Here is a 230,686-nt window from a genome sequence, read left to right on the forward strand (position 1 = left end):
AAACCAGCTAGTAACTTTTTCATATCTTTTTTAGGAACTGGAAATTTATCTCCATACATTTCAAATGCTATATCTTTGAGATGCAAAGGAACATTTAATCCTTTCATTATAATTTTTATATCTTCATTCATACCAAACTCCAATAAATTCACTCTTATTGCGTTCAGCTTATAAAATTTTTTTAGAAAAAACTGAATTTGCTTTTTTTCTTACAAAATAAAAAAAGGAACAAAATCTTTTCATCTTCAATTCAAATTTGAAAAAAATAATTAAATTAAATAATTATTTTTTTAATTAATTTAATTAAAAAATGAATTAAATTCGGTAAATTTAATTAATAATCTATTTTTTGAAATTCTTTTCAATTTTTTTCTCCCAATTAATGAGACTTATTTTTTTACTGAAGTAATCTAAATTTAATGATTAAAAAATTCCATCTTATACCTATATTCCTCCCCCTGAAGTGTCTAAATTAGATTGCGCCTAAAGTAGTGGGCTTACAACTTCCGTGAACTATTTTCTGACACCATCTCGGTTAGTCTTTGAAAAAATATTTTCTTAACTAATTGCATACTTTTTACAAACAATTTACATACAAAATGCAAACAATAATTCTCTCAAAACCCAGAACCAATGCAGGATACAGAAGATTTCAGGTACGTATTAAGAAGCCATGTTAGGGTATGATGTTTTCCAGACCTGGGGTGCCAGGCACAGTAGGAAAGTAGGAAAGTAGGAAAGTAGGAAAGTAGGAAAGTAAAGGGTAATAGTAATGACATATTTTTATTAAATGACCTTTTTAAAAATCCTATTTAAAAAAAATTAATTAATTTGTAAACTCGAAAAAAGAGAAAAATCAAATAAATTTTTTTGGGTACGAATAAATGAAAAATAAAATTGAAAAAGAACTCCTAAGACCCGCTGAAGTTTGTAGTTTACTTGGCATTGCTCTAAGTCACCTAAATAAGCTTTCTGAGTGTGATCCCAATTTTCCACGAAAAATGATTATTAGCCCTCGCTTCACAGCATATCGAAAATCATCAATTTTCAAATGGCTAGAACAAAAAGAACGGGGAGAGTATTGATGAAAAAAAGAATAAATTTAACTGAGCAACAAAATATTGTACTGGTATGCATACAATCAACTATTAGTAATGATGGAAAATTTTTAATTCTAAGATTTATGGATAATCATAAAATGTCTCCATACATTTCTTTTTTCAACTTACTAACACAGAAAAGTGGAAACTCAACTTCAGCACCCGATAGCTACATACGAAGATTATACAGATTAACTCTAGGTGTCGATGTGGGCAAGGGTACCAAAAGCTATGCTCGTAATTTCTCTGGGGATTTAATTGGAAAAAAGTTCATAGGCAATGACTTGATGGCTTATAAAGCTCACGAAGATACAATAAAAGTAAAAAAATTAACTCCGCTCAATCCAATTTTCGAAGGAACTAGTTGGACTGCCCTAGGGCACTTAATTGGTGTAAAAAGAGGTCCATACCATAGAAACTCGACCTCAAGACCTTTGAGCACTTCCATTAATAATGAAAGCGTATTATCTAATGTTTCAAATGAAGAATTTTGTTATTTTGATCCTAGCCCTGAATATGTTTTTTAAAGTTGAAGCAGATTCAATTCTCGATTTTAGTTCCATGCTGTTTTTTACCTAAACCTTGACCAGGCTAGTTTTAAACTAACCATATCGTTTGATTAAATTGAGTCTGTAGTAATTTTTTCAAAAATCATATCAAGCACGATTTCACCAAACAAACTACGAACTTTATCCTGCGAAAGAACCTGAGTTGCCATTGAACTATGGCGTTCCATAGATTCGGCAACAGCCATCATTAACGCTTGAGGAAAATCGGTTAGTCCAACTTGGTCACGAGAGTTGTTTTTGAGTTGTGTTGTCACAGTTTTATTTTCCATTACTTTGTCGGTAATGGTTCGAGCAAAGTTAACCATATCATCATCCGTTAAATCACCTGAAAACACCTCGTTGAGCTGATTTACAATATTTTCTATGGTGTCAGTCTTCTTCTCAGATGCAGTTGCTGTTCCTGATTGAGTTGGATCGAGTTTTGAAGACTCTAAACCGATGTCATGTTTTTTCTTATTTTTAATACTGTAATGCGTCAATTCAACATCGGTTAAATCTATTTTGTTTTCAATGTTTACTGTTACCAACTGCGGAGCTAGACCACGACAATAGGCAGACAGCTTTTCTAGTTCGGTATCTTCATAAGGATTGATTTGAGAAAGGAACTCATACATACGAACAAACTGTGTCAGACGCTTCTTAAAGCGATCCAATGAATCTTTGTATTCCTTAGCATCTCTAAGTTCTAATTCAGCGTTATGAATGGCAGCTTCATTATTAGCCGCTTTTGCTGTTTCTAGTCGGTCTCTAACCGACTTCACTTCAAGCAATGCCGTTTTATAGCGAGTTTTGAATCTATCAGCGCCAGGCTTCACGGCTGCTGACATCGCTTCTTGTTTGCCTTTAGGGTCGAAATAAGCTTCCGCAAAATCATCTACTTCTTTTTGAGTGAAAATGTTTTCCGCTTCTAACTGCATCTGGATTTCAAAAACGATATTGGGGTCTGTAACATCTGACAGCATCGTAGTTTCATAAAAAGGGCTGAAAGCTTCCTTGATTTCTTCTGGCGAGTTTCTGAAATCTATAATAAACACATCTTCCTTACCAGGATAAGTTCGGTTCAACCTAGCCAGAGTTTGTACCGCATCAACGCCTGAGAGCTTCTTATCAACATACATGGCACAAAGCTTGGGTTGATCAAACCCTGTCTGGAACTTGTTGGCTACCAGCATGACTTGGTATTCATCGGTATCAAAGGCCTTACGCATCTCACGTCCACGTAAGTTCGGATTCATGCTATGTTCCGTGTATTCCTTTTCAACGCCTTCGCCATCGTCTGCTAGTGAGCCTGAAAAAGCGACCATTGCTTGAATGCCTGAATAGCCAGAATCTTTAATGTATTTATCAAATGCCAATTTATAACGAACAGCCTCTTTTCGAGAGCTTGTTACCACCATTGCCTTAGCTTTACCATCAAGCAGATGCATCACGTTTTCATTGAAGTGTTCTATGATGACGTAAACTTTTTGGGCAATATTATGAGGATGTAGCCTGACCCATTTAGCGATCTGAGATTTCGCTTTGCGAGCATCCACTTCAGAGTCATCATGCGACGACAGCTTATACAGTACATCGTAAGTTGTGTAGTGCTTTAAGACATCGAGAATATAGCCCTCTTCAATGGCTTGCTTCATGGTGTAGTTATGAAAAGGCACTGGAATGTTCGTTGAAGAAGCTGGTTCGCTAGGGTTTGGTAATGTACCGAATAACTGGAGTGTTTTGTCTTTAGGTGTTGCAGTAAAGGCAAAGAAGCTGATGTTATGCGTATCCTGTTCTTCAACTGACATAGCCAACACTTCATCAGCACTTAATTCCACACCTTCTTCAATTTGTTCGGTACTCAGCACTTGTTTGAGTTTTTTCGCGGTAGAACCGGATTGCGAGGAGTGTGCTTCATCCGCAATAATCACAAAGCTTTTGTCTTTTAATGAAGTCGTCTTTTGGATTTCTTCTAAGACGAATGGGAAGGTTTGTATCGTAACGACAATAATTGAAGCTCCATCCCTGAGTGCTTCCGCCAGTTTAGTTGATTTACTACCACCGGACTCAGCACGAGTTATTGCATGAACCACACCGCGAGTTCTTTCAAACTGAGCAATGGTATCCTGTAACTGAGAATCGAGGACATTACGATCTGTCACGACTATCACTGTATCGAATATACGTTTGTTGTCTGCGTTGTGTAGAGCGGACAACTGATGAGCAGACCAAGCTATCGAATTCGATTTCCCTGAACCCGCTGAGTGCTGAACAAGGTAACGCTTGCCAGCACCATTATCATAAACATCGTTCAATAACTTTCGTACCACATCCACTTGATGGTAACGAGGGAAAATCATGGTTTCTGACTTGTATTTTCGTCCTCGTGCGTCTTCTTTTTCTTGGACTTCCAGATGAATGAACTTGCCTAAGATTTTCAGGAAGGTATCTTTAGATAAGATGTCTTTCCAAAGATAATCTGTCGCATAGCCGTCAGGATTTAGAGGATTGCCTGCACCACCGTTATTGCCTTTGTTAAAAGGGAGAAAGTAAGTGCTTTTTCCTGCCAGTTTCGTTGTCATATAGACTTCATCGGTACTGACTGCAAAGTGAACCAGTGAGCGTTTTTTAAAGGCTAGCAGAGGCTCTTCTTGTTTGGTGAGCGTATCAACGGATAATCGGTCTTCTTTGTATTGATTAATTGCATCCCAGACGTTTTGGGTAAAGTCCGTTTTTAACTCTAAGGTCGTAACAGGAATCCCGTTGACGAATAAAACAAGGTCAATTGAGTTTTGATTGTTTTCAGAGTAATAAACCTGACGAATGACTCTTAAGATGTTTTTGTCGTATTGAGTTTGAAGCTCATCTGAATGCAAATCCGGCTCAAATTGACATAAACGCAATCGGACATTCACATCTTTGATTTCATTTCGAAGGCAGTGCAAAGAGCCGTGGTTATCAAGCTGTCCAGCAACGAATTTGACTAAAGCTTGATCGGTGTCTTTTGCATGACGTTTTTGAAACTTCTCATATTGCTCTGGTTGAGTGTTTTTTACAAAAGCAATGACATCATCAGGGTAAAGAGCTAAGGCTTTGTCATAGCCCTTAGAATCGCCTTCAATCCACTGAGTGGAGCAGAGGCTATCGACTATTTCGGTTTCAAAGACTTTTTCTTTATGCTTCATTTTTGAAATCTCTAAATTTTGTTTATCTTCTGGTTAGTCGTTTAAATGCCACAATGGTCATCCATGAAAAAATTGACAGAAACACGCCAAAGAATAAAGATATAAACTCATAGTTTTTCTTTAATAAAGGGCCTATTATTAAACTGCCTGCCCAATGGTTAAGGCTGTCAATGAAGTACCTAACGAATGATGTATCTCCATTAATCGACAATAAAGGGAGTTCATCAACATATTTTGAATAAGCTATAGCAGCGACAATACTAATTACAAGAATAGCAGCAACAGGCCTAAAAATACTTTGCCCAAAGTTTGAGAAAAATTTGTTGAACCAGAAAATACCTTTTTCCACATAATGACCTTTTTTGATTGATAAGTCTCTACGATAACATTCCATTTCGAACGCAAAAAATTTATTGGCTTCAAGAAAATTACCGACATCATCAAAAGAATGTTTAATAATTCTAAAGGTTTCTCTAGGGGACTCTTCATCTACTTCAGCTTTGAGAAAATTAGGTGGCACTTCAAAATTCGCTTTTTCGATATCTAAACCAGATAGAAATTTTGAGTCTCTGAACGAAGATAAGCTTTTGAAAGTTACATATTGGAAAATAGTCTTTGTACTACTTTTTAAGCATGTGACATTTTCATATGCAAAGAAGTCGCCATATATACTTCTTTTTGCGACAAACAACGTCTTGAAAATTGCACCATGGAAATCACATACCTTTTCGAAATTACAGTTGCTTTGCATAAAAATATTACACTCAACCCCTTTCATCTCAAACTTTCCTTTAAATATAGAATCTTTAAGAATAATAGCTTTAAATATTTGCTTAAATTTATCCCCTGAATTTAACTTCAGGCTCCTCTCTAAAGAACAGTTTTCAATAATTAAAGCTGGTATAAATTCATTGTGTTTTGTAAATAATGCGATATTACAAAATACGTTCAAGTTCTGTAGTTTTAGATATGACGAAAACGCACACTCATCAAAGATTGAAGTAAGCGAAGGCTCACCATCAGATGGGGTTAAACGAACTGATGTATTTTTAACTAAAATTGATTTATGGAAAGTGCAATCATAAAAATATTCGTTATAAGTGCGAGTCTGTTCTTGGCTTTCTTCTGAGGTTAATACTTTTGCATAAACTCCAACCTCTACTTTAGTAAGGAACTCACAAGAATGGTAAAGAATTTTTGTGTTAGAACTAAAACCTTTAAATACTTTTTTTAAGTCATTGGATGTTGTTTGATCAGTGAACTTACAATCAACAAAAGTTATCTGTTTTAAGTAGCGTATAAAGTTTCTATTTTGGTTATTTCCGAATAGCGTAAACCCTTGTATTTCAAGAGTAACTTTGGATAGTTCTTCTACTAATTTCTTATAAGTTGCATATTCTGCCGGATGCTCTTTTTGCTTTTTTCTTAAAAAAACTTTAGGTGAATTTGATGTCAAACTAACAATTAAGTCTGCATGTAAAATATCTTGAAACCAACTTTCATGCAAAAAAGAAAAAGCCTGTTCAACGATAGACCTCAATGGTTCATCACACTTAAAACCGTTTACTATTTCATCGAAAGTCATAGTCACTCACATTAATCTTTCCAGTAACAGCAGCAGAGATTAAAGCGGTTTTGCGTTCTTTGAGCAGTTCTATTGCTTGCTGGGATTTATCAATTAGAGTGTCGATTTTTTGGGTTTGGTTTTTAAGATATCCTACAATTTGACTCTGCTCATCAATATTCGGTAGAGGAAATTTCATTGGTTCAATGTGTTTATTATTTATTTGAGGTACCGTTGAAACATCCGCGATATCACTTAAACCTCTAAGTTTTAACAAATAGGCAACGTACTCTGGCAAAACTTTGTTGCTTAACTCCCACCCCATCAAGTTTGGGTCAATGAAAGATTTGTCATTAACAATATTCACTTTGTTAGTAAAAATTGCGGCCCCTCTTTTGGGAAAAACAACATAATTAGATTTTGCTCTACTTGTTACAACTAAAGAACTATCGACAAAGAACTGTTTTTCCGATATTTCAAATGAGTCAAGTGACAAGCTTGATACTTTGATAAAAGGAATATCCCCAAAATTATTTATCAATTCTTCATTAATTGACTCCGAACCGAACAATTTTCCTAAATAACCACACTTCACAACCTCCCAATGCTCAGGCACCTCTCCCAACCATTCAATCCCCGAATCTTTCATTGGCACATCAAGATTCAAACCTTTAGTGACCGCATGACCAATTACCGCTTTGCGTTTTTCTTTAAGCAGCTCAATCAGCTTTTGTTGCTTTTCAATCAGGGTGTCGATTTTGTGGGTTTCACGGTCGAGGAAGTTGGCGATGGATTTTTGTTCTGCCTGACTGGGAACAGGTATCAAAATATTCTTCATTTCTGAATAGTTCGTGCTCCACAAGTCAGCTACAATCCCTTTACCGAACCTATAAAATTCTTCTTGAAATGGCTGGCTTTTTAGCAAGTGAAGAGCATACTGAGGAACAAAACTTCTAGGCTGGAGGACAATACTTATTAAAGAAACAGAGCCTTCCAGTGCTGACAAACCAGAAGAACCTTTTCTATCAGAACGGCTATTTATAACAAAATCACCAATACACACCTTTTTACGGTTATCGCCAGCATCAGTCTTTGCCGCATTATCAAGCTGCGGAACAATTCCATTTTTTGTAACCGATAATGGAGGGAACTCAGTATCGTTTACCTTTTCTCTTCGTTCTACAAAATACTGACCCAATCGGCTTAGCTGCCAACTTTGTGGAATTCTGCCCAGCCAATCTAGCCCTGTTTCAAAATACTCTGAATATAGCTTATGTTTACCCCGTGTGATTAATTCTGACATCAGGCATGCACCTCTTGCAGAAGCTTTAGAATATCCGCCGTGACCGCATCTAAATCGGCATCAATGTCTTCAAGTGGGCGTGGTGGTGTGTATTCATAGAAATGGCGGTTAAAGGGAATTTCATAACCGACAATACCAATTTCACCATCTAAAGCATCGGTTTTGCCTTCGTCTATCCAAGCATCGGGAACATTAGGCAAAACTTCACGCTTGAAGTATTCATGAATATCTTCTTTAAGTGGGACGTTTTCGTAGTCGCGTAAGTCTGTGTTCGCTTCTGGTTTGCCTTTTTTGTCCAAACAGATTTCTGCTTCATCATCATGTTCAGAGATATGTTTTTGAATCAGCTTGAATTGAGCAGCCGTTAGTTTAACCTTAAACCCTTTCAGAAACGCCTCACGACTCAAAAATTTGTTTTGCGACAGATTACTCAAGTTTTTCAAAATATCCGCTTGTAGGCCACCTGAGAGCTTTTGAAAGGCATTGTCCTCGTTAAGATTGGCAATACGTTCTTCATCATGCGGATAAAAAGCTAACTGAAGTGGCCTTTCAACCGTAATTCGTCTAAACCCAAAATCTTCTGTATCGAATATCTTTGAAATCTTCGATTCTTCAAACCCGCCATAGATGCGAATAATGTCGTTTTGTTGTTCTTCGGAGATTTCTTTACGTTTAGAGCCTAAGGACTTTCTCATGGGAACGAAAAGGTTGGTGGCGTTAATGAGTTGAACTTTTACTTGCCTCTCTTCCTCTTTTTTGTTCGACAAAATCCAGATGTAAGTCGCTATCCCCGTGTTGAAGAACATATCGGTTGGTAAAGCAACGATGGCTTCTAACAAGTCATTTTCAAGAATATAACGTCGGATTTCAGATTCACCCGACCCTGCACCACCAGTGAAAAGAGGAGAACCATTCAGAATAATACCTATACGGCCACCGCCATTTTGTACCGCTTCCATTTTTGATACCAAGTGCATCAAAAATAACATAGAGCCATCAGATACTCTTGGAAGGCCAGGGCCAAAACGTCCTTCAAAGCCTTTTTCGGTATGTTCGGCTTTTATTACCTTTTCGACCTTTTTCCAGTCCACACCAAAAGGAGGGTTGCTTAAGCTGTAACTGAATTTCTTGTCATAAAGCTGGTCATCTGACAAGGTGTTGCCATGCTTGATGTTTGTAATGTCCTGCCCCTTGATAAGCATGTCTGCTTTACAAATTGCATAGGACTCGCCATTCAATTCCTGACCAAATAGAACGAGCTTGGCTTTGTCATTAATTTCGTGAACATATTCACTACCTGATGATAAGAATCCACCTGTCCCAGCAGTCGGGTCATATAGACTTCTAACCACGCCTTCTTTGGTGAGAATTTCATCATCAGAGGCAAAAAGCAGTGCCGTGGTGAGCCTTACCGTATCACGAGGGGTAAAGTGCTCTCCAGCAGTTTCATTTGAAGCTTCAGCAAATCGTCTAATCAAATCCTCAAACACCAAACCCATTTCATGGTTTGAAACTTTATTTGGCGATAAATCAAAAAAGGCAAACTTCTGCACAACCTCGAACAACAGGTTGTTGTCATTCAAGAATTGAATTTGCTCAGTGAACTTGTACTTTTCAAATACTTCTCTCGAGTTTGCGCTAAAGCCTTGGATATAGTTTTCGAGGTTCTGAAGAAGGTTGTTCGGATCGGCGAGAAGTGTTTTTAGATTGAATTTTGAGGTGTTATAAAACTGATGGCCGGATTTTTGTGTGAGGAAAACATCAAGAGGAACACCAAGGTCTTTCTTGGTTTGATATTCTGATAAAACCGCATCTTTTGTTAGTTCTAAAACAGACTCTAATCTTCTTAACAAAGTAAAAGGTAAAATAACTTTACCGTAATCAGATTGTCTATATTCGCCACGAAGTAGGTCGGCTACCGACCAAACCATTGATGACAAGCTTGAGAAGTTTTCCACTTAGGCTCCATACTAAAATTTCGAATTTTAGTTATTCTAGTCAAAAAAGCCTGTATGGTGAATGTAAAACATGAAAACTTGAAATATCGTCTGGAATTACACGACTATTTCAAGATTAACCAAAATTGAATTGGCTCATAATTTTTTGGCCTGAATTTTAACTATGAGCCTATCGTAAGAGAATAGCGCAATGTTACTTCATCAGGTGCTTATAAAATTCCTGAATATAATCTTTGCCATAAAAGTAGATCTCATCAACGAATATTTTTTCATTTAATAAAATTGGAGAATTTTGTTTTACAAAGGAAACACTTGAGAGAGATATATACAAAACTAATGCCACCACACTAAACGAAATAAGTTCGATGGCGCTTTGCTTAATAGAAAATTTATTTAGTTCATTCAACGCTTTTTCATATTCATATCGGGTTACAGCATTATTTTTCCTATACTCCGAGTAAGTTTCCATAATTGCGCTAAATGTTGAATGCACGCTATCATAATTCGAAGCAGGGAACTTAAACTGCAAAAAAGGTTTTTGGGGGTTGCTAAAACGAATTGTCAGAATACCGAACCGTTTTACATTTACATGAGGAATCCCTGAGGGGCCAGTATATTCGGCTGTTTTACTCTTAGTTTCACCTTGCCATTTCGTAATGTCTTTGAGATAAAAACAACCGAATTCATTCATGTGATTACGATAAACGCCTAAATCTTTTGAAAAATCAAAAAATAGATAATAATCACCTACTTTCATAGCTTGATTATGAACAAAACCAGTAATCAATGCGAATTTTTTAAACTTAGATTTATTTTTAATAAATTCTGGAAGAAATAACAGTACCCCAACAAGAAACAACGAAACACTTATTAAAAAGAACATAACAAGTGTCCCTGAGCCTTTTAATCCATCTTCTCCATTTAACAGAAAAGCAACAATCGTAATTAATAAAAAAAGAGCAGTTGGGATTAACGCTAAACCAGCTAATCCAAAAAATATATACCCTATAAGCTTAAGGAGCTTAAAAAACATTATTATTTCCTTTTAATGTGTCTGATAGAGCTTCAAGTCACAAGTACAGCCTATGCGATTGAGCGCGTTCAGAATTCTGTGTCATTCCTTTGCGGTAATCTTCAATTTAATTAAGCGCTGATAATTTACCATATCACGACAAAACCACAAGCATTTTAATACACACTTTTACGCAATAGATTCCATTGCCAGATATGCATCAATACATCGTTATTTGCCTTATGGTGAGACAATCCGTTTGATTTGAATTTTTGTCTGGCCAATAGATAGGATTTTAGAATTTGTGAGTCACTAAAATCTAATGCTTCATATAACTCTGAAATCAATTGAAACGCCGGCATCGGATAGTTATGCCTCGTTATTTCAGCACAATCATCCAATAGCATGAACAGCCAGTTCAAATCCATATTCGAATCGGCATAAACGGTTTGCCCTTTTAGGTCTTCACTAAATTTTTCTGCAACTGAAATGGCATCTATCCCATGTTGTTTCAAATAGTCTAGATACAAGCCATGCATACTCTCAGCGTTGTAGTCCCACAAGTAAGTGTCTTTTTGCCAGACCTCCAATGGTTTGATTTCAAATGTCTTTACATTATCCTCGCTTGAACCATAAGCGACTTGCACAGGAAATCCCTGCATTGAAGACGCCTCGAAATCAAGGAAGATGGGACTATTCATTTTCAGCTATCCTTACCAGTAGTTCGTCGATACTCATAAGCGTCAATTGACCGCTTCTATCAAAGGTATCGATAAAGCCGCTGTATTTTCCAAACACTGGCTTTGGAAAACAGGAGTGACCATGAATCGTATAATCTATATCCACTAAAGGTCTTTCCTTTCCATTAGCAGTATCAGCAGCATGGCGTCGGTGTCTTAGCGCTCTTTCTCGAATGTCTCTATCCTCTAGAGCGCCAACAAACACTTTCCAGCTATCTATGTCCGGTGGCATACCGGCATGGACAATACCCAGCTTTTTACCTTTAACATTCAACTCGATGGCAAAAGGCAGGTGCTTGAGTTTTTCTGCAACCGCTTGCCTTTGAGCATCACTTAGGTCAAAAAACCATGAACTTTCAAACAATGTTATCTGTAGATAAGTTTCTTCTGCACCATATTCTTTATAGCCGCCGGACAACATGACTCTTTCTTCCGCATAGATATCTAAAATAAATTGTTCATGATTTCCTCTAACTGAAAAGAACCAAGGTTCATCAATGAGGGTTAGAGTTTTTAGACTCTCATCCCCCCTATCGACCAAATCCCCTACTGCAAAAAGCCGGTCTCGATCAAAATCAAACCCAGCGTGACTTAACGCATCCATCAGAGGTTGATAGCGCCCATGGATATCACCTACCAAGAAATCTCGCCCTTTTTGGTTATCAGTGAATTTCCTGACAAACATTACTGAACTCCTTCACAGACTCTTTTGGCAATCTCTTCAACACTCATAATCGTTAATTCACCAGTTATATGCCCAGTGTCTATCCATAGCTGATTACCACACTGGACAGGCTCATGAACCCCCATGTGGCCATGAACTGTCGCCAGCACTCCATCGACATTCCGTTCAATAAAGTCTCTCGGACTAACATGTCTATTACTAAAAGGGTCATAGGCGTTCATAATTTGAGTACGGTTCCAGGTCGCCTCTTCTCGTAACTCACGACTCAACTTGAGCTTAGATAAAAACGATGTCCAATTGTCACAACTTCCTGGTACCTCTGCATGCACGAGACCAATGTCACCCCAAGGGGTTTGCAGCGTAATCGCATAAGGCAAAGCAGAGAGCAGCTGATAAATGCGCTCTCTTGCCGAGGCATCTCTTAGTTTATAAAACCATTTTCCACCATTCATCATATGAATCTGTTTAATCTCATAGCGAGACCTTTGCAAGTTCTGATAAATCGATACAACACTACTGGGCGATTCAAAATACTCAACGACAAACTGGTCATGATTGCCTCGAATCGCATAAAACCAATCGTTTTGATACAGCATATCCAATACCCGAACGTTATCTTTGCCTCGGTCAATCAAATCCCCTAAAGAAAAGAGTCTGTCGGCCTCTGGATTAAAAGCTACACGATCTAACGCTCGTTGTAGCTTTTTCAAATGACCGTGAATATCGCCGACAATAAAATCCCTTCCCTTTTCATTCGAGGGAATGGTTAGATGTATCGGTTTGTCGAACTCACTCATTTGTTTTCCTTGCTGCTTGTTTTTTATGCCTTGGCATTGACGCTTTGCAACTTGCACATTGTTTTGTCACCATCATGCGTTATCTCAAACATCTGCGGCAATCTCGACAAATATCCTGCATTGCCCATCAATGCACTATTGAGTGCCAGATAGCTTTTATCTACTACTCTATCACCATACCCCTCGTGGATATGTCCAAAAAGATGGGCGCCGATTTGCAACTCATCAATGCGTTGTCGCAGAAACGGACAACCTAAATTCGGCTGATGACTCTTTGATAACTGATTGTTATCCAATAGACCGTAGGCCGGTCCATGGGTAATCAATACATCGGTTTTTTCTGGGATTTGGTCCCAAAAAGTTTTCTGCTCTTCTGGATATAGCTGAAAAGACCAATCCATAAATTCCGGAGTAAAGGGCGACCCCCAGAAATAAATTCCATCGATCTCAACGCCCTTGTTCATTAAGAGGGTGATACCTAGGTCTTCAATGTCTTTTAATGCGGCTTTGTCCTCTAGGTTATAAATGGTCTCGAAAAACTTGTCATGGTTACCAGGCACCAGGATTTTGTGGTCATAATCCAACTTAGAAAACCAGTCTAAAAACGCATAGCATTCATTAACGCCACCGACACGCGATACATCACCAGAATGCACAATCACATCCGCCGAATAGCTTGAAATAGAAGCATCCAGAAAACGATGTGCGCCATGGGTATCCGATATATGAACAACTCTCATCCCTATATTCTCCTAATAAAACCCAATGCGTCGTGGCTCATCTTCTTGATAGCGTTGCTGCCACTGTAAATCGTCAGGCATCAAATTGTTTCGATTCGCTTGTATAGCTTTGGCATAAGCACTTTCAAACACCTGAATCATTTGTCTAGGACTCATCGATTCCAGAATATTCAAGACTTCAGCTGACAGCTCATCAAACTGAATACTAAGCGCATATTCTTCTTGTAAATTATGGTGCACACTTTTGGCTACCATTCTTACCTGGTCTGTTGTGAGATTTGGAATCTTAAAGACTCGAAACCGTGACACAATGGCCGGGTGAATTTTGTTCACATCATTTGCAGCAGCCACAAAATTGATACAACTCGCATTAAAAGCCACAGCTTGACCATAGCACTGGTCTATAAACTTAGAGGCGGCATTAGGTTCCAACAAATCATACATTGCAATCATTGGGTCTCCACCGTTGCCATTAGACTGAATGACTTTATCCAGCTCATCCAAAAAGTAAATAAAGTTGCCTACTTCTTGGGTTAATAATTGGCTTGCAATAGAGCCGGGTTTTGCGCCATTCCAACTGGAATCCATACCCGCCAACCCAAAATTCGAGGATAAGGCACCGGCATTCTCCTGAACAAATGGCACATTCAAAATACCGCTTAGCTTATTTAAAAACGCGGTTTTACCAACCCCGGGCTCTCCTACGAGTAATAAGGGCTTAAAATGCACAATCTTTTTTCCAGCCAACATCAATGTCATTTGACTTTCTAAAAAATCAATGACCTCAGAAAAATTTGGAAAGCTTTTTTTCATACCCTCTAAGTTTTTTAAAATCGTTTTATTGACTGGCTGCAAAAGCTTCCAGTCACACATTGACTCTAGACCTGAAAATAAATCTCTCTGAACTTTGTTAACTGACTCGATATGCTCTTTTTTTATAAACACTTGCAGAGCATTTTTCTTTCTCGCCAAAACCCTAGATTCTTCTTTTGCTACCGCTTCTTTTTCTTTTTCCTGCGCTTTCTCAGCCTTAAATGCCTTCATCCTTTGTTTTGCGCGTTGTTGCGATTCATCATCCATATTACATTCCTCTCATTTGAATACCATGGCCTAAGCCATAAGCATTCATAAACTATATTCTATATATAATTTTATAAAAGTGAAAGATTTTTGATTATTTTTTATATATAATCTACTAAACAACATTTATGACCATTTGTATGTAACACACATGACAACAATCAATATTTCTGAAATTGCAGAGTTTATTTCTGGCATTGCTTTTGGGAAGGTCAAGCAACTCAATGTCCCATTATCAGTGGCACATACAGAAACGGTTACAAAACTGATTCGCCCGCAGGATTTACCCAAATCAGGACTATTGAATGCGGAACATCTGCACACAATCCCGACAGTCGAATTAAATGGCGAGCAGCATAATCAAATTCAATCTCATCACTTGATTCGATCCAACGACATACTGGTCGTTTCTAAGGGGTCAAGTTTTCGCTCAGCCATTGTTAAAGAGCTTGAAACAGATGTGCGGTTTGTCATTAATAATAATTTGATTGTGATTCGCCCGAATGAAGTGCCCGCAGACTTTCTATCTTTAATGCTAAACACGCGCTGGTTTTACGAAAACTACATCGCTCCCCATCAAAAGGACCAACTTTCAGTCAGCATCAAACAACTTAAAGAAACCCAACTAGTAGAGCCCAACTTGGAACAGAAACTGCATTTTGAGGAAGTGCTAGAAACCTATCACAATGAACTGGATGCATTGGACAAACTCCAATTAGCCGCTAAAGCACATGTGGATAGCTATCTTCTTGAAGCTATCTTTGAGAACAATGGATAGGCGTCATGAAAAGAACCACTCGAATTCTCAACTTCTCTGCATCCCCTGCTGCCAAAACAGACCTAGTACCGGTTCTATATTCGCTTTTGTCAGCGGTGAATTTTCTAAAAAAAGAGGATGCACTTACCTTAACGGTCTTGCTATGTTGGTGTCGATTCAACCAACCAGGTGAGTTTTTAAAAATACAGCATGCTTTACAGACTAAAGATGTCGACTCAGCTTCTTGTTTACTCGACAACTTATACCAGCAACAAAAGCTGAGTCTGCCTTTCAGTAAAGCGCACTTTTTGGACATTTTTAGAATGGGTAAACCTGAAACCAATCTTAGTAGGTTTTCCGAACTGTTTCATGGACTGTCTAATGAACAATACGATGCCCATCAACTTTCACATTCGCTATACCAACTCATTCGTCAGAACACACAGACATTTGAAACCCAGGTTTTAAGTAGCAATTCGCTTGAGTTTATAGAAGCGTTGCTAACGCAGCTTAACTTACCTGAACATGTAAAAATAATGGATGGTGCTGCATCTTTTGGTCTACTACTACAGCACTTTATCAGCGAAGACGATGAGGTTATCCTGACAGAGCAATCGGAAGACCGTTTGCTGCTCTCGAAACTTATACTTAGCCTTCGGGGTATCAGCTCGGTTACCTTCAATAATCATAATCCCTTATGCCAAGAAACAGCAGTCATTTCAGAAAACGCAGATATTTATTTGAGCTTTCCTAAACAACCTTATGCATTATCGGTTAACGAGCGCAATGCCGACCACTTTTATCTTCCTGAAGACCATCATGGCTTGGTCAATCGCAATTCAGCTGATGCTTTGTGGATACAATATGGCTTGTTTCATTTAAACCAAAACGGCAAACTATTGTTGGTAGTCCGAGATGGCTTTCTATCTCGTTTGGGCTATGACTTAATCGTCAGAAAACAACTGATTCAAAAAAACCTAGTGGATTGTGTGGTTCATTTGAATGCGCATCCAAGTTTTAAAGGCCAACACCTGAGTCTGTTGGTGTTAGACAAATCAAGAACCTTGGATTCTCTTCCTGTTAGAGTTTTCGATCTCAGAAGTTTATCTGCATATGAACGACACGAACTTGATATTGATATGATTATAAATTCAACACAAGAAGCCTATGAAGCCCATGTCGATGCCAGACTCATACCAAACATCAGAATGACGTTATCTTTTAAAGCTATCCAAAATCATCATTACAGTTTAGACTCAGCTGACTATCGCCAGGATTTATCAAAGGATAATCATCAATGGTCGTCTTCTAAGATAACCTATCAGCACTACCAAGAGACCTACAAAGACTTTTGCAAGCAGCATGAAAAGCTTATAAAACTAACTTCTCTCAAAAAGCATTGATGAATTGAGTGACTTAGTGCTTCATTCCTGGAGCAGCCTTGGTATTAAAATCAAACCCAACAGCAGCTGGTCGATGGGCATTAAACTGATTGACCCTAGCAACGTCTGCCGAGTCAGCCACTACTGAGAAACCAACTCGACCATTGAGTTTTCGACCATAAGACTGAGTTGCAGTTTGATTTGAGCGGTGTCCCATTAATGCAGCCAATTCATTTAAACCGATACCACTTTTTTTAGCATTCGCTGAGAATTGATGTCTGCCGCTATAAAGTGTGATGCGATTTTTCTTGGCTATTTTTTGAAGCTGGGGGTTGGTTCGATAGAGTTGCCCTAAAAACTGTCGAGCTTTTTGCAAATACTTATCCGCCTCATATCTTATATAAGTTGCCATGGCTTCCTCGTATTGCTTTTGAGTCAATTGATTTTTTGATACAGGATTTCCTGAAGCTTGAAATTTTTGCGTAGCTTCTTTTTTCAACTGATTGAAAATTTTCTTCAGCTTATAGGGATGAGTAAATACATCAATACTTTTTCCAAAACTGGTAAGAGCCTCATCACTCAATCGAATAGTACGAGTATCGCCATGACATCTATCATTAGTGTTTTTTGCATTTAAAACCCTAATACCAACCGTTTTTCCTGCACTGTCTTTTTGCCACTTAAAATCCAACCATTCAATTGGCCTCAGCCCCCAAATCATTGACGCACTTATCATATGAATAATGAACTCGGAATACTGCGATTTTGAGTTGGTCAAAACATCAAATAATATCGCCAGACTTTTGAAATTAATGTGCTTGGCTTTGAGACTCGAAGTGCGTTTTCCAAAAGTTTCCTGCACCCGCTTTTTAGAGTGGCTGGATTTTAAGAAATCTGGATAGACTGTTGCGATATCGATATCAAATTTAACCATCGCATAATACCTTACAGCACTTCTATATTGGCGCCTGGTTGACGGAGACAAGTGGTCTGCTTTGGTATGCAACCACTCCAAGAATGTTGCCCAATTGCGATAAGTCGACAAATTGTGATTGGTTTCAGTTTCATAACTGTTGATTAATGACTCGGTTCTTTTTTGATAAGCGATTATCGTTAAATTACTTTTGCTCATCTTAACTTCCGTACGTTACATCTATAATATTTAGAGCATACAGTAAGAACGAAAAACTTGAAAAGAGCAAAAACCTGGGATTTCGATAAAAGTTAGAAGTATTTATTCAATAGGATTTTTTACACCAAATTACATTGTTTTGATTTATTTTTTTACACCAAACTTTATGGTCTTCTATTTTTTTACACCAAATTACCATATCCAATTCTATTCCATCAGCCGCTTTAACACTTAACGGCCAGTAACTCACTCCACCTAGTCGTAAACCGCTTCGACATCAAATCCCGTTTCATCTGCCAATCTGTTTTTGATTTGATGCCAGATGAACCAAGGAAAACGCAGTCTCTTCCCTCTTTTTGGTTAACGCTATCAAGGGCTTTCATCAAGGCATCGAATTTATCACTTGGTGCGTAATGAGGATTAGGGGCGAATACATCCAACTGACATGGACCTTTAAAAGCAATTTCAGATAAAGTGATACCGGCTTTTTGGTAATTCACGCCGGGTCTATAGATGTGTTTTAAGAGTCGTCTTGCATGCTTGGCCAACAGTATGGTGTTATCGGTTGGATAGACCAATCCAACTGATTGGCCATTGGCATAATAGGGTTCTTTTTTGTCATGAGGATTAGAGCGGATATAGACAGATAACACTGAACACACTGAGTTTTGTTTTCTAAGCTTTTCTCCGGCTCTGGCGGTATAGGTCACCACCGCTTGTTCGAGTTCTTTATAACTGGTGACTTTCTTGCCAAAGGAACGAGAAGAGACAATCTGTTTTTTCGGCACTGGATTTTCTTCCAGTTGATAACAGGCTTGGCCATTCAGCTCTCTCACCGTCTTTTCCATCACCACACCGTACTTCTTGCGGATCGCAGTGATACTTGCCTGTTTGAGGTCAAGTGCAGTATTGAAACCATCGGCTTTAAGACGTTTGGTGTATTGTCTCCCTATCCCCCAGATATTGGAGATATCCACCTTAGAGTATAGATGATTGAGCGTGGAGTCAGATAAAGCAGTTAAATCCAGTACGCCCTCATAACCTTCTACTTTCTTGGCGAGATGATTGGCTAGCTTGGCTTGGGTTTTAGATGCCCCAATACCAACCGCTACCGGAATACCGATGTATTGATAGACGGTGGCTTTAATATCTTGAGCCAGTTCTGTGAGGTCGGTCAGTTGGTTGATTCCAGTCAGGTCAATAAAGGACTCATCTATGGAGTAGATTTCTTGTCTAGGCGCAAACTGCCCAATAATGGTGTGCATCCGATTAGACATATCGGCATAGAGTTCATAGTTGGAACTGAATACCGCTGTCTGATATTTTGCTAAAACGTCTTTAACCTTGAAATAAGGCTGGAACATCATGCTGGTTCGGGTAGCGGCCTGGTAGCCTCCTTTTCCCATACTCCCTTGGTTATGATTGAGGATTTCAGCATTGAGCTGCTTGGCAAGTTGATTGGCAGCAACAATACAACCATCGTTATTGGAAAGCACCACAACCGGACGCGTCCATAGCTCAGGCCGAAAGGCTGCTTCACAGGAAGCATAGAAGCTATTACCATCTACCAATGCAAAAACAGCCATATCAAACTCACACAAAATAAAGGAAAATCTGCACAATAGACTGTGCAAAATTAGATAAGATTGTCTTTATTTTATGATAAATGTAACAATATTCAAATGGAATGATGACACTCTTCCACAATTCATGTGGATAAGGTTTTGGATAACGTAAAAACAACTGACTTAAGTCATTGAATACAAACCTGGCTTGCATGGCTGCTTAATTTTTAGCCATAACATTATAAAATTAACGCAATATATGATTAGGAAAACACTTTGAGAATACTATTTGCCCTACTACTTGGTCTAACTACTATAACCGTTCAAGCTGGTGCGCCTTCTTCGTTCTCTAAGGCGAAAGAAATGCTCTATACCCAAGTGTATCCTAGCCATGGCTACACCATCTATACCGGCTGCCCTTGGCATATCACAAAGGGAAACAAGAAAGTGGTGGATTTAGAAGCCTGTGGATTGGCAAATGCTTTTCCCAAAAAGCAGATGAAACGTGCACAACGAGTTGAAGCTGAGCATGTCATACCAGCAAGTTGGTTCTTAAAGAAAAATGGCCAATGGCGCCAATGTGCAATTGACGCAAAACAACATCATAAGAACGCTCGTAAGTATTGTCAAAAACATGACCCTGAATATCGACGAGCGCATAACGATTTAGTGAATCTGTTCCCGTCTGTCGGTCAAATCAACGCTGACCGTTCTAATAAGCCTTATGCTGAAGCATTATCCGGAAATAAGGAGAAGACCTTTAGAGGTCAAGGTGAAAACGGAAGAACGATTGTGATTACTTCTCGTGTTGCCATCCCGCCAAAAGAAATTCGCGGGGATGTGGCTAGAATCGCTTTTTATTATGAACGTACTTATGGCTTGAAACTAAGCAAGCGACAAAATGAATTGTTTGAGCAGTGGTCGAAAATCGATCCTGTATCGCAAGAAGAACTCGCCAGAAATGATAAAATTAAACGAGTACAAGGCTGGTCAAATCCACTTCAAAAATAAAAGGAATACTGCGTGTTAAAAACAAACTATGTTTTTTTACTTTATTCAATTTTGCTCTATTCAATGCCTTCTCAAGCCTATGAGGTAAAAAGTGGTAACAGGGTTCATTATCAAGGAGCTTATCTATGTAATAATACACAGAAAGCTGAAATTACCAATACTCATTTATATTTTGCAAATGTTCCATTTAAATTTCACATAAGTGGTTATGTTAATAACAACCCAAACAACTATGTTTATGATGCATTTTCATATGGAAACGAACATGCCACTTTTTTTCCAGTACCTAATAATGGTTTTAATTTAATAATTCATACAACTGAACAACTAATTAATAGAGAAAAACCTAAGTATATTGGATATTGCGAAAAAATTAATTAATGCCTAAGCTCTATGTAGTCACTTGTAAAGATTATTTCAGGAGAAGAAATCGTGATTGCCAATATTTTTAAAATTGTTTTTCAAAATTTCCAGAAATTTATAGTGACATGGATCGTAGTTCTACTAGTTAATCAAATCTTTATCTTTCACGCTTGCTTTGCACCTTACTGCATTATCGCAGCATTACCACATACATCAGTGATTGCCGCATTGATTACTTTCTTTATGAATCAAGAGAGTAAGAACAGTAACTCTAACATTAACCGATATCACGAATCTTCTGAGTACTTAGAAAATAGAAATACTTATAATTCAGCAGAGCGTTCAGAAGAGCTTAAGAAGTTATCTTCAAATAAATTTTCTGCTCAAGATGGACAGGATATGCCCACCTGTCCAATTTGCGGAGCCTCAATGAAAAGAAGAACTGCTAGATATGGCCCTCACGCTGGCCAAGATTTTTGGGGATGCTCTAAGTATCCTAATTGCAAGGGGATTAGAAATATTGATTCCTAGTTTTTATAGTAAAAAGGACAAAATAATGAAGAATATAACGGTTTTCTTAACTTTACTGTTGGCGGCAAGCAATGCTTATTCATATGAGGCATCTTGCAACACCGATGATGGAAAAACTTTTCAAATTACAGTTCAAAACAAGGTTCTTACAGTCAACAACAAATATAACCATTACTACCAAGGTAAAACATTTACTGGCTTTTACAAATACTCGAATGATAAATACACTTACTATACAGGAACATTTTCCAATGGAGGTTTCCCGATTGAAGTAAAAAATAAATGGGGCTTGGATGCAAAAGGAGAGTGCAGATTTAAATAGGTTAAATTATCAACTAATAATTAAAGCTATAAATCAAAAAAGTAACAAAGATGTGGCCAAATTTACTTTAACACTACAATTGAAGTATAAAATAGCTAAGAAATGACTAGTAAATTAGTGGCGATTTACATATCAAAACATAGGTTATCAATGAAACATTCTGATCCCGACAATTTTTTGCAACCCAAGGTTACAAGGGCTTCACTAGCATTAAAATATTGGGGGACTTTTAATTTATTAGCACTAGCAATTTCATATTTCTTACCCATAACAACCTCTCACCATCTATTTTTTTTTAGGTCAACCGAAAGTTGGGGTTCATTAACTATTAGCGCATTAAGAAACACCGAATTCATTAACTTATTTTTTATATTTATTTTTTTCTTATTTCCAATGTACCAAGTATTTCTGACATTATTTACTAGCAGAAAAACTTCTAATCATGTCCTTTCACAACTTTTTTTAAATTCTCAAAAAATCTTTCTTTTTCTAAACATATTTATACTTTCGGTATTTCTATCAATCTTTTTTCTGAAAAATGTACAGGCACAAGTTGGATTTTATAGCTACATATTTGTTTTAATTTCAAACTCAATTCTGATATTTGTTTTAAAGAATCATCTGACCTCTGACGATACTATTAATCAGTATCGTAAAGAAATTTTTTCAAAAAAAAATAACGTAGTAAAAAAACTTTTAAAAAGGTACACCACAATAACTTTAATCTTAGCTGTAATCGCACTTGCATTTTATATCTGGTCTAAAAGCAAAAATGTCAGCCAATCAGCAGAAATAGGCTCAAATCAAATTCAAGCGGAAAGACAATTAGCTCCAGCATCTTTATATGACTCTAAACTTCGCTCAGCTATAAAGAACTCAGATGATTTATCTAAATATGAATTAGAGTTTCTTCAAGCTACGAACAACCTAATTGAATCAGGAAAATGTTCATTGGATGACTTTGAATATAATGGAGGTTGGTCAAGAGTCGCTAAAAGAAACTTACTTTATTTTACTTTTTGTGGTGGCCACACAATCAAAAACAGAATTTATTTAAATGTCAGTGATGGAGACCTAATGTATGAAAACCTTCCATACTGATAGAATTGAATACAAATGACACGCCCGAAGGGAGTCGAACCCCTAACCGCTCGGTTCGTAGCCGTTAAAACAATCATTAAAAATCAATAACTTACTTTATACTTTCCCACAACATACCCCCTGTTTAGCCCCGCTTATATGCGATTTGCAGAAGTTCTTGTGGGAAAAAACGCACCTTTATTTTTCACCTAAACCCAATAACCTCAACCCTTTTCCTAAACACCTGTCAAATTAGAAAGTGCTTTGCACCTTCTCCAAGGTTTCTATTTCGTTTAACGTTAACGGAAAGTGAAAAAACTGCTTTTTTTGGATCATATAATTTTCTTAACAACTGATTAAAAAATTGAAAAGGATAAATATATGCAAAAATTAAAAAATACAGCGCTAGACATACAGTTCAAATTTGGTTGGAAAAATATTTTTTTCTGTTTAAATATCAAAAAATACTTTGAAACAAAAAATGTAGGTAATTGAAAGAGATGAAAACTCCTTATGCAAAGTTAAATCTCGAAAATGTTCTTTCGTTCTCTGAATTCATTCCTGCATGTAATGCTGAAAAGGGAAAAGACTATTACTGCCCTGATTGCAATTCAGTTGTTAGAAGAAGGATAAGTTCTAAAGGCCTAGCCCATTTCTATCATTTAGGCGTGGAATGTTCAGGTGGTGGACTTGAAACAACTTTGCACTTACTCGCTAAAAGCTTATTAGAGAAGTACAAAAAAATTTGGATACCAAATTGCATCACAGGATATAAGTTCTTTCTTCCAAGTAAAGATTCATGTGGTAAATTTCATCGCCCTGTACTTAGTCCAAAAGACATTTCAACAATAAATAAGAACCAACCTCAACCTTACTTTTATGAGGTTTGCTACTTACCATCAAATTTCAACCCACCTAAGCCTCAACCGGGTGTTCACATCATTTACAAAAACTTTTCATATGGACTAATGGATATTGAAGCCATCGAAATTGAAAAATCATTAGACATCATTCGACCCGATATTTACGCAACTATTAATGGGAAAAAACACCTTATAGAAATTGCAAATACACATTTTGTAGATAGTGAAAAACTGGCAAAAATTAGATACTTGGATATTCCGAGCATTGAAATTAATATTAGTACAATGGCTATTGCCTGCCCTGAAGAACTTCTGACCCTGTTAATTAAACCAAATAGATCTACATCATGGCTCCACTACTCAAATCAACTTCTCACAGATTTTGCAGCCGAAAGTGAAACTTATATTGAACAATATATAGCTCAAACAGAACGAAATTTTACACCACAAGAAAAAATTAAACACCAGCAATTTCAATCTCATGCGAATCAAATTCAGTTAATCACACCTAAAGCCTGGGAAAAAGGAATGCCTAAACTAATTGGATCAGAAGTAGAAGTAGTACATGCGAAAATTGCTCGATCAAACCGAATTAATAGATTTGGAAAAGATGATTATCTCGTTCAAACTATTGCGAGTGCACATGATTGGTTACTCTTATCAAAAAGCGACGAGCTATACAAAAAAGAACCGGCCCTGTTAAAAAAGTATTTTAACGTTAAACAACAACCCTAACTCAGGGATAAACAACATGAAAAATCCAAAGTGGATGAATGAAGTAACTGAAGCATTTCGAGCTCATAATGGAGTAGCTTCTCTGAAGGACATTTATCAATACATAACCACACATTCAAAAAGCGACTATGCCGATCCCAAAACTTGGGAAGCGCAAATTCGAAGAGTCATATACACGCATTCTAGTGATTGCGAAATTTTTAACGGCAAAGATGACTTGTTTATCTCAGAAGATGGGAAAGGAAATGGAGTTTGGAGAATGCGTTCATCTTACAATGTAGAAAGTGTGAGTGAATTAAAAGACCTACCAATTGGTGCTTTATTAAACGCAACGCAAATTAGCCAGATTACAGGGATAAACCAAGTAAAAGGGATACATCCTGTAAATTCTGATAGTGTAAATGCTGTCATACTATGCACAACTGGAAGCAATAATGACTACCCAAATGAGTGGATTCAAAAATATAATACTTTGAAATATTATTTGGAAGGAAAGAAAACTGACACTGGGGAAAAGAAATATAACCCTAGTATAAAGTCCAACTTAGTCGTAAATAATGCAACAGAATCAAGTCCCTTATTAGTATTTTCAAGATCTAAGAAAAACGAAAAATTCACTTTTTTTGGTAAGTTTGTCCCAGAAAAACATATTGTCCATGAAGCTGATGGAGGAATGTTTTTTATTCTTCAACGGATTCACCACCCTATGCAATTGGGAAGTATTTTAACCTCAGAAGATGATGAACAATTTCCTGAGGGTAAAATTAAAGAACGCATGCATAAAACGCGAGAAAGAAACTCTAGATTAATTGCTGAAGCAAAAAAACAATTCAAAGCAAAACACGGCAAATTATTCTGCGAGATATGTGGCTTCAACTTTGAAGAAAAATATGGTCATGAGATTGGAAAAGATTTTATTGAAGCACACCACACAAAACCTATTTCTGAGCTAAAAGAGAACGATACCACAAATATTTCTGATTTAGCTATGGTTTGCTCAAACTGTCATAGAATGATACACAGAGCAAGGCCCTGGAAATCACCTCAGGACTTAAAATCGATTCTGGAGTGATTTTTTGGGGAGTAAATAGACTACTCGGTTTGTAACCGAGTGAACAATCTTTAATTTTCAATAGGTTAGAGATGGATTCCCACAAAAGTTCCCACAATAGAGTACCTTTTGCTAATTTTTGTGGGAATTTCCCACAAAATCTTGACTGATTTTAGACGTCAAAAAACGACTTGAGAACAAGCTTAATACATTGATTTTAAAGGGAAAATAAATGGTGCGCCCGAAGGGAGTCGAACCCCTAACCGCTCGGTTCGTAGCCGAGTACTTGTTACAAATATTTTTAGCGAGTTTTTGAAACTGCAGTTATTAATTGAATCTTCTATCTGACCTCTACAAATTAATATCAATTCGACAATACTTCTCTTAGACAGCTACGTTTTTTTGTTTGTCTTTAGTATTAGGCGGCATATTCCTCGCCATAATTTCAAGAGCAGTTTTGGCTTGTGAGGGCGCAAGGTGACCATAGTGTTGTTCAATCATCTCCGTAGACTTGTGCCCAACCAGTTTGGCTACAGAAAACAGTGGAATTCCATTTTGAACCAGCTTAGAAATAAAATGGTGTCTCAGAGAGTAAAAATTCAAACTTTCATCTAAACCACCCAGTTTTTTTATGTTTTCCCAACCCGTCAAGTGAGCTTTTTTATCCATTCTAGCGCCAGCTCTAGGACTTGGAAAAACCAAACCAGTTGAAAGATTTCCTTGTTGCTCATTCCACTTTTTCATTATTTCAATAATTTCATTTGGAAGGGGTAAATCGATCTGTATCGGTGATTGATTTGCCTTTGTATGATGTATTGTTTTTTCTGGATATTTAACAAGTCTTCCAAAGTCCAAATTGAGCTCATCCCAAGTGAGACCAAGTAAATCTCCAGAACGCATGCCAGTGAAATAAGCAAGATAAGTAAATGGGACTATCCAGTGACAATAGGTAAGTTTTTCAAACGATGGTAAGTCAGGCTTTCCATGCTTTATGGAACTTTTTCTTCGGTTTCTAACAACTTCATTATAGGAATCAATTCCTTTAAAAAGTGAACTGACCTCTTCATCAGTCAATATTCTTCTTTTCTTTTTATTATCTGCTTCAAACGATAATGCATCAGCCTTAGATTGCTTTAAAAGGAGTGATTTTTTAGGTAACGGATTTTTAGAAATAAACTCAGCTTCTTCTGCAAGATTAAGCACAGCTTTTAATGCTTGATAAGCTTTTAGTACAGTTGCATATTTAACTTCTTTTTCACGTTTAATTTGCCAAGATTGAATATCCTGCTTGGTGATATCTTCCATGTTCATTTCGAACAAGTGCCCGAAATTTCTTCTCAAGATTGACAACACCTCTTTTGAAGTTTCATTTCGACTAATATGATTGGCATAATAGCCATTCACAAAGGAGCCTAGGTTCTTTTGTTCTTCCAGTTGTTTATTACGAACAGCATACTTTTTTGTTAAGCGTTTTTGTTCTAAAGGGTCAACGCCACCAGCGATGATATCTATAGCCTTTTGAGCTGCTAAGGCAGGTTTAATTTCACTGAACTTTCCAATGGTAACATCTCTTCTTTTACCAAAATCATCTTGATATCTCAGTCTGAAAGACACCCCATTTTTCATTCTTTTTGCATAAAAACCTGTGATTTTTGTGCAATAAATCTTGTCATGGACAGAAGAACTTCTTAAAAAGTCACCAATTTTCGACTCAGTTAAGCTTGTAACCGTTGGTTTAGCCATGTTTCACCCTCCAAAAAAAGTCGCCAAAAAGTCACCATATGTTGACTTAAAACCAGGTAAAACACAATAAAACTTTTAAAAAGGAATGTGACAAAAAACAACGTATCTTGTTGATATTATGGGTATATATACACTACACCTATAATTTTAGCAAATTCCAATATAGATGAAGAACGGAATGGGGTGGCGGGGGTCGTAGGTTCAAATCCTACTGTCCCGACCAATTATTTCCAATAAAATCAACGGCATACAATTACGCCTAAATTTTTAATTTACTCTCCAAAACAGCCATTCCCTGCATAAAACCAACACACCCATACAGAAAAAACCTTTACAATTCAACCAGTTAACTCAGACTCAACCTCTACAACAAAATCCTGAGCCAAGTTTTACGTGAATACCCCCGTCTTAGCATGGCGGGAGTCTAGAGCAACGCCAAGAAATTAAATAGCTAAATATCAACAACTTACAAAACACACATACAGTTTCATTTGTTCTTAGTTGCTCCTGTTTGTTCTTAGTTGTTCCTAAAAATTGCTACCTTACTGAGACCTCCAAAGTAAAATATCGTACGAAAGTGCATGAAAGCATTTAATCGCCACTAATTTACTAGACACTTCTTAGCCATTTTATAATGGTTAAAAACGGTATTTTTTACGGTTTCAATAGGAACAAAACCTATAAATGTCTTTTAAAAACAATGTGTTACAAAAGGTGAATGGCGCGCCCGAAGAGCTATATTTATTGAATAATAAAAAAGTCTGTGCCTTGATTCACCAAGCTTTATGGATAAAGGACATTCAAGGTTTACATACATGGAAACAAACTTATGTGAATTGTTCGACAAATTGATAACAGTTTAGCACTGCAATACCTAAAACACTCATTACTAATGAATAGCACAAAGTGTCTGGTAAATTAGTGGCGATTCACTGGTTAAATTGTTCTAAAGATGTGGTCACTTTTACGTGACGTGACCACTACAGTTTGCTTCATTAATTTTTTGAATCACTTGGCTTATAGAGTCGTTCGGGTGCGGGAAAACCACAGCTGGTTCCATCTTTAACTCGAACAGCATCATCCCATGGCAGATTGTAGATTCCTTTGGTTATATCTGTCATGTAAGTATAGGGGCAATCGGTTGCTCCGCCTTTTACGGCCACATATCCTCTATGGCCAAATTGGTAAATATTATTTTCAACTCCCCATGTAATTCTAGCTTCGTCAACTAAATCTGGTCGAACTTCTGCTGTAATAATTTCATCAGGTATGCTGTTTCCTTCAACGATTGAGGAACCATCAAAGTTAACAATCATGCCCTCGCCCATGGAGTTAAAAGTGTCATCTGAACCCGCAAGACAAACACTGGCGGTGACCATTAGATTGCAGAATGCATTGGCTTGATTGGTGATTTTCCAGCTGTGTTTGATAGGTGCGGTATAACCTGCCGTGCGAAGCATGACATTTGCGCCTTTGTAGGCGCATTCTCTAGCCATTTCAGGAAACATGCCATCGTGACAGATAATTAGAGCCAGTTTTGAACCATTGGGTCCGTCACAAACAGGAATACCTAGATCACCAGGCTCCCAGGGTTCAACCGGAACCCATGGGTGAAGTTTGCGATAAAAGAGTTTTACTTCACCGCTGTCATCAATGATTAAGCCTGTGTTGTAGGGGTTGCCGTTAGGGTTGTATTCCATAATTGAAAAACAGCCCCATATTTTATTTTCACGACAAGCGCTTTGAAAGGCTTGTACTTCTGGACCATCGCGATGACACATAATTTCATCGCTGATATCCATTGAAAGTCCATGTAAGCAATATTCTGGAAACACAACCAAATCCATTCTAGGCATTCGATTTCTTGCTTTACTGACCAATTCACAGACTTTTTGCGTTTCGTTTGCAAGGTCATTAGGTGTTTTAACGTTGGGGAGTTGTTTTTGAACGAGTCCAATTACAATTCCTTTGTCCGATTTATTAAGGCCGCCAAGTCCACTCATGGGTTGATCTCCTTGTAAATTTTTGAATTGTGCTTAGAAAGGGTGATTGAAAAATCACCCTTGAGAAGTCAGATTAACTCGCTAAAAGCTCTTTTAGCGCATCATCTATAAATGTAACATCTACACTGTTCAGCCCAGGGCCACCAGCGAAATGTCCCCAAACAGATGGGATTGGACGGAACTCAGCATTTGGCATTTTGCTAACTTCATACTCGTTATCTTCCGGAGGGAAGTATAAGTCAGTCGCACCAGGCATTACAATCGCCTTAGCCGTGATTGACCCCAAGGCTTTTTCAAAATCGCCTTCGTATATTGGGTTAGCACTGATGTCTCCATATTGCCATGTCCATAACATAGCCAATAGGTTGTTGGCATCACGATCCAAAAAGAATCCTTCCCAGAAGGCAACTAAGAAGTCTTCTAGCGATGAGTAGCCAAGCACTTTATATAACTCTTGACGATAGAATGGTTGAGAGAATCCCCAGCCTGCATAAACACGAGCCATTGCTCTAAGCCCTTTCGTTGGTGGTTTTTCATACCACCCATGTTCAAAAGCAGAATCAGCAGTTAGAGCAGACTTCACCCCTTCAAGAAAGACGAAGTTGTGTGGAGATGTTTTCGCAGAGCCACAGAAAGGCGCAATGCGTTCAACCATATCTGGGTATTGCGCACCCCATTGATAGGTTTGTTGAGCGCCCATTGACCAACCAGTAACAAGTGCAATTTTTCCAATTCCAAATAACTCCGTAACCAACTTGTGCTGAGCGGTTACGTTATCAAATAGAGTTGTACCAGGGAAACGCGCCTTGTCGTAAGGTACTGGCATATTGCTCGGTGATGAAGACAGACCGTTGCCCAACATGTTGGGAATGATAATAAAGTATTTGTCTGGGTCTAAGGCCATGCCAGAGCCAATTAGCCACTCATTATCATAGTGTTGTCCAGAATACCAAGTCGGATAAACGATGACATTGTCTTTAGCATCGTTTAACGTTCCAAACGTTTTGTATGCCAGCTTGGCATCTCTTAGAGTTGCCCCGCCTTGAATTACAAAGTCACCTAAGTTAAAAAATTTATAGTCTTGCATAATGATAAGTCTCCAAATTATTGCGTTAAATTCGTTTATTACTTTTTCGTTGAAAGGCTTGAATCACTGCTTCGCGCCATAATTGCCAAGTAAGCCAATCCACCAATCACCGCTGAAGAAACAGCCGTAGATAATCCTGGGAAAGATTTTTCAACAATAAACGCCGCAACTGAACCAATTGCCCAAGCAATAAATGCTTTCGGACGCCAGTCAGAATCAATTTCAGAATTTTTTCGTAACAAATATTGGTCAACCAAAATGATGGCACCAATAGGAGGAACGATAATGCCCAGTAAACTTAACCATTGGATGAAGAACGCCCAAACGTTGGTAGCAGCAACAACGATACCGATAGCACCAAGAACGATAGCTAACAAACGCATATGGCTTCCTAGAATTCTCGACCAGCCTGTTGCCGCGTTATAAAGACAATGTGAGCAAACAGAACCTAGGTTTAAAAGTAGAAAAATAAAGGCAACAACGGCTAACCAACCGACGTTTTGTGCAACCATATAGCCAAACATATTATCTGAACCAAATGGGTTTGCATCAGGAACTGCCAATGCCGCTGTCATCACTCCACCCACGAGCATTGCAATCATGTTTGCAAATGGAAATGCGCTAAAAGTTGCGACAAGAGAGCTTTTTGAGTCTTTAGCCCAGCGATTGAAGTCTCCCGTTACGGTTCCTGCATCAACAAACAGTGCGATAACCATGGTAAGGCCAATGCCAAACGCCATAGGAACATCAGGGTGATTACCAGGATAAGCTACGATTTTCGCCCATGTCGTCGTGCTAGCAGCATCAAAAGCGACCCATAATCCAAGAATGACGAAAAGCGGTGCCGAAATCATTCCTATCCAATGAAGGCCACGAACCCCTAAAAAGGTAATTGAGATATACAAAACACCTGCAATGATGGTCATCATCACATAGTTAATTTCATAAGCGCTGTGTATCAATGCCCCTGTAATCCCTGTCTGTACAGCAAACCAACCCAAAAGCAATGTTGACAAGAGCCCCGAAGCCAGTACATAACCTTTTTTACCAAAAACAATACTGGCTAAAAGTGCAAAGTTATACCCTTTTTTAGTTCCGATAAGCCCTAAGCCACCTACATACAAAAACATGAGTAGATTACCAATAATCATCGCCCATAGTGCATCAACAAATCCCATACCCATTACAAGTAATGAGCCTGTCATAGCACCAGTGATAATCATCGGAAATCCAACCCAAACCATACTGACCGAGAACATGCTTCGTCTTGCTTTCGCAGGTACGGCACAATGTTCATATTCTTCTCCGAGGACGTGGTCGACCTCTCCTTCTATATGCTCAATAGCAGTTTCATGTTTTGAACCTGGCATACCTTTATCTCCTTAAAGAAATCACATTTATTACTTTGGTTTTTAAAACCACATAAAGAAAAAGAACCGCCATTGGTTATACAAAACACCTTTCAATGCGTTACTACTTTGTAACTAAATGAGTTTTTTATGTGTACTTACTGACTAGTTAACAATTCAAACGATAAGAACGCTATCGGTATCACTATTCACTAAAATTTTTATCGATACTTACTACAAATTACACACAACACCACTTGGTGAAGTTTGTGATTTAACTGACTACTTCGAGTCATCAAAACTGAAAAAACTCTGTTTATCGAGAACTAAAATAATTAAACTCCTCCTACTCAAAAAACAAACACATATGCATTTAGAGTCCAACGGACTGCAAAAACATTTTTATACTGACCAAAAAAAGCATTACCGCAAAAACTTTTTTTAATGCCGTTGCATTTAATTTTTGTGCAAGTCGAACCCCAACCGGAGCAAACAAAACGGTTAATGGAACAATGGTTAAAAAACTAGGGAAATTAACAAAGCCATATGTTCCGACTGGGCTACCCACTGGAGTGGTTCCGAGAAATAACATAATTAACGACCCCGGTAAGGCAATAATTAATCCAAATGCTGACGCTGTACCAACGGCTCTATGCATCACGAAATTGAACTTCGATAAAGTGGGAACCCCTAAAGTTCCTCCACCAATGCCAATCATCACTGGCAAAAAACCAAGCAAACTGGCAATGATTTTTTGTGTTTTTGGACTCGGTAACTTTACCTGACCGCTTTGCTTTTTATTCAGTAGCATTTTTACTGAAACCCCGCCAGCGATTAACGCGAACAGCATCACAAATAATGCGCTATTAATTTTAGAGGTTAATGCTGCCCCCAAAATGACCCCTAAACAAATCCACAGCCACCATTGCCGAATCAAGTTCCAATCCACATTTCCTCTAAGGTTGTGTGCGCGTATCGAGCTAATCGATGTTGGCACAATAGTAGCCAACGATGTTCCTGTTGCGAGGCTCATCGCCTCAACACTTCCCATACCTAGAGACTGAAACACAAAATAGAGTACTGGGACAATAACGATACCGCCTCCAACACCTAATAAACCGGCCAATATCCCAGAGGCTGCTCCAGTTATTACCAGTGCTAAAAATAATTCCGAATATTCAACCATTTCAAATATTCACGCTATATGATTGGCCGTCACTTCTAGGATCTGAAGCGGCTTCAATGTCTCCGGAAACATCCAACACCAGCATGCCCGCATGCCCCATCATTTCGGAATAATCTGCAACGCTCTCAACATCATGGCCTTTTGCCTGAAAAGCATCGTCCAATCTTTCATACAGTGATTTCTCAAGTTTGAGGTTATTTTGAGAATTTCCCCACGTTCGCCCAAGTAACCATCTTGGTTCGGCCACTGCTGCCTTAGGAGATAATCCATCATAAACATAACGGCTCAAAATAGCTGCTTGGGTTTGAGGCTGACCTTCTCCCCCCATCGTGCCATATACCATTCTGCGGCCATCGTTAAACTGACACATCGCAGGATTCAAGGTATGAAAGGGTTTCAATTTAGGTGACAACGCATTTAGGTTCGACGCATCCAAACTGAAGCCGACACCTCGATTGTTCCACACCAATCCATATTCAGGAACGGTAACACCGCTTCCAAACTCCCAATAAAGACTCTGGATATAACTGACCATCACACCATGTTGGTCAATAGCTCCCATCCAAACTGTGTCGCCAGGTTGTGCAACATAAGGCCAAGGTAAGGCATTCTCTGCGTTCACTTTTTGGCTCAACTCGCTTAAAAAATCATCAGTCAGATAGTTAGGCAAGCTGTCCGGCAATCTCTGTGGATCGGTTATCAACTGGTCACGCAGCATAAAAGCTTGTTTGGTGCACTCAATCAGGTGATGAATTTTTTGCTCTTCATTCCAATCAGTTTGGTAAAGCCGATCATAGAGTCCGATAATAATTAATGAGGCCAAACCCTGAGTCGGTGCCCCGAGGTTATAGAGTGTGCCAAAAGAAGTCTCACAAGTAAGCACTTCCATTGTGTCGGCTCGGTAATCGTGCAAATCCTTTAAACAAACAGGGCTACCTGCTGTTTTGAGTGCCATAGCAATGTTGTCTGCAACTTCACCTTGATAAAAATCTAACAATCCATTTTTCGCGAGTTTTTTCAATAAGCGAGCCTGCCCAGGCTGCTTAAAAATTTGCCCTTTTTTCAAAGGCTGTCGATCATTCAGAAACGCTTCTTCATAACCAATCACACAAAGTAATTCTGACAATTTGCTATCAGAAGCTTGGGCTAGCGTTTCTGTAACCTCGATACCTTGTTCGGCAAACCGAACAGCCTCTTCAAATAGCTGTTCAAGGTTTGCCTGCGTACCTATGTTTTCGGTTGCCCAAGCCAATGCATGATGCCAACCTGAAACCGCACCAGCAACAGTCAATGCCGCTCTTCCACCTCGGCTAGGAAGTTGATTTTCATCTTTATAGAAATCGAGTGTTGCTGCTTGAGCAGAACAACCCGAAGCATCTATCGCATAAGGCGCTTCTCCCGGCTTCTGAATCAACCAAAAGCCATCTCCACCCATGCCAGTCATATGGGGATAAAGTACAGAAATACTTGCAGCGGCAGCGACCATCGCTTCAACTGCCGATCCACCTTGCTGTAGAATCTTTAAACCTGTTTGACTGGCTAAATCATGCGGTGCTGTAAATGCGACTTGAACCACTATTATTCCTTATTGATTAGTTTGCAAAAGCACCTAAACAACTTCTTTTCTTTAGCCGAGCGTTAATAAGCCAAAGTTAACTTCATACTTAAAACCTATCTAAAATAGGATTTCCCTAGCACTACTTTTTCTTGTAACCGCAGACAAATTAATTTTTTCGAACCATCAAATCGATTTCAACCAATGCCTGACAAGCCAACCCCGTTACGCCCACACAAGTTCTTGCTGGCAGCTTCCCTTCCGGAAAATAGCTTTTATAAACCTGATTCATCAAAGCATAATCTCTCTCAAATTCTGTGATGTATACTCGTGAATTGACCACTCTATCAAGCCCAAGTCCTAGCCCATTTAAAACAATGACAAGGTTATCCATAACCCTACGTGTTTGCGCCTCAATACCTTCTGGTAAAGGCGCCTCGGGGTCATCTGGAAATGTTGGCATTTGCCCCGTGATCATAACCCAACCATCTACTTCTACCGCATGACTAAACGGAGCCACGGGCGTAGGTGCTTCCTTAACCATATGAAATATCAATTCACTCATTTCTTTCTCCAAATACTTTGTAAACTTAAATTAATTTAAAGCGACTAAGAGTCGTTCTTACGCAGACTGGTCAATCGCATCAATTTGTCCAGGTTAGAATTGACGCCTGATGTCTCCCGTATTCGATGCAATATCGTATTTTTTAATTCCAAAAACTCCGGATGGTTTTTCACATCCTGACTTCGCTCGCTTCCGCCAGGTAAACTGATATCGTAGATGCTGTCTATTCTTCCTGGGTTAGGAGCCATAACAACCACCCTATCTGCTAGATAAATTGCTTCCTCCACATCATGAGTTACAAAAACAATCGTACTTTTTTCTATTTCAAACAGATGCAAAATAAGGTCATGCATGACCTCTCTTGTCTGCGCATCCAGGGCACCGAAAGGCTCGTCCATTAACAGCACGTCCGGTTTTGACATCAAAGCTCGTGCGATAGCAACCCTTTGTCTCATCCCCCCTGAAAGTTGATTTGGGTGGCTATCTTGAACTTTTTCCAGTCCCATAAGGTCCAGCAAAGCGTATGACCTATCGACCATAGACCCAATATCCCCCAGTCCATTCCCTTGACCGTTGATCTTAAGGTTTCTACTGAACTGAATGTTTTCTTTGACCGTCAGCCATGGATAAAGGCTATAGTCCTGAAAGACCATGGCCCTATCCTTGCCTGGTTTATTGACAATTTCCTCATCAACTAAAACCTGCCCTTTTGTTAATTTTTCAAGACCGCCTATGATCCGAAGAAGCGTCGACTTCCCACAACCGGAAGCACCAACCAGTGCAACAAATTCATTTTCTTTAACCGTCAAATCTATGCTTTCCAGAACTTCTACCGCACCTTTTTTAGTGATGAACGTCTTATTTAGCCCACTGATTATTATCTTATCGTTCATATTAAAACCTTTAGTGGTAAAGCCATGGGAAAGCACGGCGATGAATAAAACGAAACAACTGATCCATAGCTAAACCGATGACACCAATCAGCAATATCCCAACAAAAATTTTGTCCGTTTGTAAAAAACGTTGAGCTTTTAGAATTGCATAACCTAGCCCAGAGTTAGCCGCCACCATTTCAGCCACGACCAAATATGTCCAAGCCCATCCGAGCGTCACTCTCAAGGTATCTAAAATAGCAGGCATTGCGGACTTTAATATCACTAAATTCAGTATCTCACCCTGGCTCGCCCCCATGGTTTGTCCGGCCTCTATCTGAGCCATTGGAACGCGCCTGATATCTTCCGAAATCATCAAAATCATCTGGAAAAACGTCCCTATCCAAATAATTGTTATTTTCCCTCCCTCATCAATTCCGACCCATAGCAGAACTAAAGGTACAAATGCCACTGCCGGCATATACCTTGCAAACTCAATGATCGGTTCAAAAAAAGCCTGAACTGGGCGATAGGAACCTATAAACAAACCTAAAGGAATAGCGATTGCAGCAGAAATGAGAAAACCGGAAGTCACTCTAAACATACTAATCAACGTATCATTGATTAAGTCACCTTCACTAAACCAAGATGCCATCCTTGCAATAACATCACCGGGGCTAGGCAAAAAAATCTTATTGAAAACGCCCAGTTCTGACAGTACTTCCCAAGTACCAAAAAAAAGAATAAAGCTAACAAAAACGATACTTAAATAGAGACTTTGATCTAAATCTCCCCGTATCCGCCAAACAGCATTTCTTACACAATTATTTGTCTCTTCTTTAGCATTTTGCTGTAACTTTTTTCTAAATGGCCACATATCTATTTACCTAACATTAAATAGCTCTTACAACATCGACAAATAACTAAACCCAAGTCTTTCAATTTAATGTCTAATCGCACAACATCAAATCTTCAAATCGATTTTGCCTTTAAACTCACAAACAAAAGTTCTACGATTAAAAGCCGCCCAAACATAGGGCAGCTCTTACCTACATAAGCGTCTTGCCACCATCCGCCATAATAGATGCCCCTTGAATAAAGGAGGCATCATCCGTTGATAAAAATAACGCGACCTTTGCTATTTCATCTGGCGTTCCCAATCGACCTAACGGAATCGTTGACACTGCCTCACTCCGAGAAGCCTTTGGGTCAGAAAAATGCTCAAACTCTGCATTTAACATTGGTGTTTCAACAGGACCAGGGCAAAGAATATTCACCCTAATCCCATCCAATGCCACCTCCAATGCAAGAGAGCGTGAAAAAGAAACCACAGCCCCCTTTGAAGCGCAATAGGCCGAAAAATCCGGTTGTGCGACAAATGCCAACTCAGATGCCACATTGATCACCACACCCTTCTTTTGCTCCTTCATAATAGGAACAACTAGCTTACACAGTCGATAGGAAGCTAAAAAATTAACGCCCAAGGTATCTAGCAACAGCTTTTCATCGGTCTCTTCAATCGAGGCAACCTTTGAAATACCTGCCACATTACACAAGATATCTACATGACTTTCCTTGGATTGAACCATCTCAACCCACTCTTCAATTGAATTCCCATCCAGTAAATTCACTTCATGGAAAACGAAAGAGCCTGCTGAGCCTTTAAGCTCAGTCTCCATAGCCCTTCCTTCTTCAACGCCGATATCTGCGCCATAAACCTTGGCTCCATTCCAAGCGAATAATTTAGCTATTGCTTGACCTATTCCACTACTCGTCCCTGTGACTAGTGCTGTTAGGCCGACAAGTTTTAAATCATTCGCCTGCATTATTTACCGCCCTTTACGAAGGATGAATCAATCACACTTGAGGAGGTCACCGACTCAGATATTAGTTTTTGCTCTAGCATGAACTTATTCATATCTGAAACTGTTTTGTAATAAGGCCCTTGTTTAGAAGGCGTGCCTAATGCAGCGACATTATCTTCTCTGCTATACATTCTGACACCTTCCCACATTTCTTTGAATTCCTTCACCGAAACATCAGAAGCCTTCGCCATAATTTTATAAGCATCATCAGGGTTAGTTTTAATGTAATCCAAAGCATCAAACCACGCATTCAATACACGCTTGACATCTTCACTTCTGTTTTTAGCAGTTTCATCACTGACAGCCAATACATCCACAATTGCGTTCGGAGTATCTTTACTTGTCGCTAAAAACTTACCGCCAGACTTGATGGCCTGAGAGCCGTAGGGTTCCCACGTTACAGCCGCGTCAACAGTTTTTGCTAAAAATGCGCTTCCCGCATCGGCAGCACCCATATTTAAAAGCTGCACATCCTTTGGAGACACCCCATTTTTTTCAAGCACTGTATTCAAGAAAAAGTTACTAACCCCACCGACCTCTAAAGCGATTTTTTTCCCTTTCAGGTCTTTAACACTATCAATGTTTCTTGTGACCAGCATGTCCGCGCCATAAGACTCATCATTCAAAAGAACAATCTTTGTCCCAACGCCTTTAGCTGCAATCGACACTATGTCGTTCGTTGCTAATGAACAGGCATCCAAGTGACCTGAAGCAAGTGCCGTCATTGAGTTCGCCTGCACTCCAAAAAAGACCAGCTTTGCATTCGCATGATTTTTCTCAAGCAGCCCTTTCTCCTTTACAATCCACCACGGCATCCAACCAACCCAAATATTTACACCAACCTTTAATGGGTCTTTAGAAGAAGCATATGACGGACTCTGCTGAGCAAACAGCACGGCTACCAACATCATAAATACTGCTTTTTTTCTACCATTACGCATATATGAAAAAATTTTATTCAGCGGATTAGAAAACACTCTTTTGAGTGTTGCATTTCTAGATATTGTTTTCACTGTCGAAACCTCTATGTAATAAAGTTATTTGTAAACCACCTCATCACCAACGATAGCAAGTAGAGTGCCAAAGAACAACACCACTATAAACGATTGTTTTTTATACAATTATTAAAAATACAACCTTAAAGTTCACGGGATAGAAAGATTAATGCACCAAATTAAATTTTCACTAAAAACGCACCAAATAAACAAAAACATTCATTATTTGTTTACAATGTATACAATAAAATTTTATTATCAGCAGATTCATCATTTACAGCTATAGCATTAGCTAATTTTATGTGCATTTGTATATTTTTTATATTGCACCAAAAAGTGCAAAAAGAGGCCTATATGAATAAAGACAATCAGATCATCGAATTATTGGTTACGGACGGGAGATTATCTTTTGCTGACATCGCAAGAGAAATAGGTGTTTCAAGAGCATTTGCTCGACAAAAAGTCCAAAAACTTCTTGATGATGGAATCATTGAGCAATTTACCGCTGTAATAAATCCTTTTAAATATGGTAAATCGTTATCTGCCTTTCTTGATGTGAAAGTTGCCCCACTAGCAATTGAAGAAATTGCCAACCAACTAGCATCATGCCCAGAAGTTATTAGCCTGTACATAATGAGTGATATGAAAAGTTTGCATATTCACACCCTTACCGATGATCAAGAAGGACTAACAGAATTTGCTCACAAATGGCTATTTTCTAGAGAAGGCATTTTAGAAGTTGATTGCAAAACTTTACTAAAACGTGTCAAAAATCGACGAGGAGGGCCAAGGCTCTAAACTTAACAAAACTGATAACTGTAAATTCCACAAATTTACTAGACACTTCTTAGTCATTTCATAATAGTCAAATAAGAGGTGTTAAACGATAAGTAAACGCCACCTAGAAAATTAAAAATTTAGTAAAAAAGATATAACAAAACAAGCTTATCCGATTTCTGAAAAAAATCACAAAGAAACCTATAACAAATTGTTTTTAAAGGGAATTAAAAATAATGGCCTAGTAAAAAAACCTCACGAACAGTCTATGGGGTGGCGGGGGTCGTAGGTTCAAATCCTACTATCCCGACCAATTGTATCAAGGCTTTCGAGCAATCATCCCTTATAAAGTTTTCTTTTCAAATCCCAATAGTCACCATTTCTTTTCTACTTTAAATGTTCTTAACATTTTCAATGTATGCTTCATAAGATAAATTCGAACGTATCGTGTTTTGAATCTGGAAAACTCATATACATCAAAAGTTTACCCATACTACAATGTAAATAACAAGGGTGATTCTATTCTGGAATATGGATTGGACAAGGAGAAAAATAATGCTAGTAACTTTTCGAACTGAAGCGCATGCCGGGATAACAATGTTTGGTGACGTTGCAAAATTCATGTTAAAAAAAATGGGACACAGTGCAACAATACCCGGAGCAATCCTCGCTGAGGATGTAGCTGCTGCCCTTAATAGCTTAACCAGCGCACTTGAAGCTAATACAGACACAAACAGTGAGAGCAATAAAAATGCCTGGGATGACCCGGGGGTTAGCAGACAAAGTCGAGCACTGCCTTTAATTGAATTACTAAAAGCAGCATCTGAACAAAACTGTAATGTCATGTGGGATGAAGCTGGAGTCACAGAACCTGGCATTACAATTTAACAATAACTGATTAGCTATTTGATGATGAAAACGCCGCTTATAGAAAAAGAGGGAATTCTTAACTAGAGCACCGTATAAATTTGGTGTCTTAGAGAAAGCTTCCCGGCACCCTGAGAAATTAATACTTTCTTAGCCGCAATTACAGATACAGATTAACCTGAAAAATGTGCATCCAATCCTTCACAAATCAAATGATTTAGAAACGTATGGGCTTCTTGAATACGAGCCGTTTGTTTGGAATGGATAGGGAAACAGTAGTCAGCTGTTTTAAGTAATGGAGAATCCTTACTGCCAATCAAAGCGATGGTTAAACAGCCTTTTTCTTGCGCGACTTCCATGCCTTTTAAGATGTTTGCACTCGTACCTGAAGTACTGATGCCAATCACCACATCACCAGGACGGGCAAGCGCGTCAATTTGACGGGAAAAAATGGTTTCGAATTCAAAGTCATTCGAATGCGCAGTCAACAGCGAACTATCGGTAGTTAACGCAATGGAAGCTAGGGGTTGACGGTTAATCACATAACGCACCATTAGCTCGGCTGCCATGTGTTGCGCTTCAGCAGCACTACCACCATTACCCATCCAAAGCACTTTAGCGCCCGATTCAAGTGCCTCGATAATTTTTTGCACCACTTCTTCAAGGGTGTCGGCTGCATTTAATACCGATTCAATCGCTTTAACATGCTCTTGATGCGCGGCTTCGATATTCATGTTATTCCTCTTTATCATTAAATGAAGGCTTTTAGTCTTCATCTTGTATTTTTTCTACGAGTTTGGTGGTTGAATAGCCTTCCCAAAAAGAGAGTACAGCCACTTCACCACCATTTTCCCAAACGCATTTTGAACCGGCAATATCTTCAGGCTTATAGTCTCCACCTTTAACCAAAACATCTGGCTTTAGGAAACATATAAGGTTTTCTGGCGTATCTTCTTCAAAAGGCACAACCCAATCAACACAGCTCAGTGCTGACAACAACTCCATACGACTTTCTAGTGGAACGATGGGGCGTGTCTCTCCTTTAAGACGCTTAACAGAGTCATCTGAGTTGACTGCTACGATTAGACGATTACCTTGCTTGGCCGCTTCGTTCAAGTAACGGACATGGCCGCTATGCAATAAATCAAAACAACCGTTCGTCATCACGACGCGTTCGCCTTTATCCTGAGCAATCTCAACCAAGGATTTAACTTCTTCTTTGCTCATCGACGCATAACCTTGGTGACGCATGGATGCATTCAACTGTTCATCTAGCTCGGCTTTGGTTACTGTCGAAGTACCGACTTTTCTGACCACGATACTGGCGGCTTCATTAGCTAACTGCATGGCTTTTTTCAACCCTAGACCACTGGCAAAAGCGGTGGCTAAAGTGGCCATAACAGTATCTCCAGCCCCAGTCACATCAAATACTTCTTGTGCCTGAGACTTAAGCAAATAAGGCTTATCGCCTTTTTCGACCAATGCCATGCCATTTTCACTACGTGTCACCAGCAGAGCATCCAAAGACAAGGTTTTAATCAAGTCTTCAGCTTTGGTAATTAAGTCTGCTGTATCTGAACACTCTCCGACAATTTGCTCAAACTCTTGTTGATTCGGTTTGATTAAAGTTGCACCTTGATAGCGAGAAAAATCGAGCCCTTTAGGATCAATTAAAACAGGAATATTTGCTTGTTTGGCGTGCGTAATTATTTTTTCAACAAATTGCAAAGTACCTTTCGCATAGTCGGAAATCACCAACACATCAAAATTTGATACTTCTGTTGCAACTTTATCAGCAACCATTTGAGCTGTTTGCTCTGGAATAGCATTTTCAAAATCCATGCGAATAAGCTGTTGATGATGACTTAGCACCCTTAGCTTACAAATCGTACCACTATCAGTGCTAACCCATACTGGGCGTACACCCGCATTGGCCACCACTTCTGTCAATTGCTCACCAAACGGATCATTCCCAATGGTTCCGATTAGGGAAACCTCGGCGCCTAGCGCAGCTATATTCATCGCCACGTTGGCCGCACCACCGGCACGTACCTCATCAGTATTCACTTTTACAACAGGAACCGGAGCTTCCGGCGAAATGCGGCGTGCAGAACCAGACCAATATTGGTCTAACATCACATCGCCGACAACAAGAATTTTAGCATTGGAAAAATCGTGCATAAGAACCTAGAACAATGGATTTAATGGAATTCGATTTTCATTCATTCCGTGATTGGATTAGAATACGGTAATTTTAAAATTTAACGACTCGCTATTCTATCACAGGCTTTTCAGGATAGCTTCAAACTCGTGGACTTCCCCTACATGTTTTATTATTTAAGAACTAACTTTAATTCTCTACTATTTTTAAGCCTTCTATCAATCATTACACCCAAAGCTGCCTATGCAGAAGACAGTAACAATAACTTGATGAACTTAGCTATATGGAGTGCTGTCGCTTCATTCGGGTTTGCTTGTTACAACGGCCAAGCACCTTGCTCATTGAACCCTGAATTAAACACGGATAAATCAACACTATCGTTTGACACGGGTTCAGATCACTCTATCAAGCAAAACCGTATCGCGCTGGGTGCTGATTGGCAAAATCCTTTATTTGAAAATGACTCCTTCAGCATTAATGGCCGCTGGGAAATTAACGCAAACGAATGGCACTCTACACTGAAAAACCCTAAAAACAAAAGCGGTTGGATTATCGGTTTAACACCTGTTTTTCACTACAATTGGAAGCTAGGCTCTTTCACCCCTTATTTTGAAGCAGGTGCGGGACCACAGTTTATTTCCAACATCACCATTGAAAACAACTATAAATCGACGCAATTCCAGTTCGGTGACATCTTAGGGCTAGGTATTTCAACCAAACATTTTGAAATAGGGTATCGTTATTTGCATATTTCAAATGCTAATATAGAACTCCCTAACCCGGGAACCAACTTTCACAACTTACATATTGGCTATAAATTCTAGTCAAGCAGGAGTTTTTGACCACCACTATGGATACTATTGAAATCGCCAAACGCGTCTTCCATATTGAGGCAGACGCCATCAGACATCTAGAAACCTTATTGGACAAACAGTTTAACGATTCGGTTCAAGCGATCCTGGCCGCTAAAGGACGTGTGGTGATTTGCGGCATGGGAAAATCCGGTTTGATTGGTAAAAAAATCATGGCGACTCTAGCCAGCACTGGCACGCCTTGCTTCTTCATGCACCCTGGTGAAGCTTTTCATGGCGACTTAGGTATGGTCACGCCCGATGATGTGTTTATCGCACTGTCCAACTCGGGCGAAACAGAAGAAGTCATCAAGCTGCTGCCGTTCCTGAAAGACAACGGCAATGTCATCGTCTCGATCACTGGCAAACCGGAATCGACCCTAGCCCAAAACTCTCATTACCATTTGAACATTGCTGTGCCACAAGAAGCCTGCCCATTGCAATTAGCACCAACTTCTTCCACAACAGCGACTCTGGTAATGGGAGATGCTTTAGCGGTTGCCTTAATGGAAGCCAGAGGCTTTCAGCCACATGATTTTGCACGATTCCATCCAGGCGGCAGCTTAGGCAGAAAACTTCTGACGCGTGTGCGCCATGAAATGAAATCCGAAAACCTACCTTTTGTTGCAGGAACAGATGACATTAAAACCGTCATTCATTCCATATCAGAAGGTCGTCTAGGTCTCTGTATTATCGATAACGGTAAAGGCATTATCACTGATGGCGATTTAAGACGCCATATGGAGGCCGACCTAGTTGGTTTAATGGAAAAAACCGCAGCAGACATTATGAATGCGACACCTAAAACAATTAATGCTGAAGCAAGACTTTCTGAAGCTGAAGAGCTGATGAATCAAAAGAAAATCACGTCTTTATTGGTTGAGGATGCCAACCAGATTGTCGGCGTCATACAAATCTACGACTTGAATCCACATTAATTCAACAGGCTGTTTATGAACGCGCTGCTTTATCGACTTTTACTTTGGTTAGCTTTCCCCCTAATCGTCTATCAAGCTGCCAAACGCTGTCGTAAAGCAGACCGTACACGTGACGACCAAACCCCAAAAATTCCACACTGTCTTGCCGCACGGTTTGGCTTAAATCCAACAAAATTCAAGCAAGATGGTATTTGGATTCACGCGGTTTCCGTTGGTGAAACACGCTCCATTTTTCCATTGCTCAAAGCCCTTAAACAATCTTATCCAGATTTACCCATCACACTCACCAGCGGTTCCACCCAAGGCGCCATCCAAGCACTAAAATTTGCACCTGTTGAAATACAGCACCAAATGATTCCCTACGACTACCCTTTCGCAGTGAAACGGTTTTTAAATCAAATCAAACCCAAACTGGTCATTATGGTGGAGACCGAAATCTGGCCAAATTTATACCAGGCCTGTGCAGACAAAAACATCCCTCTCATACTTGCCAATGCACGCCTCAAGGATAAGTCGTTTGAAGCCTATTCAAAATTTGGTGGCACACTGGTTAAAAACGCATTGAACCAAACCCACCTCATCGCTGCGCAATTCAAGCAAGACAAGGCTAACTTTGCCGCGCTAGGTGCAAAAGAAGATAAAATCAAAATATTGGGCAACCTCAAGTTTGATATTGAAGTTGCTCGAGACCTTGAGGAAAAAGCTAAATACTGGCGTTGGGAGAACCAAGCAGAACAACGTTTTATTTGGGTTGCGGCAAGCACACACAAGCACGAAGAAGAGTTGATGTTGCAAGCGCATCAAGCACTGCTAAAACATCAACCAAATGCGTTATTGATACTGGTACCACGTCATACAGATCGTTTTACTGAAGTTGCCGAGTTATTGGAACCAAGCTCCGCATCCATTCGCTCAAAAAACGAAAATGTAACCAACGCCAAGCAGGTTTATCTAGCCGATACGATTGGTGAGTTGATGTTGTGGTTTCAAATAGCAGATGTCGCTTTTATTGGCGGCAGCCTGGTAGATTTTGGCGGCCACAACATACTAGAACCAGCGGCACTCAACAAGCCTGTATTATCCGGGCAATACCACCAAAACCTGCAAGCGCTATACGATTCTTTTAAAGAGGATGCTGCGGTGATTATTTCTAAAGATGCTGACGAACTCGCACAACAATTGATTGAATTGGCAAACCACCCTGAAAAAAGACAAGCCGCAGCAGAAAAAGCATTTAAATGTTTTAGAAAGCAATCCGGTGCACTAAAGCACTTAATGGCAGAAATCCATACATTACTGAAGTAAATGCTTTAACCCCAGCCTGGTAGTTTTTTGCAAAACAACATCTGAAAATCTGCCAGGCTGGGTATCTTGAATAACTTGTGAAAACGTTATGGGAAAGCCAACTCACAGGTTGGCTTTTGTAATCTTTTAGATCACTTTAGAGAAACGGTTCTGCACTTCCGGCTTCATATAGGCATCGAAGACCATACAGATATTGCGAATCAATAATCGTCCCGCTGGGGTGACAAAAATATCCGAATCTGTCACAGTCACCAAACCATCTTCCATCATCGGTTTTAATGCTTGCAGCTCTTTGGCAAAATATTCATCAAAATGAATACCCCACCGTTGATTCAGCTTATCGAAGTTCAAATGAAAATGACTGATCAAACGGGTAATCACATCACGGCGCAGTTCGTCATCTTCCGTTAAGTGCACCCCTCTAAAGGTCGCCAAATGCCCAGCATCAATCGCTTGATAATATTCATCAAGCCCTTTGTAATTCTGCGCATAGGTATTATCGATTAGGGAAATGGACGTTGCGCCCATACCGATCAAGTCACACTCTGCGTGCGTCGAGTAACCCTGGAAGTTACGGTATAGCGTTTCATTGCGTTGTGCGACGGCCAATTCATCATCCGGTTTGGCGAAGTGATCCATGCCGATATAAACATAACCGGCTTCCAGCAAACGATTGGTTGTGGCATGCAAAATCGCCAGCTTTTCATCTGGCGAAGGCATATCCGCTTCATTCATTTTCTTTTGTGTCGGGAACAAACTCGGCATATGCGCATAGTTAAAGATTGAAAAACGATCTGGTTCAGCTTCCAACACTCGATCTAAAGTTTTGATAAAACCAGACTCCGTTTGGAATGGCAGACCATAAATCAAATCGACATTCACCGACATAAAGCCAAATTCTCGTGCACCTTCCAAAACTTCGAACGTTTGCTTCTGGGTTTGAATGCGATTAACGGCTTTTTGCACTTTTTCATCAAAATCCTGCACGCCAAGACTCATGCGATTAAAGCCCAGATTTCGTAACAGCTTTACCGACTCTTTATTGGCTTCACGCGGGTCGATTTCAATCGAGTATTCACCAGAGTCGTCATCATGCAGATTAAAGAAACGACGGGTGGTTTCCATTAACTCAGACATTTCATCCATATTGATAAAAGTCGGTGTTCCACCACCCCAGTGCAGTTGATCCACTTTTCGGCTAGGATCAAAAAGCTTGGATTGCATTTCGATTTCTTTATATAGGCGTTCTAGATAAGGTGTAGTTTTGGAACGATCACGCGTCCAGACTTTGTTGCAAGCACAGAAAAAACAGACCGTGTCACAAAAAGGAATATGGAAATACAAAGACAAATTTCGACCAGAAGCATTGCTACGCTCTGCAGCCGCTTCATAATCTGCAATACCAAAATCGTTTTCAAACTGAAGCGCTGTTGGGTAGGAAGTGTACCTTGGCCCAGTTTGGTTATAACGTTTAATCAGCTCTTCATTAAATTGAATACTTTGTTCCACATCAATCCCTTTTTCGTTCTTATTTTTGAACTGCAACAGCGCCTGTTATCCAGTTTTTATTCATGCAATGCCGAATATTATCGCTATCCCAAAAAGCGGCATAATGCATAATGCATTTAACATGATTTATATCAATTAATAAGACTTAAATTCTTCATCATCATGCGTTTGCTTGATGACATCCAACACGGTGTATTTAACTGTTTCTTTCGGAGAGTTCTCTGCAAGTTTCAGCTGATGCATCAGTGCTTGCATGACTGTTTCTGATGGTAGAGCCAAACCTGCCCAGTAGCTTAGTGCACCGCAAATAATGTTCAAATCTACAGATTTCTCGTTTTCTAAAAAGACTTTATTGTGCTCAATAGATTGAAAAACTCGATTAGCAAAGATATGCGCCCCTTCGGTTTCTTTTCCAAGTGATAAAATAATAAAGAGACCTTTATCTTCAATAAAGAACAGCATATCTTCGGTTCTAGCAATCAACTCAATCGCTTTTGCTATGTGGCTCACGACTCTCTCGGAGCTTGCATATTCGCCAAGACCTACAATAATCATATCCAGCCAAAAATCGTGTCTTTTAGCAAAAGCACTTGAACGTTCCAGTTCAATTTCAAGCACATCGACATTTAAAAATTTTCTAAAGCCGTCATCATTGGTACTATCGTCTAATTCTCTTCCAAAAATATCCAATCGCATACCCATGATGTCATTCCTTATTGTCGTGAAAAGATCCAAGCTTGGTGAATCTTCGCGTTGCGCTTAAAGTCCTGCGGCATTGTTGATTGGGTAATATTTTCAATATGCCAGGCATCTTCAAAAGCTGACATATCTAATTTAAACTTTCTTAAATTATTTGAAAAAATCAGCTTGCCATTTTCACTTAGTAATTTCAATGTTTTTTCTAGCAAATCAACATGATCGCGTTGAATATCTAATGTGCCTTCCATTCGCTTAGACGTTGAAAAGGAAGGTGGATCTATAAAAATCAAATCATAGGTTTTACTAGGCTTTTCGGCCTCTTTATCCAACCACTCTAAAACATTTTCTTGAAGTAATTGGTGGTCTCTTTCATCAATATTATTAACCATAAAGTTATGTTTTGCCCAGTAAAGATAGGTCTTTGACATATCCAAACTCAAGCTCGACTTACAGCCAAACACTGCTGCCTCGGCAGTTGCTGTGGCGGTGTAACAAAACAAATTCAGCAAGCTTTTACCATGACTTAACTCAGCCACTTTTTGACGCACTAAACGGTGATCTAAGAATAAGCCGGTATCAAGATAATCTGTAAAGTTCACTCTCAGTTTGGTCTGATTTTCTTCAATGGTGAAAAAGTGTTTTTGCTCTTCCAAGCGTTCGTACTGCGCTTTACCTTTTTGACGTTCACGCACTTTAAAATGAATAGAACTTGGCAAAACCCCAAACACTTCAGGTAAAACCGACATGGCTTCATACAAACGTCGTTTCGCTTTGGTAGGGTTAACGGTTTTCGGTGGTGCATATTCTGCAACAACAATATGACGAGCAGACTCAAACGTCTCATACACATCTATCGCTAAAGAGTATTCTGGAATATCGGCATCATAAACACGATAGGCGCGCACATTTTCTTTCTTGACCCAGGACTTAAGTCCTTTCATATTTTTTCGAATGCGGTTCGCCACCATTTGCGCATTTTCGGAGACAGATAAGTCAGGAAATTGTTGTTTGACCTGAGCTGCCAAATCGACACCAATATTCAATGCAGGTTCACGGAACCAGATTTCTTCAACATCAAAACGGAACAAGCGACATTCCATCGCACCGTTAAAAAAATCATGAGAACGTTTTGCTTTCATCCCTAAAAACATGCCAAGCTCAGTGTGGCAGGTCAATACAGATGCCTTCCACCCAACAAACTCAGACTTAATGTATTCACCTAGTGATTGGTAGATTTGTTTAACAGTATCCTCATCTCCTAAACGCTCGCCATATGGCGGATTGGATACGACTAGACCAGGTGCCCAATCACCCCACCGGCGCCCCTGCTCAGCAGACATTTGTTTGATTTCAATCGCATCATCATAGCCTGCATTAATAACCGCATCTCGTGCAATATCCAATGACTTATGTGAAATATCTGAGCCATAAATATTAGGCAAGGACTGCAGCCCTTTGGATTCTCTCTCTTCAGCTTCGGCAACCAGCTTCTGCCAGAGTTCAGCGTCATGACCCTTCCAACGATTTAACAACATGTTATTGGCTTTGAACAAACCTGGTGCACAGTCGGAAGCTATCATCGCTGCTTCAATTAAAAAAGTTCCTGAACCACACATAGGGTCATAAAGGCATCCACCCTCACGCGCTATCTCTTGCCATTGACTACGCATCAAAATAGCTGCCGCGACATTTTCCTTTAAAGGAGCCGTCACTTGCTGACCTTCACGATAGCCACGCTGATGTAACGAATAACCTATCAAATCAATACTCAAGGTCAATTCATTACGATTTAAATGGGCGTGAACGCGTAAATCCGGGTTTTCCGTATCAACGAACGGACGTCTATTTTCTAAGTCTTGAAAAAAATCGACAATACCGTCTTTTACTTTCAAGGCACCATAATGACTGTGCGTAATGCCTACGCCTTGGCCGGAAAAAGAAACGGCAAAACTGCCTGTAGAAGGGAGATGATTGCGCCAATCAAGTTGTGCAACCTGCTCGGTAAGATCTTCTTGATTTGCTAACTCGCACTCTAAGACAATCAAATACACTCGGTTAGCTAAGCGAGACCATAAACATGCTCGGTAGCCAACTTCCAAGCTACCTTCAAACGTAGCACCTGTTGGCTGCATTTTGATATTCTCGGCACCAAAAGATAACAATTCTTCTCTTAAAAGTTCAGACAGGCCTTTAGGGGCGGTAGCAAAAAAACGACACATGAAAATATTCTCGGGAAATAAGCGTTATTTTACTGCATTCATAGCAACCTCTTAGTAAAATAAACGCTAGACAATAAATAGACACATTATAACGAACACTCTGGACGCGTAATTTTGGGCACACGACAAACACGATTAAAACCTCTTTTTCTGGTTTTAACCCTTAGCTTTTTTGCATTGCTACTCAATAATTCTTTGGCTTATGCAGGCGCTTATACTCCACCAGCAGACCAAAATGAAACCAACTTTCAAAAGTGGGTTACCACCTTTAAAAAACAAGCGCTAAAACAAGGTATTTCTCAAAAAACACTGGATATTGCTTTCAAAAACGTACACCTAAATCTTCGTGTTCTAGAATTAGATCGTCGTCAGCCAGAGTTCGCCCAAACATTCTGGCAGTATTTCAACCGAGCAGTGACTGATTGGCGTATCGTCAAAGGGAAATTACTACTTAAGAAATATCATGCAGAATTGGCTGAAGTCACCAAAAAATACGGTGTGCCAGAACGCTTCCTTGTCTCTTTCTGGGGCATGGAAACCAACTTTGGCAGCTATACCGGCAGCACACCAATCATCGAGTCTCTCGCAACACTTTCTTACGATAACCGTCGTTCCGATTTTTTCAGCAAGGAACTCATTAGTGCCTTGAAAATACTCGACCAGGGCAATGTGACAGTTGATGAAATGAAAGGCTCTTGGGCGGGCGCAATGGGTCAATGCCAATTTATGCCAAGCAACTATCTAAAATACGCAGTAGATGGCGACAAATCTGGTCATAAAGATCTCTGGAACAGTTTGCCAGATGTTTTCAACTCTATGGGAAATTTCCTTCAAGCACTAGGTTGGCAACGTGGAGAAAATTGGGGACGTGAAGTAAAACTACCAAAAGGGTTTGATTTAACACTCGCGGATGGAAAAACCAAACACCCACTTGCCTATTGGCAAAAACTAGGCCTTAAGCTAGCTGATGGACGACCAATCCCTCATGAAGCAATGGATGCTGCTTTAGTCTTACCTTACGACTATAGAGGCCCTGCTTTTTTGGTATATGACAACTACTTCGTTATTAAAAGATGGAACCGTTCCGATAGCTATGCACTTGCTGTTGCTCACCTAGCTGATAGGTTGGTTGGTCGCCCTGAATTATCTAAATCAGCCCCCAAAGATGACCGTTCACTTTCCCATCAACAGATTATTGAATTACAAAACCGTCTGCAACGTGAACATTATGACATCGGGATTTTAGACGGTATTATTGGTGGCAAAACACGTCAAGCTGTTCGCGACTACCAAATCAAAATGCACCTACCACCAGATGGTTACCCTTCTTACCGAATGTTGCAAATTCTAAGAAAAAACCAAGGCGATTAAACACTAGACCTAGATTCCATTTTACAAATTGATCTCTTACTCTCTTAATGCAAAAAAGATAAAATGTTATTAGGGGAGAAGGAAAGTGAATCGCATGGATAGCAAAAACATAAAGACAATTAGAACAAACTTGCCAAGTGCTTATCAGTTCTGGAAGTTAATGAGTAAGCTCACTAAATTAAACAATTTAGAGCTTAAGCAAAAGCGTGCGTCCTCTCAGCAAATCAAACAAGCTTAATTCAACCGACAAGCAACAAATCCAATCAAAATCTGCCAGGCTGGGGTAGTTTATAAAATTAACCCAGCCTGGCAGATTTTAAAAATAAAACACTTAAAGATTTAATGCAGACAAAGCGTAGGAAAAACGCTTAGGAATTAGACTTTGATTCCTCTGAATCTCGGTCTGTTTTTTTCAGGAAAAACTCTGAAATCAACAAAGCTACTGCGCCAATAGAAATGGCGACATCAGCAACATTGAATGTAGCGTAATGCCAAATCCCGATATAAAAGTCGATAAAATCTGTCACTCGACCGGCCACAATACGATCAATAACATTACCCAAAGCGCCACTCAGCACTAAATTAATCCCTACTAACTCAAGTGACCATTTACTAGGCAAACGCTTCAACCAAAGCAATAAAACAACACTAACTGCTACCGCCAAAGCTGAAAACAACCAACGTTGCCAACCCCCCATATCTGCCAGAAAACTGAATGCTGCACCTTCGTTATAAACAAGCGTGAAGTTTAAGTGCGGCAACACCGCAACAGGTACACCAAACTCTAAAGCGCTGTTCACCCAGTATTTGGTAAGCTGATCCAGCACGATTACCACCAAAGCCAACCACAAAGTAATCAACCCTGTTGAACGCCACCCTGCTTTCAGATTATTGTTTTGATCAGACATCATCTAACTATGCAAAATGGCGTGTTTCGCCTTCTCCATAAACATTGTCAACACAACGCTGACACAACTCTTCGTCTTCAGCATGCGTACCCACATCATCACGATGATGCCAACAACGTCCGCACTTAGGTTTTTCCGTTGCATTTGCATCAATCCACAATCCTGCCATTTCAGTCTCAACCGTCGAGCCTGACTTCTCACTTGAAGGTAGCACCTTCGCATAAGATGTAATCAAAACAAATCTCAGCTCGTCTTCCAAACATTGAATTTGTTTAAGCAATGCATCATCAGCATAAAGCGTGACTTCTGCTGTCAAAGAGCCTTTAACAGTCCCTTCATTACGCAGCACTTCCAATTGCTTAGACACAGCAGAACGCACAGACATAATTGCATCCCAATAAGCGGAGTTCATTGACTGACTTTCATCCAAAGCTGTTAGACCTTGATACCATTCTTCAACAAAAATGGTTTCACTGCGTTCGCCAGGTAAAGTTTTCCAAATTTCTTCTGCTGTAAAACTCAATATCGGCGCAATCCAGCGCGTTAATGCTTCAACGATATGATACAAAGCGGTTTGTGCTGAACGTCTTGGTAAACCATCTGGCTTACAGGTATATTGACGATCTTTAATCACATCTAAATAAAACGCACCCAAATCCATTGAACAGAAATGAGTCACCGCTTGATAAATAGCATGGAAGTTATAAGCTTCATAAGCCTCAATAATTTCTTGTTGTAAGCTGTGTGCTTTACCAACAACCCATTGATCCAAAGGCAACATATCGTTATAGGCGATTTGATCCGTTTTAGGGTTAAAACCATTGATATTGGCTAACAAGAAACGTGAGGTGTTACGGATACGACGATAAGCATCAGCCGTACGGTTAATGATTTCATCGGAAACCGTCATTTCATAGCGGTAGTCCGCAGCAGAAATCCACAAACGCAAAATATCCGCACCATATTTATTGGCAATATCCTGAGGTGCAACCACGTTCCCCTTAGATTTCGACATTTTTTTACCGTCTTTATCAACGGTAAAACCATGCGTCAGCACTTGTTTATAAGGGGCTTTGCCGTGAATCGCCAAAGATGTCAACATTGAAGATTGGAACCAACCGCGGTGCTGATCCGACCCTTCCAAATACAAATCTGCTGGCGCTGACAATTCGTCACGCTGATCCAATACCGCGTAATGAGAAATACCGGAATCAAACCAAACGTCCAAAATATCGGTCACTTGCTCGTAATCACCTGCATCAGCACCCAGCAAGGTTTCAGGTTCTAGATCATACCAAGCATCAATGGACTTCTCTTCAACCATCTGCGCGACTTTTTCCATCAACGTCAGGGTATCAGGATGCATTTCACCCGTCACTTTATGCACGAATATTGTAATCGGCACGCCCCAGAAACGTTGTCTGGAAATACACCAATCAGGACGACCTTCAACCATCCCTTCGATACGGCTTTGACCCCATTCAGGCACCCACTGCACCTGCTTAATTTCTTTCAAGGCATCGTCGCGCAAGCCCGCTTGCGTCATACTGATAAACCACTGTGGTGTTGCTCTAAAAATCAGCGGTGTTTTAGTACGCCAGCAATGCGGATAGCTGTGGACAATCGCTTCGTGATGCACCAAGGCTTTGTGCTCTTGTAGCACTTCAATGACATGATCATCAACTTTCAGTACATTTTCACCTTCAAACAAAGGGGTTCCTGCAACAAAGTTACCATTACCATCAACTGGGCAATCCACTTCCAAATCATATTTCAAGCCGACAGCATAGTCTTCTTGACCATGGCCAGGCGCGGTATGTACACAACCTGTACCCGCATCAGTGGTGACGTGATCTCCCAAAATAATCGGTACAACTCGATCATAGAAAGGATGCTGCAGGCGAATCAAGTCGAATTGGTCACCTCTGCCATAAGCGATAACACGATAGGTTTCAAAGCCCCATTTATCCATGACATCTTTCAATAGTGCTTCTGCAACAAACAGCTTTTCAGGACCATGCTCGCCATTTACTTGAACGATGGCATATTCCAATTCTGGGTTAATCGAAACAGCTTGGTTAGCAGGCAAAGTCCAAGGAGTCGTTGTCCAAATAACCACAGACAATGGTCCTTCACCTAAATGATCTTCAACATGATGACAACGCTTAAAGAAAGCTTCTTCGTCGATCACCTTAAAACGAACATCAATGGCATGAGAGCGTTTATCTTCATACTCAACCTCAGCTTCTGCCAATGCAGAATGGCCGCCAACACTCCAATAAACAGGCTTCGTCCCCTTGACCAAATGACCATTTTCAATCATTTTTGCCAAAGCTCGAATCTCATCCGCTTCATATTTAAAATCTTTTGTCAGATAAGGGTTTTGCCAATCCGCCATCACACCAAGGCGTTTAAAATCCTGCATCTGCCCATCAACCTGCTTCTGAGCATAATCACGGCAAGCCTGTCTGAACTCAGTTGCACCGATCTTCTTGCCAACCTTGCCTTTTTTCTTTTCTACATTCAATTCAATAGGCAAACCATGACAATCCCAGCCAGGTACATAAGGGGCATCAAAACCGTTCAACCCTTTAGACTTGATAATCATATCCTTGAGCACTTTATTGACCGCATGACCAATATGAATATTACCGTTCGCGTATGGAGGTCCATCATGCAAAATGAATTTTGGACGCCCTTCCATCGCATTACGCACAGTTTTATAAAGTGCTTCGCTTTCCCATTTTTCTACCTGAGCAGGCTCACGATTCGGCAAATTACCGCGCATCGGAAAATCTGTTTCGGGAAGGTTTAAAGTCGGTTTATAGTCTTTGGCCATAGTTTGCTTCTAGTCGTTTAAATCAAGTTTAAAAAAATTTTGTTTAATTGTATTTCTAGTCGATGTGCAATATATTTTTGGCTTGTTGCACATCTTGTTCTATCTGAGCCTTGAGCGTATCCAGTGAGTCAAACTTCATCTCTGAGCGAATAAACTGATGTAGTTTCACGCCGACATGGCTGCCGTAAACATCTTTCGTCCAGTTGAATAAGTGCACTTCAATAGAAGGTCGTAATCCATCAACTGTCGGACGAACACCAATATTAGCGATGCCTGGCCAGTCATTTTCCGCGAGGCCGGAAACATAAACAGTATAAACCCCTTCAACAGGCATTTGTAATCGCTTTGGGTTCAGGTTCAGGGTACGAAAGCCAAGCTGACGACCCAAGCGTTGTCCATGTATGACTCGACCCTTAAAGTAAAAAGGCTTGTTCAACAATGCCTGCACCAAATCTAAATCATGCGCACTCAAGGCTTGGCGAATCCGTGTACTACTGACTCTATCGCCTTGAAACAAAAGCGTCGGCATGTCATCAACAACAAAGCCATGCTCTTTCCCTTTTTCAACCAGGGTTTGAAAAGAGCCTTCACGGTTTTTGGCAAAACGAAAATCATCACCAACAACCAGTTGTTTCACATTTAGCTTGGCGACCAACAAGTCTTCAACAAATGTATTTGCACACATCTGTGCAAAACGCTCATCAAAACGGCAAACCAACACATAATCCACATCGGTTTGTCCAAATGCATCAAGTTTTTCTCGAAGATTCATCAATCTAACGGGGGCACGTTCTGGAGCGAAAAACTCAATCGGCAGAGGTTCAAACAACATCACCACACTGGGTAAGCCTGCCGTCTTAGCGTCAGTTGCAACCTGACCCAAAATCCTCTGATGTCCAAGATGAACACCATCAAAATTTCCGATTGTCAGCACACACCCTTTCTCAAACGCATCACACATTCGATTTAAATTATGCAAACCGCGAATTAATTGCATAGCTACGGTGTTTTTACCTTTGTTTTTCCTGTTGATAACTCTCAAGCCTAAGCGTGAAATTATAGCCGATTATCTTTACTTATAGGCTGCTAAAATTTAAGGAATTTCATGTTTAATACCAAAGAATTAAGCAGCGCCTCTTTTCCATTGAGAAGGACGAACACCCAACATCATTAAAGCCGCAAAATAGATAATCACCGCGCCACCGACAAGCATGAACAACCAACCAATCCTATGCCATGCATCAAAAGCCAGCCAAACTGAATCCGCTGGCATCATTTCTTGTAAAAACAGAATCAAAAGACCATTTGCCAATAAAATTTGCCCCCAAAGCTTGGGCCAACCAGCTTCATGAACCAGCACACCAGACTTCTTCAAATTCCAATACAATAGTCCTGCATTAACAAAAGCGGCGATAGAGGTTGCTGCAGCCAATCCTACGTGCGCAAAAGGACCAATTAAAATTAAGTTTAAAACGGTGTTCACTACCAAAGCAATCACTGCGATTTTGACTGGTATTTTCATTTCCTTCCTAGCATAAAACGCAGGTGCTAGAATCTTCACCAAAATAAAGCCAAGTAATCCAAAACCATAGGCAATTAAACTTTTCCCTGCCATCAACACATCATGATCACTGAATGCACCGTAATTAAATAAACTAACCAACAAAGGCTTGGCTAAAATCACCAATCCCAGTGTCGCAGGTATACCCAGAATAAATACGAGTCTTAAAGCGCTATCCAAATCTTGCCTAAATCCTTCCCAATCTTTATTCGCGGCTTTTTTTGACAATCCTGGCAAAACAACCGTTGCCAAAGCTACACCAAACACACCCAATGGAAATTCCATTAAACGATCTGAGTAATACAACCAAGAGACCGATCCCGTGACCAAAAAAGATGCCAATACGGTATCAATTAATAGATTAATTTGAGCGACAGAAACACCAAACAAAGCTGGTAGAATCAAGCGTTTTACTTCATGCACACCTGGGTCATCATAGCGCCGAGGCTTCGGCAGCAATCCCAGTTTCATCAAAAAAGGCACATGAAACAATAATTGCACAACCCCCGCAACCAACACCCCCCAGGCCAAAGCCATGATTGGAACCGACAGCAAAGGTGAAATCCATACGGCAAAGGTAATCAGCACCAGATTCAAAAATACAGGGGTGAATGCAGGCACTGCAAACTGGTTATAGGTATTCAAAATTGCCGAGGACAAAGCTACGAAAGAAATCAATAACAAATAGGGAAAGGTAATCGATAACATATCTGATGCAAGCTTGAACTTTTCGGGGTAATCGATAAACCCAGGCGCAAACACCATCATCCACAAACTTGAACCAAACACGCCGAATGCAGTTACAACCAGCAAAATGCTCCCAAGTCTAAAACTGATTGCATTAACCAGGTGCCGAACTGCTTCTATGCCTTTTTTCTCTTTTGCTTCAGCCAAGACAGGAACAAAAGCTTGTGAAAAAGCGCCTTCCGCAAACAAACGACGGAAAAAATTAGGTATTTTAAAGGCGACAAAAAAAGCATCCGCACCAGTTGACGCACCAAAATAACGTGCTATCACCATATCACGGACAAAACCGAGTACACGAGAGATCATGGTCATACTTCCGACTGTAGCCGTAGCTTTAATCAATCTTTTCACTTCGATCCTTTTTAGCGAAAACCCCATACATTGGGAAGGGATACACTTATTGCCATATACAACACTTTACAGAATCATATCAATAGTTGCGTAACTTACAACCTTAAACCCTCTAAATAGATATCAAATGACTTGAAAGGTATTTTTCAGACATAAAAAAACCGGGATATACCCGGTTTCTTTTCAACTTGCCAATTAAAGCAAATTACGCCATTGCTTTAACACGAGCGTTCAAACGGCTCTTGCTACGTGACGCTTTGTTTTTCTCAATAATGCCCTTACGAGCCATACCATCTAGACTTGATTGAGCAACACGGAAAGCAGCAGTAGCTGCTTCTTTGTCACCAGCTTCAATAGCATGAAGAACTTTTTTTACAGTTGTACGCATTGCAGCACGCATACCTGCATTATGCTGGCGATGCGCTTCGGCTTGACGTGCTCTTTTTCTAGCTTGTACTGAGTTTGCCATTTTAGTTTTGTCTCCAAAAATTCTGTTATTTCAATTATTTAAAGCCGATACGCATCGACTAGTACTCATTCCGAAAGGGCTAAATCTTTCCGAAAGCACTATAAATGTTTGAAAGGATTGCGAAATTATCCACATCTGACCCCAAACTGTCAAACTTATTTTCAATCAAAGCACTATTTATAATGCAAATAGCGGTCATGCAAGCAAATCTCAAAAAAACATCAGACTTTGTCTGCTTAGATCACTATATTCTTCTACAGAAATACGCTATAAGCTTGTCATATAACGCACCGAAATCGATCAATCAATACCAAAAACAAACATAAATAACGCTAATAGAATAAGTCACCATCAATAAATCATCACAATATCTTAATAAAACTATAAATAATAATTATGGTTCTTATTTTGCTTGCTTAATGTAAACGTAAGCTGTATTTAAGCACGTGCAATTATAAACTATTAACGGGTAGGTACCGACCTATGAGCGAACAACCTGTCGATATACTATGGGTTTTATTTAGTGCCGTTTTGGTCGCAATCATGCAACCTGGTTTTACAGCGCTTGAAGCAGGTGCCACCCGAGCAAAAAATTCCATTTCAACCGCCATCAAGAACTTCAGCGACTTCTTAATTGCTTTTACAGTGTTCACCATAACCGGCGCTAGCATTATGCTTGGTACCAGCCATGACGGCTGGTTTGGCTGGAGCCCGATTTTCTTTTATGAAAACAGCCTACCAAACACAACTCTAATGTTATTCCATGCCATGTTTGCTTCAACCGCCGTCACCATTATCTCAGGCGCCATTGCAGAAAGAACCAAATATGCTTCTTACCTTTTTATCGCGCTAATAGTCTCTTTATTTATCTACCCTCTCCAAGCGCATTGGGCATGGAACTCTGACGGTTGGCTAGCACAATTTGGTTTTATAGATTTTGCGGGCTCCACCGTTGTGCATTCAGTCGGAGGCTGGGCTGCTCTAGCAGCAATCTTAATTATTGGTCCTCGTATCGGCCGTTTTGAAAATGGCGTACATAACTTTGATCAATCCAATTTGGCTTTCAGCGCATTGGGGGTGTTTCTTATCTGGCTAGGCTGGATAGGTTTTAACGGAGGCAGCGTCTTAGCACTTAACAAAGAAACAGGATCTGTGATTACAAACACGCTAATCGCTGGATCAACAGGAGGACTTGCAGGACTTCTTATCAGCCGAATTTTAACGAAATACTATCAAGTAAACGATATCATGAATGGTGTCTTGGCAGGCCTTGTATCCATTACCGCATCCGCTCATTTAGCAACCATTTCATCATCAATGGCGATTGGTTTTGCAGGAACAATCGCCTATATGATCGGCAAATATGTACTGGTTAAGTTTCGAATAGACGATGCTATTGAAGCGGTTCCCGTACATTTATTTGCAGGTATAACAGGAACACTTGCCGTTGCGTTTCTTGTGCCACCTGAACATTTTCTTGAACAATTAAAAGATCAAGTCACAGGAATTGTCACTATTGGCATACTATCCTTCGGCATTACCTACATTTCGCTAAAAACCTTTAACCACTTCTATAAATTACGCGTATCCGAAACCGATGAAATACTGGGATTAAATATCAGCGAACACCAAGCATCAACCTCTATGTATGACTTAGCTACTGCTATGAACATTCAAGCTAAAGGGCAAGATTTTTCTAAAAAAATCCTTGTAGAACCTCAATCGGATGCATATCTAATTGCCACTTACTACAACCATGTTACGCAAGCATTCAATCAATTAAGCGCTGATAAAGAAGCTTTGCTAGAAGAAACATACAAGATGGCACATTACGACCTACTAACAGGTCTTGCCAAAAGAAATGTCTTATCCGATAGCCTCAGCAAAGCTGTTCAAAAACTTGAACGCCAACCACAAACTCATGCTGTGCTTTTCATTGATCTGGACGGCTTCAAAAACATTAATGACCAATTTGGACATGATGCAGGAGATATTGTTATTAAAGCTTCTGCCGACCGTATTCTTAAAACAATTAGAAAAACCGATTTGGCTGCCCGATTTGGTGGCGATGAATTCGTTGTACTACTAGAAAACATCCAAAATGATAGCTTTGCTGCGCAAGTCACTGAAAAAGTGATTGAAAACTTAAAACAACCCATCGAGTTAACCAATGGAGAAATTGGCTACATAAGCGCTTCAGTAGGCTTAAAAATTTTTGATGATAAGTTGAAAACAAGTGTTGATAGCATATTAAAAGATGCCGACAACGCCATGTATGAGGCTAAGAGACGAGGTAAAGGACAATGGGTGGTCGCGTAAGAAAAAAGCTTACCCTACGAAAAGAAAGCGTATTTGCTCTACTCTCGGTGGTATGGATGGTTTTGCAATACAGACCAAGCTCGGTAAATTTGCTCAGCCACCACAACCCTGACCAAAGGATGAGGCAGCGTCAATTTCGACAGGCTCCACTTCCATCTTGCGGCAGCAACCAAGTCAGCATGCAAACCATCAGGACCACCTACAATCAACGCAACATCCTGACCTGAACACAACCAATCATCAAGTTTCTGTGACAACTTCAAAGTTGTTGGCTGCTCGCCATGCTCATCCAAAACCACCAATTGAGCATTTTTGGGTACTGCAGCAAGAATTCGCTTAGCTTCTTCTTCCTTATAACCATCGACATTACCCGTTTTACCACGTACAGCCATAGGTAATTCCACCAGTTTCAAAGAACAGGATTTTGGAAGACGTTTAACGTATTCTTGATAACCTTCTTGAACCCACTTGGGCATTTTTTGCCCAACGACAATAAAATGAATAATCATACTAATCGTTACTTAACGACAAACTTGTTCGGAGACACTTTATTAAGCTTTAACAGAAGCTGGTGCTTCTTGAGCTGAAGGCGCTTGCCAAAGTTTTTCCAACTGGTAATGAGCACGTGCTGATTCAGTCATAACATGCACCACCGCGTTACCAATATCCACCAATACCCAATCAGGCTCTGGCCCTGCTTCAACACCCATCGGCGGCTCACCAGCATCTTTAAACGCCTGTGCAACAGCTTGACCAGTAGAACGTACATGCGCTGTAGAGGTTCCCGTAGCCACTACCATAAGGTCGGTAAAAGTACATAATTCAGTTACATCCAGAACCTGTATATCTCTGGCTTTACTGTCTTCTAAAGTTTTAACGATTAGATTTTCAACGGCTTTAATTTCCATCTTTTCGTATGGTTCCTCTTAATTTTGAGTTTATCGATAAAGTTTGTGTTCTTTAATATAGCGCGCAACACTTTCAGGCATCAGATAATCCACAGGATCACCGTGCGTCAAATAAGAGCGAAGTGCGGTGGCACTTAGATCTAATTGAGTGATAGGCAAATCCACAATCTGCCCAGCTTCCTGTGTTAAATTCGGCACCCATCTATGATGAAATATTCTGCCTATTTCACCTTCTGAAGGTACAGGTTCACCAGGTCGATGCGTAACCACAAGATTAGCCAGTTTCAAAATTCTCTGCCAATCTCGCCAAGTATCAAACTTAGCAAAGGCATCTGTTCCCATCATCAGCACTAGCATGGCATCTGACTCTTGTTGTTTCAGTTTTTCAAGAGTCTGAACCATATAAGACGGTCCCCCCATTTCAATTTCGATTCTATCTAATTTGAATTTAGGTTGATTTTTTATCGCCAATTCAATCATTTCGCACCGTTGTTCGGCGGAAACTTGAGGCGTATCTCGATGAACGGGTTGATAGGCAGGAACAAAACGCATCTCATCCAAGTGAAGCGCATTGAGAACTTCTAAAGCCGGGCGTAAATGACCGAAATGAATCGGATCAAAAGTACCACCGTTAATGCCAATTAAACGTTTAAGCTGCAAATAACTGTCTCTCAATAACTTTATTGTTATTATAACAATTATGACTCAGATGCATAACGCTATTCCCGATATTCCAGATGCCTTAGAAACAACGCTTTGGCAGCTACTTTCAGATGGCAAGCGCTATAAAGAATACGATCTACTCAAAACCTTGGTTGAATTTGGCTTCGAACAGTTCACTCCCTCTCTAGAACCCTTAGAGCTATTTCGCTCACACTTTCTACTCTTCCACCTGCTTTATCGACTGCAAGATAAGTGGCAACAGGAACAAAAAGGGATTTTGGCGATTCATAGCTTGGAAATCCGCTTACTCTCAACAAAGCAAACAAGTACAACAGATATAGCCAGCCTGGCAGATTTTGGCGAAACGCCAGCTGAAGTCAAAGCCTACTACCTAGACTATTCAACCTTTCTCGAAACCCAAGAACAGGAAGTTATCGAATTGTTAGACAGCTTTTGGAATAGCTTTGGTGAACGACCTGCTCAACACACAATAAACATCAGCAAAGAAGAATCCATAACCATTCTACAAATTAATGGTCATTTGAGTGCTGAACAAATCAATCGACAATTCCGTAAACTTTCGCAGGTTCATCATCCAGACAAAGGCGGTGATGCTGACACTTTTAGAAAACTATGTGAAGCACGTGATCGTTTAAAAATGGAAGTTTAGACATGACCCCAGCCTGGTAGATTTTAATCAAAATCTACCAGGCTGGGTAAAAGCAGAATTAAGCGCTATTGACGGATATGCCCATCACCTAGCACGATATATTTTTGAGATGTCAGCCCTTCCAGACCGACAGGTCCTCGCGCATGGAATTTATCGGTACTGATACCGATTTCCGCCCCCAGACCATACTCGAATCCATCAGCAAAACGCGTTGAAGCATTTATCATCACTGAACTGGAATCTACCTGCGCCAAGAAGCGACGAGAAGTAGTGATACTTTCGGTAATAATCGATTCCGTATGGCCCGAACTGTACTGAGCGATATGTTCCATAGCACCATTAACATCCGCAACCACCTTGATGGACAAGATTGGCGCTAGATACTCAGTTGCCCAATCTTCATCGGTCGCCGCTTTCATATCAACAATCGCACGGGTTTTTTCGCAACCGCGCAACTCTACCCCTTTTTCTTGATAGGCTCTGGCTAGAACAGGCAAAATTTCCTGTGCGCGGCTTTCTGCAATCAATAATGTTTCCATCGCATTACACACGCCATAACGATGCGTTTTGGCATTCAAAGCAACTTTCACCGCCTTGTCGGCATCCGCATCATCGTCGATATAGACATGACAAATACCATCCAAATGCTTAATCACAGGTACGCGTGCGCCTTGGCTGATACGCTCGATCAAGCTTTTACCACCGCGAGGAATAATGACATCGATATACTCAGGCATGGCGATCATCTCACCCACTGCTTCACGATCCGTGGTTTCCACCACTTGTACAGCGGCCTCAGGTAAACCCGCTGTTTTCAGCGCCTGTTGAATACAAGCGGCCAATGCATGATTAGAAAAGTAAGCTTCAGAACCACCTCGTAAAACCGTAGCGTTACCAGATTTCAAACACAAAGCGGCTGCATCAATAGTGACATTGGGGCGTGACTCATAAATAATTCCTACCACACCTAAAGGCACGCGCATTTTGCCAACCTGAATCCCAGAAGGCAGATAATTCATATCTTCAATTTCACCGATTGGATCTTTCAAACCCGCAATCTGACGCAACCCTTCAGCCATCGTCGCAATGGTTTTATCCGTCATCGCCAAACGATCTAACATTGCTTCATCCAGCCCTTTCGCTTTGCCTGCCTCCAAATCTTTTTGATTCTCAGCTTTCAAAGTGTCTGCTTGCGCAACCAATGCTTCTGCAATGCTCAATAATGCATGATTTTTCTGCTCAGTTGTCGCGACAACCAATTCACGAGATGCCTTGCGTGCTTTTTGCCCAAGACTTTGCATCATTTGTTGAATATCATTGCTCATTTAATTTCTCTTCTTCTACACACTTTACTGTGAAATTTTAAATACCAATTCAGACAAGCCAACCCACTCATCACCTTGATTCAGCCCTTTGATTTGAAAATCAATTTGCATTGCCAAACCAAGCAACGATTGCCAATAATTCAAGTCATGGCGTCTTAAGGCTGCATTAAATTCATTTTGTTTTGATGACCAAATTCTCAACTGCTTAAACACTTGTGCCAAGTTGGTCGTTTGCTGCTTTTGGCTGATCGCAATCAGCTGCCGTAACTCTTTGGACAACAGCCACAAAACGATCGGTGCTTCCAAACCTTCTTGCCTTAAACGATGCAAAATTTGCAACGCATATTGTGTTTTGCCCAACAACATTGCCGTGCTCAAGGCAAATAACTGATAGTGCGCTTGATCTGCAACGGATTGCGCAATTTGCTCTACCGTTAACAAACTGCCTTGTGGAAATAACAATCCTAGCTTTTCCAGCTCTTGATCCGCTGCCAGCAAATTCCCTTCCACGCGTTGCGCCAACTCAGCCGCAGCTTCATTATCCAACTGTAATCCAATTTCACCAGCACGCTTCTGACACCATTGAATCAGTGCATTCCCTTCTATGGGCTTGGACTGTACAACTAAGCCCTGAGCTTCTATCGCCTGATACCATTTTGATTTGGTTTGGCGGCTATCCAACTTCTCGCAGGTAATCACAACAACCGTTTCTAGTTCAGCACCAGACACCATCAACGACTGCTGCTGATTCAACCAGTCACGAATGAACTCACCACCGTCTTTTCCCGGCGTGCCTTTAGGCATATCCAGTTCGATAACACGCTTATCTGCAAACAAACTCATTGCCTGAGTATCCATTTGCAAATCCTGCCAATTAAATTGCGTCTCTACATCATAACGATCACGCTGCATAAAACCTTGAGCTTTCAAGCCTTCACGCAAAGCGTCTAATGCCAAGCGAACATACAGCGGTTCTTCACCATAAATCAGCACCAACGGTACCATCTGAAAACCAGATTGTTGTACCTGCCTAATAAACGCTGGTGCCGTAATCATATTTCGTTACTTCACCTTTGGTTGCAAAGGCTGTAATTTTGCATAAGCCCGATTTAATCGATCAATGACTTGCAGCGCAACTTCCGTTACCATCTGTCGTTTAATCGATTGTAACTCTCGATTAGACGCCTGTGCTTGAGCAGCATTTACACTACGGTCACGAAAAGCAACCGCCTGAGCAGTTATCACTTCTTTTTCCGTCGCAACAACTTGTGCATTAAATGGCTGAACCATTTTCAGCAATTCACCTGACACGTTACCATAAGCATCGCGTGCAGTTATAGAGGTTTTCAACTGAGTGGCCTGTAGATTCAAAACCAATTCTGCATTGGCTAAGTTACCAACGACCTTTACCCCCATAGACTGAAACTGCTGAGTCAACACCTGTGCCAAATCATTTCTGACACCAGAGTTTTGTACTATTTTTATTGAGTGATAGGTTGCTGTTGCGGCTTCACCCATGCCTTTCAGGTGAAATCCACAAGCTGACAAAAACAAAGTCACCGTAAAAAGCAGACCAAGCCCTAGTGATCGAACACCCCCAGCCTGGTAGATTTTGAATGCGACTTTGTTCATCTTTTAACCTTTTACAACAATATTGACTAAACGCCCAGGCACCACAATCTCTTTAACGATTTCCTTGCCGTCAATGAATTTTGCGGCCTGTTCGTTTTGTTTTGCCGCCACGATAATCGAATCCTTATCGGCATCTGCCGCCACTTCAATCTTACCGCGAAGCTTACCATTGACCTGAACCATGATCTCAATTTCGTCTTTGACCAATGCGCTTTCATCAACGGATGGCCAAGACTCATTCAATACCATCTCATTATGTCCTAGCATTTCCCAAAGCTGTTGCGAGATATGTGGTGTCATAGGTGACAACATCAATACCAACACTTCTAACGCTTCTTGCATCACCGCTTTGTCTTCATCACTCTCTACTTTAAAGCGAGACAAGTCGTTCATCAGCTCCATGGTTGCGGCAATCGCAGTGTTGAAATGCATTCTGCGACCTATGTCGTCAGACACTTTCTGCAAAGTTTCGTGCAACTTCAAACGCAACGCCTTTTGTACTTTATTCAAACCATCTTGCGAACCACAAGCAGCAACACTGCCAGCTTCAACATGCGCAACTACTTGGCGCCAAACGCGGTTTAGGAATCGATAAGAACCCTCAACCGCAGAGTCCGACCACTCAAGTGTTTGTTCTGGTGGTGAAGCAAACATAATGTAAAGTCTTAGCGTATCCGCACCGTACTGATCAATCAGAGTCTGCGGGTCAATACCGTTATTCTTCGACTTTGACATCTTGATAACGCCGCCGTAATTCACTTCTTCACCTGTTGCTTTTAGCTTGCCGGAAACAATCCCGCCTTTTTCATCAGCAACCGGCTCAACATCCAATGGCGAATACCAAGTTTGCTTACCTGACGCATCTTGCTGATACCAACTGCCAGCTAACACCATGCCTTGCGTCAACAAATTCTTAAATGGCTCGTCAGAAGACAGCAAGCCTTCATCACGCATCAACTTATGGAAGAAACGCGCATACAATAAATGCAAAATCGCGTGCTCTATCCCGCCAATGTACTGATCAACCGGCAGCCAGTGATCCGCAGCAGTCTTGTCCAACATCGCATTATCTGAATGTCTTGAGGCATAGCGTGCGTGATACCAAGACGATTCAAAGAAAGTATCAAAAGTATCGGTTTCACGCTTAGCTGGGCCACCACACTGTGGACATGAACAATTTTTAAAGCTGTCTAACTTCGCCAATGGTGAACCTGCGCCATCCGGTACGACATCTTCTGGCAAACGAACAGGCAAGTCTTTCTCTGGCACAGGTAACGCACCGCACGCAGGACAATAAATAACAGGAATTGGACAGCCCCAATAACGTTGACGAGAAATCCCCCAGTCACGCAAGCGGTAGTTGGTTTGTTTTTCACCCAACTCAAGTTCACTCAAGACTTTCGCCATTTCATTCAAGGCTTGTTTTGAGTTCAGACCGTCAAACTGCGCAGAATTAAACAACACGCCTTTTTCGGTATAGGCGGCTTCAGATACATCAACATCATCCGCATCTTTTGGACGAATAACCGCTTTAATCGGTAACTCATATTTTTTCGCAAACTCGTAATCACGCTGATCATGCGCAGGCACAGACATCACCGCACCCGTTCCATAACCCATCAATACAAAGTTCGCTGCCCACACAGGCACGGTTTCACCGGTAATCGGATGCTTCACGCGAATACCGGTATCGACCCCTTTTTTCTCCATGGTTTCGATATCCGCTTCCGCAGTAGAAACGTGAGAACATTCTTCAATAAAGCGTTCCAAAGGTTCATTGTTAACCGCCGCCTTACGTGACCAAGGATGATCTGCAGCAACCGCAACATAAGTCACCCCCATCAACGTATCTGGACGTGTGGTATAAACCTTCAAATTCTCAGTACCATCTTCTAGACCAGAGTCCATTGGGAATTGGATTTCCAAACCAGTAGACTTACCGATCCAGTTTTTCTGCATGGTTTTAACTTGCTCAGGCCAACCTTCTAACTGATCTAAATCTTTCAGTAGCTCATCGGCATAATCCGTAATTCTTAAGAACCATTGTGCGATTTCTTTGCGCTCAACTGGCGCACCGGAACGCCAGCCTTTGCCATCAATAACTTGCTCATTTGCCAAAACTGTTTGATCGATCGGATCCCAATTCACCACCGACATTTTGCGGTAAACCAAGCCTTTTGACATCAAACGGGTAAACAACCATTGTTCCCAACGATAATACTCAGGATGACAAGTCGCCACTTCACGTGTCCAGTCATAACCCAAACCCAATGCCTTTAACTGGTTGCGCATATAGTCGATGTTTTCGTATGTCCACTTTGCAGGTGCGACATTGTTCTGCATCGCTGCGTTTTCCGCAGGCAAACCGAACGCATCCCACCCCATTGGTTGTAGTACGTTCTTGCCTTGCATGCGCTGATAACGAGCAATCACATCCCCAATGGTATAGTTGCGCACATGCCCCATGTGCAATTTCCCACTTGGATAAGGGAACATCGACAAACAATAAAACTTCTCTTTACTGTCGTCTTCTTTAGCAACAAATACCTGCTGGTCGTCCCAACGTTTTTGAATCTCCGGTTCAATGTTTTGAGGTTGATAATCGTTATAAGTTTCTTCGGTCATTGACTTGGTTCTTTTATGATAAGATGCGTTAAAAATAAGACCAAAATTATAACAGATGGAGACAAAAATGGCCGACAATAAAATGCTTCAAGCCTATAGATACCTTCTTGAAAAATCAAAAGAAGAACTTATCAAGGCAGACTTCAAGACTTGGGAGTTACTTGGCAAAGCCGTCGAAAATATTGAAGAACAAGAATCTGTTCTTGAAGAGCTGACAGATGAAGAGGTTGAACAAGTTCGTAAAGATTTGAAAGCCGACTTAGAACAACTGTCTGAGCACCTTTCTGAATATCAACAAGGCGTTGAAAGCTTTATCGAAATGGAGTTACCGATTTTAGAAAACTATCTAGAAGAAAAGGCTCTTAGCCTGTCAGACCCAACGGACTTAATGCTACTTAGACTCCGCATGAATGCGGCTATGCACCCGGACGAAGCTTAATTCCACCAACCCCAGCCTGGTAGATTTTTAATCGACAATAATAAAATCTACCAGGCTGGGGGCTTATGCCTATGCCTACCCTTCTTCTTTAGGCATTCCTTTTTTATAAAAACGTATTGCCAACACAACCAACAAACCAAGTGCCATCAAAATCTGTATTGGCAACAGCTTCCATTTCGCAAAGAAAGTTTCCCCTTCATAAGGTTGTACATCGCCTTTAAGCACACCGGCTTTATAAGGCGGTATTTGCGCTTTAATCTGACCGTCCGTTCCAACGATAATGGTGTACCCTGTATTGGTGCTACGAGCAATTTCACGCCCTAACTCCAACGCACGCATTTGTACATCCTGTACCTGCTGAGCCGGTTCAAACGAGTGAGCAAACCAAGCGTCATTACTGACCGTAATCAAATAACGGGTATTGGCGACCGTCTTCGCCATTTCATCACCAAAAGCGATTTCATAGCAAACCGTTACACCCGCCATTTGCCCGCCAAGCTTCATCGGCTTATTAACCACATCGCCTTCACTAAACTCAGAGAATGGAATATTGAACAGTAAGCTCAATGCTTTAAAAAAGTTAGAAAACGGAAAGTATTCACTAAAAGGCACCAAGTGTTTTTTGTAGTAACGCTCTTTTGGATTACCTGCATTAACCAATGCATTGTAATATTTCGAATGATCTTTATTGCGAGCAATCACACCCAATAAAATGTCTTTTTGCAACAACTTGGCATCTTCAATAAATGAATTAAGCGCACCCACTTCAACCAGATCGTAATAGGCAGGAATAGCTGTCTCTGGCCAAACAATCACATCAGCATCCATACTGTCTTTGGTCTGCTTTACATACACTTTTAGCGAAGGTATAAACTCTGATTCAAGCCATTTCTTATCTTGCGAAATATTACCTTGTAACAAAGCAACCTTAACAGGCTTGTCCACGGGTTTTACCCACTGCACCTGCTTTAAACCTGCACCGACTAACCACACAAAAGCAAAAGCCGCACTGACTTGCAACCACATGCGGGATTTAAGCATCAGTAAAAACAGGCCTGCAGAGATAGCAATTGCAAAGCTTACGCCCAACACACCAAACACAGGCGCGTAGCCATCCAACCAAGTTCCTATGTGTGTATTACCTGCTAATAAAAACGGGAACCCCGTAAACCAAGAGCCGCGAACCCATTCCATTAATACCCAGACCGTCGGCATCATAATCGCCAAATCTACCCACGCGTACTTGGGGTTAGACTGCTTTAGCTTAGAAACCAACAAACCGGCAATCATTAAATACAAAGACAAGAAAACGACAAAAACCATCGTTGCCAATACAGAAGTGATCAGAGACATACCAGAATAAAAATACATGCTGGAGAAAAGCCAACTGGTGCCAACACCAAACAACCCAAGGCCAAACCAAAGCCCTATACGCATCGCATCAAAAGTGGTTTCCGACTTTTGCCATAACAAGAAAAGCCCCACAAGCGTTGCTAAGATAGCTGGCGAAACATTAAAAGGCGCAAATGCCAGCACACTTGCTACACCTAATACTAAAGCGTAAAGAGCTGATCGATCCGGATAAAAAATAGAAAAAGGTTTTGCGAGGGTTTTAAAAAATTTCATCAATTTTTCTTTATAAAATTAGCGTAAAAACGTCAGTCAACTAACCGCTTGACTCTCATAAACAAAAGGAGCAATTGACTGCTCCTTTATACTTTTATTACTTAAACAAACTCAAAACTTACAACCAACCAAACTTAATCAGAAGCTAAAGATTCACCAGAATCGCCACCCGTTTCCAGTGGTTGTGTGACGATAAAGTTATCAACACGTCTGCCATCAGATTTTGATACTTTAAACATCAACCCTGAAAATTCAAACATCTCATCTTCCAACGGAATGCGTCCAAGCTCTTTTGAAATCAATCCACCAATGGTTTCCAACTGCTCATCGGTAAGTTCCGTCTTGAAGAAATCATTAAAATCTTCAAGTGAGGTAATTGCTTCAACTAAAAAACCGCCGGAAACATGTTTTTGAATATTATCTTCACTCTCGTCATGCTCATCTTCAATGTCACCAACGATTTCTTCCAAAACGTCTTCGATAGTCACAAGTCCAGCTAACTCACCATACTCATCAACGACCAATGCCATATGGTTTCGGCTTTTTTTGAACTCTTTCAAAAGCACATTCAAGCGTTTACTTTCGGACACCATGACAGGCGCACGATAAAGCTCTCTCAGTTGAGATAAATTCGTCAAGTCATGCTTAGTTACAGCTTGCAAGACATCTTTTGCCAACAACATGCCCACAACTTCATCTGTGTCGGCAGAGAAAACAGGATATCGAGAATGCGCAGATTCTAAAATCTTTTCCAGAATCACATCTACCGGATCCGCTTCATCAACATAACTGAGCTGAACCTTAGGCACCATGACATCCCGCACACGGGTATCGAACACATTTAACACCCCTTTTATCATCACCAAGGCATCATGTTCAATTAAATCCTGAGCCTGAGCATCTTCTAAAAGAGTTTCTAAATCTTCCCGACTCTCCGGTTCCGTTGTGAAAATCTTTGCCAGTTTTTCAAGCCACGAAGAGCCGCTACTACTGTCACTACTCATGTACGTTATGTACTCCTTTCAACTACAAAATATAATCTTAGTCTACGAAGATGCCATTTTCAGGCAACTCAATACTTACTCTTTAATAGGTTCATAAGGGGAATCAAAACCTAATCCCGTTAAGATTTCTATTTCTAAAGCTTCCATCTCTTCTGCTTCCGCATCATCCATATGGTCATAACCTTGTAAATGCAAGCAGCCGTGCACAATCATATGTGCCCAATGCGCTAAAATCGGCTTATGCTGCTCAGCAGCTTCGCGCGCAACAACTGGCGCGCAAATAACCAAATCACCTAAATATGGTAGCTCTTCGTGTACTAGTTCAAGCAGCCCTGGAGGGTTTTCAAATGGAAACGATAAAACATTGGTCGGATAATCCTTACCACGATAATTTCGGTTAAGCGTTTGGCTTTCAGCCTCTTCGACAATACGAATCACCATTTCAACTTCGCCAGATGCCCAATCCTGCATCAAGGAAGCAGAGACCCATTTTTCACATTGCTCAATTGTTGGCAACTCAACAGATTCGCTTGACAGAAGTTCCATTTGATAATCAATATGAATCATTTCTCATTCACTCCTGATTGTCTTCGATCAAACACATCATAGGCCTGAACAATTTTTTGTACAAGGTTGTGGCGTACAACATCTTTCGACATGTAAAAAGTGAAACCAATTTCAGGCACGCCTTCCAACACTTCTATCACATGTCGTAAACCCGACTTCTGATTTTTTGGTAGATCACACTGAGTAATGTCTCCGGTAATAACAGCCTTAGAGCCAAAACCAATTCGCGTCAGAAACATTTTCATTTGTTCAGTACTGGTATTTTGCGCTTCATCCAAAATAATAAAGGCTTCATTCAAAGTACGACCACGCATAAATGCCAGCGGTGCGATTTCAATAATATGGCGTTCTATCATGCGTTCAACCTGCTCAAAGCCGAGCATTTCAAACAAAGCATCAAATAATGGGCGTAAATAAGGATCCACTTTTTGACTTAAATCACCGGGTAAAAACCCGAGTTTTTCTCCCGCTTCTACCGCTGGGCGCGTCAGAATAATACGACGCACTTCTTCTTTCTCTAAAGCTTCAACGGCAGCAGCCACTGCCAAATAGGTTTTTCCTGTTCCCGCAGGCCCAATACCAAAATTAACATCATAATCTTGAATGGATCGAATATAGTTTGCTTGATTCGGGTTGCGCGTTTTAATTACTTTTTTACGTGTTTTGATTAAAACTTGGGAGTCATCCATCACTTTAACATCATCATATCCGACAGACTGTAATGCGATATGGACTTTTTCAGGTTCAAGCGGTTCTTTTAACGCTTGAGCATAGAGGTCTCGCAAAAAGCTTTCTGTTTTGACCAAGCGATCTGGCAACCCCGTCACACTGAACTTAAAACCTAGATGATTAATTTCTACGCCCAAGCGTAACTCAATCTGAGCTAAGTGCTCGCTTTGCCAACCACACAGGTTTACCAAAGCGTCATTTTGTTCGGGAGAAAGCTGAAATTGAATGGTATGGAGGGTTGTCAATGAATTCGACTGCCTTGGTAGTAAGATAGTAATAGATGACTAAATCTTAATGAATTGCTCAACGAATTACAATGACGATTTCATGACCGGCATCTTAGCGTCAAAATCAGACCGCATAGTACTGGCGCTGAGTAAACTTTTCCGCTTCTGGCGTTGCGACAAGCTTACCTTTTAAAGAGTTGACATAGGCTTCAATAATCTCAACATCCACAAACTGGCCAATCAACTCAGGTGAACCTTCAAAATTTACAACACGGTTATTTTCAGTACGACCAGAAACCTCTGTCGTAGCATTACGAGACAAGCTCTCAACCAATACTCGCTGTACACTGCCAACCATAGAGGCACTAATGGCTGCTGTTTGTTCATTCAACATGTCTTGTAAAGCTTGCAAGCGGCGCTTTTTGGTATGCATCTCAACATCATCCGGCAAGCTTGACGCTGGCGTACCTGGTCTTGGGCTATAGATAAAGCTAAATGATCGGTCATAATTCATTTCTTTAACCAAAGCCAATGTTTCTTTAAAGTCATCACAAGTTTCACCAGGGAAGCCAATAATAAAATCACCAGACAAGCTTAAGTTAGGGCGTAGCTTGAGAATTTTGCGAATCGTTGATTTATACTCAATCGCCATATGGTTACGCTTCATTATTGCCAATACGCGATCCGAGCCTGATTGAATCGGTAAATGCAAATGAGAGACAAGTTCTGGCACTTCTGCATAACAATCAATCAAACTCTGCGTCATCTCATTTGGATGAGATGTGGTGTAACGAATACGATCAATCCCCTCCACGGCTCTTACCGCATGAATTAATACCGCTAAATCGGCAATCTCGCCATCCGGCATCTCACCACGGTAAGCGTTGACGTTTTGGCCAAGCAAATTAACTTCTCTCACACCCTGCTCAGCAAGGGTTTCAATTTCTGCCATTACATCAGCAAATGGTCGGCTAAATTCTTCACCACGCGTATAAGGCACCACACAGAACGTACAATATTTAGAACAGCCTTCCATTACAGAGACAAAGGCCGATACACCGTTCGATTCTGGCGCGGCCAGATTATCGAACTTCTCAATTTCAGGGAAGGAAATATCAATCACAGCACGTTTTTTAAACTTCCTATCCTTTGCGGCTTCTTCACGCAAAGACAAGGCTTCATCAATCATCGCCGGTAAACGGTGCAATGTTTGTGGTCCAAAAATCACATCAACCAAAGGAGAGCGTTTACGAATTTCATCGCCTTCCTGTGAAGCCACACAACCACCTACTGCAATAATGCGATTCGGCTTTTCGGCTTTCCATTTTTTCCAACGCCCCAATTCATCAAACACTTTTTCCTGTGCTTTTTCGCGCACAGAACAAGTATTCAAAATCAACATATCCGAGGCTTCAGGCGTCTCTACCATTTCCAAACCATAGGTTTTTGCCAGCAGCTTGGCCATACGATCAGAATCATACTCATTCATCTGACAACCGTAAGTTTTGATGAATAGGCCGCCGCTAAACGGAGACGCGTGTGTAGTGTTTGACATAATGCTACCTTGAAAAAATGGGGGCTAAACGTTAAGCAACGTTAACAGAAGTTATTGAAAACTATCTGTTTTTAGGGCGCGTATTCTAGCAAAATCTGCCAGGCTGGGTCAATATTTAACCTAGTTTACAAGTCGGGAATTTACTTTTTTATCCATAACCAACAAAAAAGCCCGGACAAAGCCGGGCTTCCACGTAAAAATTTAAACAATTACATCTTAACGCAAACCGTATTAGCTGCCGTCGTTGAGTAAGATGTTCCTTGCGTTGTGATGGTTGTTGCATCAGCAACTTGAACGGAACCCGTTGTAGCAATCCCGTCATCCATTTTCGTATCGATTTGCGTCGCTTCTGCACCGCTCAACCCAGTCAAACAAATCGTTACAGCCGTTGCCCCTAAAGCGGCACCGTTACTTAAGATTTCAACATTTCCGCCGAATTTATTTTTGGCATACTCAGCCCCTGCCGTCGTTGGAGTAAAACTACCTGAAATAAGGTTTTGATCCTGTAGGTTTTTAAAAACATATTTCGATTCATCCGCTGAAATCGCACCATCTCCTAACCCCGTGCCCGAATCTTTAACTGTTGCATTCGGGTCATCGCCCGGCAAATACTCTGTCTTATCTTGATAAGTGTAAACAGCCGCTGTCAATTGTTGTATCTGGCTAATCGAGGCCTTCATTCTGGCATTGGCAATCAATTCCTGCCCCTTAAGCACCCCACCTAACAACAAACCGATAATGACTAAAACTATCGCCATTTCGACCAATGTAAACCCTTTTTGTGACGATTTTTTTTGTTGTGTCAGCATAACAACCTCCCCTGATAATTTTAAAACCTAAAAACTTAAGCCTATTTACGTAAATCATAGCGCATTTCAGCTTATTAGAGCGAGTTTTTCGTGCAAACTTGATGCAAATAAACTTTAAAGTCTATCCATAAACAAGCATTAACCCTCCTACTGCAAAGCCATAGGATCGTTATCTAAAAACGCTTTTTTAATCGTGTAGCCAGAAAGTGTTTCGATCGTATCATCAAAATAACTCCCTGCCTGCTCACTGGGATTCGCCGCCCAATATAAATTATCCGTATCGCAATTCTCTCGCTCTTGCGGGCTTAACACATTGCAGTTGGTGGTGCGCCCATCTTTATTAAAGGCGACCAACACCACCGACTGCTGATCAGCCACCATAGAAGAAGACGCTGTACAGCTCGATGCACTAGGACTACAAACGGCGTAATCCCCCGAACTGGCCGTTGCTTGCGTAGGCAAAGTTTTTAAGTCAAACTGAGGCAGCGCTGTTTTAGGAGTGGTCGGCGTATTACAAAAGTAATTAGCAGCCCTGCCTGCCGGTGGCGAAGCACTTTGCGCACAAATACCCCCTGTCGCTGCTTCACTGTTGACTGCATAACGAATCAAATTTCCCCAACCATCAGAAACATTCATTTTATTCAGCCCCAAATCTATATAAGGTAAAGTACCCGCTGCGGCCGCACACATTGCTCCTGTTCGGTTTTCTTTACCATTTCGATTTGTATCTGGGCACGGGAGATAATGATTTACCAAAGCAAAGGTTAACAACGCCTGCTTAATTTGCTGCAGGCTTTGCTTAGAGCTACTGTATTTGGCACTATCGCGTTGAACTTTCATCATCTGAAAACCACCCACAACCAATAAACCGATAATCACCAACACAACACTCAACTCAACCAAGTTAAATCCGGCTTGTTTCGATTTTTGCAAATGCATCACTTAATGGCCCCAATATCTATCAATGCTTGCTTTGCCTGCAAGACAGTCATACTATCCAAAAAATCCTGGTTGTCACCTTGCGTCTCACTAAACAATTCATCTCCATCACAATTTTCTCTTTGGTTTGTGGATGCTGCATCTTGACACTTATTCCATGTTATAGCACCATCTGCCCCAAAAGTCACCGTCACATAAACCAGAGCATTATCCACTTCATTACCAGACAAATCTTTTAACCATAAATTCTTATGAGAATTAGTGACGTCACCTGCCTTATCAACACCAACGGGCGGCGTCCCTAACTGCATATAGGGCGGTGTACTTATAGCAGACAAATCTATTTGATTTCCGGTTTGGCAGACCGAATTATTTCCACCATTTCCACCATTTCCACCATTTCCACCATTTCCACCATTTCCATTTCCATTTCCATTTCCATTTCCATTTCCATTTCCAGTACTCCCTGTCCCACCTGGCAAAACAGGACAAACACTTTCACAACCATTGCAATAATAAATATGAACACTCGGGCAATAGCCAAGGTCGTTTGAAACCGTCATTCCTCCTTGCTGGCCAAAAACACTCGCGGTCTGACACATATCGTTCACATACTTTTTATTTTCGGCTCTCGCATTCACTTGATAGTAATACGCATTACCCCAAACATCTTTTTCAGGAGTCGATAGCTCAAGATACGGCAAAGTGCCAGAACGCTTCCGACAAACGGAAACACCACTAGATATTTTTCGATTCTCTCTGCCATCCCCATCAGTATCAGGGCAGGGCAAATGATGATTCACCTTCAGATACGTGACCATAGCCTGATGAATTACGGGCATTATTGCCGCTTGCTGCTTCCGTTTATCAACAGCTCTTAATTCACCTTGCGAAACCATCGTGCCAATAAAAAAAACACCCAACAGTAAAAGCGCTAAAGCCACCTCAATCAAGGAAAACCCTTTCGAGTAGCTGAGCCCGTGCTTTCTCGCCCGAAAAACCTTCAGAATCATAGCCATTTCATCCATTTTACGGACATACCACCTGCCCATCGATGATCTGTTCCCGCCACTGACTTCCCGAAGGGTTACCAATGGCATCGTAATCGTTAAACCAGTGTTGGCTTGTAGGGGATAAATCACACAAAAACGATTTTTGAGCCTTAATACGTGCTTCCATAGCTTTCTTCCACTCATCAAACGTAATACCTACGACCACATCATTGACCGTCGGATACATCTGCTGGCCCGTATAAAAAAAACGGGTTCCTGCGGCATTACCGTCATCTACTTTAACGCCAGAAGTATCAAAACGCATATCCAGAAAATCCCCGATACGGGCTTTTGCATCGGTAACATTAGTCCTATCTTGCACAGTGCCATCGGGAAAAACTTGTGGGGCACCCGGCACAATAATCAGCACCACATATTGCCCTGCACCATTTATCTGTAACCAAGGCGGGGTATTATTCGGCAAACCTATTGGGGTTCCTGAATCAGGCGCTTCCGCTGGGGTAAGTGTTGAATTCAAAGGAGCGTACCTATGTGTTGAGGTATTGTTATAACTGCCGGACGAGTTCACAAAACGATCTGCCACCACATAATAGAACTGGCGTGGAGAAGCGTCTTTTAAAAAAAAGTTTCGCGTCTTGAAAGAAACCGGTAAAAAACCGTAATCGAATCCCGTACTATCATCACCAACAACACGAGGATTTCCGCACTGGGTTTCACCACCTGTCAAACTGCCATCGCCATCAATATCAGGACAAGGAAAATAACCAGGTGAAGGGATATCTGCAACAGGAATATTGGTTACTGTATTGGAAACCAATTCGCTTTGAAAGATTTCCGGCTGAAAAACTGCATAGGTTAAAAGCTGTTGCTTGATACTATTCAGTTCCGAAAGTGTTTGAATTGACTCTGTCTGTCTATGAAAAAAACTGTAATTTTTTGCATAGTTACCAAAATATGCTGCAGCGCCCAGAAGCATCAACACCAGCATAATCATCAGGATAAATCCGTTTTGCCGTCCTGCTTGATTTCGTGACAATCTGCAATGAAAGTTTTGGATATAAGGTTTCCGTTTATAACGCGGACAAAATTTTGTTGTTAAAATCATAAAACAACTGTTTTCTCCAAAGCAGTAAGTATTATGAATTATAAGTGAGTTTGCGCAAAAAACCACTTAAATAAAACAAAACTCCATGCATAGTGCAAATCTAGATATAAGAAATAAGCTTGCTCACACTTTTCATACTACAAAAAACAAAAAACCCGCCGAAGCGGGTTTTTTTCATTCTAACTAAACTGCCCTAAGACAGCATTAAATTAGAACTTAACTACTAAACCAACATTAACTGCTGAAGTATCAGTTTTGTCAACACCTTTTAGGTTAGTAACTGACATGTAGTCTGCATAAGTCTTAACAGTTTTAGATAGAGAGTAATCAACACCTACACCCATACCAGTACCATCTTTCAAAGTTTTAACTTTGCGGTCTGCCATTGCATACTTCAAACGTGGTGTAATTTTACCCATTTTGTATGCAACGTTCACGCTCATATCAGTACCTTCTTTGTAAGTGTTTTTAACAGCATCACCAGAGAAGTTTGCATAAGTAGCGTTAGCAGTTAAACCAGCAACCGAATACTGAGCAACTAAACGCATATCAGTACCGCCTTTTTGAGCAGCGTTAGCATTTTTAGACAAAGAGTCCATTGCTCCAGATAGGTATAGACCTTTTTTCTTAGAACCATAAGTTACTGCTGCTGAAATGATGTCAGTAATAGATGAATCTTTCGTAGTATCACCAGAGTTTTCTTTTGGTACGAAAGCAGCGATAACCTTAACACCACCTAGGTTTGGTGAAACGTATGCCAAAACATTGTCCGCACGCTTTTCACCAGAGTCACCAAAAACACCCATTTGAGACCAGTTGTTATCGAACTCTTTATCGTTGAATGCATCATAACCCTGTGCCATTTTGTATGGAGTGTCATGACGACCCATGATAACAGTACCGAAAGAACCTGCTAGACCAGCAAACTGGTTACGATTACTAACAGAAGTAGAGCTATCAGACATACTCACACCGTACTCAATATGGTAAACAGCTTTTAGACCGTTACCTAGATCTTCAGAACCTTTAAAACCTAGACGTGAAGCGTACGACTTGATCGCCATACCTGATAGACCGTGATCTTTTACACCTGCATTCTTAACTTCTTTGCTCACTTGGAAAGCTTGGTTAATTTTACCAAAAACAGTAGGAGCGTCAGCCATAGCAACTGGCGCAGCGATAGCAGAAGCAACTGCTAGAGCGATAATGTTCTTTTTCATTTGAAAACCCTTTAATAGTTAGTTAAATGCCCACGTTGCCGTGAACTTGAAAGCAACTATATTTAGTTTTATAGGGGCATGCAACTTTTTTTAAGAAAAAAACAACAATTTTTAAAAGTGTAGTTTTTTTACAACACTTCATTAGTCTGTATTTCATAAAACCTTAATATATAAGACTTTCACTTCACTACTTACTTCACTGCTCATAATAAAACTGCCTAGGCAATTTAACTTTTTCTTCTTTTTAACCCATTTCATAATTAATTTTTTACCACTAAAGAAAACAATATTAGCTCCTACTGAAATGGTTTTTTTTCAAGCATTTTTTGCATTAATTTTTTTCATTTTTACCGCAAAAAAATTTAATAGAAAAAGCTCATCCTATGTGTTGCATTAATTTCCACTTTCCACTATATTTTGAGTCTAACGGTGCAACAAAAACTATATATAGTAGAAAGACGCAGTTCTACCCACAAAATAATAATGCACTTTGCACATATTTCTTAGCAAGAAAATTTACTCTTTTTGTTAACCTTCTGAATTTATTAAAGATTGTAGCCATGTCGAACGAAAACTTACTTGTCACCAAGCGCGATGGGTCAAAAGAACCTATTGATTTAGAAAAAATTCACCGAGTCATTACTTGGGCTGCAGAAGGCCTAGAGAATGTTTCTGTCTCTGAAGTTGAACTGAAATCACATATCCAGTTTTATGACGGCATTAATAGTGCAGACATTCATGAAACCATTATCAAGTCTGCCGCCGACTTGATTTCTGAATCTTCTCCAGACTATCAACACCTTGCTGCAAGACTCGCGATTTTCCACTTAAGGAAAAAAGCGTTTGAGCGCTTCACGCCCCCTACACTATTTGAGCATGTCAATAAGATGGTACGCCGTGGCATGTACGATACTCAGCTTCTCGAAGATTACACCAAGGCTGAGTTTGATGAACTTGATAACTACATCAAACATGAACGTGACATGAACTTTAGCTATGCAGCTGTTAAACAGCTAGAAGGAAAGTATTTAGTTCAGAATCGCGTAACAGGGCAAATCTTTGAGAGTCCGCAGTTCATCTACATGCTTATTCCTATGAGCTTGTTTGCACATTACAGTAACGATGCAGAAGAAGGTAAGACTAGGCTTGATTATATTAAGCGCTTCTATGATGCCGCTTCTAATTTCAAATTATCGCTACCGACTCCTATTATGTCAGGGGTTCGTACACCAACTCGCCAATTCAGCTCTTGCGTATTGATTGAGTGTGGTGATTCACTTGATTCAATTAATGCAACCTCCTCATCCATCGTTAAATATGTATCTCAACGCGCAGGGATTGGGGTGAATGTAGGGCGTATCCGCGCGATTGGCTCAGAGATTCGCGGTGGTGAAGCTTACCACACAGGTATGATTCCATTTATCAAACACTTCCAAACAGCGGTTAAGTCTTGTTCGCAAGGTGGCGTACGTGGTGGTGCAGCCACACTATTCTTCCCTGTTTGGCATTTAGAAATCGAATCACTTGTGGTCTTGAAAAACAACCGTGGGGTTGAAGAAAACCGTGCTCGCCATTTAGATTATGGCGTACAAATGAACAAGCTGATGTATCAACGCATGATTGAAGGTGGGGAGATTACATTATTTAGCCCTTCGGATGTGCCGGGACTTTATGATGCTTTCTTTAACGATCAAGATGAATTTGAACGTTTATACAAAATTTACGAAGCGGATGACAAAATTCGCAAGAAAACGGTCAAAGCACTGGATCTTCTGACAATGGTTGCTCAAGAGCGTGCCCAGACTGGACGAATTTACGTTCAAAACGTGGATCATTCCAACACGCACAGCTCATTTGATCCTAAAAAAGCACCGATTCATCAATCGAACCTTTGCTTGGAAATCACCTTACCAACAAACCCTCTTAATTCTGTAGAGGATCCAAATGGTGAAATAGCTTTATGTACCCTATCAGCTTTTAACCTTGGTGCCATTGATGAGCTAGATGAACTTGGCGAATTATCCGATTTGATTGTCCGCGCTTTAGACAGCCTACTGGATTATCAAGACTACCCGGTTACTTCCGCTAAAAAAGCAAGCTTAGGCAGACGCACGCTAGGTGTTGGTGTCACTAACTTGGCTTATTACCTTGCAAAAAATCATGTCAAATACTCCAATGGCTCGGCTAATGATTTGGTTCATAAAACATTTGAAGCCATTCAATACCACTTGTTAAGAGCCTCTTTAAACTTAGCTAAAGAAGTGGGGAAATGCAGCATGTTTGGCGACACCAAATATGCACAAGGTATTTTGCCAATTGACACCTACAAAAAAGAGTTGGACGAAGCTTGTAATGAAAAACTTCATTGCGATTGGGAAACACTTCGTGAAGAAATCAAAACACATGGTCTGCGCAATTCAACACTAACAGCACTCATGCCTTGTGAAACTTCATCACAGATCACCAATTCTACGAATGGTATTGAACCACCTCGTGGTTATGTTTCTGTTAAAGCTTCCAAAGATGGTATTTTGAAACAGGTTGTTCCAGGCTTTAAAGAATATAAAGACAACTACGAACTACTATGGCAAATTCCTGATAACAAAGGCTATTTGCAATTGGTTGGTATTATGCAAAAGTTTGTGGATCAAGCAATTTCTGCTAACACAAACTATGACCCAGTAAGATTCGACGAAGATAGAGTTCCAATTAAACTGGTTCTTCAAGATATTTTATATGCTTACAAAATGGGACTTAAAACGCTCTACTATCATAATACTCGTGACGGCGCGAAAGACGTCGAGGAAGATGATGGCTGCGCAAGCGGCGCATGTAAGCTGTAAACCATAACCCGTTTACAGACAATAAAAAAGGGCGATTATCTCGCCCTTTTTTATTGCCTTTATTTTTTGAAACCAACACTACCCAGCCTGGCAGATTTTGTAGTTTTTAAAGCAATATTTGACCACCAACCATGCAAGAGACGATGCCCGCAGTTAAGAAGGATCCTCGCAATATCTTCTCTGATGCAACTAATCTCTGATTTAACACGGATATGGCAAATCCAAAAATTAAAAACACCAAGGCCACACCGAGCGTAAAGCTTAAGACCATCCAACCGCTCACCGCCTGATGCGATAATGCCGACAAGGTAATCAACATACCTCTAGCGCCTCCCATCCCCATCAACAAGCCCATTGTCGCGGAAGCCGACAACCATGATCTAATGGTAGTTTTTGACGAATGGTCATGATTTTTTTTACCAATCCATATATGCATATGCGTCTTAGCGCCATGCTGGTGAGGAGACACGTGAATCTTGTCTGCAAACACCAAATACAACAAATACAATCCCATCAAAATAATGACACTTGAGGCAACCACATCGCCATACGCCAGCCACTCATGTGGAATTGGTGTATTCGACAACAGCAATGCAAACAAGTACAGACTAACGCCATGACCTATGGCAAACCCAAGCGTGATTAACATCACTCGTTTTCGCTGGCGCCCTATAGAAAAATCCGTAATCGCCGTTAAGTGATCTGGGCCGAAGGCATGGAGAATGCCATACCAAAAAACAATCAGTAATCCGATTTCCATCCTACAACATCCCTTTATCGATCACGAAATTAACAATATCATCCAAACCTTCCTGTGTTTTTAAGTTCGAAAACACAAAAGGTCGATCACCCCGTTGAATTTTGGTATCCCGATCCATAATCGATAAATCGGCACCGACATAAGGAGCCAAATCAATTTTATTGATAATCAATAAATCCGATTGCGTAATTCCTGGCCCACCTTTCCTTGGCAACTTATCGCCTGCTGCCACATCAATAACATACAAGGTCAAATCCGACAATTCAGGACTAAATGTCGCACTAATGTTATCTCCGCCTGATTCGATAATAATCAAATCTAGGTCATCAAATTTCTTTTGCAGCTCTTCAATAGCCGTCAAGTTCATTGAAGCATCTTCTCTAATGGCAGTATGCGGGCATCCACCCGTTTCCACACCTACAATTCGGTCTTCAGTCAACGCTTCTTGTCGAATCAAAATTTCTTGGTCTTCTTTGGTGTAAATATCATTGGTCACAACCGCTATACTGTAGTCATCTCGCATGCGCTTACATAACATCTCTACCAAAGCTGTTTTCCCTGAGCCCACTGGCCCACCAATACCAAGTCTTAGTGCCTGTTTCATATATCCTTCTCTCTATTTATGATCTAAATAATCTTGTATATTGTGTTTCATGCTGCGCGCTCAAAATCGCCAACATAGGCAAACTATTACCAATATCCTCTTCTTCGGATTGCTTTGCCTGTTCTATCGCCTGATGAATACTTTCGTCCATTTTCAACATTAACATTTGACCTTGAGTTTGACCTAAAGGCACAAGCTTGACCATTGCGGCTATCTGATTTTCCAGCCAAGACCAGCAAAAAGCTTCAAGCACTTCTTGCAACGAAACCTTCCAACTCACAGCAAACTTTGCAAAAACCAAAGGATAGGTTTCCTTGTTTTCCATCTCTTCAGGAAAATCGACACTCAATGGCTTTGTCAAACGAATCAACGCTTTTGCTAGATGTTGATCCTCCATCCTTAATTCATGCGTTTCGCGAATGGCCAGACTGACTTCACCCAGAGAACTAACTTTTTCCAGATCCCCTTCTGACCAAGCGATATACAAATGCTTTAACAATGCCAAATCATTCAATGAAATACTCTGTGTTAATACATCATGCAACCATCTTTGCGCTGACTCCATGTCCACAATCAACTTACTATGAACAGCAGCTTCTATCCCCTGGGAATAAGCATAAGCACCAACAGGTAATGTTGGGCTAGACAATTGAAGCAACCTAAGAAGTGACGACATTCATCCGACCCTAATGATGATGGTGACCATGCGCATGGTCATGGTCGTGTTTATGTTCATGATGATGACCTCCGCCATATGCGCCACCTTCAGGTTGTACAGGCTGCTCTTCAACAGTTACCGTACCGCCAAGCAATCGAACCATATCATCCAGGACATGATCATGACGATAACGCAACCAATTGGACTCAACCTGCAAAGGAACATGACGATTGCCCAAGTGATATGCAATTCGCAACAATAAATGCGTATCTTCTGCAGTCACCGTCGAAACGGTTTCAGCAGCCGCTACAACCTGAACCAAATCTCCTTCTGCAGAGGCCAAAACATCTCCATGCTTTAACACCGTACCTCTTGGCAAAAACAACCCCACTTCCTCTCCGCTTGACAACTTGGCTTTCAAACGGCTTTTTTCCCTTTCCGCATAAGTCAAAATCAAACGCTCTAGCGCAGAATCATCTTTGACCTCTTGAACGCTAACAAACTCTCTCATAACTATCCTTTAAGATTCAGCACAGACTTTAAAACTGGATTAAAACAAAAAGTATCTCTGCGCCAATGGCAATTCATCCACTGGCTCGCAAACCAACAATTCGCCATCCGCTCTTACTTCATAAGTTTCTGGATCAACTGAAATATCCGGCTGAAGATCATTCAACACCATATCCGCTTTACTGATATCGCGCGTCTTCTTAACAGCCGCTAAACGCTTATTCAAACCTAGTTGCTCTTTGATACCCAACTCATATGCCGCCTGAGAGACAAAAGTCAACGAGGTTCCATACACCGCTTTCCCCATAGTCGCGAACATATTGCGATAATGCACCGGTTGAGGTGTTGGAATGGATGCATTGGCATCTCCCATTGGCGCTGCGGCAATCATGCCACCTTTAATAATCATGCTAGGCTTTGCACCAAAGAAAGCGGGGCGCCAAAGCACTAGATCGGCAAACTTTCCAACCTCCACCGAGCCAACCATGTCTGAAACACCATGAGTAATGGCAGGATTAATGGTGTATTTCGCCACATAACGCTTGGCACGGAAGTTGTCGTTATCTCCCGACTCTTCAGGTAGTGCACCTCGCTGCACCTTCATCTTGTGGGCAGTTTGCCAAGTGCGCGTAATCACCTCACCTACCCGCCCCATTGCTTGAGAATCAGACGAGATCATCGAAAACGCACCTAAATCATGAAGAATATCTTCCGCAGCAATGGTTTCACGGCGAATACGTGACTCAGCAAATGCCACATCTTCAACAATATTCGGATCAAGGTGATGACAAACCATCAACATGTCCAAATGCTCATCAATAGTATTAACTGTAAACGGACGAGTAGGATTCGTTGAGGAAGGCAATACATTAGAGAAACCACACGCTCTGATAATGTCTGGCGCATGACCACCACCAGCGCCCTCGGTGTGGTAAGTATGTATTGTTCTACCCTTAAAGGCCGCGAGGGTATTTTCTACAAAGCCTGATTCATTAAGCGTATCGGTATGAATGGCAACCTGAACATCATATTCATCCGCAACGGACAAACAGCAATCAATTGCGCCCGGCGTTGTACCCCAGTCTTCGTGCAACTTTAAACCAATCGCTCCAGCCTTAACCTGCTCTTCCAAGGGTTCAGGCATAGAAGCATTCCCTTTTCCCAGAAAGCCAAGGTTCATTGGAAACTCTTCTGCCGCTTCCAACATACGATGCATATACCAAACACCAGATGTACAGGTTGTTGCGTTGGTTCCGGCTGCCGGACCAGTTCCACCACCAATCATAGTGGTAACACCGGACATCAAGGCTTCTTCGATTTGTTGGGGACAGATAAAATGAATATGTGAATCAATACCGCCTGCGGTAATAATCATGCCTTCACCCGCTATCACTTCCGTACCCGCACCAATTTCAAAATCTACATTTGGTTGAATATCCGAGTTACCAGCTTTACCAATAGCACTGATAAAGCCATCTTTGATACCTATATCTGCTTTAACAATTCCCCAAGTATCTAAAATCAATGCATTGGTAATGACAGTATCAACAACTTCGGCGGCACACTTTTGCCCCTGCCCCATGCCGTCTCGAATAACTTTACCGCCACCAAACTTAACCTCTTCACCGTAAGTGGTTCTATCCTCTTCCACCTCTATAATCAGTTCGGTATCACCCAATCTCACCTTATCACCTACGGTTGGGCCATACATTTCAGCATAGGCAGTTCGATCAATTTTGTAGCTCATGTCAGTCCAATGCCCCCATTACTTTCTGATTAAATCCAAATACACGCTTTGCCCCTGCAATCGCGACAAGCTGCACTTTACGTTTTTGTCCAGGTTCAAAACGTACAGCAGTACCAGCAGGAATATCCAATCGATACCCTTTGGTCGCTTCTCTATCAAAACTTAACTCGGAATTTGTTTCGTAAAAATGATAATGAGAACCTATCTGTACAGGGCGGTCGCCACTGTTTGCGACCTCAACTTCAAGCGTATCTCGTCCAGCATTCAGCTCTATCTCACCCGCTGAAATAATCAATTCACCTGGCACTAGCTTTTTTGTCATGTCAATTCTCCTTATTTCAAACGATAGGCTGATGCACAGTTACCAGCTTCGTTCCATCTGGAAACGTTGCTTCAACTTGAACTTCATGTATCAACTCAGGCACGCCATCCATTACATCACTCCTTGAAAGCACTGTGGTTCCATAATCCATCAACTCTGCAACGGTTTTTCCATCTCTTGCGCCTTCCAAAATTGCGCAACTGATATAGGCAACAGCTTCTGGATAATTAAGCTTCACCCCTCTCTGCAAGCGACGTTCAGCCACCAAGCCAGCAGTAAATAACAACAACTTATCTTTTTCTCTAGGGAGTAACTCCATGAATATTTCCTCTGATACTATTTTTCTTATGTATTCCAAATTCTTGGTTTAAGTGCTTGACGCCCTAGTATAAGCGGCCTAGCTAAAACCCAAGCTTTATATAAATCATCTTTAATATCATCTAACTGGGAAGATAAAGCTCGCAGAACAATGAGCCCGTCAGAAACTTTGGTGACACCGACAGACGTCAACCAGCTCTGGCTTTGCAATAAATCTAACAGGGAGTCCTGACTTTGTAAATCTGATGTGTAAAACAAAGCGGTTGCAAACAATGAATAACGACAAAATCCAGTTTGACTTGCTAGCAGCGGACTGTTAGGCACAAGAGTTAGTCGATCTATAAAAATCTTCTTTCCATTTAGAATAAACTCTAATCTTTGTTTCAACTGCCCTTTTGCATAGACCTCACCACTTTCTGGTCGCCCAAGACCAACAATATCCCATGCGATTAACTTGCATGACTCGTGCAACTGAAAACGTATGACATTGTCGGCATTAGAACTTTCAAAGAACAAGGTCTCTTGAGGCAGCCATTCCAACTCGGCTTCCTCTTCCAAAATAGCAAACTGCGATTGCGTTGCTAGACGGTTATTGCTTCTATAAAACTTTGTGGCGGCCGGCGTACTAACCATGCCTTTGGCTTTTTTAGACAAGCCAACTTCTATTTGCAGTTCATCACCACCGACAATGCCACCTGGTGGGTGAAGTATCAATACCTGTGGCAAGTCAACTTCTTGATAGTAAGGGCGCTGAATAACTAATGGCCCAAAATGCTTTTTATCTTTTACGACTGTTCGACCTAAGTCCGCAACAAACTTAAAAGATAAAAAGCCTTTCCATCCTGTTTTGAATTGACGCTCTTCCATACAAAACTCTATTCTTCATTGAATAAAAAAGGGACCGAAGCCCCTTTTACTAACTATAACTAACTATTACTTCTGGGTTAACAATTACATGAAAGAATAGCTAACTTGTAATTGTGGGTTTTCACCCTCTGCACCTGTTCCTGAACCATTCGCAGAAACAGTTTTTGCGATAGCTTTAGCACCATCACCTTGTGCTTTACTTAGTGTGAATGTCAATTTATCCGTGGCTGCATAACTAACATTGAACTCAGTATACTCTGCAGCCGATTTGTCATTTTTGTTAATACCAGCATGCAACCCAAACTTACCGATCGAATAGTCTGCTGTGATATATTTATTGTTATCACTATCCTTTCCTCTTGCATCTAAATAAACAGTCAAGGAAAGATCTTTATATGCCATACCTAGAACATAATCACCTAACATAGAACCATTTGTTCCAGTTTTAACGTACTTAAACATATCTTTGTTAGCGTACGGATAAAGGTATGCGTTATAACCTAAAGTGAAACCAAAATCACCTATCTTAGGAGTATAACCTGCATATAAATCCCACTCTGAACTTCCATCAAATTTACCTTCTGAAGATGTCCAAGTACCTGCATAGAACATATCGTTAGACCAGTCAATGCTACCTGAAACAGTTGGTGCTGGATTACTAATGTTGATACCACGCCATAAATACATGTTGCTCACGCCCGCACTATAAGAAACATCAGCTTGTGAAGTTGCTGGTGTTAATGCTGCGACTGTTGAACCTGCAACTGCCATTGCCATAACTAATGATTTTAATTGTGCTATTTTTTTCATTTCGCTTCCTTATTTATTGATAAGTTAATCATAAACTCACCTCAACTAAAGAAATGAAGGTGCCAACTAATACTTTAATCTTAATTTTCAATATGTTACTAAGTTTTCACTTCAAAACCCCACCTCTACCCCATTAACTAAAATTCCAATTTGGAACTAGTTTTATTCATATTGGTGCAACACTTTCTTCACATTTCTTTCACGAAACCTTAAACAACGAACAGTTTAAAAATATGACAGATATAAAAAAACCCGCACAAGGCGGGTTCTTTTTGAAAACGAAAATACTGTGATTAACGTTTTGAGAACTGTGGACGACGACGAGCTTTGCGAAGACCAACTTTCTTACGCTCAACTTTACGCGCATCACGAGTTAGTAATCCACGCTCACGCAATGCAGAACGGTTACCTTCTTCATAGTTAACCAATGCACGTGAGATACCATGACGAACCGCACCAGCCTGACCAGTTGTCCCACCACCAGTAACAGTGATATAAACATCGAACTTATCCGTGCTTTCTGTTGCTGAGAAAGGTTGATTAATAACCATTAAGTCTGTATCACGAGCAAAGTACTCATTGATATCACGACCGTTTACAGTCATTTTCCCTGATCCCGCACGCAAGAATACGCGAGCGACTGAGCTTTTACGACGACCTGTTCCGTAATATTGTTCTGTTGCCATATTCTTTCCTTTTAAATATCCAGTACTTTAGGTTGCTGTGCAGTATGTGGATGCTCGGCACCCGCATAAATTTTAAGCTTCTTCATCATTGCACGACCTAGAGGACCGCGAGGCAACATACCTTTAACCGCGAACTCAATCGGACGAACTGGTTTTTCAGTTACCAATTTTTCGAAGTTGGTTGACTTAAGGTTACCAACATAACCAGTTGTATGGTGATACATTTTATCTTTACGCTTATTACCTGTTACGGCTACTTTTTCAGCATTAATAACAACAATGTAATCGCCACAATCTACATGAGGTGTATATTCTGGCTTATGCTTTCCACGTAAACGCGCAGCAATTTCAGATGCCATACGACCTAAAGTTTTGCCTTCAGCATCTACAATGTACCAGTCACTTTTTACTTCTGCTGGCTTTGCAACAAATGTTTTCATAACTTTGTCCTAAAAATCTATGTGTAATCCAAATCTCATCACTAAAAAATATTAATGACACTCTTACTGTTTAACGGGCAATAAGGGTAAGGATTAAAGAAGTGGAATTTTATGGATTCTAGCGCCAATGTCAAGCTGTAATTTAGTTGATTTTATTAAAGTTTTCACTTTTTCATGTTTTATAGGCGCAGTAAAGCAGACTCACGTTGTAGAAATTCGGTTAATCCACTCTCTATTCGGCGAAATTCTTTGACTAACTTTTTCCCCTTATCGGTCAATCTAGTCCCCCCACCAGCCTTACCGCCCTGTTCTTTAACAACCAATGGCTCGTCAAAAAACTGATTCATTTCTTCAATGAGTCGCCATGCCTTCTTATAAGACATCTGCATATCTTTTGCTGCCGCATTGATCGAACCTAGCTGCTGTATTTTTTCTAGTAAAGTAATTCGTCCAATACCAACATAGGCGTCAGACTGACCTGTCAACCAAAAACGCGCTGAAATTTTCTCTGAATAACGCTCACCAGGCATAAAACCCTCTTTTAAAATGTCTTTTATTTTTTCTCAAAATATATAGTTACTATTATAAAGCTTTTATTGATCAATAAGCGCTTTCGTCAAAACCATACATCTGACAAACTTAATATAGATATATAAAATAAGTAACACCTTATTCGCTTGAAAACTTAGCGCAACCGTTTAACATGAACCTAAATTTTAAACGCGAGATAAAAAAGCTTTAAAAATTTACATATAAAAGTTAAGGTATTTTCAACGTTCGAAAAGCATGCTTTTGAACTCTTTCAGAGCACAAGAGTAATAGATTTAAACTATTTAAATAAATATCAGGCCATGGATGATTAGAAGACGCACCCCTTTTTACAATGACCGCTTTATCAAGCATGGCAAATACGTTATTTCCTTTTTCGCTATTTCCCTAATAACTGTTGCTGCTTTTCTTTACCACAAAACTGAACAAATAAAGCATAGAGATTCGATTTTAAAAAATGCAATCTCACTCATTAGTGAAGACATAGATTTTTCAAGGTCGATGATTTTCTTTTCAGAAAGCCAGCAACTCGACAGCCAGGCATTAGTTAAAAACACACATAAAATTCAAAAATTACTCCGCATCATTCAAAACGACAGTGAAGATACACCAAAACTTAATGCGTCTTTAAAACAACTAAAGCAAACTGTCACTAATCTTAATCATTTAATTAATGAATTTAATCCATTATTCATTCAATATGCACAGGGTAACAATCAATTTCACAAAGAAGTAGACCAGTGCAGAAACCACCTAAACTCGCCAAAACAAAATATTGCGTTATCTAATTTAATCTCCGCACACAATCTATCAAACCTGCCTATCAAGTCAGAAGCACTTAAACACTTTTCTACAACAATTACTCAGTTTGAAGCAAATGTTTCCAATGATGCATGTCGTTCTTTAGCGATACAAAGCAAACAACTTATAACCTTACAACAAAAACTCTCCAAAATTTATCACCAAATTTTGGTTCTACCTCTTAAAAAAGACACTCTTAATCTTCACACACTTTATCAACAAGCAACCAATAACGACATACAAAACAATTTTTGGTATAACCTTGCACTGGTAATTATTAGCTTACTATTTTTAACCTTCATTACCCTGTCTCTTTATAGGCTTTTTCACGCCAACCTAAATCTAGTCAATACTCTTGAAGACTTAGAACAACAAAAAGACATTTACCACGCCTTAAGCGAAGCCAACCACGCCGTCACCACACTGACAGACAAAAAAGAAATCTATCAAGCAATCACTGACATAATTATTCGTTATATTCGCATCCCATCTTGTTGGATAGCCGAAAAAGAACCACACTCTGACTGGGTAGTACCTACCGCCATATCAGGCATTGGTAAAGAAATTCTCAGCAAAGTACAAGTCTCGATCGACGCCAACAAACCAGAAGGACAAGGCGGCGTAGGTCTTGCCTATCGCTCAAAAAAAGCCATTATTCAAAACGAATACGCCTTAACCGAATCTTCACGACCTTGGTTCAAAGAAGCCGTGAAATGGGGTGTTCGTTCCTTGGCATCCTTCCCTATTATGAGAGAAGGCGAAGTAGAAGCTGTTATTGTTTTTTATGCACTAACACCAAATTTCTTTAACAAAAAAATTGTAAAAATTATTCAAGAACTCATTGATGATGTCGGATTAGGACTAGAACGACTACAGTTTAGGGAAATAGAAAAAGCTCACCAAGCTTCTCAAACGATTTCAGCTATCGCTTTTGAATCACAGGAATCGATTATCATCACAGATGAACGTCGAAAAATCTTAAAAACCAACCAAGCCTTTACCGAAATGACAGGCTATACCGAAAATGAAGTTCTTGGTTTAAAACCCGACATCCTGCGTTCCCCTAAACACCCAACACAATTCTATGTCGATTCTTGGAAAATGGTTGAACAAACCGGGCGTTGGAAAGGCGAGGCATGGAGCCAACGCAAAGATGGAACGGACTATCAAGTTTATCAGACCATCACTGCCGTATTTGATGACAAACAAACCATTACAAATTACATCCTGCACCGAATAGACATTACCCAAAGCAAACAAGCCGAATCTGAAATTTCGTATCTGAAAAACCATGATGATTTGACAGGCTTGGCCAATCGTTTCTTCCTCAAGCAAAAAATTGAACAATTACTACTTCAAGAACAACGAGGAAGTGTTGTCTTTAATTTCATACTTGTCATCGTAAACATCAAACGCTTTAAAATGTTAAACGAAACATTGGGACATTTGGCTGGCGATGAAATATTAGTGGAAACAGCAAACCGACTAAAAAACATACAACTCAAAGACTCTATTAATACGTCTATTAGCCGTATTGGCAGTGATGAATTTACCGTATTATGCCAACTAAACAACAATAAAAATGCAGACCTAAACTTACAAGCCAGCCAGGTTATGAACGCAATTAACCAGCGTTTTGACCTACCTTATCAACTGGAAAATGAGCAAGTAAATATTCAAACCTCATTGGGCGTAACTTTATTTGACACACAAAGCCAAAACACACCTGAAGAGCTTATTCAACAAGCACTTACCGCGCTTAACAGAGCAAGAAAAAGTGACAAAAACAACTTTGAATTCTACCAAACAGAAATGCAAGAACGGGCAATCCAAGAGCGAAATCTGGAAATCGCTCTATCCAAAGCGCTGGATAATGAAGAATTTGTTCTTTATTACCAACCTCAGGTTTGCTTAAAAACAGGAAAAGTTATCGGGGCAGAAGTTTTGGTTCGCTGGCAAAAACCTGATGGCACGTTAATCCCTCCACTGGAATTCATTCCAACTTTAGAAAGCACCAGTTTAATCATTCCTCTGGGCTACTGGTTGATTCAACAGGCTTTATCAGACGTCCAACCCTACCAATCAAAATTTAAAGAGCCGCTACTCATTGCAATTAACTTATCTGCAATACAGTTTAAAGACCCCAGCCTGGCAGATTTTATCGAAAACACGATTACAAAAAACAACTGTAACCCAGAATGTTTGGAGCTTGAAGTAACTGAAAGCATCCTAATGGAAAACCCTGAAGCCGTAACAGAAATTTTAGAAAAACTTTCAAAACACGGTACTAAAATAGCAATTGATGACTTTGGAACAGGCTATTCTTCATTGGCCTACATCAAACACTTCCCTGTCAACAAACTGAAAATTGACAAATCTTTTATTGATGATATAGAAAAACCGAAAGATTACGCTATTGTTCGCTCAATTATCGAAATGGCGAATGCAATGGATATTCGCTCTATTGCAGAAGGCGTTGAAACTGTTGCCCAAAAAGAAATGCTAGAACAATTAAACTGCCAAGAAGTGCAAGGCTATTTTTATAGCCAACCTTTACCGTTTGATGAATTCATTCAATATGCACTTAATAGCAACCTGAACAATTAACGACAAACATGATCAAACCCAACGTTGCTGTCAATTTAATCTCAGGCGCACTGGGGTCAGGAAAAACCACTTTAGTACGTCAACTGATTGAACAAAAGCCACCAGAAGAGCATTGGGCGCTTTTAATAAACGAATTCGGTGCTATTGGCATAGATGGCGCCATACTCACCCCATCGGCCCTCAACAATACCAATGTATCAACTCATGAGATTCCTGGTGGCTGTATATGCTGTACGGCGCAAGGGGACCTAAAACAAAGTTTATTAGACATTGCTAACAACATTTGTCCCCATCGACTCATTATAGAACCCACTGGTTTGGGAGAGCCCGATACAATCGTCGATGTACTTAAGTCGCCAGAGTGCTCACCTTTTTTTGATATCCAAACTTTGTTTTCTGTATTCGATGCCAGCCAAACTCAAACAGCCGAACTTCAAGAAAAAGCTATTTTTCAAAGCCTGCTCAATATGGCGGATGTGATTTTGCTAAACAAAATTGACCTTGCAAGCAGTGAACAACTTCAGACATTGGAAAACTATTGCCAAAGCCTTTTTCCGCCAAAAAGAAATATCCTCAAAACACAAAATGCCAATACAGATGTTTCTGAAATATTTGGCGAACATTTTACAAACGAACAGTTTCGTTTCTCATTACACAAAACACAAACATCTCATGCGTCTCCTTTACTAGTAGATAACATTCCCCCATCTATTTATAACCTACCTTATGAATCAAAAGACATAGACGGTTTAATTGAGCGAGCCTACCAAAAAACTTCACATGCTCAATCTATCGGATGGGTATTTAATTCCAACGTAGTTTTTGATTGGAAAAAACTTTTTGAACTTTTTGAGCATTTCAGTCAAACACCTGAAATCTTACGAGCCAAAGGTATATTTCGTGTCGGCAACCCACGCATGCTTTTTCAATATGTGCCACAACAGGCAAGCAGAGAAATCATTGCCTATCGTAAAGACAGTCGCCTTGAGCTTTTACTTGAAGAAAATGCTGAGTTTGATTTCATTGCTTTTGAACAAGCACTTGAATCCGCTATCAAATCCCGATAATCAGAACACTATCAAAATCTGCCAGGCTGGGTCACACCGTCTTTTTTACCAGACACATTTTATGCATAAAAAAAGCCCATTACATTTCTGCAATGAGCTCTTTTAAATAAAAACTGCGCTTACGAAATATTATCTCGCTAGCGCTTATAGCATTTATTTCTCAGGTCTTGGCAAACCACCTTCAGTGTACTTAACACCGCCATGCCACTGCCAAATGTAATAAAGCAACGGAATAACCAGAAGGGTTAACACGGTAGAAGACAGTGTTCCAAAGATAAGTGATACTGCCAATCCACCAAATACAGGATCGGTAATCATAATCATCGAACCGAACATGATTGCCAATGCCGTCAACAGAATTGGTCTGAAACGTACTTTACCCGCCTCGATAACAGCATCACGCAAAGTTCTACCTTCTTTACGATATTCAAGAATAAAGTCGATTAACAGCAAGGAGTTCCTAACAACGATCCCTGCAAGTGCAATCACCCCAATCATAGACGTAGCCGTAAAGGCTTGACCGGTAATCCAATGTCCTGGGAAAACCCCAATCATTGTCAAAGGTATCGCCCCCATCACAATAACCGGCATCATAAATGAACGATAATAACCCACCAAAATTAAGTAGATAAATATCAAGGCAACAATAAATGCACTCCCCATATCACGGAATACATCCAACGTTAAACGCATTTCCCCACCCCATAATAGCGTGTAATTCATCACATCTTTGGGTTGCGCGTTTAAGAAGCCAAGGTTCGCTGTATGGAAAGTAACGCCGGATCCAGGTAGTTTCACGCCATCCAACATTTTATCCAGCGTTAGAACCGCATAAACAGGACTAGAACGCAGCAGCTCACCACCAGCCATCACCATTTGATGCTGATCCCTACCTAGAATTGGCTTCGCTTTTTCAACTTTTTTGAGGGTTGCAAAGGCTGAGATTGGTACCGACTCACCCGAACGAGAAGTCACTCTCAACGACAACAGTTGCTGAGGGACCGTTCTTTCCGAGCGCGGTAAGCGCACAATAATATTCACCGGTTCACGCACATTATTTAAGTGCATATACCCCAGTTCAAATCCATTGATATAGTCACGCAACATTTTTGAAACTTTAGCTGGCGCAACGCCCAGCAAGTTCGCTTGCGTACGATCAATATTGATTTCATAACTTTCGGTTGTCGCCGTTACGCTATCATCAATATTCATCATGCCGTAAACCTGATGCATTTTGGCATCTATCTCTTTTGCAGCTTGACGCAACTTGTCATAATCTGGCCCATAAAGCTCAGCCAATATCTGTGTTGTCACAGGAGGACCCGGAGGTGTTTCATAGAGTTTAATATTCGCTGTCGGAAAACTTGCACGAACCGTTTTCAACGCCTTGTTCAAGGACTGAACAATTTGGTGTGATGAAGCATCACGATCATGTTTACTGACCAAATTGACACGAATCTGTGCAAAATTAGATCCTTCCTTAATCAAATCACCACGCACAAGAGCCGCAAAGTCAATTGGTGCATGCTCACCCAAATAAACAGTGTAGTCGGTCACAAAAGGCGTATGCCGCAATACATCCCCAACACGACGCACAACAATATCCGTTGCTTCAAGTGCCGTACCTTCCGGCATATCCACTTGTACCAAGAAGGTACTGGTATTGTCATAAGGCAACATTTTCACTTCGACCCCACCCGCATGTAGCGGATGGTTCATGCCATCAGAGCGAATAAACTGAAGCGCTGGCTGTAACATCGCAGCAATCAGGGAAACCAACACCGCAGCCAAAAAGATATTACGCTTGGTACGATTTTCAATCAAAGGCACAATGGTCTTAGCATACAACTTCTGCATCCAGTCTTCTTCTTGCACATGGTGCGTCTCAAGACTTTCACGAGCTTTCATCTCGGCAATTGCACGCTTACCTAAAAAACGATAAGAAGCATAAGGAACCAAAATATAAGCAATCACCAAAGATGCAATCATTGCCACAGGCACATTGAATGGAATGGGCGCCATAAAGGGCCCCATCATCCCAGTTACAAACAACATAGGGATAAAGGCCAAAATGACCGCAAAAGTTGCCACATTGGTTGGGTTACCGATTTCATTTGTTGCTCGAATCAATACCTGATCAAAGTTTTTGGGATCAAATCCATCATGAATATGCCTGTGTATATTCTCTATCACCACGATGGCAGCATCCACCAACAAACCTAAAGAGAGAATCAGTGCAAACAACGTAATTCGGTTAATCGTTTGCCCCGAAACATACCCTACAAACAGCACCACAAATAAAATAAGCGGAACGGTAAGGGTAACAATTCCAGCCTCGCGCCAACCCAAGAAGAGAATGAGAATAACAACCACCGATCCGACAGCAATGGCTAAATGTTCCATTAACAAATTAACCGCAGCGTTCGCTTTTTTACCGTCATCACGAGTAATATCAATATGCACATTCGATGGCAGCACGCTTTTCTTTAATTCAGCCAATTTTGCCTGCACTGCATCTGCAACTGTTACTGCATTAGTTCCCGGCTTTTTAGCAATCGTAATAGTCACCGCTGGCTTTTCAACATTTGAATATTTTGCTGATGCCATTCCATAACCGATACGTGTATCCGTATCTGTTTCCATTGGTCCATCGGTAATTTTGGCAATATCTTTTAGATAAATAGGGTGCCCCTTAGAAATACCAATGATGATATCCCCTACTTCTTTCGCATTACCAAGATACCCATTCACTCTTACAGGGTAGGTTTTGTTATTGTTGACCAAGCTACCAACAGGTAAAGAAACGTTATTCCCTTTCAACATTTTATTAATTTGTTCAAGAGACAGTCCTGTTAACGCGATTTTTTGCGCATCCAACAGAACATTAATAGCGCGTTTTTTTCCACCAACAACATTGGTAAAAGAAACACCTGGAATATTACGCAGATTCTCTATCAACTTTAAAGAGACATCACGCAAGTCATAACCAGATAGATCATTTGACGTGATTGCTAATGTCATGATTGGCACATCATCAACATTGATTGGTTTAATGATTGGCTGCTGGGTGTCCGGTGGCATCTTATCCATGTTTTGCATGATCTGGTTATAGAGTTTCACCAAGCTTTCAACTTGATTTTCTCCAACCTTAAACTGCACCGTCACAACACCAAAATCTTCACTGGCATAACCGAAGGTATGATCCACACCCGGTAAAGCACTCAAAATAGTTTCTAAAGGCTTAACCACCATGTTTTGCACTTCTTCAGGCGTTGCACCACCTTTCGGCACAATAATGTTCGCTGCTGGCACCACAATTTGCGGATTATATTCACGAGGCGTCACTAAATAAGCGAGCACACCAGCCAACATAATCGCTACCATAATCATCATGGTTATTTTTGAGTGAATAAACATTTTGGCGAGTTTTCCCGCCATATTTAAAGGCGCTTCTTTTTTGACTTGCGCCTCTGAATTGGATTGATCAATCATCTGTTGTTCTGACATAACTTGGCTCTCTGTTATTTATCAGCGGCTTTAATCGCATCTGAAGTTTTGTTTTCGACAATTAAATGATCGCCGTTTAACAGGCTTGTATTATTTTTAACAACAATAACATCACCAAGATTCAAACCAGACTTCACTTCAACACGGTCGCCAATGCTTTCACCTAGGCGCACCATTCTAAAGTTGGCTTGCTTGTCTTCATCAACGAATACACCCTCTATCCCAGAACGTACAACAACCGCTGACTTTGGAACCATAATCGTTTGTCTTTCACCACGTTTAAAGCCTACATGCGCAAAGGTTCCACTATTAACATCCACAGAAGATGCCAAGCTTAATTTCACCGTATGTGAACGTGTTTTAGGGTCAGCAGCACTTACCAATGTATAAATAGTGCCTTTCATCGGTTTAGACTGACCATCAATCAACACTTCAGCGGTATCACCAAGACGTAAGACAGTATAAAGATCTTGAGAAACCTGTGTTTGCACACTCAACGAGTCTCTATTTTCCAAGGCCAAAACTGGGTGTCCAGGTGCAGCCAAATCACCAGCTACAGCCATTTTTTGCACAACTACACCATTAAAAGGTGCTTTTACATTTGAATATTGAAGTTGAGACTTAGCTTGATCAAGATTGGTCTTAGCTGCCACTAAGTTTTCTTGCGCAACTTTATATTGCAGACTGATTTTATCGAACTGCTGTTTAGAGACTGAATCTTCTTCATACAATTTTTTAAAACGATCATAATCCAATTTTGCATCAAGCAAAGCCGCATCAGCTTGCTGATAACCAGATCTCGCTTTTAAAACACCACTTTTCACATCAGCTGAATCAATCGAAAACAGTTCATCACCACGCTTAACTGTTTGCCCAACTTTTACATCTAAGTTTTTAATATAGCCCATCAAACGCGAAGAGATCATTGCCTTCTGATCTGGCACAATTGCGCCAGGAACAACCACTTTTAAAGGAATAGCTCCCAACGAAACGGTTTCAACGCCAACATCCACATTTTGAATGGACAGCGCTTTTTCAGGCTTATCTGACTGACAAGCAACCATAGAGGCCGACATCAATCCCAATACAATTAGTTTTGTTAATCCTTTCATTTCGTTTACCTCTAAATCGAAACTTGTAATAATTCAGTTAAATACTTTAAAAAAACGATTGTTTTTAGTCTGCCATTGAAATCTTCTGGTCCTGCATTTCCATCGTACCTGTAGCCAAACGAAGCTGTGCTTTTTGGGTATTGATTTCAAATGTAGAACGAACCAAATCAGCACGTGACTGATCTAATTGAGCTTGGCTAGCCAGAACTTCTGTCATGGTTGCGACACCATTTTTGTAACGCTTCATGATTAAGCGTTGCGCTTCTTCTGCCTGACCTACCGCTAACTTATTCGATTCACGTTGCTTTTCGGCAACATGCAATGAACGCCATGCCTTTAAAACCATCAATTTAGTTTGGTTTTCTTTAGATTGAAGCGCTGCTTGCTTTTCATTTGCAGCTGCATTGGCTTGATCAATTTTGCTGGAAGTTAAACCAAAGTCAGTTAATTTCCAAGATACAACTCCTGCAACTGTATAAGAATGACTTCCAAGCCCAAGGTTTTTATCATGGGTATCGCCACGCGCCATAATATTAAAGCTTGGATAGTTATCCGCTTTACTGGCATCAATGGCCGCTAAGGAAGACCTCACAACTTGACGCGACGCCTCAACTTGAGGGTTAGCATCATTTGCCATAGCCAGCAATTTCTGTAAGTTATCCGAAGGTACAGTTAAATCGACACGAGGCCCTACAGTTAAAGGCGTGTTGTCATCAATATTCATCAACACTCTTAAGTTATCTTTGGCTATCTGTTCTTGAGTCTGCGCCTTTTCAAGCGCTGTCATTGCTTGAGACAAATGAACATTCGCACTTAACAACTCACTTTTAACAACAATACCCTGTTCAACCATGTTTTTGGTTGTTTCAACATAAGACTTCGATGCTTTTACAGCTTGCTCTGCAACTTGAACAAAGGCTTTTGCTGTATGCACTCCTTCATAGGCTTGATACACATGAAAAGTCAGCACTTGCTTCACAGCTTCATCACCGTGCTGCGCCGCTTGAATCATTGCTTTAGCCTGCTCTTGAAAGCTAGATACTCGACCACCATTCCAAACCGGAACCATGACTTCTAATCGAGTATTAAAATCAGAGTGAGAACCTGGGTTGTTTAAATCATTGGGGGCATATCCCCAGTTCCCCGCATTGAATGCCGCAGCTGTTTGGTTATTAAACCCAAAGTCTCCGAGAGTTGCCTCACGCTGACTTAACTTCATGCCAAATACATTCAACGCATCATCAGAATTCATTGCCGTTGCAGACAAAGTGATTTTTGGGTAGCGTTGCGCATCAGACTGTTTTAAAGCAGATTCAGCTTGCTGCAAACGGTAGCGACTTGCACCTACTTCTGGGTTCTGCGTTAAGGTTAAATCAACGCATTGACGAAAAGAATATTCTTGAGCATGCACTGGCGCACTTATCAACATTGAACTGGTTAAAATTGCAGATAGTGACAGCACAATCTTACGTGGTTTTAGGTACATAGAGATTCCTTTGTACTTTATCTCAATCATTTAGAATGAATTTAACGCTAGACTATTGAATCAAACCTTATAAATCAATCTTATTAAGATATTAGTAAATACTTATATTTGTGCAGATTATATATAAGAAAACTCTAATATTCTAGTAGCAACACCTGTTTTAACCAAACTAATTGCCTATGGAAAAAATGACTCGCTTGACGTCGGCAGTAGATACTAGGTAAAGATGACTGCTTCATAGCCCAGTCTAAAACCTCATGGGAAGAAACTACTTCGTCCTCTCCTCCCTGTATAAGCACCCAAGGAACATCAACACCCACGTCAGAAAAGTCATACAACCCAATTGCTGGTGCAACCGTACAAATTGCATCAGCCTGTAATGCTGAGCACTGCTTTAAGGAGATATAACCACCAAAGGAAAATCCTGCTAGCACCAAATGAACAACAGAATGCGATTGCTTTAACCAATCAACGACACATTTAAGATCATTTTGTTCGCCTTCACCATTATCATAATCACCCTCTGATAACCCAACACCTCTAAAGTTATAAGAAACTGTTCCATAACCCAAAGACTGAAAAGTACGCTCCATTGTCGTCACAACTTTATTATCCATGGTGCCACCAAACTTGGGGTGAGGGTGACTCAAAACAACCCAATGATCCTCATAAGGGTTCTCTGCTTGATCATTACCGGTTCTTTTTCTTCCTGGCAACGTCAAACGTATCTCTAATTTACCAACTTCACCTTCTATTGATTTTGACATCTATTTTTTCCATAACCTCTGACAGAACTAAGATGATTTTTTAAACCCAATTCACCCAAGCACTTTTTTCACAAACTATATAATAAACACTCTAATTAAAACAAAATGTAAATCTGAAATGAAAAAAATAGTGATCGATGATGCTGTTCCTTATGCTCAAGAGATGTTTTCTCACCTTGGTGAAATAACACTTATTCCCGGACGTGACATTAATGCAGAGACAGTAAAAGATGCTGATGCATTAATTGTTCGTTCGCGCACCCAAGTAAATGAATCTCTACTTAATGGCTCTACAGTTTCATTCGTTGGTAGTACCGTTGTTGGTTTAGACCACATAGACCAACACTACCTTGCTGATCAACATATTCACTTCTATTCGGCACAAGGTTGTAACGCCAACTCTGTTTCAGAATATGTTATTAGCTGCCTACTCTATCTCGCAGAAGAAAAAGGATTTCAACTTAAAGATAAATCGATTGGTATTATTGGCGTTGGCAATGTTGGAAAACTATTAGAACAAAAAGCTCGCGGGCTTGGCATGACGGTTTTGTTAAACGACCCTCCAAGGCAAGAACGAGAAGGTCTGCCACACTTCGTCAACCTTCAAACCGCACTTTCAGCAGACATCGTTAGCTTCCATACCCCTTTAACAACAGAAGGGGCTCACCCTAGCTATCAACTGCTTAACTCAACAAACTTTCACTTGGTCACCCCCTCAACCATTTTGATTAATGCTGCCAGAGGAGGAATTATTGATGAAACCATTTGGACTCAAACCCCAACACTATCAAACATAATTGATTGCTGGGAAAATGAACCCAATATAAATGAGTCTTTATATCAAGCAGCTGATATCGCCACCCCACATATAGCGGGACATGCATTGGAAGCCAAAATTAAAGGGAGCAGCATGGTTTATGAAGTTTTGTGCCAACACTGGAACGAAACACCTCAAAACCATTGGCAAGAAAAAGTTCCACACCCTAAAACACCACTCATTACCGATCTCGAAAAACCATTTCAAACCACGCTATTTAACATAGTGCGACAATGCTATGACCCACTTACTGATGACTACGCTATCCGTTCCACCCGAATTAATGAGGTATATAAAAAATTTGAATACTATAGACGACACTATCCTACCCATCATGAATGGACGCAGTTCGATGTAAAAAGTGGTCGTTTAGCCGCTGAAAACTCATGTATAAAAGCGCTTGGTTTCAACGTCTTAGACATATAAGCAAATAACTATTTAGTAATTCGCAAATATTAGAAATTGGTTATTAATCATAAAATATAGTTATTCCTGAACAAAAAATTTAATTTTTCTTTTATGAATGACAGGAGTAACCTTGCTTCTGAAAAATTGATACATATCAATTCGACAACTCAATGGAGATACCTTAATGAAATTAGTAAACCTTTTCAAAGTTGCCCTAGTCGCAGCAGCGATTTCTACCCTTTCAGGTTGCGGAACCATTAACGCAATCAACAATCTTGCACCAGGTGCAGGTACAACATTCATGCAAATCTGGGATAAGTGGGTTAAGCATGATGGCGACATCGCAGCAGCAACTATGTGGGAAGTTAAAGTTGATGACGGCGTTGAACTACAAGATGTAATCGATGCAATCAACAACGTAGGGATTAACAACAACATTAAAAACGTTGGTGAACTACCATTATCAAAAGAATTGAACGCTCGCGGCATCAAATCAGATACTGTTTACGTTATGTCTTTCTGTAACCCAGAAACTGCACGTAAAATGCTAGACTTCTCTCCAGCTATGGGTGGTTTCCTACCTTGTCGTGTTACTATCGTTGGTGAAAAAGATGGCCTACATCTTTACTCAATGAACATGGACATGGCAATCAAAATGGGTAAAAAGATGCCTCCAGAATTACGTAAAGCAACTATGAAAGTGCGTAACACTATCTGGGAAATGCTACAAAAAGGTAAATCAGGCGCTTTCTAAGCATAAATACCTGACAACCCTCAAGACATATTAGTCTTAATCAAAAACCCCGTTTATCGGGGTTTTTTTTCACTTCTTTTACAGCACAACACCAATACAACACCTCGAATTTCTCATCTAAAAAAACAAAACCATCAGAACCAACTCCCACTGAAAAACAAGTCCCCCTCCCAATAAAAGGCGCACCTAAACATATAAAACAAATCTCTAATATTCGAAAATTAGCATATTAATAACTCATAATAAAAAAAACATAGAAAGCCATAAAATTATTTTAACCCCCTCCACAAAATGGAAAAATAACAGTATTTCCTTATATTAATAAAGGCTTATTTTTATATAAATCAACACCTTATACACAAACTCTAACGATTTTACGCACTTTCCAACAATAAACATCATTCGGAATTAATCCCACTAATACAGCATAAAATTTTTTTGATTATCAAGATGTAAAAGTCTTAGGCATAGTAGCTCCCTGATAAGCATGTGGCTTGGTTCATGGATGACCCAAACTCTTTAGGAAAAGAAGCCACACCAAATTCAACTATAAGAGAGAGTAATGAAAAAATGAAGATGACTCGAATTGCATTAGCGATCGCAGCAACAGCTGTAGTTTCAACGCCTGCTTTGGCAACTAATGGTGACTCACTAATCGGTCTAGGTGCACATTCTCGTGCAATGGGTGGTACTGGTGCAGCTATGTTTATGGGGTCTGAAAACGCCCTAACCAACCCAGGTCTTTTAGGTAAGTCAAAAGGTACTGAATTCGCTATTGGTGGCACACTATTTAAGCCTGCCGTTAAAGACAAATCAACTACTGCTGGCGCAACAAGCCCAACAAGTGCAAACGATACCAACATTATCCCTGAAGTTTCTCTATCTACTCGTTTAGATAAAAATCTGACTTTTGGTCTAGGTATTTTTGGTTCAGCAGGTATGGGGGTTGACTACCAAGACGATAATAAACTTTTCAATGCATACAGCAACCTTCAACTAATGAAATTTGCGCCAACTTTAGCCTATAACACAAGTAAGTTTGGTATTGGTTTTGCTCCAGTACTACAATACGGCGCACTTGATATCAACTATAAAAACACTTCAGGTACAGTTGGTAACGGCATGTCATCTGACCTAGGCATGGGCTTTAACCTAGGTGGTTACTTTGATCTTGCTAAAAACCTAACTCTTGGTCTTTCATATCAGTCAGCTATTGACATGAAATACAAAAACCAAATCACTACTGCCTCAAAAGGGTTCGCCCTAACAGGGTTCACTGACCATTTGGAACAACCTGCCGAACTTAAAGCGGGTGTGGCTTATGGCATGGGTAACTACACGATTACAGCTGATGCTAAACAAATCGCTTGGGGTTCAGCAAAAGGTTACAAAGACTTTAACTGGAAAGACCAAAACGTATTTGCTCTAGGTATGAAGTATGCAGGTCAAGGTTATTGGCTAGGTGCAGGTGCTAACTATGGCGATGACCCAATCAAAAAGCTTAACGATTCTTCCTACTCAAATCAAGCTGTTAACATGTTTAACAATGTGTTCTTCCCAGGTATCGTAACAACTCACGTTACTTTCGGTGGTGGTTACAAGCTAACCAAAAATATGGCTCTAGACGGTTCTGTGGTTTACGCGCCAGAAGTTAACAAAACAATTAATACTGGGTTTATTTCTAAAACGACTGCAACTGGTACCACGCAGAAAACCACTCACTCTCAAATTGGGTACACGGTTTCTCTACGCATGAACTTCTAATCTAGATTAGAAAATTGCATGAATAAAAAAACCGCTCTTATGAGCGGTTTTTTTGTATCTAAATCATCCTCATAGCAAGACCCCAGCCTGGTAGATTTTCAATAAATCACCTCTTGTAAACAATTTGTCATTTATTATTTTTTGAAATTAGTGCATACTGCGGAAAAGTTCGTTTTTAAGTCAGATTCTTCTGTATGGAGTTCTAAAGTGGCAAGAGTTTTAATAGCAGGTTGCGGTGATTTAGGCTGTCGTTTGGCAGATATCCTAACGGCCGATGGGCATGAAATTTTTGGTATTCGTCGCAACGTAGACGATCTACCAGAAAATATATCGCCAATAGCATCTGATTTATTTGCACAACCACCTGAAGTACCAGATAACATTGATTATGCATTCTATATTGTTGCTGCCAGCAGCCACAAAGATATAGCCTACTACCAAGCCTATGTACTTGGTTTAAAAAATCTGATTCAGTCTTTAAGCGGCCAAAAACTAAAGCGTCTTTTCTTTGTTTCCAGCACTTCTGTATTTGGGCAAAACGATGGCGAAAAAGTAACTGAAGAAAGCCCTACCGAAGGCAAGCACTTTACCAGCCAGCGCTTGTTAGAAGGTGAAGAGTTGGCTTTTAATGCACCTTTTCCTGCCACAGTTATTCGATTTGGTGGTATTTATGGCCCTGGGCGCACGCATTTAATTGACTTGATCTTAAAGGGTAAAGCACATTGTATGGAAGGCGTCTACAGCAATCGCATTCATTCAGAAGACTGCGTGGGCATCATGGCGCACTTAATGAAATATGACAAAACCAATAGCTTATATATTGGCGTGGATAATGAACCCACTCTAACTTGTGAAGTTTACGAATGGCTAGCTGATCAACTTTCGGTGCCGCAAGATATTGAACACCTTGAACCCACCGAGAGCAGTCGGGCGCAAAGAAGTAATAAGCGTCTTTCAAACGCTAAAATTCGTGCGACAGGTTATGAGTTTAAATACCCTTCTTTCGAAGAAGGGTATGGCGAAATGCTAGAAAACTATTAAGCGCCTTGCGTGGCAAATATTTGCCACGCTTTCAAAATAATTTACTTATCGTTTTTTTTCGGTGACTCTTCGGAATCCAGAACTTCACCCTCAATCACATCTGACTGTGATGAATGATAAGTCACATGCACTTGCTTAACATGACCATTTTCCGACTCAGTCCATTCTGTTTCATAGACATTACCATCACGCCCATGTTGACGAGCATAGTTAGATTGACGCTGCAAAATAAACTTGCGCGCCAAAAACTGTCTAATGGGTGGGATTAAAAACAACAGGCCAAAGGTGTCTGTAATAAATCCGGGTATCAATAGAAACAAACCACCCAAGAAAATAAACATTCCTTCCATCATTTCCGTTTCAGGTGCTCGCCCCATGGCCAAACTTTGTTGCGCTCTTTGTAAGGTAGCAACACCTTGGTTTTTCATCAAACCAGCACCAACAATAGCAGTAAATATGGTTAATAATATTGTTGGCAAAGCACCAATGACACTACCCACTTCTATCAGAACATAAAGCTCTACAAGCGGCACCAACAAAAACATCAGGAAGAAAACTTTAAACATAAGGGTCTCTTTTCTAGGATCTTAATTTTTTACAACCCCAATACCATAGCAACAATCTTGGGTTTGCATCAAATTTAAGATAGAATTCAGCTAAGTTCTATACAATTAAGTTTGAAATACTATTGAGTGCACGCCATTTATATTTTCAGGCATACCTCTTAGTTTAAGATAATAACGAAATAGATATTTTCAAGGCATAACTATGACAAACTCCACTTTTCGCAATTTATTAAGACTCTTTCTTTTTACCTTTAGTCTTTTTGCACTCACATCCAACGCATATGCGGATGATGAACTATTAGATGTCAATCAAGCCTTCAAACTGGCAATACCAGAGGTAAAAGATGGACAAATCCATTTACATTGGACTATTGCGAAAGATTACCACCTATACAAACAACGAGTCTCTATTGCTTCCAGCGACTTGAAACTCGGCACTCCAAAATTCAGCCAAGCCATCACCAAAGATGACCCTGTGTTTGGTAAGACCGAAGTCTATTTGAATAAGTTGGATATTCAACAGCCTTTTGAAACGACAAAACTATCAGAAGCAACCATCACGGTGAAATACCAAGGGTGTGCAGATAAGTTAGGCGTTTGTTATCCACCGCAAACACGACAGCTATCCGTTACCATTCCCGCTGCAACTTCAGGAAACAGCCTTTCCAGCTTGAATGATGTTCTTGCGGACAGCAATGATGATGGCGAGCTTTTACCAGCTGATAAAGCTTTTGCTTTTACAAGCCACCAAGACAATAAGGGTAACTTAATCCTTAACTTTAAAGTGACTCAGGGCTACCACCTGTATAAAGACAAAATCAAAGCTTCTGTCTTAAGTGGCCCTGCACAACTTGGCGCTCTACAACTTCCTAAAGCAGAGCCAAGCAACGACCCTGTATTTGGCGATACTCTAGTTTACAAAACCGACTTTGAAGCCATATTGCCAGTTTCTAACTTAACTGCTGATTCAAAAATTCAAATTGGCTACCAAGGATGTTCAGACTTAGCGGGCGTATGCTATCCACCTGAAAAGAAACAAGTTTCACTTTCAGAGAACACTGCAAGTGCAACAAACTCTCCAGCAGCAAGCAACACGGCTGCACCTGTGTCTGAAACAGATCAAATCACTCAAACACTACAACATAGTTCTGTGTGGATTATCATCGGTACTTTTTTCCTGTTTGGTTTACTGTTATCTTTAACGCCATGCGTATTCCCGATGATTCCTATTTTGTCCAGCATCATCGTTGGTCAAGGTGACAGCTTAACAACACGCAAAGCATTTGTTATGTCTTTGGTTTACGTGCTTGCCATGTCTATCACCTATACCGTTGCAGGGGTGTTGGCAGGGTTATTTGGTGAAAACCTACAAGTCATGTTCCAAAACCCATGGATTATCGGTAGTTTCGCATTTATCTTCGTACTACTGTCATTCTCTATGTTTGGCTTCTATGAGCTACAACTGCCAAGTGCATTGCAATCAAAAATCACCAACCTATCCAATAAACAACAAGGCGGTACTTTAACCGGTGTTGGCATTATGGGCTTCTTGTCCGCACTAATTGTTGGGCCATGTGTTGCGCCACCGTTAGCAGGTGCTTTGATTTATATCGGCCAAACAGGTGATGCCCTTTTAGGTGGAACCGCACTGTTTGCAATGAGTATTGGTATGGGCGTTCCTCTACTGCTACTAGGAACTTCCGCAGGAAAACTACTACCAAGAGCCGGTGTATGGATGGAAAACGTCAAAGCGGTATTTGGTGTATTGATGCTTGGCGTTGCCATCTGGATGGCAGCACGCATCTTACCTGACGCAGTTACTATGGCGCTTTGGGCTGCTCTACTGATTGGTTCTGCAATTTACCTAGGCGCACTTGAATCGATTGGTGAGAAATCCGGTTGGTCTAAGCTAACGAAATCGATAGGATTTATCCTACTGACTTATGGTGTAATTATGATTATCGGCTTAGCTGGTGGTAGCAAAGACGTTATGCAACCTTTAAAAGTTTATCAAGGCGGTGCTTCAGGTTCAGCCACAAGTGCAGAGCAACACCTTGCTTTTAAGCGAATCACAACACTTGATGAACTGAAAGCAGAAGTCGCTAAGGGCAAGCCAGTCATGCTAGATTTTTATGCCGACTGGTGTGTGAGCTGTAAGGAAATGGAGAAATTCACCTTCTCAGACGCAGGCATTATGCAGCAACTAAAAGGTGTTACGCTTCTTCAAGCTGATGTCACTGCCAACAACAATAATGACAAAGCACTAATGAAAGCTTTTGGTATTATTGGACCACCTGCGATTCTATTCTTTAAAGATGGGCAGGAAGTTCGTCAAAACCGAGTAATTGGTTTCCAAAAACCAGAACAGTTCTCACAAAACGTTCAGGCTTCATTTAAATAAACTTTCTTTAAGTACCCCCCAGCCTGGTAGATTTTAAAAATCTGCCAGGCTGGGTACCTTCATACTCCCCACAAAACCTTCAAATCCTACTCAAAACCACCAAAACACCACTTTCAAAACATTTCGCGTATTTTCAATAGACTTTTGACCAGTTTCCGTATCGTTTTTATTGATATTTAGGTATAATTTCAAAAATTTACAAACAACTAGAACAAGCTTTCACAACAAAGCAATAGACTTTATCAATTGAATGCTGCGTTCTTCTTCAATCCTAGGGTGTACTCATGGCAAATATTTTGGTACTGAACGGTCCCAACCTTAACATGCTTGGCAAACGTGAACCTGAGCATTATGGACGTCAGACGCTATCAGATATTGTTGAAGAACTCGAAACACTGGCAGATGATTATGAAGTGCGTTTATACCACTTCCAAAGCAATGCAGAACACGAACTCGTAGAGCGCGTACAAGAAGCACAGGATGATCAAATCGACTTCATCCTCATCAACCCTGCAGCTTTTACCCATACAAGTGTGGCACTTCGCGATGCATTGGCGACTGTAAAAATCCCATTCATCGAAATTCACCTGTCAAACATTTACAAACGTGAAGACTTTCGTCATCACTCATTCTTTTCCGACCTTGCTGAAGGCGTTATTGCTGGCTTAGGCCCTATTGGCTACCAGCTCGCTTTAGCATCTGCTGTCGAAAAACTGAAGTAGTATGAAAAAACAAAATTATATTCAACTAATTATTAAATTTTAAATAGAGGGACTCCGAAGATGGACATTCGATCAATTCGCAAGCTTATCGAAATCGTAGAACAATCCGATATTGCTGAAATCGAAATCAAAGAAGGCGAACACAATATTCGCATTACTCGAAGCCAAGAACCTGTTTATATGCAAGCCCCAATGATGCAACACATGCCTCAACAGGCAGCACCTGCTGCTGCGCCAGCGCCAGCTGCAACACCAACTGCTTCTGCTGAACCCGCTGCTCCTGCAGAAGCATCAGGACACAAGGTTGCTTCTCCAATGGTTGGTACTTTCTATGCATCTCCATCACCAGATGCTGGGCCATTCGTTAAAGTCGGTGACAAGGTATCTGAAGGCGACACGCTTTGCATTATCGAAGCGATGAAAATCATGAACCCAATTGAAGCGGATAAATCTGGTACGATCAAACAAATTCTAGTTCAAAACGCTGAACCTGTAGAGTTTGGTCAAACTCTATTCGTTGTTGAATAATCAAATTCTGCGGAGAGTTTATGATTGAAAAAATTCTGATTGCGAACCGCGGTGAAATCGCGCTTCGCGTCTTACGTGCCTGTAAAGAAATGGGCATTAAAACCGTTGCGGTACACTCTACCGCAGACGCTAATTTAAAGCATGTTCTACTTGCTGACGAATCTGTCTGCATTGGTCCAGCACCATCCTCAGAAAGCTACCTGAATGTACCAGCCATTATTGCAGCGGCGGAAATCACCGATGCTGAAGCCATTCACCCAGGTTATGGTTTCTTATCTGAAAACGCAGACTTTGCAGAACGCGTAGAAGAAAGTGGTTTTGTGTTTATCGGCCCAAAAGCTGAAACTATCCGTATTATGGGTGACAAGGTTTCTGCCATTAAAGCAATGGTCGCTGCCGGTGTTCCAACCGTTCCAGGTTCTGGTGGCCCTTTAGGCGACAATGACGATGAAAACAAACGCATGGCTAAAAAAATCGGTTATCCGATTATCATTAAAGCATCTGGTGGTGGCGGTGGACGCGGCATGCGTGTCGTCCATACCGAAGCCAGCTTGATTAAGTCAATCCAGTTGACCAAATCAGAAGCAGGCAGTTTCTTCGGCAACCCTGAAGTCTACATGGAAAAATTCCTTGAGAATCCTCGCCATATAGAAATCCAAGTTCTTGCAGATGGTCAAGGCAATGCAATCCACCTTGGTGAACGTGACTGTTCAATGCAGCGTCGCCACCAAAAAGTGGTTGAAGAAGCCCCGGCACCTGGCGTTACTGCCGAACAACGTAACCGAATTGGTACGGCGTGTGTCAATGCGTGTATTGAAATTGGTTATCGTGGTGCCGGAACATTTGAGTTCTTATATGAAAACGGTGAGTTCTACTTCATAGAAATGAACACGCGTCTTCAAGTAGAACACCCTGTCACAGAGCAAGTTACCGGTGTTGACTTGGTTAGAGAACAGATCAAAATCGCTATGGGTGAACCTTTATCTTTAAAACAAGAAGATATTGAGATTCGTGGTCATGCGATTGAATGTCGTATCAATGCAGAAAACCCTGCTAAAAACTTCATTCCATCTCCTGGTAAAATCGAAAGATTACACTTAGCAGGTGGTTTAGGTGTTCGTTGGGATTCTCACCTTTATACAGGCTACCCTGTTCCACCAAACTACGACTCTATGATCGGTAAACTGATTTGTTACGGAAATGACCGCCAAACAGCGATACGTAGAATGGATGTAGCACTTCAAGAATTGATTATCAAAGGCATTGAAACCAATATTCATATGCAACGCGAAATCATGAACGACGCTGGCTTCTGCGAAGGTGGACAAAATATCCACTATCTAGAACATAGATTAGAACACCTCGTTTAATCTAAAAGCACTGTTTTAGCAACCACGGAGAAAACGTTTATGACGTTTGATACCGTGGTTTTTTTGTTTTAAGGAATACACTAACTGAAAACATAACGAGAAAGCCAAAACCACGGCAAAAATTTTGTGGAGGTGTGTAATTTACTCATAGTAAATAAGCATCCTGAACATATGTTTAGCAAATGGTTTGGGTTTCGCAATAGTTTTCAACTGGAAGCATCAATGGCCTGGATACAAATAAACCTCACTGTAGAAGAAAAACTGGCAGAGCCCTTATCGGACGCTTTTATGGAAGCCAATGCTGCTTCTGTTACCTTTATGGATGCAGAAGATCGCCCAATTTACGAACCTGATCTGGGTACAACACCTATTTGGCAACAAACGACGGTGATGGCACTATTTGATGCCGAAGTTGAGGTTCAACCTATTTTGAACTTAGTCACTTCAATTCTGCCAGAGCTAAAAAATGCTAACTTCAAAGTTGAAGTACTTGAAGACAAAGATTGGATTCGTGCCTGGATGGATCAATTTCAACCTATTAAGTTTGGCCAAAACCTTTGGATTGTGCCTAGTTGGAGTGAAGCACCAGATGCCAATGCGGTGAACCTAATGCTCGACCCAGGTATGGCATTTGGTACAGGCACTCACCCGACTACCTCCATGTGTTTAACTTGGCTGGATGCGCATCCACCAAAAGACAAAACGGTCATAGACTACGGCTGTGGCTCTGGCATTTTAGCTCTAGCAGCGTCAAAACTTGGCGCAAAAGAAGTCAAAGGGACGGATATTGATCCGCAAGCTATTACAGCAAGCCAGCAAAATGCTGAACGAAATAATGCCACCATTGAGTTCGAGCTTGTAAAGGATTTTGATGCAGAGCCTGCTGATATTTTATTGGCAAATATCCTGGCTGGTCCCTTAAAAGAATTAGCTCCCGAATTTTTTCGTCTTACAAAACCTAAAGGTTCATTAATTTTATCTGGGATTCTAACAACGCAGGCTAAAGAATTAATTGCTCATTATCAAACGCTCGGTTTTCATTTACTGGAACACAACCAGCTAGATGAGTGGACCCAGTTGACCTTTGAAAAACAATAATGCTTTAACTTGTTAAAAACCCATGCATCCCTACTTCGCATCATTATCAGACTCCAACTCATCAGACCGAGCTAAGCCGACTGTTGCACTTGCTCCTATGGCTGGCGTAACTGACCGTGTGTTTCGTGATATTTGCCGTACTCTCGGGGCCGACTATGCGGTATCGGAAATGGTAGCCTCAAAGAAAGAACTCTGGCAATCTGCAAAATCTTCCAGCCGCCACGCAGATGAAAATGAAGAGGCTCCTCGTATCGTCCAACTACTGGGAACTAACCCTACGGAACTGGCGGAAGCAGCAAAATGGCAACAAGACCGTGGCGCACAAGTCATAGACCTGAATATGGGATGCCCAGCAAAAAAAGTTTGTGATGTCGCGGCAGGTTCTGCCCTCTTGGCTTATCCAGAACGGGTACAACAAATTTTCGAGGCCGTGCAAAATGCCGTTGACCTACCTGTTACCGTCAAAATTCGCACAGGAACGACACCAGAAAATAAAAATGCATTACAAATAGCAAAGCTTGCCGAAGATTGCGGGTTATCCGCTATTACCATTCACGGTCGTACACGTGCTGATAAATTCAATGGAAAGGCTGAATACGACACCATTCGAGACGTTAAATCCTCGGTCTCAATTCCGGTGATTGCGAATGGTGACATTTGCACCCCCGAAGATGCAGATTTTGTATTAAAATATACGCTTTGTGATGGCATCATGATAGGACGCGCTGCTCAAGGTAACCCATGGTTATTTAAGCAAATTTCGCACTATCTCGACACACAACAGCTTTTGAAAAACCCAACTCTCTTAGAGGTAAAGAACGTCATGCTTGAACATCTGCATGGACTTTACAAACTCTATGGAGAACAGCAAGGGCATAGAATAGCTCGAAAACATATAGGCTGGTACAGCCAACACTTAACCAACGGCACTAAACTTAGAAAACAATTTAACCAATTAGGTAACACTCAAGCACAGCTTGATTTAGTAAAAGAGTTTTTTAATTAACATGACTTCACCTAGCGAAAAAAAATACAGTTCTTTAAGCGATCACGTCACCCTTACGTTAGACGCTTACTTTAAAACGCTGCAAGAAGAAGTGCCTTCGGATGTGTACCAACTCGTCATCAGTCAGGTTGAAAAACCGATGATTGAATTCATTTTGAATCGAACGGACTATAACCAGAGCAAAACCGCAGACATCCTCGGTATCAATCGCAACACACTGCGAAAAAAGATTCAAACTTACCAGATTTCAAAACCCTAATTTAAATTCAAATTTTTATGTTACTTAACTTCGGAGAAAACCTATGAAACCTGTTCGCCGCGCGCTTATTAGTGTGTCCGACAAAACCGGCATCCTGGAATTTGCCCAATCGCTTAGTTCAATGGGCGTTGCCATTCTTTCTACAGGAGGAACCTACAAGGTTCTGTCGGAAGCAGGTTTGCCTGTTACAGAAGTCTCTGAATATACTGGTTTCCCAGAAATGATGGATGGTCGTGTAAAAACCCTTCATCCTAAAATTCACGGTGGCCTTTTAGGACGTCGCGGCAAAGATGATGCCATTATGAACGAACACGGTATCGACCCAATTGATATGGTCGTGGTCAACCTTTATCCATTTGAAGCAACCGTTGCGAAACCTGACTGCTCTTTGGAAGATGCTGTTGAAAACATCGACATCGGCGGCCCAACAATGTTGCGCTCTGCAGCTAAAAACCACAAAGACGTTTCTGTAGTAACCGACCCTGCTGACTATGCTCGTATTTTAGAAGAAATGTCTGCTAACTCTGGACAACTCAGTCATGCAACCCGCTTTGACTTAGCAATCAAAACATTTGAACAAACGGCACGTTACGATGGCGCTATCGCCAACTACTTCGGCACCATGTTTAATGAAGAAGCCGAAGACAAGTTCCCGCGTACCTACTCAACGCAATTCGTCAAAAAACAGAGTATGCGCTATGGCGAAAACCCTCATCAAGCAGCCGCTTTCTATACCGAGCGTAACCCAAACGAAGCTTCGATTTCTACTGCAACGCAAATTCAAGGTAAGGCTTTGTCTTTCAACAATATCGCCGACACCGATGCTGCATTGGAATTAGTCAAAACTTTTGATGATACGGCTTGTGTTATCGTTAAACACGCTAACCCTTGCGGGGTTTCTATTGGCGCCAGTTTATTCGAAGCTTATGACCGTGCTTACAAAACCGATCCAACTTCTGCATTCGGTGGCATTATCGCTTTTAACCGTGAATTGGATGCAGAAACAGCACAAGCCATTGTTGACCGTCAATTTGTCGAAGTTATTATTGCGCCGAGTGTTTCTAAAGATGCTGAAGCAGTGGTTGCTGCTAAACAAAACGTGCGTCTTTTAGCTTGCGGCGAACTCGGAGAACAGCAAGCAGCTTATGATTACAAACGTGTGACTGGCGGCTTATTGGTTCAAGATCGTGACCTAGGTAGCGTAACCGAAGCAGACTTAAAGGTTGTTACTGAGCGTACACCTTCTGCAAAAGAAATGGCAGACCTACTCTTTGCTTGGAAAGTCGCTAAATACGTTAAGTCCAACGCTATTGTTTATGTCAAAGACGGCATGACTATCGGTGTTGGTGCAGGACAAATGAGCCGAGTTTACTCAGCGAAAATCGCAGGTATTAAAGCGGCAGATGAAGGTTTAGAAGTTCCTGGTTCTGTCATGGCATCTGATGCTTTCTTCCCATTCCGCGATGGAATTGATGCGGCGGCGGAAGCTGGCATTACAGCAGTTATTCATCCTGGCGGCTCTATGCGTGACCAGGAAGTGATTGATGCTGCAAATGAGCATGGTATTGCGATGGTGTTCACAGGTATGCGCCACTTCAAACACTAAGGTCGTAATGGCTTATTTGCTCAATCTCGTTGTTGGCTAATCCGCTTCCGATGCTCACGTACAGTCAAGTACACTGCGCTTCGGGTCGGTTAGCCGCCTAGATATTGAACAAAACGCGCATTACTTAAATAGTGTTTAAGAAAAGATAGAATTTCTAACTCGTAAGAGAGAGTACAAAATAATGAATGTATTAGTTATCGGAAGTGGTGGACGTGAGCATGCACTGGCATGGAAAACAGCTCAATCCAACAAAGTTGCCAAAGTTTTTGTCGCCCCTGGAAATGCAGGAACGGCACTTGAGCCAAATCTGGAAAACGTCAATATCTCAGTAGAAGACCTACCCAGCCTGGTAGATTTTGCTAACAACAATGATATTGCTTTAACCATCGTTGGCCCAGAAGTGCCTTTGGTACTTGGTGTTGTCGATGCTTTTGAAGCTGCTGGTTTAAAATGTTTTGGCCCTTCAAAAGGTGCTGCGCAGCTTGAAGGTTCAAAAGCTTTTTCGAAAGACTTTTTGGCGAAACACAAAATCCCAACAGCGGATTACCAAGTATTTACCGAAATTCCACCGGCAGTAAGCTACATTGAAAAAATGGGCGCGCCGATTGTAATTAAAGCCGATGGTCTTGCCGCTGGTAAAGGCGTTATTCTTGCTGAAACTGTGGCTGAAGCCATTGCCGCTGTTGAAGACATGTTAGCAGGTAACAAATTTGGTGATGCCGGTGCTCGCGTTGTAATCGAAGAATTCCTATTCGGTGAAGAAGCCAGCTTCATTGTCATGGCGGATGGCAAAAACATTCTGCCTATGGCTACTTCCCAAGACCACAAAGCGCGTAATAATGGTGATACAGGCCCGAATACTGGTGGTATGGGGGCTTACACCCCTGCCCCTGTGGTTACTCGTGATGTACATGATCGCATTATGAAAGAGGTGATTGAGCCGACGATTGAGGGCATGGCAAAAGACGGCCTACCTTATACCGGCTTTTTATATGCTGGCGTCATGATTTCACCAGACGGAACACCAAAAGTACTCGAGTTTAACTGTCGATTTGGTGACCCTGAAACCCAACCAATCATGATGCGTTTGCAATCTGATCTAAGCGAACTTTGTTTAGCAGCGCTAGATAAGCGTTTAAATGAAGTCACTGCACAATGGGATTTCAGAGCAGCGCTTGGCGTTGTTATGGCTGCTGGTGGTTACCCTGACGATTATCGTAAAGGCGACGTTATTTCTGGACTGGATTCTGATGTTCTTAAAAACGCAGCTGATATTAAGGTATTCCACGCAGGAACCACGTTAAATGAAGCCGGCGATGTCGTGACCTCTGGTGGTCGTGTGCTTTGTGTTACAGCACTCGGTGAAAACGTTACTGAAGCACAAAACCGTGCTTATGCAGGTTTAAAAGAGATTACATGGCAAGATGTTTATTATCGTACTGATATTGGTCATCGTGCTATCTCAAGAGAAGCTGTACGCTAAGTTAATCGAGTCACTCGCTCGATATAGAAAAGGCAATCCGTATGGATTGCCTTTTCTTTTTATATGAATCACAAACCTCTATCAAAAGAAGTAATGTGCAGACACGCCAATCAATGCTTCAAGCATTCCCAAAATCAAATTAGTGATAATAATGGGTCTCATCTTGCTATTTAAAACCTTTCCAGCCTCAGCAAAATTTTCATCTTCTATATGTTTTTTAAATCGCTTACAAAAACCAAAATACAGCCAGGCAAATAAAACAATCATTATCCATCCGATTATTTCCATAGCCAAAAGGTAGAGCGGTGGAGACTCAAAACCACCCAACCTAAAAATCCAATCTGTATAGCCTGATATGACTAATGCCACAATAAACACCCAAACCCATGGAAAAAACTTGCTAAAGATGCCCAAAAACATCGTTAATCTTTGCGGCGGTTCAAGCTGCGTCATCGCAACAGGGCGGAATACCATATAGACCAAAAAAATACCGCCTACCCAAAAAATAGCGGCTAGCAAATGTACAAACATGGTTAAAACATAGAGATATTGCATAACGATATTTCCCAAATGAGATAATTATTTCGCAGAGGTTATTTCTGCGCAGTTCACATTGATTATCATCGCTCAGTTATCGCGAAGCAAACCTATTTAATTATTTTTTCAATACAAACAACTTTAAAGTACCGCCATAATTATTGACAAACCTCTTCCTTAGCCAACTAAAATTCATTATGATTACAAAAACATAATTGCATTTTTTATGCCGCCGGAGGGTTCCATGTCTGATCTAGAAAGTGTTCATAACTTTTATGAAAAAAAAGTATTTGACGAAATAAACGACCACTACCTTAATTCAGGGCTGACAGAAAACCAATTGGCTGATATGGCCTGTATCGCACTTAACCGCATCCCACCAAAATACATCCGATATGACATAGACATGTCTTTTTATATGTCTGGCCAAGAACACCAGGAAGTTGACGAACGTGTAAAACAGGCTGTCAAAAAAGCCCATAAAAAGATAAAAAAACTCGATGAAATTGAATAACCTGATTTATCATGCCTGAGAAAATTGCTCAACTGGCTCGCAATGCCACTTTAAGACAGCTGCAAGTATTTGAATGCATTGCCAACAACCAAAGCTTCTCAAGGGCTGCGGAAGAGCTTCACCTTACACAACCAACAGTCTCCATGCAGGTTAAAAAACTGTCGGATATTTTAGAAGTCCCTTTGTTTGAACAAGTTGGCCGAAAAGTTTATTTAACGGAAGCAGGCAAAATTCTGTACGAAGCTTGTTCTACAATTTTGACAGAGCTTTCAACCGTTGAACAAAAGATTAACCACCTAAAAGGTTTCTCTGGTGGAAGCGTCAAACTATCTGTTATCTCCACCGCACAGTATTTTGTTCCAAAAGTCATTCATAAGTTTTCACAAGCCTACCCGGATGTAACTGTTTTAATGCGCGTAGGTAACAAGGAAAACCTTTTAGATAGATTAAATCAAAATAAAGATGACTTTTATTTATTAGGTCAACCACCTGAAGACCTAAACATCAACTCTGCACAAATAGCAGTGAACCCTCTCGCATTTGTCGCCAACAGTCAGCACCCACTCGTTGGAAAAAAACTAAAAATTGAAGACTTATCAGAGGAAGCTTTCTTAATGCGTGAAACAGGATCAGGCATTCGCGCCCAAATCGACAATGTATTTAAACAGTTCGACTTTCAACCTAAAATCAAAATGGTATTAGGCGGAAACGAAGCCATTCGTTTAGGCTTACTACAAAATCTAGGCATTACCGTTGCCTCTATTCCCACCTTAATGAAAGAAATTGAAAACGGCGAGATTTCTATTCTCAATGTAAAAGGTTTTCCTATCAACCGTCATTGGTATCTGACCTATCCAAAAGGGAAGGTTCTTTCTATAGCTGCTGAAAGAATGATTGAGCTGCTCAAAATTGAAGGGCAACAACTCAGTGATAAAGCATTTAATCTATTTAATTCTTAATTTTCGATAGACGAAAAGCTATACAATGAATCAAAATTATTGATTTGAAGTTATCCTTCTAGCATTTATAATATCTTTTCAAATTTTCGGGGTTAAACCAACTTCGAGTTTTCTTAAAAATTTTTAAGAACATATTGGTTTAACAAAAAAAAATGGGCCGTCTTAATTTTTGATTTCAGCCCACACAAAGAGGTAAGAAAAATGGATCAGTCTAATCGTTACGCTGACTTAACTCTAACTGAAGAGAAATTGGTTGCTGATGGTAACCACCTTCTAGTTGCATACCGTCTAAAACCTGCTGCTGGTTATGGTTTCCTTGAAGTTGCTGCTCACGTTGCTGCTGAATCTTCAACTGGTACTAACGTAGAAGTTTCTACAACTGATGACTTCACTCGTGGTGTTGATGCATTGGTTTATGAAATCGACGAAGCTGCATTTGGTGACAAAGGTGGTCTGATGAAGATCGCTTACCCTGTTGACCTATTTGACCCTAACTTGATTGACGGTATCTACAACGTTTCTCACATGTGGTCTTTGATCCTAGGTAACAACCAAGGTATGGGTGACCACGAAGGTCTACGTATGTTGGACTTCTTGGTTCCTGAGAGCATGGTTAAGCGTTTTGACGGCCCAGCTACTGACATTTCTGACCTATGGAAAATTCTAGGTCGTCCAGAAGTTGACGGTGGTTACATCGCTGGTACAATCATCAAGCCTAAACTAGGTCTACGTCCTGAGCCATTCGCGAAAGCATGTTATGACTTCTGGTTGGGTGGTGACTTCATCAAGAACGATGAGCCACAAGCTAACCAACCTTTCTGCCCAATGGAAGTTGTTATTCCTAAGGTTGCAGAAGCTATGGATCGTGCTCAACAAGCAACTGGTCAAGCAAAACTTTTCTCTGCTAACGTAACTGCTGACTTCCACGAAGAAATGATCAAGCGTGGTGAGTATGTATTGAGTGAATTCGCTAAATACGGTAACGAAAAGCACGTTGCATTCCTAGTTGACGGTTTCGTAACTGGTCCAGCTGGTGTAACGACTTCACGTCGTGCATTCCCAGATACTTACCTACACTTCCACCGTGCAGGTCATGGTGCATTGACTTCTTACAAGTCACCTATGGGTATGGATCCACTATGTTACATGAAGCTTGCTCGTTTGATGGGTGCTTCTGGTATCCACACTGGAACAATGGGTTACGGTAAGATGGAAGGTCACAATGACGAGCGCGTACTAGCTTACATGCTTGAGCGTGATGAGTGTCAAGGACCTTACTTCTATCAGAAGTGGTACGGTATGAAGCCTACTACTCCAATCATCTCTGGTGGTATGAACGCTCTACGTCTTCCTGGTTTCTTCGAAAACCTAGGTCACGGTAACGTTATCAACACTTGTGGTGGTGGTTCATTCGGTCACATTGATTCTCCAGCAGCTGGTGGTATCTCACTAGGTCAAGCTTATGACTGTTGGAAAACTGGTGCAGACCCAATCGAATACGCGAAAGAGCACCCAGAATTCGCTCGCGCGTTCGAATCTTTCCCTGGTGATGCTGACAAAATCTTCCCAGATTGGAGAGAAAAATTGGGTGTTCATAAGTAATTCATTCTTTAGAGAAGAATTGTTTAACACTCAAAGAAAACCTCTGCTTCGGCAGGGGTTTTTTTAACCTTTTACTCAAAAACCTACTCAACCTAAAGGTTATTTAGGTCTACGTTTTTATATAAAACCGTAGACCCAAATAACTTTCAAGCACAACGTTGTGCCGCAAACAGGTATTTCTTACATTCGATCAACCATAAATGTTACGGGGAACAAATATGGATATTTCACAGTACAAAATTGATAACGAACCATTTTATGATGCTCAATCAAACGAAATCGAGCTATACGAAGCCGCCTATGATGCTCGTCTGCCAGTAATGGTAAAAGGGCCGACAGGTTGTGGTAAATCACGTTTTGTTGAGCATATGGCTTGGAAACTTGGCAAGCCTATCATCACCGTTTCTTGTAACGAAGACATCACAGCTTCTGACTTGGTTGGTCGTTATTTGCTAGATGCAAACGGCACTCGCTGGGTCGACGGCCCGCTAACCATGGCTGCTCGTTATGGCGCAATCTGTTATTTGGATGAAATTGTTGAAGCACGTCAAGATACGATGGTTGTCATACACGCTTTGACTGACCACCGCCGTGAACTTTCGCTTGATAAAAAAGGCGAGTTGATTAAGGCACACCCTGATTTCCAATTGGTTATTTCTTATAACCCTGGTTATCAGTCACTAATGAAAGATTTGAAACAATCAACTAAACAACGTTTCTGTGCATTGGACTTTGATTACGCGGCGCCAGATGTTGAAGCCCATATCTTGCAAAAAGAAGGTAACGTTGACGAAGCAACGGCCAAAAAATTGGTACAAATCGGTGAAGCAGCCCGTAACTTAAAAGGCCATGGTTTGGACGAAGGTATCTCTACTCGTCTTATGGTTTATGCTGCAACCTTGATCAACAAAGGCATTACACCGGTTGAAGCTTGTAAGATGGCACTGGTTCGCCCAATCACCGATGATGCAGATATTCGCCAAACATTGGATAACACCATTGAAATGATTTTCGGCTAATTCATTGTTTTAGCTGGCTGTTTTTTGCGCTGCACACTACTGATTTCAGGCATATACGCTTTATATAAGCCTTCGACCAGTTTGATGCAGCACGCAAAGTCAGCCCATCTAAACTCAATGAGTTCTATTTTTAATAGAATAGTTTCAAAAGATTCCGCATAAAGCCTATGACAGAATCTTTCCAATTAAACGTGAGCGTTTAAGTATGAATGAAGAATTATTTGCTGAATATCAAGAAAAGTTTACCTGTAAATTTCCAAAGGCAGTCGAGCTATTTCCCGACTTGATTGAAAATGCCGTTTCCAAGCTTTCGCCACAGGGGGTCGATGCTTATTTGGACGGCGCAAATTTCCTGTGTAAAATCGGCCAGGGTGTCGAGCCTGTTTTGGTATTTATGGAAGTCATGCCGGATATTGCTTCGCATTTCGGCCAAGGCACCAACAAAATGATTGCAGACTACGGTTATTTATTGGCGCGTAGCCCGAATAAAAAAGCCCTGATTCCTTTTTTAAATTCGTTAAGCACCGTCTGCCGCCGTATCGACACAGTGGAAGACTTACAGCATTATCTGGATATTATTGACGAATATGTCGATAAGACCCAGACGGTTATCCACGGTCACCATTCTTTGTACGAAAGTCCGGGAATGGTTGCGCTGCTTGAATCCATGCCACAGCTAATCTCGAAACTTTGCCTGAATGGTATCCGTAACTTTATCGATTACGGTGCGCGCAACTATCTGAACGCACCGGACGAACAAATCGCTTACTTTAAGTTAGAGTCGCATGACGCCAAAAGCATTATCACTCGTGAGCGTAAAGGGACAACCTTCAAAGATGTTGAGCGCCACATGGATATGCTTAAGGAATGTATGTGGGAGTGCGACTTGCCCTTTCAGACATTTTCCACTGCATTTGACCAGTTGCGCAAACCCGTGCCTTATCTAGATGACACCTTGATTGCCATTCCCGATGTTTATGACGCTGAAAATGGCGTGTCGGGTGCGGATCGTTTCCGTGCAACCCTAGCGCATATGATGGCGCACTACAGATGGTCAACACAATTAATGGCAGACAACTATGCACCGCACATGCAGTTGTTTATTTCGATATTCGAAGATAGTCGAGTTGAATACCTAGCGATACAGAAATACCCTGGCTTAAAGAAATTATTCCTAGCGCTACACCCTTATCCAGAAAAAGGCGCTTGTGACGATAAGAAACAATCGTGTCTTCGATACCGTGCTACTCGTATGTCACGCGCCTTGTTGGATGAAAATTTTGACCCGGAAAACCCATTACTGGAAGAGTTCCGTGAACGTTTTCACAAGGTCATGGCAGAGAAAGGTGAAAACTCAACCACTGCAGACATGGCAGAAATTGGTATTGATTTCTATGTCAAATCCCGCAAGCAATCATCAGATAGCATGCCGAGCGTTTTCTTTGACGATACCGAAGTCTCCTATCGTGATGATAACCGCTACATCTGGTTCTATTACGAAGAATACGATGAGCCAGATGAGATTCTGCCAAACGAGTATGAGAATGAAGAAAGGGTCGTCGAAAATGAAGGCGGCTTGCCGCCACGTCATTATGATGAATGGGATTATATCTCTGAAGGCTATCGCCCTGACTGGACAACAGTTTACGAACGCCTACATCCATCTGGAGACTCGGGTAAGGTTGACCGCTTGATGGAAAAACATGGCACTTTGGCAAAACGTCTGAAAAAAATGATCGAAATGCTCAAGCCGCAAAACAAAAAGCGTATTCGTTTCCAAGAGGAAGGAGAAGAGCTTGATCTTGATGTGGCATTACGTTCGGTTATCGACTTCAAAAGCGGCCAAGCGCCTGACCCGCGTATCAACTACAGCCACACAACAGATAGTCGCAATATTGCCGTGATGTTATTGGTAGACACTTCGCAATCGTTGAATGAACGTAATCAAGAAACGGGACAAACATTGTTGGAGCTTTCCGAAGAAGCTTTGGCAATCACATCCTGGACAGTTGAACAGTTAGGCGATAAGTTTGCCATTGCCGGCTTCTGTTCAGATACGCGCCATGAAGTTCGATACCAACACATCAAAGGTTACTCAGAAGGTTACACAGATGAAGTAAAAGCTCGTATTGCCTCGATGGAAGCATCTTATTCCACGCGAATGGGAGCAGCAATGCGTCATGCAGCGCACTACCTCGAAGCGCAACAAGCTGAGAAAAAATTGATGTTGGTGTTAACAGATGGTGAACCAGCGGATATCGATGCTAAAGACCCGCAAACGCTGATTCACGATACCCATAAAGCCGTCGAAGAACTTGAAGGCAAAGGTATTTACAGCTATTGCATCACACTCGATCCGAACGCTGATGACTATGTGGAAAGCATCTTCGGCAACCACTATACGGTCATAGATCAAGTCGAGAAATTACCTGAACAACTACCGCAAGTGTTTATGAAATTGACCCATTAATTTCATTAATTCGCTATAATTGTTTCTATAGAAAAATCTCAATGCCCAATTTTTGGGCATTTTTTATGCCTTTAAAAGACATATTTGGAGAATAAGCATGTGCGAAAAATGTGATAGTAATGCCGCTATCGAGCAACTCTTTGCCAATAATGAAGAGTGGATTAAAGAGGTCAATGAAGCCGACCCTCATTTCTTTCAAAGCCTGGTCGCTCAACAATCTCCCGAATATCTATGGATAGGTTGCTCCGATAGTCGCGTCCCTGCAAACGAATTGGTCAAAATGGATCCGGGTACGATTTTCGTACACCGAAATATCGCCAACCTAGTCAACTCCAGCGACATGAATGTCCTAACGGTCATTCAATATGCAGTTGAAGTCCTTAAAGTTAAACACATTATCGTCAATGGACACTACGGATGTGGTGGGGTAATGGCGGCTTTAAATGAGGGCAACCCAGACTTAATTGACCATTGGATTCGTCCGATTCGTAAATATTTCCACCACAACCGCAAAGAGTTGGAAGCTTTGGCTGAAAAAGAAAAGGTTAATCGTTTATGCGAAATTAATGTGGTTGAACAGGTGCGCAATATCGCACATATTCCAGCGGTTCGCCATGCTTGGGAAAAAGGTCAAGAACTCGCGATTCATGGCTTTATCTATGACATCAAAGACGGTCGACTACACAATATGAATGTGACCATCGATACCATAGAAAAAGCAGAAAAAGCGATTCTACGCGAGCTCTGCTAGTACTACCAAGCACCCCAGCCTGGCAGATTTTCATCTATCAGTCGTTGCGCCCCATTTCAAATGCAGCCAATAGCGCTTGATGCATTTCCGAGCCCTTAATCAAAGGCTCGGCCAAATAATCCTGAGAAATACGGTTTAACCTCTCAAAAGTTAGCTCTATTTTCCAGTCGTTACGGAAACCATCAAAATCAAGCTGTTGGTTCTCTGAATCATAGAACATGTCTGCGCGTCCGACGGGAGATTCAAACACCATTTCTGACATTGCCATCACCTCAATCTCATAACCATGTGGATTCATCCCGCTTACCTTAGCAATCATTTCATACAAATCTGATTGCGTCATACCATCCTTGCGTGCCCAATCATCGAGGTCAACCACCATTGAAGGTTCATGCAACTCCCCTTTAAAATAAAAAGGGATTTTAGCCACAATGCTATTTTTCATTTCGGTTCCTTATACAACCACAATGACCCTATTATATAAAAACATTGTCAAGTCGTGCTTAGACCTTATCAACACTCGCTAATATGATCATATATTAAAATAATCTCAAGCAATGACTCTATTGAAAATCATGATTATCATCACTCTCATAAACCGATATACTGCGCTTCATTTTAGATATAACCAGACCCTTTATTACTATGTTAGCAAGTCGAATCAATATAAAACCTTTAAGCTTTGTTTTCCTATTCGGCTTTTTGATTATCGCCCTGTGGCTAGAAAACAGCTATTTAACCTACTTCATCTTAGGCGGTTTTTTAGGGGCAACACTGAACTACTTTCAATTTGGTTTTAGAACCTGTTCTCAACAATTGCTTAGTCATGGAAAAACCTTAGGCATTCGCACCGTACTTTTTATGCTTGCAATCACAACATTGCTTTTTTTCCCTTTGTTGAGTGCCGGACATTTTGGTTCACAATCTTTAACAGGCCTCATCGAGCCTTTAAGCTTATCGGTTGTATTTGGCGCATTTATATTTGGCATCGGCATGCAACTATCTAATGGCTGCACCTCCGGCACCTTCAACAAACTAGGGCAACTCCAACCTTTATCAATGACAGCCTTTGCCAGTTTGATAATAGGTGGTACTTTAGCTGCTTATAACATTACTTTTTGGCGAGAACTCCCTGCATTACCCGCTGTTTCACTAATCCAAACATTTGGGTTATTTCAAGCTTTAATATTGCAGCTTGGTGTACTCAGCATTATTTATTTTTTAATGGTAAAAAAAGAAAAAAAGCACCATCAAACAATTGAACCTCTATTTCCAAGTTCTTATCGTGTAAATCAATGGCACCCTTGGTTATTAGCCGGATTAACGCTGGCTATTTTCAACACGCTATTACTTATTACCAGTGGACACCCTTGGTCAATCGCAAGCGCATTACCCGTTTGGGGTGTCAAATTAGGTACTCATATTGGGTTACCCTTTGACTTTTCATTCTGGGATTACAGCATCACTTATTCACAAAGATTAGAAACTCCTGTCTGGCAAGACACAGTCAGCTTAACGACCTGGGGGTTAATTTTTGGTGCAGGCTTAGTGAGCCTACTTAATCGCGCACAAAAGACTCAACAGCCAAAGACTCCTCTCAACGAACATCTATTGGCAATTATTGGCGGATTGATGATGGGATATGGTGCCGTCATTGCGTTTGGCTGCAATATCGGCGCTTTTTTCAGTGGCATAGGATCTGGCAGTTTACATGGCTGGCTTTGGGCATTTTCAGCTTTAATGGGCAATGCTCTCGTCATCACTTGGCGACGTCGTAAAATAGCTATTACTAAAAAATGAATTACCTTACAGATTAAGCAGGTTGCTACTCACCTCTTTCGGACACTGCCGACGACAATCCATAGACCATTCGACAGCGCAACTATCGCTAAAATCGCAATCTCGACAAACCTTTTCTGCACAAGCATGCAAACATGCTTGTTGCACCAGCCGTTTAGAAGCACTGTCAACTGCATGAATATCTGCCCCACATAAAACGCCTAGGCGCATCAAATCCAGTAACTTTTCAGTCGAAAGTCCAATCACAACCTCTGAATGCCTTTCCGTGTGTTGTTTAGCGAAATTTTGATTGATCATTTCACCCCCTCATAGAGCTTACTACACTGTTTGTAACACCATTATATCAAACCCATAACAAGTAATAATAATTATTATCATTACTATTGACATTTACTAACGCCTTTCCTATGATACGCAAAAGTTATTGATAACACTTCTCATAATCATTTATAAAATAAGGTTACATATTCTATGCAAGGCAAACCACTGAATAATTCTTTAGCACTCTATTCCATCTTGATCGGCCTACCTAGCTTAGGCTTTCTCAACACTGCACTGGCTGGAGAGCAATTGCTTGGTTACACACAAGGTGCTGAACCTTTACCTAAAGGCGCATCAGAGTTTTACCAAATTTTCACTACTCGAAATGACAAAGGGAAAGGTACTTACCATGCGCTAGACAGTAAAACTGAAATCGAACATGGTTTTACTAACCGTTTTTCAGGGTCTTTCGCTATCACAGGTCATCAAATCAACACAAACGGTTTACTGATTGACGGTTATCTTCCTCAAGAAAAAAACAAATCGTTTAGTTTTAGCGGCATGGAAGCAGAGATGAAGTATGCATTTCTAACCCCTGCTCTAAATGATATTGGTCTCTCAACAACTTTTGGACTGTCTTATGACACAGTTGACTCTCATTCTGGTCAAAAGAAAGACACACTATCTGCTGATGTTGGCGTACAACTTCAAAAATACTTTATGGATGGACAGCTTGTCTGGCTAAACAATGCCAGTATGGAATCAACCTATGCAAAACGCCCTGCCATTACTGGTATCAACGATGAAAGTGTCTGGCCAACTACACCAGAAATGGAGATTGAATTAACCGCTAGTACAGGTATCTCTTATCGCTTTACAAACAACTGGTCTATCGGTACTGAAGCGGTTTACCAAACTGAATTTGAAACAGAAGTAGGTCAGGAACGTTGGTCTCTATTTGCCGGTCCATCCATTCACTATGGAGACCAAAAATTCTGGGCAACGCTTACTTATCTGCCACAAGTAGTTGGTGGCGGTGAACGTTACCCTGGCCAATCCAGAGGTTTGCACCTGATTGAAAAAACCAAGTACGAAACCAAACTCAAACTTGGCTATAACTTCTAATTTCTGATTCCTCCTAAGTTGAAAGCGTTTGAATCTCGGTTCAAACGTTTTCGTTTTTTATTTTGGATTGACCCTTTATGAAACCATTAATTCCTATTTTCACATTGCCTTTAACGGTTATTGCCTACCCGGTCTATGCGGTGCAATACTTTACGCCTGAGCAGGCACAAGTCGCGCTGTTCGGAGACAAGGCCAAGTTCACCCCAAGCTTCGTCAAAATGAGCGACGAGCAACGTGATGCCATTGAAGACATCAGTGATGTCCGTCAACGCTGGAAAACCCAAAAAGTCTGGAAAACTTACCAAAACGGTCAGTTTCAAGGCTGGTTCATTATCGATAAAGTCATCGGCAAACATGAGTTCATCACCTACGCCACCGCTATTTCTCCTGAAGGCAAAGTGCTTGGCATCGAAGTGATGGATTACCGTGAAACCTATGGTGACCAAATTCGTCAGGCAAGCTGGCGAGAGCATTTTATAGGTGCAACCGACAAAAGCCCGCTTAAACTTCAAGAAGACATTCCCAATATCAGTGGTGCCACCTTATCGTGCCGTAATGTGACCAATGGCGTAAAACGATTACTCGCACTCTACGAAGTGATGCTAAAAGGTCAGCACTAAATACTATGAAAGTCGAAAAAAGAATGAAGCCGATGCTCGGCACTTTTGTTGAAATTGGACTGGCTGTTGACAGCCGGCTCCACCCTGCTTTTGACATGGCTTTTGGCAAAATCGCGCAAATACAATCCATGATGAGTTTTTATGATCCAAAAAGCGAACTTTCCCAGCTGAACAAAAATCCAAACCAATGGGTAGAGGTCTCAGCCGAAACCGCTGAAGTCATACAGCATGCAAAAAGTTTATCTCAGCAATCAAACGGCCTTTTCAACCCGACACTTGGCGGTGAGTTGATAGAAAGACGTGTGCTCCCCAATCACTTCATCCATCGCTTTGAATCAAGAGGTGTCGCACAAGACATTGCCATAGACAACAACAAAGTTTTTTTAACCCAACCCATTCTCCTTTCTTTAGACGGCATCGCCAAAGGCTATGCGGTGGATAAGGCAATTGAAACACTAAAAATAGAAGGCATTGAGAGTGGCTGGGTTAACGCAGGCGGAGACATTCAGGTCTTTGGTCATTTAACGCTACCTGTTGCTTTGCGCTTGCCTGAAAAAACACATGCAGAACCACAACGCCCTTTGTGTGAACTCCACAACCAAGCCATCGCATCTTCTCAGGCCGGTCAAGAGATTGACCAATATTATCCAGGACATATCATTGCACCTAAAGACCGAAACATATCACCGGCATTGGTTAGCGTTATTGCTCACGAAGCCTGGTTAGCGGACGGTTTGACCAAAGTATTCGCCCTGGCAGATGAAGCTGAGCGCAACCACTTCGCACAGGTGTTTAATGTCGCTTATCACCTACATCCCTGCAACCCAACTAAACAGCATAATTAATGCACGTCAGATAAAAAACGGACAACATTATGAATGGTTACCCTAAAGGCTTTTTAATCTCCCTGATTACCGTCAGCCTACTCCTGATTATCACAGGATTGCTGCTCATCCCCGCTTTTCTCGTCTTCCGACTTGAACAGGAACAAGACTGGCTCATGAACCTAAGTATCGCCAGCGGCAACCTAAGACAAAACCTCACCGTATTTCATGCTATTTTCGGTTGGACAATGGTCTGGTTTATCGGTGCGCTTTGGAGCATCCATATCCGTTCCCATTGGCGCAAACATGAAAATCGAATCAATGGCATCGCTTTTCTGATTATTTGGGCTGTCTTAATCATCAGCGCCTTAGGCATTTACTATTTCGGCACCCCAGACTGGTCTAAAACCAGCAGTATTATCCATGTGCTCTTCGGTGTAATCGTTCCGTTTATGCTTATCGCACATAAAATCATCGGCAAGAAAACACTCAAAAAACCGAACAGAAAATAACAAAAATCTACCAGGCTGGGGTAACCAAATAAACTTCCTGGGCATAAAAAAACCCGCTCAGCCATTACTGGCTAGCGGGTTTCTTCACGATACAATCGGATCAAGCTTTATTCAGCAAGGCTTTGCTTTTTCTCATGCGCTTTGATATTGGCAAACATCGCAATTGAAATCACCAATGCCACCACAAAGAAACCGGAAAACACATAAAGCGTCTCAGCATAAGAACCGGTTAGATCTTTTACACGCGAAATAATCAACGGCCCCACCAGTCCGGCTGCAGCCCATGCAGTCAGGATATAACCGTGAATCGCACCCAGTTCCTTCGTTCCGAAAATGTCGCCTATATACGCTGGAATAGAAGCGAACCCGCCGCCATAACAAGACATGATGAAGTACAAGACCACTTGGAACATCAAAATCTCAGTAATCGAAGGCAAAGCATAAAACGCGACCGCCTGAGTTGCGAAGAAAATAATGTAAACCACCGGTCTAGTCAGATAATCCGATAAGGATGCCCAGAAAATTCTACCTGCTCCATTGAAAATCCCCATCAGACCAACCGCCGCTGCCGCGACCAACGCTGATACGCCAAGCACTTCCTGCAATAGCGGAGACGCCACACCGATAATAGCAATACCGCAGGTCACATTAATGAACAACATCAACCACAAACCATAGAATCTTGGTGTTTTCACCGCTTCATGCACGCCTAACATGGCAAGGTCTGTTTTGAGAGTCTTATGACCAGCTTCCACTTTCTTCTTGAAGCCTTCAGGCAAATAGCCCTCTTCTGGCTTCTCAAGGTACATCGCTGATGCGAACATAATAACGAAATAGGTCGCTCCCAAAATGATAAAAGTAGATGCAACGCCCACTTCAGAAATCAACACTTTAATGGTTGGCCCCCAAATCGCAGAAGCAAAACCGAAACCCATAATCGCCAAACCTGTCGCCAAACCGCGTTTGTCTGGAAACCATTTTATTAATGTAGAAACAGGCGAGATATAACCAATCCCTAAACCACAGCCGCCCAACACGCCATAGAAAAAATATAGCAACAGCTTAGATTCCATCAAGATCGCCAAACCTGAACCAGCAGTTCCTAAACCAAACAACACCGCAGCAATGATGGCAGAGACTTTTGGACCATTTCTTTCCACAAATTTACCCATCAAAGCTGCAGATAGACCCAAAAAGAAAATAGCAATACTAAAGGCAATCGTCACATCGGTTAAGGTCCAATGCATGCTTTCCTTAATAGGGTTAACGTACACACTCCAGGCATAGACCGAACCTATACAAATGTGAACACCTACGGCCGCTAAGGCCATTAGCCATCTATTTTTTTTCATCTCACAAACCTCCTTTGATTTATGTGCAGAGAAATATTCGAATCAATCCAACTTATACGGCGTTAATTCAATGATTTGCTTTTGCAAAACACTAAGAAATAACAGTCATTTATCAAAGTCGGTGTTGTTATAAGCTCTTCTTGAATTTGTGGTCTTCTTTTGCTGAAAAAGCTTTGGGCGAATACTAATCAAAAAGTCAGAAAACATAAAGTGAGAATATTTAATCTTGCCATTAAATAATCCGTAAGCATCGTTTTTAAAAATCCTAAACACACCAATTTCAGCAAAACAATGCATATTTCTTAGACATAAAAAAACCCGCGAAGCCTTTATTGGCTTGCGGGTTGTTTTTAGTTTAGTTTTATTTAAACTGGTTAATACTATCCCGATTAGTGAAAATCGATTTCTCCATCGGTTAACCCAACATGAACCGTATCACTCGGCGCAAACTCGCCTTTCAACAAGCGTTGTGCCAATGGGTTTTCCACCATCTGCTGTACAGATCTTTTCAGTGGTCTTGCACCATATACAGGGTCAAATCCTGCTTCGGCAATTTTGTCCAATACCTCGTCAGATACTTCTAACTGCAACTCGTTGTCTGCCAAACGTTGACGCAAGTGATTCAACTGAATATTGGCAATAGAACGAATCTGTTTCTGATTCAATGGGTGAAACACCACAATATCGTCAATACGGTTAATGAACTCTGGGCGGAAATGACCACCGACCACTTCCATCACATCGTCCTTCATTTCCTCATAAGAGGCGACACCGGTTTTTTCTTGGATAATATGAGACCCTAGGTTGGAAGTCATCACTATCACCGTATTCTTGAAGTTGACTGTGCGACCTTGACCATCGGTCAAACGCCCGTCATCTAAGACTTGCAGTAGGATATTGAAGACATCAGGATGCGCTTTCTCCACCTCATCCAACAAAATCACCGAATAAGGTTTACGACGCACCGCCTCTGTTAAATAACCACCTTGCTCATAACCAACATAACCTGGAGGCGCACCAATCAAACGCGCCACAGAATGTTTTTCCATAAACTCGGACATATCCAAACGCACGATGGCATCTTGCGTATCAAACAAAAAATCAGCCAAAGCTTTGGTCAGCTCGGTTTTACCAACACCTGTTGGCCCTAAGAAAAGGAAAGAACCGGTTGGACGATTTGGATCAGACAAACCAGCACGAGAGCGACGAATTGCATTCGACACGGCCTTGACTGCTTCTTGCTGACCAATCACTTTCTTGCCAATGGCTTCTTCCATACGCAGCAGTTTGTCACGCTCACCCTCCAACATTCTGGAAACAGGAATCCCTGTCCAGCGCGCCACGACTTCAGCGATTTCTTCTTCGGTGACACGGTTTCGTAACAAATGCATCTCGCCGTCTTCACCATCGTTTTCCGCCGCTTCCGCCGCTTGAATCTTCGCTTCCAAATCCGGAATCACGCCATATTGCAACTCAGACATTTTTGCCAAGTTACCTTCACGACGCGCTGCTTCCATATCGGTACGCGCTTTGTCCAATTCTTCTTTAAACTGCTTGGCACCTTGAAGTGCTGCTTTGTCTTTTTTCCAGATTTCTTCTAAATCTGAATACTCTTTTTCCATTTCGGAAATACGTTCATTTAACTCGACCAAGCGTTTTTTAGTGGCTTCGTCTTTCTCTTTTTTCAGCGCTTCGCGTTCGATTTTCAACTGAATCAAACGACGATCAAGTCTATCCATCTCTTCTGGTTTGGAATCGATTTCCATACGAATACGCGATGCCGCTTCATCGATCAAATCGATTGCCTTATCCGGCAACTGACGGTCGGTAATGTAACGCTGAGACAAATGCGCTGCCGCAATAATGGCAGGGTCACTAATCGCCACCCCATGATGCACCTCGTAGCGTTCTTTCAGACCACGCAAAATCGCAATCGTATCCTCTTCAGTCGGTTCATCAACAATCACTTTTTGGAAACGACGCTCCAATGCAGCATCTTTTTCGATATTTTCACGATATTCATCCAAAGTAGTGGCGCCGATACAATGCAATTCACCACGCGCCAAAGCGGGCTTCAGCATATTACCGGCATCCATCGACCCTTCGGTTTTACCAGCACCAACCATGGTATGGATTTCATCGATAAATAGAATGACCGAACCTTCCTGTTTTTCCAAGTCCTTCAACAAGGCTTTTAAACGTTCTTCAAACTCACCACGATATTTTGCACCCGCAAGCAAACCTGCCAAATCCAATGACAATAGGCGTTTGTTTTTCAGACCTTCCGGCACTTCACCATTAATGATGCGTTGCGCTAAACCTTCAACGATTGCAGTCTTACCGACACCCGGTTCACCAATCAACACAGGGTTGTTTTTAGTACGGCGTTGTAATACCTGAATCGCGCGGCGAATTTCGTCATCACGCCCAATTACAGGATCAAGTTTGCCCGCTTCTGCGCGTGCCGTTAAATCCAAAGTATATTTATCCAACGCTTGTCTGTTTTCTTCTGCATTTTGATCTTGCACGCTCTCGCCTCCTCTTACCTGTTGAATGGCTGCTTCAATATTCTGTTCCGTTGCGCCTGCTTGTTTTAAAACATCTTTAATCGAATCATTTGACTGCAATGCAGCCAAATAAAACAATTCGCTGGCAATATAGGCATCACCGTTTTTCTGCGCCAACTGATCCATCAAATTCAAAATACGACCTGAATTTTGCGATAACTGTACATCACCGCCTGCTCCAGATACTTTTGGCAACCCTGTTAATTTTTGGTCGACCGTTGTTTTCAATTGTGCAACATTAATGCCCGCCAACTGCAATAAATGGCTCGGCTCCTGCAATAGTGCCGCCAAAATGTGCAATGGTTCGATAAACTGTTGCCCACCCCCAACAGCTAGCGATTGTGCTTGAGACAAAACCGACTGAAACTGTGACGTAAACTTATCTATCATGAAAAACTCCTACAAAATCTATGGTTTCATACTTCAAGTAATAAGGACGATTTTGCGCTTTTAAAGTGACAAGATGCAAATATTTCTTATTGCAATATCAAATGGTTATTTTGAATTGATATAAATTAAGAAATTTTAGCGACTTAAATGCACAGGTGATTTTCTAATGTTTATAATGACAAAAACTGTCATTTAAAGACACTGGAAATTTTCTGAATTCAGTTAAAATTATGGATCAGTGGCAAGGAGCATCATGAAAAAAATCTCTCCAGAGAATTTACCTCATTTAGATATCCTATTCGAATATCTCGCCGATGCCGTCTATTTAATAGACCCTGAAACTTCTGATATCGTCTGGTGCAACCGCGCTGCACATGAAGATCTGGGCTTCGAACACAATGAAGTACTTCATCACTCCGTTCTTAGTCTGCAAAAAGACGTAATCGGAACCGCCCAATGGAAAGAAATTGCTCAAGTAATTTATCAGCAGTCGCCCTATACATTCATCGGGCAACATATCCATAAATCTGGCGGCGAAATTCCAGTAGAGGTAATCACGACCCACTTTAAATTTCAAGAAGAAGATTTCTTTCTTTCAGTCGCGCGCAACATGAGCAAACGCGTGGCTCTTGAAAAGGAGATCATGGATCATAGCCAGAATATCTGGTTTGCATTGAATGACGCCGCTGATGGTATTTGGGATTGGGAAATCAGTACAGGAAAAGTCTACTTTAGCCCACAGCTTAAAGCCATGCTAGGATATGGCCCCGATGAAATGGATCCTCATATATCGACCTGGTCAGAAAATATCCATCCGGATGACCGAGTTCATATCGAAAAAGTATTGAATGAACACTTACACGGGTTACGTGCAAAATATGATGTCGAATACCGTCTAAAAAATCGCAATGGTCACTATATTTGGGTACATGACCGCGGAAAAGTCTGTAGCCGCGATGAGCATGGCAGCCCAACTCACGCTGTTGGCATGGTACAAAATATTACCGATCAAAAATACATGCAATTCCAGCTGGAAGCTTTAGCTGCAAACGATGTACTGACCAACCTACCCAACCGAAGAGAGGGTGAACACCAGGCGCGTTTGCAAGTAGCCCTGAGTAAGCGTAATGAGCAACCACTTTGCTTGGCTATTATCGACTTAGATCACTTTAAGAACATCAATGATCTGTTTGGTCATCAAAAAGGTGATGATGTCTTGATCTTCGTAGCAAACCTATTTAAGAAAACACTGCGCTCTACTGACTTAATTTATCGCTGGGGAGGCGAAGAATTCGTACTCATCTTCCCCAACACAGATGCCAAACATGCAGAAAAAATTGCTCACAAAATGCACACTGCCTTCCGCGAAGCTAAATGGGAAGGTATTGGCGTACCGCCGATGACATTTAGCATGGGGATTTCTTGTTATCCACCTATAGAAGCCGACTTCGACACCCTAGTTAAATACGCAGATACTGCAGTCTACCTCGCAAAAGAGCAAGGCCGTAACCAAACCGTTTTTTCTGACAAAGAACAAACTTAATTTTTAAATTACCGGGAGCTACTCTTGGATCAAGTCTTCTTTGTACTTTCTAAACTTGCCTGGGCTTTATTAAGCCCTAGCAATCTGATTTTATTTGCCTTTATTCTAGGCACATTAATGCTCGTTGCTGGTTTCAATGCATTTGCTAAACGCTTACTTATTATCACCTCTATTATTGCCTTTATTATCATGGGCTACCCCGTTGGTGATTACTTAATACGTCCACTAGAAAAACGTTTTCCAATTCTCACGCCCAATGAGCTTCCCCAGAAAGTTGATGGAATCATTGTCCTTGGCGGTGGTGAAGATTTACCCAGAACGCTGAGCTGGCACCAACCACAAATCGGCAATGGTGGTGATCGCTATTTTGGCACTAAGAAACTCGCAGACCACTATCCAAATGTACCTATAATTTTTACTGGCGGCAGCGGACAAATAAAACTACAACATATGGGTGGAACAGAAGGCTCTTTAGCAAAACAACTTCTCACTACAATGGGAATTGCTCCTGAACGCTTGATCATCGAATCCAATTCGCGAAACACTTATGAGAATTTCAAATACATATACTCGCTTTTACCAAATAGAAATGGAAATTACCTACTTGTTACCTCTGCTTTCCATATGGCTAGAGCGGTTGGCGTTGCGCAAAAATTCGGCATTCATGTCACCCCCTACCCAGTTGATTTCCGCTCCAATAGCGCAAAAATTCGAACTTGGGATTTTGACTTTTTCGATCACTTAAAAACACTGGAACCCGCATGGAAAGAATGGATAGGCCTTACAGTCTATTACTTTACCGGTAGAACTTCGGCTTGGCTTCCTAAAGCCACACCCCCCAATCCAGCCTAAAACAACCCTAGAACATCTATGAACTACACTATTTCAGAACTTAACGACCAACCACTTTATCCATTACTGGTCGGCGGCATTATTCCTCGCCCAATCGCGTGGATCAGCACCCTGAGTAAGCAAGGTATTGATAATTTGGCACCCTATTCTTTTTTCAGCGTCGCCAGCTCCAATCCACCAATTCTGACAGTCACCCAAATCAATGCGCAAACTGAGAACGATAAAGACACGCTAAGCAACCTGAAAGAAACGCATGAATGCGTCATCAATATCGTCAGCCAAGACCTGGCTGAACTAATGAATGAAACCTGTGCCCAGTTTCCCGCTGACATTAGCGAATTTGAAGCCGTTGGTGTAACCGCATGCAAGAGCGAGCACGTTAGAGCAAAAAGTGTGGCAGAAGCAAAAGTTCGTTATGAGTGTCGGCTACGAGAAGTCGTGACCCTGTCAGAACAACCTGGCGGCGGTAAGTTGATTTTATTGGATGTGTTAAGCATCTATGTGGATGACAAGATCATGTCAAATGGTGTCATTCAGTCAGACCAACTTAGAGCAGTCGGAAAACTAGGGGGGAATGAGTACACTATCGCCACACAAGACTTTAGCATTGCCCGACCTTAAGAAGACTGTATTTTGATCAAAATCTGCCAGGCTGGGGTCTTTATAATCTAGACCCAGCCTGGCAGATTTTAAAGCCTATTCAATGAGAGTAGGCTTTGTGAGAAAGGTAAAGCGCTAAAGCCACCAACATAATTGCCAAGGCATAATAGAGCAGTTCAAGAGGCGCGGTCGGCTTTAGGAACAATGCTTGTTCAAAAAACATTACGACCAAAATCATCAAAATCACTTTCGCCAACTTGTCTTTTAGATCATCCAATGAATGAATCATCAGAATCTTACTGGAACTGGAATTACCTTCGGCAGCATCTATTTTAGAGATAAACAGTTCATACAAACCTAGTGAAAAGATCAGCATGATAGTACCCAGTAAGAAACCATCTACCGAACCAACAACATGAGCAACCGTCTTAGATTTTAAGTCGGCTCTGGCAATATCATCCAGCTGTGCATAATGTGTTAAATGCGCCAACGTGTAGTAAACATCAACCGAAGTGACGTAGAAAATACCAAACGCCATCAGCAAACTCGCTACAACTGCAAACATCACCACAAAGCGGCTATTCCAAAGAAACGATTCAAACCAATCTTCTAATTTTGAACGATTGGCCGGCACGCAGATGAGTTCTTCGTTTTCCTGTGTTTTCTGCTGAGAATGTTCCATTCTAATCCCCTTAGTACTGAGCTTATTTAGATAGCTCTTCAATTGTTAAGTTATGGTTGGTATAAATACATAAATCAGCAGCAATGTTGAGTGATTTTTCTACAACTTCACGCGCACTAAGATCTGTATTTTGCATCAATGCTTGCGCTGCTGAGTGAGCATAGTTTCCGCCTGACCCGATAGCAATAAAATCATGTGCCGGTTCGATAACATCACCGGTACCGGAAATCAGCAACATATTTTCGTCATCAGCTACCAGCATCATAGCTTCTAGCTTTCGCAACGCTCTGTCTGTACGCCAGTCTTTCGCCATCTCAACCGCTGCACGCATCAATTGACCATTATGGCTGTGCAATTTTGATTCGAAACGCTCAAACAGGGTAAAAGCATCGGCCGTTGCACCGGCAAACCCGGCTAAAATTTTGCCATTATGAAGACGACGAACCTTACGGGCGTTGCCTTTCATCACAACATGTCCCAAGGTTACTTGACCATCACCACCGATGACCATTTGGCCTGCACGTTTGGCACATAAAATCGTGGTTCCGTGAAAAGTTTGTTCACTCATTTTTTTCTCGCAATATTCATTCGATAGTTTGTTTATTCTGCCCGCGCTTTTTTGCGCGCGGATGAGCCGTATCATAGACTTTTGCCAAATGCTGTAAATCTAACTTGGTATAGATTTGTGTCGTCGACAAATTGGCGTGTCCCAATAAGTCTTGAACAGCTCTTAAATCTCCGCTAGATTCTAACACATGCGTTGCGCAGGCATGCCGCAATCTATGTGGTGACATTTTGGTGGGCAAGCCCGCTTCTAGCGTTCGTTTGTCTAAATGTTGTTGAATGCTTCTGATACCGATTCTATCGCCAAAACGATTGACAAACACTGCCTGTTCATCCGCTTTTGCATAATCACTACGCAAAGATAACCAATGGCGCAAAGCATCAATGGCTTTTCTACCAAGCGGCGAAATTCTTTCTTTTTGTCCTTTACCGATAACCCGAATCCAACCATCATTCAACTGATCCAAACCGGGAGATAAATCTAAATCCGCCAGCTCAGATACACGCAACCCTGCGGAATATAGGCATTCAAACATGGCTTGGTCACGAATATCCTGCCAAGTATTTAACGGTTGATCAAGGAGTTGCTGGGTTAAATCTATATCAAGACTTTTGGGCAGTGGTTTGGGTTGTTTGGGTGCTTTAACACTCTTAGCTGGGTTAGCAAATGCCAATTCATGCTCAATTAAAAACTGATAAAAAGAACGTAAAGCAGAAAGGTTGCGTGAGAGTGTTCGAGGATGAATGCCCGCTTCCATTCTGCTGGCGACAAAAGCTTGTATAGACTCTACCGAAACGGCTTGCCAACCTTGAAAATCATCTAAAAATTGCCTCGGTTGATGTAACGCACTTTCAACCTCTTCAGCCATAAATTCGCCACGGTAAAAACGCAAAAACGCGAACAAATCGCGCTCATAACTCTCAATCGTTTTAGGAGATCGATTAAGACGTCTTAACGCTTCTAAAAAATGGCTGAAAATATTTTTACACATATTCCCTCTCATAGTATGATGCTGCCGCATATACAAATATTAAGAACTATTTTAATGTATATTTTGCCAATCCAATGGATAATTACAGGCCATAGCTGCCGCAACAATTATTCGGTTTACAGGAGACATTATGACCACTGTTTCAGATGCAATTAAACAACGCCACTCAGCACGTGCTTTTTTAGACAAACCTGTCTCACAAGATATCGTTTACGATATTTTAGAAACTGCTCGACATGCGCCTTCGGGAGTCAATACCCAACCTTGGCAGGTTGCAGTGGTGTCAGGCGAATCCAAAACGCAACTGCAAAATAAAATGTTGTCCGCTTTTGAAGCTGGTGAATCCGAACAAATGGATTATCAATACTATCCTAAAACCTGGGTAGAGCCTTTTAAGAAGAGACGAGTCACAACCGGCACGCAACTCTATAGCGCACTGAATATTCAACGAGAAGATAAAGCTACCCGCTTAGCACAATGGGCAGCAAATTATCGTTCGTTTGACGCACCTGTCGCACTGTATTTCTTTATGGATCCTAGCTTAGAAACCGGTTCTTACTTTGATTATGGTATGTTTGTGCAAAACATTATGTTACTGGCTATAGAAAAAGGCTTGGCAACTTGTCCACAAGGTGCATTAGCCGAGTTTCCCAGTATTGTAAAATCAACACTTGGCTATGATTCCAATTTGATTTTATTAGGCGGTATGGCGCTAGGCTATGAAGACACTGATCATCCGGTTAATCAATATCGCACAGAAAGAGAAACGGTTGAAAACTTCAGCCAGTTCTTTGATTAACCCAATGATGTTATTAAAAGAGTCGCTGTAATCTTTGGGTGATCATTTCACCCATCACTTCTAAAAAGTAAGTTCCAAGGTCGGGTTTGAAACGATCTATAGGACTACCTAGCGCTAAAACACCCCAAACTCTATGTTCTCCCAGTGGAAGAATACAGACGGATTCGGTTTTTTCAGAAGTGGTAAACAAACCTTTTTGCCACTCGTTTTCAACCAGTCCACAAGCTGGGCGTCCAACGGTTAAGGTCGATTTCAGCGTTTCAGCCCATTGCTGACTAATGCCAAGCTGATTCATTCCTTTTAGGCTTTCTCTCGGCAATTCCCAAGACATCAGAGAAACAAACTCCACCTCAAACACATCATGCATCACGCGATAAATAACATCGATCGCGTCCTGGTCTGTGTCTGCTGATAACAAAGCATTAGAAAGCTTATAAACATTATGCAAGAGTTTACCGTTCTCCCCTGCAATGTCCTTTAGGGTCTCGATTTCTACTTGTAAACGGTCTCGCTGATCGCGCAACTGATACACTTGACGTTCTAACAAGGAAATTTCTTTCCCAGTTTTCGGATGTGGCAAACTCAGCTCATCCAATAAATTTGGAAACACATGAAAAAACTGGCGGTTCTCATTCAAATAGTTCGCCACATCTTCCGCATGAATATCATTAATCAAGCTCGACAACTTATCCCCCTTAGTTTGAAGCTATTTTCTTCTATTATTTCTTTAAACTTACCAAAAACGTCGTGAGTAGATTGTTTTATAACTCAATAACGCCATCAAATACCATCACCGCTGGCCCTGTCATCCATACAGGATGCGAATCATCACCATCCCAAGCAACAGTTAAATCGCCCCCAGGAAGGCTAACTTTGACTTCATCCTCTACTTCACCAAGCTTACGTAAACTCACCATCGCAGCACAAGCGCCAGTTCCGCACGCTAGGGTTTCTGCTGCACCACGCTCATAAACTCGCAGTTTAATATGCGAGTCATCCACACGCTCAGCAAAACCGACATTAACCCTTTCTGGAAAACTGATATGAGACTCAATTTTTTCGCCCAATTCTGCAACTGGTGCAGAGCCAATATCAGAAACCCGTAAAACAGCATGAGGATTCCCCATCGAAACCGCACCTATTTGATACATCTCGCCGTCAACTTCTAACTGATAAACATCAGACTCGCCAGGCACTCTATAAGGTAAACTACTCGGAGAAAAATTCGGAGCGCCCATATTCACACGGACTTCACCATCAGCTGTCACATACAAAACAATAATGCCAGAGGCGGTTTCAACGGTAATTTTGGTTTTATCCGTCAATCCTTTGTCATAAACAAATTTAGCAAAACAGCGGGCACCATTACCGCATTGCTGCACTTCGGAACCATCCGCATTGAAAATACGATACCGAAAATCCACACCTTCCGTATCAGTGGACTCGACCAACAAAAGTTGATCAAATCCAATTCCAAAATGACGATCCGCCCAGGCAATAATTTGCTCTGGCGTTAAATTAACCGTCTGCGCAATGGCATCAATCACCATAAAGTCATTACCTAGACCATGCATTTTGCTAAATTGGAGCTTTGCGCTCATGTATTACCCTCTTAATCTTTTCACACTCTAGCCAAGATTTTACACTGCGTTATTTGGCTATTTTGGTTTATGATAAACCAAACATCTTTCAAACCCTAGCCTGACAGATGGAAGAACTATTTTTTTATACCAAAACGAAGACTTTTACAGCGTCGCTCATATAAAGAAAAATCACTTGGAGAATTGAATGCGACATTTTTGGCTTGTTTTTGTCATAGTACCCCTTACTCTTTCGGGTTGCTCTACCATTGAAACACGCAGTTTCCCCAAACAAATCTTTCCGAAACAATGGGCACAGCAAGTTCAACAGCTTCAAACCCAAAGACAGACTCATCCCTGGTGGCAGGAACTTCATGATGCAGACCTCAATCAGTTAATTACAGAAGCAATCAAAGCCAACCCTGATGCGCTGACCGCTGAATCCGTTATTCGTGAATCACGAGCTTATCGCGTTCAAGCCAAAGCCGGGCTTTTGCCTAAAGCCACTATTGGCGCTAATGCCAAAAGTACTTACCTCAAAAGTACTGATGCCACGACCGACATCTATTCCGCCGTACTTGACGCCAGCTGGGAACCAGATATTTTCGGCAGCCAGCAACATACTCTCGCTGCGGCAAACGCTCAAGTAAAAGCTTCTGAGGCTAGTTATGCTGATGTATTGGTTACTTTAAGTGCCGAGGTGGCGACGAACTATATCACCCTTCGTGGCTATCAAGCTCAATTGAACGTGACCCAAGACTCTTTAAAAAGTTGGAAAGAAACCCTACAACTGACTCAATGGCAACACCAAGCCGGCATGGTCACCGAACTGGATGTAGAACAAGCTAAGCGTAGCTATGAACAAACCGCCGCGTCCGTTCCAACCTTGAAACAAAGTATTCTAGAAACCCAAAACCAGCTGGCAATTTTACTTGGACGACCACCAGAATCCTTACCCGTTAGTTTAACTAAAACAGCCGCTTTACCTGACTCACCTAAAACGGTCTTTTTGCCAATTCCGACTGAAGTATTAAGACAAAGACCGGACGTTAGAGCTGCCGAACAAAAAGTGCTGGTCGCCATGTCGAAAACCGATGCCGCCAAAGCAAATCGTTGGCCTTCTTTTTCCTTAGGTGGAACACTCGGATTTACTTCGGCAAGCATTGGTAAACTAATAAACAGCGATTCTCTGTTTACCACACTCACAGCAGGCATTACCCACACACTCTTTGATGGTGGTGCCTTAGATGCTCAGGTTGACGTGCAAAAAGAACAGGAAAAACAAGCCCTCTATAGCTACAAAAAAACCGTATTGAGTGCGTTACAGGAAACTGAAAATGCGCTTGCTGGCCTTTACAACAGTAGAGAAAGCTATGCTGCGCTAAACCGTGCACTTGAAGCTTCAAAAAACGAAGAAAAACTTGCTGTTATGCAATATGAATCTGGGCAAACAAATTTCTCAAATGTCTTAGATGCACAAAGAACACAACTGACACTCAAACAAAAAAGCATTGAAGCCAAGGCAACCGAATTGGCAAAACTGATTACGCTCTCCAAAGCCATTGCAGGCAATTGGGCAATTAAACAAGCCAAAAAGAATGGCACTATCGATGAAAAACCATCGACTCAGTCGAAACCTATAAATGGAACATCATCATGACACAAGACAAGCAATCACCTTCTTCTCAAACAGAATTTGAACAACTGCTCAAGCAGGGCGAAAAAAAACGCCATCGTTATGTCACGCTGTTGATATCAATATTGCTGATCATGGGGGCACTGTACCTAGGATGGAAATGGTGGATGCCTGCTCAAACCAATACAACGGTTTTTAAAACGGCAAAAGCAGAAAAAGGCGATATTCTCGCTACCGTTTCTGCTACGGGAACACTTCAGCCAACCAATAAAGTTGATGTGGGCAGTGAACTTTCCGGCACCATCGACAAGGTATATGTCGACTACAACGATCAAGTCAAAAAAGGGCAACTGCTAGCACAACTGAATACCGACAAACTTAATGCCCAAGTATTGCAAACCAAAGCTGCGCTGGCAGTTGCCAACGCTGGCGTGATTGAAGCCCAAGCAACGCTTGAGGAAACTGGTGCACAACTCAAACGATTAGAACATGTGCGCAAACTCACTAATGGCAAACTCCCATCACAAGCCGACTTTATTTCAGCTGAAGCAGCTAATAAACGTGCCATGGCTGCCAAAAATACTGCCATTGCAAAAGTGGAGCAGGCACAGGCAAATTTGGATCAAAATCTAACCGATTTATCTAAAACCAAAATCATTTCACCGATAGATGGTGTGGTACTGGTTCGCTCCATTGAACCAGGTCAAACGGTAGCAGCGGCCATGTCTGCCCCTGTATTGTTTACGCTGGCACAAGATCTCACCAGTATGGAATTGCAAGTAGATGTGGATGAAGCCGACGTCGGTCAAGTCAAAGCAGGACAAAAAGCCACTTTTACGGTGGATGCTTATCCCAACCATTTATTTCCAGCTGTCATCAAACAAGTTCGCTATGGCGCTCAAACAACAGATGGTGTTGTCACCTACACTACGTTACTTGAAGTCCACAACCCTGATTTAAAACTACGCCCAGGCATGACCGCAACGGCTGAAATACTGGTCAAAGAAAAACGTGATGTGTTGACCGTACCTATTGCCGCCACACGTTTTACACCAGAAATCTTGGGCGAACAAACACCCGCGAAAAAAACTAGCATTATGAAGTCATTAATGCCCGGCCCCGGAAGCATTCGTCATAGTTTAAATATCAAAGCTGAAAAAGTGAAAAAAGGCTATGCCCGTGTATGGAAACTCATTAACAATCAACCTGAACCGGTATTGATTAAAACAGGGGAATCTAACGGTAATCGAATTGAAGTTATTGAAGGTGACATCAAACCAGGCGATCCGGTAATCACCGGTGCTGAGGTACGCTTGAAATGATCTTTCCTTGGGGCAATTCCGCTAAACCCGAGAGCATTTCGGATGACGCTATGTGGTCCTCTGACAATAATAACAATACCAGAGAAACGCCATTGATCGCCTTTAAAGACATCACCAAAACCTACGGTCAAGGTGCGTCGGCATTTACTGCCCTAAAAGGTGTGAACTTTCAAATTGAATCCGGTGAGTTTGTTGCCATTATGGGACCGAGTGGTTCAGGCAAATCAACGGTTATGAATACCCTTGGCTGTTTGGACATACCCAGTTCAGGTCATTACTATTTTCAAGGTGTTGCCGTTGAAAGCTTAACGCATGACCAACGCGCATTGTTACGTCGCCATTACTTAGGGTTTGTTTTTCAAGGTTTCAATCTTCTCGCGAGAACGTCTGCTATTGAGAATGTAGAGTTACCTCTTCTCTATCGCGGCATGAAAACTGCCGAACGCCGTGCAGAAGCACGCAAAGCATTGGCACTTGTCGGCTTGGGTGGTTGGGAAAACCATGCCCCCAGCGAACTGTCGGGTGGACAACAACAACGAGTCGCCATCGCACGTGCTTTGGTCACACACCCAAAAGTATTATTGGCGGACGAACCAACCGGAAACCTTGATACACAACGCAGTAGAGAAATCATGGAACTCTTGTCGCAACTCAACAAAGAGTTAGGGATTACTGTAATTATGGTCACACATGAATCTGAAATGGCTGACTACGCGCATCGTTTGATCCATTTTATCGATGGGATGGTAGAAAAAGACCATACCCAAGCGGAGCGCACTGTATGATTTGGAATGCCTTTATGCTTGCCATTCGCGAAATTCGCCGTAATTTGATGCGCTCCATTCTGACGATGCTTGGCATCATTATCGGCGTGGCGGCGGTCGTCACCATGGTCACTATTGGTAATGGTGCCACCGCAAAGATCGCTAAAGAAATTTCAACACTAGGTAGTAACTTGCTGATGGTTCGCCCCGGCCAACACTTTGGGCCTGGACGTGGAAACTCTAATGCAAAAGCTTTCACCATGGATGATGTCAACGCAATCAAACAAGACGTTAGTTCCATTATCGCGGTTGCGCCAACAGTCACCACTTCCGTGACCGCAGTCTACGGCAACAGCAATTGGACCACTCTCGTTGTTGGCTCTGATAATGACTATTTCATCACCGGTAATTGGGACTTTTCGGAAGGTCGGACATTTTTACCGTCTGAACTAAAAGCCGGCAAGACCAGCTGTATCATTGGAAAAACCATTGTAAAACAACTTTTCTCTGAACTACCAAAAGGCGAGTCCGTCTTAGGAAAATCTATTCGACTCAAAACCTTCTCCTGTCAGATTATCGGCATTTTAGAGTCAAAAGGTCAGTCGATGATGGGGAACGACCAAGACGATACGATTATTATGCCAATCAAAACCGTACAACGCCGTTTAGCTGGCAATCAAGATGTCAAAATGATTCGCATCTCAGTTAAACCCAATATCGATACGGATGTCGTCAACCGCGCAATTACGCTATTACTAAGGGATCGACGACACCTAAGTGATCGTGAAAAAAATGACTTCTCGGTCTTAGACACACGAGAAATCACCAAAGCATTGACGGGGAGTACTAAAGTCATGACCATGTTACTCGGCGCCGTCGCAGCAGTAAGCTTAATCGTTGGTGGCATCGGTATTATGAATATTATGTTGGTTTCGGTAACTGAACGGACAAGAGAAATCGGTATTCGAATGGCGATTGGCGCATTGGAAAGAGAGGTGTTATTACAGTTCTTAGTTGAAGCTGTCGTACTATCTTCTTTGGGAGGAATTATCGGTATTATCCTCGCCGTAATTGCTTCAGCAGGCCTTAGTCACGCAATGTCCGTTCCTTATATACTGGATTTCGATATGATGGGAATTGCCTTTGCTTTTTCTGCCGTAGTGGGCGTAGTATTTGGTTTCTTTCCGGCAAGAAATGCAGCCCGTCTCAACCCGATAGATGCCTTGCGCCACGAATAAATAACTCAGTAAATGCAATTTAAAAAGGCCAAGTGTTCGTTCTCCCCCAATTTCCTTTATAATAACGCCTAATAAAAATACCTAAGAAATTTGAGTCTCAAAATCTCAGCCTGCCAACGATGGCTAAGTCAAAGACAAAAAACGAAGGAAGCTTCAAATCAAATGATGACCCCAAAAGAAATCGTACACGAATTAGATCACCATATCATCGGACAACAAGATGCCAAGAAATCCGTTGCCATTGCTTTGCGTAACCGTTGGAGACGTGCGCAACTACCAGAAGAATTGCGTCAGGAAGTCACGCCAAAAAACATCTTAATGATTGGGCCTACTGGGGTCGGTAAAACTGAAATCGCTCGTCGTTTAGCAAAACTAGCAAACGCTCCCTTCATTAAGGTAGAAGCCACCAAATATACCGAAGTAGGTTATGTTGGTCGTGAAGTGGATTCCATCATCAAAGACTTGATCGAAAGCGCAGTCAAAATGGTACGTGAAGAAGAAATGACGCGCGTACAGACGCAAGCTGCCGATATTGCTGAAAACCAAATTCTGGATACGCTTTTACCGCCAGCACGTGGTCATGAAGAAGAAAGCTACGACAATATGTCCGAAACACGCCAAAAGTTCCGCAAACGTTTGCGCGAAGGTGACTTGGATGACAAAGAAATCGAAATTGATTTAGAAGCACGTTCTCCTCATGTAGAAATCATGGGCGCGCCTGGCATGGAAGAAATGACCAGCCAATTGCAAGACATGCTGGAAGGCATGAACCGCGGTAAAAAACAAAAACGCAAGCTGCCAATCAAGCAAGCCATGCGCATTCTGACAGAAGAAGCCGCGTCTCACTTAATCGACTTAGAAGACATTAAGGCCAAAGCCGTTGAAAGTGTTGAACAACAAGGTATCGTCTTTATTGATGAAATCGACAAGGTTGCAAAGCGCCAAGAAGGTTCAGGTGGCGATGTTTCTCGTGAAGGGGTACAGCGTGACTTACTGCCTTTGATTGAAGGCTCTACTGTTTCCACTAAATACGGCATGATCAAGACCGACCATATTCTGTTTATTGCATCTGGTGCTTTCCACTTGTCTAAACCGTCTGATTTGATTCCCGAATTGCAAGGTCGTTTACCGATTCGCGTTGAGTTGAAATCGTTAAAAGTGGAAGATTTTGTTCGTATCCTTACCGAGCCAAAAGCTGCCCTAACCAAACAAGCAGAAGCTTTATTGGAAACAGAAGGCGTAACAGTCAAATTTGAAGAATCGGGTATTCAACGCCTAGCGGAAATCGCTTTTCAAGTGAACGAAACCACAGAAAACATTGGCGCGCGCCGTTTGCATACGGTCATGGAGCACCTTTTGGAAGAAGTGTCTTTTAACGCCCCTGACAGCACCGGCACGGTTGTAACCGTTGACAGAGATTTTGTCGAAGAACGTTTGGGCGATCTGGCACAAGATCAAGATTTGTCACAGTATATCCTTTAGAATAATTGAACCGAGCCATGCATCAGCCGATAGAAATTAAACTACAGCAAAAATCTCGCAAATTGGTCATCACCTTCGATTCAGGTGAAACCTTTGAACTGCCTTGTGAGTATTTACGTGTCTATTCCCAGTCGGCGGAAGTCACTGGCCATGGTCCAGGGCAAGAAGTATTACAAGTCGGCAAACAAAACGTCAATATCGACGCCATTACGCCTGTCGGCAACTATGCCGTTAAACTGCATTTTGATGATGGTCACGATACAGGCCTTTACAGTTGGGAAACACTTTACGACTTAAGCAAAAACTACGATGCGTACTGGCAAGCTTATTTGGATAAACTCTTGGCTGCCGGGCATAAACACCCTGACATCAACACTCAGGTCACAAACTTGTTATAACCGAACATTTTGAAAGAGGCTCAACTTATGAACAATGCGAATAGCACGCAATCGGACAATACCATTGATTTTGGTTTTGCCAAGGTGCCTCTAGAAGAAAAGGTTAAACGTGTTAAAGGCGTTTTTGATTCTGTCGCTGAAAACTATGATTTAATGAACGATGTTATGTCTCTAGGCATCCACCGTTTATGGAAGCGCCATACCATTGAATTAAGTGGTATTCGACCAGGAAAAGTCGTTTTAGATTTAGCTGGCGGTACTGGCGACCTCACCAAAGCCTTTGCCAAACGCGTAGGTAAAACTGGCAAAGTTGTACTGGCAGATATCAACGAAAACATGGTTCGTGTAGGCCGAGATCGCATGATTAACGAAGGCATTATCGGCAATGTGGAATACGCCATTACCAATGCAGAAGCCCTGACTTTTCCTGACAACACCTTCGATTTAGTAACCATCGCTTTTGGTTTGCGTAATGTCACTAATAAAGATAAAGCCCTAGAGGAAATTTACCGCGTGTTGAAACCAGGCGGACAATTAATGGTACTTGAGTTTTCTAAAGTTTCGCAGCCAATGATGGCGAAAGCTTACGACTTTTATTCGTTTAGTATTTTGCCAAAAATGGGTAAATGGATTGCAGATGATGAAGCCAGCTACCAATATCTAGCCGAATCTATTCGCATGCATCCAGATCAAGAAACTCTTAAACAAATGATGTTGGATGCTGGCTTTGATAAAGCCGAATACCTAAATATGAGTGAAGGCATTGTCGCCTTACACCGCGGCTGGAAATATTAACGGAGCGCTGGATACCGATGGAAAATAAACAAACGCCCTTAGACACTATGAAGCAAGGTGTTGAATCTGCGCAAGAGTGGACATCGACCACCCTCTCAAAAATATTTGAAGTGATTCTCAACAAAACGCTGGCTATGGATGAAATGCAAGGCATTGGCTTTCAAATGCTGGATGAAAAAGTTATTCAACTGACTTTCACTGATTTAAAACTGACTTTTTTTATCATCTATCAAACCAACGTACAAAATAATGAAGAATCTGCCAGGCTGGGTCATTTCACCGTACAAACCCATTTAATGGGCAGTGCCGATACCCATATCAAAACCACTTTACTGGATTGGTTGAATAAAACCACTGTAACGGAAAGCCCTCTCGGCACTGCGTTTCTTGCTGCTCTTTACACCATAGACATTGATTGGGAAGAACAGCTCTCTCATTACACCGGTGATTTCATCGCTTTCAATATTGGCCAAACGGCGCGTAGTACAAAAGCTAACTTCAAGGCGGCAAAACAAAAAGCCGGCGTCACGCTAAAAGAATACCTGCAATTTGAAATTAACTTGCTGCCAACTAAACTGCAAGTATGCCACTTCAACCAGGAAGTAGATGAGCTTTCAGATGACGTTGATGCCCTATCTGCTCGAATTGATGCGCTAACCAACCCAAAACCGGAATAACCGATTCTTTATGATTTCCTTTATCAAAACACCTTTCAATCAATTTAAGCGCCTCATTAAAATCAACCGGGTTTTGACTTACTATCGCATTGATGAACTTTTGTTCGCCAACACAAAATATGAATGGCTGACACTGATAAATGGTTTATCTCCATGGAACTGGCGCCGCCACTCCAAAGCCTCCAGAGGCGAACGCATCCGACTCGCATTAGAAGAGTTAGGGCCTATCTTTATTAAATTCGGTCAAGCACTCTCAACACGTAAAGACTTACTACCAGAAGACATCTCGGTTGAATTGCGTAAACTGCAAGATGATTGCCCTCCTTTCGACGAACAACACTCTATCCAAATAATAGAATCAGGTTTAAGACGTCCTATTGCCGAAGCTTATGCCAGCTTTGATCCGATACCAATGGCTTCCGCATCTATTGCACAAGTGCATGCAGCAACCTTAATGGATGGCACCGAAGTAGTCGTGAAAGTGGTGCGTCCAGACATCAAGCCCGTTATCGAACAAGACGTTTCCATTATGCGCTCACTGGCGAAGCTAGTGGAAGCGGCCATTAAAGAATCACGTCGCCTACACCCTACGGAAGTCGTTGCTGAATTTGAAAAAACCCTGTTAGATGAATTGGATATGATGCGCGAAGCGTCGAATGCTGCGCAACTGCGTCGCAATTTTGAAGGTTCAGAACTGCTTTATGTTCCAGAGATCTATTGGTCTCACACCAATGATCACGTCATGACAATGGAACGTATCTACGGCATTCGTATTTCAGATACAGACAAGCTCATTGAAGCAGGTGTTGACCTAACCGATCTGTCTGCCAAAGGCGTGACTATTTTCTTCACTCAGGTATTCAAGCACAACTTCTTTCATGCCGATATGCATCCAGGCAATATTTTCGTGCTGCCGGATGGCCGCTATGCTGCCATCGACTTCGGTATTATGGGAACACTGACGCCGGAAGACCAACGCTACCTAGCAGAAAACTTCCTTGCATTCTTTAACCGTGATTATTTGCGTGTTTCTGAACTGCACATCGAATCTGAATGGGTACCGCGTGACACAAGAGTCAATGAATTAGAGTCGGCAATTCGCTCTGTGTGCGAACCAATTTGGGACAGACCTTTAAAAGAAATCTCTTTCGGCTTGTTCTTAATGCGACTATTCCAGACTGCGCGCCGCTTTGGTATGGAAGTACAACCGCAACTTGTTTTGCTGCAAAAAACCCTACTCAATATCGAAGGGCTTGGACGTCAATTAGACGATGAACTTGATCTTTGGGATACCGCGAAACCTTTCCTTGAAGACTGGATGCAGGAACGCGTTGGTCTAAAAAGTTTGGCGAAAAACGTCAAAAGCAATTTACCTTACTGGATTGAACAAGCACCTCAACTACCAGGTCTGTTGCATCAATCGCTTAATAAATTGGCGCACGCGGACTTTCAACAAACCGCCTTGCAAATTCACCGACTTGAACAACAAATCGAAGCACAAAATAAAGCTCAGCGCCGTCGTATTTTGGGTGCGCTATTACTCGGCGCTGGTATTTTTTCAGGGCAATTCATTGGTTTGGATATGTTACAAAAAGAATGGATACAAGGCGGGCTGGTTGTCCTAGGGTTGTATTTCTTGCTCAAGAAGTGATATCAGAGTCATACGTTCAAGTTTCGTAAAGCGACTATATACGCCTCCCAGCCTGGCAGATTTTACTTAAAGCTCAAAGACACCAAAACCAAACATTCAGAACAACTGAGCACTCAAAAACACTTCTTCGTGTCTTCGTGTGGTTAATCTTCTGAAACTAAACGAATTTGGTTTGGCTCAATAATGATTTTGCGTTCTTTATAGAGTTGACTCAACGCTTTTTTATAAGCGGCTTTGCTGACACGATATTGCGCAAAAATATCTTCTGGCGAACTTTTATCCACTAGGGTTGATACGCCCTTATTTTCAGCCAAAAATGCCAAAATCTGACCGACTAAATCCTGCCTTCCAGCCTTACCAAGCTTTTGCAACGTGACATTAATTTTCAAATCAGGACGAATCCCTTTGATATAGCCCTTCATCTTTTGCCCCATACGCAGAGGTTGCAATAAATCTGAGTTATGTATCAAGCCAAGATGCGTCCCGTTAATCACCACGGTATAGCCTAAATCACTACGACTGGCCACCATCAAACGTACTTCCTGACCTGTTTTAAAATCATCATTCGTCTCAGATAAGAACAGACTCAGTTTACTGGAAGCTGCAATACGTACACTATTATCAACATAGACATAAACGCAATAAGATCGCCCCTCTTCCATCGGTACACGTTGCTCGGCAAAAGGCACCAATAAATCTTTCGGCATCCCCCAGTCTAAAAATGCTCCTGTACGATTGACTTGGTTCACTTTTAAAAACGCCACTTCACCCACCGATGCCATCGGTGTTTCGGTCGTTGCCACTAAACGATCTTGTGAATCTTGGTAAACAAACACATCCAGTTCTTCACCAACCTGAGCTTCAGCAGTCACATAACGAGACGGCAATAAAATTTCACCCAACTGTAAGCCATCAAGATACAAGCCAAATTCAACTTCTTTGACAACTTTTAGTCGATTGACCTGTCCGATATGGGTAGATTTAGCTGATTTTTTTACCATGATTAAGCCTGTTTTAAATGCGAAAGCATTCTTAAAAAGTGAAAGTAGGATCAATTAATGATCCTTACTTGAGCTCGATGCGAAGAAAAAAGATACGTTTTTGACCGTTAATAAGCGCATGCAATGAGCTTCTATTATAGAGAGTTATTCATAACACACAGATAGAATCTTGATTGACGATACCGTTTTTGTCTTTAATCTGTATTATCATAACGCTCAACGACAATACGCACTCAAACATTAAAAGAGATATTTGATTTTGCACACCCTCGCACAACTAAGATCAGGGGCCTTCAAAAACGCCACTCGACTGACATTAACCGACAATTTAACCCAGTTTCCAACGGAGATTTTTGACTTAGCAGATACTTTGGAAACGCTTGATTTATCCAATAATCAACTCAGCCAGTTACCAGAAGATCTACCGCGGTTACATCAACTGAAGCATTTATTTCTGAACAACAATCAATTTGAATCGGTACCGGAGTGCTTACAGGATTGCCCCTCTCTCGATTTAATCAGTTTTAAATCCAACCGAGTACGCCATCTGCCGGAAAATGCTTTGCCCAAGCAAACACGCTGGTTGATTTTGACTGACAACCAACTCAAAGAGCTGCCCAACTCATTGGGCAATCATGCACGACTTCAAAAGCTAATGTTGGCAGGCAATCAATTAACGACACTGCCAGACAGCTTAGAAAAATGCTCTCAGCTACAACTCATTCGTCTGTCTGCAAACCAATTGTCACAGTTTCCAAAATGCTTATTGGCTTTACCAAATCTGGCTTGGGTGGCATTTTCTGGTAATCCATTTTGTCGCAATGCTGAGGCAACTCAACACTCTGCTCAGTCATCCACTCATTCAAACTTAACCAATGCCTCTCGCCCGACTTTGTCACTGGAGCACATTGAGTTGCATGAAGTGTTAGGACAAGGTGCATCAGGCGTGATTCATCGTGCTAGCATGTCAACAACCGCTAACACACTTACCGTGTCGTCTGCTCAAATCGACCAAAATGAGCAGGTCGCCATCAAACTTTTTAAAGGTGAGGTTACCAGTGATGGCTATCCCCAAGATGAATTACACGCAAACCTGCTACTTGGCGCTCACCCAAATTTAGTGGAGGTTCTCGCACAAATTACTGATGCTGAACAATCAGGTATCGTAATGAATTTAATTCCTGATCATTACTTCAATCTCGGCCTACCGCCTGACTTAGTCAGCTGCACCCGAGATCGTTTTGTTGACGGGATGACACTAACACTTGATGATATTGTTAAGATTGCGGTCAGCATGGCCGATGCTCTGGTACATTTACACACCCATCAATTAAGTCATGGCGATGTCTATGCACACAATATCTTAATTGATGATCAAGCTAATGTACTGTTCGGTGACTTTGGTGCCAGCACCTACTATGGCGGATTAACCGAAGAGCTACAACAAGCGGTACAACAAATAGAAATCCGAGCTTATGGCTGGCTACTCGATGACTTACTTTCGATATGTGATTCGCCCAATGCCAATTCATCATATTTTAAATCCCTTGTCCGACTACAGAAAGCCTGTGTTCAGGATAACATCCAACACTTTACTGAACTATTAAAACAACTCAAACAAACCATCGCAAGCTAACGATCCCAGCCTGGCAGATTTTAAGGGTTGATCATATAGTTTTGAGGCAAACACCTAAGCTTAACGTGAACGGCGTTTTGGCGACTTGGGCGTTCTGGAATTTGTTTTTTTAGACGATGGTTTGGATTGACCAGGCTTACCAGATGAATTAACTCTTCCAGAGGAATTAGACTTTCCTCGGTGATTTTTAGAAGCATTCGGTTTACGGGGATCAGAACGACCGGTTTTTTTACCATTCTTAGCAGGCGTTGAAGGTGCGTGTGACGTTGAAGCAGACTTATTTCGCCCTGTCTTTTTTGTAGCATTCGGCTTAACTGCCTGTGCCGTTTTACTTGAACCTGCTACCGCAAGATTGAGTTCAGCCATTTCTTTGTCTGTCAGGTTTCGCCATTGGCCAACTTTTAAGTTCCCCAATGACACATTCATAATGCGGTTGCGAATCAGCCGTGTCACGCGATAACCCAAATATTCACACATGCGGCGTATCTGTCGATTCAACCCTTGAGTCAATATAATTTTAAAGACAAAACGGCTTTCAATACTCACCTGACAAGGTTTTGTAACAGTATTCAAGATTGGGATGCCTGACGACATTTTTTCAACAAACTGCGCGTTCAACGGCTTATCAACAGTGACGATATACTCCTTATCATGTGCATTTTCAGCACGCAGAATCTTATTCACAATATCGCCGTCACTGGTCAAAAAAATCAAGCCTTCTGAAGGCTTGTCCAAACGCCCTATAGGAAAAACCCGTTTTGGATGGTTCACCGCCGCGACAATATTGCCTTCAACCGTGTCCAAAGTCGTACAGGTAATTCCTACAGGTTTGTGATAAGCAATATAAATACGATCCGATTTATCTTCTGCACTGGTACGGATCCGCTTACCATTCACCGTCACCACATCGCCAGGCATTACTTTCTCGCCTACGGAAGCCGTTTTACCGTTCAAAGCAACACAATGCTCAGCCACCAAACGATCCGCTTCTCGACGAGAGCAATAACCGGAATCACTGATAAATTTATTTAGGCGAATGCCTTGGGTGTCATTCATAACAAATCTTTATAAAAAATAAGACAGAGTTTATTGAGCGAACAGTTTAACAAAAGACGTTCTGAGCAATCATAAAAGTGACTAAAAATAAGATGTATTGCTCATGAGAGTCAAGAGCCAAGCCACTCCCTACAAAGGAGAACACTTTTTACGGTTCCTATAAACAACTCGGTTTGCCACATTTCTTTACACGAATAATGACTGTGAATTGTCTTTGCCCCAATTGATATTTATCTCATTATAAAAAAATAAGCTCCCATCATAACCCAGACAGACTAGCAAACAGCTACATCTAATAGTAAGATTATTGAATAAGAGTGAATATATTCACCTCAAAAAAAACTATAGGAAATACACTCAGCTTAGAAGAAGTTCTTCATGCTTTTGGTTCATGGATTTTTGAACCGTTTTTTTGACAGAGGATGTAAACATTGCTACCTAAGATCATGCGTTCGCGCCTTGCGAACAAAATCTATATGCCTATTTTGTTGACGATTTTTATCGGTCTTCTGGTGGTTATCATCAACTCGTTTTACAGCCTTTCCAATATTACTGACCTCAAATATCAAGAAATCCGTAAAACCTATCAAAACTATCTTAAAAGAGCTTATGAGAGCAAAGCTTCTGTTGCCTTAACCAATGCTATCACCTTGTCACAAAACCCTATCATCATCAACGCCCTGAAGACTGGTCAACGTGATGGTGCACTGCAGCTCCTTCGAAACATTTCGAACAATATGGGCGACTACTCCTCATTTAAGAATGTCAGGATTCATATTCATACGGCGGATTTAAAAAGCTTCATTCGCAGCTGGCGACCTAAAGATTATGGCGATGACCTCAGTGGTTTCAGAGACTCTCTCGTCTATGAGAAACAAAACCAAAAACCTTTTGTTGTTAGCGAAATCGGACGCGCAGGCCTTTTATTACGTGGAATTGCTCCAATTATAGATCACGGTAAATACTTAGGTTCTATTGAAGTTGCAACAGGGTATGAAGATATCGGCCACCTTCTCCAACAAGACTATGGTCTGGATTTTATCGTGTTAGCAGCCCCGTCTCGCAGCAAAAGTTTTCAACGTTTTCACCACTCAAAAGCGATTGGCGACCGTTATTTGGCAATGGATGAAGCATTAGTAGAGCCTGAATTACTTAAGGCTCTAAAAGGATTTCAATCCATTGATATCCGTAAAACAGGCATGATGATAAGAAACAACCTGTTTATGACGTCTATCCCTATTAAAAATCTCGACAACGATGTCGCTGGTTGTCTCATGGTTGCAGACAAAATGTCTCATATCAGCGCTATCGTTAATCAAACACGCCGTTCAATGATTTTTCAGATTGGTTTCATTGCATTTATCGATCTGCTCATACTGTTATCTTTAACATGGATGATTAAACGTAATGTCTTAACACCTGTGATGAACCTGTCCCAAGATGTTCGTAATTTTTCAAGGAATATTGGTAAAAAGCTACCTTCAACGACATCAAATGACAGCTTATTATTGCGCCGCGATGAACTAGGAGGAATTGCTCGCGCCTTTAACAAATCTGCCAAACACATTTCCTTTTTATTCGAAAAAGTTGAAGAATCACAAAAAGTACAAGAAGAATATCTCAAAGCTGTTTATGCGGGCAGCATTGTCTCCAAGGCTGACCGTAAGGGCAATATCACTTTTGTTAACGACGAACTCTGTAAAGTTACAGGATACCAACCAGAAGAACTACTTGGACAACCCCACAGCATTTTAAAGCACTCTTCCACACCAACAGAAACGTTTTCTGAACTCTGGCGAACCATTACCAAAGGTCATATTTGGCATGGTTTACTCATAAACCAGAAAAAAGATGGCGGGGTATTTTATGCCAATACCACAATTGTCCCCATCTTGACGAGTGAAAGTACTATCAGCGAATACATTGCACTTAGGAATGATGTCACAGAACTAATCAACAGCCAGCGGCAACTACGTGAGTCCTTATTTAAAGACGCCTTAACTGGGTTAGATAACCGCTTTAAACTGCTTGAAGATATCAAAGAAAGTGATCCGCATTATATGGCTATTTTTGATATCCGTGCTTTCAAAGAGCTCAACGATTTTTATGGTTATGAAATTGGCGACAAGGTGTTGGTTTATATTGCGCACTATCTTCTCAATAACATCAAAGATAGCTTATGTAATGTATACAGACTTCAAGGCGACGAATTTGCTTTGGTCGGCACTGGAAAAAACGCTTATAGTTTTGAACAATTTATCGAACGCATTCAGGCTATGCTCTATAGCGTCACCAATCAAGTCATGCTGATTGATGATTACAGAATCACATTAGACTTAACCATTGGTATCACCCAAAAACATAATGACCTACTCTTTGAAGCTGATTTAGCACATAAAATTGCCAAAAAGCGTAATAAAGCCCAAGTGATTTATGACGAAGATTACAAACAAGAGCAAGTGCAACAAAACAATATCGAGTGGGTTAAAAAGCTAAAATCCGCCATTCACGACCACCGAATAAAGGCGCTTTACCAACCCATTATCAACAATCATAATCAAAAGATAGAAAAGCATGAAGCACTGATACGTTTAGAAGCTTCTAGCGGCGAATTAATCAGCCCATTCTACTTTCTCAATATTGCTAAAAGAGCTCGCCTATACCCAGCACTGACACATATCATGATCCAAAAGGTCTTTGATACATTACATCAGTATGCCGGTGAATTCAGCATCAACCTCAGCATGGAAGATATTAACACGCCAGAAATTCATGACTTTTTGATTGAAACTCTTAAAAACAATCCAAAACTTGGTGAACGCCTGGTATTGGAAATTGTTGAATCAGAAAGTATCGAAAGCTTTGATATAGTCGAAACCTTTATCAGTAATATGCGTACTTATGGTTGTAAAGTTGCGGTTGACGATTTTGGAACAGGTTACTCCAACTTTGAATTTTTACTAAACCTACACCCTGATTACATCAAAATCGATGGCAGCTTAATTAAAAACTTACCACAAGACCATAAAGCTTATGCGTTAGTAGAAAGTATCGTTATCTTTGCTCAGAAAAACGATATCAAAACCATTGCGGAGTTTGTGCACTCCGAAGAGGTTTATCAAACCGTCAAAGAATTGGGAATAGATTATTCTCAAGGATTCCTTCTAGGGCAGCCGGAAGTAGAGCCAAAACAAAGTCTATAAAAATTTGAACAGTAAGTGGCGCGCCCAAGAAGATTCGAACTCCCGGCCTTTCCCTCCGGAGGGGAACGCTCTATCCAGCTGAGCTATGGGCGCGTGTTTTGATAAATGAGTGGTTTCAGGTTGGCTATTATAAAAGATTTTCTAAAACCATGCGGTCAAATCCGCGTGGTGTAAAAGTGAATGAAGCTAGCGCCCCAACACTTGCACGCGGAAGGTTTTCCCTTTGAGTTTACCAACAGTTAATTGCTGAATGGCTTGCTTAAGACAACCTCGCTCGACCGCCACAAAAGAGCGGATATCCGTAACTTTAATTTTGCCTATTTGAGAGGCTTCAAGCACTTGATTTGCTGTGAGTGCACCAACGATATCGCCTGGACGTAGCTTTTGTTTTTTACCACCATCAATCTGTAAGGTTCTCATTTTGGCTTGAATGGCAGGTTGTCTTAAGAGCTTGGCATCGGGTAGCGGTTCGCCTTGAACCCCTTGCTCTGTCCAACCCAAAGATTCTGCCAACAACGCGAGCTTATAACGATCTTTTTCACTAAAGAAACTACAAGCCACTCCCTTACTGCCTGCACGTCCTGTGCGTCCAACGCGATGCAGATGAATTTCTGGATCATGTGCTAGATGGTAATTCACCACTGCGTCCAGTGCATCGATATCCAAACCTCTAGCAGCGACATCGGTAGCAACGAGGATGGAAATGCTTTTATTAGCAAATTGAATTAAGGTTTGATCGCGTTCTTTCTGATCTAAATCACCATGTAAAGCCTGAGCACTGAATCCAAAATCAACCAGCGCATTCGCCACTTGCTGAGTTTCGGCCTTGGTATTACAAAACACCACACTGGACTCAGGTTTCAAATCTAATAACACCAAGCGCAAAGCCGTTAAGCGTTGTTCTGGTGTTTCTGCTCGGTAAAAATGCTGTGCAATTGTGTGATTATCATGTGTAGAATCCACCTGAACCCGTAACGGGTTCTTCATAATGCGTTGGCTAATGGCTTCTATCTGCTCTGGAAACGTCGCACTAAACAACAGGGTTTGACGTTGTGCCGGAAGTCTTTTCAAAATGGCATCCAATGCAGGTTGAAAGCCCATTTCCAACATTCTATCGGCTTCATCCAACACCCAAACTTTAAGACCTTCGAGCGCCAAACTATTTTTGTTTAGATGATCTTCAATACGACCAGGCGTGCCGACAATAATGTGAGCGCCTTGTTGTAGAGAACTGATTTGAGGGGCAATCGGCACGCCACCGCAAAGTGTCAGCACTTTAATATTCGGTAACTGTCGTGCTAAACGACGAATTTCACTAGCGACTTGATCTGCTAACTCACGGGTAGGGCAAAGTACCAAAGCTTGTATCGAAAATTGCTTGGCATCAATGGTTTGCAACAACCCCAATCCAAACGCAGCAGTTTTACCTGAACCGGTTTTACCCTGTGCAATAACGTCCTTGCCTGCCAATATTGGCGGCAAGCTTTTGGCTTGAATATCGGTTAACCGTTTATAGCCCAAACTGTCTAAATTACCCAATAAACCGGGGAGCAAATTGAGTGTCGAAAACGAAATCGATTCAGAGGCAGTCATAGCTATGCACAATCCTTTTAAGGAGGTGGATTCGCAAGTCAAATCCACAGATTAATTGAACGCTATTGTATAACTTTCAGGCAACATAAATGAACCAATCGACTCAGGCACCAAGGAGAGTGTTGATCTTTTTAACATGATAGACATTTTATCAACGTCATGGCGTATATGACCGTAAAGTTGCCATAGATGAGATGAATTTAAACACCGAACCGAAAAGCCTCACCTATGCTTCAATAGCGTAGCGAGACTCCTCACAAACGAACCACTTATGCCTTCTTTTCAACTTTTACTTTTTATTAAAGTTTTCATCGTGAAAAAATAAATCAGGCACTCAGCCTATAGACTGACTCGGCGTACCCAAGGCTTTAAGCCTGTTAACTTGGCAATGCCTTTGGAGGCTTTGATTGCTTGCAACCGTGTTTCATAACCACCAACAAGAACAGAATAGACATGCTTTCCACTTACTTCTTTTTGCTTAACAACCGCATCCTTAAGATCGTATTTATTGATAAAATCCTGAGCTTTTTGGCGTGAACCCGTTGTTAAAAGTTGTATCGTAAAGTTTTTTGGGGTTACTTGAGGCTGATCTTTTTTAGCAGAAACCTTCTCTACGGTTGGTTGTGTTTCAGTTGAATCATTAGTAGCAGCAGGACGTACAGCATCCGTCAAAACACGACAGTACAGACTAGAGCGCGCTAGGTTCTCACATAGATATTTTGGACGATTAATATCGTCAAATGGCCCCAGTATTAACTGATAAGTTTCATCCGCATTTTTAGATAAAAGCATTTGATATGGACGTGAATTATTCAACCCGCCTAATACTGATGGGAAAACACTTCTTAAAGCTTGCAGTGCAGTTCTTGCATTTTTCTCGGATGAGAAATGCCCTAAGTCAACTGCATACCCGGTATTATCGGTAGGTTTGTCTTTAGAATAACTATAAATCTCTTTTGGATAAAGTCTAAAGTGCGCACCAACAATCAACGTTCCCTTAGCACCTATAACAATTGGCATATCATCTCGGGATTTTAAACCATTTTTGGCCAAAAACTTTTTATCCACATTCAGTGTATAGTTACCGGGAGGAATGGTGTCGATTGAAAAGTAGCCATCATAAGCTGAAACAGCTTTGAATTCTTTTTTAGTCTTTGTACTCGTTAAAACCATAGGAACTTGCCCTAAAGGCTCAGGGAACGAAGAAAGTTGTTTAACAATAGTCGTTGTTCCTTCAACCTCACCTGAGGTAACTACTGGTATCAGCACAGTTTTTACCATACCTGGACGCGGTAAAAATGACACTCCATCTTTTGTCGGAATCCAGAATGGATCTGGAAGAGAACTTGGTTCAAGCTTCAAATCCGTTACCATATTCGGATAGAGGCCGCTAATCAAAGCCACACCTTGAGCATCTGTTTTATCTTCGCGATGCGTTTGCGGACTGATAAACGTCGCATTTTTTATCGGCTTTTCACCAGGATCATATCGGTGATTATTATTCGCGTCTTCAAATACAAAAGCAGCAGCTGCACCACGAGTACTTGCACTTTGAGACGTCATAAACAGACTGTTGTCGACCGGATTCTTACCTAAACCAAAACGGATTGAAAAATAAGCGCTGTTAAATCCATCCTGATCGCCTTGAAACTGTAAACTGGAAATAAAGTGACGTGTGTGCCAGTTAAGAGACAATTGACCATAATCATATTCAGTTTGAAAATCTCGGTTCAATGTCAGATCTGTATTAAAAGAATTAGTGAAATATTTTTGGACTGAGAAATACCCTCTCTTCGCTTTATTTTCGGGCTTTATATCGTAAGTCATCCCTGTTCGCCAAAACGTGTCATAAAAATAAGTCGATGCTTGAAAGTTACCATCCGCCGTTTTTACATTTTTATTCTGAGGAGACTGACTGATCAAATAGTTAATATTATTTGACAAACTGACTCGCCAAAGCTTTAACCCGAGACCCAGACCATATCTATCTACCTCAGTGTTATTGAACTGATAAATTTTCTGATAATTCAACCCATAATTCAACCCAGTAAGTCTAGTACGAAAAATGGGGCCACTCAAAGATACACTATGATTTTCTTCTATACTTGCAGTTTCTAAAGCAGTTCGTCTGAAATCACTACTTCCGGCCTGATACAGATAACTAAACTGTTGATTAAAAAATTTACGAGATAGGCCAAAAGATCCTAAATATCCACCATTAACATCTTTTAGCCACTGAGCATGTAATAAAGTATCCAACAAAAATAAACGGATACCAGGCTGGATAAATTGATGTCGTTGTTTTTCTTCCAAGAAAGAGTAGCTACTAGCATCAAAAGTGAAAGATGCATTCAACCCCAAACCTTTTTCAGCATGCATATTAATACGAGCTTCATCTTGTTTCAGATTGCTCTTAGCATCCACTACATAATTTTGCAAAAGCGTATTTTGCTGAGAAACAGAAAGATCATAAATCCACTTCCCTCCTACCAGAGAAGCTGGATCCAAATCGTAAGTTTGCGTTTTTTCTTCTCTTTGACCTTGAGGCCCATAAAACAACAACTTAAACTCGTTTTTACCGACACTCAAAGACTGATCAAAAAACTGATATTGTCCATTGTCTGACACTTGTGTGGTCGATAAATATATGCCATTTCTGTATAGTTCAACTTGCCAACCAGGTTGCTGAAACCCAACAATATTAACTGTTTGTGTATTGGTAACATGACCATAGGGTCTATTTGATACTCGAACCCCTACCTCATTAGTAGCTGACAAGTTGCTAATTTGTGTTGGTACTAGATCACCTACCTCCACCTGCGTTGCTTTCATTGGTCCTAATAAGTCATTATCAAGAGAATATCTTTCCAAACCAAGTCTGAAGTTAGTCACCTGACTCGGCTTCAAGCTTGAGTTGTAACTGGTGCCTACAAAATATCGTCCAGTCATATACGCCAAGTCTCCCGCACCCAACAATGACAACTGACCAGTATTCTGATCAAGTTTATTATGTGTTCCTGACAATTGAATATCAGCAAATACAGGACCGATTAATTGATAAGGTATATCTTGACGAGCGTATTTGGGAGCAAGATTACCCACTACAGAATCAGACACTTTGTTTTTAAGCCTAGCGTCTACTTGAATAGGCAATGGCTCAGAAGATTTTAAGGTGAGAGATAAACGCAAAAGGTTCATATCAGATTTGATATCAAACCAATTTAATGTTGGTGAAACTTTTACCCATAGTTGTTCGTTATGAACCCAAACATCTTTTTCTGTCAGATTAAACTCATGACCTTTGGCATTAACTTGCCAAGTATTATCTTTTAAATTTTGAATTGAAAAATGATGGTCTGGCCGGATAAACCAGCCGGAAGCTTTGATTTCAGATATTTTTCCACCTGAAATTTTGGTCGTTAAATCGATAGGAAAATTCAAAACAGTGATGAGTTGTTTTAAAGACGTCCAAACCCCATCATTCTTTTTAATTACATTTAATTGACCAAGCTGTAACTTTCCAACCTTAACATCAACTAAAAATGCATCACTAGTATTAGAAACTAGCTGATTGCCTCGAACATATTTACCTGAGACAGGGTCGTAATAAAGTGGGGCTTCTGCTGCATGAGCGCTTAATATGCTAAAACTGCTCAGCATAACTATGAACAGCACACCTCGCTTAAGAAGTAGCATCATTTGTAAACAAAAGATTTTTTAACAAATACTTGATTATTAAAAGCTTTTCCACCTTTATAAACCAACTTATAATACCCTTTTTTAAGGGTAGGCATTTCCAGATTCACCCGGTTATTTTTTAGAAAAGTGTTCTCTCGATAGATAGCAACATTATTGAAAAAACCAACGTTTCGATAATTACCGCTATCAAGTGATCGCCAATAGACATCAACTCGTCCATTGACGCCAAATTCACCACTTCTTTTAAGGTCAAATTGAATTTGTGGCTTTCCATTCGATGATAATTTGTTTGGAACAAATATCACGTGCTCCATATCGACCTTCGCTTTAAAATCAGTAGCTCTCACAAAAATCGGGATCGAAAACGACATTAGTATATGTAACTGAATCTTTGCATCGTTTTGCTTTGTAATAAGATTCGGCGGAGGCAACTCCGTAAACAGCATATGAGTCCTGTACTCTCCTGAACTTAAACCTGCAGGTCGTCGAACTCCGATGCGAATTTTTTGTGCCTGGCCGGGCGCCAAAGTCATTTGACGGGGACTGAATCGAATCATTCTTTTTGCAGAATTTAACTGTTGCAACTGCTTTTTATTTGGCTTAACGATAAGACCGCCGCCATATTTTTGCAGCATATTGATCAAGTCTATCCGATAGGTTTTGGTTTGATTGGAATCATTAACAACATTAACCACCTCTGCACGATCTCTAGGCTCAAAGATCACTCTTTTAGGTGTAATCATTAAACTGGCCTGAGCGACTTGTACCCAAATCATTAGTACAAAAAATCCAGTAAACCAAAGCTTCAACATTTTTACTCCTAATTAAAACCTGTTAAGGTTGCTTGAGCTGATTTTATAAGAAAATTCAATAAAGACAAATTAATTGTAATTAAAGACAATCTGATAATTTCGGAAATAAGTGCCATCCAAATAAGCAAGACCAGTGCCACTTGTTTTCAACCGACCAAAAACACGCAGTTCATAACTACCATTAGCATCGGTATTAAAAGTTTCAGTTTCTAAGGAAGGAAATATATCAAATTCTGTTGCTGTAGCAGAGCCTGATTGAAAGGTTGTTTGTGATGGAGCTGGCTGAATAGAAGCCGTTATTTGATAGTTAGCGGGAAAACCGTTTAATGCAAAAATACCAGGATTACCTGCTTGTAAAATAACAAAAGCGTTATCTGCAATAACACCATTATTAGGATCAAGAGCTAAAGTATAGACTGCATCATTTTTGGTAATAACGATTTTACCAAACCATAAATGCTGAGTTTCGATAATTGTTTCTGCCGCAAAACTTGGTCTTGGACAGCTAAAAGAAAAGATTAATCCAATCATCTGCAAAAAAAGCGTTGCGGAGATGATTTTTTTAGATGGCTTGATTGTTAAGCGCATAGGTAGGGTAAATTCCCGTATTTTAAACTATTCAATAATAGAAAATCACCTATGCTAACAAAATTTGTAAGGAGTGTATACAGCACACCCCCCACAAAGCAACAACCAAAATTATTGGTAATTTGCTACAACAGTAAAAGTACCTGAGTAAGTACCATCTGATGCCGGACCTGCTGTTGCACTATCATCTGCTGTGTTAGGAATAGTGATAGTTGCACCCATATTGAACTCTAACGCACCGGTAGCATCAGTTTGCAATGCACCTGAAACACCACTGGTGAAAGAACCAAAAGAACTATTCGTTACATCATAGATAGTTGGTGTCCCGATTTTCAAAGGGTCTGCTGACGGATTTGAACCGTTCGTCAAAGTTAACAATCCACCGGCTTCTCCCAGATTGGTAGTAACCAAAATATTGGAATTAGCGCCCGCACCAGCAATAGTAAACTTGGCAGGTGTTCCCTGTGTCAAAATAGTGATCTTAGAAGCTGTACCATCCGTCTTGGTGGAAGGTGCTGCGGCACCCTCTAATGGGCTTAGAGCAAGAGTGGCACTATCCGACGCAGTAGCCGAAATAGTGGCTACAATCGAACCAAAGTTCATGTCTGCAGATTTGGTTAGCGTAATAGCGCCATTAACTGCGACTGATGCTGTTGCATTAATAGGGGTATTGGCAGCTTGTGCGGTAGACACACCTAACGCAGCCAAAAGCCCTAATGCGAGTTTTACTTTCTTATAAGAATGTTTCATAACATACTCCTCAAGTTGATAGATATGGGTTGCCCCAACTAGCTTTATCGACAAAACTTTAACTAACTTTAACAGTTTTTACCAATAAACTTTCTTAAACTCATTTTTATTTAGATTTATAATTTTTCTCAATCAAAATAAAGAGTTAATTCTTTCACTGACCATTAGTTCAATAACGTTATTCAAACCTTTTGACAGCATGATTAATCGCCACTCACATTCTTATAAAAGCAATTGTAATGGTTCATTAAATCCCGTAAATGCAACTTCGCTTGATTCCAATCCATAGTATTTCATTTGTCTTTTTCAGGCAAACTCAAACATCAAAACATATTTAAGGTGTAGGAGGCTGTAAATCATCGGATACGTGCTTCAATCCTTTTAAGTAATGCAACAGTTCATTAACTTCAGAATCTTTCTTAGCCATAGCAAGCAACTTGGGCTCTAGTGTCTTCCACTGTTTTAAAATAGCTAACACCCTTGGAGAGTCTTCTCCGGTATTAGATACTTGATTAATAAAACCTTGTGTACGGCGAATCAGCATCTCATTTGGCGTCAACGACGATACTCCACCACTCATTAACTGATTAGGCGACATAGCTCTAACTTGCCGAGAAGCAAACATCTCAGAAGGCGTAGAGGTTCTAAATAAAGCATCTGGCGAAGACGCATATTTTTCTTTGAGTGTTGTAACAGAATAACTATGCTTTACTTCAGCTTTAACCGGCAATACGTAAAAAACACTAAATACACAAATAAGGTTAAAACAATTCAGATACTTTAATCCACTCTTCAATACTGCCAAAGCGCTGTTAAAAGCCATTTGATTTCTGAATGTTGTTGGCTCCTGCCAATCGATTTTGCCATCCATATTACTGCTCTCGATTTAAATTAAAAATTGTCGCCGAAGGCAAAGCAGGCATTATGCCAATATAAACTTTTATACTCGACACTTCCGTTATTTGGCCTCAAAAAGGCTCATTCACTTAATTTCAACGAGTGTAACTTACAACCTGACAGAAATAACTCAAGCCTATGATAAAACACTATCCACTCATCTAAACCATTGCTCACCATATATAAAAATGTAATGGGAATACGACTTTTACAAGCTTGACATAGCTAGTTAAACGCCCCATTATTTCTTCATACTATTCGGAATAGAATAATAAACTTACATAACAGAGGTGTTCATAGTGAGTGAGGGCAGCCAAAATTTTCGCTTGGTTCTGCGTGTGGATGCAGATGGCAACATTACTGAAATTAATCAGGACTACTTAGAATGGACAGGTTATAGCAAGACAGAGGTTATAGGCCAACATATTTCTTTCCTACGAAAGCCATACCCTAAAAGCCTGACCGAAGATATGGCAAAAACACTTCGTTCCGGCAAGCCTTATTACTTTTATGCGCATGAAATCAAGAAGTCCGGTGAAGATTATTGGACAGAAATGAGCTGTTTGCCTTTTATTGAAAATGGTGAATATCAAGGCTACACAACCATCAAACGCATACTTGATAGCGAGGCCATTCCCAAAATACAAAAGACCTACCGCGATCTAGAGAAAGGCATACGACTGATTAAAGAAGGTCAGTTAATCAAAACCTGGAGCTTCCGCATTCTCCGATCGGTAGGGTTATATCATTTTGAAGCTAAAAATCTAATGATATTATTTGCACTAATCTTTGCCGTGGCGAGCGCTTCATTTCTTTATATCAATGAGTTAAATGAAAAGCACAAAGTAAAAAATCAAACACTGGCTAACTACAACAAAAAAACACGCATCACCATACACAACCTATTTGTCAGTAAGAAAAATGTTGGTGAGTCTATTATTACTGGCTTAATGATCAACCCTGATGTTCGTAAAGCCATTGTCAAAAAAGATTTACCGATGCTAACGCATTATTTCAATGCGCTAAAACCCTTCTATGCTAAACATACAACTTTTAAAAACATCAGAATTGATATTACCGATGCAAATGGCGTTTCTTTTTACCGCTCTTGGCATGGGTATGACCAGCATGAAATCAGCGAGAATAATCGTGCTTATATCGTTGAACAAATAAAAAAACCAAAAATTAAAACCGTATTTGAGCTTGGCGAGCACGGTATAGGCTTCCGCACATTAATCCCTGTATTTGATAATGGAGGGCAATATCGTGCCTCGGTTGAGCTTATTCAAGGAACGGGCTCGGTTAGACGCCAACTGCTAAAAGATCGCTTACTATTCACTCCTATTCTAAATAAAGAATTTGTTGCAACTCTAGGTGGGACGATTGGGGGCAATATCAATAACCGTCCTGTTGGCAATGACGGACACTATGTCGTCGGGCATAAGGGGCGCTCTTCTCGCTCTGAAAGCCTGCAAGTCAAAGTATTGAAAGACATGCCTATTTCAGAGTTAATTAAGCGACAAACTTGGTTATATAATGGCTATATACATACCGCCATCCCAATTCAGAATGATGCAGGGAAAATCATCGGTTACTCAATCGTTTCTGAAGATGCGCAGACAATGCACAACGAACTTGAAGGCTTGTATGCGCCAATCGACAAAGGATTTTACATTGCTCTAGGCATGCTTGCTATTGCGATTATTGCCTTTATTAGCTTTGTTGTTTTCTTTATTATTCTACCGCTCAGAAAATCTAAAGACGCCATTCATGAAGCGGTAAAAGACTCAAACCTTTTCTTAAGACTGGATTCATACGGCAATAATGAAGTCGCACAAATGGGCGCGGCTTATAACCAACAAGCGATGCTGACTCAATTTGCTATTTCCGAGACATCCATGTCGTTAAGAGAAATTGAAGAAGGTCATTTGGATCGCCAAATTGACTACCCTTTCCAATCCGATTTCGGGCTTCTGAAAGATTCCGTGAATAACACCACACAAGGGTTAAACAATACTTTCGCCCAAATAGCCCAAGTTATGAACGACCTAAAAAATGGTGAGTTTGACCACGAACACCAAAACAACCTTAAGGGGGCTTACTACCAAGTTGTCGACGACTGCTTAAGTACAATGTCTACTCTTTCTGAAGTGTTTGCCGAAATCACTCGTGTAATGGAAATGGCGAAACGTGGCAACTTTAACGAATCCGTTTCTGTATCAGCACATGGCGACATTGAAAAACTAGCACAAACAATTAATGATTCCATGTCAAGGCTGGATGCTGGTTTTGAAGATATTGTTAAAGCTGCACAACGTATTGCTGCTGGCGACTTTACGCATCCAATCACCAATAATTATGAGTTTGCTATTGATGAAGCCAAGCAGGCAATTAACCAATCTATCGAAGATTTGCGCATGACCATGGCAAACATTACTAATATTGCGCAATCTGTTTCCTCTTCAGTTTCTTCAGTTGCTTCTGGCACTGAATCCTTAAATGAACGTACACAGGAACAAGCCGCTTCACTAGAAGAAACTTCTGCGGCCATGGAGCAAACAGCCTCTCAAGTTCATCACAACATGGAATCAACCCGAGAAGCGGCAACAATTGCCAATCAACAGGTTAGCGCTTTACATAGTGCCAACGCAGTCATGTCGGAAACCCAAACTGCCATGGCAGATATTAAAACGGCATCCGAGCAAATCCAAAACATCACGAGTCTAATTGACAGCATTTCCTTTCAAACCAACTTATTGGCTTTAAATGCTGCTGTTGAAGCGGCAAGAGCTGGTGAACATGGACGTGGTTTTGCTGTGGTAGCGGGCGAAGTAAGAAGCCTTGCAGCTAAATCTGCAGATGCCGCAAAAGAAATCAGTCAACTTATTGAAAAAACGGCTATCGCTATTGATAGCGGTGTCGGCAAAGTAGACTCGGTTAACCAGCAACTGGAACAAATTACCGAAAAAACTGAAGAGTTGCAAAAAGTGGTCAATGACATATCCCAATCATCTTCAGAACAGGCCAAAGGTATTACCGAAGTAAACAATGCCATTTCAAGCATTGATAACATTACGCAACAAAACGCTGCACTGGTAGAAGAAACCTTCTCAACCGTCGAACAAGTTCAGCAAGCATCGGACGACCTTATTGAAAGCATGAAAAAATTCAATATAGGCAATACCAAGTCACTCAACTAGCCTCTACTCAAATCACCCCAGCCTGGCAGGTTTTGTCTTCACAACGCCAAAATCTACCAGGCTGGGTCCGTCCGCTTCATCAACAATCAAAATGAACGTCTTTTGATCAGCATTAATAACGGCATGAGCACGATAAAGCTCAGCATCACGACCCAAAAGGTATCACTAAAGGCAATCATCATCGCTTGACGATTCACTTCGTCAGCTAAGGTTTGAATAGCGGTGGGCGAATTGAGAGTAAGGTTTTGATTGGCCAACCAACGAGTAACCTCGGGATTGTTTGGTGTAATATGCGCACTCAGCCCGACTTGACTCATATGATTACTGTGTGAGAGCACGGTCATGGCAATCGAAATACCAACTGAGCTACCGAGCGTTCTCGCCACATTGTAAATACCGGCAGCTTCACTAGACTGTGATTTTTGTAGGGTTTCATATGCCAAGGTAGACAAAGGAATAAAAATCATTCCCATACCAAATCCCTGAATAACACTTGGTAAAATAAAATTTAACTCGGCAGAATCTAGGCTTTCAACAGTAAAGAGGTAAGTGCCGGAGGCTGCGAAACAGAACCCAACAAAAATCAGTTTTCGTAAATCAACTTTATTAATAAAACGCGAAATCGCAAACATGGCGACTGCTGATGCCAATCCCCTCGGCGCCATCACCATACCTGTAGTCATGGCATCATAATGAAAGAGATTTTCCAACATCAAAGGCTGTAGAGCAATGGTGCCAAACATCCCCAACCCAAAAGCAAACATCATAAAACAAGAAGTAGCGAGATTACGGTCTTTAAGCAAAGCGAGGTTGACGATGCTGTCTTCTCGGTTCCACGATCGAACGACAAAATACATCAACGATAAAAAACTCACTAGAGAAAAGGCTTGAATGGTTAAAGAATCAAACCAGTTATCTTCGTTGCCTCTGTCCAAGACAAACTGCAAACTACCAATCCCCAGCGCCATAAAAAACGCCCCAGTCCAATCGGCTTTTACGCGCTGATTCGGCTCACTTAACAATAAAACCGATGCCAGCACAAAATTCAAAATACCGACAGGCAGATTGATATAAAAAATCCAACGCCAATCCATGTGCGCGGTAATATAGCCACCCAAAGTCGGCCCTAATACCGGAGCAACCATCACGCCGACACCCCACAATGCCATCGCCTTTCCACGCTCTTCTTTCGGAAAGATATCGACCATAATCGATTGCGACAAGGGCACGACAAACGCACCGAACATACCCTGTAATACTCGAAATGCAACCATCTCGGACAAACTGTCCGCCTGACCACACAATCCGGATGAAATCACAAACCCAGCGATACAAATCATCATCAAACGCTTTCGGCCAAACATCCTCACCAAAAATCCGGTGAGCGGAATCATAATCGCTTCAATAACGATATAACTGGTCAACACCCAACTAACCTGGTCAGAAGTCGCCCCCAGAGCGCCCATCATGTGCGGCAAAGCGACATTGACAATGGTCATATCCAACACCACCATAATGGTGGTCAACATGACCGTCACCGTAATCAGACCACGCGAGACCCCCGGTTTGGCAACTGGGTTTTCTTGCTGATGGGTTTGAGGGTTGGTAGCCGTCTCTGAAGTCGACATGGTGACAACTTACTCGCTGATTGATTGAGTCGTTGGTTGAGAGGCGACAGACTGAGTGTCGATAGTGACAGTCGCACTTGATCCAATCCGTAAATGCGACAAGCTTTGCGCCTGATTATCTTTCGGCACAATCTGAATTCTAACCGGAAAACGTTGCGTCACCTTTACCCAGTTTCCTGTCGCGTTTTCAGATGGAATCAACGAGAATGCTACCCCGCTGGCCGGGCTAATCGATTCGACTCGTCCCGTAAACTTTTGATCGGGATACATATCCAAACTGATTGCCACCGATTGACCTAGCTTAATGTGATTCAAATCGGTTTCTTTAAAATTGGCTGACACCCAGTACTCATTGGTGCCAATCATTGGAAACAATTTTTCGCCTACCGCCACATATTTACCTGGACGAACATCTACCTGTCCTAAAAATCCGTCAGCAGGTGCGGTAATCAAAGTATGCGAGATATTTAATTTTGCGGTATCCACAGCCACTTGCGCGGCGGCAATTTGCGCTTGGGCTTGTTGCAGATGTGCTTGAGCAGCGGCAATTTCCGATTCCGCCGCTTCATACTTGGCAACGGCCTCCTTGAGCTTGAAATTGGAGTCGTCTGCTTGCTGTTGCGACGCTAACCCTTTTTTGGTCAGAGACTTAATGCGGTGATAATCCAACAACAAATAGGCTTTTTCATTCATCGCTTCGCGCGCCTGTGCTTGCGCTGTTTTTTCATCTGCCTCTGCTGAAGTGGCCTGAGTTTTCGACAAAGCCACTTGTGCCTGAGCTTGAGATAAGGTTAGCTGATAATGGCTGTCGTCGATTTTCATCAACAACTGTCCTTTCTTGACCTGCTGATAAGAGCGCACCAGCACCTCAGATACAGCCCCTTCAACCTGTGGACTCAAATAGACTCTGTTTGCCTCCACATACGCATCCGAAGTTGAAGGATGGATTGCTCGGTACTGCAACCATGCATAACCACCCGCCACGGCAGCCGAAACCAATAACAAAAGAAATAATAATTTTAAACGTTTCACCATAAATCTCAGAACCCTGAATCAACGATAGGTGCAATAACTAAAAGCCTGTACTATACATCCTTTTATATTGTAAGCCATACTCAAACTTATAGCTTTGCTTTTAGCGCCAACTTCATGACTTAATGAGCAGAAAATCATCCAGCAACAAGCAGCGTCTATATTTTCAGGTGTATAGAAAAGAAAAACCCCGGCAGAACCGGGGCTTAATTAATCAAAGCAACAAGACTTTGACTAAAATGGCAGAGGGTTATTTAAGCTGGAACTACATTTTCCGCTTGAGGCCCTTTTTCACCTTGAGTAACTTCCATCGTTACCGCTTGTCCTTCAACAAGAGTACGACGTCCACCGCCTTGAATTGCTGAAAAGTGTACAAATACATCTTTTCCGCCTTCTTGTTCGATAAACCCAAATCCTTTCTCGTCATTAAACCACTTAACAGTGCCTGAAACTGCTTCTGACATGCTTCTTCCTTTTACTTAAATAAATGATAGTGCTGGAATTCCTAATCTATCTAAGGTTACTCTGAGGAAATACATCCAGTCAGGCAAACATAAAACTTGCCGACACAAAAACCGATAAAAGGCGCATTGACAGAAGTGACTTTTGAAAAAATCAGTTGTTCCAAATAGCTTTTTAACAAAAAAACTCTTAGGAATCAATCCAAAAAACAGCAAAAACACGTTTTTAAGCTTAATCTAGTAATAGCAATGCTTTCCAATACCCTAAGTTTTTTTTATGATAGTCACAATATCTAATAGAGAATACTTACTCATGCCTTATCACAACCCAATCGAATTTGAACATGGAAACGACCAAGCCGTAGGCGTTTTGATTACCAACCTAGGTACACCGGACGCACCTACCAAAGAAGCATTGAAGCCATATCTGAAAGAGTTTTTATTAGATACGCGAGTTGTTGAGCCGCCTCCAGCAAGATGGTTGTGGAAACTGATTCTAAACGGCATTATTTTGAATGCCCGCCCAGCAAAGTCCGCGGAAGCCTATCAGGAAGTCTGGGGGCACTATGGCGAAGGTTCCCCGTTATTGGATATAGGCAAGGCGCAACTGGAAGCCATTGCCAACAAAGTTAGACCTCACTTTAGCGGTCGTGTTGAGTTTGCATTGGGCATGCGCTATGGCAATCCGTCCATTGCATCTGCCTTGGAAAGTCTCGCGGCAAAAGGTTGCACAAAGTTTGTCATACTGCCTTTGTACCCTCAATATGCCGCAGCCACAACAGGCTCGACATTTGATGCTGTGTCAGCAGCCTTACAAAGTTGGCGCTGGGTACCCGACCTGCGCTTTGTTGCCAAATACCATCGACACCACGGTTATATTAAAGCGCTGGCAAATTCTATTCGTGAACACCAAGCAGAACACGGCAAACCCGATTTACTTGTCATGTCATATCACGGCATCCCACAACGTTATTTTGATGGTGGCGACCCTTATCATTGTGAATGTCATGTCACTTCAAGGCTGGTTGCTGAAGAGCTTGGGCTTAGTTCTGATGAATACCGTGTCACCTTCCAATCTTTGTTCGGTAAAGAGGAATGGATCAAACCCTATACCGATGCGACTATGAAAGCTTTACCATCAGAAGGTGTGAAACACGTACAAGTCATCTGCCCTGGGTTTTCTGCCGACTGCTTGGAAACCATCGAAGAAATAGATCAGGAAAATCGAGAATACTTTATGGAAGCTGGTGGAGAAAAATTCAGCTATATTCCAGCGCTCAATTCACGAGAAGACCATACTGACGCGCTAACTGATATTATTCTGACTCAAACATTAGGCTGGCCGGAAAGACAAGGTTTAGACGCCTCTGCTGATGCATTGGAAAGACAAAAAGTAAAAGCCAATGCAGAGAAAATGCAAAACCAGTAGTATTGCATTAACGCATTAATTGCCCTATCTCAATTTTAGAACCCGTTGAAGTTGGGCTATTCATCAAGAAGTCTACAGCTTGCCAAATCGATTCCATACCTGCGGGTTTTGGAATCGCACTTTCATCTAAACGTTTTTGTTTATAGTCTTCCGAATCCCCTTCATTAAAACAAACCAACCCTGGTGCTATCGTATTCACTTTTACGTCAGGTGCAAACGCTCTGGCATGAGATAACATCAAAGATTCCAATGCCGCTTTACTGCTTAAATAACCGGCATAGTCCGCTTTACCTTCCGAAGTGCGGCAATCAGACAAGGCAATAATATCTTTTTGTTCGCAAGAACTGGCTTGCAACAGCGGCAAACAAACTTGGTTTAACTGATAAGGTGTATGGACATGGACATCAAACATCGCTTGCATCAATTCCGGTTTTTGTAAGACAAGCTGCTCATCAATCCAAAGCGAAGCATTGTGAATGACAGCACGTAAACTCTGAACTTTTTCAGTCAAAACAGAACAACAATCGTGAACAGCGTTAGGATGCGTAAAATCAACTTGAATTCCCAAAGCACCGGCAGACTTCAGCTCTTCTACTGCTGGGCGCTCTGTGCGATAGGTAAAGATCACGGGATAATCGGTTTCATCTAAAAAGCGCTGCGCCAAAAAGCGTCCAATCCGCTGTCCAGCACCCGTAATCAACACCGCATTCTCTAGTTTGTCTCCAAGCATTTTTTGCTTTGTCCTTATTGGTGATTTGTTATTAAGTTTTGACTACTTTTATCGTTTGCACAACCGTTTCAATATGGTAAGCTGACTCGATAAAAATAATCATATCAGGATATTAGGAATGACGGAAACACCTAATCAAAATAACCAAGAACAAGATAAAGAAACGACAACATCAGCTATTGAACAACCTACAACCGATTCGACACTTGAAGCCGTTGATGAGGAACAAGAGCGCTATGACCTAGCGATGCTAGAAGCCTTTATACAAAAACCTTCTAAAATAACTTATTATCAGAATGCATTAGATAAAATGATGACAACAGGTACACCGAACCTTCAATGGAACTGGAGTTGGTGGAGTTTTTTTGGCGGCTGGGCATATTTACTCTACCGCAAAGCCTATTTGCCTGCATTCATCACATTTATTGTCACCTCAACCATCAGCTTTCTTCCTTTTGGCGGCATCATCAGCATGGTTGTTTTAGGCGGCATAGGCCCTTATTTTATAATCAAACGTTACGCCACCCTAAAGCAGCAAGTAGAAAACCGCTATGAAACAGAAGAAGATCGGTTTGAAGCGATGGAAAAAGTAGGCGGTTTCCATACCTGGGTCGCTTGGGCGGCACTTATTGTCTACGCCGTTGTATTTTTAATGGTTGTATCCATTGCTTTGACAGGCACACACCACTAAAAAAATCTACGCAAGTTCTTCATGCGGCTTGGCTTTTAACACCAATGCCGCAGCCAATATCACGAAAATAGACGACACAATTAAACTGGCCTCCATGCCTGCAAACTGATAGGTCAAACCTGACAGCAAAGTCCCGACTAAACGCCCTCCGGCATTCGCCATATAATAAAAACCAACATCTTTTGATGCGCCATCTTCATCAGCAAAAGACACGATTAAATAAGAATGCACCGCTGAGTTCAGCGCAAACACTACGCCAAAAATCATCAAGCCGACAACAATCACTGTTTGTGGATGCCAAGACAATAAAAACACCATTACAATTGGAATCAATGCCAAAACCACTGCAAGCTTCATTGCGGTTAAAGAAGTCGGCTTATGTTGACCCGCCTCTATGTTTTTGCCTTTTTTCAGGCCCGTTAATTTTGGTGTTATCGCCTGCACAAAACCATAACCAATCACCCATGCCGCCATAAATGTTCCCACCGCCATAAACGACCAACCGAGAACAGATTCCAAAAACACAGGTAGCGCCACCACAAACCAAATATCTCGTGCACCAAATAAAAAGAAGCGTGCCGCAGACAACCAGTTGATGGCTTGTGACTTGGAAAAAATCTCACTGAACTTAGACTTGCCTTTCGCTTTACCAAGCGACTTATCCAATAGGAAAATGGATAAAATCAAAGGCAAAATAATGATAGCGACCAAAACATAGAGTGCATTGGTGAATCCAATACCCTCCAATAGAGCTGCGCCTATGAAAAAGCCAACGCCTTTTAACGCATTCTTTGACCCTGTCAGCAACGCTACCCAGGAATACAACTGCCCACTGGCATCAGATGCCAAGCTTTTGATCGAGCTCTTTGCAGACATCTTGTTTAAATCTTTGGCAATACCGGATAATGCTTGAGCTGCCATTACATAAGCCACCGTTAAGTAGCTGACATCAACCGTGAGCATTAACAACGCAACTACTTGCAATACTAGGCCAAGATTCATCGTGACATTAAGACCTAATCTTGCGCCCAGCCAGCCGCCAATCAGGTTAGTAACAACACCGAAAAATTCGTATAAAAGGAAAAGTAAGGCAATATCAAATGGAGAATAACCGAGTTGATTGAAGTAAAGCAACACCAACATACGGATTGCACCATCTGTCAGGGTAAATGCCCAGTAGTTGGTTGTCACCAAACCATATTGCTGCAGTGCAGAGAGTCGAATCATAAGGTCATCCAAAATCTACCAGGCTGGGACTTTGGCACGCCTGACCCAGCCTGGCAGATTTTATTGGTTTACACGAAAATTAGTGGACTGAAGCGTTCAGCTGCCCGGCTTTTACTGCTAGTTCCATCATGCGAAGCACGTAACCGATTTCATTATCGTACCAAGCAAGTAACTTTACTTGTGTACCGCTAACTACCATTGTTGATGGTGCATCAATCACCGATGAACAAGGTTCACCTTCAAAATCAACTGAAACCAACGGACGTTCTTCAAAACCTAAAATACCTTGCAAATAGGTTTCAGACGCGTCTTTTAATAAAGCATTTACTTCTTCTACCGAAGTTTCACGCTCCATTTCCAATACCAAATCCGTTAGGGATGCATTCATAAAAGGCACCCGCACGGCAATACCATTTAAACGACCATTCAACTCTGGAAAAATCGTTCCGATGGCTTTTGCTGAACCTGTCGTCGTCGGGATCAGAGATTCAAACGATGCTCTTGCACGACGCAAATCAGCATGACCATGGTCGACCACTTTTTGCGTATTGGTGCGGTCATGCATAGTGGTAATCATGCCATGCTTGATACCGAGCTTTTCGTGCATGACTTTAATCACGGGCGCAATACAGTTGGTGGTACAAGAAGCAGAGGTAATAATTGGATCTGCACCGGCAACAAACACGTCATCATTAATCCCCATGACGATGTTCTTAATCCCCTCTTTCATCGGTGCTGCCACAATCACTTGCTTAATGCCTTGATGCATATAAGACTGCAATGCTTCTTTGGTGCGGAATTTACCTGTGGCTTCAATCACCACATCCACATTCAAAGCAGCCCAGTCGGTATCTGCAATAGCAGCATTGCTTGAATAAGAGATAACCTGTTCTTCAATACAGATCATATTATTTTCGGTATCTGCAGACACTTCATGATGCCAGCGTCCATGCGCAGAATCAAAGTGAAGTAAATGCGCAGAACCAACCACATCCGTTGCGATTTCATTGATATGAACGAACTCGACATGAGGCCAATCAAAAGCTTCTCTTAATGCCAAACGCCCCATTCTTCCAAATCCATTAATGGCAACACGAACTTTTTTCATCTTTTATCCTTAATTAAAAATGACTATGCGTCGTCAGCATCATCTAAAGCAGCAATTTCTTGCAAATGCTGTTGTAACTTCAAATGCTCTAACTTCTCGACAGGCAGTTCGGCAAACAGACGAATACGATTTTCCAAATAACGCAACGCATCTTTAAAAGGCTTCACATCATCACTACCAGCAACTACAGGGTCTTCAATTCCCCAGTGAGCCAGCGCAGGGTGTCCCGGCCAAGTTGGGCAAACTTCGCCCTTCGCCGAGTCACAAACGGTAATAATCAAATCCATATGCGGTGCACCTGGTTGAGAAAATTCATCCCAACTTTTCGAACGCAACCCTTCTGTCTGAAGTTGTGCATTATTTAACAGCTCTAACGCTATCGGATTCACTTTTCCCGCTGGTTTACTTCCCGCACTATAAGCCTTAAAGCGTCCATCGGAACAATTGTTCAATAACACTTCCGCCATAATGCTACGTGCCGAATTTCCGGTACATAAAAATAAAACGTTAAACATCTCAATCTCCCACAACAAAACCTATACATTCCATCAATATTAAATGACGAAAATATGAAAGTCTGATGACATTTTATTTTTTAGGCGCTTGCTCAAGCCAGTCTTGGATTTTCTCTTTTGATGGGATGCTGCCAGAGTGAATCACTTCTTCGCTAATAACAACGGCTGGCGTTGACATTACGCCGTATTCCAAAATTTTAGCGACATCATGAACAGCAACCACATTCACAGCAACACCCATTTCTTGCGCAACAGTTTCAATACGTTTAATGGTGCTTTCGCAGTTTGCACAACCTGAACCTAAAACCTTGATGACCATTCCTTCTTCTGAAGAACCACAACAGGTGCCCTCAGCATTGTCCGAACAACATGACTCTTCTTTTGTATCTGAACAACAAGCATCATCCTTTGTATCCGAACAACAAGACGATTCTGTCTTTTTAGGTTCAGCACTTGATGATGAACAACTTCCGCCAGGACAACATTCACCAGATTTAGAAAACTTCCCTATCAAGTTGCTTGGGCACCATCCTGTAAAAGTGGCTTGCAATCCCATGAAAGCAGCGAACATACTCAACCATAACCAATTCATCTGGAACAAATTAACTTGTCCATATACATGCGCCAAAATAATCGACAACAGAATCATCGAAGTCATCATACGAACCATTAAATTATCTTTCATGCCTTTAACTCCTAAGTAAAACTAAGCAAACAAAAAATTAAATAAATAACCAACCAATATAAAAGCGACACTCAATACGCCAACAAATGCAGCCAATGCAGGCCAACGAATCACTTTTCTTAAAATCAATAATTCAGGTAATGACAAAGCAGCAATACTCATCATCAATGCCAAACTGGTACCAATCGGCACGCCTTTATTCAGCATAGCTTCAACAATAGGTACCACGCCTGTTGCATTAGAATAAAGAGGCACACCTAGCAATACTGCCGCAGGCACAGACCACCAGTTTGAACTACCGCTCAAATAAGTTGTTACCCACTCTTGCGGAACATAGCCATGGAATAAAGCACCAAGCCCTACCCCGACAACGATCCACTTCCAAATTCGGTTTACGATTGTTTTTACTTCTTCACGGGCAAACTGATGACGCTGCGTCCAAGTCATTTTTTCATTCATCGCACCCTTTGCTGAGCCGTGGCTTTTCAATTCCCACACATAAGATTCTACCCAGCGCTCAGGCTTAAACCACTCAAGTACAATAGAACCTATATAGGCTACGACTAAACCAGCAGCTACATAAAGCAACGTGACTTTCCAACCCAAAATACTCCAGAGCAATACTACTGCGACTTCATTAATCATTGGGCTGGCAATTAGAAACGCAAAGGTAATCCCCATCGGAATTCTTGCTTCCACAAAACCAACAAACAAGGGAACTGATGAACAAGAACAAAAAGGTGTCACACTACCCAGCGTAATTGCCAAACTTCTGGCCACCCATTTAGCTCTGCCCTGCACTTTATCTCGAATCCACTCGGTTGAAACAAATGCTCTAAATAAGCCAATGACATAAATAATCACCACCAGCATGAAAAATATCTTCAAAAGATCCATTACAAAAAAGTGTAAGGAATCTGCTGCTTGCGTATGCTCAGTCATAGATAAGACTTGATACACGAAAAAATTTGCAATTTGATCAAACATATTTAATCTCTGTTAATATAAGAAACAATAGTGTTAAATCCATAATATCCGTTTATACGGATATATTCAAATAAATATTTAACATCATCACAAAATTGTCACATTTAAAGCGGAGTCACCATGACGAGTATTGAAGCCTATAGCCAGTTTTTTAAAGCTTTGAGCGAACCTATGCGCTTACGTATTCTCTACTTATTACTTAACAGAGAAGACCTTTGTGTTTGTGATTTTGTCACTGTCATGCAAGCTGGACAAAGTCTTATCTCAAGACACTTGGCCTATTTAAAAAACGCCGGTTGGGTTAAATCTCATCGCCAAGGTACTTGGATGCATTATCAAATTGAAACCACTAACCTACCGATGACTTATCTGGAAACCCTAAAAGAACAACTTAGCCAGATTGAAACTTGCCAACAAGACCTTACATCGCTTGAGACTTACGAAACGCAAGAAAGACAATGTAATATCTAAAAATACCGCGTAAAATGATAATAGTAGAAAGTGGCACAAAACCAAATTAGATTAGAAAACACTTATTAATTCCATAAAATCGTTTTATAATACCCTGCTCTGAATTTCAAAGAAATGGACAAGTCTATGCGAACCCGAAATTTTGATGTTGTTATAGTTGGTGGCGGTATCACAGGTACAGCCCTGAGCTACCTTCTAGCAAAATATACCGACATCAAAAACATCTGCATTTTGGAAAAGTACGGTAATATCGCTGCTTTAAATTCTAATGCCACCAGCAACAGCCAAACCTTGCATTGCGGTGACATTGAGACCAACTACACCCTTGAAAAAGCTGTGCAAGTTAAGCACACAGCTAACATGCTGGTACGTTATTCAGAGCAAGTCGACAAAAACGATTTCATCTTTAAGTTTCCAAAAATGATTCTAGCGGTTGGTGACGAAGAGTGTGAGCGCTTAGAAAAACGTCACGAAGAGTTCAAAGAAGCCTTTCCATACATGGAGCTTTGGGACTTTGATCGTATTGCTGAAGTTGAGCCATCAGTTGCCTATAAAGATGGCAAACCTCGCCCTGAAAAAATTCTAGCCAGCGGTTGTACGGATGAATACTCTGCCGTCAACTACGGCAACCTATCACGTTCTTTTATCGACAGCGCGCGTAAAGCTGGTAAAGACGTTCAAGTTTATCTGAGCACAGAAGTAGAGCGTATCGTTGAAGTAGAACACGACCACTACGAATGCCAAACAGCGCAAGGCACTTTTAACGCGCGCTTTGTCGTTGTTTCTGCTGGCGCGCACAGCTTACTGCTTGCAAACCAACTGGGTCACGGCATGGATTTGTCTATTTTGCCAATGGCAGGTAGCTTCTATTTCACGCCAAAAACCCTAAACGGTAAAGTCTATACCATGCAAAACGACAAATTACCGTTCGCAGCCATTCACGGCGATCCAGACCTAACCGCACCAGACAAAACTCGCTTGGGGCCAACAGCCTTAATGCTTCCAAAACTGGAGCGCTATACTGGTGGCACCTACCTTGATTTCTGGCGTAGCTTAAAATTAGATGGCAAGGTTCTAAAAGTTTTCTGGGACTTAATGCGTGACAGCACCATTCGTAACTATGTACTTAAGAACTTCTTGTTTGAAGTGCCTTGGTTGAACAAACGCCTGTTCGTCAAAGATGCGCAAAAAATCCTACCTGATTTGAAAGCACCAGACATTTGCTATGCTGATGGTTATGGTGGTGTTCGCCCTCAGGTTATTGATAAAACAACCAGAGAGCTTAAGCTAGGCGAGGCCAGCATTGTTCCTGAAAATGATCACATTATTTTCAATATGACACCATCACCAGGCGCAACCACTTGTTTGGGTAATGCCTATCGCGATGCAAAAATCATCTGCGAACGTTTAGGCGTTCCAATGAAACGTGAACAATTGATCAACGACTTGCTAGATGGTGAAGACCTCTAAGCAATCTCCCACAAACACCAAGTGTCCGGTAAACCTCATTACCGGACTACTCGGGAGTGGCAAAACCACTTTTATTCAACACCTCCTTAAGACAAAACCTCAAAATGAAACCTGGGGATTGTTAATCAATGACTTCGGCGAAATCGGTATTGATGCCGCCACCTTACAAACCTCAGAAACCAACTCGCAACCAATTGTAGAAGTATCCGGAGGCTGTCTTTGCTGCACCGCATTTCATGGCTACCAGCAAGCACTCTCAACACTATTGTCACAAAACGTTGACCGCATTCTCATTGAACCCACTGGCTTGGGACATCCTGCCAAAATCATCGACCTTTTAAAACAACCGCCCTTTAATGAACAACTCTTCATTTCTGGTATTATCAGCGTCGCAACAGCACAGCAACTTACACCCGATCGCTGGCAAAAATCCGCCATTATGCGCGATATCGTTACCCTTGCCGACACACTCATTGTCAACAAAACCGACTTAGCATCTCAAGCAGAATTAGAGGCTACCAAAGCCCTTTTAGCCAACATCTACCCACCAAAAGAAAAGGTGACATTCTGCTCTCTGAAAAGCCAGACCAATGCCATCACCCCCAGCCTGGTAGATTTTAAACAAACCAAACAACCTTTTTACCTGCTAGCAGGATTGGAAGAGCACGCGCAACAAACAGCCGGCACTGCACAGCCATTCTCCTCATCTCTCCCCTTATGTACTCGTTCAGAAATGCGTATCGGCAACACCAGCACTATTGGATGGATATTTGATTCAACACTACAATTTCACCGCACGCGATTTCTTGCCTGGTTAGACGCGCTGGTATCAAATAAATCTCATCAATTATTACGCGCAAAAGGGCTGATTAAAACTGGAAACGAATGGCAGCAACTCAATTGGGTGGATGATAACGCACAGCTAAGTGACATTGCCTGGCGTCAAGACAGCCGCCTGGAGCTTATTTTCAATGCACCACTTACACCACAAGATATTACCCGTTTAGAGACCAACTTATCAAAAGCCCTTTTTACTCGACATCAAACATCTTAATAACCAACCAATTAGGTCAGGAATTATTTTATATTTAATGCTATAATGCACCGCTTACTGTCAGCGCAATTAACCCAAACCCTTATACAATAGGCGTTCTAGGTGCTGACTTACTTACTCAACGTTTGAAAAAACACGATCCCCTCAATCAAAAAGGGGCTCATAAAGCCGAAGGAAATTGCATGACGAAGAACATGCCCGACATCGCTTGTCAGCCATATGAAAATCCCCAAGGAAAACTAAACTGGGTCGGAATGTCCGGTATCGAACTACCGATTTTGGTCGAAAACGAACAAAGATCCCCTACTCAACTTTCCTCACAAGTCCAAGCCTACGTCAGTCTTGATGACCCACTTAGCAAAGGCATTCACATGTCTCGCTTGTATGTGATTTTGGACCAAAAAGGAGCCGAAGCGCCTTTATCCGCACAACATGTCAAAAGCCTGTTGCAAGCGTTTATTGATTCCCACGAAGGATTGAGTAATCACGCCTTTGTTGAGTTTCGCTTCGACTACTACGAAAGACGTCGTTCATTGAAGTCTGATAACTCAGGCTGGAAGCACTACCCAACCACTTTGCGCGGTGAATTAAAGGACGGCAACTTCGAATGCGAAGTCAGCATCAGCGTACCCTATTCGTCAACCTGCCCTTGCTCGGCAGCACTGTCTCGCCAGCTTATCCAAGAAGCTTTTGAACAAAAGTTCTCAGGTGGCTCCGTGGACTACCAAGAAGTTTTGGCTTGGCTGGGCACACCGGAAGGTATTTGCGCCACACCTCACAGTCAGCGTTCTTATGCACAGGTAAAGGTTAAGATTTCCGAGGAAGCACCTTTGTCGATTTCCGGCTTAATCAACCAGATTGAAGATGCAGTACAAACGCCAGTGCAATCAACCGTGAAACGTGAAGATGAGCAGGAATTCGCTCGCTTGAACGCCAGCAACCTAATGTTCTGTGAAGACGCAGCGCGTCGCCTACAGGCCAAGTTCAGCCAGCAAGCGGAATACATGGATTTCTGGATTCGTGTTAACCACTTGGAAAGCCTGCATCCGCATGATGCGGTGGCAATTGTCACCAAGGGTGTTCCGGGCGGTTATGATGATGAACCAAACTTTATGGATCGCCTGTCGGTTAATTAGAGTCAAAATCTACCAGGCTGGGGCAATCTCAGCCTGACACACCTCTTTCACCCTATCGGCAAAGCCGTTTTATCCACCACTTTTCTCAATACAAAACTGGTATGCACACCACTCACCCCTTCGATTTGCGTTAAATGATTCAATAGCAATTCTTGATACTCATCCATATCTTTGACCACCACTTTCAACTGATAGTCAGCGGATTGCCCGGTCAATAACAAACACTCCAACACATTGGGCATGGCTTGTATGGCACTTTCAAACCCTTGAAAACGTTCTTTGGTGTGTTTATCCATCGAGATATGCACCAGCGCCATTAAATCTAAGCCCAATTTTTTGGCATCCAATAACGCACGATAGCCGACAATCAACCCACTGGTTTCGAGTGCTTTGAAACGCCTTAAACAAGCAGAAGGTGACAGTCCGATTTTGTCTGCCAACTCCTGATTTGCCAATCGCCCATTTTCTTGCAATGCTAACAATATTGCCTTATCAAACTTATCCAATTGCACAGTCAAACCTTCTCGTTAAATTCAATTTAAAACAATAGTATTTAAACCAAAAAACTTTTACAACAATTAAATTTCAATAATTCTATAAATTTTAATCTTTTATGCCAAAAATACATTGTTAAACCCTATCTTTGCAATTAAATCCTGCGACTTACTTGATAGAATCTTTCTCAGAGTATGGCGCTACACAACTCCTAGTACTCTACAGAACTCTAATTAACTGAATACGGGAAAATAAATGAACACAATGAATTTCCACAAATATCGCCCAACGGCTACACCCGATTTACCCAATCGTCAGTGGCCGAACAAGCGCCTTACCCAGGCGCCGATTTGGGTGAGTGTCGATCTAAGAGATGGCAACCAAGCTTTGGCAAAACCCATGACGGTTGAGCAAAAGCTAAAACTTTGGGACAAATTGGTTTCTATCGGCTTCAAAACTATTGAAATCGGTTTCCCGTCTGCCAGTCAATTAGAGTTCGATTTTACACGTCGCTTGATTGAAGAAAACCGTATTCCTGACGATGTCACGGTACAGGTTTTGGTACAAGCTCGCGAACACCTAATTAAACGAACTTACGAAGCACTTGAAGGTGTTAAACAAGCAGTTATCCACGTTTACAACACTACATCACGCGTACAGCGAGACAAGGTCTTTGAAAAAACGCAAGACGAAATCAAGCAAATGGCCGTACAGGGTGCAACTTGGGTTCAAGATTATGCCAAGCAACATCCAACATCCAACTGGATTTTCCAATACTCGCCAGAGAGCTTTTCGCAAACTGAAACAGACTATGCCGTAGAAGTCTGCCAAGCCGTAATGGATGTATGGCAGCCAACACCACAAAACAAGTGCATTTTAAACCTTCCGGCAACCGTGGAAAGCACTTCGCCAAACCGTTTTGCAGATCAGATCGAATACTTCATCACGCATTTGCAAAATCGTGAATCCACCATTATTTCTGTACACACACACAATGACAGAGGGTGCGCGGTTGCAGCGGCCGAATTGGCTATTCTAGCGGGAGCAGATCGTGTTGAAGGTACACTTTTGGGTAATGGCGAACGTACAGGCAACATGGATATCGTTACCCTAGCGATGAATTTCTACAGTGAAGGCATTAACCCTGAGTTGAATTTCAGCAACCCGGATGATTGGATAGAAGTGGTGGAAGAAGTCACACAAATCCCAACACACATTCGCCACCCCTGGGTTGGGCAAGCGGTTTACACAGCCTATTCCGGCAGCCATCAGGATGCAATCCGTAAATGCTTAACGGTACAAAAAGACAGCAATCCTTGGGATGTGGCTTATTTACCCATCGATCCCAAAGACATTCAGCGCGATTATGAAGCGATTATCCGCGTAAACAGTCAGTCTGGAAAAGCAGGTGCGGCTTTTGTATTAGAGCAAGAATATGGACTTCATTTGCCAAAATGGGTGCAACAAGATTTTGCCCCTACTGCACAAAACTGTGCCGAATCGACCGACGGTGTCGTTAGCCACAAAATTTTGTACGATGCATTTATTAAGCACTACAAGCTAAGTGAAAGTGCCATTCAGCTTGATCATTACAAACTGGATAAGCAAGACGGAAAAGAACATTTGAGTTTGAATGTTAACGGTGAGTCTTGGCAAGGCGTTGGCAACGGCACACTAAGTGCCTTGTGTAATGCTTGGCAAAACAAAACGAATCAAGAAATTGATGTACTGGATTATGCTGAGCACGCTATGCAACAGGGCAAAGAAGCAAAAGCTATCGCGTATATTTATGTACAAGTTGGTGATCAAAAGCGTATCGGTATCGCAATGATGGAAGACAGTCTTTCAGCAATGATGCAAGCGCTTATCTCAGCCGTACAATAAAAATCTACCAGGCTGGGCCTAACCCCTAGCTGCGCGATATTTTCTTAACGTCCATAAAAAAGGGCATGCACTTAAAAAGTGATGCCCTTATCGTGAGAACAGGTTCAGTCCGACTTCTATTTGGACCTATATCATTAATGACCTAACATCCAAGGACGAGCTGTCTTTTTGGTCTGCATCTGTAAGCCAGGAGACTTGCTTTCTTTTTCTTCTGATGGCTTAGTACTGGTTGCCGAACAGGTATGCACACTGCTGGAACAACCACAACTCGAACGTCTTACTGCCTGGGGTGAATGCTTTGAGCGTTCATTTATTTCCCACTTTTTGCGATCCTCTTCTGACAAGATCGCCAAATAAGGTGCACCAATTTGCATTTCAGACTCAGAACCACACATAGGACAGTAGCAAGGGTCATTGCGCTCAGACAAATCCCTTAACACTTCAAAATCCCCACATTCTCCACATTGATATTTGTATATTGGCATTCTAAACCCTTCTTGAATTTGAGTGCGCACACCCTAAAAGGATGTACGCATGCTTTTACACTCTATTTTAGAGTGATTACTTATCACTTGTTTTGGTCATATCTGGACCTTCAGGAACCAAGATTTTTGGCCCATCATTGTTTGGCATCATATCGAAATCAAAGATCTCGGTAGGTAGCCAAAGTGTTGCACAAGCATTCGGAATATCAACGATACCACTGATATGCCCTTCAACAGGTGCTGTACCCAGAATAGACAAGGCTTGCTCACCGGTATAACCAAACTTCTTCATATACTCGATAGCATTCAAACAAGCTTGCTGATATGCCACAGTCGTATCCATATAGAACTGCTTACCAGTGTGATCCACCGAAATACCTTCGAAAATCAGGTAATCTCTATACTTAGGATCAACTTTACTTGGCTTGAAGACTGGGTTTTTAATACCGTATTTCTTCACACCGTCTTTGATAATCTGAACGCGAAGTTCGATAGAACCTGCCATCTCAATCGCACCACAGAAAGTGATTTCCCCATCCCCTTGCGAGAAGTGAAGATCCCCAACTGACAAACCTGCGCCTTTAACGTAAACAGGGAAATAGATACGAGATCCTTTTGAAAGGTTTTTGATATCACAGTTACCACCATGCTCACGAGGCGGTACAGTTCTAGCACCCTCAGCTCCTGCTGCTTTAGCTTCTGAGCCAGTCATTTGCCCCATTAAAGCTGTTTCTTCATAAGGCAAGGTTGCCAAAGGTGGCACACGATCAGGATCCGTTGCAACCAATCCACTTTCACGCTTGTTCCACTCTGCCAACAATTCTTTTGACGGCAAACAACCAATCAAACCTGGGTGCATAATCCCTTCGAATTCAACACCAGGAATATGTCTTGATGAAGTATAAATCCCTTTAAAATCCCAAATAGATTTACGTGCTTCTGGGAAAAACTCGGTTAACAAACCACCACCGTTTTCTCTTGCAAAAATCCCGTTAAAACCCCAAGGGTCTTCCGCAACTGGTGCAACATCTAAAATGTCCACTACCAATAAATCGCCAGGCTCCGCACCTTCAACACCAACAGGACCTGTTAGGTAATGCACCTTGGTCAAGTCAACATCTCTAACATCATCGGCACAATCATTGTTACCGATCTGACCACCAGTCCAGTCAAAACACTCTAGACGAAATTCCGCACCAGGCTTAACAGTAACAGCCATCGGGATGTCTGGATGCCAACGGTTATGAGGTTTAATATCCTGCTCTTCAGGTAGTTTGGATAAATCATAACTGATTAAAGTTTCTAACATTATTGCCTCCACATACAAAATTTGGTTCCAATACATCCGTCTTTGCATGTATTTTTTTGGTTTTAATTTAACAACCGACAAATTTAATAAAAGCAACTTATATGCCCAACAAAAAAACCTCTTTATAAATAAGAATATTAAGAAAGCATTAATATAAATTTTAAATACGATTAACGATCTAATGATTTATTTTGGTGCAGATAAGTATAAATATGGTTATTTAAGAAATGATTTGAAAACTTTGAGGTAAAAACCAACTAAAAATTCAGACAATTTACGAGGATGATCCAGCACTTCAAAGTGATTTTTTCTAAAAATTTGCTGCAGATAATCATCCGAATCCTTATCTAACGACAGGCAAAAAACCTTACAGCCACTGGCTTCAATTTCTTTAACAGCGTAGCCAGCATCTTCAGTCAAATAGCGACCATCATAGACATCTATATCCGATGGCTTTCCATCTGTAATTAATAAAATAAGCGGGTGTGCGGCCTTTTGTCGACTAACTTCACCATAAGCATGGCGTAATGCTGCACCTAATCGGGTCGAATATTGCGCCTTAACACCATCAACAACAATACTTTTCTTATCTTCGAAAGTCTTTAGATGCTGATAATTTACCTGATGACGACCATCCGAATTAAACCCATCCACTTGGTAATCATGCCCCAGCAGATCCAATAGTTGCGTTAACACCTGACTGGATTCAAGAGTAAGCGACAGAACGCTCTGATCAGTATCAGCCAACTTTTGATTCATTGACTCTGAAAGATCGAGCAACACCAGTACAGAAAAATCGTTATGCGACTGCCTTGTACGATGTATATAGATATTTTGCTCGGAACCTACCTGCCCTGAACGCAACTGAACCGAGTAATCCACTAAGGCATCAATATCTAGATCATTCCCTTCTTTTTGACGCTTCATTCTCTGGTGTTCGAACTGAAATCGTGAAATAGTCTGATACAAGCGCTTTGCCAAAAAAACACCCGATGCTCCTACATCCAGCGCAGCATCAGCCGGCTCAAAATGCATTTCATGCAACTTACACCAGTCTTTCTTTAAATGACCTATTCGATAATCCCATTCCGGATAGGACAAAACATCATCAAGAATGATTGAATCTGACGTTAATTCATCATAACCCTGCTCATTCGCTTCAATTGCAAAATCAGTACTAAGCGCGCCAATAGATTGTGTCGCTACCTGCCGACCATGCTCAACCTCTTCAAAAGAAATACCCGATGAATGCACTTCATCTACCTCTTCAGGCTCTTGATCTGATACAGAAATGGCTTGCTCTTCTTTCCACAGAAATGAATTATCATCACGATAATCAAGCAACATAAAAGTCTGCCGCTCATTCATACTGATACGCAACTGACCTATATCATTCGCCATTGAAAGACCAATTTTTCTGGAAGTTTCAACATCTGCCAGATCGGATTCATGAAACATTTTCAGGTATTTTGGCGAAAAATCACCAACACTTTTCTGACCATGAAACGCTTGAGCCACTTCAAATGCCAAGTCGTCAAAATGCGTTGAAAAAATATGATCTTCAGAAAGAACTTGAGAAATTATTCGTCCAATACCTGGGAAATCGGCCTTTACCAGCGCTTCGACTCGAGCATCTTCAACAACACCAATCAATACTTTTTGGCGATTGTTCAACCCCTTGGCTTCAAATGGAGTGGAATAAACCTGATGTGCTGCAAGGTGAATAGCACAGATGAGAAATTTATCGTAAGCAGCTTTAATAGAATCTGCTTCGAAAGAATTTGGTAAATAAAGAGAATGAGCTTCCAGCTTGGGAAGCCCATCTGATAACAGAAGAGAAAACTCTCTGCCAAAAACCGCTGCCAACGTTAGTTCAAGCTGCCGCTTAATGTCTTGAAAATAAACAACCTCTTTCATTTAGCGACAACTTACAACGAACGTCAACACAAGGTTATTGATGCCCGGTTGGCGTTTCCTCGTTTGGAATACCTTCAATCGGACACTCAGCAGTACCAACAGTACTACGTGTAATGGCTTCAACCTGCTCTTTAGCTTTCTCAGGATCATTAATCCAAGTGTTATAAAACTCGTAAGGACAGGCCGCCACACCTTGATCACCTTCACCAGAATTAATTTTTCCTGTATAACCGCGGTGCAACAACTTGAACAAGTGGTTCTGAGATTGTGCATTTTTACGGAAATCACGAATTTGAGAAACGGACAACTCAGCATACTGAATACCGTAATCTTCTTCGCCACACTCACCTAGAGTATGCCCATCAAAACCAACGATAGCAGAGTGACCAAAGTAAGAATAAACACCATCAAATCCGCTCGCATTCGCGACGGCAACGTAGGTATTATTCATCCATGCCATTGCCTTAGAGACCATGATTTGCTGCTCTTTTGCCGGATACATATACCCCTGACAACGAACAATCAACTCAGCCCCTTTCATCGCACAATCACGCCAAATCTCTGGATAGTTACCATCATCACAGATTATTAAGCTGATTTTCATGCCTTTTGGCCCTTCGGTCACATAGGTTTTATCACCAGGATACCAACCCTCGACTGGACACCAAGGCATAATCTTGCGGTATTTTTGAACAATCTCACCCTGATCATTAATCAAAATCAATGTGTTGTAAGGCGCTTTATTTGGATGATCTTCATGCTGCTCACCCGTTAAAGAAAATACACCCCAGGTTTTTGCTTGCTTACAGGCGGCTGAAAAAATTTCAGTTTCCGCACCAGGAACCGTTGATGCTGTGTCGTACATTTCTTTGGCATCATACATAATTCCGTGAGTTGAATATTCTGGAAAAATAACCAGATCCATCCCAGGTAAACCTTTTTTCATACCGATAAGCATATCAGCGATCTTCTTCGCGTTTTCCAGCACCTCTGCCTTAGTATGTAAACGTGGCATCTTGTAGTTAACAACTGCAACACCAACCGTATCTTTACTTGAAGAAATATCTCCGTGTCTCATTTTTTTACACCTTCTTTAAAATTTAAATCGACAAGAACTGACTTACTTGTTTCTCATCAACGTTTTCACGCAAGTCTTCATGAATAAACTTACCTTTCTCAATAACAATAATGCGATCTGCTACTGCCATGGTAAAACTCAACACCTGCTCAGAAACGATGATAGAAATATTTCTCAGTTTCTTGATTTCATTTAGTGCGTTAGCAATATCTTTAATAATTGAAGGCTGAATACCTTCAGTCGGCTCATCCAACAGCAAAACTTTTGGATTGGTTACAAGTGCGCGCGCAATAGCAAGCTGCTGCTGCTGACCACCTGACAAGTTACCGCCTTTTCTGTGACGCATATCAAACAACACAGGAAACAAGGCATAAATATCTTCAGGAACACGCTTTGAAGGCGCTTGGGACATACCCGCTAAAATATTATCCAAAACCGTTAGTTGTGGAAAAATCATGCGCCCTTGAGGAACATATGCAATCCCTTTATGAACACGCTCATAACTTTGCATTTTGCTGACGTCTTCACCTTCAATCGAAATCGAACCGTCACTCAATGGCAAAGCACCAATTAAGCTTTTAAACAGAGTGGTTTTACCCATTCCGTTACGTCCCATAATTGCCAAAGTCTCTTCTTGACCTAAAGTGAAATCAACACCATGTATCACTTCACTTTCTGAATAACTGACCTTTACACCCGATACATCTAACATTTCAATTCTCCTTAATGCCCTAAATAGACTTCAATGACTTTAGGGTCATTTTGAACCTGTTCCATCGTGCCAAATGCCAAGATCTTGCCCTGGTGAAGCACCGTGACCTTATGCGCAATCTTTTCAACAAAATGCATATCATGTTCAATAACCAATACAGAACGGTTTACGGTGATCTTTTTCAATAATTCAGCTGTTTGATCACGCTCTTTAACACTCATCCCAGCCACTGGTTCATCCAACATCAGCAACTCAGGATCCTGCATTAATAACATGCCGATTTCCAACCATTGCTTCTGACCATGACTCAATAAACCCGCTTCCGTATCAAGAAAATCTTCCAATAAGATTTCCTTAGCTATTTCAGTGACCTTATCGACAACCTCTTGGCTTCTCTTGAAGACCAAGCTACTAAAAACACCACGACCCTTTGGATAAGAAATTTCCAAATTCTCAAAAACACTCAGGTTTTCATAAATAGAAGGGTTCTGAAACTTTCGACCAACACCACTACGTACGATCTTGTACTCAGGCATTTTGGTTAGTTCTGCATCTTTAAATTTGATACTACCTTCAGTCGCTTTCGTTCGCCCACAGATCAAATCTAGAACCGTGGTCTTACCCGCACCGTTTGGCCCGATAATTACGTGTAACTCATTTCTGTCCAGATAGAAATTCAACCCATCAACCGCTTTAAACCCATCAAAGGAGACAGTCAAATCTTCTATCGCTAAGACGATGTCATTACCACTACTCATTCTTTACTCCTATGAGCAAGGAAATTACTCCTTGCTACCGATACGTTTGATTCACTAAGTTGATGACGCCACATCTTTACCCTTCTTGAATTTCGCAAAGAAGGCAAAAAGTTTCGCTTTGTGTTTGTTGTACTCTCCAGCAATACCATCTGGGAATGCCATAACCACGATGATAAATAGCGCACCCATCAGGAACAACCACATCTCTGGTGCCGTCTCTGAGAAATAAGTTTTTCCGTAAGACACCAACAAAGCACCATACACCGCACCAATCAAGGACATACGCCCTCCAACCGCCGCGAAAATTACCATTTCAATCGAAGGTACAATCCCAACAAAAGATGGCGACATAAAGCCAACCTGCAAGGTAAACATTGCACCACCAATACCGGAAATAACCGCTGACAAACAGAAGATAAATATCTTAAAGGCCGATACGTCATAACCTGAGAAACGAACTCTATCCTCTTTATCTTTCATTGCTAGCAATAGACGACCGAACTTGGACGTCAAAACATATCTAGCCAATAAAATCACACCAATCAACAGGAATGCATTTACGTAATAAAGAATATACTTAGCAGAATCAGTACGGATATCCCAACCATTCATGGTTCTTAAATCCGTCATTCCGTTAATACCACCGGTATACCCCTGATTCCCCACAATCAACAATGTCAGAATCAAAGCGATTGCCTGAGTAATGATTGAGAAATAAACCCCACCAACACGACGCTTAAAAATCGCCCAACCGATAAAGAAGGCCAAAATAGCTGGCACAACTAAAACAGCAATCAGTGAAAAAGTCAGACTATGGAAGGGTTCCCAGAACCACGGCAAGGCCGTCAACTGGTTCCAATCCATAAAGTCAGGAATACCTGGCGTTGACTGAATCTTGGTTGCTTCAGGCGTAGAAGCTTCAAGCTTGAGGTACATAGCCATAGCATAGCCACCCAAACCAAAGAACACACCTTGACCCAAACTAAGGATACCGCCATAACCCCAAATCATTACCAAACTCACTGCAACAAAAGCATAAGTCAGGTACTTACCGACATTTCCTAAACGGAAGAGATCAAGCGCTAACGGAAGCACCAGCATAATCAACGCTGCTAGAAGTGCTAAATAGATAGCACCCTCTTTTCCACCTAACAGCCTGCCATAAACAAAATCTTTCATGCTTGACTCCTTTACTTACGAATCTTAGAAGGGAATAAACCTTCTGGTTTTGCCATAATCACACCAACAACCATCAATAGCGTTAGCACTTTGGCAATGGTTCCACTCATAAAGAAGGACATAATTGAATCGGTCTCTGCAATCGTAAATGCGGAAACAATTGTTCCAACCAAGCTTCCTGCACCACCTAATACAACAACCATAAAGGTGTCTACGATATGCAATGATCCGGATGTAGGGCCTGTAGAAGCAATCGTTGTAAACGCCGCCCCAGCAACACCTGCAACACCACAACCAATCGCAAAAGTTAATCTATCTATTTTGGCGGTATTAATTCCAACTGCATTTGCCATCATACGGTTTTGCACTGTCGCACGAACCTGAATACCCCAATGAGATTTATTCAAGAACATAAACACCAAAGCCGTTACTACAATCGACAACACCAATACAAACACACCGTTAATCGGAATCTGAATTAGATCAGTCAAATCAAACGACCCCATAATCCAATCTGGCATATCCGGGCTCACTTCTCGCGCCCCAAAAATGGAACGGAAAATTTGCTGCAGAATCAAACTCAATCCCCATGTCGCTAACAGCGTATCCAAAGGACGTTTATACAAGAATCTAATAAAACTCCATTCAACTAAGTACCCGACAATAAATGCAACCGCAAATGCCGCTAAAATAGCGAGTGGAAAGTACTCATTTAAAAAGCCGTAACTCGTGGCTATATGAGATAACAAATAGGTGGTATAAGCGCCAAGCGTCATGAACTCACCATGCGCCATATTGATAACACCCATCTGACCAAAAATAATGGCCAATCCTAAAGCCATTAAGAGAAGCACACTGAACATGCTAATACCGGCGAAGCCCTGCATAGCTAAAATACTCAGCAACTCCGAAGATGTATACCCATCCATACACCGACTCCTCTGATGTAACCTGATAATCCTGCAACCAGGACGGTTGCAGGTACATTGAATTTAAACTGAATGAGAAGGGAGTCTGGCGACCCCCATCTATTAGAGAACCGTTACCGGCTTATTGATACCCTTTAGGGAATGGATTTGGCTTGATAAGGTCTGATTCCCAAACCACTTTAGCCTGACCATTTGGCTGCCACTCACCAATACGCGTTTTGAAGTACATATGGTGGTTAGAATCCACTTTTAGGTAACCGTTTGGAGAATCCTTCCAAACATGACCAATCTGTGCTGGAATAACTTTCTCGATATCAAAGCTACCTGCTTTTTCAACCGCAGCCTTCCACAACCAAGGACCAAGATATGCTGATTCAGTTACGTCACCGATAACCGCATCTTTACCATAAGCTGCTTTAAATGCTTTAACAAACTTCTTGTTGCCAGGAACGTCTAAAGACTGGAAGTATTTCATTGAAGAGTAGAAACCTTTCAAGTTTTCTCCGCCAATTCCTTTCGCTTCGTCTTCTGTTACAGAAAGTGTCAACAGTTTTTGCTTCTTAGAGTTCAAACCTGCTGCAATCATTTGCTTAAAGAATGCAACGTTACTTCCACCTACAACAGCAGAGAACACTAGATCAGGTCTTTTTAGTTTGATTTTATTAATCAAAGAACCGAACTGAGTACTACCTAGAGGATAATATTCTTCACCAACAACTTTTCCATGTAAATGTTGCTCAATATGCTTACGAGCAATTTTCATAGACGTTCTAGGCCAAATATAGTCAGAACCAACTAAGTAGAACTTTTTAGCATGCAATGTTTTGCTTGCCCAATCCAAACCAGCTAGGATTTGCTGAGTTGCTTCTTGACCTGTATAGAAAATATCATGAGACTCTTCCAACCCTTCATAGAAAGTTGGGTAGTAAAGCAAGCCCTTGTCTTTTTCAAGCACAGGCAGTACTGCTTTACGAGATGCAGACGTCCAACAACCGAAAATAGCAGGAACTTTATCACTCTCTAAAAGTTTCTTCGCTTTTTCAGCAAATGTTGGCCAATCCGACGCACCATCTTCGGTAATTACTTTAATTTGGCGTCCAAGAATACCACCAGATTCGTTGATTTGTTTAATCGCTAATTTTTCAGCCTGAACAGAACCAATCTCACTGATCGCCATTGTTCCTGTTAAAGAATGCAAAATCCCAACAGTAACTGTTTTATCATCTACCGCAAGGCCTGTTGTCATTACTTTAGATGTTGGGTAATCACCGGCATGAGCGGCTGTCATTACACCTGTCAAAGCAATCCCACCGATTGCGGCAGTCATCGCTTTTAATAAGGTACGTCTTGTCTTTATCATCATTAACTCCTAGTTTTACTTGACTAAAACAGTCAAGAACTCGCTACACTCAGAAAATAAGAAACATATGCATAAACACATTTCTTTAAATCACTAAAAGCAACTAAAAGACCAAATTTTTAACTAAAATAAAACATAGCTACCATAAAAACCTTAAACCATTGTTTTTTATAAAAATTAATAAATCAAAAATTAATAAAAAAACAAACCATACTTAAAAAAACAAACCGAAAATGAAAAAATAATGAATATATTCACAATATATTAACTATATTGGTGCACGCACATCCAAAATAAAACAATTAACAATTTAAAAACAAAAAAAGGAGGCAAAGCCTCCTTTAAAGATAAGTAAAATAATTAATAACTACTTAAAAATCACCGCCAGTGATTTCTTTATAAATACGTCTTGCATTGTTTTTCGCCGCCTGATCAAACACAGGTCTGTCCTTATACATAGATTGATCAATTGCCTCGGCATCTTTCTGTTTACCACCGGCATCCACAACCTTCTGCACCTGCTTCTGAACATATCGGAAATAATCATAAGTCTGACGCTTGATCGTTGCCATATCTGCTGGCGTACCATGCCCAGGCACCACTGTCACATCGTGCGGAATTTGGCTCATCATATTCTCAAACGATCTAGTCCACTCAAAACTATTTGTGTAGTTGAACATAACAGGCATGCGCTCGTTAAAGCCTAAATCTCCGGTAAACAAAAGCTTACGACTTGGAATATAAACACTGGTTGACGCAGGTGTATGCCCTGGCCCAAAGTCCATCAAAATAAACTTTTCGCCACCACCAACATCCACCGCCAACTTATTTTCAAACGTTGTGAATTTATCAGCAACATTTCTTGCCGACTGCGTCAATTCTTCACCTACGCGACGCCCCCATTCGGCTTTAATGTGAGGGAAAGCGTCATCAAACTGCTTATTCGCTAAAGCACTGGAATACAAATGGCGCACACCAACATCCCACCAATAGCTTGCACCCAAATAAGCATGCCCTTGATTATTTTCAACCGCTAACCACTTCACCGGCTTGTCGGTAATCGCTTTAATTTGTTGGTGCACACTATAAGCAATGGCTGGGTTAGCGCCAGCGTTAAAGACAAAGACACCATCTTTAAAAATGACAAAGGAAATATTATTATTTAAGCCGAAGTTGGACGGGTTATGCCAAATCTGACTCCCGACAATGGTATAAACCCCTTTTTTAACTTTTATCGCCTTAGGCAAAGGCAACACCTTCCCAATATAACCCGCTTTTGCTTCTGCCGCTTTCACATCACGAAGGTAAGCGTTGGCCGCTTGATATTGATCTTTTGACTGTACACGCTTGAGATCCTGCGCCCAGGCTTTGAAACCATCCGTATACGGATCGCTATTTTCCGCATAACTTTGACCCGAAATGCCTAACAGCATTAAAAAACATAGTGGTAAGTATAAACCTCGTCGTCCCATACCATTTCTCCTTAGTTGCACCTTTATAGTCATTATCTATTTAGGCTAATACATTCGGCTTCTTTACGTATTCGCAAGCCTGTTTTTATGTTCTATCTAATAAATCAGAATGCTTTAATGCATAAACATCAAAAATAGTGATCGCCAGTGCGGCAATAACCGGACCGAAAAATAAACCAATAATTCCAAAATGAATCAGTCCAGCAAAAGTCGATAAAATCGTCATCATCGTATGACTTGCCACTTCCATTCCCTCGCCTTTAGCATTTAGCGAAGCAGAAATTCGGTTAATCAAGACCGGGCGCAAAATATTATCGATTAAGAACCCATTAATAAGCGCTCCCACAAATACAACCACGCCTACCTCAGCATATTGCCCTTGGAAAGTTAAAAATATGGCTACAGGAATCCAAATCAATGCCGAACCCACTACTGGAATAAAAGAGGTCACAGCAATTGCCATCCCCAAAAACAGCCCAGGCAAGCCTAAAAGCCAAGCCACAGCAGCGAAGGTAATACCTTGTGCAACAGCCACCCCCAACACAGATAGCAATAAAATCGTTGATAGATTAGAAAAACGCGACATAATCATTTTGTCGTAATGATTTTCTAGCGGTGAGAGTACTTTTATATGTTGTGCGATCTTATGACCATCTCGATAAAAGAAAAACATCGCAAAAATGGCCAATAAAATAAAAGTTAAAAACGAAGTGGTATTTCCAAACACACCCTTCACTAAAAAAATAATCGTTTCTTGCGCAAACTTAATAATCTTGCCGGCATTGTCTTGCAACTGCTGCATTAGCTGCGCCTGAGTAGCGTCAGGAATAGGAATAATATGGATGAGATTTCGGTTCATATCGACAAAAGTCTGCGGTGTTTGCATCGCAAGCCATCGTTGCGCCTCACCGTAAACTTGCCCCACTTGCAAACCGACTTCCAAAATCAAATAAGTTACAGGTGCAATAACAGTTAAAAACACCACAACACTCATTAAGGCAGAAGCCGTGTTTTCCGAATTGACCTTGCATAACACTTTCTGATAGATTGCATAGGTGGCAGTTGCTAAAATCATTGCGAAGAACAGCGCTTCCAAAAACGGAGAGAACAGCCATAACAATCCAACAATGGCAACGAGCAAAAGTATCAATAAAAAGCTTTCAGCCAAACTTTGTTGCGTGCGCATGTTTTACTACCCTAACTCTAGCTTACATATGAGTCATTAATCTATCATGAATACACCAGTCAAAAAAGTTTTAATTCGCCCCGTTGAAAACATGCAAATCCTCTCTTATCAAGAGGCGAAGCAACTTTGTGATGAAAACGACCACGGACTTAACGAGCTACTTAGGCGTTGTACATTAGCTGTACTCAACACTGGTGCAAAAGAAGATAACGGCCTTGCGCTTTTAGAAGCACACCCGGATTTTCAGATTAATGTAAACGTCAAAGGGCGCGGCATTCAATTAGAAATCGAAAACGCTCCGGCCAACGCTTTTGTAGACAGCGAAATGATTATCGGTTTACAGGAGCACCTCTCAGCCGTCATTCGCGATCTACTCTACGCCAAAAATGAAATCATCGACAATCCAGAGTTTGACCTAGACAGTTCTTTTGGCATTACCAACGCCATTTTCCATCTTGCGCGTAACGCCAATTTAATGTGTATCGACAGAGACCCAAATATCGTTGTCTGCTGGGGTGGGCACTCTATTAGCCTTGAAGAATATAAATACACCAAACATGTTGGCTATGAGCTTGGACTAAGACGTTTCGACATCTGTACAGGCTGTGGCCCAGGCGCCATGAAAGGCCCTATGAAAGGAGCTGTGCTCGGCCACGGCAAGCAGCGCCACAGAGGGGCACGTTTCATTGGTTTGACAGAACCAGGCATTATTGCTGCCGAAGCGCCAAATGCCATCGTCACCGAGCTGGCTATCATGCCCGATATTGAAAAACGTTTAGAAGCCTTTATGCGCTTAGGACATGGCATCATCATCTTCCCGGGGGGCGCAGGCACTATGGAAGAAATTCTCTACCTGCTCAGCGTATTACTGCACCCTCAAAACCTGGAAGTCCCCATTCCGGTCGTGTTAACGGCTTCCGAAACTCACAAAGGTTACTTTGAAGCAGTACTGGAATTTATCGAAAATGCACTTGGCGAAGAAGCCAGACAAAAACTTACTTTTGTTTATAACAACCCCTCCCATGTTGCACACTTGATAAAAAAAGGCATTCAAGACGTTCGCAATTACCGTAGAGAAACCAGTGACGCTTATTTCTTCAACTGGAACCTTTATATTCCTCTTGAGCTACAAAAACCGTTTAAACCAACGCATGAAACCATTTCTCAATTAAAACTCCACAAAAACCAACCGCCTCATCAGTTGGCTTCCGAATTACGACAAGTTTTTTCAGCTATTGTCGCAGGTAATGTTAAGTCAGAAGGAATTCGCGAAATTGAAGAAAAGGGTCCTTTCCAAATTAACGGAGATCCTGAAATCATGACGCGCATTGATGCATTACTGAAAACGTTTGTTAAACAACGACGCATGAAATTGGGAACGGAAAACTATGTGCCCTGCTATAATATCATCACCAAAGAAAAGGGAGATTAACCTCTCCTTTTTCTTCTGTTTTCTACCTATCAAAATAACAAAAAGAAACTCCCTATGACCTTTGAAGAACTTGAACTGGATCCTGTTTTATTAGCCGCAATTGAAGAACAGCATTTTAATAAACCGACACCCGTTCAAGCAGAAGTGATTCCCGAGTTTATCTTAAGAAGAGACGTACTGGCTGGGGCAGCTACGGGTACAGGTAAAACCGCTGCCTTTGTTTTGCCTATACTACAAGTTTTATTGGATGAACCTCGTCCAACAAGCCAACCAAGAGCTTTGATTCTCGCACCGACCCGTGAGCTTGCTTTCCAAATTCACAAGGTTGTCAAACAGCTGGGAGATCATTGTAACTTTCGTTCCAATATCGTCACAGGTGGCTTTGCATCTGACAAACAGCTTGAAAACCTAAATGGTCCGCTGGATATTTTGGTTGCCACACCTGGCAGACTGCTCAACATCATGTCAAAAGAATTTATCGACCTGTCTTACATCGACATGGTCGTTATTGACGAAGCTGACCGCATGCTGGACATGGGACAAGGCCCAGATGTTTTAGCACTATTAGAAGCCATCCCAACCGATTTCCAAGCCGCTTGTTTCTCAGCGACGCTGGGCGGTTCGGGTGTCGCACGTTTTGCCGAAGACATACTCGACGACCCAGCCATTATTCAGATTGATGCACCAAACCAACAATCTCAACAAATACAACAAGTGATTTACTTTGCTGATAGCCGAGAGCACAAACGCGCTTTATTAATGAGCCTACTTGAAGATGACAGCTGTAAAAGTGCACTAGTGTTTTGTAATCGAAAAGAACGCGCGATAGAGCTAGAAGCCTGGCTACTAGAGCAAAAAGTTTCTGTTGATTTACTACACGGGGACATGATTCAGGCTAAACGCATGGAAATCACCCGAAAATTCACCCAAGGTAAAACCAAAGTCTTGGTTGCAACCGATGTCGCTGCTCGTGGTTTAGACATGCTAAATATCACACACGTCATTAACTACGACCTACCGCACCGCGGCGACACCTATATTCACCGCATCGGACGCACCGGCCGAGGACAAAATGTAGGCATCGCCATTAGCTTGGTTGAAATACATGACCTAAAACCTCTTGAGCGCATTCAGTACCACATGCAAGCTAAAATTCCAGTGAGCAAGATTGCAGGCTTAGAGCCACAACACAATACTGGCAAAGCCAAAAAAGCCGCTAAAAAACCACACAAAAAGAAAATCGCTAAGAAGCTGGCAAAAGCCAAAAAGACCAGTAAGAAAAAGTAATATTAGTGCTACCCCAGCCTACGACCCCATTTTTTTGGCAATCTCTTTTGCCAAAATTGGAATTACATCTTTATAGTACATTAGTTTTTTCAGAGACTTATTGTTATAAAACTCATCAAATAAAACCCAATCAAATTTTGAAATTTCGGGTTTCGAAAAATCATCGTACCTGTTATTAAACGTGGATGGCACAATATATGATGATGTATCAGTTCTTTCTCTATCCTCCAAAAAAGTTAAATAAAGCTCTTTTTCAATATAATCATAGAAATGCTTTTTTCTATGTTTATTTAGCTCTATGAGCTTATAACTATGTAACAACAATCTTTTTGAATTTGGTGAAAATTTCGATGCAACAATATCTTTATCTGACTTAATAGTTTCAACATATTTTTTCAAAGTTTTATCTGAAACATTACCATATAGATCATGCCAAAACCCATTTTCTAGGTTTTGAAAAAGTTCATCTCTTTTAACAAACTTCATATATACAAAGGAATTCAAGGCAGGATCTAAACGGTGATACTCATTAACCAGAAAACCATCCTTTCTATAAAAAGATATAGGAGGTATTCCGTACTTTACCTTAAAGGTACAGTGCATAATATCAGCGTATTTTTTAAGCGCTCTTTCAATCGTATTTCGTTTTTGCTGCTGATTCTGAATGGAATCAGAAAAATCCATGTAAAAGATAATTACTTTCCCAAATGGCAAATATCGCCAGCCTTTATATCTTTTCTCATAAACTAAATTTTTCTTAAAAATTTGCTGTAAATGCTTCTCAATTTTTTGCTCCGAGTATTGAACTTCAGCCTTTGCCGAAGTCATCGACACCAATAAAATCAAAGCGGGTAAGAAAAAGACGGATAAAAACTTAATCAAACTCAAGATTCCTTGTACCCAACTCAGAAAGCATCATTAAAATCTGCCAGACTGGGGTCATCATTGATAAAACTCTAAATCAGGATGCGACGTTCTTCTGTTCTTGTGCCGTAAGCCATTGCTCATCCTGCAATTTTTCGAAGTAGTAATGACTCAGTAAAATCACAGCCAGAACAGGCGCAAAGAAACTCATGACAGGAAAGATGCTAACTGAGTAGAGAATTCCCATCGGAATTGAAGAAGGCCAATCAGTGATGGACTTAACTTTTTCGAAAGCTTCTTTTGGCAAAATCACTTGCCCCACATCCATTACGATGGCATAACGGAAAAAGATAAAACCGATCAGCCAGAACCAGACAACATTAATCAATGGAATGAATAATAATGGAAAGGTCACCAACAATAACAATATCATCAGCAAACCGAATTTAACCAGTGCCCAAACCATACCCAGTATTGAACCATGACCTTCGTAGTGCAAATGACTATAGTGACTTTTATGCACAGCTTTAACCAGTGAATCGGTCATAAACCCGGTAATAATCATGGCAAACAACAACACCAAATAGCTACCGAGAACAATCCCCAACAACCCAGCTATAACAGCAACGGCAACCCCAATGAACCAGAGGACTAAGCCACCAATAACCGGAATCGCGCCAATGGTTTGCTCTGCATGCACATGCCAGGTTTCAAAATCCTGAACCATTGGACTTTGGGTGACAAAATCACTGGTAAGAAAAATACCGAACAAGCCGTACCCCAACAAGGACACCAAAACCAAACCTATAAAAAACGGCATGAACAATCGAATCAAAATGGCAGGATTTTTTAAATCCAATAGGGTTTTTATAATTAAAGACATGATTTAGCGACCGTTAGAGAGGTTAAAAGATTGAAGTACACGAATCCACCTCAATGAATTCGTGTTAGAACTTATTTAATCCAAATGGTTTTAATATTAGTAAACTCGCGAATACCGTGTTCAGAAAGCTCACGCCCGTAACCGGAGTTTTTCACACCACCGAATGGCAACCTCGGGTCTGAGAAGGTAATACTATTGATATAAGTTGCACCAGACTCCATGCCTCTTGCCATTGTTTCAGCAGTAGCCATATCATTCGACCAAATAGAGCCACCCAAACCAAAGTCCGTTGCGTTCGCCAACCCCAAAGCATGAGCTGGCTCAGTTGCTTTCAACACAATCGCTACCGGACCAAAAAACTCTTCATTAAACGCAGGCATATTACTGGAGATATTGGCAAGAATCGTCGGCGCATAATAACAACCGGGACGATCAAGCTGATACCCGCCCGTAACAATTTCCGCACCCAATTCTACCGAAGCCCTCACCTGAGCATGTAACTCATCAAGCAAATCTTGGCGTGCCATTGGCGCCAGACTGGTTTCTTTGTCCATCGGATCGCCAGCAATAAACTTATCTTCTATCGCAGCTTTAAATGCTTCGATAAACTCAGCATAAATCATCGAGTCAACAATAAAGCGCTTTGAAGAAATACAGCTTTGCCCCATATTCACAAAACGCCCTTTCACTGCACCTGCAACCGCCACTTTAATGTCGGCATCATCCATTACAATAAAGGCATCTGAACCACCGAGTTCAAGCACGGTTTTTTTCAACTCTTCACCAGCAATAGCTGCAACTTTGCGCCCAGCAGGTTCACTACCTGTCAGGCTAACAGACTTAACAGCAGGATGACGAATAACAGATTCGACTTTATCCGCACCAATCATTAAAGTTGTAAACACGCCATCTGGATAGCCCGCTTTACGGAAAACTTCCTGAATAGCCAAGGCACATTGCGGCACATTGGAAGCGTGCTTTAAGAGCGCCATATTACCAGCGGTAACCGCAGGAACAGCAAAACGAAATACTTGCCAGAAAGGATAGTTCCAAGGCATCACCCCCAGCACAACGCCTAATGGCAAATAGGCGACATAACTTTTAGATGCACCAGATTCGATAATTTCATCGGCCAGTTGAGCAGGTGCGTGCTCAGCATAGTAATCACACAACGTGGCGCATTTTTCAACTTCAGCTTGAGCTTCAGAATAAAGCTTCCCCATCTCTAGGGTAATCAACTCGGCTAAGACATCTTGGTCGTCTCTCAACACATCTGCCAATCGCTTTAATAAAAGACAGCGTTCTTCCATGGTTGTGAGTTTTGCCCAATCCCCAAACCCGTATCCTACTTGAGTCACCACGTCATCTAAAGTGGCCTGATCCCAAGTATCAAATTCAGCAATCAGTTCTCCCGTCGCTGGGTTAGTTGATTTCATCGCCATCACTCATATCCTTTTGTCACTGGCTTCATAAATTAAACCTTACTCCTGTCTAGCCTTTAATGTGCAATTGCTTCTTGCGCCCAAGCAGATGAAGTTAAATAAATATTACCAATCTCAGAAATACCTAAATTTTCATACCTTAAATCAGCATATTTTTCGCTAGTACATTCTAAGTTATGCAAAACTTCCAAGGCTTTACCCATTAGACCTCTTTTATCCACCAATGCAGTTTTGATGGTGCCTGATAATGGCATTTCATCAACAACATATTGAATTGGGGTGCGGAAAAACGCACCAAGAGAAGAAAGTAATCCCACCAAGAAGTAACTATCTTTTTCCGAGTTGTGTCCAGATTTCTCTGCTAAAAGCTCACAGAAGCGTGCGCGAATCAATGAAGTCACCAACAACTCTTGTGGCGCATCGCCCATATCCGCCAACAACAACATATTGACCCAGAACTTCAAACGTTTCAGCCCCATATACTTCAGCGCGTCTGAAATAGATTCAACACGAACGGGAATCATCGTCATTGGGTTATTCACCGCTATAAGCAACTTGTGGCTCAAAGCAACATCCTGACTCAGAATTTCAGACAACTGATGGTAATCAGTTAAAGGATCATTGATTTTCGCCATTAACTGCAACAGGTTCAGTTTATTTCCGGTTAACTTCTCACCGTTAATAATGACAGGGTTGGTAAAAAAGTGTCCTTGAAAATAATCAAATCCAAGTTTTTTCAAATAGTGGAACATTTCTTCTGTTTCCACTCTTTCCGCAATGACTTTTACACCTTTTTCATGCAGGTCCTGAATCATACGTTTCAGCTTAATTTCTGTATGAGCTTCATTATCAATCTTGGCAAAATCACTGATAGAAGCTAGCTTAATGCTAGAGTCATCTTCGATATAGTCATCCAACGCAATCGATGACCCGGTACCTTTCAACTCTTTAAGGCGTTGCAAAATATCAACATCATGATTCACATTATTTGGTATTTCCAACACCAGAGTTTCACCTTCCTCAAACACTGGCAAGTGTTCGGAAGCAATCAATTCTTTTGGTAGCGCCATCATGGCGGCATGCTTACCAACAATCGACTGAAACCCTATCTCGGCTTCCGTTTTTTTCAGCAACTCTTCCGTAGCTTCAATTGTTTGCTTGCTAGGATTCATTCCTTGATGAAACTGTAATTCGTAGGCAAAAACTTCCATATTTCTGTCTAAAATTGGTTGGCGTCCAATAAATACTTCAGACATAGCTTTTCCTGTCATTTTTTTGTTAAGCGTTATTCCAAATCAACTCAGCTTGGAAGTGCGATTGTATCGCGATTTAAGCCAAACTTTACCGCCGCCCTCCAAGGAAAGCAAGTAAAAATACCCAACTTCCTGTCAGGAAATTCTCAATCTATGGAAGAGAATGTTTCTATAAATGGTTATCTATCAGCTACAGCATTTTATTTTTCAAGACATTAACGATTGAAACGTAATCTTTGCCCAGGGGTAAAGTCTGAGAATTTACCTTGGTAATATTTCAACTTACCATTAACAATCGTACCTTCTATTGAAGATTTGAATTCATGACCTTCCCACGGTGACCAACCACATTTGTAAAGAACGTCTTCACGTTTATCAACATGTGGCTTATTCATATCAACCAGCACCAAATCTGCTGCATAACCTTCTCTGATGAAGCCACGGTTGTCGATTTGATAGCGAATCGCCACGTTGTGCGCAATTTTTTCCACAACCAGAGGCAAATCAAACACGCCTTGGTGAACTAAGTCTAGCAATGCTGTAAGAGACTGCTGAACCTGAGGCAGACCTGCAGGTGCGTTGAAATAAGTATTCTGTTTTTCTTCCCATGTATGTGGAGCATGATCTGTGGCGATAATATCAATACGTCCTTCTCTAACGGCCTGGCGAATCGCGTCTCGGTCAGATGCTTTCTTAACCGCTGGATTACACTTAATAAGGCTGCCTTTTGCCTCATAGTCTTCATCTGTAAACCACAAATGATGAACACAGGCTTCAGCTGTGATTTTCTTACCCTTAACTGGGCCTGGCTCAAACAACGCCATTTCATCTGCCGTTGTTAGGTGTAATACATGTAAGTCAGCACCTGTTTTTTTAGCTAGGTCTACCGCAAAAGAAGAGGACTTATAGCAGGCTTCACGACAACGAATGTCAGGATGATAAATCATAGGCACATCTTCACCGTATTTCTCACGATAAATCTCTTCCTGTGCTTTAATCATCGGTGTATCTTCGCAGTGCGTGGTAATCAAAGTCGGGCTGTGGGTAAAAATATCGGTCAGCGCTTGCTCACGATCAACCAACATATTTCCGGTTGAAGCACCCATGAAAATTTTAACGCCGCAAGTTCCCGTTGGATCCAATGCTTTAACTTCTTCAATATTGTCGTTGGTTGCACCCAAGTAAAAAGAGTAGTTCACCCAAGCAACCTGACTGGCATGCTGATATTTTGCTTCCAAATTTTCTATGGTTGTCGTGGTAGGCCTAACATTTGGCATATCCATAAAAGAAGTGGTTCCACCGGCCAAAGCAGCCTTGGACTCGGTAGCAATAGAACCTTTTTCCGTTACCCCAGGGTCACGAAAATGCACTTGATCATCAATAAACCCTGGCAACAAATGAAGTCCCTTTGCATCAATAACTTGATCCGCTTTTTCATCCAGTTGTGGTGAGATTTTTTCAATAATGCCATTTACTACCAGAACATCCGCTTCAAATATCTGACCTTCATTTACAACGGTTGCCTGTGTAATTAAAATGCGACTCATTCATCACTCCTTTTAGAAAATTGTTAGCAGCTAAATCAACACGAGAAATACTTGTTAAATTTTCGCGCTTTATTGTTTCGGTATTTTACCGTTTTACCTAAGACTTCGCAGACTGAACTGTACACCTTTGTGCAAATATCTTATGATTGGCAAGAACAACCATTCAAGTAGCAAACACAATGAATCTGCTCAAACGGCTCTTAAAGTGGGTCTTTATCCTACCTATCAAATTTTACCAATGGTTTATTAGTCCGTTACTGGGTCCTAGGTGCCGTTTTTATCCAAGTTGCTCACACTATACGGTAGAAGCCATCGAGAAACATGGAGTACTTTGTGGTTTATGGTTAGGTGTAAAACGTGTTAGCCGGTGCCACCCAGGAAGCGATGGTGGTGTAGACCCTGTCCCTGAACATGGATGCAGTTGCCAGCACCATCAAACCATCAACGACCATTCAAAAACAGAAACCAAAGACCATTCGCAGGAATAGCACATTAGTTTCACATTGCTGTCACTTTAATAAGCTATGCTTCTGCCGACAGACTCATTTTTTTGTTCGCGTCTTAAATAATACACTTAAATTCCAAGGTATCTATTTAAAGCAAGGCGAACAGGCGCTAAAATAGATAGATTAAACTCCATCCAATGACGGACATAGCAAGCGGAAAATAACGCTTAGTTTGATGCTTAAATGCTTGTCCTTAAAAGATATATAACCGGAAAAACTGACAAGGAATTTTTATGCAAGGTGATGTTCAAGAAACACAACAAGACTATACGCCTTACATCAACAGAGAAAGAAGTCTTCTAGAGTTCAATCGTCGCGTATTGGCTCAAGCGAAAAACCCCGAAATTCCTTTATTGGAACGCTTAAAGTTCCTATGTATTTCCAGTAGCAATATGGATGAGTTTTTTGAAGTACGCATGGCAAGTCTGTATGAAATTTCAACAGACCCTTCTGCGCGCACCAAACCAGATGGACAGCTTCCATCCCAAGTCATTACGACGCTTTCCGAAGTGACTAAAGAAATCGTTTATGACCAATACAACACGCTAAATCACATTCTAATTCCTGAACTGGAAAAAGAGAATATTCGTTTTTTACGTCGCCGCCAATGGAACGAGCAACAAAAAGAGTGGATCCGTCAGTTCTTCCTATCTTCTTTACAACCAGTTTTAAGCCCTATGGGGTTGGATCCATCACACCCTTTTCCAAGGCTGCTTAACAAAAGTTTGAACTTCATTGTTTCTCTGGAAGGGAAAGATGCTTTTGGCCGCTCCAATGGTTTGGCCATCGTACAAGTACCGCGCTCATTACCACGTATCATTAAATTACCGCCTGAAGCAACTGACGGTGAAAACGACTTTGTTTTCTTATCTTCAGTTCTACACTCAAATGTATCCAACCTATTCCCAGGCATGACCGTAACTGGATGTCACCAATTCCGCCTGACACGTAACACCAACCTCTTTATCGATGAAGAAGAAATAGACGATATTATGAGTGCATTGCAGGGTGAGCTATACAGCCGTGATTACGGTGGAGCCATTCGCTTAGAAGTATCGGATCAATGTCCAAAAAACATGTATCAGTTCTTACTTGACCAGTTCAAGATGACTGATGACCAACTTTACCAAGTAGATGGTCCTGTAAACTTGATTCGTCTTAATTCTGTACCTGACTTAGCAAACCGTCCAGACCTATTATTCGGACCTTTTACGCCTAGCATGGCAAAAACCAATCAAGCGAGCAAAAAAGGTGGGTTCAAACTTTTCACTCGTAAAAAAGAATCCGAATCAATGTTTGAACGCATTGCGCGCAAGGATGTACTACTCCACCATCCTTATGACTCCTTTGCGCCAGTCATTGACTTCTTATATGAAGCGGCAAAAGATCCGAGTGTTTTAGCTATCCGCATGACGCTTTACCGTACTGGTGAAAAATCCGCCATTATTGATGCTTTGGAAAAAGCTGCGCGTGCAGGCAAGGAAGTGACTGCCGTTGTAGAACTACGTGCTCGCTTTGACGAAGATAACAACATCTTACAAGCGAACCGTTTACAGGATGCTGGGGTTAATGTGGTATATGGTGTTGTTGGCTATAAAACACATGCCAAAATGATTTATATCGTACGCCGTGAAGACCATCAACTACGTCAATACGTTCATCTTGGAACAGGAAACTATCATCACATCACTTCTCGGTTCTATACCGACTTTGGTCTGTTGACAGCCAACCCAAAACTTACCAATGATGTGGCTAAAATTTTCCAACAACTCACCAGCCTAGGCGATACCAAAAACCTTGATAGCATATTGCAATCTCCGTTCACGCTGCATACAGGCATGCTAGAGCGCATTGCAAGAGAAACTGAAAATGCACGTGAGGGACGTTCGGCAAGAATCATTGCCAAGATGAATGGACTAGAAGAAAAACACATCATTGATGCGCTTTATGAAGCTTCAAATGCTGGGGTTAAAATCGACCTAATTGTACGCGGCATTTGCAGTTTACGTCCTGGTGTGCCGGGCATGTCTGAAAACATCACCGTAACAGGCGTTGTCGGGCGTTTTCTAGAACACCACCGTATCTACTATTTTGAAAACGCGAAAGGCTCTCCTGAACTCTACTGTTCAAGTGCAGACTGGATGAGACGAAACCTTTTATCTCGTGTTGAAACCTGCTTCCCAATTCTGGATAAAGACAACTTCCAACAGGTTTATACCGAAGGCTTGGCAATCTACCTAGAAGACAATGTTGGTTCTTGGGTTTTACAACCTGACGGTTGTTATCAACCCAAACCAAGACGCGAAGATGAAGTGGCATTTTCCGCACAACAATGGCTGATGGACAAATACGCCGACCAGGATTAATAAGTCGCCACCGCATATCTTTATGATTCGTAACGGGAAGATATTCTTCCCATTGCGACTCTCTATTTCTTAATCACGGTTTTCTCGCCGCTTAAGTCAAAAAGGCGTAAAATAGCGATTACTTTTTAACACCTTCTTTACTGATTAAAAAATTCATGTCCGAAAAAGATGCTTTAAAAGCAAACTCTCCTCTAAATACTGCCACTGACGCAGCAACCGAAAATGATGCATCCGATGCTCAGCTTTATGCTGCGATTGACTTAGGTTCCAACAGCTTTCACATGATTATCGCCAGAGATGTTGATGGACAAATGCAGGTTGTGGACAAGCACAAAGAAATGGTTCGCCTTCGCGGTGGGCTCGATGAGAATGGTTATTTAGATGAAGTCGCTTTTAACAATGCGATTGCCTGTTTGGAGCGCTTTGGACAATTATTGAAAGGCTTTCCTGAAGGTCATGTTCGCGCTGTCGGCACCAACACCTTGCGCAATGCCCGCAATAGCAAAGACTTCCTTAAACGTGCAAAAGAAGTGCTTGGCCACGAAATTCAAATCATCGCAGGACAGGAAGAAGCACGTCTTATTTACCTAGGCGTAAGCCATGGTTTACCGAGTAGCGATGAGCAACGCCTTGTAATGGACATTGGCGGCGGCAGCACAGAATACATCATCGGTGTAGGGTTTGAGCAACGTCACCTAACCAGTACCGAAATGGGCTGCGTCAGTATCACACAACGTTTCTTTAAAAATGATGAAGTATCCGAACGAGATATGCTTAATGCCATCAATACTTGTCGCCTTATTCTACGTCCGCATCATATGAACTTGACTCGTTTGGGTTGGGAAACTGCCATAGGCGCGTCAGGAAGCATTAAGTCGATTGGTACATTGTTAAAAGAAAATGATTGGACAGACGGCGACATCACCCTAGACGGCATGCTCAAGCTAAAAGCTTTTCTGGTAGAGCATGAAACAATTTCTCAAGCCATTGAAGCCGGATTAAAAGGTTTAAAAAGCGAACGTATTCCGGTTTTGTCAGGTGGTTTAGCGATCTTAATTGCAACCTTCCTTGAGCTTGGTATCGACAGTATGCAAGTATCTGCAAATGCTCTGAGAGAAGGCCTTATCTTTGACACCCTTGGCCGTCTATATGAAGCAGATGTACGGGAAACTACCGTTGCCAATATGCAAAACTGGCTGAAAATAGATACCACTCAAGCGCAAAAAGTTGCCAACACTGCCGTTAACTTTTACCAACAAATACATAAACAATGGAATTTGGATGATGACAGTTATGATTATCCAAAACTATTGAAATGGGCTGCACAACTGCACGAAGCTGGAATCGCAATCAGCTATAAGCGTTACCGACATCACTCGGCTTACTTAGTGGAAAACTCTGAACTGGCTGGGTTTACGCAACAAGAAAAAATCATGTTGACTGCCATGCTACTCAATCATCGAGGAAAGTTCTTTAAAGAGCCTTTTGAAGCACTTCCTGCTCCTCACAATGACAAACTTATTAACCTAACGGTATTATTGCGACTGGCGGTGCGAATTCACCGTGGGCGAGATATGGAAGCGGCCAACATTGAATTAAGTTTGATCGATAACAGCGAATTAAACTTGGTCTTTGAACCGGATTGGCTTGTTCAACATCCTCTGACCCAACTTGACCTTGAAATTGAAGCTGAGCGCCTAAAAGCAATGGACTTCACACTCACCTTTGAGTAAAACCTCAAAGGTTTAATAAACGTCTGACTGGACTTTTCTGGCGCGTCGCCATTCTTTCCAAACCAAGTCGGGATCTTCAATATTGCCGATTTCAACCATGATTTTTTTCATGACCTGCTCAACATCTTTTGCCATTTTATTTTTATCACCACAAAGATAAAAAATACCGCCTGCTTCTAGCAAATCCCAAAGCGTCTGACGATATTCCCACAGTAAGTCCTGCACATAAACCTTATGTGCCTGGTCTCGGGAAAAAGCGGTCTTCAAATGAAAACCTTCTGCTTCCCAGCTTTTTAATTGATCCTGACAAAGAAAACAGGTCTGCTCGCGCGTTTCTCCAAAAAACAACCAAGTGTTTGCAAAGTGCTGTGGGTGTTCATAAGCAATTTCTTCCATAAAACCGATGTAAGGTGCGATACCTGTACCCGCTCCCACCATAATCAACGGTTGTTTGTTATGCGCAAGGTCTTCCGGTAGTTTGAAAACCTTATTGGCGCAAAAATCCCCTTCAATTACATCGCCAACTTTCAAGTCACTTAATTGGCAAGTGGCAACCCCTAGGCGGTCTCGACCTTCTTTATGATAAGCAATTTTTTTATAAACCAAATCCACCATGCGTCCATCATAAGCTTGAGCTGCCTGTGACTTTTGCGATGAGGCTATAGAGTAATAGCGCGGAGAAAGTGGGGAGAGCATTTTGCAAAACTCTAACCCCAGAGTCTGTAACCGAGGGAATGCTTGTAATAAATCGACAATATCCCGCCCTTCAGCATAGGCCATCATGTCATTTCGGTCAGCCCATTCATCCAAACCATACTCGCGTTGAATACGATTCAAAATCGCCGGATTAAGCTGCGTAAGCTCATAGTTGTCACGCAAAGCTTCTCGCACTGACTTTTCACCCACCCGACGAACATCGACAATTTCATCGCCACTCAAGTTGAGAAGCCCTAATACAAAATCTACCAGGCTGGGTCTATTGCTGGACTCAACCAGTAACCAGTCACCAGCGTCATATTCCACAGGCTCGTCGTAAGTAAGACGCATGAAATACACATCCTTTTCATCATCCTGATCGGTCATGTTTCGATTTTCGACAACAGTAAATTGCATAAAGTACATCCTATTCAATGCTTGTTGCTGTTTTCTGTGTTACAACGACAGCTCGGCAAAAGCACCTAGCGTCTTTGCAGTTTTGCTATAAACTATAAACTTTTTCGAAATGTGAAATCTATGATTTGGTTACAAAAAATTAAACGCGCTTATATCAAAAACGGTTTGCAACACTATAAAATTCCTGCCACGCTTTGGCGTGCAATCGAAACGGAAATGCCTTTATTAGCGCGCTATAACCGCCAGCAAAAGACAGCACTGCGCATGCTTGCTTCCCGCATTCTTAAAAAGAAACGTATCACAGCCGTCAGAAACTTTCCACTAACCGAACATATGAGAGCGATTATTGCGACTCAAGTAGCGATTATGATTTTTGGGCTGGTAGATGCGGAAAATGACCTTTCCTTCGACTGGATTGATAACTGGCATGAAATTATTGTTTACCCTAATGCTTACCGAACACATAGAAACCCGGTCATTCCCATTCAAGGCGGATTACTAGGCGTTGAAATACATACGGATTTAATTGAAGAAGGTGAAACTTTTTACCAAGGGCCTGTCATTATCAACTGGGATGATGATGCTCCACACCCTTTAAGAACAAAAGCGAATCAAGTGCTATTGCATGAGCTTGCACATAAAATGGATATGCTTAACGGAGACATTAACGGCTTCCCACCGTTGCACTTAAATATGAACGCGAAAGATTGGTACGAGGCTTTTGAAACAGCTTATCGACATTTGGATCAACAGCTTGCCAAGGGACACAAGCCGGTAATCAACCCTTACGCTGCCACTAACCCAGCAGAATTTTTTGCTGTGTGTACGGAATATTTTTTTGAAGCGCCGGAACATTTACATAAAGTCTTTCCGGCCGTGTATCGTCAGATGAGTTTATTTTTTAATCAGGACTTTTTAAAGATTTAGTCTGCTTAACCACGAAGATGTTCCATTAACAGCGTCATCCAAGGCGCTGTTACCAAAATCGCAACCGCAGAAATCATACCCGCAACCAAACCAATACCCACTTGAGACAAGGTGTTATTAGATTTTAATTCAATGTCATCAATTTGACGCTCTACTGAAGAAAACACCGCTACTTGGTTCTTTAGAAGATTATTAAGCGTGCGAATTTGTTTGAACATCAATTGCTGTTCTTTATCCATTTTAAATCGGAGTTTTTCACTTTCCGATTCCATGGTGCGCATTTGCTTTGCCAGCTGACCGATTGATGCATCCATCTGAGCCACTAAGTTTTTCAACGCCGCTTTATCTTCATTCAACCATTCATAATCAGGCGTTACCATATCTGACATATCAATATCGCTAGACATACCATTTCCGTTTGTCGTACCTTTATTACGGCGTAACGCCTGCTCAAGTAAAACACTTTTGGAACCTAGCGGTTCAACTCTTCTCAAGTCAATGGCCATCGTTTTTTCCCTTGTCAAATGACTGCCTTCTGCGCATTTACACAAACCAAATCGGCTCAATTGGAAATGTCACTTTTCTGACAGTTTGTTTTTATACAATCTATTTGCAGAATGATATGCATCATCTATGCCAATTCTGTTTTCTAAGTGTTTTTGTTTCCAAAATTATTTTCTATAAGGTTCGTTAAAAGAAATTGCTTGATAAATTTGGCAGCCGGAGTAACATTGTTTCTTATCTTTTCAATGGCAGAAATTTGCCTTAACGAACAATATAAAACCTTTCTAAAAATTCATGAAAAAAACCGACTTTATTGATTTTATTATGGCTACCGGGGTATTGAAGCTTGGCGAATTCACCCTAAAATCAGGCCGTAAAAGCCCTTACTTTTTTAATGCTGGCCTATTTAATACTGGCAACCAACTTGCACAACTCTCTCAGGCTTATGCTGCAACTATTGCTGAAAAAGGCGCCAATTTCGATGTACTCTTTGGCCCTGCATACAAAGGGATTCCGCTAGCGGCTACCACAAGTGTTGCATTGGCGGAAAAACACAGTATCGACAAACCTTACGCATTCAATAGAAAAGAAGCTAAAGACCATGGTGAAGGTGGCAATATTGTTGGTCATGCGTTAGAAGGCAATATTTTGATTATTGACGATGTAATTACTGCTGGTACAGCAATTCGTGAGTCAATGGACTTAATTCAAGAGCAAGGCGCCAAACCTGCGGGCGTGATTGTTGCTTTGGATCGAATGGAAAAAGGGCAAGGAGAACTTTCCGCTATTCAAGAAGTGGAAAGGGATTATGGTATTCCTGTTTACAGTATTATCAATATGAACGACATTATCGACTACTTGGCAACTCAACCGGATATGAGCCATTATCTGGATGCCATGAAAGACTACCGTTCACAATATGGAATCACGCAATGAGCGAGCACCGATTGCGCGAACTACTTTTAGTTCGCCATGCTAAGTCAGACTGGAAAGAAGACTTAGATGATAAAGAACGACCCATATCGGAAAAAGGCAAAAAAGCTGCCAGCCGACTGGGGCATTGGCTGCAAGAAAACAACTTAATGCCCAGCTATGCTCTCGTATCCCCTGCTCAACGCGCACAACAAACATTCAAACGTCTTAAAGTCGATAAAGATATCTGCCCCCAAATCACTCTTGACCAACTGTATTTAGCGACGCTTGATGAACTTATTGAGGTGCTTGCAGAGATTCCAAAGCATTACGAACGCGTGATGATTATTGGTCACAACCCAGGTTTAGAAGAATTAGCACAATTTCTAGAATACGAAAGTCATTGTGAAGACTGTGAAACCAGACTTTTCCCAACAGGCTCCCTAGCCCATTTCATCTTGCCAAACAGTTGGAAAAACCTAAATGCTGGCGCAGGAAAACTGGTGCAGTTTATCCGACCAAAAGACGTTAAACCCTCTCACCACAAACATCATCACAAACCACAAGAAGAAAAAGAAAACCTAGTGTGACGCGTGGACAACCGCTTTAATAATCAATGCTAGGCCAACAAGAACAGTCATAACTTCAAAACTGCGTTTAACAAGCTTATTGCCTTTTACTATCGCCAAATGAGCGCCTAGATAACCACCGAACAACGACCCAACTATAAGCGCAGGCAACCAACCCCACTCAATTTGTCCTTGCAAGCCAAGCGTTAACGCACCAGCGCCATTCCAAAACAAACCGACCAAAATCAAGGTATACGCGACAGCTAGCTTATAATCCAAGCCAAACCATCGTATCAGCCAAAGCGTCACAAACAATCCCGTTCCTGAAGTTAACGAGCCGTTTAACGCACCTATCAAAAACAGCACCAAACCACCAATACCCCAGCCTGGCAGATTTTGATTGCGCAAACTTAGAGTTTGACCCAACTCAGGTTGGCGCCAAGAATAAACGCCCAATCCCAAGGTTAAAATACCCAAAGCTAGCTGTGCATAATGATCTTCAATATGCAGAATAACATTCGCGCCTAACCATACCCCGGGCAAACCGAACCCCAACACAACCAGCACGAACACCCAGTTTAAATGTGCCGATTTCATGTGTCGTGCAGTCGCACCAACACCTAAAAACACACTGGCAACCTTATGCGTTGCAAGCGCGATAGAGAAAGGAAGCCCCAGAAACAACAACGCGGGCAACTGCAGTAATCCTGCACCACCCCCAGCTAACGCCGAGAACAGATTCGCAATGAACGAGATAACAAAGAGGGCAAATTGGCTGACTAAACTTTCCAAAGAAATTCCAATAAAGAAATGGAAAAAGAAAAAATAATAATTCGCGAACAAGCTGAAATAATTTGCGCTAAGTCTAGGCAAGGAAGCACGAAGTTTATTGAAATAAACGAGTCCTTGCTTAACGACGAATTAGCGCAAATTAGACAGCGTCTATCGGGATGTAATCAAAGTACCGACACCTTCGTCGGTAAAGACCTCTAACATCACCGCATGCTCAACACGCCCATCAATAATATGCGCGGACTTCACTCCACCTTGCACTGCTTCTAACGCACATTGGATTTTTGGCAACATGCCGCCGTAAATCGTACCATCGGCAATTAAGTCATCTACTTTCTCTGAGTTCAAGCCCGTTAACAATTCACCTTCTTTATTTAACAAGCCTGGCGTATTGGTTAACAACATAAGTTTTTCAGCTTGAAGCGCTTCTGCAACTTTACCTGCAACTAAGTCGGCATTGATATTGTATGAATGTCCATCTGCACCGACACCAACTGGCGCAATCACGGGAATAAAGTCGTCTTGAATCAACATATCCAGTACTTTGGTATTGATACGAGACACTTCACCAACGTGCCCTAAGTCAATAATCTCTGGGGCATTCAATGCTTCGTTAAAAGAAGTCATCTCAAGTTTTTTAGCACGAATTAAGTCGCCATCCTTACCCGTTAAGCCAACAGCATTCCCGCCATGTTGATGAATTAGGTTAACGATCTCTTTATTTACAGACCCCCCCAATACCATTTCAACAATATCCATGGTTTCTGAGTCAGTCACACGCATGCCTTGGATGAACTCGGATTCTTTACCAATTCTGCTCAATAAATTCCCGATTTGCGGTCCACCACCATGCACCACGACAGGATTGATGCCAACCAGTTTCATCAACACAATATCTCTCGCAAAGCCGTTTTTTAAAGCATCCTCTGTCATGGCGTTACCACCATATTTAACAACGATGGTCTTACCGGAAAAACGTTGAATGTAGGGCAAGGCTTCTGCCAATACGGAAGCGATATTTTGAGCTTGTGCTTTATTTAAATTCATTGTATTTTGAACTCTCATCGGGAACTCTGTAATAAAAAGTAATAATTTCGGCTATTTTAAGTAACCCCAAGATAATTAACAATCGACAATTCACAATGCTTCATAGATTCCTTGGCTAGAAACCGATACAATCACGCAAAATAAAATGTCTCTCTTATTGGAAACCTTATGATGCCCCTTAACTTAACCAAGCGCTTTTTTCATTGGACACTAATCGCCTTAGCAACAACCGTATTATTTGGTTGTAGTAGCACGCCAACCGAATCTTCAGGTGGCAAGACTATTGTTCTTCATAACAAAACCAACCTACAAGCTACAAATATACTCGTTACAGAACTACGAGACGAAGGTTATGAAGTTAAACAGGTTAATCCGACTCAGTTTATCGTGTTTTACGACAATCATACTTTTATTATGGAACCTAAGATGATCCAGGGAGGCTTGAGTCGCATTGTCGTCAGCCGTGTTGTGGGCATAAAACCTAAATTCCGTCATTCTCACGAATTGGTCGCCATGACGACTGTCTTAAATAAAAAACTGAATTTCGCTAAATTTTCTTTGATTGACCAAAACAAAGCTGGGCAAGTTCAAACATCAATTACTTTCATCAACGAAACCGTTAATACCGAAGAAATTAAGCAATTCATGCTTTGGTTAGATGACAGCCTTGCCAAAGTGAGAGAAATGATCGCACCAGAAGTGCTACACATGATAGAAACACCTAATATTGAGAACGCGCCTCAGTCTTAAAACGCAGCAGCTTGCGCTGGGCTTACCAAGCGCAAGTTGACTATCAGAACAGCCTAGTCTCTGAAATTATTAAACTGCAATGGCAGTTCAAGGTCTTCTTCAGTTTTTAACAACTGCATCACTGCTTGAAGATCATCGCGTTTTTTACCCGTAACGCGAATACTGTCTCCTTGGTTAGCAGCCTGTACCTTGATTTTAGAATCTTTAATTTTCTTAATAATCTTTTTCGCCAAAGCAGCATCGATCCCTTCTTGCATTTCAATCACCTGCTTAGCAGATTTTAATTGAATATCAGGATCTTTAACTTCCATACATTTAACATCGATACCTCGGCGATTCGCCTTCTCGACCAAGATGTTATACATCTGGCTCAACTGAAACTCTGATTCGGTTTTCATTGTCACCGTAGAACCATTTAAATCAAATTCTGAATCGGTTCCTTTAAAGTCGTAACGAGTTGTCACTTCCTTATTTGCCTGGTCAATGGCGTTAGTCAATTCATGTTTATCCAGTTCGGACACTATATCAAACGAAGGCATGTTTCTCTCCTAGACCTATTTGTTACTATTTCTGCAATGCAAATTTCACTTGCGCCTATTCTATCATTGCTTAAAAGGTTTTTCTGATTCAGAATACTTAGACTTTTTTCTAAACTAGATCAAGCCTTCTTCATGTCGAAACAACAGAGCTTTAACCCGTTAAATTTATCCATCAGCCAAGTCGCCCAGGAGGTTGAGCCTTTTCATGTTATGAAACTACTTGGCGAAGCTAAAGCATTAGAAGCACAAGGCAAACAAATGATTCACCTTGAAATCGGAGAACCTGATTTCCCATCATTAACGTGTGTACATGATGCAGTTACCGAAGCAATCAACCATGGAAAAACCCACTATACCCCTACTCTGGGCTTGCCCATCTTACGAGAAAAACTCAGCCAGTTTTACCATGATTTTTATCATGCCGACGTACCCTCTGAACGGATTTTATTAACACCTGGTGCTTCAGGCGCACTTCATCTTTTGCTTACCGCCATTATTAATCCCAGCGATAAAGTGATGCTATGTGATCCAACCTATCCATGTAATCGAGAGTTCGTAAACCTACTGCATGGAAAAGTTGTATCTGTACCTGTAGATGAGTCCAGCCAATTTCAACTAACCCTTGAGTTAATTCAGAAACATTGGCACCCGGATATCAAAGCGGTGATGGTTGCAACGCCTTCTAACCCAACCGGAACCTTAATTGAACAAACCGAACTAAAATCCATTGCCGATTTCCTGGAAGAAAAAGAAGTCTATTTAATTGTTGATGAAATCTATCAAGGACTGGTGTACGAAAGACCTGCTGAGAGCATTCTTTCCATTCGTGACTTGCAGGCTAATGTCATTGTAATTAATTCTTTTTCTAAATTCTTTGGTATGACAGGTTGGCGTCTAGGTTGGATTGTCGCACCCAATTTCTTAATTCCCACTTTAGACAAGCTGGCACAAAACCTATATTTAGCGGCATCCACACCCGCACAATATGGTGCCTTACGTGTTTTAGAGAATGATGCTTTAGCGGAACTAGAAAACCGACGACAAACGTTCGAAACGAGACGCACCCAATTATACGAAGCCATGATCGCTGCTGGTTTCAATATCCCTTGTAAACCTCAAGGTGCATTTTATCTTTATTGGGACGTTTCAGACCTTACTGATGATGCCGAAGCTTTTTGCAAGGCTTTAATGGAACATACAGGCGTTGTACTCACACCAGGAAGAGACTTTGGAGATTTTCGTTCCAATCATCATATTCGCATCGCTTATACAGTAGACAATGCGTACTTAAAAGAGGCTGTTACTAAAATAAGATTTTTTGTAGATAGTGTCTTGAAAAATCACGGCTAAAGTATGCGTAAAAACGCCAGTATACTTCAGCCCTAATATTTAAGCGTATGCTATTAATGATTTACGAATTTCATTAATTGTATCTGTAGAGAGCATCAAGTCTTCCCGAGCTTCTTCTAAATACTGGTGTGCCTCATCTGACATATAAGAACCAAAGGATACTTCACTCACAATCACATTCGCAATTTTTAGCATCGACACCATGGCGCGAAGACGATCATTTGGATGACTTAAATTTTTTGTATGATGAAGCAAGATTGCATTCAATATATCTACTGGCAACTTCCATTTTTGAGCCAACAACAATCCAACATCCATATGCGTTGTTGAATAATGTTGCGTCTCCTCTTCAACACCGCTGACTGGGCGCGTATTAATATCAGAAAATATCTTTGTATACCCATCTGGATCTTTCATTGCCAATAATAGACTGCCGCCGTTGTGAAACAACCCCATAAGGTAGGCTTCATCTCTTGTTACATTTGCAACATCTTCTGATATCTCAGCACAACAAAAGGCAACTTCTGCAGAATGCTCAATAATTTCTTGAATTTTAGGATTATCAAAAAGGTTTTTTAATGCAGCTGCAACAACAAGGTTTTTAAGGTTTTGATAGCCCAGTGCATCTACACTTTCCCTAATTGAGTTTACTGGTGATCGAAGTTTCATGGCTGGCGAATTAGCTATACGTAACACTTCTCCTGACAGCTTGGTATTGCTTTCGATAATTTTGGTAATCACCTGATTACTTGGAAACCGTTTAGATAATTCATCATCTAATTCAATAATCGCCTTTGGCAAATCTGGAATTTTAATTCCTTTGATTGCTTGAATCGCCTTTCTTAACCGTTGTTCCATAAACCTCAAAACTCAAAAATAAAAAACTCAAAAATAAAAAATCCTGTAGTGCAGTTATTTTAACCAAGTCTCCAACTATTTTTTTCGTATTTTTACTAAAAAATATTTTTCTTAACAAAATAAAACTTTCTACTTCTACAGTACAGGTCAGTACGACATTAGCTTACATGTAAGCTAATCGAACAATAGCATAAACACTCGGTTAAATAACCTGTTGCATAACAAATCCACACTATTGCAATGGTATTCTGAAAGCAAGCAACTTTGGTCAAGTAATAACATAAACCAATCTGCATAATTGACAGTGTTCATAAAACGTAAACAAGGTTAATATTTCACCATGAAAAATACGCGATACCAACAAAGCATCAAGAATGTATGTAACTACATATACCAACACCTTGATGATACACTTTCCGTTGAACAGCTCAGCGAAGTCGCACATTTTTCAAAATATCATTTCCACCGACTCTTCTCAAATAGTGTTGGGATTAATGTGTTTCAGTTTATACAGTTGCTTAGGTTAAAAAGAGCTTCTTATCAACTTGTATTCAACCACAACATGCGTATTACGGACATTGCCTTCTCAGCCGGATACGATTCTCACGAAAGTTTTAGTCGTGCATTTAAGAAACGTTTTGGATTATCACCAAACGCTTTTCGAAAAGAACCTGTCTGGTCTGATTGGCATCAACACTATCAATTCAAACCTAAACGAGGGCTTATTACGATGGAAGCTAAAGTTGTCAACTTTCCTGAGATGAGTATCGCTGTTTTCGAACACAGAGGTCCGCATCAAAACTTAAATGAATCCATTAGTCAGTTCATTAACTGGCGAAAAGAAACTGGACATTCTCCGATTACCAACAGCCGAACTTTTGGGCTGGCTTATGATGACCCTAGTGTTACCGAACCGGAAGCATTCCGTTTTGACCTATGCGGAGAGGTAAAAGAGTCAATTCCAGAAAACGCGCATGGTGTCATTAATAAAACCATACCTGGTGGTCGTTGCGTCAAAATTAGGCATCATGGCAGCCATGATGATCTGGACGAAACCGTTTACTATCTCTATAGAGATTGGTTGGCAGAAAACGATGAAACACCGAGAGATTTCCCGTGCTTTTTCGAGTACATAAATTTCTTCCCAGAAGTGGCAGAGCACGAATTAATTACAGATGTGTATCTACCGCTTGCTTAAACCTAAGATATAAAAAAACCAAGCAAATGCTTGGTTTTTTTGTTTTTTTGAAGATTTAAAAATCATTCCATAGCACTGAAGCGACAGACATTAGTACTGATGTAATCACCATAAGCGGTGCCTGATAACAGCCAGTTCTTTGCCTTATTGATTTTTACCATAGCAGAGCTATCATCTTCAATTTGAAGATAAATACCATATTTAAAACGAGGGCTGGTTTCATCTTCTACAATCAATTGTCCATCATCCACAAAAATCACTTTCTGTGGTGTCTTTCCTCGAAGGCAAACAAACACATCCTGGCCATGTTCATTGAATAAGCCTTGTAGTTCACGGTTAAAACATTCTTTACTGATCGGGTTAAACTGATAATAGGTTTCAATTAAAGACTCCGCATTTTTCAGCAAATAATCTTTTACTTCATCTGTTTGCGTAAAGCCATCATCACCCAGTTCATAGATGACAAAGGCACCATCTGCTGGACCGATTGTCAAACTCTGATCCTGATGGATAACCAACCCTTCATTCTGCAAAATCGCGGTTAATTCTTCTTCTGTTAAAGCGTTAACTGCTTCTTTAAATTCTTGTGCATTCATACTCTGTATTTCCCGAAAATGTTAAGAGTGACTGTCCAACTTCACTAAGAAGTTAGGTTGGCGAATAAGGTAGGCAACTTCTCTGGAAGACGCATTACATTATCCACAATCGCAAAACGGTTCTGACCAAAAATCTGCTGTACATACTTATCCGCAAACTGGTCGATGGTCAAGCAGTAGCTATAAATACCGCGAGAGCCTAACTCTTCAACCGCCTTTTTCGCATCTTGTTTCAAATATTGACTGTCTTGCTCATCAATATCCGCCGGTTCCCCATCGGTAATCACCAGCATCAACTTTTGTTTTGACGCCTGTCTATCCAAATAAGCCCCTGCATGTCGCATCGCTGCGCCCATACGTGTCGACAATCCACCTGTCATACCAGCCATCTTAGCATGTACATCTGCATCGAATGGTTCATCGAACTGTTTGAAACGCGTGTACTGCACATCATGACGCCCATCGGACGAGAAGCCATGTACCGCAAACTGGTCACCGATACCGTTGATGGCGTGGGATACCAATATCGCCGCCTCTTGCGTCACTTCCAAAATGGTTTTGTCAGATCCAGGCACCAATTCATTGGTGGATTCTGATAAATCCAATAGAATCAGAACGGATACTTCACGCGTATTAATCACATTTTTCATGGTAATACGCGGATCAGGTTCCTGCCCCATACGTAAAGCGGTAATCGCTTCTACACAGGCATTCAAATCCAACTCATCTCCGTCTTCAATACGACGAATACGTTGTAAACCTACCGATTGCAACTTATCAACTATCTGTTTGATACGATGAGCAATCTGTTTGTTTTCATCCAAAATACGGTCATACAAAGCAGGGTCGCCCTTACGCGCACGGTGCTCATATAAAGTTACCCAGTTAGGACGATGCAACTGCACGCGGTAGTCCCATTCAGGGTAATGGAATGGATCGGAAATCGGCTCAATCCCTTCCATTTCATTCCAAGAAACACCATTATCTTCATAAGGATACAGTTCCGTACCCAACACCCAAACTTCATCATGATCAACATCAACCAATTCAGAATCGATTTCATTAATCATTTCCATCAAGGAAACATGCTTACGCACGGTTTCAGTTGGTGCACCAGAACCTTCGGCTTCACCCCACTCATCGGATGCCCAAACCAAACGGTTGTCATCACGATAAGCCAAACGAATTTTGCTGATTTCGGTCAAAGATTCCCAACGCGTCAAAGACTTGTTCAACAGGTTATAAAGGGTAATCCCCATATCCCAAGACCATTTTTCATTGTCTTGGTTTTCTTCGATTTCAGCATAAAAGCGTTCATGAATTTGCGCTAAAACTTCGTCTTCAAACGCATGTTTAGGATCCATTAAAGACAAGGCCAATTGCTCCAAACGACCTGCTGTAGACTCTGGACTCAACTTACCGTCTTCCATCGCTTGTGAGCTGACTTTTTTCCAAAGCTTTTTCAACCCAGGAAAAGCCTTGATTGCCTTGTACTCAACACGCGCATCTTCCATCAACTCAATAAAGAACATTTGTTGAGGATTCAACTGCTCCATGCTGATGGGCTCATTGGTGTACATCAAATGGGCAGCAATATGTGCAGACATGGCACGATACAATTCAATACCCTTGATGTCACCCATGTCGTTCAAGGCATCTGGCAAGTGCATCGCATGATTTTCATAGAAAGGCTTAAACCCTTCAAAATCTGCTGCCGAAGGACGGATAAAGAAGTCGCGCCCCCAGAATGCTCTCAAATAAAAATTGATTGAGCGGTGGAAATCAATGAACAACGTTCCTTTACGCTGCTGCTGGAAGACTGCTTTGGAATCTGCTGATTCCAGTGCAAAATATTCCATCTGAGCTTCGAAGTTACGAGCATGCGCCTGCGCACCCCACATTGCCCAGCGACGCAAACCAGATACCGTCAACTTTGACAATATTTCGTCAATATTCATCAACATCGGGCGCAAACCACGTGGCGACTTGGAGCCGATTTGATAAATCAACTTCAAGTATTGACGCAGTAGATCGATATCACCGGTTCTTTCCGCAGCTAATGGCAAAGAGTTCAACAATAACGAAACAACTTCACCCGAAGTTACCGATGACAACTTCATAACCGTTTCAAGAATATCGGTCAGAATTTCATCTTCAACCTGCGCGATGACTAATGGAATAGATTCCATATAGCTGATAACAATCTGCTTGCCCTTGCCCAGATAAGCAATACCCTGAGCGTTCTGCAACCAAATTTTACGGGTCGCCTCATTCATATGACGAGACCCTTCCTGTATCATCGAATCAAGCGTGTCCGACAACTCAGGAACCGCCTCGATCAAGGCTTGTTTAATTTCTTCAATCTCTGAACTCATAGCCAAACTCTCTTTAGATGTGTTGATTTTTCAGTCGCATCAGACGACTTCTGGGTCACTAAGCTCCTTCGCCATCTGTGACCCGCTACATCTGAATTTACTCTTCAAAGAAGGTTTCGACTGTCGTCATCAAGGTATCTAAAATATCCAAATCGTCTGTCAGTGGTGTAATCAACGCCATGCGGCAAGCTTTGTTTGGTGAAACACCTTTACCAATCAACTGTCCTGCATACACCAATAGACGCGTAGAAATCCCTTCGTCCAAACCGTGGCCTTTCAAGTTACGTGAACGCTGCGCAATCTGTACCAACTTCTCGGCAATAGACATGTCCACGCCAGATTCTTTAGCGATGATTTCCGCTTCAATCTGCTCTGCAGGGTAGTCAAAACTAAACCCACCAAAACGTTGCTTAGTTGACTGCTTCAAATCTTTCATCATTGATTGATAACCAGGGTTATAAGAAATAACCAACTGGAAATCAGGATGGGCTTCAACCAACTCACCTTTTTTATCCAACGGTAAAACACGACGGTGATCCGTCAAAGGGTGAATAACAACTGTCGTATCTTGGCGAGCTTCAACAACCTCATCCAAGTAGCAGATCGCACCGATACGTGCAGCAACAGTCAAAGGACCATCTTGCCACTTAGTACCGTTAATATCGATCAAGAAGCGTCCAACCAAATCCGAAGCTGTCATATCTTCGTTACAGGCAACGGTAATCAATGGCTTGTTCAGTTTGTGTGCCATGTATTCGACAAAACGAGACTTACCGCACCCAGTCGGTCCTTTAAGCATCATCGGCATGCGTGACGCATAAGCCGACTCAAACAGTTCAACCTCATCCGAAACCGGACGATAAAAAGGTTCGTTTTTAATAACGTATTGTTGTGGGTCAAGTGCATTGATTTCAGACATGTTGCTTCTCCATGTTAGAGTGAAAACGAATTTGTTTTAATGATTTGTGTTTACCAATCAGCAAAACAAATTGGTTTAAAAAAACCAGCCAGTTTCGGGGCTGGCTGGTCGTTTAACCCTTGCAGGAGGTAAGTTCCACTCGGGTAAACCTGGTTAGTGCTTGCCTTAAAATTAAGTAAGGCAAACACCAGAATTCAATAGCAGCTTCCAATCGCTTTTGGTTCATGGAAGCTGACGTGATCTCACAGAATTAAAAGGGATAGTGAAATCACGATTTTTTAAAAATGGTGCTCTCGCACCACTTAGTCATCCAAACTATGGATTACATGTCACCACGCTTAACAAGCATGTTAGCGCCTTGTGACTGTGCAAAGTTATCATAACCAATCAAACGAACGTGGTTGTTTGGGTTAGCTTTGATACATGCATCTACTTCAGCCAATACTGCATCTGCATCAGTTTCACCGAACATCGGTAACTTCCACATATACCAGTAGTAAGAGAAAGCATTCTCTGGCTCTGAGTGTTCAATCGCTGGGTTCCAACCTTTGTCAATGATGTACTGAACTTGAGCTTTAATTTGTTCAGCATCCATTTTTGGAAGGTAAGAGAAAGTCTCAGCTTTACGTGACTTTGGATCAGAAAGTCTTGATGGATAGTCTTGTACTTGACTCATAATAGTTCTCCTAATATCTCAAATTACTTGTGGCTAACATCAAGTTTGTCAACAGTATCGAATTCGAACTTGATTTCTTTCCAAGTTTCCATAGCGATCTTCAACTCTGGGCTATGCTTCGCAGCATTTGTCAGAATTTCTTTACCGTTTTTCTCGATCTCTTGACCTTCGTTACGTGCCTGTACACAAGCTTCAAGTGCTACACGGTTAGCTGCTGCACCCGCTGCGTTACCCCATGGGTGACCTAGCGTACCACCACCGAACTGAAGAACTGAGTTATCACCGAAGATAGAAACCAATGCTGGCATGTGCCATACATGGATACCACCAGATGCAACTGGAATAACACCAGGCATTGCACCAAAGTCTTGGTCAAACATGATTCCACGTGAACGATCTTCAGCGATGAAGCTATCACGCATGATGTCGATCCAACCTAGAGTTGCTTCACGGTCACCTTCTAACTTACCAACAACCGTACCTGAGTGAAGGTGATCACCACCAGACAAACGAAGTACTTTTGACAATACGCGGAAGTGAATACCGTGCATTGGGTTACGGTCGATTACACCGTGCATTGCGCGGTGAATGTGTAACAACAGACCGTTTTTACGGCAGTAGTTAGCTAGACCTGTGTTTGCAGTCAAACCACCAGTCAAGAAGTCATGCATAACGATCGGAGAACCGATTTCTTTAGCAAACTCAGCACGCTCGTACATTTCTTCTGGCGTACCAGCAGTAACGTTCAAGTAGTGGCCTTTACGCTCACCAGTTTCTGCTTCTGCTTTCTCGATAGCGTCTTGACAGAATAGGAAACGATCTCTCCAACGCATAAATGGTTGTGAAGTTACGTTTTCATCATCTTTTGTGAAGTCAAGACCACCACGAAGACACTCATATACTGCACGACCGTAGTTTTTAGCAGATAGACCCAACTTAGGCTTGATAGTACAACCCAACATTGGACGACCATACTTGTCCATTTTGTCACGTTCTACTTCGATACCATGTGGTGGTCCACCACAAGTCATAACATATGCTAGTGGGAAACGAATATCTTCAAGACGGATAGAACGAAGTGCTTTAAATCCGAAAACGTTACCAACCAAAGAGGTCATAACACTTACGATTGAACCTTCTTCGAACAAGTCGATTGGGTAAGCGATGAATGCATAGAATGCAGAGTCGTCACCTGGAACGTCTTCGATTCTGTAAGCACGTCCTTTGTAATAATCCAAATCTGTTAAAAGGTCAGTCCATACAGTAGTCCAAGTACCTGTTGAAGATTCTGCCGCAACAGCTGCTGCGATTTCTTCACGTGGTACACCTGGTTGTGGAACAACTTTAAAACACGCTAAAAAGTCTGAGTCTTTTGGCTCATACTCTGGCATCCAATAAGTCTCGCGGTATTCTTTTACACCGGCGTTATAAGTCTTTGCCATTTTTCACCTCTTTGTTTTCAATGAAATTGGTTACGTTAGCTGAAAAAAACCTTGGTATCATTTTCGAAAGGTTTCCCGAAAATTTCCCAGCGATTTCAGTTGAAGCAAAGTTTAGCGAAAATCCACAGAAAGCCCATACAGGCGTTCTTA

Annotated in this window: 204 protein-coding genes and 1 tRNA gene (1 of these 205 cut by a window edge); 81 read left to right on the top strand and 124 right to left on the bottom strand. The window is 41.3% G+C overall.

Annotated features, from left to right (window positions below):
• A protein-coding gene (locus N745_RS0108490) for a hypothetical protein (RefSeq protein ID WP_024851696.1) crosses the window boundary here: on the bottom strand, positions 1–131 show its beginning. Its footprint begins 304 nt before the window's first position; the window shows 131 of its 435 coding nt (coding positions 1–131); it begins with the start codon at positions 129–131; its stop codon lies beyond the left edge, outside the window.
• 753 nt (positions 132–884) lie between these two features.
• Between N745_RS0108490 and N745_RS12820 the strand changes: the two genes are divergently transcribed.
• Entirely contained in the window at positions 885–1,085 is a 201-nt protein-coding gene (locus tag N745_RS12820; RefSeq protein ID WP_024851697.1) for a helix-turn-helix transcriptional regulator, read from the top strand.
• Positions 1,085–1,627 (top strand): hypothetical protein, encoded by a 543-nt coding sequence (locus tag N745_RS0108500; protein ID WP_024851698.1) that lies wholly within the window; start codon positions 1,085–1,087, stop codon positions 1,625–1,627. The genes N745_RS12820 and N745_RS0108500 overlap by 1 nt, the downstream gene beginning before the upstream one ends.
• Positions 1,628–1,719: 92 nt before the next feature.
• On the opposite strand, the gene N745_RS0108505 is transcribed toward N745_RS0108500, so the two are convergent.
• From N745_RS0108505 to N745_RS0108545, 10 genes are all read right to left on the bottom strand, one after another.
• Positions 1,720–4,833, bottom strand: coding sequence for a type I restriction endonuclease subunit R (locus N745_RS0108505; protein ID WP_024851699.1), 3,114 nt, complete (start codon positions 4,831–4,833; stop codon positions 1,720–1,722).
• 22 nt (positions 4,834–4,855) lie between these two features.
• Complete coding sequence (locus N745_RS11870; RefSeq protein WP_038070684.1) at positions 4,856–6,418, bottom strand: hypothetical protein; 1,563 nt, start codon at positions 6,416–6,418, stop codon at positions 4,856–4,858.
• Positions 6,405–7,700 (bottom strand): restriction endonuclease subunit S, encoded by a 1,296-nt coding sequence (locus N745_RS11875; RefSeq protein ID WP_038070686.1) that lies wholly within the window; start codon positions 7,698–7,700, stop codon positions 6,405–6,407. Before N745_RS11875 ends, N745_RS11870 begins: the two co-directional genes overlap by 14 nt.
• Positions 7,700–9,658 carry a type I restriction-modification system subunit M gene (locus tag N745_RS0108515; protein WP_024851700.1) on the bottom strand — a complete coding sequence of 653 codons (1,959 nt, stop codon included), beginning with the start codon at positions 9,656–9,658 and terminating at the stop codon, positions 7,700–7,702. The genes N745_RS11875 and N745_RS0108515 overlap by 1 nt, the downstream gene beginning before the upstream one ends.
• A 193-nt stretch (positions 9,659–9,851) precedes the next feature.
• Entirely contained in the window at positions 9,852–10,691 is an 840-nt protein-coding gene (locus tag N745_RS0108520; RefSeq protein ID WP_024851701.1) for a hypothetical protein, read from the bottom strand.
• 155 nt (positions 10,692–10,846) lie between these two features.
• A complete protein-coding gene (locus N745_RS0108525; protein ID WP_024851702.1) occupies positions 10,847–11,371 on the bottom strand; it encodes a hypothetical protein in 525 nt (174 codons plus the stop codon).
• Entirely contained in the window at positions 11,364–12,095 is a 732-nt protein-coding gene (locus N745_RS11880; RefSeq protein ID WP_024851703.1) for a metallophosphoesterase, read from the bottom strand. Before N745_RS11880 ends, N745_RS0108525 begins: the two co-directional genes overlap by 8 nt.
• Positions 12,095–12,892 carry a metallophosphoesterase gene (locus N745_RS0108535; RefSeq protein ID WP_024851704.1) on the bottom strand — a complete coding sequence of 266 codons (798 nt, stop codon included), beginning with the start codon at positions 12,890–12,892 and terminating at the stop codon, positions 12,095–12,097. Before N745_RS0108535 ends, N745_RS11880 begins: the two co-directional genes overlap by 1 nt.
• A 23-nt stretch (positions 12,893–12,915) precedes the next feature.
• A complete protein-coding gene (locus N745_RS11885) occupies positions 12,916–13,632 on the bottom strand; it encodes a metallophosphoesterase family protein (protein WP_024851705.1) in 717 nt (238 codons plus the stop codon).
• Positions 13,633–13,644: 12 nt separating this feature from the next.
• Complete coding sequence (locus N745_RS0108545) at positions 13,645–14,712, bottom strand: AAA family ATPase (RefSeq protein WP_024851706.1); 1,068 nt, start codon at positions 14,710–14,712, stop codon at positions 13,645–13,647.
• A gap of 151 nt (positions 14,713–14,863) precedes the next feature.
• On the opposite strand from N745_RS0108545, the gene N745_RS0108550 reads away from it, so the two are divergent.
• The gene (locus tag N745_RS0108550) at positions 14,864–15,490 is read left to right on the top strand and encodes a restriction endonuclease subunit S (protein ID WP_024851707.1); all 627 of its coding nucleotides are present in this window, start codon (positions 14,864–14,866) and stop codon (positions 15,488–15,490) included.
• A 5-nt stretch (positions 15,491–15,495) separates the two neighbouring features.
• On the top strand, positions 15,496–16,872 hold the full coding sequence (locus N745_RS0108555; RefSeq protein WP_024851708.1) for an N-6 DNA methylase: 1,377 nt from the start codon (positions 15,496–15,498) through the stop codon (positions 16,870–16,872).
• Positions 16,873–16,885: 13 nt separating this feature from the next.
• Here the strand turns inward: N745_RS0108555 and N745_RS0108560 are convergent, their stop codons facing one another.
• Entirely contained in the window at positions 16,886–17,785 is a 900-nt protein-coding gene (locus N745_RS0108560; RefSeq protein WP_157833755.1) for a site-specific integrase, read from the bottom strand.
• A 422-nt stretch (positions 17,786–18,207) separates the two neighbouring features.
• On the bottom strand, positions 18,208–19,569 hold the full coding sequence (locus N745_RS0108565; RefSeq protein ID WP_024851710.1) for a Y-family DNA polymerase: 1,362 nt from the start codon (positions 19,567–19,569) through the stop codon (positions 18,208–18,210).
• 255 nt (positions 19,570–19,824) lie between these two features.
• Here N745_RS0108565 and N745_RS0108570 point away from each other — a divergent pair, with 255 nt between their 5' ends.
• The 7 genes from N745_RS0108570 (at position 19,825) to N745_RS12660 (ending at position 25,525) form a co-directional block, all read left to right on the top strand.
• Entirely contained in the window at positions 19,825–20,559 is a 735-nt protein-coding gene (locus N745_RS0108570; protein WP_157833756.1) for an endonuclease, read from the top strand.
• Between the two features lie 12 nt (positions 20,560–20,571).
• Complete coding sequence (locus N745_RS0108575) at positions 20,572–20,940, top strand: hypothetical protein (RefSeq protein WP_024851712.1); 369 nt, start codon at positions 20,572–20,574, stop codon at positions 20,938–20,940.
• A gap of 51 nt (positions 20,941–20,991) precedes the next feature.
• Positions 20,992–21,453, top strand: coding sequence for a topoisomerase DNA-binding C4 zinc finger domain-containing protein (locus N745_RS12705; protein ID WP_024851713.1), 462 nt, complete (start codon positions 20,992–20,994; stop codon positions 21,451–21,453).
• Positions 21,454–21,478: 25 nt separating this feature from the next.
• On the top strand, positions 21,479–21,775 hold the full coding sequence (locus N745_RS0108585) for a hypothetical protein (RefSeq protein WP_024851714.1): 297 nt from the start codon (positions 21,479–21,481) through the stop codon (positions 21,773–21,775).
• Between the two features lie 150 nt (positions 21,776–21,925).
• On the top strand, positions 21,926–22,876 hold the full coding sequence (locus N745_RS12305) for a hypothetical protein (protein ID WP_024851715.1): 951 nt from the start codon (positions 21,926–21,928) through the stop codon (positions 22,874–22,876).
• Positions 22,877–23,355: 479 nt separating this feature from the next.
• Positions 23,356–24,453: a competence protein CoiA family protein gene (locus N745_RS0108600; RefSeq protein ID WP_024851716.1), complete on the top strand. Its 1,098-nt coding sequence runs from the start codon at positions 23,356–23,358 to the stop codon at positions 24,451–24,453.
• A gap of 16 nt (positions 24,454–24,469) precedes the next feature.
• On the top strand, positions 24,470–25,525 hold the full coding sequence (locus tag N745_RS12660) for an HNH endonuclease (RefSeq protein WP_024851717.1): 1,056 nt from the start codon (positions 24,470–24,472) through the stop codon (positions 25,523–25,525).
• Between the two features lie 363 nt (positions 25,526–25,888).
• Here N745_RS12660 and N745_RS0108610 read toward each other — a convergent pair whose 3' ends face one another.
• The 11 genes from N745_RS0108610 to N745_RS0108665 all read right to left on the bottom strand — a co-directional run bounded on the left by N745_RS0108610 (position 25,889) and on the right by N745_RS0108665 (position 38,640).
• Positions 25,889–27,247, bottom strand: coding sequence for a site-specific integrase (locus N745_RS0108610; RefSeq protein ID WP_024851718.1), 1,359 nt, complete (start codon positions 27,245–27,247; stop codon positions 25,889–25,891).
• Between the two features lie 995 nt (positions 27,248–28,242).
• Complete coding sequence (locus N745_RS0108620; protein WP_024851719.1) at positions 28,243–29,250, bottom strand: formamidase; 1,008 nt, start codon at positions 29,248–29,250, stop codon at positions 28,243–28,245.
• A gap of 73 nt (positions 29,251–29,323) precedes the next feature.
• On the bottom strand, positions 29,324–30,337 hold the full coding sequence (locus N745_RS0108625; RefSeq protein ID WP_024851720.1) for an alpha/beta fold hydrolase: 1,014 nt from the start codon (positions 30,335–30,337) through the stop codon (positions 29,324–29,326).
• A gap of 38 nt (positions 30,338–30,375) precedes the next feature.
• A complete protein-coding gene (locus tag N745_RS0108630; RefSeq protein ID WP_024851721.1) occupies positions 30,376–31,707 on the bottom strand; it encodes a purine-cytosine permease family protein in 1,332 nt (443 codons plus the stop codon).
• A gap of 352 nt (positions 31,708–32,059) precedes the next feature.
• Positions 32,060–32,872, bottom strand: coding sequence for a sulfite exporter TauE/SafE family protein (locus N745_RS0108635; RefSeq protein ID WP_038070689.1), 813 nt, complete (start codon positions 32,870–32,872; stop codon positions 32,060–32,062).
• 1 nt (position 32,873) lies between these two features.
• Entirely contained in the window at positions 32,874–34,448 is a 1,575-nt protein-coding gene (locus N745_RS0108640; RefSeq protein ID WP_024851723.1) for a gamma-glutamyltransferase family protein, read from the bottom strand.
• A gap of 148 nt (positions 34,449–34,596) precedes the next feature.
• Positions 34,597–34,992 (bottom strand): RidA family protein, encoded by a 396-nt coding sequence (locus N745_RS0108645; protein ID WP_024851724.1) that lies wholly within the window; start codon positions 34,990–34,992, stop codon positions 34,597–34,599.
• 44 nt (positions 34,993–35,036) lie between these two features.
• Complete coding sequence (locus tag N745_RS0108650) at positions 35,037–35,885, bottom strand: ABC transporter ATP-binding protein (protein WP_024851725.1); 849 nt, start codon at positions 35,883–35,885, stop codon at positions 35,037–35,039.
• Positions 35,886–35,895: 10 nt separating this feature from the next.
• Positions 35,896–36,741, bottom strand: a complete 846-nt coding sequence (locus N745_RS0108655; RefSeq protein WP_024851726.1) for an ABC transporter permease — start codon at positions 36,739–36,741, stop codon at positions 35,896–35,898.
• Positions 36,742–36,913: 172 nt separating this feature from the next.
• Positions 36,914–37,690, bottom strand: a complete 777-nt coding sequence (locus N745_RS0108660) for an SDR family NAD(P)-dependent oxidoreductase (RefSeq protein ID WP_024851727.1) — start codon at positions 37,688–37,690, stop codon at positions 36,914–36,916.
• Complete coding sequence (locus N745_RS0108665) at positions 37,690–38,640, bottom strand: ABC transporter substrate-binding protein (protein WP_157833757.1); 951 nt, start codon at positions 38,638–38,640, stop codon at positions 37,690–37,692. The genes N745_RS0108660 and N745_RS0108665 overlap by 1 nt, the downstream gene beginning before the upstream one ends.
• Before the next feature lie 438 nt (positions 38,641–39,078).
• On the opposite strand from N745_RS0108665, the gene N745_RS0108670 reads away from it, so the two are divergent.
• Both N745_RS0108670 and N745_RS0108675 read left to right on the top strand, forming a co-directional pair.
• Positions 39,079–39,522, top strand: coding sequence for an Lrp/AsnC family transcriptional regulator (locus N745_RS0108670; RefSeq protein ID WP_024851729.1), 444 nt, complete (start codon positions 39,079–39,081; stop codon positions 39,520–39,522).
• A 534-nt stretch (positions 39,523–40,056) separates the two neighbouring features.
• Positions 40,057–40,389 (top strand): DUF1840 domain-containing protein, encoded by a 333-nt coding sequence (locus N745_RS0108675; RefSeq protein ID WP_024851730.1) that lies wholly within the window; start codon positions 40,057–40,059, stop codon positions 40,387–40,389.
• Positions 40,390–40,541: 152 nt separating this feature from the next.
• Here the strand turns inward: N745_RS0108675 and N745_RS0108680 are convergent, their stop codons facing one another.
• Together N745_RS0108680 and hldE are read right to left on the bottom strand one after the other, a co-directional pair.
• A complete protein-coding gene (locus tag N745_RS0108680; RefSeq protein ID WP_024851731.1) occupies positions 40,542–41,102 on the bottom strand; it encodes a D-sedoheptulose-7-phosphate isomerase in 561 nt (186 codons plus the stop codon).
• Positions 41,103–41,133: 31 nt separating this feature from the next.
• Complete coding sequence (gene hldE / locus N745_RS0108685) at positions 41,134–42,549, bottom strand: bifunctional D-glycero-beta-D-manno-heptose-7-phosphate kinase/D-glycero-beta-D-manno-heptose 1-phosphate adenylyltransferase HldE (protein ID WP_024851732.1); 1,416 nt, start codon at positions 42,547–42,549, stop codon at positions 41,134–41,136.
• A gap of 144 nt (positions 42,550–42,693) precedes the next feature.
• On the opposite strand from hldE, the gene N745_RS0108690 reads away from it, so the two are divergent.
• From N745_RS0108690 to waaA, 3 genes are read left to right on the top strand one after another with little or no spacing between them, the layout of a single operon-like run.
• The gene (locus tag N745_RS0108690; protein ID WP_024851733.1) at positions 42,694–43,353 is read left to right on the top strand and encodes an acyloxyacyl hydrolase; all 660 of its coding nucleotides are present in this window, start codon (positions 42,694–42,696) and stop codon (positions 43,351–43,353) included.
• 26 nt (positions 43,354–43,379) lie between these two features.
• Positions 43,380–44,318, top strand: a complete 939-nt coding sequence (locus N745_RS0108695) for a KpsF/GutQ family sugar-phosphate isomerase (RefSeq protein ID WP_024851734.1) — start codon at positions 43,380–43,382, stop codon at positions 44,316–44,318.
• A gap of 15 nt (positions 44,319–44,333) precedes the next feature.
• Positions 44,334–45,623, top strand: coding sequence for a lipid IV(A) 3-deoxy-D-manno-octulosonic acid transferase (gene waaA, locus N745_RS0108700; RefSeq protein ID WP_024851735.1), 1,290 nt, complete (start codon positions 44,334–44,336; stop codon positions 45,621–45,623).
• A gap of 126 nt (positions 45,624–45,749) precedes the next feature.
• Here the strand turns inward: waaA and hemN are convergent, their stop codons facing one another.
• The 3 genes from hemN to rlmKL form a co-directional block, all read right to left on the bottom strand.
• On the bottom strand, positions 45,750–47,132 hold the full coding sequence (gene hemN, locus N745_RS0108705; protein WP_024851736.1) for an oxygen-independent coproporphyrinogen III oxidase: 1,383 nt from the start codon (positions 47,130–47,132) through the stop codon (positions 45,750–45,752).
• 135 nt (positions 47,133–47,267) lie between these two features.
• Positions 47,268–47,834 carry a hypothetical protein gene (locus N745_RS0108710; RefSeq protein WP_024851737.1) on the bottom strand — a complete coding sequence of 189 codons (567 nt, stop codon included), beginning with the start codon at positions 47,832–47,834 and terminating at the stop codon, positions 47,268–47,270.
• Between the two features lie 11 nt (positions 47,835–47,845).
• Entirely contained in the window at positions 47,846–50,050 is a 2,205-nt protein-coding gene (rlmKL, locus tag N745_RS0108715; protein WP_024851738.1) for a bifunctional 23S rRNA (guanine(2069)-N(7))-methyltransferase RlmK/23S rRNA (guanine(2445)-N(2))-methyltransferase RlmL, read from the bottom strand.
• A 114-nt stretch (positions 50,051–50,164) separates the two neighbouring features.
• On the opposite strand from rlmKL, the gene N745_RS0108720 reads away from it, so the two are divergent.
• Positions 50,165–51,421 carry a lytic murein transglycosylase gene (locus tag N745_RS0108720; RefSeq protein WP_024851739.1) on the top strand — a complete coding sequence of 419 codons (1,257 nt, stop codon included), beginning with the start codon at positions 50,165–50,167 and terminating at the stop codon, positions 51,419–51,421.
• 368 nt (positions 51,422–51,789) lie between these two features.
• Here the strand turns inward: N745_RS0108720 and lspA are convergent, their stop codons facing one another.
• The 5 genes from lspA to rpsT form a co-directional block, all read right to left on the bottom strand.
• The gene (lspA, locus tag N745_RS0108730; protein ID WP_407636468.1) at positions 51,790–52,332 is read right to left on the bottom strand and encodes a signal peptidase II; all 543 of its coding nucleotides are present in this window, start codon (positions 52,330–52,332) and stop codon (positions 51,790–51,792) included.
• Positions 52,333–52,336: 4 nt separating this feature from the next.
• Entirely contained in the window at positions 52,337–55,168 is a 2,832-nt protein-coding gene (gene ileS / locus N745_RS0108735; protein ID WP_024851741.1) for an isoleucine--tRNA ligase, read from the bottom strand.
• Between the two features lie 55 nt (positions 55,169–55,223).
• Positions 55,224–56,165, bottom strand: coding sequence for a bifunctional riboflavin kinase/FAD synthetase (gene ribF, locus N745_RS0108740; protein ID WP_024851742.1), 942 nt, complete (start codon positions 56,163–56,165; stop codon positions 55,224–55,226).
• A gap of 126 nt (positions 56,166–56,291) precedes the next feature.
• Positions 56,292–57,827 (bottom strand): murein biosynthesis integral membrane protein MurJ, encoded by a 1,536-nt coding sequence (gene murJ / locus N745_RS0108745; RefSeq protein WP_024851743.1) that lies wholly within the window; start codon positions 57,825–57,827, stop codon positions 56,292–56,294.
• A 205-nt stretch (positions 57,828–58,032) separates the two neighbouring features.
• Positions 58,033–58,296, bottom strand: a complete 264-nt coding sequence (rpsT, locus tag N745_RS0108750) for a 30S ribosomal protein S20 (RefSeq protein WP_024851744.1) — start codon at positions 58,294–58,296, stop codon at positions 58,033–58,035.
• Between the two features lie 483 nt (positions 58,297–58,779).
• On the opposite strand from rpsT, the gene amt reads away from it, so the two are divergent.
• On the top strand, positions 58,780–60,615 hold the full coding sequence (gene amt / locus N745_RS0108755; RefSeq protein ID WP_024851745.1) for an ammonium transporter: 1,836 nt from the start codon (positions 58,780–58,782) through the stop codon (positions 60,613–60,615).
• A 38-nt stretch (positions 60,616–60,653) separates the two neighbouring features.
• On the opposite strand, the gene rlmH is transcribed toward amt, so the two are convergent.
• From rlmH to nadD, 3 genes are read right to left on the bottom strand one after another with little or no spacing between them, the layout of a single operon-like run.
• Positions 60,654–61,124 (bottom strand): 23S rRNA (pseudouridine(1915)-N(3))-methyltransferase RlmH, encoded by a 471-nt coding sequence (gene rlmH / locus N745_RS0108760; RefSeq protein ID WP_024851746.1) that lies wholly within the window; start codon positions 61,122–61,124, stop codon positions 60,654–60,656.
• A gap of 42 nt (positions 61,125–61,166) precedes the next feature.
• Positions 61,167–61,523 carry a ribosome silencing factor gene (gene rsfS, locus N745_RS0108765; RefSeq protein ID WP_024851747.1) on the bottom strand — a complete coding sequence of 119 codons (357 nt, stop codon included), beginning with the start codon at positions 61,521–61,523 and terminating at the stop codon, positions 61,167–61,169.
• A gap of 30 nt (positions 61,524–61,553) precedes the next feature.
• Positions 61,554–62,183, bottom strand: a complete 630-nt coding sequence (gene nadD / locus N745_RS0108770; protein ID WP_024851748.1) for a nicotinate-nucleotide adenylyltransferase — start codon at positions 62,181–62,183, stop codon at positions 61,554–61,556.
• 40 nt (positions 62,184–62,223) lie between these two features.
• Between nadD and N745_RS0108775 the strand changes: the two genes are divergently transcribed.
• Positions 62,224–62,856 carry a DNA-J related domain-containing protein gene (locus N745_RS0108775; protein ID WP_084657337.1) on the top strand — a complete coding sequence of 211 codons (633 nt, stop codon included), beginning with the start codon at positions 62,224–62,226 and terminating at the stop codon, positions 62,854–62,856.
• Positions 62,857–62,921: 65 nt separating this feature from the next.
• Here the strand turns inward: N745_RS0108775 and N745_RS0108780 are convergent, their stop codons facing one another.
• Genes N745_RS0108780 through leuS form a run of 4 tightly spaced genes read right to left on the bottom strand, consistent with a single transcriptional unit; the run spans position 62,922 to position 68,438 of the window.
• Complete coding sequence (locus N745_RS0108780) at positions 62,922–64,181, bottom strand: glutamate-5-semialdehyde dehydrogenase (RefSeq protein WP_024851750.1); 1,260 nt, start codon at positions 64,179–64,181, stop codon at positions 62,922–62,924.
• Between the two features lie 24 nt (positions 64,182–64,205).
• On the bottom strand, positions 64,206–65,237 hold the full coding sequence (holA, locus tag N745_RS0108785; protein ID WP_024851751.1) for a DNA polymerase III subunit delta: 1,032 nt from the start codon (positions 65,235–65,237) through the stop codon (positions 64,206–64,208).
• Positions 65,238–65,243: 6 nt separating this feature from the next.
• On the bottom strand, positions 65,244–65,813 hold the full coding sequence (locus N745_RS0108790) for an LPS-assembly lipoprotein LptE (protein ID WP_024851752.1): 570 nt from the start codon (positions 65,811–65,813) through the stop codon (positions 65,244–65,246).
• A gap of 3 nt (positions 65,814–65,816) precedes the next feature.
• Complete coding sequence (gene leuS / locus N745_RS0108795; RefSeq protein WP_024851753.1) at positions 65,817–68,438, bottom strand: leucine--tRNA ligase; 2,622 nt, start codon at positions 68,436–68,438, stop codon at positions 65,817–65,819.
• Between the two features lie 67 nt (positions 68,439–68,505).
• Between leuS and N745_RS0108800 the strand changes: the two genes are divergently transcribed.
• On the top strand, positions 68,506–68,877 hold the full coding sequence (locus N745_RS0108800; RefSeq protein ID WP_024851754.1) for a zinc ribbon-containing protein: 372 nt from the start codon (positions 68,506–68,508) through the stop codon (positions 68,875–68,877).
• A gap of 75 nt (positions 68,878–68,952) precedes the next feature.
• Here the strand turns inward: N745_RS0108800 and lnt are convergent, their stop codons facing one another.
• The 10 genes from lnt to N745_RS12320 form a co-directional block, all read right to left on the bottom strand.
• Positions 68,953–70,503 carry an apolipoprotein N-acyltransferase gene (gene lnt / locus N745_RS0108805; protein ID WP_024851755.1) on the bottom strand — a complete coding sequence of 517 codons (1,551 nt, stop codon included), beginning with the start codon at positions 70,501–70,503 and terminating at the stop codon, positions 68,953–68,955.
• A 134-nt stretch (positions 70,504–70,637) separates the two neighbouring features.
• Positions 70,638–71,507: an HlyC/CorC family transporter gene (locus tag N745_RS0108810; protein ID WP_024851756.1), complete on the bottom strand. Its 870-nt coding sequence runs from the start codon at positions 71,505–71,507 to the stop codon at positions 70,638–70,640.
• A gap of 75 nt (positions 71,508–71,582) precedes the next feature.
• A complete protein-coding gene (gene ybeY / locus N745_RS0108815) occupies positions 71,583–72,074 on the bottom strand; it encodes an rRNA maturation RNase YbeY (protein WP_024851757.1) in 492 nt (163 codons plus the stop codon).
• Entirely contained in the window at positions 72,071–73,048 is a 978-nt protein-coding gene (locus N745_RS0108820; RefSeq protein ID WP_024851758.1) for a PhoH family protein, read from the bottom strand. Before N745_RS0108820 ends, ybeY begins: the two co-directional genes overlap by 4 nt.
• A 106-nt stretch (positions 73,049–73,154) precedes the next feature.
• A complete protein-coding gene (gene miaB, locus N745_RS0108825; RefSeq protein ID WP_024851759.1) occupies positions 73,155–74,585 on the bottom strand; it encodes a tRNA (N6-isopentenyl adenosine(37)-C2)-methylthiotransferase MiaB in 1,431 nt (476 codons plus the stop codon).
• Positions 74,586–74,794: 209 nt separating this feature from the next.
• A complete protein-coding gene (locus N745_RS0108830; protein ID WP_024851760.1) occupies positions 74,795–75,394 on the bottom strand; it encodes a prepilin-type N-terminal cleavage/methylation domain-containing protein in 600 nt (199 codons plus the stop codon).
• Between the two features lie 147 nt (positions 75,395–75,541).
• Complete coding sequence (locus N745_RS12315; RefSeq protein ID WP_024851761.1) at positions 75,542–76,333, bottom strand: type II secretion system protein; 792 nt, start codon at positions 76,331–76,333, stop codon at positions 75,542–75,544.
• Complete coding sequence (locus N745_RS12685; protein WP_024851762.1) at positions 76,333–77,361, bottom strand: hypothetical protein; 1,029 nt, start codon at positions 77,359–77,361, stop codon at positions 76,333–76,335. The genes N745_RS12315 and N745_RS12685 overlap by 1 nt, the downstream gene beginning before the upstream one ends.
• Before the next feature lies 1 nt (position 77,362).
• On the bottom strand, positions 77,363–78,340 hold the full coding sequence (locus N745_RS0108845) for a hypothetical protein (protein WP_024851763.1): 978 nt from the start codon (positions 78,338–78,340) through the stop codon (positions 77,363–77,365).
• A gap of 320 nt (positions 78,341–78,660) precedes the next feature.
• Positions 78,661–79,671 carry a porin gene (locus N745_RS12320; RefSeq protein ID WP_024851764.1) on the bottom strand — a complete coding sequence of 337 codons (1,011 nt, stop codon included), beginning with the start codon at positions 79,669–79,671 and terminating at the stop codon, positions 78,661–78,663.
• A 560-nt stretch (positions 79,672–80,231) separates the two neighbouring features.
• Here N745_RS12320 and nrdA point away from each other — a divergent pair.
• A complete protein-coding gene (gene nrdA, locus N745_RS0108855) occupies positions 80,232–82,514 on the top strand; it encodes a class 1a ribonucleoside-diphosphate reductase subunit alpha (RefSeq protein ID WP_024851765.1) in 2,283 nt (760 codons plus the stop codon).
• Between the two features lie 106 nt (positions 82,515–82,620).
• Here nrdA and N745_RS0108860 read toward each other — a convergent pair whose 3' ends face one another.
• The 12 genes from N745_RS0108860 to N745_RS0108915 all read right to left on the bottom strand — a co-directional run bounded on the left by N745_RS0108860 (position 82,621) and on the right by N745_RS0108915 (position 90,766).
• Positions 82,621–83,274 (bottom strand): hypothetical protein, encoded by a 654-nt coding sequence (locus tag N745_RS0108860; RefSeq protein ID WP_024851766.1) that lies wholly within the window; start codon positions 83,272–83,274, stop codon positions 82,621–82,623.
• 1 nt (position 83,275) lies between these two features.
• A complete protein-coding gene (gene ureG, locus N745_RS0108865) occupies positions 83,276–83,878 on the bottom strand; it encodes an urease accessory protein UreG (protein ID WP_024851767.1) in 603 nt (200 codons plus the stop codon).
• Positions 83,879–83,894: 16 nt separating this feature from the next.
• The gene (locus N745_RS0108870; protein WP_024851768.1) at positions 83,895–84,554 is read right to left on the bottom strand and encodes an urease accessory protein UreF; all 660 of its coding nucleotides are present in this window, start codon (positions 84,552–84,554) and stop codon (positions 83,895–83,897) included.
• 10 nt (positions 84,555–84,564) lie between these two features.
• Positions 84,565–85,047 (bottom strand): urease accessory protein UreE, encoded by a 483-nt coding sequence (ureE, locus tag N745_RS0108875; RefSeq protein ID WP_038070696.1) that lies wholly within the window; start codon positions 85,045–85,047, stop codon positions 84,565–84,567.
• A 39-nt stretch (positions 85,048–85,086) separates the two neighbouring features.
• The gene (gene ureC / locus N745_RS0108880) at positions 85,087–86,793 is read right to left on the bottom strand and encodes an urease subunit alpha (protein ID WP_024851770.1); all 1,707 of its coding nucleotides are present in this window, start codon (positions 86,791–86,793) and stop codon (positions 85,087–85,089) included.
• A gap of 1 nt (position 86,794) precedes the next feature.
• The gene (locus N745_RS0108885) at positions 86,795–87,115 is read right to left on the bottom strand and encodes an urease subunit beta (protein ID WP_024851771.1); all 321 of its coding nucleotides are present in this window, start codon (positions 87,113–87,115) and stop codon (positions 86,795–86,797) included.
• Positions 87,116–87,131: 16 nt separating this feature from the next.
• Complete coding sequence (gene ureA / locus N745_RS0108890) at positions 87,132–87,434, bottom strand: urease subunit gamma (RefSeq protein ID WP_024851772.1); 303 nt, start codon at positions 87,432–87,434, stop codon at positions 87,132–87,134.
• A 26-nt stretch (positions 87,435–87,460) separates the two neighbouring features.
• Positions 87,461–88,300, bottom strand: coding sequence for an urease accessory protein UreD (locus N745_RS12325; RefSeq protein ID WP_024851773.1), 840 nt, complete (start codon positions 88,298–88,300; stop codon positions 87,461–87,463).
• A gap of 84 nt (positions 88,301–88,384) precedes the next feature.
• Positions 88,385–89,110 (bottom strand): TorF family putative porin, encoded by a 726-nt coding sequence (locus N745_RS12330; protein WP_024851774.1) that lies wholly within the window; start codon positions 89,108–89,110, stop codon positions 88,385–88,387.
• A gap of 293 nt (positions 89,111–89,403) precedes the next feature.
• Positions 89,404–89,796: a 30S ribosomal protein S9 gene (rpsI, locus tag N745_RS0108905; protein ID WP_024851775.1), complete on the bottom strand. Its 393-nt coding sequence runs from the start codon at positions 89,794–89,796 to the stop codon at positions 89,404–89,406.
• Positions 89,797–89,807: 11 nt separating this feature from the next.
• The gene (rplM, locus tag N745_RS0108910; RefSeq protein WP_024851776.1) at positions 89,808–90,236 is read right to left on the bottom strand and encodes a 50S ribosomal protein L13; all 429 of its coding nucleotides are present in this window, start codon (positions 90,234–90,236) and stop codon (positions 89,808–89,810) included.
• Positions 90,237–90,415: 179 nt separating this feature from the next.
• Complete coding sequence (locus tag N745_RS0108915) at positions 90,416–90,766, bottom strand: winged helix-turn-helix domain-containing protein (RefSeq protein ID WP_024851777.1); 351 nt, start codon at positions 90,764–90,766, stop codon at positions 90,416–90,418.
• A gap of 325 nt (positions 90,767–91,091) precedes the next feature.
• Here N745_RS0108915 and N745_RS0108920 point away from each other — a divergent pair, with 325 nt between their 5' ends.
• On the top strand, positions 91,092–94,193 hold the full coding sequence (locus tag N745_RS0108920) for a bifunctional diguanylate cyclase/phosphodiesterase (protein ID WP_024851778.1): 3,102 nt from the start codon (positions 91,092–91,094) through the stop codon (positions 94,191–94,193).
• An 8-nt stretch (positions 94,194–94,201) separates the two neighbouring features.
• Positions 94,202–95,260 (top strand): CobW family GTP-binding protein, encoded by a 1,059-nt coding sequence (locus N745_RS0108925; protein WP_024851779.1) that lies wholly within the window; start codon positions 94,202–94,204, stop codon positions 95,258–95,260.
• 153 nt (positions 95,261–95,413) lie between these two features.
• Here N745_RS0108925 and N745_RS0108930 read toward each other — a convergent pair whose 3' ends face one another.
• The 4 genes from N745_RS0108930 to N745_RS0108945 form a co-directional block, all read right to left on the bottom strand.
• A complete protein-coding gene (locus N745_RS0108930) occupies positions 95,414–98,752 on the bottom strand; it encodes an efflux RND transporter permease subunit (protein WP_024851780.1) in 3,339 nt (1,112 codons plus the stop codon).
• Positions 98,753–98,781: 29 nt separating this feature from the next.
• Positions 98,782–99,879: an efflux RND transporter periplasmic adaptor subunit gene (locus tag N745_RS0108935; protein ID WP_024851781.1), complete on the bottom strand. Its 1,098-nt coding sequence runs from the start codon at positions 99,877–99,879 to the stop codon at positions 98,782–98,784.
• A 64-nt stretch (positions 99,880–99,943) separates the two neighbouring features.
• Positions 99,944–101,365, bottom strand: coding sequence for a TolC family protein (locus N745_RS0108940; RefSeq protein ID WP_024851782.1), 1,422 nt, complete (start codon positions 101,363–101,365; stop codon positions 99,944–99,946).
• A 134-nt stretch (positions 101,366–101,499) separates the two neighbouring features.
• Positions 101,500–102,132, bottom strand: a complete 633-nt coding sequence (locus N745_RS0108945; RefSeq protein ID WP_024851783.1) for an alpha/beta hydrolase — start codon at positions 102,130–102,132, stop codon at positions 101,500–101,502.
• Between the two features lie 118 nt (positions 102,133–102,250).
• Between N745_RS0108945 and N745_RS0108950 the strand changes: the two genes are divergently transcribed.
• The 4 genes from N745_RS0108950 to N745_RS0108965 all read left to right on the top strand — a co-directional run bounded on the left by N745_RS0108950 (position 102,251) and on the right by N745_RS0108965 (position 106,916).
• On the top strand, positions 102,251–103,375 hold the full coding sequence (locus N745_RS0108950) for a 4-phosphoerythronate dehydrogenase (protein WP_024851784.1): 1,125 nt from the start codon (positions 102,251–102,253) through the stop codon (positions 103,373–103,375).
• A gap of 166 nt (positions 103,376–103,541) precedes the next feature.
• A complete protein-coding gene (locus N745_RS0108955) occupies positions 103,542–104,111 on the top strand; it encodes a DUF302 domain-containing protein (RefSeq protein ID WP_024851785.1) in 570 nt (189 codons plus the stop codon).
• 570 nt (positions 104,112–104,681) lie between these two features.
• Complete coding sequence (locus tag N745_RS0108960; RefSeq protein ID WP_024851786.1) at positions 104,682–105,875, top strand: OmpP1/FadL family transporter; 1,194 nt, start codon at positions 104,682–104,684, stop codon at positions 105,873–105,875.
• A 207-nt stretch (positions 105,876–106,082) separates the two neighbouring features.
• The gene (locus tag N745_RS0108965) at positions 106,083–106,916 is read left to right on the top strand and encodes an NAD-dependent epimerase/dehydratase family protein (RefSeq protein WP_024851787.1); all 834 of its coding nucleotides are present in this window, start codon (positions 106,083–106,085) and stop codon (positions 106,914–106,916) included.
• A gap of 41 nt (positions 106,917–106,957) precedes the next feature.
• Here N745_RS0108965 and N745_RS0108970 read toward each other — a convergent pair whose 3' ends face one another.
• Positions 106,958–107,482 carry an FxsA family protein gene (locus N745_RS0108970; RefSeq protein ID WP_024851788.1) on the bottom strand — a complete coding sequence of 175 codons (525 nt, stop codon included), beginning with the start codon at positions 107,480–107,482 and terminating at the stop codon, positions 106,958–106,960.
• Positions 107,483–107,684: 202 nt separating this feature from the next.
• On the opposite strand from N745_RS0108970, the gene dsbD reads away from it, so the two are divergent.
• The 9 genes from dsbD (at position 107,685) to purD (ending at position 117,955) form a co-directional block, all read left to right on the top strand.
• Positions 107,685–109,883 carry a protein-disulfide reductase DsbD gene (gene dsbD / locus N745_RS0108975; protein WP_024851789.1) on the top strand — a complete coding sequence of 733 codons (2,199 nt, stop codon included), beginning with the start codon at positions 107,685–107,687 and terminating at the stop codon, positions 109,881–109,883.
• Between the two features lie 284 nt (positions 109,884–110,167).
• Positions 110,168–110,605 carry a type II 3-dehydroquinate dehydratase gene (gene aroQ / locus N745_RS0108980; protein WP_024851790.1) on the top strand — a complete coding sequence of 146 codons (438 nt, stop codon included), beginning with the start codon at positions 110,168–110,170 and terminating at the stop codon, positions 110,603–110,605.
• 60 nt (positions 110,606–110,665) lie between these two features.
• Positions 110,666–111,133 (top strand): acetyl-CoA carboxylase biotin carboxyl carrier protein, encoded by a 468-nt coding sequence (accB, locus tag N745_RS0108985; RefSeq protein ID WP_024851791.1) that lies wholly within the window; start codon positions 110,666–110,668, stop codon positions 111,131–111,133.
• Between the two features lie 20 nt (positions 111,134–111,153).
• Positions 111,154–112,503: an acetyl-CoA carboxylase biotin carboxylase subunit gene (gene accC / locus N745_RS0108990; protein ID WP_024851792.1), complete on the top strand. Its 1,350-nt coding sequence runs from the start codon at positions 111,154–111,156 to the stop codon at positions 112,501–112,503.
• Between the two features lie 222 nt (positions 112,504–112,725).
• Positions 112,726–113,601 (top strand): 50S ribosomal protein L11 methyltransferase, encoded by an 876-nt coding sequence (gene prmA, locus N745_RS0108995; protein WP_024851793.1) that lies wholly within the window; start codon positions 112,726–112,728, stop codon positions 113,599–113,601.
• 22 nt (positions 113,602–113,623) lie between these two features.
• On the top strand, positions 113,624–114,607 hold the full coding sequence (gene dusB, locus N745_RS0109000; protein WP_024851794.1) for a tRNA dihydrouridine synthase DusB: 984 nt from the start codon (positions 113,624–113,626) through the stop codon (positions 114,605–114,607).
• A 1-nt stretch (position 114,608) separates the two neighbouring features.
• The gene (locus N745_RS12800; protein WP_024851795.1) at positions 114,609–114,866 is read left to right on the top strand and encodes a helix-turn-helix domain-containing protein; all 258 of its coding nucleotides are present in this window, start codon (positions 114,609–114,611) and stop codon (positions 114,864–114,866) included.
• 43 nt (positions 114,867–114,909) lie between these two features.
• Positions 114,910–116,472, top strand: coding sequence for a bifunctional phosphoribosylaminoimidazolecarboxamide formyltransferase/IMP cyclohydrolase (gene purH / locus N745_RS0109010; RefSeq protein WP_024851796.1), 1,563 nt, complete (start codon positions 114,910–114,912; stop codon positions 116,470–116,472).
• A 181-nt stretch (positions 116,473–116,653) separates the two neighbouring features.
• Positions 116,654–117,955, top strand: coding sequence for a phosphoribosylamine--glycine ligase (gene purD / locus N745_RS0109015; protein WP_024851797.1), 1,302 nt, complete (start codon positions 116,654–116,656; stop codon positions 117,953–117,955).
• An 81-nt stretch (positions 117,956–118,036) separates the two neighbouring features.
• Here the strand turns inward: purD and N745_RS0109020 are convergent, their stop codons facing one another.
• Positions 118,037–118,510 (bottom strand): CopD family protein, encoded by a 474-nt coding sequence (locus tag N745_RS0109020; protein ID WP_024851798.1) that lies wholly within the window; start codon positions 118,508–118,510, stop codon positions 118,037–118,039.
• Between the two features lie 226 nt (positions 118,511–118,736).
• On the opposite strand from N745_RS0109020, the gene N745_RS0109025 reads away from it, so the two are divergent.
• The 6 genes from N745_RS0109025 to N745_RS0109050 all read left to right on the top strand — a co-directional run bounded on the left by N745_RS0109025 (position 118,737) and on the right by N745_RS0109050 (position 125,807).
• The gene (locus N745_RS0109025; RefSeq protein ID WP_024851799.1) at positions 118,737–119,006 is read left to right on the top strand and encodes a late competence development ComFB family protein; all 270 of its coding nucleotides are present in this window, start codon (positions 118,737–118,739) and stop codon (positions 119,004–119,006) included.
• Positions 119,007–119,017: 11 nt separating this feature from the next.
• The gene (locus tag N745_RS0109030; protein WP_024851800.1) at positions 119,018–119,965 is read left to right on the top strand and encodes a LysR family transcriptional regulator; all 948 of its coding nucleotides are present in this window, start codon (positions 119,018–119,020) and stop codon (positions 119,963–119,965) included.
• A gap of 201 nt (positions 119,966–120,166) precedes the next feature.
• On the top strand, positions 120,167–121,567 hold the full coding sequence (locus N745_RS0109035) for a ribulose-bisphosphate carboxylase (RefSeq protein ID WP_024851801.1): 1,401 nt from the start codon (positions 120,167–120,169) through the stop codon (positions 121,565–121,567).
• A 218-nt stretch (positions 121,568–121,785) separates the two neighbouring features.
• On the top strand, positions 121,786–122,586 hold the full coding sequence (locus N745_RS0109040; protein WP_024851802.1) for a CbbQ/NirQ/NorQ/GpvN family protein: 801 nt from the start codon (positions 121,786–121,788) through the stop codon (positions 122,584–122,586).
• 205 nt (positions 122,587–122,791) lie between these two features.
• The gene (locus tag N745_RS0109045) at positions 122,792–125,056 is read left to right on the top strand and encodes a nitric oxide reductase activation protein NorD (RefSeq protein ID WP_024851803.1); all 2,265 of its coding nucleotides are present in this window, start codon (positions 122,792–122,794) and stop codon (positions 125,054–125,056) included.
• Positions 125,057–125,153: 97 nt separating this feature from the next.
• Complete coding sequence (locus N745_RS0109050) at positions 125,154–125,807, top strand: carbonic anhydrase (RefSeq protein WP_024851804.1); 654 nt, start codon at positions 125,154–125,156, stop codon at positions 125,805–125,807.
• Between the two features lie 37 nt (positions 125,808–125,844).
• Here N745_RS0109050 and N745_RS0109055 read toward each other — a convergent pair whose 3' ends face one another.
• Positions 125,845–126,252, bottom strand: coding sequence for a hypothetical protein (locus tag N745_RS0109055; protein WP_024851805.1), 408 nt, complete (start codon positions 126,250–126,252; stop codon positions 125,845–125,847).
• Between the two features lie 200 nt (positions 126,253–126,452).
• Here N745_RS0109055 and N745_RS0109060 point away from each other — a divergent pair, with 200 nt between their 5' ends.
• Positions 126,453–127,607 (top strand): YeeE/YedE family protein, encoded by a 1,155-nt coding sequence (locus N745_RS0109060; RefSeq protein WP_024851806.1) that lies wholly within the window; start codon positions 126,453–126,455, stop codon positions 127,605–127,607.
• A gap of 6 nt (positions 127,608–127,613) precedes the next feature.
• On the opposite strand, the gene N745_RS0109065 is transcribed toward N745_RS0109060, so the two are convergent.
• Positions 127,614–127,904, bottom strand: coding sequence for a hypothetical protein (locus N745_RS0109065; RefSeq protein WP_024851807.1), 291 nt, complete (start codon positions 127,902–127,904; stop codon positions 127,614–127,616).
• Between the two features lie 174 nt (positions 127,905–128,078).
• On the opposite strand from N745_RS0109065, the gene N745_RS0109070 reads away from it, so the two are divergent.
• The 4 genes from N745_RS0109070 to N745_RS0109085 all read left to right on the top strand — a co-directional run bounded on the left by N745_RS0109070 (position 128,079) and on the right by N745_RS0109085 (position 130,949).
• Entirely contained in the window at positions 128,079–128,993 is a 915-nt protein-coding gene (locus N745_RS0109070) for a DUF6662 family protein (protein ID WP_024851808.1), read from the top strand.
• Positions 128,994–129,070: 77 nt separating this feature from the next.
• Positions 129,071–129,613, top strand: a complete 543-nt coding sequence (locus N745_RS0109075; RefSeq protein ID WP_024851809.1) for an FMN-binding protein — start codon at positions 129,071–129,073, stop codon at positions 129,611–129,613.
• 5 nt (positions 129,614–129,618) lie between these two features.
• Positions 129,619–130,458, top strand: coding sequence for an FAD:protein FMN transferase (locus N745_RS11925; RefSeq protein WP_024851810.1), 840 nt, complete (start codon positions 129,619–129,621; stop codon positions 130,456–130,458).
• Positions 130,459–130,487: 29 nt separating this feature from the next.
• Entirely contained in the window at positions 130,488–130,949 is a 462-nt protein-coding gene (locus N745_RS0109085; RefSeq protein WP_024851811.1) for a hypothetical protein, read from the top strand.
• Positions 130,950–131,056: 107 nt separating this feature from the next.
• Here N745_RS0109085 and N745_RS0109090 read toward each other — a convergent pair whose 3' ends face one another.
• The gene (locus tag N745_RS0109090; RefSeq protein ID WP_024851812.1) at positions 131,057–132,301 is read right to left on the bottom strand and encodes an L-lactate MFS transporter; all 1,245 of its coding nucleotides are present in this window, start codon (positions 132,299–132,301) and stop codon (positions 131,057–131,059) included.
• A gap of 389 nt (positions 132,302–132,690) precedes the next feature.
• Positions 132,691–135,258, bottom strand: coding sequence for an ATP-dependent chaperone ClpB (clpB, locus tag N745_RS0109100; protein ID WP_038070701.1), 2,568 nt, complete (start codon positions 135,256–135,258; stop codon positions 132,691–132,693).
• Between the two features lie 253 nt (positions 135,259–135,511).
• On the opposite strand from clpB, the gene N745_RS0109105 reads away from it, so the two are divergent.
• From N745_RS0109105 to N745_RS0109115, 3 genes are read left to right on the top strand one after another with little or no spacing between them, the layout of a single operon-like run.
• Positions 135,512–136,801, top strand: coding sequence for a sensor domain-containing diguanylate cyclase (locus N745_RS0109105; protein ID WP_024851815.1), 1,290 nt, complete (start codon positions 135,512–135,514; stop codon positions 136,799–136,801).
• A gap of 24 nt (positions 136,802–136,825) precedes the next feature.
• Positions 136,826–137,653, top strand: coding sequence for a YdcF family protein (locus N745_RS0109110; RefSeq protein ID WP_024851816.1), 828 nt, complete (start codon positions 136,826–136,828; stop codon positions 137,651–137,653).
• An 18-nt stretch (positions 137,654–137,671) separates the two neighbouring features.
• The gene (locus N745_RS0109115) at positions 137,672–138,274 is read left to right on the top strand and encodes a flavin reductase family protein (protein ID WP_024851817.1); all 603 of its coding nucleotides are present in this window, start codon (positions 137,672–137,674) and stop codon (positions 138,272–138,274) included.
• Positions 138,275–138,353: 79 nt separating this feature from the next.
• Here N745_RS0109115 and N745_RS0109120 read toward each other — a convergent pair whose 3' ends face one another.
• Genes N745_RS0109120 through N745_RS0109130 form a run of 3 tightly spaced genes read right to left on the bottom strand, consistent with a single transcriptional unit; the run spans position 138,354 to position 140,491 of the window.
• Positions 138,354–138,935, bottom strand: coding sequence for a YqhA family protein (locus N745_RS0109120; protein WP_024851818.1), 582 nt, complete (start codon positions 138,933–138,935; stop codon positions 138,354–138,356).
• 22 nt (positions 138,936–138,957) lie between these two features.
• The gene (gene hslV / locus N745_RS0109125; protein WP_024851819.1) at positions 138,958–139,503 is read right to left on the bottom strand and encodes an ATP-dependent protease subunit HslV; all 546 of its coding nucleotides are present in this window, start codon (positions 139,501–139,503) and stop codon (positions 138,958–138,960) included.
• A gap of 16 nt (positions 139,504–139,519) precedes the next feature.
• Positions 139,520–140,491, bottom strand: coding sequence for a tyrosine recombinase XerC (locus N745_RS0109130; RefSeq protein WP_024851820.1), 972 nt, complete (start codon positions 140,489–140,491; stop codon positions 139,520–139,522).
• A gap of 130 nt (positions 140,492–140,621) precedes the next feature.
• Here N745_RS0109130 and N745_RS0109135 point away from each other — a divergent pair, with 130 nt between their 5' ends.
• The gene (locus N745_RS0109135) at positions 140,622–141,290 is read left to right on the top strand and encodes a nitroreductase (RefSeq protein ID WP_024851821.1); all 669 of its coding nucleotides are present in this window, start codon (positions 140,622–140,624) and stop codon (positions 141,288–141,290) included.
• 13 nt (positions 141,291–141,303) lie between these two features.
• On the opposite strand, the gene N745_RS0109140 is transcribed toward N745_RS0109135, so the two are convergent.
• Together N745_RS0109140 and dapF are read right to left on the bottom strand one after the other, a co-directional pair.
• Positions 141,304–141,975 carry a DUF484 family protein gene (locus tag N745_RS0109140; RefSeq protein WP_024851822.1) on the bottom strand — a complete coding sequence of 224 codons (672 nt, stop codon included), beginning with the start codon at positions 141,973–141,975 and terminating at the stop codon, positions 141,304–141,306.
• A 76-nt stretch (positions 141,976–142,051) separates the two neighbouring features.
• Positions 142,052–142,891 carry a diaminopimelate epimerase gene (dapF, locus tag N745_RS0109145; protein ID WP_024851823.1) on the bottom strand — a complete coding sequence of 280 codons (840 nt, stop codon included), beginning with the start codon at positions 142,889–142,891 and terminating at the stop codon, positions 142,052–142,054.
• Positions 142,892–143,078: 187 nt separating this feature from the next.
• Here dapF and N745_RS0109150 point away from each other — a divergent pair, with 187 nt between their 5' ends.
• The 9 genes from N745_RS0109150 (at position 143,079) to ubiB (ending at position 152,833) form a co-directional block, all read left to right on the top strand.
• A complete protein-coding gene (locus tag N745_RS0109150) occupies positions 143,079–144,530 on the top strand; it encodes an efflux transporter outer membrane subunit (protein WP_024851824.1) in 1,452 nt (483 codons plus the stop codon).
• A complete protein-coding gene (locus tag N745_RS0109155) occupies positions 144,527–145,828 on the top strand; it encodes an efflux RND transporter periplasmic adaptor subunit (protein ID WP_024851825.1) in 1,302 nt (433 codons plus the stop codon). The genes N745_RS0109150 and N745_RS0109155 overlap by 4 nt, the downstream gene beginning before the upstream one ends.
• Positions 145,825–146,613, top strand: a complete 789-nt coding sequence (locus tag N745_RS0109160) for an ABC transporter ATP-binding protein (protein ID WP_024851826.1) — start codon at positions 145,825–145,827, stop codon at positions 146,611–146,613. Before N745_RS0109155 ends, N745_RS0109160 begins: the two co-directional genes overlap by 4 nt.
• Positions 146,610–147,830 (top strand): ABC transporter permease, encoded by a 1,221-nt coding sequence (locus N745_RS0109165; RefSeq protein WP_024851827.1) that lies wholly within the window; start codon positions 146,610–146,612, stop codon positions 147,828–147,830. Before N745_RS0109160 ends, N745_RS0109165 begins: the two co-directional genes overlap by 4 nt.
• 162 nt (positions 147,831–147,992) lie before the next feature.
• Positions 147,993–149,312 (top strand): ATP-dependent protease ATPase subunit HslU, encoded by a 1,320-nt coding sequence (hslU, locus tag N745_RS0109170; RefSeq protein ID WP_024851828.1) that lies wholly within the window; start codon positions 147,993–147,995, stop codon positions 149,310–149,312.
• Between the two features lie 17 nt (positions 149,313–149,329).
• Entirely contained in the window at positions 149,330–149,710 is a 381-nt protein-coding gene (locus tag N745_RS0109175; protein WP_024851829.1) for a gamma-butyrobetaine hydroxylase-like domain-containing protein, read from the top strand.
• Between the two features lie 27 nt (positions 149,711–149,737).
• Entirely contained in the window at positions 149,738–150,505 is a 768-nt protein-coding gene (gene ubiE, locus N745_RS0109180; protein WP_024851830.1) for a bifunctional demethylmenaquinone methyltransferase/2-methoxy-6-polyprenyl-1,4-benzoquinol methylase UbiE, read from the top strand.
• A gap of 17 nt (positions 150,506–150,522) precedes the next feature.
• Positions 150,523–151,182 carry a ubiquinone biosynthesis accessory factor UbiJ gene (locus N745_RS12335; protein WP_024851831.1) on the top strand — a complete coding sequence of 220 codons (660 nt, stop codon included), beginning with the start codon at positions 150,523–150,525 and terminating at the stop codon, positions 151,180–151,182.
• Positions 151,183–151,192: 10 nt separating this feature from the next.
• On the top strand, positions 151,193–152,833 hold the full coding sequence (gene ubiB / locus N745_RS0109190) for a ubiquinone biosynthesis regulatory protein kinase UbiB (protein ID WP_038070706.1): 1,641 nt from the start codon (positions 151,193–151,195) through the stop codon (positions 152,831–152,833).
• A 143-nt stretch (positions 152,834–152,976) separates the two neighbouring features.
• On the opposite strand, the gene N745_RS0109195 is transcribed toward ubiB, so the two are convergent.
• Positions 152,977–153,834 carry a CvfB family protein gene (locus N745_RS0109195; RefSeq protein ID WP_038071290.1) on the bottom strand — a complete coding sequence of 286 codons (858 nt, stop codon included), beginning with the start codon at positions 153,832–153,834 and terminating at the stop codon, positions 152,977–152,979.
• A gap of 259 nt (positions 153,835–154,093) precedes the next feature.
• Here N745_RS0109195 and N745_RS0109200 point away from each other — a divergent pair, with 259 nt between their 5' ends.
• Positions 154,094–155,470, top strand: a complete 1,377-nt coding sequence (locus N745_RS0109200) for a leucine-rich repeat-containing protein kinase family protein (RefSeq protein ID WP_024851834.1) — start codon at positions 154,094–154,096, stop codon at positions 155,468–155,470.
• Between the two features lie 60 nt (positions 155,471–155,530).
• On the opposite strand, the gene rluF is transcribed toward N745_RS0109200, so the two are convergent.
• A complete protein-coding gene (rluF, locus tag N745_RS0109205; RefSeq protein WP_024851835.1) occupies positions 155,531–156,526 on the bottom strand; it encodes a 23S rRNA pseudouridine(2604) synthase RluF in 996 nt (331 codons plus the stop codon).
• Positions 156,527–156,957: 431 nt separating this feature from the next.
• Between rluF and N745_RS12340 the strand changes: the two genes are divergently transcribed.
• On the top strand, positions 156,958–159,729 hold the full coding sequence (locus N745_RS12340) for an EAL domain-containing protein (protein ID WP_157833759.1): 2,772 nt from the start codon (positions 156,958–156,960) through the stop codon (positions 159,727–159,729).
• A gap of 16 nt (positions 159,730–159,745) precedes the next feature.
• Here the strand turns inward: N745_RS12340 and N745_RS0109215 are convergent.
• The 7 genes from N745_RS0109215 to N745_RS0109245 all read right to left on the bottom strand — a co-directional run bounded on the left by N745_RS0109215 (position 159,746) and on the right by N745_RS0109245 (position 168,042).
• Positions 159,746–159,822, bottom strand: a tRNA-Arg gene (locus tag N745_RS0109215).
• A gap of 93 nt (positions 159,823–159,915) precedes the next feature.
• Positions 159,916–161,322, bottom strand: a complete 1,407-nt coding sequence (gene dbpA / locus N745_RS0109220) for an ATP-dependent RNA helicase DbpA (RefSeq protein ID WP_024851837.1) — start codon at positions 161,320–161,322, stop codon at positions 159,916–159,918.
• A gap of 339 nt (positions 161,323–161,661) precedes the next feature.
• Positions 161,662–164,982 carry an SPOR domain-containing protein gene (locus N745_RS0109225; RefSeq protein ID WP_024851838.1) on the bottom strand — a complete coding sequence of 1,107 codons (3,321 nt, stop codon included), beginning with the start codon at positions 164,980–164,982 and terminating at the stop codon, positions 161,662–161,664.
• Positions 164,983–165,017: 35 nt separating this feature from the next.
• The gene (locus tag N745_RS11940; RefSeq protein WP_024851839.1) at positions 165,018–165,833 is read right to left on the bottom strand and encodes a fimbrial biogenesis chaperone; all 816 of its coding nucleotides are present in this window, start codon (positions 165,831–165,833) and stop codon (positions 165,018–165,020) included.
• A gap of 69 nt (positions 165,834–165,902) precedes the next feature.
• Entirely contained in the window at positions 165,903–166,421 is a 519-nt protein-coding gene (locus N745_RS0109235; protein ID WP_024851840.1) for a hypothetical protein, read from the bottom strand.
• A 111-nt stretch (positions 166,422–166,532) separates the two neighbouring features.
• A complete protein-coding gene (locus N745_RS0109240; protein ID WP_024851841.1) occupies positions 166,533–167,171 on the bottom strand; it encodes a DUF4402 domain-containing protein in 639 nt (212 codons plus the stop codon).
• 334 nt (positions 167,172–167,505) lie between these two features.
• Positions 167,506–168,042: a hypothetical protein gene (locus tag N745_RS0109245; protein ID WP_024851842.1), complete on the bottom strand. Its 537-nt coding sequence runs from the start codon at positions 168,040–168,042 to the stop codon at positions 167,506–167,508.
• A gap of 325 nt (positions 168,043–168,367) precedes the next feature.
• Here N745_RS0109245 and N745_RS0109250 point away from each other — a divergent pair, with 325 nt between their 5' ends.
• Complete coding sequence (locus N745_RS0109250; RefSeq protein ID WP_024851843.1) at positions 168,368–171,268, top strand: methyl-accepting chemotaxis protein; 2,901 nt, start codon at positions 168,368–168,370, stop codon at positions 171,266–171,268.
• A gap of 86 nt (positions 171,269–171,354) precedes the next feature.
• Here N745_RS0109250 and N745_RS0109255 read toward each other — a convergent pair whose 3' ends face one another.
• From N745_RS0109255 to N745_RS0109265, 3 genes are all read right to left on the bottom strand, one after another.
• The gene (locus N745_RS0109255) at positions 171,355–172,896 is read right to left on the bottom strand and encodes a DHA2 family efflux MFS transporter permease subunit (RefSeq protein WP_084657343.1); all 1,542 of its coding nucleotides are present in this window, start codon (positions 172,894–172,896) and stop codon (positions 171,355–171,357) included.
• Between the two features lie 9 nt (positions 172,897–172,905).
• Positions 172,906–173,931, bottom strand: a complete 1,026-nt coding sequence (locus tag N745_RS0109260; RefSeq protein ID WP_024851845.1) for an HlyD family secretion protein — start codon at positions 173,929–173,931, stop codon at positions 172,906–172,908.
• Between the two features lie 251 nt (positions 173,932–174,182).
• Complete coding sequence (locus tag N745_RS0109265) at positions 174,183–174,392, bottom strand: cold-shock protein (RefSeq protein WP_024851846.1); 210 nt, start codon at positions 174,390–174,392, stop codon at positions 174,183–174,185.
• A 274-nt stretch (positions 174,393–174,666) separates the two neighbouring features.
• On the opposite strand from N745_RS0109265, the gene hemH reads away from it, so the two are divergent.
• Positions 174,667–175,818 (top strand): ferrochelatase, encoded by a 1,152-nt coding sequence (gene hemH, locus N745_RS0109270; protein ID WP_245595678.1) that lies wholly within the window; start codon positions 174,667–174,669, stop codon positions 175,816–175,818.
• Positions 175,819–175,825: 7 nt separating this feature from the next.
• Here the strand turns inward: hemH and folM are convergent, their stop codons facing one another.
• Positions 175,826–176,548, bottom strand: coding sequence for a dihydromonapterin reductase (gene folM, locus N745_RS0109275; protein ID WP_024851848.1), 723 nt, complete (start codon positions 176,546–176,548; stop codon positions 175,826–175,828).
• Positions 176,549–176,666: 118 nt separating this feature from the next.
• Between folM and N745_RS12345 the strand changes: the two genes are divergently transcribed.
• Positions 176,667–177,239, top strand: a complete 573-nt coding sequence (locus N745_RS12345; protein WP_024851849.1) for a DUF2628 domain-containing protein — start codon at positions 176,667–176,669, stop codon at positions 177,237–177,239.
• Positions 177,240–177,245: 6 nt separating this feature from the next.
• Here the strand turns inward: N745_RS12345 and arsJ are convergent, their stop codons facing one another.
• The 5 genes from arsJ to N745_RS0109305 all read right to left on the bottom strand — a co-directional run bounded on the left by arsJ (position 177,246) and on the right by N745_RS0109305 (position 181,761).
• A complete protein-coding gene (gene arsJ, locus N745_RS0109285) occupies positions 177,246–178,466 on the bottom strand; it encodes an organoarsenical effux MFS transporter ArsJ (RefSeq protein WP_024851850.1) in 1,221 nt (406 codons plus the stop codon).
• Positions 178,467–178,545: 79 nt separating this feature from the next.
• Positions 178,546–179,574, bottom strand: coding sequence for an ArsJ-associated glyceraldehyde-3-phosphate dehydrogenase (locus tag N745_RS0109290; protein WP_024851851.1), 1,029 nt, complete (start codon positions 179,572–179,574; stop codon positions 178,546–178,548).
• A gap of 23 nt (positions 179,575–179,597) precedes the next feature.
• Positions 179,598–180,089 (bottom strand): arsenate reductase ArsC, encoded by a 492-nt coding sequence (locus N745_RS0109295; RefSeq protein WP_024851852.1) that lies wholly within the window; start codon positions 180,087–180,089, stop codon positions 179,598–179,600.
• A 73-nt stretch (positions 180,090–180,162) separates the two neighbouring features.
• Positions 180,163–180,774: a thioredoxin family protein gene (locus tag N745_RS12520; protein ID WP_024851853.1), complete on the bottom strand. Its 612-nt coding sequence runs from the start codon at positions 180,772–180,774 to the stop codon at positions 180,163–180,165.
• A gap of 21 nt (positions 180,775–180,795) precedes the next feature.
• Positions 180,796–181,761 carry a permease gene (locus N745_RS0109305; protein ID WP_024851854.1) on the bottom strand — a complete coding sequence of 322 codons (966 nt, stop codon included), beginning with the start codon at positions 181,759–181,761 and terminating at the stop codon, positions 180,796–180,798.
• 120 nt (positions 181,762–181,881) lie between these two features.
• Here N745_RS0109305 and N745_RS0109310 point away from each other — a divergent pair, with 120 nt between their 5' ends.
• The 4 genes from N745_RS0109310 (at position 181,882) to folE2 (ending at position 185,892) form a co-directional block, all read left to right on the top strand.
• Entirely contained in the window at positions 181,882–182,232 is a 351-nt protein-coding gene (locus N745_RS0109310; protein ID WP_051453396.1) for an ArsR/SmtB family transcription factor, read from the top strand.
• Positions 182,233–182,358: 126 nt separating this feature from the next.
• Positions 182,359–183,702 (top strand): FAD-dependent oxidoreductase, encoded by a 1,344-nt coding sequence (locus tag N745_RS0109315; RefSeq protein ID WP_024851856.1) that lies wholly within the window; start codon positions 182,359–182,361, stop codon positions 183,700–183,702.
• Entirely contained in the window at positions 183,686–184,756 is a 1,071-nt protein-coding gene (locus tag N745_RS12350; protein ID WP_024851857.1) for a CobW family GTP-binding protein, read from the top strand. The genes N745_RS0109315 and N745_RS12350 overlap by 17 nt, the downstream gene beginning before the upstream one ends.
• A gap of 182 nt (positions 184,757–184,938) precedes the next feature.
• On the top strand, positions 184,939–185,892 hold the full coding sequence (gene folE2 / locus N745_RS0109325; protein WP_024851858.1) for a GTP cyclohydrolase FolE2: 954 nt from the start codon (positions 184,939–184,941) through the stop codon (positions 185,890–185,892).
• 47 nt (positions 185,893–185,939) lie between these two features.
• Here folE2 and N745_RS0109330 read toward each other — a convergent pair whose 3' ends face one another.
• Complete coding sequence (locus N745_RS0109330; protein WP_245595679.1) at positions 185,940–186,410, bottom strand: Lrp/AsnC family transcriptional regulator; 471 nt, start codon at positions 186,408–186,410, stop codon at positions 185,940–185,942.
• Positions 186,411–186,642: 232 nt separating this feature from the next.
• Between N745_RS0109330 and N745_RS0109335 the strand changes: the two genes are divergently transcribed.
• Positions 186,643–188,271: a 2-isopropylmalate synthase gene (locus N745_RS0109335; protein WP_024851860.1), complete on the top strand. Its 1,629-nt coding sequence runs from the start codon at positions 186,643–186,645 to the stop codon at positions 188,269–188,271.
• Between the two features lie 134 nt (positions 188,272–188,405).
• Here the strand turns inward: N745_RS0109335 and N745_RS0109340 are convergent, their stop codons facing one another.
• The 11 genes from N745_RS0109340 to N745_RS0109390 form a co-directional block, all read right to left on the bottom strand.
• On the bottom strand, positions 188,406–188,756 hold the full coding sequence (locus N745_RS0109340) for an FmdB family zinc ribbon protein (RefSeq protein WP_024851861.1): 351 nt from the start codon (positions 188,754–188,756) through the stop codon (positions 188,406–188,408).
• Between the two features lie 76 nt (positions 188,757–188,832).
• Positions 188,833–190,065 carry a formamidase gene (gene fmdA / locus N745_RS0109345; RefSeq protein ID WP_024851862.1) on the bottom strand — a complete coding sequence of 411 codons (1,233 nt, stop codon included), beginning with the start codon at positions 190,063–190,065 and terminating at the stop codon, positions 188,833–188,835.
• 216 nt (positions 190,066–190,281) lie between these two features.
• Positions 190,282–191,982, bottom strand: coding sequence for a nitric oxide reductase activation protein NorD (locus N745_RS0109350; RefSeq protein ID WP_024851863.1), 1,701 nt, complete (start codon positions 191,980–191,982; stop codon positions 190,282–190,284).
• Positions 191,983–192,016: 34 nt separating this feature from the next.
• Positions 192,017–193,060: an aliphatic amidase gene (locus N745_RS0109355; protein ID WP_024851864.1), complete on the bottom strand. Its 1,044-nt coding sequence runs from the start codon at positions 193,058–193,060 to the stop codon at positions 192,017–192,019.
• A 22-nt stretch (positions 193,061–193,082) separates the two neighbouring features.
• On the bottom strand, positions 193,083–193,772 hold the full coding sequence (urtE, locus tag N745_RS0109360; RefSeq protein WP_024851865.1) for an urea ABC transporter ATP-binding subunit UrtE: 690 nt from the start codon (positions 193,770–193,772) through the stop codon (positions 193,083–193,085).
• 11 nt (positions 193,773–193,783) lie between these two features.
• The gene (urtD, locus tag N745_RS0109365; protein ID WP_024851866.1) at positions 193,784–194,530 is read right to left on the bottom strand and encodes an urea ABC transporter ATP-binding protein UrtD; all 747 of its coding nucleotides are present in this window, start codon (positions 194,528–194,530) and stop codon (positions 193,784–193,786) included.
• A gap of 54 nt (positions 194,531–194,584) precedes the next feature.
• Positions 194,585–195,709, bottom strand: a complete 1,125-nt coding sequence (gene urtC, locus N745_RS11960; protein WP_038070712.1) for an urea ABC transporter permease subunit UrtC — start codon at positions 195,707–195,709, stop codon at positions 194,585–194,587.
• An 11-nt stretch (positions 195,710–195,720) separates the two neighbouring features.
• Positions 195,721–196,638, bottom strand: a complete 918-nt coding sequence (gene urtB, locus N745_RS0109375) for an urea ABC transporter permease subunit UrtB (RefSeq protein WP_024851867.1) — start codon at positions 196,636–196,638, stop codon at positions 195,721–195,723.
• Between the two features lie 121 nt (positions 196,639–196,759).
• The gene (gene urtA / locus N745_RS0109380; protein WP_024851868.1) at positions 196,760–198,001 is read right to left on the bottom strand and encodes an urea ABC transporter substrate-binding protein; all 1,242 of its coding nucleotides are present in this window, start codon (positions 197,999–198,001) and stop codon (positions 196,760–196,762) included.
• A 368-nt stretch (positions 198,002–198,369) separates the two neighbouring features.
• On the bottom strand, positions 198,370–199,470 hold the full coding sequence (locus tag N745_RS0109385) for an MBL fold metallo-hydrolase (protein ID WP_024851869.1): 1,101 nt from the start codon (positions 199,468–199,470) through the stop codon (positions 198,370–198,372).
• An 85-nt stretch (positions 199,471–199,555) separates the two neighbouring features.
• Positions 199,556–200,656, bottom strand: a complete 1,101-nt coding sequence (locus N745_RS0109390; RefSeq protein WP_024851870.1) for an AI-2E family transporter — start codon at positions 200,654–200,656, stop codon at positions 199,556–199,558.
• A 46-nt stretch (positions 200,657–200,702) separates the two neighbouring features.
• On the opposite strand from N745_RS0109390, the gene ppnN reads away from it, so the two are divergent.
• The gene (gene ppnN, locus N745_RS0109395; protein ID WP_024851871.1) at positions 200,703–202,088 is read left to right on the top strand and encodes a nucleotide 5'-monophosphate nucleosidase PpnN; all 1,386 of its coding nucleotides are present in this window, start codon (positions 200,703–200,705) and stop codon (positions 202,086–202,088) included.
• 54 nt (positions 202,089–202,142) lie between these two features.
• Positions 202,143–203,375, top strand: coding sequence for a DEAD/DEAH box helicase (locus tag N745_RS0109400; RefSeq protein WP_024851872.1), 1,233 nt, complete (start codon positions 202,143–202,145; stop codon positions 203,373–203,375).
• Between the two features lie 18 nt (positions 203,376–203,393).
• Here N745_RS0109400 and N745_RS0109405 read toward each other — a convergent pair whose 3' ends face one another.
• The 5 genes from N745_RS0109405 to N745_RS0109425 all read right to left on the bottom strand — a co-directional run bounded on the left by N745_RS0109405 (position 203,394) and on the right by N745_RS0109425 (position 209,364).
• Positions 203,394–204,257, bottom strand: a complete 864-nt coding sequence (locus tag N745_RS0109405; protein WP_024851873.1) for a hypothetical protein — start codon at positions 204,255–204,257, stop codon at positions 203,394–203,396.
• A gap of 79 nt (positions 204,258–204,336) precedes the next feature.
• Positions 204,337–205,122 (bottom strand): EI24 domain-containing protein, encoded by a 786-nt coding sequence (locus N745_RS0109410; protein WP_024851874.1) that lies wholly within the window; start codon positions 205,120–205,122, stop codon positions 204,337–204,339.
• Positions 205,123–205,193: 71 nt separating this feature from the next.
• Complete coding sequence (locus N745_RS0109415) at positions 205,194–206,564, bottom strand: NAD-dependent succinate-semialdehyde dehydrogenase (RefSeq protein ID WP_024851875.1); 1,371 nt, start codon at positions 206,562–206,564, stop codon at positions 205,194–205,196.
• Positions 206,565–206,620: 56 nt separating this feature from the next.
• Positions 206,621–207,820 carry an EAL and HDOD domain-containing protein gene (locus tag N745_RS0109420; protein ID WP_024851876.1) on the bottom strand — a complete coding sequence of 400 codons (1,200 nt, stop codon included), beginning with the start codon at positions 207,818–207,820 and terminating at the stop codon, positions 206,621–206,623.
• Between the two features lie 212 nt (positions 207,821–208,032).
• Complete coding sequence (locus N745_RS0109425) at positions 208,033–209,364, bottom strand: dihydroorotase (RefSeq protein WP_024851877.1); 1,332 nt, start codon at positions 209,362–209,364, stop codon at positions 208,033–208,035.
• Between the two features lie 179 nt (positions 209,365–209,543).
• On the opposite strand from N745_RS0109425, the gene yidD reads away from it, so the two are divergent.
• The 3 genes from yidD to N745_RS0109435 all read left to right on the top strand — a co-directional run bounded on the left by yidD (position 209,544) and on the right by N745_RS0109435 (position 213,969).
• Positions 209,544–209,852: a membrane protein insertion efficiency factor YidD gene (yidD, locus tag N745_RS12525; RefSeq protein WP_084657345.1), complete on the top strand. Its 309-nt coding sequence runs from the start codon at positions 209,544–209,546 to the stop codon at positions 209,850–209,852.
• Between the two features lie 251 nt (positions 209,853–210,103).
• A complete protein-coding gene (ppk1, locus tag N745_RS0109430; protein WP_024851878.1) occupies positions 210,104–212,236 on the top strand; it encodes a polyphosphate kinase 1 in 2,133 nt (710 codons plus the stop codon).
• A 155-nt stretch (positions 212,237–212,391) separates the two neighbouring features.
• Positions 212,392–213,969, top strand: a complete 1,578-nt coding sequence (locus tag N745_RS0109435) for a Ppx/GppA phosphatase family protein (RefSeq protein WP_024851879.1) — start codon at positions 212,392–212,394, stop codon at positions 213,967–213,969.
• 12 nt (positions 213,970–213,981) lie between these two features.
• On the opposite strand, the gene N745_RS0109440 is transcribed toward N745_RS0109435, so the two are convergent.
• The gene (locus tag N745_RS0109440) at positions 213,982–215,082 is read right to left on the bottom strand and encodes a ferredoxin reductase domain-containing protein (protein WP_024851880.1); all 1,101 of its coding nucleotides are present in this window, start codon (positions 215,080–215,082) and stop codon (positions 213,982–213,984) included.
• Positions 215,083–215,202: 120 nt separating this feature from the next.
• Here N745_RS0109440 and N745_RS0109445 point away from each other — a divergent pair, with 120 nt between their 5' ends.
• Complete coding sequence (locus tag N745_RS0109445) at positions 215,203–216,009, top strand: M90 family metallopeptidase (RefSeq protein ID WP_024851881.1); 807 nt, start codon at positions 215,203–215,205, stop codon at positions 216,007–216,009.
• Between the two features lie 5 nt (positions 216,010–216,014).
• Here the strand turns inward: N745_RS0109445 and N745_RS0109450 are convergent, their stop codons facing one another.
• A complete protein-coding gene (locus N745_RS0109450) occupies positions 216,015–216,515 on the bottom strand; it encodes a hypothetical protein (protein ID WP_024851882.1) in 501 nt (166 codons plus the stop codon).
• Between the two features lie 292 nt (positions 216,516–216,807).
• Between N745_RS0109450 and pyrE the strand changes: the two genes are divergently transcribed.
• Positions 216,808–217,449: an orotate phosphoribosyltransferase gene (pyrE, locus tag N745_RS0109455; protein ID WP_024851883.1), complete on the top strand. Its 642-nt coding sequence runs from the start codon at positions 216,808–216,810 to the stop codon at positions 217,447–217,449.
• A complete protein-coding gene (locus N745_RS0109460; protein ID WP_051453397.1) occupies positions 217,446–218,015 on the top strand; it encodes a SixA phosphatase family protein in 570 nt (189 codons plus the stop codon). Before pyrE ends, N745_RS0109460 begins: the two co-directional genes overlap by 4 nt.
• Here N745_RS0109460 and N745_RS0109465 read toward each other — a convergent pair.
• Positions 218,007–218,786, bottom strand: coding sequence for a sulfite exporter TauE/SafE family protein (locus tag N745_RS0109465; RefSeq protein ID WP_024851885.1), 780 nt, complete (start codon positions 218,784–218,786; stop codon positions 218,007–218,009). The two genes, N745_RS0109460 and N745_RS0109465, sit on opposite strands and share 9 nt — an antisense overlap.
• 150 nt (positions 218,787–218,936) lie before the next feature.
• Positions 218,937–219,851 (bottom strand): acetylglutamate kinase, encoded by a 915-nt coding sequence (gene argB / locus N745_RS0109470; RefSeq protein ID WP_024851886.1) that lies wholly within the window; start codon positions 219,849–219,851, stop codon positions 218,937–218,939.
• Between the two features lie 150 nt (positions 219,852–220,001).
• Between argB and N745_RS0109475 the strand changes: the two genes are divergently transcribed.
• Positions 220,002–220,583, top strand: coding sequence for a hypothetical protein (locus N745_RS0109475; protein WP_024851887.1), 582 nt, complete (start codon positions 220,002–220,004; stop codon positions 220,581–220,583).
• A gap of 53 nt (positions 220,584–220,636) precedes the next feature.
• Here the strand turns inward: N745_RS0109475 and N745_RS0109480 are convergent, their stop codons facing one another.
• Complete coding sequence (locus N745_RS0109480; protein ID WP_024851888.1) at positions 220,637–221,122, bottom strand: YajQ family cyclic di-GMP-binding protein; 486 nt, start codon at positions 221,120–221,122, stop codon at positions 220,637–220,639.
• A 132-nt stretch (positions 221,123–221,254) separates the two neighbouring features.
• On the opposite strand from N745_RS0109480, the gene N745_RS0109485 reads away from it, so the two are divergent.
• Complete coding sequence (locus N745_RS0109485; protein ID WP_024851889.1) at positions 221,255–222,472, top strand: aminotransferase class I/II-fold pyridoxal phosphate-dependent enzyme; 1,218 nt, start codon at positions 221,255–221,257, stop codon at positions 222,470–222,472.
• Positions 222,473–222,511: 39 nt separating this feature from the next.
• Here the strand turns inward: N745_RS0109485 and N745_RS0109490 are convergent, their stop codons facing one another.
• A complete protein-coding gene (locus N745_RS0109490; protein ID WP_024851890.1) occupies positions 222,512–223,330 on the bottom strand; it encodes an HDOD domain-containing protein in 819 nt (272 codons plus the stop codon).
• A 340-nt stretch (positions 223,331–223,670) separates the two neighbouring features.
• Here N745_RS0109490 and N745_RS0109495 point away from each other — a divergent pair, with 340 nt between their 5' ends.
• Complete coding sequence (locus tag N745_RS0109495; RefSeq protein ID WP_024851891.1) at positions 223,671–224,528, top strand: AraC family transcriptional regulator; 858 nt, start codon at positions 223,671–223,673, stop codon at positions 224,526–224,528.
• Between the two features lie 62 nt (positions 224,529–224,590).
• Here the strand turns inward: N745_RS0109495 and N745_RS0109500 are convergent, their stop codons facing one another.
• The 5 genes from N745_RS0109500 to N745_RS0109520 all read right to left on the bottom strand — a co-directional run bounded on the left by N745_RS0109500 (position 224,591) and on the right by N745_RS0109520 (position 230,536).
• Entirely contained in the window at positions 224,591–225,124 is a 534-nt protein-coding gene (locus N745_RS0109500; RefSeq protein WP_024851892.1) for a hypothetical protein, read from the bottom strand.
• A 44-nt stretch (positions 225,125–225,168) separates the two neighbouring features.
• Positions 225,169–227,499 (bottom strand): nitric oxide reductase activation protein NorD, encoded by a 2,331-nt coding sequence (locus tag N745_RS0109505; RefSeq protein WP_024851893.1) that lies wholly within the window; start codon positions 227,497–227,499, stop codon positions 225,169–225,171.
• 97 nt (positions 227,500–227,596) lie between these two features.
• The gene (locus tag N745_RS0109510; RefSeq protein ID WP_024851894.1) at positions 227,597–228,418 is read right to left on the bottom strand and encodes a CbbQ/NirQ/NorQ/GpvN family protein; all 822 of its coding nucleotides are present in this window, start codon (positions 228,416–228,418) and stop codon (positions 227,597–227,599) included.
• A gap of 322 nt (positions 228,419–228,740) precedes the next feature.
• The gene (locus tag N745_RS0109515; RefSeq protein ID WP_024851895.1) at positions 228,741–229,094 is read right to left on the bottom strand and encodes a ribulose bisphosphate carboxylase small subunit; all 354 of its coding nucleotides are present in this window, start codon (positions 229,092–229,094) and stop codon (positions 228,741–228,743) included.
• A 23-nt stretch (positions 229,095–229,117) separates the two neighbouring features.
• On the bottom strand, positions 229,118–230,536 hold the full coding sequence (locus N745_RS0109520) for a form I ribulose bisphosphate carboxylase large subunit (RefSeq protein ID WP_024851896.1): 1,419 nt from the start codon (positions 230,534–230,536) through the stop codon (positions 229,118–229,120).
• Between the last annotated feature and the right edge of the window lie 150 nt (positions 230,537–230,686).

It is taken from the genome of Hydrogenovibrio kuenenii DSM 12350 (assembly GCF_000526715.1).
GTDB lineage: Bacteria > Pseudomonadota > Gammaproteobacteria > Thiomicrospirales > Thiomicrospiraceae > Hydrogenovibrio > Hydrogenovibrio kuenenii.

Bases quoted from the DNA above. Each gene is read 5' to 3' on its own strand.
- N745_RS0109315 (WP_024851856.1), top strand. From the start codon at position 182,359: ATGCGAACCCGAAATTTTGATGTTGTTATAGTTGGTGGCGGTATCACA.
- N745_RS0109115 (WP_024851817.1), top strand. From the start codon at position 137,672: ATGAACTACACTATTTCAGAACTTAACGACCAACCACTTTATCCATTA.
- N745_RS0108665 (WP_157833757.1), bottom strand. From the start codon at position 38,640: ATGATGTTGGTAGCCGTGCTGTTTGCTCAGCAGAGTCCGTCATATGCT.
- N745_RS0109490 (WP_024851890.1), bottom strand. From the start codon at position 223,330: ATGGAACAACGGTTAAGAAAGGCGATTCAAGCAATCAAAGGAATTAAA.
- N745_RS11880 (WP_024851703.1), bottom strand. From the start codon at position 12,095: ATGTTTGTCAGGAAATTCACTGATAACCAAAAAGGGCGAGATTTCTTG.
- N745_RS0108845 (WP_024851763.1), bottom strand. From the start codon at position 78,340: ATGATTATGCTGGTGTTGATGCTTCTGGGCGCTGCAGCATATTTTGGT.
- N745_RS11875 (WP_038070686.1), bottom strand. From the start codon at position 7,700: ATGTCAGAATTAATCACACGGGGTAAACATAAGCTATATTCAGAGTAT.
- N745_RS0109480 (WP_024851888.1), bottom strand. From the start codon at position 221,122: ATGCCTTCGTTTGATATAGTGTCCGAACTGGATAAACATGAATTGACT.
- N745_RS0109460 (WP_051453397.1), top strand. From the start codon at position 217,446: ATGAGCGAGCACCGATTGCGCGAACTACTTTTAGTTCGCCATGCTAAG.
- N745_RS0109035 (WP_024851801.1), top strand. From the start codon at position 120,167: ATGGATCAGTCTAATCGTTACGCTGACTTAACTCTAACTGAAGAGAAA.
- N745_RS0108550 (WP_024851707.1), top strand. From the start codon at position 14,864: ATGACAACAATCAATATTTCTGAAATTGCAGAGTTTATTTCTGGCATT.
- N745_RS0109290 (WP_024851851.1), bottom strand. From the start codon at position 179,574: ATGAAAAAAGTTCGTGTTGCCATTAATGGATTTGGAAGAATGGGGCGT.
- N745_RS0108610 (WP_024851718.1), bottom strand. From the start codon at position 27,247: ATGGCTAAACCAACGGTTACAAGCTTAACTGAGTCGAAAATTGGTGAC.
- N745_RS0108650 (WP_024851725.1), bottom strand. From the start codon at position 35,885: ATGAACGATAAGATAATAATCAGTGGGCTAAATAAGACGTTCATCACT.
- ybeY (WP_024851757.1), bottom strand. From the start codon at position 72,074: ATGATTCATATTGATTATCAAATGGAACTTCTGTCAAGCGAATCTGTT.
- N745_RS0109235 (WP_024851840.1), bottom strand. From the start codon at position 166,421: ATGCGCTTAACAATCAAGCCATCTAAAAAAATCATCTCCGCAACGCTT.
- N745_RS0109295 (WP_024851852.1), bottom strand. From the start codon at position 180,089: ATGTTTAACGTTTTATTTTTATGTACCGGAAATTCGGCACGTAGCATT.
- N745_RS12335 (WP_024851831.1), top strand. From the start codon at position 150,523: ATGGAAAATAAACAAACGCCCTTAGACACTATGAAGCAAGGTGTTGAA.
- N745_RS0109520 (WP_024851896.1), bottom strand. From the start codon at position 230,536: ATGGCAAAGACTTATAACGCCGGTGTAAAAGAATACCGCGAGACTTAT.
- hslU (WP_024851828.1), top strand. From the start codon at position 147,993: ATGATGACCCCAAAAGAAATCGTACACGAATTAGATCACCATATCATC.
- urtC (WP_038070712.1), bottom strand. From the start codon at position 195,709: ATGAAAGATTTTGTTTATGGCAGGCTGTTAGGTGGAAAAGAGGGTGCT.
- N745_RS0109175 (WP_024851829.1), top strand. From the start codon at position 149,330: ATGCATCAGCCGATAGAAATTAAACTACAGCAAAAATCTCGCAAATTG.
- N745_RS0108565 (WP_024851710.1), bottom strand. From the start codon at position 19,569: ATGGCTGTTTTTGCATTGGTAGATGGTAATAGCTTCTATGCTTCCTGT.
- amt (WP_024851745.1), top strand. From the start codon at position 58,780: ATGAGCGAACAACCTGTCGATATACTATGGGTTTTATTTAGTGCCGTT.
- N745_RS0109040 (WP_024851802.1), top strand. From the start codon at position 121,786: ATGGATATTTCACAGTACAAAATTGATAACGAACCATTTTATGATGCT.
- N745_RS0109500 (WP_024851892.1), bottom strand. From the start codon at position 225,124: ATGAATGCACAAGAATTTAAAGAAGCAGTTAACGCTTTAACAGAAGAA.
- N745_RS0109155 (WP_024851825.1), top strand. From the start codon at position 144,527: ATGACACAAGACAAGCAATCACCTTCTTCTCAAACAGAATTTGAACAA.
- urtB (WP_024851867.1), bottom strand. From the start codon at position 196,638: ATGGATGGGTATACATCTTCGGAGTTGCTGAGTATTTTAGCTATGCAG.
- N745_RS0109425 (WP_024851877.1), bottom strand. From the start codon at position 209,364: ATGAGTCGCATTTTAATTACACAGGCAACCGTTGTAAATGAAGGTCAG.
- purD (WP_024851797.1), top strand. From the start codon at position 116,654: ATGAATGTATTAGTTATCGGAAGTGGTGGACGTGAGCATGCACTGGCA.
- N745_RS0108920 (WP_024851778.1), top strand. From the start codon at position 91,092: ATGATTAGAAGACGCACCCCTTTTTACAATGACCGCTTTATCAAGCAT.
- N745_RS11940 (WP_024851839.1), bottom strand. From the start codon at position 165,833: ATGTTGAAGCTTTGGTTTACTGGATTTTTTGTACTAATGATTTGGGTA.
- N745_RS0108870 (WP_024851768.1), bottom strand. From the start codon at position 84,554: ATGTCGTCACTTCTTAGGTTGCTTCAATTGTCTAGCCCAACATTACCT.
- N745_RS12800 (WP_024851795.1), top strand. From the start codon at position 114,609: ATGACTTCACCTAGCGAAAAAAAATACAGTTCTTTAAGCGATCACGTC.
- N745_RS0109385 (WP_024851869.1), bottom strand. From the start codon at position 199,470: ATGGGACGACGAGGTTTATACTTACCACTATGTTTTTTAATGCTGTTA.
- N745_RS12305 (WP_024851715.1), top strand. From the start codon at position 21,926: ATGAAACATTCTGATCCCGACAATTTTTTGCAACCCAAGGTTACAAGG.
- N745_RS0109085 (WP_024851811.1), top strand. From the start codon at position 130,488: ATGAATGGTTACCCTAAAGGCTTTTTAATCTCCCTGATTACCGTCAGC.
- N745_RS0108775 (WP_084657337.1), top strand. From the start codon at position 62,224: ATGACTCAGATGCATAACGCTATTCCCGATATTCCAGATGCCTTAGAA.
- holA (WP_024851751.1), bottom strand. From the start codon at position 65,237: ATGATTACGGCACCAGCGTTTATTAGGCAGGTACAACAATCTGGTTTT.
- N745_RS0108925 (WP_024851779.1), top strand. From the start codon at position 94,202: ATGATCAAACCCAACGTTGCTGTCAATTTAATCTCAGGCGCACTGGGG.
- N745_RS0108710 (WP_024851737.1), bottom strand. From the start codon at position 47,834: ATGGGTATGCGATTGGATATTTTTGGAAGAGAATTAGACGATAGTACC.
- N745_RS0108915 (WP_024851777.1), bottom strand. From the start codon at position 90,766: ATGCCTGGTGAGCGTTATTCAGAGAAAATTTCAGCGCGTTTTTGGTTG.
- N745_RS0109050 (WP_024851804.1), top strand. From the start codon at position 125,154: ATGTGCGAAAAATGTGATAGTAATGCCGCTATCGAGCAACTCTTTGCC.
- ppnN (WP_024851871.1), top strand. From the start codon at position 200,703: ATGAATACACCAGTCAAAAAAGTTTTAATTCGCCCCGTTGAAAACATG.
- N745_RS0108800 (WP_024851754.1), top strand. From the start codon at position 68,506: ATGGCCGACAATAAAATGCTTCAAGCCTATAGATACCTTCTTGAAAAA.
- N745_RS0109265 (WP_024851846.1), bottom strand. From the start codon at position 174,392: ATGTCAGAAGCAGTTTCAGGCACTGTTAAGTGGTTTAATGACGAGAAA.
- N745_RS0108950 (WP_024851784.1), top strand. From the start codon at position 102,251: ATGAAAAAAATAGTGATCGATGATGCTGTTCCTTATGCTCAAGAGATG.
- N745_RS11925 (WP_024851810.1), top strand. From the start codon at position 129,619: ATGAAAGTCGAAAAAAGAATGAAGCCGATGCTCGGCACTTTTGTTGAA.
- N745_RS0109225 (WP_024851838.1), bottom strand. From the start codon at position 164,982: ATGCTGAGCAGTTTTAGCATATTAAGCGCTCATGCAGCAGAAGCCCCA.
- N745_RS0108955 (WP_024851785.1), top strand. From the start codon at position 103,542: ATGAAATTAGTAAACCTTTTCAAAGTTGCCCTAGTCGCAGCAGCGATT.
- N745_RS0108645 (WP_024851724.1), bottom strand. From the start codon at position 34,992: ATGAGTGAATTGATATTTCATATGGTTAAGGAAGCACCTACGCCCGTG.
- N745_RS0109055 (WP_024851805.1), bottom strand. From the start codon at position 126,252: ATGAAAAATAGCATTGTGGCTAAAATCCCTTTTTATTTTAAAGGGGAG.
- N745_RS0108630 (WP_024851721.1), bottom strand. From the start codon at position 31,707: ATGCCAGGTTCAAAACATGAAACTGCTATTGAGCATATAGAAGGAGAG.
- N745_RS0108945 (WP_024851783.1), bottom strand. From the start codon at position 102,132: ATGTCAAAATCAATAGAAGGTGAAGTTGGTAAATTAGAGATACGTTTG.
- N745_RS0108655 (WP_024851726.1), bottom strand. From the start codon at position 36,741: ATGTGGCCATTTAGAAAAAAGTTACAGCAAAATGCTAAAGAAGAGACA.
- N745_RS12325 (WP_024851773.1), bottom strand. From the start codon at position 88,300: ATGGAAGAGCGTCAATTCAAAACAGGATGGAAAGGCTTTTTATCTTTT.
- N745_RS12330 (WP_024851774.1), bottom strand. From the start codon at position 89,110: ATGAAAAAAATAGCACAATTAAAATCATTAGTTATGGCAATGGCAGTT.
- dbpA (WP_024851837.1), bottom strand. From the start codon at position 161,322: ATGACTGCCTCTGAATCGATTTCGTTTTCGACACTCAATTTGCTCCCC.
- ubiB (WP_038070706.1), top strand. From the start codon at position 151,193: ATGATTTCCTTTATCAAAACACCTTTCAATCAATTTAAGCGCCTCATT.
- N745_RS0108660 (WP_024851727.1), bottom strand. From the start codon at position 37,690: ATGCAGGCGAATGATTTAAAACTTGTCGGCCTAACAGCACTAGTCACA.
- hemH (WP_245595678.1), top strand. From the start codon at position 174,667: ATGATAGTCACAATATCTAATAGAGAATACTTACTCATGCCTTATCAC.
- N745_RS0108535 (WP_024851704.1), bottom strand. From the start codon at position 12,892: ATGAGTGAGTTCGACAAACCGATACATCTAACCATTCCCTCGAATGAA.
- ureA (WP_024851772.1), bottom strand. From the start codon at position 87,434: ATGGAGTTACTCCCTAGAGAAAAAGATAAGTTGTTGTTATTTACTGCT.
- accC (WP_024851792.1), top strand. From the start codon at position 111,154: ATGATTGAAAAAATTCTGATTGCGAACCGCGGTGAAATCGCGCTTCGC.
- N745_RS0109510 (WP_024851894.1), bottom strand. From the start codon at position 228,418: ATGTCTGAAATCAATGCACTTGACCCACAACAATACGTTATTAAAAAC.
- folM (WP_024851848.1), bottom strand. From the start codon at position 176,548: ATGCTTGGAGACAAACTAGAGAATGCGGTGTTGATTACGGGTGCTGGA.
- N745_RS0109160 (WP_024851826.1), top strand. From the start codon at position 145,825: ATGATCTTTCCTTGGGGCAATTCCGCTAAACCCGAGAGCATTTCGGAT.
- N745_RS0108670 (WP_024851729.1), top strand. From the start codon at position 39,079: ATGAATAAAGACAATCAGATCATCGAATTATTGGTTACGGACGGGAGA.
- N745_RS0109335 (WP_024851860.1), top strand. From the start codon at position 186,643: ATGAACACAATGAATTTCCACAAATATCGCCCAACGGCTACACCCGAT.
- N745_RS12345 (WP_024851849.1), top strand. From the start codon at position 176,667: ATGACGGAAACACCTAATCAAAATAACCAAGAACAAGATAAAGAAACG.
- dsbD (WP_024851789.1), top strand. From the start codon at position 107,685: ATGACAAACTCCACTTTTCGCAATTTATTAAGACTCTTTCTTTTTACC.
- N745_RS0109440 (WP_024851880.1), bottom strand. From the start codon at position 215,082: ATGCAATTTACTGTTGTCGAAAATCGAAACATGACCGATCAGGATGAT.
- N745_RS0108560 (WP_157833755.1), bottom strand. From the start codon at position 17,785: ATGGTTAAATTTGATATCGATATCGCAACAGTCTATCCAGATTTCTTA.
- N745_RS0109450 (WP_024851882.1), bottom strand. From the start codon at position 216,515: ATGGCCATTGACTTGAGAAGAGTTGAACCGCTAGGTTCCAAAAGTGTT.
- N745_RS0109245 (WP_024851842.1), bottom strand. From the start codon at position 168,042: ATGGATGGCAAAATCGATTGGCAGGAGCCAACAACATTCAGAAATCAA.
- N745_RS0109045 (WP_024851803.1), top strand. From the start codon at position 122,792: ATGAATGAAGAATTATTTGCTGAATATCAAGAAAAGTTTACCTGTAAA.
- N745_RS0109020 (WP_024851798.1), bottom strand. From the start codon at position 118,510: ATGCAATATCTCTATGTTTTAACCATGTTTGTACATTTGCTAGCCGCT.
- argB (WP_024851886.1), bottom strand. From the start codon at position 219,851: ATGAGAGTTCAAAATACAATGAATTTAAATAAAGCACAAGCTCAAAAT.
- N745_RS0108505 (WP_024851699.1), bottom strand. From the start codon at position 4,833: ATGAAGCATAAAGAAAAAGTCTTTGAAACCGAAATAGTCGATAGCCTC.
- N745_RS0109415 (WP_024851875.1), bottom strand. From the start codon at position 206,564: ATGGCGATGAAATCAACTAACCCAGCGACGGGAGAACTGATTGCTGAA.
- hldE (WP_024851732.1), bottom strand. From the start codon at position 42,549: ATGCACGATTTTTCCAATGCTAAAATTCTTGTTGTCGGCGATGTGATG.
- N745_RS0108680 (WP_024851731.1), bottom strand. From the start codon at position 41,102: ATGAATATCGAAGCCGCGCATCAAGAGCATGTTAAAGCGATTGAATCG.
- N745_RS0109130 (WP_024851820.1), bottom strand. From the start codon at position 140,491: ATGTGTAAAAATATTTTCAGCCATTTTTTAGAAGCGTTAAGACGTCTT.
- N745_RS12820 (WP_024851697.1), top strand. From the start codon at position 885: ATGAAAAATAAAATTGAAAAAGAACTCCTAAGACCCGCTGAAGTTTGT.
- N745_RS0109260 (WP_024851845.1), bottom strand. From the start codon at position 173,931: ATGGTGAAACGTTTAAAATTATTATTTCTTTTGTTATTGGTTTCGGCT.
- hslV (WP_024851819.1), bottom strand. From the start codon at position 139,503: ATGAGTGAACAAACTTTTCACGGAACCACGATTTTATGTGCCAAACGT.
- dapF (WP_024851823.1), bottom strand. From the start codon at position 142,891: ATGAGCGCAAAGCTCCAATTTAGCAAAATGCATGGTCTAGGTAATGAC.
- waaA (WP_024851735.1), top strand. From the start codon at position 44,334: ATGAACGCGCTGCTTTATCGACTTTTACTTTGGTTAGCTTTCCCCCTA.
- arsJ (WP_024851850.1), bottom strand. From the start codon at position 178,466: ATGATTCGACTCTCTGCACTGCAGCAATATGGTTTGGTGACAACCAAC.
- N745_RS0108500 (WP_024851698.1), top strand. From the start codon at position 1,085: ATGAAAAAAAGAATAAATTTAACTGAGCAACAAAATATTGTACTGGTA.
- ribF (WP_024851742.1), bottom strand. From the start codon at position 56,165: ATGCAATTAATTCGCGGTTTGCATAATTTAAATCGAATGTGTGATGCG.
- rsfS (WP_024851747.1), bottom strand. From the start codon at position 61,523: ATGGAAATTAAAGCCGTTGAAAATCTAATCGTTAAAACTTTAGAAGAC.
- urtE (WP_024851865.1), bottom strand. From the start codon at position 193,772: ATGTTAGATGTATCGGGTGTAAAGGTCAGTTATTCAGAAAGTGAAGTG.
- N745_RS0109070 (WP_024851808.1), top strand. From the start codon at position 128,079: ATGCAAGGCAAACCACTGAATAATTCTTTAGCACTCTATTCCATCTTG.
- ileS (WP_024851741.1), bottom strand. From the start codon at position 55,168: ATGGCCAAAGACTATAAACCGACTTTAAACCTTCCCGAAACAGATTTT.
- fmdA (WP_024851862.1), bottom strand. From the start codon at position 190,065: ATGTTAGAAACTTTAATCAGTTATGATTTATCCAAACTACCTGAAGAG.
- N745_RS12685 (WP_024851762.1), bottom strand. From the start codon at position 77,361: ATGGATGAAATGGCTATGATTCTGAAGGTTTTTCGGGCGAGAAAGCAC.
- N745_RS0109105 (WP_024851815.1), top strand. From the start codon at position 135,512: ATGAAAAAAATCTCTCCAGAGAATTTACCTCATTTAGATATCCTATTC.
- leuS (WP_024851753.1), bottom strand. From the start codon at position 68,438: ATGACCGAAGAAACTTATAACGATTATCAACCTCAAAACATTGAACCG.
- N745_RS0109445 (WP_024851881.1), top strand. From the start codon at position 215,203: ATGATTTGGTTACAAAAAATTAAACGCGCTTATATCAAAAACGGTTTG.
- clpB (WP_038070701.1), bottom strand. From the start codon at position 135,258: ATGATAGATAAGTTTACGTCACAGTTTCAGTCGGTTTTGTCTCAAGCA.
- N745_RS0108525 (WP_024851702.1), bottom strand. From the start codon at position 11,371: ATGAATAGTCCCATCTTCCTTGATTTCGAGGCGTCTTCAATGCAGGGA.
- N745_RS0108545 (WP_024851706.1), bottom strand. From the start codon at position 14,712: ATGGATGATGAATCGCAACAACGCGCAAAACAAAGGATGAAGGCATTT.
- N745_RS0108935 (WP_024851781.1), bottom strand. From the start codon at position 99,879: ATGAAAGGATTAACAAAACTAATTGTATTGGGATTGATGTCGGCCTCT.
- ppk1 (WP_024851878.1), top strand. From the start codon at position 210,104: ATGCAAGGTGATGTTCAAGAAACACAACAAGACTATACGCCTTACATC.
- N745_RS0108600 (WP_024851716.1), top strand. From the start codon at position 23,356: ATGAAAACTCCTTATGCAAAGTTAAATCTCGAAAATGTTCTTTCGTTC.
- rplM (WP_024851776.1), bottom strand. From the start codon at position 90,236: ATGAAAACATTTGTTGCAAAGCCAGCAGAAGTAAAAAGTGACTGGTAC.
- N745_RS0109090 (WP_024851812.1), bottom strand. From the start codon at position 132,301: ATGAAAAAAAATAGATGGCTAATGGCCTTAGCGGCCGTAGGTGTTCAC.
- rluF (WP_024851835.1), bottom strand. From the start codon at position 156,526: ATGAATGACACCCAAGGCATTCGCCTAAATAAATTTATCAGTGATTCC.
- N745_RS0109030 (WP_024851800.1), top strand. From the start codon at position 119,018: ATGCCTGAGAAAATTGCTCAACTGGCTCGCAATGCCACTTTAAGACAG.
- N745_RS0109410 (WP_024851874.1), bottom strand. From the start codon at position 205,122: ATGTCTTTAATTATAAAAACCCTATTGGATTTAAAAAATCCTGCCATT.
- N745_RS0109420 (WP_024851876.1), bottom strand. From the start codon at position 207,820: ATGTCTGAAGTATTTATTGGACGCCAACCAATTTTAGACAGAAATATG.
- N745_RS12350 (WP_024851857.1), top strand. From the start codon at position 183,686: ATGGTGAAGACCTCTAAGCAATCTCCCACAAACACCAAGTGTCCGGTA.
- ureG (WP_024851767.1), bottom strand. From the start codon at position 83,878: ATGAAACAGGCACTAAGACTTGGTATTGGTGGGCCAGTGGGCTCAGGG.
- N745_RS0109355 (WP_024851864.1), bottom strand. From the start codon at position 193,060: ATGAGACACGGAGATATTTCTTCAAGTAAAGATACGGTTGGTGTTGCA.
- N745_RS0109075 (WP_024851809.1), top strand. From the start codon at position 129,071: ATGAAACCATTAATTCCTATTTTCACATTGCCTTTAACGGTTATTGCC.
- N745_RS0109310 (WP_051453396.1), top strand. From the start codon at position 181,882: ATGACGAGTATTGAAGCCTATAGCCAGTTTTTTAAAGCTTTGAGCGAA.
- N745_RS0109150 (WP_024851824.1), top strand. From the start codon at position 143,079: ATGCGACATTTTTGGCTTGTTTTTGTCATAGTACCCCTTACTCTTTCG.
- folE2 (WP_024851858.1), top strand. From the start codon at position 184,939: ATGACGAAGAACATGCCCGACATCGCTTGTCAGCCATATGAAAATCCC.
- prmA (WP_024851793.1), top strand. From the start codon at position 112,726: ATGGCCTGGATACAAATAAACCTCACTGTAGAAGAAAAACTGGCAGAG.
- N745_RS0108790 (WP_024851752.1), bottom strand. From the start codon at position 65,813: ATGAACAAAGTCGCATTCAAAATCTACCAGGCTGGGGGTGTTCGATCA.
- N745_RS0109060 (WP_024851806.1), top strand. From the start codon at position 126,453: ATGTTAGCAAGTCGAATCAATATAAAACCTTTAAGCTTTGTTTTCCTA.
- N745_RS0109135 (WP_024851821.1), top strand. From the start codon at position 140,622: ATGACCACTGTTTCAGATGCAATTAAACAACGCCACTCAGCACGTGCT.
- N745_RS0109025 (WP_024851799.1), top strand. From the start codon at position 118,737: ATGTCTGATCTAGAAAGTGTTCATAACTTTTATGAAAAAAAAGTATTT.
- N745_RS0109390 (WP_024851870.1), bottom strand. From the start codon at position 200,656: ATGCGCACGCAACAAAGTTTGGCTGAAAGCTTTTTATTGATACTTTTG.
- N745_RS0109340 (WP_024851861.1), bottom strand. From the start codon at position 188,756: ATGCCAATATACAAATATCAATGTGGAGAATGTGGGGATTTTGAAGTG.
- N745_RS0109350 (WP_024851863.1), bottom strand. From the start codon at position 191,982: ATGAAAGAGGTTGTTTATTTTCAAGACATTAAGCGGCAGCTTGAACTA.
- N745_RS0108885 (WP_024851771.1), bottom strand. From the start codon at position 87,115: ATGACAAAAAAGCTAGTGCCAGGTGAATTGATTATTTCAGCGGGTGAG.
- urtA (WP_024851868.1), bottom strand. From the start codon at position 198,001: ATGATGATAAAGACAAGACGTACCTTATTAAAAGCGATGACTGCCGCA.
- N745_RS0108960 (WP_024851786.1), top strand. From the start codon at position 104,682: ATGAAGATGACTCGAATTGCATTAGCGATCGCAGCAACAGCTGTAGTT.
- N745_RS0108675 (WP_024851730.1), top strand. From the start codon at position 40,057: ATGCTAGTAACTTTTCGAACTGAAGCGCATGCCGGGATAACAATGTTT.
- N745_RS0108695 (WP_024851734.1), top strand. From the start codon at position 43,380: ATGGATACTATTGAAATCGCCAAACGCGTCTTCCATATTGAGGCAGAC.
- rlmH (WP_024851746.1), bottom strand. From the start codon at position 61,124: ATGATTATTCATTTTATTGTCGTTGGGCAAAAAATGCCCAAGTGGGTT.
- aroQ (WP_024851790.1), top strand. From the start codon at position 110,168: ATGGCAAATATTTTGGTACTGAACGGTCCCAACCTTAACATGCTTGGC.
- N745_RS0108690 (WP_024851733.1), top strand. From the start codon at position 42,694: ATGTTTTATTATTTAAGAACTAACTTTAATTCTCTACTATTTTTAAGC.
- ureC (WP_024851770.1), bottom strand. From the start codon at position 86,793: ATGAGCTACAAAATTGATCGAACTGCCTATGCTGAAATGTATGGCCCA.
- N745_RS0109305 (WP_024851854.1), bottom strand. From the start codon at position 181,761: ATGTTTGATCAAATTGCAAATTTTTTCGTGTATCAAGTCTTATCTATG.
- N745_RS0108810 (WP_024851756.1), bottom strand. From the start codon at position 71,507: ATGAGTAGTGACAGTAGTAGCGGCTCTTCGTGGCTTGAAAAACTGGCA.
- N745_RS12320 (WP_024851764.1), bottom strand. From the start codon at position 79,671: ATGAAAAAGAACATTATCGCTCTAGCAGTTGCTTCTGCTATCGCTGCG.
- N745_RS0108555 (WP_024851708.1), top strand. From the start codon at position 15,496: ATGAAAAGAACCACTCGAATTCTCAACTTCTCTGCATCCCCTGCTGCC.
- N745_RS0109505 (WP_024851893.1), bottom strand. From the start codon at position 227,499: ATGAGTTCAGAGATTGAAGAAATTAAACAAGCCTTGATCGAGGCGGTT.
- N745_RS0109475 (WP_024851887.1), top strand. From the start codon at position 220,002: ATGATGCCCCTTAACTTAACCAAGCGCTTTTTTCATTGGACACTAATC.
- N745_RS0109165 (WP_024851827.1), top strand. From the start codon at position 146,610: ATGATTTGGAATGCCTTTATGCTTGCCATTCGCGAAATTCGCCGTAAT.
- N745_RS0108830 (WP_024851760.1), bottom strand. From the start codon at position 75,394: ATGCTGACACAACAAAAAAAATCGTCACAAAAAGGGTTTACATTGGTC.
- N745_RS0109515 (WP_024851895.1), bottom strand. From the start codon at position 229,094: ATGAGTCAAGTACAAGACTATCCATCAAGACTTTCTGATCCAAAGTCA.
- lnt (WP_024851755.1), bottom strand. From the start codon at position 70,503: ATGAAATTTTTTAAAACCCTCGCAAAACCTTTTTCTATTTTTTATCCG.
- ubiE (WP_024851830.1), top strand. From the start codon at position 149,738: ATGAACAATGCGAATAGCACGCAATCGGACAATACCATTGATTTTGGT.
- nrdA (WP_024851765.1), top strand. From the start codon at position 80,232: ATGTCGAACGAAAACTTACTTGTCACCAAGCGCGATGGGTCAAAAGAA.
- N745_RS0109120 (WP_024851818.1), bottom strand. From the start codon at position 138,935: ATGGAACATTCTCAGCAGAAAACACAGGAAAACGAAGAACTCATCTGC.
- N745_RS0109240 (WP_024851841.1), bottom strand. From the start codon at position 167,171: ATGAAACATTCTTATAAGAAAGTAAAACTCGCATTAGGGCTTTTGGCT.
- N745_RS12520 (WP_024851853.1), bottom strand. From the start codon at position 180,774: ATGAAAGATAATTTAATGGTTCGTATGATGACTTCGATGATTCTGTTG.
- N745_RS0108780 (WP_024851750.1), bottom strand. From the start codon at position 64,181: ATGAGCAATGATATTCAACAAATGATGCAAAGTCTTGGGCAAAAAGCA.
- N745_RS0108635 (WP_038070689.1), bottom strand. From the start codon at position 32,872: ATGGTTGAATATTCGGAATTATTTTTAGCACTGGTAATAACTGGAGCA.
- urtD (WP_024851866.1), bottom strand. From the start codon at position 194,530: ATGAGTAGTGGTAATGACATCGTCTTAGCGATAGAAGATTTGACTGTC.
- N745_RS0109435 (WP_024851879.1), top strand. From the start codon at position 212,392: ATGTCCGAAAAAGATGCTTTAAAAGCAAACTCTCCTCTAAATACTGCC.
- lspA (WP_407636468.1), bottom strand. From the start codon at position 52,332: ATGATGTCTGATCAAAACAATAATCTGAAAGCAGGGTGGCGTTCAACA.
- N745_RS0108940 (WP_024851782.1), bottom strand. From the start codon at position 101,365: ATGTACCTAAAACCACGTAAGATTGTGCTGTCACTATCTGCAATTTTA.
- N745_RS0109255 (WP_084657343.1), bottom strand. From the start codon at position 172,896: ATGTCGACTTCAGAGACGGCTACCAACCCTCAAACCCATCAGCAAGAA.
- rpsI (WP_024851775.1), bottom strand. From the start codon at position 89,796: ATGGCAACAGAACAATATTACGGAACAGGTCGTCGTAAAAGCTCAGTC.
- N745_RS0108930 (WP_024851780.1), bottom strand. From the start codon at position 98,752: ATGATTGATCAATCCAATTCAGAGGCGCAAGTCAAAAAAGAAGCGCCT.
- N745_RS0108625 (WP_024851720.1), bottom strand. From the start codon at position 30,337: ATGCAAGACTATAAATTTTTTAACTTAGGTGACTTTGTAATTCAAGGC.
- N745_RS11885 (WP_024851705.1), bottom strand. From the start codon at position 13,632: ATGAGAGTTGTTCATATATCGGATACCCATGGCGCACATCGTTTTCTG.
- N745_RS0108520 (WP_024851701.1), bottom strand. From the start codon at position 10,691: ATGTTTTTTAAGCTCCTTAAGCTTATAGGGTATATATTTTTTGGATTA.
- dusB (WP_024851794.1), top strand. From the start codon at position 113,624: ATGCATCCCTACTTCGCATCATTATCAGACTCCAACTCATCAGACCGA.
- N745_RS0108970 (WP_024851788.1), bottom strand. From the start codon at position 107,482: ATGTTTAAAGTTTTCTTCCTGATGTTTTTGTTGGTGCCGCTTGTAGAG.
- purH (WP_024851796.1), top strand. From the start codon at position 114,910: ATGAAACCTGTTCGCCGCGCGCTTATTAGTGTGTCCGACAAAACCGGC.
- N745_RS0108585 (WP_024851714.1), top strand. From the start codon at position 21,479: ATGAAGAATATAACGGTTTTCTTAACTTTACTGTTGGCGGCAAGCAAT.
- N745_RS11870 (WP_038070684.1), bottom strand. From the start codon at position 6,418: ATGACTTTCGATGAAATAGTAAACGGTTTTAAGTGTGATGAACCATTG.
- N745_RS0109495 (WP_024851891.1), top strand. From the start codon at position 223,671: ATGAAAAATACGCGATACCAACAAAGCATCAAGAATGTATGTAACTAC.
- N745_RS12315 (WP_024851761.1), bottom strand. From the start codon at position 76,333: ATGCATTTGCAAAAATCGAAACAAGCCGGATTTAACTTGGTTGAGTTG.
- N745_RS0109485 (WP_024851889.1), top strand. From the start codon at position 221,255: ATGTCGAAACAACAGAGCTTTAACCCGTTAAATTTATCCATCAGCCAA.
- miaB (WP_024851759.1), bottom strand. From the start codon at position 74,585: ATGTCAAACACTACACACGCGTCTCCGTTTAGCGGCGGCCTATTCATC.
- N745_RS0108620 (WP_024851719.1), bottom strand. From the start codon at position 29,250: ATGAGTGGACTTGGCGGCCTTAATAAATCGGACAAAGGAATTGTAATT.
- N745_RS0109400 (WP_024851872.1), top strand. From the start codon at position 202,143: ATGACCTTTGAAGAACTTGAACTGGATCCTGTTTTATTAGCCGCAATT.
- N745_RS0109195 (WP_038071290.1), bottom strand. From the start codon at position 153,834: ATGGTAAAAAAATCAGCTAAATCTACCCATATCGGACAGGTCAATCGA.
- accB (WP_024851791.1), top strand. From the start codon at position 110,666: ATGGACATTCGATCAATTCGCAAGCTTATCGAAATCGTAGAACAATCC.
- ureE (WP_038070696.1), bottom strand. From the start codon at position 85,047: ATGAGAGAGTTTGTTAGCGTTCAAGAGGTCAAAGATGATTCTGCGCTA.
- rpsT (WP_024851744.1), bottom strand. From the start codon at position 58,296: ATGGCAAACTCAGTACAAGCTAGAAAAAGAGCACGTCAAGCCGAAGCG.
- pyrE (WP_024851883.1), top strand. From the start codon at position 216,808: ATGAAAAAAACCGACTTTATTGATTTTATTATGGCTACCGGGGTATTG.
- N745_RS12660 (WP_024851717.1), top strand. From the start codon at position 24,470: ATGAAAAATCCAAAGTGGATGAATGAAGTAACTGAAGCATTTCGAGCT.
- rlmKL (WP_024851738.1), bottom strand. From the start codon at position 50,050: ATGTGTCGTTTTTTTGCTACCGCCCCTAAAGGCCTGTCTGAACTTTTA.
- yidD (WP_084657345.1), top strand. From the start codon at position 209,544: ATGAATCTGCTCAAACGGCTCTTAAAGTGGGTCTTTATCCTACCTATC.
- N745_RS0109065 (WP_024851807.1), bottom strand. From the start codon at position 127,904: ATGATCAATCAAAATTTCGCTAAACAACACACGGAAAGGCATTCAGAG.
- N745_RS0108860 (WP_024851766.1), bottom strand. From the start codon at position 83,274: ATGGAAATCGGATTACTGATTGTTTTTTGGTATGGCATTCTCCATGCC.